Source organism: Chelativorans alearensis, from assembly GCF_010993735.1.
In the GTDB taxonomy this organism is placed as follows: domain Bacteria; phylum Pseudomonadota; class Alphaproteobacteria; order Rhizobiales; family Rhizobiaceae; genus Chelativorans; species Chelativorans alearense.
The window spans coordinates 1-230,049 of record NZ_WQNI01000013.1 but is presented as its reverse complement, the minus strand read 5'-3'; the positions used below and the strand labels follow the sequence as shown (position 1 = coordinate 230,049).

At 64.5% G+C, this 230,049-nt stretch carries 194 protein-coding genes, 2 tRNA genes, 1 other RNA gene and 2 pseudogenes (1 of these 199 only partly in view); 98 read left to right on the top strand and 101 right to left on the bottom strand.

Features of this window, described 5'->3' with window-relative positions; translation table 11 throughout:
- The 4 genes from GPJ75_RS19910 to GPJ75_RS19895 all read left to right on the top strand — a co-directional run.
- Nucleotides 1-657, top strand: the 3' portion of a protein-coding gene (locus tag GPJ75_RS19910; protein WP_163270559.1) for a carbohydrate ABC transporter permease. It extends 228 nt beyond the left edge of the window; the window shows 657 of its 885 coding nt (coding positions 229-885); its start codon lies off the left edge, out of view; it ends in the stop codon at nucleotides 655-657.
- Complete coding sequence (locus GPJ75_RS19905; protein ID WP_163270557.1) at nucleotides 654-1,511, top strand: carbohydrate ABC transporter permease; 858 nt, start codon at nucleotides 654-656, stop codon at nucleotides 1,509-1,511. Before GPJ75_RS19910 ends, GPJ75_RS19905 begins: the two co-directional genes overlap by 4 nt.
- Nucleotides 1,512-1,643: 132 nt before the next feature.
- Nucleotides 1,644-2,867 (top strand): ABC transporter substrate-binding protein, encoded by a 1,224-nt coding sequence (locus tag GPJ75_RS19900; RefSeq protein WP_163270555.1) that lies wholly within the window; start codon nucleotides 1,644-1,646, stop codon nucleotides 2,865-2,867.
- Between the two features lie 194 nt (nucleotides 2,868-3,061).
- Nucleotides 3,062-4,195, top strand: coding sequence for an ABC transporter ATP-binding protein (locus GPJ75_RS19895; RefSeq protein WP_163270553.1), 1,134 nt, complete (start codon nucleotides 3,062-3,064; stop codon nucleotides 4,193-4,195).
- 189 nt (nucleotides 4,196-4,384) lie between these two features.
- Here the strand turns inward: GPJ75_RS19895 and GPJ75_RS19890 are convergent, their stop codons facing one another.
- From GPJ75_RS19890 to GPJ75_RS19875, 4 genes are all read right to left on the bottom strand, one after another.
- Nucleotides 4,385-5,194, bottom strand: coding sequence for a hypothetical protein (locus tag GPJ75_RS19890; protein ID WP_163270551.1), 810 nt, complete (start codon nucleotides 5,192-5,194; stop codon nucleotides 4,385-4,387).
- Between the two features lie 306 nt (nucleotides 5,195-5,500).
- Complete coding sequence (locus GPJ75_RS19885) at nucleotides 5,501-6,589, bottom strand: D-TA family PLP-dependent enzyme (protein ID WP_163270548.1); 1,089 nt, start codon at nucleotides 6,587-6,589, stop codon at nucleotides 5,501-5,503.
- On the bottom strand, nucleotides 6,586-8,061 hold the full coding sequence (locus GPJ75_RS19880; RefSeq protein ID WP_163270546.1) for a M81 family metallopeptidase: 1,476 nt from the start codon (nucleotides 8,059-8,061) through the stop codon (nucleotides 6,586-6,588). Before GPJ75_RS19880 ends, GPJ75_RS19885 begins: the two co-directional genes overlap by 4 nt.
- Before the next feature lie 27 nt (nucleotides 8,062-8,088).
- A complete protein-coding gene (locus GPJ75_RS19875) occupies nucleotides 8,089-8,583 on the bottom strand; it encodes a hypothetical protein (RefSeq protein ID WP_163270544.1) in 495 nt (164 codons plus the stop codon).
- Between the two features lie 100 nt (nucleotides 8,584-8,683).
- Between GPJ75_RS19875 and GPJ75_RS19870 the strand changes: the two genes are divergently transcribed.
- From GPJ75_RS19870 to GPJ75_RS19850, 5 genes are read left to right on the top strand one after another with little or no spacing between them, the layout of a single operon-like run.
- Nucleotides 8,684-9,073, top strand: a complete 390-nt coding sequence (locus GPJ75_RS19870; protein ID WP_163270542.1) for a RidA family protein — start codon at nucleotides 8,684-8,686, stop codon at nucleotides 9,071-9,073.
- Between the two features lie 23 nt (nucleotides 9,074-9,096).
- A complete protein-coding gene (locus GPJ75_RS19865) occupies nucleotides 9,097-9,960 on the top strand; it encodes a MurR/RpiR family transcriptional regulator (protein ID WP_159588804.1) in 864 nt (287 codons plus the stop codon).
- A 19-nt stretch (nucleotides 9,961-9,979) separates the two neighbouring features.
- Nucleotides 9,980-10,756 (top strand): SDR family oxidoreductase, encoded by a 777-nt coding sequence (locus GPJ75_RS19860; protein ID WP_163270540.1) that lies wholly within the window; start codon nucleotides 9,980-9,982, stop codon nucleotides 10,754-10,756.
- 10 nt (nucleotides 10,757-10,766) lie between these two features.
- Entirely contained in the window at nucleotides 10,767-12,686 is a 1,920-nt protein-coding gene (locus GPJ75_RS19855; protein WP_163270538.1) for a beta-N-acetylhexosaminidase, read from the top strand.
- A gap of 12 nt (nucleotides 12,687-12,698) precedes the next feature.
- The gene (locus GPJ75_RS19850; protein ID WP_163270535.1) at nucleotides 12,699-14,147 is read left to right on the top strand and encodes a M81 family metallopeptidase; all 1,449 of its coding nucleotides are present in this window, start codon (nucleotides 12,699-12,701) and stop codon (nucleotides 14,145-14,147) included.
- A 164-nt stretch (nucleotides 14,148-14,311) separates the two neighbouring features.
- On the opposite strand, the gene pdxR is transcribed toward GPJ75_RS19850, so the two are convergent.
- Nucleotides 14,312-15,805, bottom strand: coding sequence for a MocR-like pyridoxine biosynthesis transcription factor PdxR (pdxR, locus tag GPJ75_RS19845; RefSeq protein WP_163270533.1), 1,494 nt, complete (start codon nucleotides 15,803-15,805; stop codon nucleotides 14,312-14,314).
- A gap of 151 nt (nucleotides 15,806-15,956) precedes the next feature.
- On the opposite strand from pdxR, the gene pgi reads away from it, so the two are divergent.
- A complete protein-coding gene (pgi, locus tag GPJ75_RS19840) occupies nucleotides 15,957-17,585 on the top strand; it encodes a glucose-6-phosphate isomerase (protein ID WP_163270531.1) in 1,629 nt (542 codons plus the stop codon).
- 33 nt (nucleotides 17,586-17,618) lie between these two features.
- Here pgi and GPJ75_RS19835 read toward each other — a convergent pair whose 3' ends face one another.
- Nucleotides 17,619-19,658: a long-chain-fatty-acid--CoA ligase gene (locus tag GPJ75_RS19835; RefSeq protein WP_163270529.1), complete on the bottom strand. Its 2,040-nt coding sequence runs from the start codon at nucleotides 19,656-19,658 to the stop codon at nucleotides 17,619-17,621.
- A 158-nt stretch (nucleotides 19,659-19,816) separates the two neighbouring features.
- On the bottom strand, nucleotides 19,817-20,368 hold the full coding sequence (locus tag GPJ75_RS19830; RefSeq protein ID WP_163270527.1) for a DUF924 family protein: 552 nt from the start codon (nucleotides 20,366-20,368) through the stop codon (nucleotides 19,817-19,819).
- A gap of 235 nt (nucleotides 20,369-20,603) precedes the next feature.
- Here GPJ75_RS19830 and GPJ75_RS19825 point away from each other — a divergent pair, with 235 nt between their 5' ends.
- The 5 genes from GPJ75_RS19825 to GPJ75_RS19805 all read left to right on the top strand — a co-directional run bounded on the left by GPJ75_RS19825 (nucleotide 20,604) and on the right by GPJ75_RS19805 (nucleotide 25,886).
- Complete coding sequence (locus GPJ75_RS19825) at nucleotides 20,604-22,199, top strand: ABC transporter substrate-binding protein (protein ID WP_163270525.1); 1,596 nt, start codon at nucleotides 20,604-20,606, stop codon at nucleotides 22,197-22,199.
- A 62-nt stretch (nucleotides 22,200-22,261) separates the two neighbouring features.
- Nucleotides 22,262-23,266 carry an ABC transporter permease subunit gene (locus GPJ75_RS19820; RefSeq protein ID WP_163270523.1) on the top strand — a complete coding sequence of 335 codons (1,005 nt, stop codon included), beginning with the start codon at nucleotides 22,262-22,264 and terminating at the stop codon, nucleotides 23,264-23,266.
- Between the two features lie 3 nt (nucleotides 23,267-23,269).
- Nucleotides 23,270-24,205, top strand: a complete 936-nt coding sequence (locus tag GPJ75_RS19815; protein WP_163270520.1) for an ABC transporter permease subunit — start codon at nucleotides 23,270-23,272, stop codon at nucleotides 24,203-24,205.
- 2 nt (nucleotides 24,206-24,207) lie between these two features.
- Entirely contained in the window at nucleotides 24,208-25,062 is an 855-nt protein-coding gene (locus GPJ75_RS19810; RefSeq protein ID WP_163270518.1) for an ABC transporter ATP-binding protein, read from the top strand.
- A complete protein-coding gene (locus GPJ75_RS19805) occupies nucleotides 25,059-25,886 on the top strand; it encodes a dipeptide ABC transporter ATP-binding protein (RefSeq protein ID WP_163270516.1) in 828 nt (275 codons plus the stop codon). Before GPJ75_RS19810 ends, GPJ75_RS19805 begins: the two co-directional genes overlap by 4 nt.
- A 40-nt stretch (nucleotides 25,887-25,926) precedes the next feature.
- Here GPJ75_RS19805 and GPJ75_RS19800 read toward each other — a convergent pair whose 3' ends face one another.
- The 5 genes from GPJ75_RS19800 to GPJ75_RS19780 form a co-directional block, all read right to left on the bottom strand.
- Complete coding sequence (locus GPJ75_RS19800; protein WP_163270514.1) at nucleotides 25,927-27,561, bottom strand: ABC transporter ATP-binding protein; 1,635 nt, start codon at nucleotides 27,559-27,561, stop codon at nucleotides 25,927-25,929.
- A gap of 1 nt (nucleotide 27,562) precedes the next feature.
- Nucleotides 27,563-28,702: an ABC transporter permease gene (locus tag GPJ75_RS19795; RefSeq protein WP_163270512.1), complete on the bottom strand. Its 1,140-nt coding sequence runs from the start codon at nucleotides 28,700-28,702 to the stop codon at nucleotides 27,563-27,565.
- Nucleotides 28,695-29,618 carry an oligopeptide ABC transporter permease OppB gene (gene oppB / locus GPJ75_RS19790; RefSeq protein ID WP_163270509.1) on the bottom strand — a complete coding sequence of 308 codons (924 nt, stop codon included), beginning with the start codon at nucleotides 29,616-29,618 and terminating at the stop codon, nucleotides 28,695-28,697. The genes GPJ75_RS19795 and oppB overlap by 8 nt, the downstream gene beginning before the upstream one ends.
- Before the next feature lie 76 nt (nucleotides 29,619-29,694).
- Nucleotides 29,695-31,299, bottom strand: a complete 1,605-nt coding sequence (locus tag GPJ75_RS19785; RefSeq protein WP_163270507.1) for a peptide ABC transporter substrate-binding protein — start codon at nucleotides 31,297-31,299, stop codon at nucleotides 29,695-29,697.
- 470 nt (nucleotides 31,300-31,769) lie between these two features.
- Nucleotides 31,770-31,845, bottom strand: a tRNA-Thr gene (locus tag GPJ75_RS19780).
- Nucleotides 31,846-32,055: 210 nt separating this feature from the next.
- On the opposite strand from GPJ75_RS19780, the gene GPJ75_RS19775 reads away from it, so the two are divergent.
- The 4 genes from GPJ75_RS19775 (at nucleotide 32,056) to GPJ75_RS19760 (ending at nucleotide 36,321) form a co-directional block, all read left to right on the top strand.
- Nucleotides 32,056-32,541: a (2Fe-2S)-binding protein gene (locus tag GPJ75_RS19775; RefSeq protein ID WP_163270505.1), complete on the top strand. Its 486-nt coding sequence runs from the start codon at nucleotides 32,056-32,058 to the stop codon at nucleotides 32,539-32,541.
- A 124-nt stretch (nucleotides 32,542-32,665) separates the two neighbouring features.
- On the top strand, nucleotides 32,666-35,014 hold the full coding sequence (locus GPJ75_RS19770) for a xanthine dehydrogenase family protein molybdopterin-binding subunit (RefSeq protein WP_163270503.1): 2,349 nt from the start codon (nucleotides 32,666-32,668) through the stop codon (nucleotides 35,012-35,014).
- A 135-nt stretch (nucleotides 35,015-35,149) separates the two neighbouring features.
- Nucleotides 35,150-35,950 (top strand): FAD binding domain-containing protein, encoded by an 801-nt coding sequence (locus GPJ75_RS19765; protein WP_163270501.1) that lies wholly within the window; start codon nucleotides 35,150-35,152, stop codon nucleotides 35,948-35,950.
- Nucleotides 35,947-36,321, top strand: coding sequence for an MmcQ/YjbR family DNA-binding protein (locus GPJ75_RS19760; protein WP_163270499.1), 375 nt, complete (start codon nucleotides 35,947-35,949; stop codon nucleotides 36,319-36,321). The genes GPJ75_RS19765 and GPJ75_RS19760 overlap by 4 nt, the downstream gene beginning before the upstream one ends.
- A gap of 9 nt (nucleotides 36,322-36,330) precedes the next feature.
- Here GPJ75_RS19760 and GPJ75_RS19755 read toward each other — a convergent pair whose 3' ends face one another.
- Complete coding sequence (locus tag GPJ75_RS19755; RefSeq protein ID WP_163270497.1) at nucleotides 36,331-38,607, bottom strand: NADP-dependent malic enzyme; 2,277 nt, start codon at nucleotides 38,605-38,607, stop codon at nucleotides 36,331-36,333.
- Nucleotides 38,608-38,759: 152 nt separating this feature from the next.
- Between GPJ75_RS19755 and mutS the strand changes: the two genes are divergently transcribed.
- From mutS to GPJ75_RS19725, 6 genes are all read left to right on the top strand, one after another.
- Nucleotides 38,760-41,453, top strand: coding sequence for a DNA mismatch repair protein MutS (gene mutS, locus GPJ75_RS19750; RefSeq protein WP_343036318.1), 2,694 nt, complete (start codon nucleotides 38,760-38,762; stop codon nucleotides 41,451-41,453).
- A 315-nt stretch (nucleotides 41,454-41,768) separates the two neighbouring features.
- Nucleotides 41,769-44,579, top strand: coding sequence for a [protein-PII] uridylyltransferase (locus GPJ75_RS19745; RefSeq protein ID WP_163270496.1), 2,811 nt, complete (start codon nucleotides 41,769-41,771; stop codon nucleotides 44,577-44,579).
- Between the two features lie 100 nt (nucleotides 44,580-44,679).
- On the top strand, nucleotides 44,680-46,242 hold the full coding sequence (murJ, locus tag GPJ75_RS19740; RefSeq protein WP_163270495.1) for a murein biosynthesis integral membrane protein MurJ: 1,563 nt from the start codon (nucleotides 44,680-44,682) through the stop codon (nucleotides 46,240-46,242).
- A gap of 82 nt (nucleotides 46,243-46,324) precedes the next feature.
- Nucleotides 46,325-47,392, top strand: coding sequence for a tryptophan--tRNA ligase (gene trpS, locus GPJ75_RS19735; RefSeq protein ID WP_163270888.1), 1,068 nt, complete (start codon nucleotides 46,325-46,327; stop codon nucleotides 47,390-47,392).
- A 195-nt stretch (nucleotides 47,393-47,587) separates the two neighbouring features.
- Complete coding sequence (locus GPJ75_RS19730) at nucleotides 47,588-48,079, top strand: universal stress protein (protein ID WP_163270493.1); 492 nt, start codon at nucleotides 47,588-47,590, stop codon at nucleotides 48,077-48,079.
- Between the two features lie 94 nt (nucleotides 48,080-48,173).
- Nucleotides 48,174-48,749 (top strand): NifU family protein, encoded by a 576-nt coding sequence (locus GPJ75_RS19725; RefSeq protein ID WP_163270491.1) that lies wholly within the window; start codon nucleotides 48,174-48,176, stop codon nucleotides 48,747-48,749.
- Between the two features lie 180 nt (nucleotides 48,750-48,929).
- Here GPJ75_RS19725 and GPJ75_RS19720 read toward each other — a convergent pair whose 3' ends face one another.
- Complete coding sequence (locus GPJ75_RS19720) at nucleotides 48,930-49,550, bottom strand: L,D-transpeptidase (protein ID WP_163270489.1); 621 nt, start codon at nucleotides 49,548-49,550, stop codon at nucleotides 48,930-48,932.
- A 234-nt stretch (nucleotides 49,551-49,784) separates the two neighbouring features.
- Here GPJ75_RS19720 and GPJ75_RS19715 point away from each other — a divergent pair, with 234 nt between their 5' ends.
- Entirely contained in the window at nucleotides 49,785-50,285 is a 501-nt protein-coding gene (locus tag GPJ75_RS19715) for an MmcB family DNA repair protein (protein ID WP_163270487.1), read from the top strand.
- Between the two features lie 130 nt (nucleotides 50,286-50,415).
- Here GPJ75_RS19715 and GPJ75_RS19710 read toward each other — a convergent pair whose 3' ends face one another.
- From GPJ75_RS19710 to GPJ75_RS19685, 6 genes are read right to left on the bottom strand one after another with little or no spacing between them, the layout of a single operon-like run.
- Entirely contained in the window at nucleotides 50,416-50,982 is a 567-nt protein-coding gene (locus GPJ75_RS19710) for an ActR/PrrA/RegA family redox response regulator transcription factor (protein WP_163270485.1), read from the bottom strand.
- Between the two features lie 59 nt (nucleotides 50,983-51,041).
- Nucleotides 51,042-52,355 (bottom strand): ActS/PrrB/RegB family redox-sensitive histidine kinase, encoded by a 1,314-nt coding sequence (locus GPJ75_RS19705; RefSeq protein WP_163270482.1) that lies wholly within the window; start codon nucleotides 52,353-52,355, stop codon nucleotides 51,042-51,044.
- Between the two features lie 60 nt (nucleotides 52,356-52,415).
- Nucleotides 52,416-54,875, bottom strand: a complete 2,460-nt coding sequence (hrpB, locus tag GPJ75_RS19700; RefSeq protein WP_163270480.1) for an ATP-dependent helicase HrpB — start codon at nucleotides 54,873-54,875, stop codon at nucleotides 52,416-52,418.
- A complete protein-coding gene (locus GPJ75_RS19695; RefSeq protein ID WP_163270478.1) occupies nucleotides 54,872-55,513 on the bottom strand; it encodes an ATP-binding cassette domain-containing protein in 642 nt (213 codons plus the stop codon). Before GPJ75_RS19695 ends, hrpB begins: the two co-directional genes overlap by 4 nt.
- A 10-nt stretch (nucleotides 55,514-55,523) precedes the next feature.
- Nucleotides 55,524-57,200, bottom strand: a complete 1,677-nt coding sequence (locus GPJ75_RS19690) for an ABC transporter permease (RefSeq protein WP_163270476.1) — start codon at nucleotides 57,198-57,200, stop codon at nucleotides 55,524-55,526.
- 19 nt (nucleotides 57,201-57,219) lie between these two features.
- Complete coding sequence (locus tag GPJ75_RS19685; RefSeq protein WP_163270474.1) at nucleotides 57,220-58,440, bottom strand: ABC transporter substrate-binding protein; 1,221 nt, start codon at nucleotides 58,438-58,440, stop codon at nucleotides 57,220-57,222.
- Between the two features lie 453 nt (nucleotides 58,441-58,893).
- On the opposite strand from GPJ75_RS19685, the gene GPJ75_RS19680 reads away from it, so the two are divergent.
- From GPJ75_RS19680 to GPJ75_RS19665, 4 genes are all read left to right on the top strand, one after another.
- A complete protein-coding gene (locus GPJ75_RS19680; protein ID WP_159588738.1) occupies nucleotides 58,894-59,205 on the top strand; it encodes a (2Fe-2S)-binding protein in 312 nt (103 codons plus the stop codon).
- On the top strand, nucleotides 59,171-59,656 hold the full coding sequence (gene bfr, locus GPJ75_RS19675) for a bacterioferritin (RefSeq protein ID WP_163270472.1): 486 nt from the start codon (nucleotides 59,171-59,173) through the stop codon (nucleotides 59,654-59,656). Before GPJ75_RS19680 ends, bfr begins: the two co-directional genes overlap by 35 nt.
- A 186-nt stretch (nucleotides 59,657-59,842) precedes the next feature.
- Nucleotides 59,843-60,658 (top strand): C40 family peptidase, encoded by an 816-nt coding sequence (locus tag GPJ75_RS19670; protein WP_163270470.1) that lies wholly within the window; start codon nucleotides 59,843-59,845, stop codon nucleotides 60,656-60,658.
- 119 nt (nucleotides 60,659-60,777) lie between these two features.
- Nucleotides 60,778-62,202 carry an alanine/glycine:cation symporter family protein gene (locus GPJ75_RS19665; protein WP_163270468.1) on the top strand — a complete coding sequence of 475 codons (1,425 nt, stop codon included), beginning with the start codon at nucleotides 60,778-60,780 and terminating at the stop codon, nucleotides 62,200-62,202.
- A gap of 68 nt (nucleotides 62,203-62,270) precedes the next feature.
- On the opposite strand, the gene GPJ75_RS19660 is transcribed toward GPJ75_RS19665, so the two are convergent.
- On the bottom strand, nucleotides 62,271-64,706 hold the full coding sequence (locus GPJ75_RS19660; protein ID WP_163270466.1) for a hybrid sensor histidine kinase/response regulator: 2,436 nt from the start codon (nucleotides 64,704-64,706) through the stop codon (nucleotides 62,271-62,273).
- Between the two features lie 220 nt (nucleotides 64,707-64,926).
- Between GPJ75_RS19660 and lepA the strand changes: the two genes are divergently transcribed.
- From lepA to GPJ75_RS19645, 3 genes are all read left to right on the top strand, one after another.
- A complete protein-coding gene (gene lepA / locus GPJ75_RS19655) occupies nucleotides 64,927-66,735 on the top strand; it encodes a translation elongation factor 4 (protein ID WP_163270464.1) in 1,809 nt (602 codons plus the stop codon).
- 504 nt (nucleotides 66,736-67,239) lie between these two features.
- On the top strand, nucleotides 67,240-67,908 hold the full coding sequence (locus tag GPJ75_RS19650) for a hypothetical protein (protein WP_163270462.1): 669 nt from the start codon (nucleotides 67,240-67,242) through the stop codon (nucleotides 67,906-67,908).
- A gap of 659 nt (nucleotides 67,909-68,567) precedes the next feature.
- Nucleotides 68,568-69,062 (top strand): hypothetical protein, encoded by a 495-nt coding sequence (locus tag GPJ75_RS19645; protein WP_163270460.1) that lies wholly within the window; start codon nucleotides 68,568-68,570, stop codon nucleotides 69,060-69,062.
- Here GPJ75_RS19645 and GPJ75_RS19640 read toward each other — a convergent pair.
- From GPJ75_RS19640 to recR, 3 genes are all read right to left on the bottom strand, one after another.
- Nucleotides 69,032-69,430 carry a Kazal-type serine protease inhibitor domain-containing protein gene (locus GPJ75_RS19640; protein ID WP_163270455.1) on the bottom strand — a complete coding sequence of 133 codons (399 nt, stop codon included), beginning with the start codon at nucleotides 69,428-69,430 and terminating at the stop codon, nucleotides 69,032-69,034. The two genes, GPJ75_RS19645 and GPJ75_RS19640, sit on opposite strands and share 31 nt — an antisense overlap.
- A gap of 90 nt (nucleotides 69,431-69,520) precedes the next feature.
- Nucleotides 69,521-70,759: a lytic murein transglycosylase gene (locus tag GPJ75_RS19635; protein ID WP_163270452.1), complete on the bottom strand. Its 1,239-nt coding sequence runs from the start codon at nucleotides 70,757-70,759 to the stop codon at nucleotides 69,521-69,523.
- A gap of 22 nt (nucleotides 70,760-70,781) precedes the next feature.
- Nucleotides 70,782-71,387: a recombination mediator RecR gene (recR, locus tag GPJ75_RS19630; protein WP_163270450.1), complete on the bottom strand. Its 606-nt coding sequence runs from the start codon at nucleotides 71,385-71,387 to the stop codon at nucleotides 70,782-70,784.
- A gap of 96 nt (nucleotides 71,388-71,483) precedes the next feature.
- Between recR and GPJ75_RS19625 the strand changes: the two genes are divergently transcribed.
- Nucleotides 71,484-71,987, top strand: coding sequence for a GNAT family N-acetyltransferase (locus tag GPJ75_RS19625; RefSeq protein ID WP_163270448.1), 504 nt, complete (start codon nucleotides 71,484-71,486; stop codon nucleotides 71,985-71,987).
- Nucleotides 71,988-71,991: 4 nt separating this feature from the next.
- Here the strand turns inward: GPJ75_RS19625 and GPJ75_RS19620 are convergent, their stop codons facing one another.
- From GPJ75_RS19620 to ffs, 3 genes are all read right to left on the bottom strand, one after another.
- Nucleotides 71,992-72,315, bottom strand: a complete 324-nt coding sequence (locus GPJ75_RS19620; protein ID WP_159588720.1) for a YbaB/EbfC family nucleoid-associated protein — start codon at nucleotides 72,313-72,315, stop codon at nucleotides 71,992-71,994.
- An 18-nt stretch (nucleotides 72,316-72,333) separates the two neighbouring features.
- The gene (locus GPJ75_RS19615) at nucleotides 72,334-74,151 is read right to left on the bottom strand and encodes a DNA polymerase III subunit gamma/tau (RefSeq protein WP_163270446.1); all 1,818 of its coding nucleotides are present in this window, start codon (nucleotides 74,149-74,151) and stop codon (nucleotides 72,334-72,336) included.
- A gap of 114 nt (nucleotides 74,152-74,265) precedes the next feature.
- Nucleotides 74,266-74,363: signal recognition particle sRNA small type (gene ffs, locus GPJ75_RS19610), an RNA gene on the bottom strand.
- Nucleotides 74,364-74,478: 115 nt separating this feature from the next.
- Between ffs and GPJ75_RS19605 the strand changes: the two genes are divergently transcribed.
- Nucleotides 74,479-74,916: an HIT family protein gene (locus tag GPJ75_RS19605; RefSeq protein ID WP_163270444.1), complete on the top strand. Its 438-nt coding sequence runs from the start codon at nucleotides 74,479-74,481 to the stop codon at nucleotides 74,914-74,916.
- Nucleotides 74,917-74,956: 40 nt separating this feature from the next.
- Complete coding sequence (nudC, locus tag GPJ75_RS19600; RefSeq protein ID WP_163270442.1) at nucleotides 74,957-75,889, top strand: NAD(+) diphosphatase; 933 nt, start codon at nucleotides 74,957-74,959, stop codon at nucleotides 75,887-75,889.
- A gap of 20 nt (nucleotides 75,890-75,909) precedes the next feature.
- Here nudC and GPJ75_RS19595 read toward each other — a convergent pair whose 3' ends face one another.
- A complete protein-coding gene (locus GPJ75_RS19595) occupies nucleotides 75,910-76,782 on the bottom strand; it encodes a prephenate dehydratase (protein WP_163270440.1) in 873 nt (290 codons plus the stop codon).
- Nucleotides 76,783-76,795: 13 nt separating this feature from the next.
- A complete protein-coding gene (locus GPJ75_RS19590) occupies nucleotides 76,796-77,527 on the bottom strand; it encodes a 3-deoxy-manno-octulosonate cytidylyltransferase (protein WP_163270439.1) in 732 nt (243 codons plus the stop codon).
- Between the two features lie 203 nt (nucleotides 77,528-77,730).
- Between GPJ75_RS19590 and GPJ75_RS19585 the strand changes: the two genes are divergently transcribed.
- The 11 genes from GPJ75_RS19585 (at nucleotide 77,731) to GPJ75_RS19535 (ending at nucleotide 89,904) form a co-directional block, all read left to right on the top strand.
- Nucleotides 77,731-78,531, top strand: a complete 801-nt coding sequence (locus GPJ75_RS19585) for a c-type cytochrome (RefSeq protein WP_163270438.1) — start codon at nucleotides 77,731-77,733, stop codon at nucleotides 78,529-78,531.
- A gap of 262 nt (nucleotides 78,532-78,793) precedes the next feature.
- The gene (locus tag GPJ75_RS19580) at nucleotides 78,794-80,689 is read left to right on the top strand and encodes an extracellular solute-binding protein (protein ID WP_163270437.1); all 1,896 of its coding nucleotides are present in this window, start codon (nucleotides 78,794-78,796) and stop codon (nucleotides 80,687-80,689) included.
- A 5-nt stretch (nucleotides 80,690-80,694) separates the two neighbouring features.
- Nucleotides 80,695-82,569: an extracellular solute-binding protein gene (locus GPJ75_RS19575; protein WP_163270436.1), complete on the top strand. Its 1,875-nt coding sequence runs from the start codon at nucleotides 80,695-80,697 to the stop codon at nucleotides 82,567-82,569.
- Nucleotides 82,570-82,620: 51 nt separating this feature from the next.
- Nucleotides 82,621-83,727, top strand: a complete 1,107-nt coding sequence (locus GPJ75_RS19570; RefSeq protein WP_163270435.1) for a microcin C ABC transporter permease YejB — start codon at nucleotides 82,621-82,623, stop codon at nucleotides 83,725-83,727.
- Nucleotides 83,728-84,879, top strand: a complete 1,152-nt coding sequence (locus GPJ75_RS19565) for an ABC transporter permease (protein ID WP_163270434.1) — start codon at nucleotides 83,728-83,730, stop codon at nucleotides 84,877-84,879.
- Between the two features lie 49 nt (nucleotides 84,880-84,928).
- Complete coding sequence (locus tag GPJ75_RS19560; RefSeq protein ID WP_159588383.1) at nucleotides 84,929-85,177, top strand: type II toxin-antitoxin system VapB family antitoxin; 249 nt, start codon at nucleotides 84,929-84,931, stop codon at nucleotides 85,175-85,177.
- On the top strand, nucleotides 85,159-85,566 hold the full coding sequence (locus tag GPJ75_RS19555; protein WP_205602587.1) for a type II toxin-antitoxin system VapC family toxin: 408 nt from the start codon (nucleotides 85,159-85,161) through the stop codon (nucleotides 85,564-85,566). The genes GPJ75_RS19560 and GPJ75_RS19555 overlap by 19 nt, the downstream gene beginning before the upstream one ends.
- Entirely contained in the window at nucleotides 85,563-87,191 is a 1,629-nt protein-coding gene (locus GPJ75_RS19550) for an ABC transporter ATP-binding protein (RefSeq protein WP_163270433.1), read from the top strand. The genes GPJ75_RS19555 and GPJ75_RS19550 overlap by 4 nt, the downstream gene beginning before the upstream one ends.
- A 52-nt stretch (nucleotides 87,192-87,243) precedes the next feature.
- A complete protein-coding gene (locus GPJ75_RS19545) occupies nucleotides 87,244-88,158 on the top strand; it encodes a 2-hydroxyacid dehydrogenase (protein WP_163270884.1) in 915 nt (304 codons plus the stop codon).
- A 113-nt stretch (nucleotides 88,159-88,271) separates the two neighbouring features.
- Nucleotides 88,272-89,198 (top strand): ROK family protein, encoded by a 927-nt coding sequence (locus GPJ75_RS19540; RefSeq protein ID WP_163270432.1) that lies wholly within the window; start codon nucleotides 88,272-88,274, stop codon nucleotides 89,196-89,198.
- Nucleotides 89,179-89,904, top strand: a complete 726-nt coding sequence (locus GPJ75_RS19535; protein ID WP_205602586.1) for a copper homeostasis protein CutC — start codon at nucleotides 89,179-89,181, stop codon at nucleotides 89,902-89,904. The genes GPJ75_RS19540 and GPJ75_RS19535 overlap by 20 nt, the downstream gene beginning before the upstream one ends.
- Before the next feature lie 34 nt (nucleotides 89,905-89,938).
- On the opposite strand, the gene GPJ75_RS19530 is transcribed toward GPJ75_RS19535, so the two are convergent.
- Entirely contained in the window at nucleotides 89,939-91,741 is a 1,803-nt protein-coding gene (locus GPJ75_RS19530; protein WP_163270431.1) for an IlvD/Edd family dehydratase, read from the bottom strand.
- Between the two features lie 128 nt (nucleotides 91,742-91,869).
- Here GPJ75_RS19530 and GPJ75_RS19525 point away from each other — a divergent pair, with 128 nt between their 5' ends.
- Nucleotides 91,870-92,343: an SRPBCC family protein gene (locus tag GPJ75_RS19525; RefSeq protein WP_163270430.1), complete on the top strand. Its 474-nt coding sequence runs from the start codon at nucleotides 91,870-91,872 to the stop codon at nucleotides 92,341-92,343.
- Between the two features lie 70 nt (nucleotides 92,344-92,413).
- Here the strand turns inward: GPJ75_RS19525 and GPJ75_RS19520 are convergent, their stop codons facing one another.
- The 3 genes from GPJ75_RS19520 to GPJ75_RS19510 form a co-directional block, all read right to left on the bottom strand.
- Nucleotides 92,414-93,577 (bottom strand): Mrp/NBP35 family ATP-binding protein, encoded by a 1,164-nt coding sequence (locus GPJ75_RS19520; RefSeq protein ID WP_163270429.1) that lies wholly within the window; start codon nucleotides 93,575-93,577, stop codon nucleotides 92,414-92,416.
- Between the two features lie 79 nt (nucleotides 93,578-93,656).
- A complete protein-coding gene (locus GPJ75_RS19515; RefSeq protein WP_246249139.1) occupies nucleotides 93,657-94,280 on the bottom strand; it encodes a LysE family translocator in 624 nt (207 codons plus the stop codon).
- Between the two features lie 92 nt (nucleotides 94,281-94,372).
- On the bottom strand, nucleotides 94,373-96,748 hold the full coding sequence (locus GPJ75_RS19510) for a S8 family peptidase (RefSeq protein WP_163270427.1): 2,376 nt from the start codon (nucleotides 96,746-96,748) through the stop codon (nucleotides 94,373-94,375).
- A 228-nt stretch (nucleotides 96,749-96,976) separates the two neighbouring features.
- Here GPJ75_RS19510 and GPJ75_RS19505 point away from each other — a divergent pair, with 228 nt between their 5' ends.
- The 8 genes from GPJ75_RS19505 to GPJ75_RS19470 all read left to right on the top strand — a co-directional run bounded on the left by GPJ75_RS19505 (nucleotide 96,977) and on the right by GPJ75_RS19470 (nucleotide 113,185).
- Nucleotides 96,977-102,442: an alpha-2-macroglobulin family protein gene (locus GPJ75_RS19505; RefSeq protein ID WP_163270418.1), complete on the top strand. Its 5,466-nt coding sequence runs from the start codon at nucleotides 96,977-96,979 to the stop codon at nucleotides 102,440-102,442.
- A 32-nt stretch (nucleotides 102,443-102,474) separates the two neighbouring features.
- The gene (pbpC, locus tag GPJ75_RS19500; protein WP_163270416.1) at nucleotides 102,475-104,547 is read left to right on the top strand and encodes a penicillin-binding protein 1C; all 2,073 of its coding nucleotides are present in this window, start codon (nucleotides 102,475-102,477) and stop codon (nucleotides 104,545-104,547) included.
- 171 nt (nucleotides 104,548-104,718) lie between these two features.
- Nucleotides 104,719-106,638: a PhoX family protein gene (locus tag GPJ75_RS19495; RefSeq protein ID WP_163270414.1), complete on the top strand. Its 1,920-nt coding sequence runs from the start codon at nucleotides 104,719-104,721 to the stop codon at nucleotides 106,636-106,638.
- A 156-nt stretch (nucleotides 106,639-106,794) separates the two neighbouring features.
- Nucleotides 106,795-106,989: a hypothetical protein gene (locus GPJ75_RS19490; RefSeq protein ID WP_163270412.1), complete on the top strand. Its 195-nt coding sequence runs from the start codon at nucleotides 106,795-106,797 to the stop codon at nucleotides 106,987-106,989.
- A gap of 268 nt (nucleotides 106,990-107,257) precedes the next feature.
- Nucleotides 107,258-109,411, top strand: a complete 2,154-nt coding sequence (locus GPJ75_RS19485) for a TonB-dependent siderophore receptor (protein ID WP_246249138.1) — start codon at nucleotides 107,258-107,260, stop codon at nucleotides 109,409-109,411.
- Nucleotides 109,405-110,316, top strand: a complete 912-nt coding sequence (locus tag GPJ75_RS19480) for an ABC transporter substrate-binding protein (RefSeq protein ID WP_163270409.1) — start codon at nucleotides 109,405-109,407, stop codon at nucleotides 110,314-110,316. Before GPJ75_RS19485 ends, GPJ75_RS19480 begins: the two co-directional genes overlap by 7 nt.
- Nucleotides 110,313-112,325, top strand: a complete 2,013-nt coding sequence (fhuB, locus tag GPJ75_RS19475; RefSeq protein WP_163270407.1) for a Fe(3+)-hydroxamate ABC transporter permease FhuB — start codon at nucleotides 110,313-110,315, stop codon at nucleotides 112,323-112,325. Before GPJ75_RS19480 ends, fhuB begins: the two co-directional genes overlap by 4 nt.
- A 29-nt stretch (nucleotides 112,326-112,354) precedes the next feature.
- Entirely contained in the window at nucleotides 112,355-113,185 is an 831-nt protein-coding gene (locus tag GPJ75_RS19470) for an ATP-binding cassette domain-containing protein (RefSeq protein WP_163270878.1), read from the top strand.
- A 33-nt stretch (nucleotides 113,186-113,218) separates the two neighbouring features.
- On the opposite strand, the gene GPJ75_RS19465 is transcribed toward GPJ75_RS19470, so the two are convergent.
- Complete coding sequence (locus GPJ75_RS19465) at nucleotides 113,219-114,685, bottom strand: aminotransferase class V-fold PLP-dependent enzyme (protein WP_163270405.1); 1,467 nt, start codon at nucleotides 114,683-114,685, stop codon at nucleotides 113,219-113,221.
- A gap of 109 nt (nucleotides 114,686-114,794) precedes the next feature.
- On the opposite strand from GPJ75_RS19465, the gene GPJ75_RS19460 reads away from it, so the two are divergent.
- On the top strand, nucleotides 114,795-115,259 hold the full coding sequence (locus GPJ75_RS19460) for an Lrp/AsnC family transcriptional regulator (protein WP_163270403.1): 465 nt from the start codon (nucleotides 114,795-114,797) through the stop codon (nucleotides 115,257-115,259).
- A 93-nt stretch (nucleotides 115,260-115,352) separates the two neighbouring features.
- Here GPJ75_RS19460 and GPJ75_RS19455 read toward each other — a convergent pair.
- Nucleotides 115,353-115,429 (bottom strand) — tRNA-Arg (locus GPJ75_RS19455).
- Nucleotides 115,430-115,635: 206 nt separating this feature from the next.
- Here GPJ75_RS19455 and GPJ75_RS19450 point away from each other — a divergent pair.
- The 9 genes from GPJ75_RS19450 to GPJ75_RS19410 all read left to right on the top strand — a co-directional run bounded on the left by GPJ75_RS19450 (nucleotide 115,636) and on the right by GPJ75_RS19410 (nucleotide 124,734).
- Nucleotides 115,636-115,971 carry a hypothetical protein gene (locus GPJ75_RS19450; RefSeq protein ID WP_163270401.1) on the top strand — a complete coding sequence of 112 codons (336 nt, stop codon included), beginning with the start codon at nucleotides 115,636-115,638 and terminating at the stop codon, nucleotides 115,969-115,971.
- A 388-nt stretch (nucleotides 115,972-116,359) separates the two neighbouring features.
- Nucleotides 116,360-118,531 (top strand): malate synthase G, encoded by a 2,172-nt coding sequence (locus tag GPJ75_RS19445; RefSeq protein ID WP_163270399.1) that lies wholly within the window; start codon nucleotides 116,360-116,362, stop codon nucleotides 118,529-118,531.
- A gap of 33 nt (nucleotides 118,532-118,564) precedes the next feature.
- A complete protein-coding gene (gene tsaB / locus GPJ75_RS19440) occupies nucleotides 118,565-119,242 on the top strand; it encodes a tRNA (adenosine(37)-N6)-threonylcarbamoyltransferase complex dimerization subunit type 1 TsaB (RefSeq protein WP_163270396.1) in 678 nt (225 codons plus the stop codon).
- Nucleotides 119,242-119,733, top strand: coding sequence for a ribosomal protein S18-alanine N-acetyltransferase (gene rimI / locus GPJ75_RS19435; RefSeq protein WP_163270395.1), 492 nt, complete (start codon nucleotides 119,242-119,244; stop codon nucleotides 119,731-119,733). The genes tsaB and rimI overlap by 1 nt, the downstream gene beginning before the upstream one ends.
- Nucleotides 119,734-119,754: 21 nt before the next feature.
- Nucleotides 119,755-120,543 (top strand): lyso-ornithine lipid O-acyltransferase, encoded by a 789-nt coding sequence (olsA, locus tag GPJ75_RS19430; protein WP_205602590.1) that lies wholly within the window; start codon nucleotides 119,755-119,757, stop codon nucleotides 120,541-120,543.
- A 131-nt stretch (nucleotides 120,544-120,674) separates the two neighbouring features.
- Complete coding sequence (miaB, locus tag GPJ75_RS19425) at nucleotides 120,675-122,123, top strand: tRNA (N6-isopentenyl adenosine(37)-C2)-methylthiotransferase MiaB (protein ID WP_163270876.1); 1,449 nt, start codon at nucleotides 120,675-120,677, stop codon at nucleotides 122,121-122,123.
- 44 nt (nucleotides 122,124-122,167) lie between these two features.
- Nucleotides 122,168-123,163: a PhoH family protein gene (locus GPJ75_RS19420; protein WP_163270874.1), complete on the top strand. Its 996-nt coding sequence runs from the start codon at nucleotides 122,168-122,170 to the stop codon at nucleotides 123,161-123,163.
- Complete coding sequence (gene ybeY / locus GPJ75_RS19415) at nucleotides 123,156-123,650, top strand: rRNA maturation RNase YbeY (RefSeq protein WP_163270391.1); 495 nt, start codon at nucleotides 123,156-123,158, stop codon at nucleotides 123,648-123,650. Before GPJ75_RS19420 ends, ybeY begins: the two co-directional genes overlap by 8 nt.
- A 28-nt stretch (nucleotides 123,651-123,678) precedes the next feature.
- Nucleotides 123,679-124,734 (top strand): hemolysin family protein, encoded by a 1,056-nt coding sequence (locus GPJ75_RS19410; protein ID WP_163270389.1) that lies wholly within the window; start codon nucleotides 123,679-123,681, stop codon nucleotides 124,732-124,734.
- A gap of 66 nt (nucleotides 124,735-124,800) precedes the next feature.
- On the opposite strand, the gene GPJ75_RS19405 is transcribed toward GPJ75_RS19410, so the two are convergent.
- Nucleotides 124,801-125,406, bottom strand: a complete 606-nt coding sequence (locus GPJ75_RS19405) for a CDP-alcohol phosphatidyltransferase family protein (protein WP_163270387.1) — start codon at nucleotides 125,404-125,406, stop codon at nucleotides 124,801-124,803.
- 137 nt (nucleotides 125,407-125,543) lie between these two features.
- Between GPJ75_RS19405 and apaG the strand changes: the two genes are divergently transcribed.
- The 5 genes from apaG to GPJ75_RS19380 all read left to right on the top strand — a co-directional run bounded on the left by apaG (nucleotide 125,544) and on the right by GPJ75_RS19380 (nucleotide 130,939).
- Nucleotides 125,544-125,936 (top strand): Co2+/Mg2+ efflux protein ApaG, encoded by a 393-nt coding sequence (gene apaG / locus GPJ75_RS19400; protein WP_163270385.1) that lies wholly within the window; start codon nucleotides 125,544-125,546, stop codon nucleotides 125,934-125,936.
- 263 nt (nucleotides 125,937-126,199) lie between these two features.
- A complete protein-coding gene (locus GPJ75_RS19395) occupies nucleotides 126,200-127,528 on the top strand; it encodes an NAD(P)H-dependent oxidoreductase (protein WP_163270383.1) in 1,329 nt (442 codons plus the stop codon).
- A gap of 2 nt (nucleotides 127,529-127,530) precedes the next feature.
- Complete coding sequence (locus GPJ75_RS19390) at nucleotides 127,531-128,565, top strand: thiamine pyrophosphate-dependent dehydrogenase E1 component subunit alpha (protein ID WP_163270381.1); 1,035 nt, start codon at nucleotides 127,531-127,533, stop codon at nucleotides 128,563-128,565.
- Nucleotides 128,565-129,563 carry an alpha-ketoacid dehydrogenase subunit beta gene (locus GPJ75_RS19385; protein ID WP_163270379.1) on the top strand — a complete coding sequence of 333 codons (999 nt, stop codon included), beginning with the start codon at nucleotides 128,565-128,567 and terminating at the stop codon, nucleotides 129,561-129,563. The genes GPJ75_RS19390 and GPJ75_RS19385 overlap by 1 nt, the downstream gene beginning before the upstream one ends.
- Before the next feature lie 2 nt (nucleotides 129,564-129,565).
- Complete coding sequence (locus GPJ75_RS19380) at nucleotides 129,566-130,939, top strand: pyruvate dehydrogenase complex dihydrolipoamide acetyltransferase (RefSeq protein WP_163270377.1); 1,374 nt, start codon at nucleotides 129,566-129,568, stop codon at nucleotides 130,937-130,939.
- A gap of 131 nt (nucleotides 130,940-131,070) precedes the next feature.
- Here the strand turns inward: GPJ75_RS19380 and GPJ75_RS19375 are convergent, their stop codons facing one another.
- The 6 genes from GPJ75_RS19375 to GPJ75_RS19350 all read right to left on the bottom strand — a co-directional run bounded on the left by GPJ75_RS19375 (nucleotide 131,071) and on the right by GPJ75_RS19350 (nucleotide 137,724).
- Nucleotides 131,071-131,979: a carbohydrate kinase family protein gene (locus tag GPJ75_RS19375; protein WP_205602584.1), complete on the bottom strand. Its 909-nt coding sequence runs from the start codon at nucleotides 131,977-131,979 to the stop codon at nucleotides 131,071-131,073.
- Nucleotides 131,976-133,046, bottom strand: coding sequence for an ABC transporter ATP-binding protein (locus tag GPJ75_RS19370; protein WP_159593628.1), 1,071 nt, complete (start codon nucleotides 133,044-133,046; stop codon nucleotides 131,976-131,978). The genes GPJ75_RS19375 and GPJ75_RS19370 overlap by 4 nt, the downstream gene beginning before the upstream one ends.
- Complete coding sequence (gene argH, locus GPJ75_RS19365) at nucleotides 133,046-134,554, bottom strand: argininosuccinate lyase (protein WP_163270375.1); 1,509 nt, start codon at nucleotides 134,552-134,554, stop codon at nucleotides 133,046-133,048. The genes GPJ75_RS19370 and argH overlap by 1 nt, the downstream gene beginning before the upstream one ends.
- A gap of 92 nt (nucleotides 134,555-134,646) precedes the next feature.
- Nucleotides 134,647-135,498: a carbohydrate ABC transporter permease gene (locus GPJ75_RS19360; RefSeq protein WP_159593632.1), complete on the bottom strand. Its 852-nt coding sequence runs from the start codon at nucleotides 135,496-135,498 to the stop codon at nucleotides 134,647-134,649.
- 5 nt (nucleotides 135,499-135,503) lie between these two features.
- Complete coding sequence (locus GPJ75_RS19355) at nucleotides 135,504-136,439, bottom strand: carbohydrate ABC transporter permease (RefSeq protein ID WP_159593624.1); 936 nt, start codon at nucleotides 136,437-136,439, stop codon at nucleotides 135,504-135,506.
- Nucleotides 136,440-136,458: 19 nt separating this feature from the next.
- Complete coding sequence (locus GPJ75_RS19350; RefSeq protein ID WP_425483173.1) at nucleotides 136,459-137,724, bottom strand: sugar ABC transporter substrate-binding protein; 1,266 nt, start codon at nucleotides 137,722-137,724, stop codon at nucleotides 136,459-136,461.
- Between the two features lie 181 nt (nucleotides 137,725-137,905).
- Here GPJ75_RS19350 and GPJ75_RS19345 point away from each other — a divergent pair, with 181 nt between their 5' ends.
- Together GPJ75_RS19345 and GPJ75_RS19340 are read left to right on the top strand one after the other, a co-directional pair.
- On the top strand, nucleotides 137,906-139,150 hold the full coding sequence (locus tag GPJ75_RS19345; protein ID WP_163270371.1) for an ROK family transcriptional regulator: 1,245 nt from the start codon (nucleotides 137,906-137,908) through the stop codon (nucleotides 139,148-139,150).
- Nucleotides 139,144-141,564: a PIG-L family deacetylase gene (locus GPJ75_RS19340; protein ID WP_163270369.1), complete on the top strand. Its 2,421-nt coding sequence runs from the start codon at nucleotides 139,144-139,146 to the stop codon at nucleotides 141,562-141,564. The genes GPJ75_RS19345 and GPJ75_RS19340 overlap by 7 nt, the downstream gene beginning before the upstream one ends.
- Here the strand turns inward: GPJ75_RS19340 and GPJ75_RS19335 are convergent, their stop codons facing one another.
- Nucleotides 141,565-141,813, bottom strand: coding sequence for a hypothetical protein (locus GPJ75_RS19335; RefSeq protein WP_163270367.1), 249 nt, complete (start codon nucleotides 141,811-141,813; stop codon nucleotides 141,565-141,567).
- 271 nt (nucleotides 141,814-142,084) lie between these two features.
- Between GPJ75_RS19335 and rhaM the strand changes: the two genes are divergently transcribed.
- From rhaM to GPJ75_RS19315, 4 genes are all read left to right on the top strand, one after another.
- Nucleotides 142,085-142,402: an L-rhamnose mutarotase gene (rhaM, locus tag GPJ75_RS19330; RefSeq protein ID WP_163270364.1), complete on the top strand. Its 318-nt coding sequence runs from the start codon at nucleotides 142,085-142,087 to the stop codon at nucleotides 142,400-142,402.
- A 44-nt stretch (nucleotides 142,403-142,446) separates the two neighbouring features.
- Entirely contained in the window at nucleotides 142,447-143,193 is a 747-nt protein-coding gene (locus tag GPJ75_RS19325; protein WP_163270362.1) for an SDR family NAD(P)-dependent oxidoreductase, read from the top strand.
- A gap of 352 nt (nucleotides 143,194-143,545) precedes the next feature.
- The gene (locus tag GPJ75_RS19320; RefSeq protein ID WP_246249137.1) at nucleotides 143,546-145,549 is read left to right on the top strand and encodes a DUF4139 domain-containing protein; all 2,004 of its coding nucleotides are present in this window, start codon (nucleotides 143,546-143,548) and stop codon (nucleotides 145,547-145,549) included.
- Nucleotides 145,550-146,591: 1,042 nt separating this feature from the next.
- Nucleotides 146,592-147,038, top strand: a complete 447-nt coding sequence (locus GPJ75_RS19315) for a GFA family protein (RefSeq protein ID WP_163270360.1) — start codon at nucleotides 146,592-146,594, stop codon at nucleotides 147,036-147,038.
- 34 nt (nucleotides 147,039-147,072) lie between these two features.
- On the opposite strand, the gene GPJ75_RS19310 is transcribed toward GPJ75_RS19315, so the two are convergent.
- Nucleotides 147,073-148,062 carry a LysR family transcriptional regulator gene (locus GPJ75_RS19310; RefSeq protein WP_163270358.1) on the bottom strand — a complete coding sequence of 330 codons (990 nt, stop codon included), beginning with the start codon at nucleotides 148,060-148,062 and terminating at the stop codon, nucleotides 147,073-147,075.
- 130 nt (nucleotides 148,063-148,192) lie between these two features.
- Here GPJ75_RS19310 and GPJ75_RS19305 point away from each other — a divergent pair, with 130 nt between their 5' ends.
- The 9 genes from GPJ75_RS19305 to GPJ75_RS19265 all read left to right on the top strand — a co-directional run bounded on the left by GPJ75_RS19305 (nucleotide 148,193) and on the right by GPJ75_RS19265 (nucleotide 157,588).
- Nucleotides 148,193-149,242: a class 1 fructose-bisphosphatase gene (locus GPJ75_RS19305; protein WP_163270356.1), complete on the top strand. Its 1,050-nt coding sequence runs from the start codon at nucleotides 148,193-148,195 to the stop codon at nucleotides 149,240-149,242.
- Between the two features lie 14 nt (nucleotides 149,243-149,256).
- Nucleotides 149,257-150,129 carry a phosphoribulokinase gene (locus GPJ75_RS19300; RefSeq protein ID WP_163270354.1) on the top strand — a complete coding sequence of 291 codons (873 nt, stop codon included), beginning with the start codon at nucleotides 149,257-149,259 and terminating at the stop codon, nucleotides 150,127-150,129.
- Between the two features lie 10 nt (nucleotides 150,130-150,139).
- Nucleotides 150,140-152,161, top strand: a complete 2,022-nt coding sequence (tkt, locus tag GPJ75_RS19295; protein ID WP_163270352.1) for a transketolase — start codon at nucleotides 150,140-150,142, stop codon at nucleotides 152,159-152,161.
- A complete protein-coding gene (gene pgk / locus GPJ75_RS19290) occupies nucleotides 152,161-152,667 on the top strand; it encodes a phosphoglycerate kinase (RefSeq protein ID WP_163270350.1) in 507 nt (168 codons plus the stop codon). The genes tkt and pgk overlap by 1 nt, the downstream gene beginning before the upstream one ends.
- Before the next feature lies 1 nt (nucleotide 152,668).
- Complete coding sequence (gene fba, locus GPJ75_RS19285) at nucleotides 152,669-153,748, top strand: class II fructose-bisphosphate aldolase (protein ID WP_163270346.1); 1,080 nt, start codon at nucleotides 152,669-152,671, stop codon at nucleotides 153,746-153,748.
- 41 nt (nucleotides 153,749-153,789) lie between these two features.
- Nucleotides 153,790-155,265: a form I ribulose bisphosphate carboxylase large subunit gene (locus tag GPJ75_RS19280; protein WP_163270868.1), complete on the top strand. Its 1,476-nt coding sequence runs from the start codon at nucleotides 153,790-153,792 to the stop codon at nucleotides 155,263-155,265.
- Nucleotides 155,266-155,277: 12 nt separating this feature from the next.
- Nucleotides 155,278-155,697: a ribulose bisphosphate carboxylase small subunit gene (locus tag GPJ75_RS19275; RefSeq protein ID WP_163270344.1), complete on the top strand. Its 420-nt coding sequence runs from the start codon at nucleotides 155,278-155,280 to the stop codon at nucleotides 155,695-155,697.
- A 71-nt stretch (nucleotides 155,698-155,768) separates the two neighbouring features.
- Nucleotides 155,769-156,710, top strand: a complete 942-nt coding sequence (gene cbbX / locus GPJ75_RS19270) for a CbbX protein (protein ID WP_163270342.1) — start codon at nucleotides 155,769-155,771, stop codon at nucleotides 156,708-156,710.
- A gap of 185 nt (nucleotides 156,711-156,895) precedes the next feature.
- Complete coding sequence (locus tag GPJ75_RS19265) at nucleotides 156,896-157,588, top strand: response regulator transcription factor (protein WP_163270340.1); 693 nt, start codon at nucleotides 156,896-156,898, stop codon at nucleotides 157,586-157,588.
- Here the strand turns inward: GPJ75_RS19265 and GPJ75_RS19260 are convergent.
- The 8 genes from GPJ75_RS19260 to GPJ75_RS19225 all read right to left on the bottom strand — a co-directional run bounded on the left by GPJ75_RS19260 (nucleotide 157,525) and on the right by GPJ75_RS19225 (nucleotide 165,525).
- Nucleotides 157,525-159,846 (bottom strand): PAS-domain containing protein, encoded by a 2,322-nt coding sequence (locus tag GPJ75_RS19260; protein ID WP_163270338.1) that lies wholly within the window; start codon nucleotides 159,844-159,846, stop codon nucleotides 157,525-157,527. The two genes, GPJ75_RS19265 and GPJ75_RS19260, sit on opposite strands and share 64 nt — an antisense overlap.
- Entirely contained in the window at nucleotides 159,843-161,012 is a 1,170-nt protein-coding gene (locus GPJ75_RS19255) for an FIST N-terminal domain-containing protein (RefSeq protein ID WP_163270336.1), read from the bottom strand. The genes GPJ75_RS19260 and GPJ75_RS19255 overlap by 4 nt, the downstream gene beginning before the upstream one ends.
- 205 nt (nucleotides 161,013-161,217) lie before the next feature.
- On the bottom strand, nucleotides 161,218-161,592 hold the full coding sequence (locus tag GPJ75_RS19250) for a c-type cytochrome (protein WP_163270334.1): 375 nt from the start codon (nucleotides 161,590-161,592) through the stop codon (nucleotides 161,218-161,220).
- Between the two features lie 32 nt (nucleotides 161,593-161,624).
- Nucleotides 161,625-161,972, bottom strand: a complete 348-nt coding sequence (locus tag GPJ75_RS19245) for a hypothetical protein (protein ID WP_163270332.1) — start codon at nucleotides 161,970-161,972, stop codon at nucleotides 161,625-161,627.
- Nucleotides 161,972-162,691 (bottom strand): hypothetical protein, encoded by a 720-nt coding sequence (locus GPJ75_RS19240; RefSeq protein ID WP_163270330.1) that lies wholly within the window; start codon nucleotides 162,689-162,691, stop codon nucleotides 161,972-161,974. Before GPJ75_RS19240 ends, GPJ75_RS19245 begins: the two co-directional genes overlap by 1 nt.
- 2 nt (nucleotides 162,692-162,693) lie before the next feature.
- Nucleotides 162,694-163,299 carry a hypothetical protein gene (locus tag GPJ75_RS19235; RefSeq protein ID WP_163270328.1) on the bottom strand — a complete coding sequence of 202 codons (606 nt, stop codon included), beginning with the start codon at nucleotides 163,297-163,299 and terminating at the stop codon, nucleotides 162,694-162,696.
- A 40-nt stretch (nucleotides 163,300-163,339) separates the two neighbouring features.
- Nucleotides 163,340-164,317 (bottom strand): PQQ-dependent catabolism-associated beta-propeller protein, encoded by a 978-nt coding sequence (locus GPJ75_RS19230; RefSeq protein ID WP_163270326.1) that lies wholly within the window; start codon nucleotides 164,315-164,317, stop codon nucleotides 163,340-163,342.
- Between the two features lie 20 nt (nucleotides 164,318-164,337).
- Nucleotides 164,338-165,525, bottom strand: a complete 1,188-nt coding sequence (locus tag GPJ75_RS19225) for an ABC transporter substrate-binding protein (RefSeq protein ID WP_205602582.1) — start codon at nucleotides 165,523-165,525, stop codon at nucleotides 164,338-164,340.
- A gap of 283 nt (nucleotides 165,526-165,808) precedes the next feature.
- On the opposite strand from GPJ75_RS19225, the gene GPJ75_RS19220 reads away from it, so the two are divergent.
- On the top strand, nucleotides 165,809-166,921 hold the full coding sequence (locus GPJ75_RS19220; protein WP_163270324.1) for an S-(hydroxymethyl)glutathione dehydrogenase/class III alcohol dehydrogenase: 1,113 nt from the start codon (nucleotides 165,809-165,811) through the stop codon (nucleotides 166,919-166,921).
- A 125-nt stretch (nucleotides 166,922-167,046) separates the two neighbouring features.
- Nucleotides 167,047-167,889, top strand: a complete 843-nt coding sequence (gene fghA, locus GPJ75_RS19215; RefSeq protein WP_163270322.1) for an S-formylglutathione hydrolase — start codon at nucleotides 167,047-167,049, stop codon at nucleotides 167,887-167,889.
- Nucleotides 167,890-167,921: 32 nt separating this feature from the next.
- Here the strand turns inward: fghA and GPJ75_RS19210 are convergent, their stop codons facing one another.
- The 11 genes from GPJ75_RS19210 to GPJ75_RS19160 form a co-directional block, all read right to left on the bottom strand.
- On the bottom strand, nucleotides 167,922-168,728 hold the full coding sequence (locus tag GPJ75_RS19210; protein ID WP_163270319.1) for an ABC transporter permease: 807 nt from the start codon (nucleotides 168,726-168,728) through the stop codon (nucleotides 167,922-167,924).
- Nucleotides 168,725-169,525 carry an ABC transporter ATP-binding protein gene (locus GPJ75_RS19205; protein ID WP_163270316.1) on the bottom strand — a complete coding sequence of 267 codons (801 nt, stop codon included), beginning with the start codon at nucleotides 169,523-169,525 and terminating at the stop codon, nucleotides 168,725-168,727. Before GPJ75_RS19205 ends, GPJ75_RS19210 begins: the two co-directional genes overlap by 4 nt.
- A 76-nt stretch (nucleotides 169,526-169,601) precedes the next feature.
- Nucleotides 169,602-170,444 carry a quinoprotein dehydrogenase-associated SoxYZ-like carrier gene (locus GPJ75_RS19200; protein ID WP_163270313.1) on the bottom strand — a complete coding sequence of 281 codons (843 nt, stop codon included), beginning with the start codon at nucleotides 170,442-170,444 and terminating at the stop codon, nucleotides 169,602-169,604.
- A complete protein-coding gene (locus GPJ75_RS19195) occupies nucleotides 170,441-171,454 on the bottom strand; it encodes a quinoprotein relay system zinc metallohydrolase 2 (protein ID WP_163270310.1) in 1,014 nt (337 codons plus the stop codon). The genes GPJ75_RS19200 and GPJ75_RS19195 overlap by 4 nt, the downstream gene beginning before the upstream one ends.
- Before the next feature lie 212 nt (nucleotides 171,455-171,666).
- Entirely contained in the window at nucleotides 171,667-173,013 is a 1,347-nt protein-coding gene (locus GPJ75_RS19190) for a quinoprotein dehydrogenase-associated putative ABC transporter substrate-binding protein (protein ID WP_163270307.1), read from the bottom strand.
- Complete coding sequence (locus GPJ75_RS19185; RefSeq protein ID WP_246249136.1) at nucleotides 173,013-173,492, bottom strand: c-type cytochrome; 480 nt, start codon at nucleotides 173,490-173,492, stop codon at nucleotides 173,013-173,015. Before GPJ75_RS19185 ends, GPJ75_RS19190 begins: the two co-directional genes overlap by 1 nt.
- Nucleotides 173,493-173,643: 151 nt before the next feature.
- Entirely contained in the window at nucleotides 173,644-175,446 is a 1,803-nt protein-coding gene (locus GPJ75_RS19180) for a methanol/ethanol family PQQ-dependent dehydrogenase (protein ID WP_163270304.1), read from the bottom strand.
- 323 nt (nucleotides 175,447-175,769) lie between these two features.
- A complete protein-coding gene (locus tag GPJ75_RS19175) occupies nucleotides 175,770-176,453 on the bottom strand; it encodes an ABC transporter ATP-binding protein (protein ID WP_246249135.1) in 684 nt (227 codons plus the stop codon).
- Between the two features lie 25 nt (nucleotides 176,454-176,478).
- Nucleotides 176,479-177,228, bottom strand: coding sequence for an ABC transporter permease (locus GPJ75_RS19170; protein WP_246249134.1), 750 nt, complete (start codon nucleotides 177,226-177,228; stop codon nucleotides 176,479-176,481).
- A 3-nt stretch (nucleotides 177,229-177,231) separates the two neighbouring features.
- Nucleotides 177,232-178,377, bottom strand: coding sequence for an ABC transporter substrate-binding protein (locus tag GPJ75_RS19165; RefSeq protein WP_246249133.1), 1,146 nt, complete (start codon nucleotides 178,375-178,377; stop codon nucleotides 177,232-177,234).
- A complete protein-coding gene (locus tag GPJ75_RS19160) occupies nucleotides 178,371-179,300 on the bottom strand; it encodes a choline sulfate utilization transcriptional regulator (protein ID WP_163270301.1) in 930 nt (309 codons plus the stop codon). Before GPJ75_RS19160 ends, GPJ75_RS19165 begins: the two co-directional genes overlap by 7 nt.
- Before the next feature lie 115 nt (nucleotides 179,301-179,415).
- On the opposite strand from GPJ75_RS19160, the gene GPJ75_RS19155 reads away from it, so the two are divergent.
- Nucleotides 179,416-180,357 carry a choline ABC transporter substrate-binding protein gene (locus tag GPJ75_RS19155; protein ID WP_163270298.1) on the top strand — a complete coding sequence of 314 codons (942 nt, stop codon included), beginning with the start codon at nucleotides 179,416-179,418 and terminating at the stop codon, nucleotides 180,355-180,357.
- 73 nt (nucleotides 180,358-180,430) lie between these two features.
- Complete coding sequence (gene betC, locus GPJ75_RS19150) at nucleotides 180,431-181,945, top strand: choline-sulfatase (RefSeq protein ID WP_163270295.1); 1,515 nt, start codon at nucleotides 180,431-180,433, stop codon at nucleotides 181,943-181,945.
- A gap of 31 nt (nucleotides 181,946-181,976) precedes the next feature.
- Here betC and GPJ75_RS19145 read toward each other — a convergent pair whose 3' ends face one another.
- The 7 genes from GPJ75_RS19145 to GPJ75_RS19115 form a co-directional block, all read right to left on the bottom strand.
- A complete protein-coding gene (locus GPJ75_RS19145; protein WP_163270292.1) occupies nucleotides 181,977-183,122 on the bottom strand; it encodes an iron-containing alcohol dehydrogenase in 1,146 nt (381 codons plus the stop codon).
- A complete protein-coding gene (locus GPJ75_RS19140; protein ID WP_163270289.1) occupies nucleotides 183,119-184,507 on the bottom strand; it encodes an aldehyde dehydrogenase family protein in 1,389 nt (462 codons plus the stop codon). Before GPJ75_RS19140 ends, GPJ75_RS19145 begins: the two co-directional genes overlap by 4 nt.
- Nucleotide 184,508: 1 nt before the next feature.
- Nucleotides 184,509-185,876 (bottom strand): glutamine synthetase family protein, encoded by a 1,368-nt coding sequence (locus GPJ75_RS19135; RefSeq protein ID WP_163270286.1) that lies wholly within the window; start codon nucleotides 185,874-185,876, stop codon nucleotides 184,509-184,511.
- Nucleotides 185,877-185,961: 85 nt separating this feature from the next.
- Nucleotides 185,962-187,011: a TRAP transporter substrate-binding protein gene (locus tag GPJ75_RS19130; RefSeq protein WP_159586853.1), complete on the bottom strand. Its 1,050-nt coding sequence runs from the start codon at nucleotides 187,009-187,011 to the stop codon at nucleotides 185,962-185,964.
- Between the two features lie 70 nt (nucleotides 187,012-187,081).
- Nucleotides 187,082-188,404: a TRAP transporter large permease gene (locus GPJ75_RS19125; RefSeq protein WP_163270283.1), complete on the bottom strand. Its 1,323-nt coding sequence runs from the start codon at nucleotides 188,402-188,404 to the stop codon at nucleotides 187,082-187,084.
- Nucleotides 188,401-188,910, bottom strand: a complete 510-nt coding sequence (locus GPJ75_RS19120) for a TRAP transporter small permease subunit (protein ID WP_163270280.1) — start codon at nucleotides 188,908-188,910, stop codon at nucleotides 188,401-188,403. Before GPJ75_RS19120 ends, GPJ75_RS19125 begins: the two co-directional genes overlap by 4 nt.
- A gap of 54 nt (nucleotides 188,911-188,964) precedes the next feature.
- On the bottom strand, nucleotides 188,965-189,711 hold the full coding sequence (locus tag GPJ75_RS19115; RefSeq protein ID WP_246249132.1) for an N-formylglutamate amidohydrolase: 747 nt from the start codon (nucleotides 189,709-189,711) through the stop codon (nucleotides 188,965-188,967).
- 203 nt (nucleotides 189,712-189,914) lie between these two features.
- Here GPJ75_RS19115 and GPJ75_RS19110 point away from each other — a divergent pair, with 203 nt between their 5' ends.
- Nucleotides 189,915-190,790: a MurR/RpiR family transcriptional regulator gene (locus GPJ75_RS19110; protein ID WP_159586849.1), complete on the top strand. Its 876-nt coding sequence runs from the start codon at nucleotides 189,915-189,917 to the stop codon at nucleotides 190,788-190,790.
- Nucleotides 190,791-190,831: 41 nt separating this feature from the next.
- Here the strand turns inward: GPJ75_RS19110 and pqqE are convergent, their stop codons facing one another.
- From pqqE to speB, 11 genes are all read right to left on the bottom strand, one after another.
- Nucleotides 190,832-191,977, bottom strand: coding sequence for a pyrroloquinoline quinone biosynthesis protein PqqE (pqqE, locus tag GPJ75_RS19105; protein ID WP_163270277.1), 1,146 nt, complete (start codon nucleotides 191,975-191,977; stop codon nucleotides 190,832-190,834).
- The gene (pqqD, locus tag GPJ75_RS19100; protein ID WP_163270275.1) at nucleotides 191,974-192,264 is read right to left on the bottom strand and encodes a pyrroloquinoline quinone biosynthesis peptide chaperone PqqD; all 291 of its coding nucleotides are present in this window, start codon (nucleotides 192,262-192,264) and stop codon (nucleotides 191,974-191,976) included. Before pqqD ends, pqqE begins: the two co-directional genes overlap by 4 nt.
- On the bottom strand, nucleotides 192,261-193,013 hold the full coding sequence (gene pqqC / locus GPJ75_RS19095; protein WP_246249131.1) for a pyrroloquinoline-quinone synthase PqqC: 753 nt from the start codon (nucleotides 193,011-193,013) through the stop codon (nucleotides 192,261-192,263). The genes pqqD and pqqC overlap by 4 nt, the downstream gene beginning before the upstream one ends.
- Nucleotides 193,010-193,906 (bottom strand): pyrroloquinoline quinone biosynthesis protein PqqB, encoded by an 897-nt coding sequence (gene pqqB, locus GPJ75_RS19090; protein ID WP_163270272.1) that lies wholly within the window; start codon nucleotides 193,904-193,906, stop codon nucleotides 193,010-193,012. The genes pqqC and pqqB overlap by 4 nt, the downstream gene beginning before the upstream one ends.
- A 38-nt stretch (nucleotides 193,907-193,944) precedes the next feature.
- Entirely contained in the window at nucleotides 193,945-194,037 is a 93-nt protein-coding gene (gene pqqA, locus GPJ75_RS19085) for a pyrroloquinoline quinone precursor peptide PqqA (protein WP_159586844.1), read from the bottom strand.
- A gap of 178 nt (nucleotides 194,038-194,215) precedes the next feature.
- Nucleotides 194,216-194,992 (bottom strand): carbon-nitrogen hydrolase family protein, encoded by a 777-nt coding sequence (locus GPJ75_RS19080; protein ID WP_163270852.1) that lies wholly within the window; start codon nucleotides 194,990-194,992, stop codon nucleotides 194,216-194,218.
- Nucleotides 194,989-195,792: an ABC transporter permease gene (locus GPJ75_RS19075; RefSeq protein WP_163270270.1), complete on the bottom strand. Its 804-nt coding sequence runs from the start codon at nucleotides 195,790-195,792 to the stop codon at nucleotides 194,989-194,991. Before GPJ75_RS19075 ends, GPJ75_RS19080 begins: the two co-directional genes overlap by 4 nt.
- Nucleotides 195,789-196,646: an ABC transporter permease gene (locus GPJ75_RS19070; protein ID WP_163270267.1), complete on the bottom strand. Its 858-nt coding sequence runs from the start codon at nucleotides 196,644-196,646 to the stop codon at nucleotides 195,789-195,791. Before GPJ75_RS19070 ends, GPJ75_RS19075 begins: the two co-directional genes overlap by 4 nt.
- Nucleotides 196,643-197,680 (bottom strand): ABC transporter ATP-binding protein, encoded by a 1,038-nt coding sequence (locus GPJ75_RS19065; RefSeq protein ID WP_163270264.1) that lies wholly within the window; start codon nucleotides 197,678-197,680, stop codon nucleotides 196,643-196,645. Before GPJ75_RS19065 ends, GPJ75_RS19070 begins: the two co-directional genes overlap by 4 nt.
- Nucleotides 197,681-197,800: 120 nt before the next feature.
- A complete protein-coding gene (locus GPJ75_RS19060; RefSeq protein WP_163270262.1) occupies nucleotides 197,801-198,889 on the bottom strand; it encodes an ABC transporter substrate-binding protein in 1,089 nt (362 codons plus the stop codon).
- Between the two features lie 70 nt (nucleotides 198,890-198,959).
- On the bottom strand, nucleotides 198,960-200,021 hold the full coding sequence (gene speB, locus GPJ75_RS19055; protein WP_163270259.1) for an agmatinase: 1,062 nt from the start codon (nucleotides 200,019-200,021) through the stop codon (nucleotides 198,960-198,962).
- A gap of 166 nt (nucleotides 200,022-200,187) precedes the next feature.
- On the opposite strand from speB, the gene gcvA reads away from it, so the two are divergent.
- A complete protein-coding gene (gene gcvA / locus GPJ75_RS19050) occupies nucleotides 200,188-201,201 on the top strand; it encodes a transcriptional regulator GcvA (RefSeq protein WP_163270257.1) in 1,014 nt (337 codons plus the stop codon).
- A 46-nt stretch (nucleotides 201,202-201,247) separates the two neighbouring features.
- On the opposite strand, the gene GPJ75_RS19045 is transcribed toward gcvA, so the two are convergent.
- From GPJ75_RS19045 to GPJ75_RS19025, 5 genes are read right to left on the bottom strand one after another with little or no spacing between them, the layout of a single operon-like run.
- Nucleotides 201,248-201,949, bottom strand: a complete 702-nt coding sequence (locus GPJ75_RS19045; RefSeq protein WP_163270255.1) for a fumarylacetoacetate hydrolase family protein — start codon at nucleotides 201,947-201,949, stop codon at nucleotides 201,248-201,250.
- Nucleotides 201,946-202,701 (bottom strand): ABC transporter permease, encoded by a 756-nt coding sequence (locus GPJ75_RS19040; protein ID WP_163270252.1) that lies wholly within the window; start codon nucleotides 202,699-202,701, stop codon nucleotides 201,946-201,948. Before GPJ75_RS19040 ends, GPJ75_RS19045 begins: the two co-directional genes overlap by 4 nt.
- A gap of 6 nt (nucleotides 202,702-202,707) precedes the next feature.
- A complete protein-coding gene (locus GPJ75_RS19035) occupies nucleotides 202,708-203,511 on the bottom strand; it encodes an ABC transporter ATP-binding protein (protein ID WP_163270250.1) in 804 nt (267 codons plus the stop codon).
- Between the two features lies 1 nt (nucleotide 203,512).
- Entirely contained in the window at nucleotides 203,513-204,340 is an 828-nt protein-coding gene (locus tag GPJ75_RS19030; protein ID WP_163270247.1) for an ABC transporter permease, read from the bottom strand.
- A gap of 13 nt (nucleotides 204,341-204,353) precedes the next feature.
- Complete coding sequence (locus GPJ75_RS19025; RefSeq protein WP_163270245.1) at nucleotides 204,354-205,343, bottom strand: ABC transporter substrate-binding protein; 990 nt, start codon at nucleotides 205,341-205,343, stop codon at nucleotides 204,354-204,356.
- 184 nt (nucleotides 205,344-205,527) lie between these two features.
- Between GPJ75_RS19025 and GPJ75_RS19020 the strand changes: the two genes are divergently transcribed.
- Together GPJ75_RS19020 and GPJ75_RS19015 are read left to right on the top strand one after the other, a co-directional pair.
- Nucleotides 205,528-206,220, top strand: coding sequence for a FadR/GntR family transcriptional regulator (locus tag GPJ75_RS19020; RefSeq protein WP_163270242.1), 693 nt, complete (start codon nucleotides 205,528-205,530; stop codon nucleotides 206,218-206,220).
- A gap of 184 nt (nucleotides 206,221-206,404) precedes the next feature.
- Entirely contained in the window at nucleotides 206,405-206,989 is a 585-nt protein-coding gene (locus tag GPJ75_RS19015) for an HPF/RaiA family ribosome-associated protein (RefSeq protein WP_163270239.1), read from the top strand.
- A gap of 215 nt (nucleotides 206,990-207,204) precedes the next feature.
- On the opposite strand, the gene GPJ75_RS19010 is transcribed toward GPJ75_RS19015, so the two are convergent.
- From GPJ75_RS19010 to GPJ75_RS18995, 4 genes and pseudogenes are all read right to left on the bottom strand, one after another.
- A complete protein-coding gene (locus GPJ75_RS19010) occupies nucleotides 207,205-208,335 on the bottom strand; it encodes an ABC transporter substrate-binding protein (protein ID WP_425483172.1) in 1,131 nt (376 codons plus the stop codon).
- 98 nt (nucleotides 208,336-208,433) lie between these two features.
- Nucleotides 208,434-209,183: pseudogene (locus tag GPJ75_RS19005) on the bottom strand (ABC transporter ATP-binding protein); the annotation flags it as partial.
- Nucleotides 209,177-210,253, bottom strand: a complete 1,077-nt coding sequence (locus GPJ75_RS19000) for a FecCD family ABC transporter permease (protein ID WP_163270233.1) — start codon at nucleotides 210,251-210,253, stop codon at nucleotides 209,177-209,179. The gene GPJ75_RS19000 and the pseudogene GPJ75_RS19005, both read right to left, overlap by 7 nt.
- A complete protein-coding gene (locus GPJ75_RS18995) occupies nucleotides 210,243-211,382 on the bottom strand; it encodes an ABC transporter substrate-binding protein (protein WP_163270230.1) in 1,140 nt (379 codons plus the stop codon). Before GPJ75_RS18995 ends, GPJ75_RS19000 begins: the two co-directional genes overlap by 11 nt.
- A gap of 110 nt (nucleotides 211,383-211,492) precedes the next feature.
- On the opposite strand from GPJ75_RS18995, the gene GPJ75_RS18990 reads away from it, so the two are divergent.
- Nucleotides 211,493-212,281 (top strand): class I SAM-dependent methyltransferase, encoded by a 789-nt coding sequence (locus tag GPJ75_RS18990; RefSeq protein ID WP_163270227.1) that lies wholly within the window; start codon nucleotides 211,493-211,495, stop codon nucleotides 212,279-212,281.
- A gap of 57 nt (nucleotides 212,282-212,338) precedes the next feature.
- On the opposite strand, the gene GPJ75_RS18985 is transcribed toward GPJ75_RS18990, so the two are convergent.
- The 4 genes from GPJ75_RS18985 to GPJ75_RS18970 all read right to left on the bottom strand — a co-directional run bounded on the left by GPJ75_RS18985 (nucleotide 212,339) and on the right by GPJ75_RS18970 (nucleotide 219,815).
- Nucleotides 212,339-213,676: an HlyD family type I secretion periplasmic adaptor subunit gene (locus GPJ75_RS18985; RefSeq protein ID WP_163270224.1), complete on the bottom strand. Its 1,338-nt coding sequence runs from the start codon at nucleotides 213,674-213,676 to the stop codon at nucleotides 212,339-212,341.
- Between the two features lie 13 nt (nucleotides 213,677-213,689).
- Nucleotides 213,690-215,951 carry a type I secretion system permease/ATPase gene (locus GPJ75_RS18980; RefSeq protein ID WP_163270850.1) on the bottom strand — a complete coding sequence of 754 codons (2,262 nt, stop codon included), beginning with the start codon at nucleotides 215,949-215,951 and terminating at the stop codon, nucleotides 213,690-213,692.
- Nucleotides 215,952-216,050: 99 nt separating this feature from the next.
- Nucleotides 216,051-218,015 carry a hypothetical protein gene (locus GPJ75_RS18975; RefSeq protein WP_163270221.1) on the bottom strand — a complete coding sequence of 655 codons (1,965 nt, stop codon included), beginning with the start codon at nucleotides 218,013-218,015 and terminating at the stop codon, nucleotides 216,051-216,053.
- Between the two features lie 123 nt (nucleotides 218,016-218,138).
- Nucleotides 218,139-219,815 (bottom strand): hypothetical protein, encoded by a 1,677-nt coding sequence (locus tag GPJ75_RS18970; protein WP_163270219.1) that lies wholly within the window; start codon nucleotides 219,813-219,815, stop codon nucleotides 218,139-218,141.
- A 485-nt stretch (nucleotides 219,816-220,300) separates the two neighbouring features.
- Between GPJ75_RS18970 and GPJ75_RS18965 the strand changes: the two genes are divergently transcribed.
- On the top strand, nucleotides 220,301-220,786 hold the full coding sequence (locus GPJ75_RS18965) for a hypothetical protein (RefSeq protein WP_163270217.1): 486 nt from the start codon (nucleotides 220,301-220,303) through the stop codon (nucleotides 220,784-220,786).
- A gap of 72 nt (nucleotides 220,787-220,858) precedes the next feature.
- Here GPJ75_RS18965 and GPJ75_RS18960 read toward each other — a convergent pair whose 3' ends face one another.
- The 6 genes from GPJ75_RS18960 to GPJ75_RS18935 all read right to left on the bottom strand — a co-directional run bounded on the left by GPJ75_RS18960 (nucleotide 220,859) and on the right by GPJ75_RS18935 (nucleotide 227,598).
- Nucleotides 220,859-221,632 (bottom strand): exodeoxyribonuclease III, encoded by a 774-nt coding sequence (locus GPJ75_RS18960; RefSeq protein WP_163270215.1) that lies wholly within the window; start codon nucleotides 221,630-221,632, stop codon nucleotides 220,859-220,861.
- 12 nt (nucleotides 221,633-221,644) lie between these two features.
- Complete coding sequence (locus GPJ75_RS18955; protein WP_163270212.1) at nucleotides 221,645-222,286, bottom strand: alpha/beta hydrolase family protein; 642 nt, start codon at nucleotides 222,284-222,286, stop codon at nucleotides 221,645-221,647.
- Nucleotides 222,287-223,378, bottom strand: coding sequence for a tetratricopeptide repeat protein (locus tag GPJ75_RS18950; RefSeq protein ID WP_163270210.1), 1,092 nt, complete (start codon nucleotides 223,376-223,378; stop codon nucleotides 222,287-222,289).
- Entirely contained in the window at nucleotides 223,375-224,259 is an 885-nt protein-coding gene (gene ku, locus GPJ75_RS18945; RefSeq protein WP_163270208.1) for a non-homologous end joining protein Ku, read from the bottom strand. The genes GPJ75_RS18950 and ku overlap by 4 nt, the downstream gene beginning before the upstream one ends.
- Before the next feature lie 17 nt (nucleotides 224,260-224,276).
- A complete protein-coding gene (gene ligD / locus GPJ75_RS18940) occupies nucleotides 224,277-226,721 on the bottom strand; it encodes a DNA ligase D (RefSeq protein WP_163270206.1) in 2,445 nt (814 codons plus the stop codon).
- Nucleotides 226,722-226,797: 76 nt separating this feature from the next.
- A complete protein-coding gene (locus tag GPJ75_RS18935; protein ID WP_246249130.1) occupies nucleotides 226,798-227,598 on the bottom strand; it encodes a pentapeptide repeat-containing protein in 801 nt (266 codons plus the stop codon).
- A 479-nt stretch (nucleotides 227,599-228,077) separates the two neighbouring features.
- Between GPJ75_RS18935 and GPJ75_RS18930 the strand changes: the two genes are divergently transcribed.
- Nucleotides 228,078-228,791: a GGDEF domain-containing protein gene (locus GPJ75_RS18930; RefSeq protein WP_163270204.1), complete on the top strand. Its 714-nt coding sequence runs from the start codon at nucleotides 228,078-228,080 to the stop codon at nucleotides 228,789-228,791.
- A gap of 68 nt (nucleotides 228,792-228,859) precedes the next feature.
- Nucleotides 228,860-229,196 (top strand): annotated as a pseudogene (locus GPJ75_RS18925) (type II toxin-antitoxin system VapC family toxin); the annotation flags it as partial.
- Between the two features lie 41 nt (nucleotides 229,197-229,237).
- On the opposite strand, the gene trpA reads toward GPJ75_RS18925, so the two are convergent.
- A partial coding sequence (trpA, locus tag GPJ75_RS18920; protein WP_163270193.1) for a tryptophan synthase subunit alpha occupies nucleotides 229,238-230,049 on the bottom strand: 812 nt, incomplete at its 5' end.

Sequence of the window (230,049 nt, the reverse complement as noted above, 5' to 3'; positions counted from 1 at the left end):
TCGGTCGGCCTGAAGATGGTCATCGGCACCTTCGGCGCCGTCATGCTCAACGCCGCCGTGCCCGGCCGCACCATGTTCCGCGTGCTCACCATGCCGCCCTGGATCGTGCCCATGGCCATCGGCATCTTCATGTGGGGCTGGATGTACAACGGCCAGTTCGGCATGATCTCCGGCCTCCTGCAGCGCTTCGGCGTGATCGACGGCCCGATGCCTTTCCTCGCCTTCGGCACCTCCGCCTTCTGGGCCACCATCGTCACCGACGTGTGGATCGGTGTGCCCATGGTGACGATCTATCTCCTCGCCGCCATCCAGTCGATCCCGAGAGACCTCTACGAGGCCGCCTGGGCCGACGGGGCAGGGCGCTTCTACCGCTTCCGCCGCATCACCCTGCCGCTCATCGTGCCGGCGCTCATCACCATGTCGATCATTTCGCTGATCTCGACCTTCAATTCCTTCGACATCATCTGGATCCTCACCCAGGGCGGGCCGTCCGGCAAGACGACGACCATGATCATCGACACATACCGCACGGCCATCGGCTCCTACAAATTCGGCGAAGGGGCGGCCCGGGCGGTGCTGATCTGCATCTTCCTGTCGGTCTTCTGCTTCGCCTATTTCCGCCTCATCAGCCGCTTTTCGGGAGCGACCATGCGATGAAATCGAACGCCATGATCGACCGTTACCGCTGGTACGAGATGGTCGGCATCTATGCCGGCATAGCGCTCTTCCTCACCTTCGTGCTCGCCCCCTTCGTCGAGGGCTTCCTCGTCTCCCTGAAGCCGCTCACCTATCTCTTCTCCTCCCCCTACAAGTTCTGGCCGCAGAACGCCTCCTTCGATGCCTATTTCACCATGTGGGAGCGCGTGCCGCTCCTCGGCCGCTACATCTTCAACTCCATCCTCATCTCCACCATCGGCACCCTCATCGGCGTCATCCTCATCACGCCGGCGGCCTACGCCTTCGCCCGCTTCGATTTCCGCGGCCGCGGCCCGCTGCTCGGCGCCTTCCTGGCGGTCAACATGTTCTCCGGCGCCGTGCTGCTCATCCCGCTCTACCGGCTGATGCGCAGCTTCGGCCTCCTGAACACGTATTTCGCGATGATCGTGCCCGGCGTTGCCTTCGTCATCCCCACCGGCATCTGGCTCCTGCGCACCTACATGCTGCGCATCCCGCAGGAGTTGGAGGAGGCGGCCCTCGCCGACGGTGCCAGCCGCTTCTACACCTTCCGTCGCGTCATCCTGCCGCTCGCCATGCCCGGCATTTCCGTGGTCGCCATATACTCGTTTCTCACCATCTACGCGCAGCAGTTCATCTACGCGCTCACCTTCAATTCGAAGACGGAGTACATGCCGCTGCCGGTCGGCCTCTACGCCTTCTTCGGCCGCCAGGACGTCATCTGGAACGAGTTGATGGCGGCGAGCTTCCTCGGCGTCCTGCCGGTGTTCGTCGTCTTCATCTACCTGCAGCGCTACCTGGTGGCGGGAATGACCGCCGGCGCCTTGAAAACATGAGAATCGGCCGCGCGGGAAGCGCCCGCGCGGCACACGGGCCGAAGGCGGGAGAGGAGATGAAAACCTGCCGAAAGCCCCCAGCACTTGGGTAAGAAAAGCCAGCACTTGGGTAAAACAAGAAAGGGAACAGACATGACCAGGAAAACACTGCTCGGCACGGCCACGCTCGCCCTTCTGGCGACGGGCTCAATGGCCCCCGTGGCGATGGCACAGGACGAGACCGCCATCACCATGATCCAGTGCGGCGATGCGCTCGCCGAGGGCTATGACGGCTTCATCAAGGAATGGGAGGAGAACAATCCCGGATACAAGGTCGATGTGGAGATCATCGGCTGGTCGCAGTGCCAGGACAAGATCACGACGCTCGCCGCCGCCGGCACGCCGGTGGGTCTTGCCTATGTCGGCTCGCGCACGCTCAAGCAGTTCGCCGAGAACGGCCTCATCGTGCCCATCCCGATGAGCGAGGAGGAGAAGGGTTCCTACTACCCCAACATCGTCTCCACCGTCACCTATGACGGCACCCAATGGGGCGTCCCGGTCGCCTTCTCCACCAAGTCGCTCTACTGGAACAAGGACCTGTTCGAGGAAGCCGGCCTCGACCCCGAGACCCCGCCGAAGACTTGGGCTGAGCTCTACGACATGGCCGCGACGATCACCGAGAAGACGGACGCCGCCGGCTACGGCCTGTCGGCCAAGACCTTCGACAACACCATGCACCAGTACCTGCATTGGGTTTACACCAACAACGGCAAGGTGATCGACGAGAACGGCGAGATCGTCCTCGACAGCCCGCAGAACCTGGAGGCCCTCACCTGGTACGGCAAGATGGTGGATGTCGCCCAGGAGGGCCCGACCGCCTACGAGCAGGACGATCTCACTGCGCTCTTCAACGATTCGAAGGTGGCCATGATCCAGCAGGGCCCGTGGGTGCGCGTGCGCCTCGATGAAGGCCTCAACTGGGATGTCGCGCCGCTGCCGCTCGGCCCGCAGGCCGAAGGCCCCGGCACCCTCCTCATCACTGACAGCCTCGCCGTCTTCGAAGGCACCGGCTACGAGGAGCAGGCCATCGACCTTGCCAAGTGGCTCACCAATCCGGAGCACCAGTTCTTCTACGAGAAGACCCACGGCCTAACGCCCCTGCGCCCGGTCGACGGCGTCGAGGAGATGGTCGCGGAAGATCCGACCTGGGGTCCCTTCCTCGACGGCATCTCCAACGGCGGTCCCGAGCCGCTCTTCACCGACTACAAGGCCTTCCAGAACGCCATGATCGACATGGTCCAGTCCGTCGTGACGGGCGACAAGGAGCCCGAGGTGGCCCTGAAGGATGCCGCCGAGGAAATCGACGCCTACAAATAGGCCGATCTCTCCTGAGACCAGTCCCGAGGGGTAGGGAAGCCGTTCGCGGCATCCCCGCCCCTCGGGCATCCCCGCCTCTTGGACTTCGGCGCGGGATGGGCGAGTATGAAAGCGAAAGTCGCGCAATCGAGACAACACCGGCCGCTGCCGCGCCCACGGGCCCGCGGCCTCCCGCCGGTGACAAGTGAGGCGCCTTGGGTCAGCTGAATTTTTCCAACATCCACAAGCGCTTCGGCGCTGCCGAGATCATCAAGGGCATCGACCTGGAGGTCGAAAAGGGCGAGTTTGTCGTCTTCGTCGGGCCGTCCGGCTGCGGCAAGTCCACGCTCCTGCGCATGCTGGCGGGCCTTGAAGAGGTCACCAAAGGCGACATCGTCATCGACGGCGTCAAGGTCAACGAGCTGCCGCCGGTCAAGCGCGGCATTGCCATGGTCTTCCAGTCCTACGCGCTCTACCCGCACATGACGGTGTTCGAGAACATCGCCTTCCCCCTGCGGGTGGAAAGGACGAAGGAGGAAGAGCTCAAGGAGAAGGTGCACGCCGCCGCCCGCATCCTGCAGCTCGATCAGCGGCTGGAGCAGAAGCCGGGACAGCTTTCCGGCGGCCAGCGCCAGCGCGTCGCCATCGGCCGCGCAATCGTGCGCGAGCCCAAGATCTTCCTGTTCGACGAGCCGCTGTCGAACCTCGATGCGGCGCTCCGCGCCGAGATGCGCATCGAGCTCACCAAGCTGCACAAGCGGCTGAAAGCGACGATGATCTACGTCACCCACGACCAGGTCGAAGCCATGACCATGGCCGACCGCATCGTGGTGCTCAACAGCGGCGAGATCGCGCAGAACGGGGCGCCTCTGGAACTCTACCACAAGCCGGAGAATCTCTTCGTCGCCGGTTTCATCGGCAACCCGAAGATGAATTTCCTGCCCGTCACCTGCAAAGGAGCGGGGCGAGACGGCGTGAAGGTCGAGTATGACGGCCGCACCATCACCGTGCCCGTCGCCCCGCGCCAGGGCATTGAAGGCAGCAAACTGACGCTGGGCATCCGCCCGGAGCACATCCACCTCGGCCAGGGCGACCTCGACATCCCCGTCGCCCCCACCGTCATCGAGCGCCTCGGTGCAAACACGGTCGTCTATGCCGTGCTGCCCGGCGGCGACACCGAAAACTACTGCGCCCTCATCCCCGGCTCCGCCCCGGTGCGCACCGACGAGACCATGGAGACCGGCGTTTTCGCCAAGGACTGCCACCTGTTCGACGAGGACGGCGCTGCATTCGAGCGCCGGGTGGAAATGAAGGAAGTCGACCCGGAACTGCTGGTGGCGACCGGGTGACCGGCCTGGCGCCGATGACAGCGCCAATCCGGGTTCGCTGCCCTGCGGGGACATCCGGAGCGTGCGATCGGTTTCACCGCAGCTGCTCCTTTCCATACCCAATGCCTCCATGGGCAACCGGCAAGGCCGATTACCCCATCTCCAAGCTCGTCGAAATGCTCCGCCGAAAGCCGGCGCGCGGCCCACGCGTCATGAGGTATCGGGGCTCTCCAGCGCGTAGAGGGCCAGCGAATGGGCGTGCGCCAGGATCTCGTCGACCTCGCGGATATTGCGGGGGCGGATTTCGGACGGCTCGAAGCGGGCGAGCCGGCCGCCGGGCGGGCGGCCGCCGCGCAGCGGTGCGGTGCGGCGCGTCAGCCCCAGATCGCGGCGCGCCTTCCAGCGGGCAAAGCGCATGGCCTGTCCCGGCAGATCGTCAAGGGCAGCGGCGAGTGCCGCCAGCCGCTGGCCAAGGCGCGCGGCGCTGACGGGATCGTCGCGGGAGGGCGGCTGCGGGAGGGGAGACGGCTCGATGAGGCCGGGAAACAGGATGCGCGGGACGGCGCGCGCGGGCCTATTGCCGCCGCGGCCCAGCGTCGGGGTATGCGGCAGCGGGTCGAAGAGCGGCAGGCTCACGCTTCGCGGACGGGCGGGCGCGGCGGACAGGTCCGCCCTCGCTCTGCGCGCTGCGGCGGACAGGTCGGCGGGCGAGGCCATCACGGCGATGCCGAGGCTGCGCAGGAGCGGCGCCGGGCTTGCGGGCCTCTGTTTGCGCGGGGGCGGCAGGCAGACGACCAGACCGCGCGCGGCGGCGATGACCAGCCGCCGCGCGGCGGCCTCAGCCGGGCGCAGCAGGCTGAGGATGGCGCGCCAGAGATGGCGGGGCAGGGTCTTTCGAGGCTCGCCCTCGGCCCGCGCCTCGGGATCAGGGCCCACGGCCGGCCCGGCCATGGCCACGAGCGATGCGACGATGCGCTTCAGCGCCTCGCGATCCCGCTCGATTGCCGCACTCCCGTCCATCGTTGCCTCCTTTCGTCAGGCGCGGGGATTATCGCACGGGTCGGGAGGGGCGTGAATGGTAATAGGAAAACATTCCTGACAGATGCTGACAGGGGTGCGACGGCTGGGAGACTGGTAAAAGCGGGAGTGCGGCGCGCCTATCTCCCCCTTTGCGGGCAGGGTCATCGCATATGGAGTGGGGGCCGCACGCCATATGCGATAGCCCTCCCCTTTGAGGGGAGGGATTGAGGGTGGGGGCCCGGCAAAGCCGAACGGAGACTCCATTCACATGCGACTGCCCTCGCCCACAAGGGGAGGCGCCGCCGCCTACCAGACCATCCCGCGCGCCGCGACCGCCTCCACACGCGTCACGCGCCCGCCCCGGTGGAAGACCATCTCGTCAAAGAGGTTGGAGACCACGCAGGTATGGTTCGGCACGATGCGGATCTTCTCGCCGATCTCCGGCCGCCGGCCGGCGCACCGCGAGAGGTCCACGACGCCATGCTCCTCCGAAAGCCCGGAGATGACGGCCTCCGGATAGTCCACGATATGGCCGAAATCGGAAAAGCCCAGGAGATCGGAGGTCAGCGCCTTCGACCCCGCGTCGATCACCGCCCGGTCCTGCGTCGGCCGCGAGACTACCGTTGCGAGGATGTGCATGGCGCATTGATCGAGCGTGCAGTGCCCCGCCCGCACCATCGCCCGGTCGTTGTAGACATAGGTGCCGGCCCGGTGCTCGGTGGCCGAAGGCACCATGTGCGCCTCGAACAGGCTCGGCGTTCCGCCGTTGCTGACGGCCGGGCAGGGGATGCCCTCCTTCGCCAGCAGATCGACCGCCCGCGACAGCCAAGCCTCCACCGCCGCCGCGCTTCCCGGTTTCGGATAGGTCATCAGCCCGCCGAAGCCAAGCCCCCCGCTGCCGGCGATCTTTTGTGCAAGAGAAAGCGCCTCCTCGGGCGTCTGCACCCCGCAGCGCCCGCCGCCGGTGTCGCATTCCACCATCACCGTCAGCGGCCTTTCCGCTGCAAAGGCCTGCGCCAGCCCCTCGACGGTGACGGCGCTGTCGGCGGTCACCTTCAACGCCTCGATGCGCCCGTTGAGCGCCGCAAGCCGCTCAAGCTTCTCCGCGCCCAGGATGTTGTAGGTGATCAGGATATCGCCGAAGCCGGCCTCGGCGAATATCTCCGCCTCGGTCACCTTCTGGCAGTTGATGCCCTTCGCCCCCGCCGCCCGCTGCGCTTGCGCCACGGCGAGGATCTTGTGCGTCTTGATGTGCGGCCGGAACGTGATCCCGTGCTCGTCCATATAGGCCTGCACGCGTGCGATGTTGCCGGTCACGACATCTTCGTCGATCACCGGCACCGGTGTCGAAAGCGCCGATACCGGATCGCCGCTTCCGGGCCTTGATGAGTTCATGCCGAAACCGTCTCCTGCCCGTGCGGGTCCTGGATCATCGGCCATATATCGCGCCGCGCCTTGCGATAGGCCGTCTTCGCCGGATTGTTAGGATAGGGCGTGCCGGCGGCGCAATAGATGATTTTCGAGGCGATCTTGGAAAACGAGCTGTAGAAATGGTTGGTCGACTTGATCACCAGGATCTTCTGAGCCCTGGGGTCGATCCCCATCACCTCGAACAGGCTCGGATCGAAGCTCTGCGCCCGCGTCGTGTTCAAGATCACGTCGACACCGTCGAGCCGGATATGCGCCGCATCGCCGAAGGGCGCGAAGCTCTCTCCGAAGCGCATCTCGGCATCGCGCACCAGCCGCACGATCTCCACATGCCCGTCGATGGGATTGCCCGTGCCGAGCGCCGATTTCGCCCCGAAGCGCAACGGGATTTCCGCCCCTTCGCCCGCCGCCATGCAGATCTGCACGGCGATCGGGTCCCATATGGTGCCGACCGCGGCATCCCTCACGCCACGCTCGAGCAGCTCCGCCAGGATAATGGTCGCGTCCCCCGCCGTGCCGCCGCCGGGATTGTCCCACATATCGGCGATGACGACAGGACCGCCGGCGGTGCCGAGCGCCTCCTCCACCGCCTGGCTTTCGTCCACCTGCGGCATCAGGAAGGAGCCGCGCTTGTCAAAGAGCTCCATGCCCAATTCCCGCGCCAGCCGCTCCCCCTTCTCCGCCCGGTCATCGGTGACGCAGATGATCTTCGTCCCCATCTCCGGCACGTCGCCGGCCATGAAGCCGTGGATGACCGACAGCGACAGCACGTCCGGGTCCGACGCCTCGATCGCCTTCAGCCTGTCGACGAAGGTGCGCATCGGCTCCCGCGAGGTCGGGAAGACGTCGATCATGCGGCAGTCGAAGACGGACATCGCCGGCTTCGCCCGCCCCTCCAGCGCGTCGACGGCGATCCGCCACAGGTCCTCCGCCCGCTCGACGAAGTCCGTATGCGGAAACTCCTTGAAGGCGACGAAGAAATCGGCAAGCCCAACGCGCTTCGCCGTCAGATGGCTGTGCGGGTCGAGCTCCGCGCACAAGAGCACGTCCGTCCCGATGATCTCGCGGATGCGCGCCAGAAGGTCCCCCTCCGGGTCGTCGTAGCCGCTCGCCACCATGGCGCCGTGCAGCCCGAGCACCACCCCGTCGACGGGCATCGCCGCTTTGAGCTGCCCCAGGATTTCATCCCGCAGCCCCTCATAGGTTTCGCGGTTGATCAGCCCGCCAGGGTCGGCCCAGGCGGCGGTTCCCTCGACCAGCTCCCATCCCTTCTCCACAGCCACCTTGCGCCCCACGGTGATCGGCGCCGTGCACAGCGTCGGCGTCGGCGGGTGTTCTCCCGGCGGGGCATAAAGCGAGGCCTCGAAGGCCCGGCGGTCGATGCAGATGGGCGAAAACGTGTTCGTCTCGGTTGCCAGCGCAGCGGTGAACAGACGCACTCGATCGGCCTTTCTTCTTGTCCGGTGCTAGTCCACCGCGCCCATCGGATTGGGCAGATAGCCGGTAAAGCCGGAGATCTTCCATCTCCCCTCGTGGAGACGGCAGTAATAAAGCGTCTGCCATTTCATGATGTCGCGCGTGCCGTCGCCGCGGAGGATGCTGCCGTCGAACTTCTTGCGGGCAAGGGCCGTCTCGCCGTTGATCTCGATATCCTCCAGCCTCGTCGCCGCGAAGATCGCGTCGCGCGGGTCCTCGCCATAGGTCTGGCGGGCGAAATCCTCCGCCTGCCGCAGCCACTCGTCGCGATAGGCGGCAAGGGTCGGGAAGCCCAAGTGCCAGGCGTCGGGATCGGCCTTCTTGCCGGCGTCGATGCCGATGAAGCCCTCTTCGACGAAATCGCCGGCGACCATGCCCCAATCGGCCGTCAGGAAGGCGTCGATGTCGCGCTGAACCAGCATGGTCCAAATGGCGTGGCGGGCGGTGTCGGATGAGGGAAAAGGATTGACGAAGGGGTCGCGCATCTAAATTCTTTTCATAATTGCCTCTTCTGCCTAGCCAAAATCGCCTCGATATGGTGAATTGTCAATTGAACGGGAAAATAATTTGCATGGAAGGTCCAGAATGACGATCAAGCGTTATGGAGCCGAGAAGGCCGGTGCCGGCGGCCAGTCGCTGCCTTTCGCCCGCGCGGTGGAGGCGGACGGTTGGCTTTACGTCTCGGGCCAGGTGGCGATGGAGAACGGCGAGATCATCGACGGCAACATCGTCACTCAGTCGCGCAAGACCATCGAGAACGTGATCGCCATCCTGAAGGAAGCGGACTACGGGCTGGAGCACGTGGTGCGCGTCGGCGTGTGGCTCGACGATCCGCGCGACTTCTGGACCTTCAACGGCGTCTACAAGGAGTATTTCGGCGAACATCCGCCGGCACGCGCCTGCGTGCAATCGCGTATGATGGTCGACTGCAAGGTGGAGATCGACTGCGTCGCCTACAAGCCGCGCGATCGATAGGTTGTAGCGGGGGGAGCGCGCCCATGGACCTTCTGATGATGCTGCAGGACAGGAAGGGGCAATTGTCCCAGGCCGAGCAGCGCATTGCCGATATCCTCTTCAGCGACTTCGATTTCGCGGTCAACGCCTCGATCATCGAGCTCGCCAAGCGGGTGGAGGTCTCCCCGCCGACGGTCACGCGCTTCTGCCGCCGGCTCGGCTGCCAAAGCTTCTCCGATTTCAAGGTGCGGCTGGCCAAGACGGCTTATGTCGGCGCGCGCTATCTCAGCCCCGAGGCGAGGACCGCCTCTTCCGCCGAGGTCGCCGAGGATATCGTCACCAAGGCGCAGTCCGCGCTCTTTTCCTTCCACCGCACCCTCGACATGGCGCGCCTGGACGAAGCGGCGGAGCGCCTCGCCAGCGCGCCGATGATCTATGCCTTCGGCTCCGGCGGCAATTCCTCGATGATCGCCAACGAGATCCAGAACCGTCTCTTCCGCCTGGGGCTGCGGGTCACCGCCAGCACGGACCACGGCATGCAGCTCATGCTGGCCGCCGCCGCTCAGCCCGACGACGTTCTGGTGGGCTCGTCCTTTTCGGGGCGCAACGCGGAGCTGGTGCGCGCCTTCCGGCTCGCCCAGGATGGCGGCGTCTTCACCATCGCCTTCGCCCAGAGCGAAAGCCCGATCGCCAAGGCGGCCGATCTCGCCATTCCCGTCGATCTGCCGGAGGGAACCAACATCTACCGGCCGACATCGACGCGCTTCGCCTATCTCGCCCTGGTCGACATCATCGCCAACGTCGTCGCCTACCGCATCCGCGACCAGGCGGCGGTGACGCTCAGGCGCATCAAGAAAGAACTGGTAACCCACAGGGACGAAGACGATCGCCAGCTGCTGGGCGATTGACGTTCGGAGACGGAGCATCATGACGCGATCTGCGGCGGTGGTGACCGGAGCGGCGGGCGACATCGGTCGCGCCATCGCCGCCCGGCTGGCGGAAGACCACGACGTGGTGGTCATGGCCGATCTCGACGGCGCAGCCGCCGAGAAGGCCGCCGCCGGGCTTGCAGGCACAGCCCGCTTCATCGCTGCGCAATGCGACGTCACCCACCGGGACGCGGTGAACAAGCTTGCCGCCGAGGCCGCGCGTCATGGAACGGTCAGGACCCTCGTCAACAACGCCGGTGCTGCACGCGACGCCTCGCTTCAGGAGACGACGGCCGAGAACTGGCAGAAGGACATCGCGCTCAACCTTGAAGCGGCCTTCCTCTGCTTCAAGGCCTTCGAGGAAGCCCTCAGGAAATCGCAAGGCGCCGTCGTCAACATCGCTTCCGTCAACGGCCTGCAGGTCTTCGGCCATCCCGCCTACTCCGCCGCCAAGGCCGGCTTGATCCACCTCACCAAGCTGATCGCCGTCGAATACGGCAAGTTCGGCATCCGCGCCAACGCCGTCGCCCCCGGCACGGTGCGGACGCAGGCGTGGGACGCCCGCGCGGCCGCCAACCCCAACGTCTTCGAGGAGGCCCGCCGCTGGTATCCCCTGCAGCGCATAGCCTCGCCCGAGGACGTCGCCAACGCCGTGAAGTTCCTGGCAAGCCCCCTTGCCGCCGCCATCACCGGCACCTGCCTCCCCGTCGATTGCGGCCTGACCGCCGGCCAGGCCGAGCTCGCCCGCACCTTCTCCCAATCCTCCATGTACTGAAGGTTTCCCCATGCTTACCGCGCCTTTCCGAGTGGAATGCTCATGGCTGCCGATCGAGAACTCCGCCGGCCGCCTGAAGTTCACGCTGTTCAACCTGTCGGGCGAGACGGTGCGGGACTTCAAGTTCGCCTACACCTCGCTTACCCGCACCGCGGCCGACCACCACTGCGAGAACGCCACGCTTCTGCGCCGCCACGCCAACTTCCACCAATACGCCCCGCCATCCGGCCTTGAACTTGCGCCCGGCGGAACCTGGACCTTCACCGTCGAAGGCTTGACGCGCCCTGCGGTTCACTGCTCCGATGGCGCGAAGTCCGCTTACCTCACCCTGAGCGACGGCCGCCATCTGCCCGTCTCCTTCGGCGACCTCATGCTGGAAGGACGGGAAAGCGCGCTACCGCCCGTGCTGCTGCCGCAGGGCGCGGTCTCGGAGCCCTTCGTCCTCCTCCCCTGGCCAGCCTCCTGCAATCTCGCCGCCAGCGACGCCGTTCCGGTCGCCCTTTACCCGCAAGCCGGCGCCGGCAGCGATGATCTCCGTGCCGTCGCCACCGCGCTCGCGCTGTTCCAGCGGCTCTTCCCCGCCGCCCATGTCCCCTTCAGCCTGGCGGAAGTACCCGGTGGCAGGCCTGTTGCCATCGAGGAGAGTGCCGTCCTCGGGCGGGAGGCCTATGCGCTTCGCTTCACGTTGGATCGCGTCGAGCTCACCTATGGCGGTCCCGCTGGCCGCTTCTACGGTCTTGTCAGCCTCGCCCAGCTTCTTAACGGCGCCCGCACCGATCCCGCCACCTTCAAGTTCCCCGCATCGGGCACCGTCACCGACGCGCCGCGCTATTCCTGGCGCGGATCGCACCTCGACGTCTCGCGTCAGTTCTTCCCAGTGGAAGACGTGCGCCGCTTCATCGACATCCTCGCCTGGAACAAGCTCAACATCTTCCACTGGCACCTGACGGACGACGAGGCCTGGCGCCTCGAGATCAAGGCCTATCCGCAGCTGACCGGGATCGGCAGCCGGCGCGGCCCGGACGGCCCGCTGATCCCCCAGCTCGGCGATGGCGCCGACACCCGCGAGGGCTTCTACCGGCAAGAGGACGTCCGCGCCCTCGTCGCGCACGCGGCAGCGCTCCATGTGGAGGTCGTCCCCGAGGTCGACATCCCCGGTCATTCCGAAGCCATGCTCGTCTCCCTGCCGGATCTGGTCGACGGCCAGGAAGCGCCCGAAAGCTACTTTTCCGTCCAGGGCTACCCCAACAACGCGCTCAACCCCGCAATCCCCTTCACATACGAGGTGCTGGGCAAGGTATTCGACGAGATGGTGCAACTGTTCCCCGCGCAGTATATCCACATCGGCGGCGACGAGGTGGCGGACGGCGCCTGGCTTCATTCGCCGTTGGCCCGCGCACTGATGGAGAAGGAGGGGATTGAAGGCACCTTCGGCCTGCAGTCCTTCTTCATGCGCAAGATCAAGGACATGCTCGCCGAGCGTGGCCGCCGGCTGGCCGGCTGGAATGAGGTCTCCCACGGCGGCGGCGTCGACCCGGAAGGCACGCTTCTGATGGCCTGGCAGAGCCCCAAGGTCGGCATCGAACTCGCCGAAGAGGGCTACGACGTCGTCATGACGCCCGGCCAGGCCTATTACCTCGACATGGTGCAGGCGGAGGCCTGGCAGGAACCTGGCGCAAGCTGGGCCGGCACCGTGCCGCCGAAACACACCTACGAATACGAGGCCGAGGGCGATTTCCCTGAAGCGCTGAAGGAAAGGATGAAGGGCATTCAGGCCTGCATCTGGACGGAGAATTTCATCTCCAGGGCCTATTTCAACCACCTGGTCTTCCCCCGCTTGGCCGCAGTCGCGGAAGCCGCCTGGACCCCGCGCGAAGCCAAGGACTGGCAGCGCTTCTGCGCCATCGCCCGCCTGTCGCCGCGGCTTTAGGGGAACGGCAGGATGCGCCTCGCCATCGGCGGAATTCACACCGAGTGCAGCACTTATTCCCCGGTGCTGATGAACCGCGAGGACTTCCGCATCCTGCGCGGTGAGGAGCTCCTTTCCTCCGACCACTTCGCCTTCCTGCACCAGGCCGACGGTGTGGAACTCCTGCCGCTCTTCCATGCCCGCGCCGTGCCCGGCGGCCCCGTATCGCGTGCGGCTTACGATCAGTTCAAGGCCGAGTTCCTGGATCGGCTGAAGAGGTCCCTCCCGCTCGACGGCCTGCATCTGGCCATGCACGGCGCCATGAATGTCGAAGGCATGGACGACGCCGAAGCCGACTGGATCTTATCCGCCCGCGCCGTCGTCGGTCCCCGCTGCATCGTCGCCGCCAGCTACGACCTGCACGGCAACGTCAGCCAGGCCATCATCGACCAGCTCGACATCTTCGCCGCCTACCGCACCGCACCCCACATCGACGTGCAGGAGACGATGGCCCGCGCCTTCGCCATGTTGGTAAAGGCTCTGAAGAGCGGCGAAAGGCCGGGCGTCGCCTGGGTGCCGGTCCCCGTCCTCCTGCCGGGCGAGCGCACCTCGACGGAGGATGAGCCCGCCCGCTCGCTCTACGCCGCCCTCCCTGAGGTCGATGCCGTTCCTGGCATCTGGGACACCAACCTGATGGTCGGCTATGTCTGGGCGGACGAGCCGCGCGCCACAGCAGCAGTGGTGGTCACCGCCACGAACCGGACTGCCGCCTTGAAAGAGGCAGAGAAGCTGGCGCTCGCCTATTGGCGCCAGCGCGAAAACTTCCACTTCGGCCCCGTCACCGGCGCGCTCGATGAAATGCTGGAGATCGCGGTTGCCGCCCGCACGTCGCCGGTCATCCTCGCCGATTCCGGCGACAATCCCACCGGTGGTGGCGTGGGCGACAGGGCCGACGTGCTGGCTGCGCTCATGGCGCGCGACTGGCAGGGAGCGCTTGTCGCCGGCATCGCGGACCGGCCGGCCGTCGAGCGGTGCTTCGAAGCCGGGCAGGGCGCCGTCCTTCCGTTGCGGATCGGCGGCTGCCTCGATCCCGCGAGCCCGCATGTCGCCGCCGATGTCGAGGTGCTCCGCCTCGATAATCCGGGCGACCCAGCCGAGCGTCAGGCGGTGGTGCGCGTCGGTGGCATAGACGTTGTGCTGGCGGCCCGCCGCCGCCCCTATCACCGGCTCGCCGACTTCAAACGGCTGGGCCTCGACCCACACGCCGTGCGCCTGCTCGTCGTCAAGTCCGGCTACCTCTCCCCGGAGCTTGCACCCCTCGCCAACCCCAACCTGATGGCCCTCACCGATGGTGCGGTCAACCAGGACATCCCGGCGCTCGCCAACCGTCGCCGGCGCTCGCCCTGCTACCCCTTCCAGAGCGATTTCACGCTCGCCCCGAAGGCGCGTCTATCGACGCGCTGGGGGATTCTAAGTCCTTGATGGAACCCCCACCCCTCGCCCCTCCCCTCAAGGGGGAGGGGAATTCTGAAACGTCGATGTCCCCCTCCCCCTTGAGGGGAGGGGTGAGGGGTGGGGGTCCGGCGAAGCCGAACAAAGACTCCATCCACATACGATAGCCCTGTCAGCGAAGGGAAGGGCGTTCCCTACGCCGCCTCGGAGCGCCGTGCCGCCGCCGCGGCCAATTCGCGAATGCCTGGTTCGATGTGGTGCAGCGCGATCGAGGAGATGCCGAGCCGCATGTAGGGCGAGGGCCGCTCAGGCCCGTCGAAGAAGCGCGCGCCCGGCTCGATGAGCACGCCCCGCGCCTTTGCCGCCCGGGCCAGCGCCGTCGTGTCGGTGCCGGGCGGCCCCTTGAGCCAGATGGATATTCCGCCGGGCACATCGGCCGCCTGCCAGTCGGGCATGTGCAGGCGCAGCGCCGTCAAAAGCTCCTTGCGCCGCTCCTCGAAGGCGGCGGAAAGCCGGCGCACCAGCGCGTCGTGGTGGCCAAGCGACAGGAACAGCGCCACCGCGCGCTGGTTGTTTGCCGGCGGGTGACGCAGCATGAAGCGGCGCAAGGCCCTCAGTTCCGCCACCAGCTCTGCCGGCGCGACGATGTAGCCTATCCGCAAGCCCGGCGCGAGCGTCTTCGACATGGAGCCGACATAGATGACGCGCCCGGTATGGTCGAGGCCCTTGAGCGCCTCCTGCGGCGTCTCCTCGGCAAGCTGGCTGTCGTAGTCGTCCTCGATGACGACCCAATCGTTCTCCTCCGCCTGGGCAAGGAGCGTCTCGCGCCGCGCACGGCTGAGCGGCACCATGGTGGGGCAGTGGTGGCTGGGCGTGACGAAGACGAAATCCGCCTCGGGCGGAATCGCGCCCACCTTCATCCCCTCGCCGTCCACCGGCACGGGCAGCGTCTCGGCGCCGGCAAGCCGGAAGATGGAGCGCGCGTCGGCAAAGCCGGGGTTCTCCATCGCCACCCGCGCGCCGCGCCGCATGAGCAGCGTGGAGAGCATGTAAAGCGCGTGTTGCGCGCCCAGCGTGATGATGATCTCGTCCGGATTGGCGAAGATGCCGCGGCGGGGGAGCAGCCGCGCCTGGATCTGCTCGATCAGGAGCGGGTCGTCCCTGTCGACCATATCGGCCGCCCAGTTGCGGATTTCGAGCACCGCCAGCGCCATGCGGTTGCACTCGCGCCACTCGGCGGTGGGAAAGAGCGTCGGGTCGAACTGGCCGTAGACGAAGGGGTAGGACGACTGCATCCAGTCGTCGTTCTTCGGCGCCTCGGGCATGTCGCTCGCCACCACCTGGCGGCGCGCCTTCCAGTCGATCCTCGCCACCCCGCGCGCCGTCTGGCGCGGCGGGCGCGGGGGTGCGGCCAGCACCTCCGGGTTGACGAAATGCCCGCGCCGCTCGCGGGCGATCAGAAAGCCCTGGTCGACGAGCTGCTGAAACGCCAGCACCACCGTGCCGCGTGCCACGCCCAGCTTCTCCGCCAGGATGCGGCAGGACGGCAGCGGCATCGAAGGCGCGATCTGCCGGTCGAGAATCGCCGAGACGATCGCCTGGCGGATCTGCGCCTGCAATGTCTGGCTCGAATCAGGGGATATCTTGAACAGCCCGGCCCAAAGGGCGGCGTCGTTTCTGGTCGGCATGGCTTCCTCTCCGGCGGCGGAGCCTACCCCCATGGGCAATGTGCCGCAACCCTGGACTAAGCGGTTACGCCACAGATGCGCCTTCTTCACCGCTTCACATTTTTCTGTCAGCAACCTAAGGTCCGCCCGCCGAGGAAGGAGAAGCACCGACATGAGCGCTTACGAGGACGCACTGGCCGCACTGCGGCAGCACCGGGAAGAAAACCGCGATTTCGACCTGCGCGCTGCCTTCGCCGCCGATCCCCAACGCTTCTCCCGCTATTCGACCACGCTCGGCGACATGCTTCTCGACTATTCGAAATGCGCCGTCGGCGACGAGACGTTGAAGCTTCTTGCCGATCTTGCCGAGGCCGCCGGCCTCGCCGGGCGCCGCGAGGCTATGTTCTCCGGCGAGCGCATCAACACGACCGAGGATCGCGCCGTCCTGCACACCGCCCTGCGCAACTCCGGTGCACCGGTCATGCTCGACGGCAAGGACGTCATGCCCGATGTCGAAGCCGTGCTGGCTGCGATGAGCGCGTTCGCCGAGGCGGTGCGCGCGGGCGACCTTGCGGGCGCCACCGGCAAGCGCTTCACCGATGTCGTCAATATCGGCATCGGTGGCTCCGATCTCGGCCCGGCCATGGCAACGCTGGCGCTGGCACCCTATCACGACGGCCCGCGCCTCCACTACGTCTCCAATATCGACGGCGCCCACATCGCCGATACGCTGAAGGAACTCGATCCCGAGACGACGCTTTTCATCGTCGCCTCGAAAACCTTCACCACCGTCGAGACCATGACCAACGCCGGAACGGCGCGCGCCTGGGTGGCGGAGAAGCTCGGCTCGGGCGCGGTCGGCGCCCATTTCGCCGCCGTTTCCACCGCCCTCGACAAGGTCGCCGCCTTCGGCATCGACGAAGCGCGCGTCTTCGGTTTCTGGGACTGGGTGGGCGGGCGCTATTCGCTCTGGTCGGCCATCGGCCTGCCCATCATGATCGCCATCGGCGCGGAGAACTTTCGCCGCTTCCTTGCCGGGGCGGAGGCCATGGACAGGCATTTTCGCGAAGCGCCGGCACGCGAAAACATGCCGGTGCTCCTCGGTCTCGTCGGCTTCTGGCACCGCGCCGTCTGCGCCTATCCAGCTCGCGCCGTCATCCCCTATGACCAGCGGCTTTCCCGTTTGCCCGCCTATCTGCAGCAGCTCGACATGGAATCGAACGGCAAGCGCGTCACGCTCGACGGTGAACCGGCTGCCACCCCCACCGGCCCGCTCGTCTGGGGCGAGCCGGGCACCAACGGCCAGCACGCCTTCTTCCAACTCCTGCATCAGGGCACGGACGTCATCCCCGTCGAGTTCATCCTGGCCGCCAACGGCCACGAGGCCGCATTGAGGCACCACCACGACCTGCTCGTTGCCAATTGCCTTGCCCAGTCGGAAGCCCTGATGAAGGGCCGCACGCTGGACGAGGCGGCTGCCCAGCTTCGCGCCAAGGGCATGGGGGAAGCGGAGGTGGCGGCGCTCGCCCCCCACCGCGTCTTCCCCGGCAACCGCCCCTCGCTCACAATCGTCTACGACACACTGGACCCCTTCTCCCTCGGCCGCCTGATCGCGCTCTACGAGCACCGGGTCTTCGTCGAGGCCGCGCTCTTCCGTATCAATGCCTTCGATCAGTGGGGCGTCGAACTCGGCAAGGAGCTGGCGACGGAGCTTCTTCCCGTGGTGGAAGGCAAGAAAGAGGCCTCGGCCCGCGACGCCTCGACGGCCGGGCTGGTGGGGCACATCGCGGCGCTGCGGTAGAGGTGTCGCCGAAGGTACCTGACGACCGGCGCCCTACCGCAATTCCCGCCGCAGGATCTTACCCACATTGGATTTCGGCAGCTCGCTGCGGAACTCCACATGCTTCGGCCGCTTGTAGCCGGTCAGCTCCTTGCGGCAGAAGTCGATGATGTCCTCTTCGGTGAGCGTACTGTCCTTCCTCACCACGAAGAGCTTCGGCACCTCGCCCGAGTGCTCGTCCGGCACGCCGATCGCGGCCACTTCCCGCACGCCGGGGTGCCGCGCCACCACATCCTCGATCTCGTTCGGATAGACGTTGAAGCCCGAGACGTTGATCATGTCCTTCTTGCGGTCGACGATCTTGATGTAGCCGCCTTCGTCCATCACGCCCATATCGCCGGACTTGAAGAAGCCATCCTTCGTCATGCTCTTCTTGGTCTCGTCCGGCCGGTTCCAGTAGCCGCCCATCACCTGCGGTCCGCGGATGCACACTTCCCCCACTTTGCCCGTTTTCACGTCCTTCCCGTCTTCGTCGCGGATGGCCACTTCGGTGGACGGCAGGGGCAGGCCGATCGTGCCGGTGAAGTCGTCGCCGTCGAAGCGGTTGGCCGTGGCCACCGGCGAGGTCTCCGAAAGCCCGTAACCCTCTGAGATCATGCATCCCGTCAGCGCTTTCCAGCGCTCCGCCACGGAGCGCTGCACGGCCATGCCGCCACCGAAAGTGAGGATCAGGTTCTTGAAGTCGAGTTTGTGGAAGTCATCGTTGTGGAGCAGCGCGTTGAAAAGCGTGTTGAGGCCGGGGAACACGGTGAAGTCGTACTTCGCCAACTCCTTTACGAATGCAGGAATGTCGCGCGGGTTGGTGATCAGGACGTTCTGCGCCCCCAGCTTCAGGCCCATCAGCGCGTTCACCGTCAGCGCATAGATATGGTAGAGCGGCAACGCGCAGATATAGACCGCATGCTCGGGCCGGGCCCGCTTCAGGTAAGCCGTTTCCAGCCAGATTTCGTTCTGCATTACGTTGGCGAGCACGTTGCGGTGGAGCAGCATCGCCCCCTTTGCAACACCCGTCGTGCCGCCCGTGTACTGCAGGAAGGCGATGTCATCGATGCCGACATCGGCGGGCTCGAAGCGCCGTTCCGCGCCGTCCTTCATGGCGGTTTTGAAGGGCACGTGGCCGGGCAGCTCCCACGCCGGTACAAGCTTCTTCACCCGGCGCACGACGAAGTTCACGATGTGGCCTTTCAGCCCCATCATGTCGCCCATGGTGGCAACCACCACGTGCTTGACCTCGGTCTTGCCGATCGCCGCCTGCAGCGTCTTGGCGAAGTTCTCCAGAATGACGATGGCTTCCGCGCCCGCATCCTTGAGCTGATGTTCCAGCTCGCGGGGCGTGTAGAGGGGGTTGACGTTGACGACCACAAATCCCGCCCTCAGCGCCGCCAGCATCACCACCGGATATTGCAGCACGTTGGGCATCATGATGGCCACGCGCGCGCCCTTCTTCAGCCCTTTCGATTGCAGGTAGGCGGCAAAGTCCCGCGACGCCTTCTCCAATTCGGCGAAGGTGAGCGTCTTGTCCATGCAGGTGAAGGCCGGCCGCTCGGCGAAGGAGCGACAGGAGGCTACGATCATATCGCCGAGGGAGTTGTGTTCGAAATCCCCGATCTCGCTCGGGATTTCCTTGGGGTAGCTCTTCAGCCACGGCTTCTGCGCAGCCTTGGCAGTGCGCGCGGCAGGCTTGCGGGCCGTCGTTCTGGCGCCGGCAGTCTTCGCGGGCGCGGCGCTTGTGCCCGAGCCTTTCGAGGCAGCCGCTTTCGACGCTGCGGAGCGAGTGGAGGCGGGCTTGGCCTTATCCGCGGTTTTTGCGTTTGCTGCCGTTGATGTGGCTGCTTTCGCGCTCTTCTTGCTGGTATCGGCGGTTTTTGCGGCGGTCTTGGGCGCCTGCTTTTTCTCCGCTGCGGAGCGGGTGGACGAGCGCTTGGGCGCTGCCTTCTGCTGCGCGTTGCCGCTCGCGGCGGCCGGCGTTTTTCTGGCGCGGGTTGTTGTTTTCTTCTCGCCGCCCGTCTTGCTCGTGGTTGTGGTCTTGGCCAAATTTCCCTCCCTTTGGAAATTCCCGTTTACCTTCACGTCAACGTTAATATCCGGTCGTCGCCCGTTCCGCTACTGGGTTTGCGCATTCCGGCGGCGCTCCTCCCCGATGCCGCCACCTTATTGTGGCGCGTCCCGCACCGGCAAGCCCGATGCTGCAGTTACTGCCCGAAGCCCTTGTGCCCCTCCAGAAAGGCTTCCTCGTCGTGTGTGCTGACGCGGCCCAGCGCGCGGTTGCGGTGTGGAAAGCGGCCGAAGCGCTCTATGATGTCCCGGTGCTCGACGGCGTAGCGCAGCGCCTCCTCGTCGCCCAGCGCCTTGAACAGCATCACCGCATGCTCCTGGTCCGCCAGGACCTCCGAGTGCTGGAACGGCATGTATAGGAACTGCCGCTGCTCATTGGACAGCCCTTCGTCCAGCCGCTTCTCGACCGCCTCGCGCGCAATCCGGATGGCAAGGTCGTCGGTCGAGAAAGCCTTGGCGGTGCCGCGGAACATGTTGCGCGGAAACTGATCGAACAGAATGATGGCGGCGAGCGCCGCCCGGGCATCCTCGGCCGCCTCCTTCGGCGCTACGGCGCTCAGCCGCTCGTGCAGCGCGCCGAAGCGCTGGCGGATGGTCTCGTCCAGCTTGCCGTTGCCTTTGAACCAGTCCTCCGTCGCGATCTCCTCGAACCAGAAGGAGAGAACGCTGTCGATCCAGTCACCGGCCATAAATACCTCCTCACTTCCGCTTGCCGCCACCTTGCCGAGGCTTCGCCACCCCCATTCTCTCAACGTGCCGGCGGCCGTGCGGCCAAGTCCATCATTCGAATGCCTTGTGAAACAAAATTCACGAAATGCGAAATTTTATTACTCCGAGAGGAGTTTCCTCCCCAAGAGAACTTTGCTTATATGCGGCTTCCAAGAGCCTGTGGGAAGGGCTCGATATAACAAGAGGGAGAATCCCATGAAAACGAAACTGACATTCGCGGCCGCGCTGCTGGCTGCCACGATGCTGAGCGGCGCGGCGGGCGCCAAGACGCTCGTCTATTGCTCGGAGGGCAGCCCCGAGGGCTTCGATCCGGCCCTTTACACCGCCGGCACCACCTTCGATGCCTCGTCGAAGACAGTCTACAATCGCCTGGTCCAGTTCGAACCCGGAACCACCAATACCGTGCCCGGCCTCGCCGAAAGCTGGGAGATCTCCGACGATGGACTGGAGATCACCTTCCACCTGCGCGAGGGCGTCAAGTTCCACACGACGGACTTCTTCACGCCGACCCGCGATTTCAACGCCGATGACGTGCTGTTCTCCTTCGAGCGTCAGCTCAAGGAGGACAACCCCTTCCACGCCTATGTCGAAGGCGCATCCTGGGAGTATTTCAACGGCATGTCGATGCCCGACCTCCTCAAGTCCATTGAGAAGGTCGACGATCTGACGGTCAAATTCGTGCTGAACCGGCCTGAAGCACCGATGATCGCCAACCTGGCGATGGATTTTGCTTCCATCCTGTCCAAGGAATACGCCGACCAGTTGGCCGAGAGCGGCAGTCTGTCCGATCTGAACCAGAAGCCGGTCGGCACCGGGCCGTTCCAGTTCGTCGCCTATCAGCCGGATGCTGTGATCCGCTATAAGGCGCATCCGGACTACTGGGCAGGCAAGCAGCCGATCGACGATCTGGTTTTCGCCATCACGACGGAGAATTCGGTTCGCCAGCAAAAGCTGATCGCCGGCGAATGCCACATCATGCCCTATCCGAATCCCGCCGACATCGAGAGCCTGAAATCCAATGAGGCGCTCAAAGTTGACGAGCAGGAAGGCCTGAATGTGGGCTATCTGGCCTACAACACCCAGCAGGAGCCGTTCGACAAGCCCGAGGTGCGCAAGGCGCTTAACATGGCGATCAACAAGGAAGCCATCCTCGACGCCGTGTTCCAGGGCGCCGGCCAGGCGGCCAAGAACCCCATCCCGCCGACCATGTGGTCCTACAATGAGGCGATCGAGGACGATCCGTACGATCCGGAAGCCGCCAAGCAGATGCTTGAGGAAGCCGGCGTGAGTGATCTTTCCATGAAAGTCTGGGCCATGCCCGTGCAGCGCCCGTACAACCCGAACGCCCGTCGCATGGCCGAGCTCATCCAGGAGGACTTCTCCCAGGTGGGCGTAGATGTCGAGATCGTCTCCTACGAGTGGGGCGAGTATCTCGAACGTTCCAAGGCAGTCGATCGCGACGGCGCCGTGCTTCTCGGCTGGACGGGCGATAACGGCGATCCGGACAATTTCCTCGCCGTTCTGCTCGGCTGCGATGCTGTTGGCGGTGCCAACCGCGCACAATGGTGCAACGACGAGTTCAACGATCTGATCCAGAGGGCCAAGACGCTGAGCTCGCAGGAGGAACGTGCCAAGCTCTACGAGGAGGCCCAGGTCGTCTTCAAGCGCGAGGCCCCGTGGGCCACAATCGCCCATTCGGTCGTCCACATGCCCATGCGCAAGGAAGTGACCGGCTACAAGATGGACCCGCTCGGCGGTCACGCCTTCGAAGGCGTCGACATCGCCGAATAGACAGATCTCACGATGATTGGGAACCGGCGGCAGCATGAGCTGCCGCCGGTGTTTACTGTTTCATGTTCCGCTTTCTGTTTTCACGGGTGGCGCTGCTGATCCCGACCTTCATCGGGGTCTCCATCATCGCCTTCTCCTTCATTCGCCTGCTGCCCGGCGATCCCATCACGCTGCTCGCCGGCGAGCGCGGCATGACCGAGGAGCGCTACCAGCAGCTCCAGTCCGCGATGGGCTTCGACAAGCCCTTGGTCGTGCAGTATTTCAACTACCTGCTCGACCTGCTGCAAGGTGATTTCGGCACCTCCATCGTCACCAAGCGGCCAGTGCTCCAGGAGTTCCTCACCCTCTTCCCGGCGACGCTGGAGCTGTCGTTCTGCGCCATCATGCTCGCCGTCCTCATCGGCGTGCCGGTGGGCGTGCTGGCGGCGGTAAGGCGCGGCTCGTGGCTCGATCAGTCCGTCATGGGTTCGGCTCTGGTCGGCTATTCCATGCCCATCTTCTGGTGGGGCCTGCTCCTCATCATCCTGTTCTCCGGCATTCTGCAATGGACACCGGTGTCCGGCCGCATCTCGCTGCTCTACTATTTCCCGCCGGTGACCGGCTTCATGCTTATCGACAGCCTGCTGTCGGGCCAGGAAGGCGCCTTCAAGTCCGCCGTCTCACATCTCGTCCTGCCGACGGTCGTGCTTGCCACCATCCCGCTCGCCGTGATCGCCCGGCAGACGCGCTCGGCGATGCTCGAGGTGCTGGGCGAGGACTATGTGCGCACGGCCCGCGCCAAGGGCCTGCCGCCGCGCCGCGTCATCGGCCTTCACGCGCTGCGCAACGCGCTCATCCCGGTCATCACCACCATCGGCCTGCAGGTCGGCGTGCTTTTGGCCGGCGCCATCCTCACCGAGACCATCTTCTCCTGGCCGGGCATAGGCAAGTGGATGGTCGATAGCGTGTTCAAGCGCGACTACGCGGTGGTGCAGGGCGGGCTGCTTTTGATCGCCGGCATCATCATGATCGTCAACCTGATCGTCGACATGCTCTACGGTCTGGTGAATCCCAGGATCAGGCACTGAGCCATGGCCAGCACGAACACAAAAGACCCAAACGCGGCCATCGGCCTTGAAGACGGCACCTTTATCGCTGCAGGCCGGCGCGCGCGACTCGCCGAGTTCTGGTATTATTTCCGCCAGAACCGGGGCGCCGTCATCGGCCTGGTTGTCTTCGTCATCATCGTCGCCATCGCCGTCCTGGCGCCCCTCATTGCCCCGCACGGCCCCAGCATTCAGAATCGCGGCGCCTTCCTCCTGCCGCCGGTTTGGGAGGACGGCGGGCGCTGGGAGTTCGTGCTCGGCACGGACGCGGTCGGACGCGACATCCTCTCGCGCCTCATCTACGGCGCGCGCTTCTCGCTTTTCATCGGTGTCGTCGTCGTCTCCCTCGCCGTCACCGTAGGCATCTTCGTCGGCCTGATGGCCGGCTATTTCCGCGGCGCGGTCGACACGGTGGTCATGCGCATGATGGATATCATCCTGGCCTTCCCGTCGCTGCTCCTTGCGCTGGTGCTCGTCGCCATCCTGGGGCCGGGGCTCGCCAATGCGATGATCGCCATCGCCCTGGTGCAGCAGCCGCATTACGTGCGGCTTACCCGCGCCGCGGTGATGGCGGAGAAGGGCAGGGACTATGTGACGGCGGCGCGCGTCGCCGGCGCCGGCAACATCCGGCTGATGTTCAAGACCATCCTGCCCAACTGCACCGCACCGCTCATCGTCCAGGCCGCGCTTTCCTTCTCCACCGCCATACTCGACGCAGCGGCACTCGGCTTCCTCGGCATGGGTGCGCAGCCGCCGACGCCGGAGTGGGGCACCATGCTGGCCGAGGCGCGCGAGTTCATCCTGCGCGCCTGGTGGGTGGTCACCTTCCCCGGCATCGCCATCCTCGTCACCGTGCTTGCCATCAACCTGATGGGCGACGGCCTGCGCGACGCGCTCGATCCGAAACTGAAGAGGTCGTGACGATGTCCCTGCTCGAGATCGAAAACCTCACTGTCGAGTTCGACACCGCAGGCGGCAAGCTGCGCGCCGTCGACGGCATCTCCTTGTCGGTGGAGGAAGGCGAGGTGCTGGCGGTCGTCGGCGAATCGGGCTCCGGAAAATCCGTCTCCATGCTCGCCGTCATGGGGCTGCTGCCCTGGACGGCCACAGTGACGGCGGACCGCATGGCCTTTCAGGGCCGCGATATCCTCAACCTTTCGCCCGCCGAGCGGCGGCGCATCGTCGGCAAGGATATCGCCATGATCTTCCAGGAGCCGATCGCCAGCCTCAATCCGTGCTTCACCGTCGGCTTCCAGATCGAGGAGACGCTGCGCCAGCACACCGATCTCGACCGGGCGGCCCGCCACCGCCGTGCTATCGAGCTTCTGAAATCCGTCGGCATCCCCGAACCGGAAGACCGCCTCGGCGCCTTTCCGCACCAGATGTCGGGCGGTCAGTGCCAGCGCGTCATGATCGCCATCGCGCTCGCCTGCGGCCCGAAGCTTCTGATCGCCGACGAGCCGACCACCGCACTCGACGTCACCATCCAGAAGCAGATCCTCGACCTGCTCATGGACCTGCAGGCCAAGACCGGCATGGGCATGATCCTGATCACCCATGATATGGGCGTCGTAGCCGAAACGGCGGATAGGGTCGTCGTCCAGTACATGGGACGCAAGATGGAGGAGGCGGACGTGCTCTCCCTCTTCGAGGCGCCGAAGAGCGCCTATACGCGAGCGCTTCTTTCCGCCCTGCCGGAGAATGCCGTCGGCGACCGTCTGCCCACCGTCTCCGACTTCGCCCTCGACGACACGCCCTACACGGGAGCGCGCACATGAGCGAGATCGTGCTGGAAACCCGCGACATCGTCCGCGACTACCACATCGGCGGCGGTCTCTTCCGCCAGGGCCGCACCGTGCACGCCGTGAAGGGCGTCAGCTTCAAGCTCGAGAAGGGCAAGACGCTGGCCATCGTCGGCGAGAGCGGCTGCGGAAAGTCGACGCTGGCGCGCATGATCACGATGATCGACGCGCCCACCGCCGGCGAACTTTTCATCGACGGCGAAAAGGTCGACATCTTAAGACAAGGGCTGACGCCGGAACTGCGCCGCAAGGTGCAGATCGTCTTCCAGAACCCCTACGGCTCGCTCAATCCGCGCCAGAAGATCGGCGACGTGTTGATGGAGCCGCTCATCATCAATTCCAACATTCCCGTGGGCGAGCGGCGCGAGCGCGCCATGCAGATGCTCAAGAAGGTCGGCCTCGCTCCCGAGCACTTCAACCGCTATCCGCACATGTTCTCCGGCGGTCAGCGCCAGCGCATCGCGATTGCCCGCGCGCTCATGCTCAACCCGCGGCTTCTCGTGCTCGACGAGCCGGTCTCCGCCCTCGACCTGTCGGTGCAGGCGCAGGTCTTGAACCTTTTGGCCGACCTGCAGGACGAGTTCGGCCTCACCTTCGTCTTCATCAGCCACGACCTCTCGGTCGTGCGCTACATCGCCGACGAGGTGATGGTGATGTATTTCGGGGAGGCGGTGGAGTACGGCACGCGCGACGAGGTCTTCTCCAACCCCCGGCACGACTACACCAAGACCCTCTTCGCCGCCACGCCGCGTGCCGATGTCGAGAGCATCCGCGCGCGGCTCGCCAGGAAGGCGGCTTGAGCGGGCTGGCGGGCGACGGCGTTTTGGGGCTGCTTTGGCTCTACGCCCGCGCCTCCGCTTGCCGGCTCAGCACCTGCCTCAGGTTGAAGGCCGCCTCCATGAGATCGCGCGTATAGTCGCTCCTGGGGCGCTCGAAGACCTCGTCCGTCAAGCCCTCCTCCACCACCCGGCCGGACTTCATGACGATGGTGTAGTCGGCCAATGCCTTCACCACGGCCAGGTCGTGGCTGATGAAGATGAAGGACAGGTTGTGGCTTCGCTGGATGCGCCGCAGGAGCGTGATGATCTGCTTCTGTACCGACCGGTCGAGCGCCGAGGTCGGTTCGTCCAGAACGATCACCGTCGGCTTCAGCACCACGGCACGGGCAATCGCGATGCGCTGGCGCTGGCCGCCGGAGAACTCGTGCGGGAAGCGGTTGCGCATGGCCGGGTCCAGCCCCACCTCCTTGAGTGCCTCCATCGCCTGCTCCACGCGCTGGCCGGCCGAAAGCCCCGGCTCGTGCACCAGAAGCCCTTCGGTGATGATCTCGCCCACCGTCATGCGTGGGCTTAAGCTGCCGTACGGGTCCTGGAACACCATCTGCAGGTTCCGCCGGTATGGCCGCATGGCCGCGCGGTCGAAGCCCTGGATGGGCACACCCTGATAGACGACGCGTCCTTCCGACGGCAGCAATTGCAGCAGCGCCCGGCCAAGCGTCGATTTTCCCGAGCCCGACTCGCCGACGATGCCCACCGTCTGGCCCGCCCTCAGGCTCAGCGTCACATCCTGCACCGCCTTCAGCGCGAAACCGGGTGAGAACAGCCCGCCCCTGGCGAAGAAGGTGACCGACACCTTGTCGGCGTCGAGCAGGATCGGCGCGCTTTTCGGCACCGGCGGCTTGTGCCCCTCGGGTTCGGCGGCCAGCAGCATTTTCGTGTAGTCTTTCGTGGGGCGGCTGAAAATCTGCTCCGTCGCCCCTTCCTCCACCACCTTGCCGTGCTGCATCACATACACCCGGTCGGCGAAGGCCTCGACGATGGTCAGATCGTGGGTGATGAAGAGGATCGCCATGCCGAGCTTGTGTTGCAGTTCAGCCAGGAGCCCCAGGATTTCGGCCTGGATCGTCACGTCCAGCGCCGTCGTCGGCTCGTCCGCGATCAAGAGATCCGGGCCGTTGGCAAGCGCCATGGCGATCATCACACGCTGGCGCTGCCCGCCGGACAACTCATGCGGATAGGACCTCAGCCGCCGCTCCGGCTCGGGGATGTGCACCAGCTTCAAAAGCTCCAGCGCCCGTCTCCGCGCCGCGGAAGCCGACAGCCCGCCATGCACACGCAGAGGCTCCGATATCTGCCGCTCGATGGTGTAGAGCGGGTCGAGCGAGGTCATAGGCTCTTGAAAGATCATGGTGATCTTGGCGCCGCGGACGCGATTGAGCTTCTCCCGCGGCAGGCCGACCAGTTCCTGCCCGCGATAGGTGACGGAGCCCTCGGCCCGGCCGTTGGAGGCCAGAAGCCCCATCGCCGCCATCATGATCTGGCTTTTTCCCGAGCCGGATTCGCCCACCACGGCCACCGTCTCCCCGGCTTTCACATGCATATCGACCCCACGCACCGCCTCGACCGCGCCGTCCGGCGTATCGAAGGTGACGCGTATGTCGCGTATGTCGAAGATCGTTTCCGCCATCTTTTCCATCTCAGCGATCCTTCGGGTCGAGCGCGTCGCGCAGTCCGTCGCCAAGGAAGTTGAGGGCGAAGAGAAGCAGGGTGAGCGCCAGCGAGGGATAGAGGAGCATGTAGGCGGCGCCGCGCATGTTGCGTGCGCCCTCGGCGATCAGCACGCCCAGGCTCGTCAGCGGCTCCTGCACGCCGAGCCCGAGGAATGAAAGGAAGCTTTCCAGAAGGATCACCTTGGGAACGAGCAGCGTCATATAGATGATGACCGGTCCCAACGTATTGGGGATGATGTGGCGGCGCAGGATGCCGCCGGAACTCACCCCCAGCGCTTCGGCCGCCTGCACGAACTCGCGCCTTCTGAGCGAGATAGTCTGCCCGCGCACGATGCGCGCCATGTCGAGCCACTCCACCGCGCCGACGGCGATGAACATCAGGACGATGTTGCGGCCGAAGAAGACCACCAGCAGGATGGCGAAGAAGGTGAAGGGCAGCGCATAAAGGATGTCGACCACCCGCATCATCATATTGTCGATGCGCCCGCCGAGGAACCCGGCCGTCGCTCCCCATGCAACGCCGATGAGGAGCGCCACGCCCGTCGCCAGCGCACCGATCATCAGCGAGATGCGGATGGAGATGAGCACGCGCGCGAAGAGGTCGCGCCCATTGGCGTCCGTGCCGAAGATGAAGCGTAGCCGGTGCACGTCGGCTTCCATCGTCACGTGCCGGCCGTCCGCGCTCTGCTCGACGATGCGGGCGTTGGAGAACAGGTCCGAGCGGTCGAGGTAGCGTGTCACGCGCGGGTCGATTTCACGGCTGGAGGATGCCTCCACGCGCAGCGTCCCGCCATCGATCGTCAGCGCATCGATATCGAGCCGCATGCGCGCCGCGACGCTTTCGGCCGCCGGCAGGATCTCGTCCTCGCGCGGATAGGCCTCCAGGCTCGCCGGCACCTTGACGAAGTTCGGATAGACGTTGGCGTAGTGATGCGGCGCCAGCATCGGCCCGAACAGGCCGGCGAAGATGAAGACGATGAGGATGCCGAGGCTTACCATCGCCGCCTTGTTGCGGCGCAGGCGCATGAAGGCGGTGGCCCACAGCGAGCGGCCTTTCACGCCTTCGCCGATAATGGCCGCGGGTGTGTTGGTGGCGATATCAGTCATAGCGCACCCTTGGGTCGAGCGCCGCATAGAGGAGGTCGACAATCAGATTGAAGACCACCACGAAGACGGCGATGATGATGACGGTGCCCATCACAAGCGTGTAGTCGCGGTTGAGCGCCCCTTGCACGAAGTAGCGGCCGATGCCCGGCAGGCCGAAGATCGTCTCCACCACGACCGAGCCGGTCAGAAGCGCGGCCGCCGCAGGTCCGAGATAGGAGACCGCGGGCAGGCAGGCCGCGCGCAGCGCGTGGACGCCGACAATCATACGCGTCGGCAGGCCGTAGGCACGCGCCGTCCGCACGTGGTCGGAGCGGAGTGCCTCGATCATCGAGCCGCGGATAAGGCGGGCGACGATCGCCACCTGCGGCAGCGCCAGCGTGATGACGGGCAGAACCATGTTCTGCGGGCTGCCGCCGCCCCAGCCGCCGGCCGGCAGCATGCTGAGCCACACGCCGAAGATCAGCGACAGGAGTGGCGCCACGACAAAATTGGGCACCGTGATGCCGAATGTCGCCACGGCCGTCACGCTGTAGTCTATCCACGAATTCTGCCTGAGCGCGGCGATTGTGCCGAGCACGGAGCCCGCCAGGAGAGCCACGACAAGCGCCAGGCCGCCGAGCTGGATCGACACCGGCAGCCCGTTCGCGAGCAGTTGCTGCACGCTGAAATCGCGGTAGATGAAGCTAGGCCCCAGGTCGCCGCGCGCCAGGTTGCCGAGATAATAGAGATACTGTTCCCACACCGGGCGATCGAGATGGAAGACCCGGTTCAGGTTCTCCAGCACCTTCGCTTCGAGTGCGCGTTCCTGGTCGAAGGGCCCGCCGGGGGCCACACGCATCAGGAAAAAGGACGCGGTTATGACGAGAAACAGCGTCGGGATCGCCCCGAGCAGGCGACGCAATACATAGCCGAACATTGGCTTGTCTAACTCTCGACTGTGCACGCAGCGGCTGCGCGCATACGTGGAAAGCGCGCAGCCGCCAAACGCGACGTTATTCGGAGAGGCTCATAAAGCGCGTGGGATGAACGTTCCGAATATTGTCCTCCCAGCCCTGCAGCTTGGGCGAGACCAGCGAGAGGGACGAGTAGAAGAGCAGCGGAACGAAGGGCATGTCACGCAGGAACACGGTCTCCGCCTGACGAAGGATCTCGGCCCGCTTCTCAAGATCGCCTTCCGCCGCCGCCTGGTCCATCAAGGCGTCGTATTCGGGGTTCTTGTACTTGGCGTAGTTGAAGCCCGTATTGTCGCTCTCCACCAGGAACAGGAAGTTCTGCGGGTCGGAATAATCGCCGATCCAGCCTGCGCGCGCCACCTCGTAGTCGCTGGTATCCCGCAGCGTCGCATAGTGCGCCGAGAGGTCACGCACGTTGAAGGTGACATTGACCCCCAGTGGCTTCCACATATCGGCGATGGCCGTCGAGGTGTTCTTGTGGTTCTCCGAGTTGTTGTAGGAGATTTCCAGCGTCAGCGGATTGTCGGGGCCGTAGCCGGCTTCCTCCATCAGCGCGATCGCCTGGTCCTCTCGGTCGAGCGGGGACATTTCCGCCCATTCGACCGTGGCGCCGCCGCCTTCGTAGTTGCCGATGCCGGGAGGCACCAGGGAATAGGCGGGAAGCATGGCGCCGGCCCAGATCTCCTCGGCCAGGAATTCGCGGTCGATGACCATCGCGAGCGCCTGCCGCACTTTGGGATCCTTCAGCGCTTCTTTTTCGGTGTTGAGCGCGAAGTAGTAGGTGCCGAGGTAGGGCGCGATGCGGACTTGGTCGCCCAGGCGCTCTTTCAGCGAGGTGATCTGCTCGGTGGGCAGGTCGGAGCAGCTATGCACCTCACCCGCCTCGAAGCGGCGCACACAGGTGGCGCGGTCCTCGATCGGCAGATATTCGATACGATCGATGGCGGCGCTGTCGGATTCGCGGAATTCCGGGTTCTTCTCCATCACGATCTTGTCGCCGGGCGTGAAGGAGACGAGGGTGTAGGCGCCGTTGGTCACCATGTTTTCCGGCGTCACGAAATCGCTTCCGTGTTCCTCGACGCTCGCCTTGTGCACCGGCAAACCGGTCTGATGGGTCAGGAGCTCGATGAAATAGGGGGTCGGCTGCTCTAGCGTGATCTCCAACGTCTTCTCGTCGATCGCCCTGGCGCCGAGTTCGGTGGGTTCCATCTCGCCCTTGTTGATCTTCTCGGCGTTCTTGATGGGAAAGAGGATGTTGGCGTATTTCGCACCTGTCTCCGGCGTCATGATGCGCTGGAAGGAAAAGACGAAATCCTCCGCCGTGACCGTGTCGCCGTTCGACCATGTCGCGTCGTCGCGCAGTTTAAAGGTGTAGGTCAGGCCGTCGTCGGAGACTTCCCAGCTCTCCGCGGCGCCGGGAATGACATCGGCCTTGCTGTCGTTGATTACGAGCCCCTCGTAGAGGTCACGGAAAAGGTGGGCCTCGGCCACGGTCGAGGTCTTGTGCTGGTCCAGCGTTTCCGGATCGCCGTCGTTTCCGCGGATATAGGTCGTTTCAGCCAGCGCCATGTTTGCCCCGGCGACCACACCCGCGGCCGCCAGCGCGCCGGCCAGAAGTGGCCGGACAACTGCAAGTTTCAGCATACTCAATACTCCCATCTTTTCGCGTTTCGCGATTGTTTGTTGATTTGGCTCGGTCGCGAGCGCAGCTTCGTCTGGAAGAGAAAATTTGCGTGACGCCTGTCAGTCGAAAAAGCGGATAGACGTTTTTCTTCCCCCCTTCCGGTTCGACACAGCATGGCTGGATATCGCCGAAGGCAACGCGTTTAACGAGCCTGGTTGGAGGCCTGATTAGGCATCGAAATGACGCGCACGTCAAACAGATTCCTGTCTAAACAATAAGCAGCAACAAGCGGACCACGGCGTGCCGGCACAAGCAATAAAATTGCCGCCCCGCTTGCCCGCGCCGTGCAAAGTTGCGCCTGGAAAGCAGCAAGCGCCGTGCAGCGGCCGACGGCGGAGACGATGGTTTCTAAAGGAGAAAAGAAGAGAGGCAGCCAAACCCAGCGCCTCGAAACAGGGGTGACCCGCCACCCGAAGCCGAAGGCGTAAGGTGGTGCCGCTTGTCAGACTCGAACTGACGACCTCCGCATTACGAATGCGATGCTCTACCAACTGAGCTAAAGCGGCTGAGGCCGGCTGGCGCCGGCATCCCATGCGTGACGCCTGATACCCGCATCGCCGGCGAAGATCAAGTGATCTTGCGCTGCTTTGCAAGATGGCTCCGTCCCCTCCGAAATGGTCATGGACTCTCCCGCAGCCTGCGCTAAGCTGTCGGTATGACCCACCGTCCGTGGTGGGCGGATGCATCACGGCAACGACCGACCTGAGGAGGGACCCATGGCGGAAATTTCGATGACGGTGAACGGCCGCAAGGTGACAGGCACGGTGGAGGACCGCACGTTGCTGGTCCATTTCCTGCGTGAGAACCAGGGCCTGACCGGCACCCATGTCGGCTGCGACACCTCGCAGTGCGGCGCCTGCGTCGTCCACCTCGACGGCAAGGCGGTCAAGTCCTGCACCATGCTGGCCGCCCAGGCCTCGGGCTCGCAGGTGCTCACCATCGAAGGCCTCGCCGAGGGCGGCGAACTGCACCCCGTGCAGGCCGCTTTCAAGGAGCACCACGGCCTGCAGTGCGGCTTCTGCACGCCCGGCATGATCATGGCCGCGGTCGACATGATCCGCCGCCATCCGCAGGGCCTCGACGAGAAGACCGTGCGCGCGGAGCTGGAGGGCAACATCTGCCGCTGCACCGGCTACCACAACATCGTCAAGGCGGTCCTGGCCGCCTCGGAGGCGATGAGCGGCAAGGCGAAGGCAGCGTGAGGAAGTGAATGGTGAGTGGTGAATAGAAGCGAACGGCGCCAAGCCGGAGACTGAAGCTCTCCAAGAGCGTTGTCTTTCACTACTCACTACCTCGCTATTCCCATTCCGACGGAGGAGGAACGTCATGGGTATCGAAGGCATCGGCGCCAGAGTGGCGCGCAAGGAAGACAAGCGGTTCCTAACCGGCCTCGGCCGCTATGTGGACGACATGGTGGTGCCCGGCATGAAACACGCCGTCTTCGTGCGCAGCCCGCACGCGCACGCGGCGATCAAGAGCATCGACACCAAGAAAGCCAAGGCCATGCCCGGCATCATCGGCGTGCTGACGGGCGCCGAGTTAAAGACCGACGGCATCGGCAACTTGATCTGCGGCTGGATGATCCATTCCAAGGACGGTACGCCGATGAAGATGGGCGCCTATTCGGGGCTCGCCACAGACCGCGTGCGCTATGTGGGCGAGGCGGTTGCCGTCGTCGTGGCTGAAACAAGGGGCCAGGCGCGCGACGCCGCCGAGGCGGTCGAGATCGACTATGAGGAGATGCCGGCCGTCACCGACGCGGTCAAGGCGCTGGAGAAGGGCGCGCCGCAGCTCCACCCCGAGGCCGAGAACAACCTCATCTACGACTGGGAGATCGGCGACGCCTCCGCCGTCGACCAGGCGCTCGATGGCGCCGCCCATGTGACGCGTATGAAGCTCGTCAACAACCGCCTCGTGCCCAACGCGATGGAGCCGCGCGCCGCCCTCGGCCACTACGATAAGGCGGAGGACCACTTCACCCTGTGGACCACCAGCCAGAACCCGCACGTGGCCCGCCTCGTCATGAGCGCTTTCTACAATGTCGCGCCGGAGAACAAGCTGCGCGTCATCGCGCCGGACGTCGGCGGCGGCTTCGGCTCCAAGATATACGTCTACCCGGAGGAGATCGTCTGCCTGTGGGCCTCCAAGAAGACCGGCGTGCCGGTCAAATGGGTCGCCGACCGTACAGAGAGCTTCCTCACCGACGCCCATGGCCGTGATCATCACACGGAGGTTTCGCTCGGCTTCGACGCCGACAACCGTATGGTCGCGTTGAAGGTCGACACCATCGCCAATTTTGGCGGCTACATGTCGCTCTTCTCCTCCTGCGTGCCCACCTATCTCTATGCCACCTTGCTTTCCGGGCAGTACGCCATCCCGGCGATCCACTGCAACGTGCGGGCGGTCTACACCAACACCGCACCGGTGGACGCCTATCGCGGCGCCGGCCGGCCGGAGGCCACCTATCTGCTCGAACGCACGGTGGAGACGGCGGCGCGCGAGCTGGGCGTCTCCCCAGCCGATCTGCGCCGCAAGAACTTCATCCGCGAGTTCCCCTACCAGACCCCCGTCATCATGAATTATGACGCGGGCGATTATGAAGCCTCGCTGGATGCCGCCATGCGCGAGGCCGACTATGCCGGCTTCCCCGCCCGCCGCGACGAGGCGAAGAAAAGGGGCAAATTACGCGGCATCGGCATGAGTTGCTACATCGAGGCCTGCGGCATCGCGCCCTCCCAGGCGGTTGGCAGCCTCGGCGCCGGCGTGGGTCTCTGGGAGTCGGCCGAAGTGCGGGTAAACGCCGCCGGCACGATCGAGGTGCTGACGGGCTCGCACAGCCACGGCCAGGGCCACGAGACCACCTTCGCCCAGGTGGTGGCCTCACGTTTCGGCGTGCCGCTCGAGCAGGTCTCCATCGTCCACGGCGACACGGACAAGGTGCAGATGGGCATGGGCACCTACGGCTCGCGCTCCGGCGCTGTCGGCGCCAGCGCCATCGTCAAGGCGCTCGACAAGGTCGAGGCCAAGGCGAAGAAGATCGCCGCCCACCTTCTGGAGGCTGACGAGAGCGACATCGTCATCGAAAACGGCGAGGCAAAGGTCGCCGGCACGGACCGGACCCTGCCATGGTTCCAGGTGGCGCTCGCCGCTTATACGGCGCACAACCTGCCGGAGGGCATGGAGCCCGGCCTGAAGGAGGGCGCCTTCTACGACCCGACCAACTTCACCTTCCCCGCCGGCTGCTACATCGCCGAAGTCGAGGTGGACCCGGAGACCGGGCACACCGACGTCGTGCAGTTCGTGGCGTCGGACGACTTCGGCAACATCATCAATCCGCTGATCGTCGAAGGGCAGGTGCATGGTGGGCTGGCGCAGGGCATCGGCCAGGCGCTTCTGGAGGGCTGCCATTACGATCCGACCTCGGGCCAGCTCGTCACCGCCTCCTACATGGACTACACCATGCCGCGCGCCGGCGACCTTCCGTCATTCCAGGTATCGACCACCAACACCCCGTGCCCTGGCAATCCGCTCGGCGTCAAGGGGTGCGGCGAGGCCGGTGCCATCGGCTCCCCGCCGGCGATCATCAACGCGATAACGGACGCGATCGGCAACAACGACCTGAGCATGCCGGCAACACCGCAGAAGGTGTGGGCGGCGATGCGGAGAAATCAGTGAATAGGGGATAGTGAATAGGGAGATAGTGAGTAGTGGAGGCTTGAGATCGGCGTCGAGCCCACAGAGAGGTCACTACTCACTACTCACTACTCACTACTCACTACCTCGCTCATCGACCTCGAAGAGGAGAACCCAATGCACCAGACCACCTACCACCGCGCATCCTCCGTTTCCGAGGCGGTGAAGCTGTTGAACGATGCCGACGACGGCAAGTATGTCGCCGGCGGGCAGACGCTCATCCCCACCATGAAGCAGCGCCTCGCCGCGCCGTCCGACCTGGTGGACCTGCGCCACATCGCCGACCTCAAGGGCATCGAGGTCTCAGGCGACAAGGTGAAGATCGGGGCCGCCGCCACCCATGCGGAGGTGGCCGAAAACGCTGCGCTCGCCAAAGCCTGCCCGGCGCTCTGCCATCTCGCCACCCATATCGGCGACCCGCATGTGCGCCACATGGGAACCATCGGCGGCTCCATCGCCAACAACGATCCCGCGGCCGACTACCCGGCGGCCCTTCTGGCGCTCGCCGCCACCGTACACACCAACAAGCGTGAGATCTCGGCCGACGATTTCTTCGTCGACCTGTTCGAGACCGCGCTCGAGGACGACGAGATCATCACCGCCGTCTCCTTCACCGTTCCGGAGAAGGCGGGCTACGGCAAATTCCCCAACCCGGCCTCGCGTTATGCGCTCACCGGCGTCTTCGTGGCCAGGCGGGCGGATGGCGTGCGTGCCGCCGTCACGGGTGCCGGCGAGAACGGCGTCTTCCGCGCCGAGGCGATCGAGAAGGCGCTCTCCTCCTCCTTCGACGCCTCCGCTCTCGATGGCGTCACCATCCCGGCCGACGGCCTGATGACCGACATCCACGCCTCCGCCGAATACCGCGCCAACCTCATCGCCGTGATGGCCAAGCGCGCCGTACAGGCGGCGAATGGGTGAGTGACGGCGCCTGGGGCAAGGCCTTCGAGCGGCTGCGCGAAGCCGCCGCAGGCCTGCCCGAGGTGGAAGAAAGCACATCGTACGGCACGCCTTCATTGAAGGTGCGCAAGAAGTTCCTGGCCAGGGTGAAAGATCCCGAGACCATCGTCCTGATGTGTCCGCTGGAGGAAAAGGAGATGCTCCTTTCCGCCGCGCCCGACATCTTTTATGAGACCGACCACTACAGGGGCTGGCCCGCCATCCTGGCGCGCATCCACCGCATCGCCCCTGATGAGCTTCGCCACCGGCTGGAGCGCGCTTGGCGCATGCAGGCGCCGAAGCGCCTCGCCGCCGCCCGCGATCGCGGACGGGAAAGCCCTTCCGACAGCTGATTCCGCCGCCTACTGCCCGGCGCTATACGCCGCGATCGCCGCCATATTCACGATGTCGGAATCCTTGGCGTTGAGCGACACGATCTGCACCGGCTTGTTGAGCCCCACCAGAAGCGGCCCGATCACCGTCGAGCCGCCCAGTTCCTGCAGCATCTTGGTGGAGATCGAGGCCGAGTGGAACGCCGGCATGACCAGCACGTTCGCCGGCCCCGACAGGCGGCAGAACGGATATTGCTGCATCAGTTGCGGGTTGAGCGCCACGTCCGCCGCCATCTCGCCGTCATACTCGAAGTCGACGCGCCGCTTGTCGAGAATGCGAACGGCTTCCTGCACCTTGGCCGAGCGCTCGCCCGGCGGGTGGCCGAAGGTGGAATAGGCGAGCATGGCCACGCGCGGCTCGTATCCCATGCGCCGCGCCATGCCGGCGGCTTCCTCGGCGATGTCGGCAAGTTCCTCCGAGGTCGGCATATCGTGGACGGCCGTATCGGCCACCAGCACCGTGCGCCCGCGGCACAGCGCGATCGATACGCCGATGACGCGGTGTCCGGGCCGGGCGTCGATGATGCGGCGTATATCGTCGAGCGCGGTGGAATAGTTGCGCGTCAGCCCCGTTACCACCGCATCCGCATCCCCAAGCGCCAGCATGCAGGCGGCGAAGTGGTTGCGGTCGTTGTTGATCAGCCTCTGGCAGTCGCGGAAGAGATAGCCCTTGCGCTGCATCCGCTCGTAGAGATGGTGGGCATAGATGCCGTTGCGCCGCGACAGCCGGGCGTTGATGAGCTCGATGCCGGGCCGGGAGAGGTCGACGCCGGCGTTGCGCGCCGTCTCCTGCATCTGCTCCTCGCGGCCTAGAAGGATTGCAGTGCCCAGCTTCTGGTTCACGTAGGAGACGGCCGCCCGCATCACCTGCTCCTCCTCGCCCTCGGCGAAGACAACGCGCTTGGGCTGGCGGCGCACCCGGTCGTGGATGCGCTGCAGTGTGGAGGCGATCGGGTCGCGTCGAGCGGAAAGCTCGTTGGCGTATTTCTCCATGTCGAGGATCGGCCGCCGCGCCACGCCCGTATCCATCGCCGCCTTGGCGACCGCCACCGGTACGGCCGAGATCAGCCTGGGATCGAACGGCACGGGGATGATGTAGTTGGGCCCGTATTTCGGCCGGTTGCCCTGATAGGCCGCCGCGACGTCGTCCGGCACGTCCTGCCGGGCAAGTGCAGCCAGGGCCTCCGCCGCCGCCACTTTCATCGCTTCGTTGATGGTGGTCGCCCTGACATCCAGCGCACCGCGGAAGATATAGGGAAAGCCGAGCACGTTGTTGACCTGGTTCGGATAGTCCGAGCGCCCCGTGGCCATGATGGCGTCAGTGCGGATCTCGGCCACCTCCTCCGGTGTGATCTCCGGGTCCGGATTGGCCATCGCGAAGATGATCGGGTTCCTGGCCATGGACTGCACCATGGCCGGCGTCAGCGCGCCCTTGGCCGAAAGGCCGAAAACCACATCCGCGCCCTCGAGCGCCTCTGCCAGCGTGCGCTTGTCGGTCTCCACCGCATGGGCCGACTTCCACTGGTTCATGCCCTCCTTGCGCCCCCTGTAGACGACACCTTTCGTGTCGCACAGGATGACGTTTTCCGGCGCAAATCCCATCGCCTTGGCCAGTTCGATGCAGGCGATGCCGGCCGAACCCGCCCCGTTGCAGACGAGCTTCGTCGTCTTCAGGTCGCGCCCCGTCAGATCGAGCGCGTTGATGAGCCCGGCCATGGCGATAATGGCCGTGCCGTGCTGGTCGTCATGGAAGACGGGGATGTCCATCAACTCGCGCAGCCGGCTTTCGATGATGAAGCACTCCGGCGCCTTGATGTCTTCAAGGTTGATGCCGCCGAAGGAAGGGCCAAGCAGCTTGACGCAGTTGACGAACTCGTCGGCGTCCTCGGTGTCCACCTCGAGATCGATGGAATCGACATCGGCAAAGCGCTTGAATAGCACCGCCTTGCCCTCCATCACCGGTTTCGAGGCCAGCGCCCCGAGATTGCCGAGCCCCAGGATCGCCGTGCCGTTGGAGATCACCGCTACAAGGTTGCCCCGCGTCGTGTAGTCGAAGGCGCGGCTCGGATCCTCGGCGATCGCCTTCACGGGCACGGCCACGCCCGGCGAATAGGCCAGCGAGAGGTCCCGCTGCGTGGCCATCGGCTTGGTCGGGTTGACCTCCAGTTTGCCCGGTCGGCCCGAGGCGTGGAAATCCAGCGCCTCCTGCGGGCTCACCGAGGGGCCCTGTCTCTCAGTCTTGTCCATCTCCGCCACGCTCCTCCGCTCCCTCCCATGTCGGCTTCTTGTGGAGTTTTGCCGAACACGCGTGCATAAGGCTACACTTGCGGTAGGTAAATGGCCAAGCAGAGCTAAACGCGCGTTTTTTGAAGGGGCGCTTCTTGAACGACGAAACGCCGATCCGTCAGCGTGAGGCCGCCGCAGTGGGTGCATCCGCAGCCGGCGCGACGCCGATGATGCAGCAGTATATCGAGATCAAGGCGGCCAACGCCGACTCGCTGCTCTTCTACCGCATGGGCGATTTTTACGAGCTGTTCTTCGAGGATGCGGAGGTGGCAAGCCGCGGCCTCGGCATCACGCTCACCAAGCGTGGCAAGCACCAGGGCGAAGACATCCCCATGTGCGGCGTGCCGGTGCATGCGGCCGACGATTACCTGCAGAAGCTCATCGCGCTCGGCCACCGCGTCGCCGTCTGCGAGCAGATGGAGGACCCGGCGGAGGCCAAGAAGCGTGGCTACAAGTCCGTGGTGCGCCGCGATGTCGTCCGCCTCGTCACCCCCGGCACCATTACCGAGGAAAAGCTCCTCGACCCTTCCGAAGCCAACTACCTGATGGCACTGGGCCGCGTGAAGGGCGGGGAGGAGCAGCTTGCGCTCGCCTGGATCGACATCTCCACCGGCACCTTCCGCGTTGTCTCCACCACGCCCGAGCGGCTTCTTGCCGACATCCTGCGCGTCGACCCGCGCGAGTTGATCGTCGCCGAGCCCGTCTACCACGACGAAGCCCTGCGCCCGGTCTTCGATACGCTCGGCCGCGTCGCCAACCCGCAGCCGCCGAGCTTCTTCGATTCGTCCAGTGCGTCCGCCCGCCTTTCCCGCTTCTACGGCGTTGCCACCCTCGACGGCTTCGGCCGCTTCTCGCGCGCCGAGCTTTCCGCCATCTCCGGCGCCGTCGCCTATGTGGAAAAGACGCAGAAGGCCGAACGCCCGCCGCTTGGCCGCCCCGAGCGCGACGAGGAGGGCGCCAGCCTCTTCATCGACCCCTCCACCCGCGCCAACCTGGAGCTTACCCGCACGCTTTCCGGCCAGCGTGACGGCAGCTTGCTCAAGGCCATCGACCGCACGGCGACCGGCGCCGGCGGAAGGCTGCTCGCCGAACGCCTGACATCTCCGCTCACTGACCCCGGGGCCATCGGCGAGCGCCTCGATTCCGTCTCCTTCTTCCTTGAGGAAGCGACCCTGCGCGAGGGCCTGCGCGAGCTCTTGAAGGGCGTGCCCGACATCAGCCGCGCGCTCTCCCGCCTCGCCCTCAACCGCGGCGGCCCGCGCGATCTCGGCGCGCTCGCCGGCGGGCTGGAAGCCGCCGTGTCGATTGCCGGCCTCCTGCGCGATAAGGAGCTGCCGTCCGAACTCGCCCGCGCCCTCGCGCAGTTGGCCGCGCTCCCCGCAGATCTCGCCGCCCACCTGGAAAAGGCGCTCGCCGAAGACTTGCCGCTCCTGAAGCGCGACGGCGGCTTCGTGCGCGCCGGCTACGACGCCGAGTTGGACGAGATGCGGGCGCTGCGCGACCAGTCGCGCCGCGTCATCGCCGCCATGGAGCGCGATCTGGTCGAGGAGACGGGCATCCGCTCCCTGAAGATCCGCCACAACAACGTGCTCGGCTACTACATCGAGGTGACGGCCAATAACAGCCAGGTCATGACCGGCACGGATGAAGCCAAGGCCCGCTTCATCCACCGCCAGACCATGGCCAGCGCCATGCGCTTCACCACCACCGAGCTCGCAGGGCTCGAAACCAAGATCGCCAACGCCGCCGACAGGGCGCTTTCCATCGAGCTCACCGTCTTCGACCGCCTGATATCGGAAGTCGTTGCCGCCTCCGAGCCGCTCCGTACCGCCGCGCAGGCGCTCGCCGTGCTCGACGTCTCCGCCGCCCTCGCCACCCTTGCCGAGAGCGAAGCCTACTGCCGTCCCGCCGTCGACGACAGCCTCGACTTCCACATCGAGGGCGGCCGCCATCCGGTGGTGGAACAGGCGCTGCGCCGCCAGCTCGGCGAGCCTTTCGTCGCCAACGATTGCGACCTGTCGCCGGCGGAGGGCGAAAAGGCCGGTGCCATCTGGCTACTGACCGGCCCGAACATGGGCGGCAAGTCCACCTTCCTGCGCCAGAACGCGCTGATCGCCGTCATGGCCCAGATGGGCTCCTTCGTGCCCGCGCGCCTTGCCCGCATCGGCGTCGTCGACCGTCTCTTCTCCCGCGTCGGCGCCTCCGACGACCTTGCCCGAGGCCGCTCCACCTTCATGGTCGAGATGGTCGAGACCGCCGCCATCCTCAATCAGGCCGGCGAACGCTCCCTGGTCATCCTCGACGAGATCGGCCGTGGCACGGCTACCTTCGACGGCCTCTCCATCGCCTGGGCGGCCGTCGAATACCTGCATGAGAAGAACCGCTGCCGCGCCCTCTTCGCCACCCACTTCCATGAGATGACGGCGCTTACCGAAAAGCTCCCCCGCCTTGCCAACGTCACCATGCGGGTGAAGGAGTTCGAGGGCGAGGTGATCTTCCTGCACGAGGTCGCGCGCGGTGCCGCCGACCGTTCCTACGGCGTCCAGGTCGCCCGCCTGGCGGGGTTGCCCGCCGCGGTGGTGGAGCGCGCGAAGGAGGTCCTGCACCGGCTGGAGGAGGGGGAGACCGGCGGCAAGGCGGATCGGCTGGCCGACGACTTGCCTCTCTTCACCGCCGCCGCCCGCCACGAGCCGGCAAAGCCGAAAGAGGCGGATCGTCTCAGGCAAGCGCTCGATGCCGTCAATCCGGACGAGATGACACCGAGGGAAGCGCTGGAGGCGCTCTACCGGTTGAAGGCACTGGATTGAGGCGATTGAGAGCCCCATTTCACCGTCCCTGCAAACACGCTATAGACGCGGGCGAAAGAGCGCCTTTTCTCTTCCCTTGGGGCTATCGCTTATGGATTCTGAGTCCCTGATCGGACCCCCACCCCTTACCCCTCCCCTCAAGGGGGAGGGGGGCGTCGACGTCTCAGAATCCCCCTCCCCCTTGAGGGGAGGGGTAAGGGGTGGGGGTCCCGGCGAAGCCGGCAAAAACGACTCATATGCAATAACGCTAACCTTTGCTGGGAAGAGAGGGTGCGCGGACACTGCGCACCACCTCAACGGCCACACAGGAACCGGATGGCGAAGATCCCCCTGAAACTCGACCAGATCATCGACACCGCCAACCTCAGGGCGGAGCTTGACACCCTTGCAGAGAAGGGCAAGCCCGGCTCCCCCGAGACGCGGACCTGCGTGATGAAGCTCCTCAAGGCCCGCCTCGCCGATGGCCAAAAGACCGCCGAGGCCATGCTTGCCGAGGATGGCGGCGGCACCGCCTGCGCCATCCGCCTCTCTCACCTGATGGACGAGATCGTCCACGCCGTTCACGACTTCGCCGCCGCCTACGTCTATCCTTCCGAGAACCGCTCCGCCGCCGAACGCATGGCCATCGTCGCCGTCGGCGGGTACGGCCGCGGCACACTTGCGCCCGGCTCCGACGTCGACCTCCTGATCCTGCTTCCCTACAAGCAGACGCCCTGGGGCGAGCAGGTGGCCGAATACATTCTCTACATGCTGTGGGACATGGGCCTGAAGGTCGGGCACGCCACCCGCAACATCGACGAGTGCATTCGCCACGCGCGTACCGACATCACCATCCGCACGGCCGTTCTGGAGGCCCGCTTCATCTGCGGCGACCAGACGCTCTATGACGATCTCGTCGCCCGCTTCGACAAGGAGATCGTCAAGGACACGGGCGCGGAATACATCCAGGCCAAGCTTGCCGAGCGCGATCAGCGCCACGCCAAGGCCGGCGAGAGCCGTTATCTCGTCGAGCCCAACGTCAAGGACGGCAAGGGCGGCCTGCGCGACCTCCATACCCTCTTCTGGATCGGCAAATACTATTATCGCGTGCGCGAGGCCGAGGAGCTGGTGGAAAAAGGCGTCTTCACCCGTCGCGAATATCTCCAGTTCCACAAGGCGGAGGATTTCCTCTGGGCCGTGCGCTGCCATATGCACTTCCTCACCGGCAAGGCGGAAGAGCGGCTGCACTTCGACATCCAGCCCGACATTGCCGAGAGGCTGGGCTATACGAGCCACCCCGGCCTCTCCCCCGTCGAACGCTTCATGAAGCACTACTTCCTCACCGCCAAGTCGGTGGGTGACCTGACGCGCATCTTCTGCGCCGCTCTGGAGGAAGAGCAGGCCAAGCACGTGCCCGGCTTCAACCGCATCTTCCTCACCTTCTCGCGCCGCAAGCGCAAGCTCGCCGGCACCAGCGACTTCATCGTCGACAACCATCGCATCAACATCGCCGACGAGGGCGTCTTCGAGCGCGACCCCGTCAACATGCTGCGTCTCTTCTGGTTCGCCGACCGTCATGGGCTGGAGTATCACCCGGACGCGCTGAAGCTGCTCACCCGTTCGCTCAACCTGATCGACCGCAACCTTCGCCGTGACAAAGAGGCGAACCGCCTCTTCATGGACCTGCTCACTTCCGACCGCGATCCCGAGCTCAACATGCGCCGCATGAACGAAGCCGGCGTGCTCGGCAAGCTCATCCCCGATTTCAACAAGATCGTGGCGATGATGCAGTTCTCCATGTACCACCATTATACGGTCGACGAGCACTTGATCCGCTGCCTCGGCGTTCTGGCCGAGATCGAGCGCGGCGAGGACGAGAAGGTCCACCCGCTCGCCCACTCGCTTTTGCCGGGGCTGAAGTCCTGGCGCGCGGTGCTGTACACGACGATGCTCTTCCACGACATCGCCAAGGGCCGGCCGGAGGACCATTCCGTCGCCGGCGCCCGCATCGCCCGCCGGCTGTGCCCGCATATGGGCTTCGAAAAGGCCGAGACGGAGATGATCGCCTGGCTCATCGAGCAGCATCTCGCCATGTCCATGACGGCGCAGATGCGCGATCTCAACGACCGCAAGACCATCCAGGATTTCGCCGATATCGTGCAATCGGTTGAAAGGCTGAAGCTCTTGCTCGTCGTCACCGTCTGCGACATCCGCGGCGTCGGTCCCGGCGTGTGGAACGGCTGGAAGGGCCAACTCCTGCGCACTCTCTACTACGAGACCGAGCTTCTTCTCACCGGCGGCTTCTCGGAAGCTTCCCGCGCTGCCAGGGCCGAGGCCGCGCGTGCCGCGCTTGCCGAGGCGCTGCACAAGGCCGGCTGGGAAGAAGCGGACGCCCGCCGCTACATCGCCCTTCACTACGAGAACTACCTCCTGGCGGTAGACCAGGAAGACCAGGTGCGCCACACCGAGTTCATCCGTGCCGCCGACCGGCAGGACAGGGCGCTTTCCACCATGGTCAAGCCACACAGCTTCGAGGCGGTCACCGAGATCACGGTGCTGGCGCCCGACCACCCGCGCCTTCTCTCCGTCATCGCCGGCGCGTGTGCCGCGGCCGGCGCCAACATCGTCGACGCGCAGGTCTTCACCACCACCGACGGCCGCGCGCTCGACACCATCCTCATCAGCCGCGAGTTCGACTATGACGACGACGAGCGCCGCCGCGCCCGGCGCGTCGGCCGTCTCATCGAGGACGTGCTGTCCGGCAAGGAATATCTGCCCAACGTTCTGGAAAAGCGCACCAAGCCGAAGCGGGGCGCGAAAACCTTCCGCATCGAGCCGCGCGCCGAAGTCCGCAACACGCTGTCGAACCGCTTCTCCGTCGTCGAGGTGGAGTGCCTTGACCGACCGGGCCTCCTCTCCGAGGTCACCGGCGCCCTCTCCGACCTGTCGCTCGACATCGCCTCCGCCCACATCACCACCTTCGGCGAAAAGGTCATCGACACTTTCTATGTCACCGACTTGACGGGCGCGAAGATCGAAAACCCCGACCGCCTCACCGCCATCCGCCAGGAGCTTCTGGAGGTGCTGGAAAAGGGGCCGGCAAAGCGCGGCAACCATCGGGCGCGGGCGAAGACGGTGGTTGCATGAGGTGGGCAGGCGAAGGGAAGTTTTAGGTGGAAGCAAACATGCTTGCAGATGTAGGCGCCCCCTCGCGCCGACCTTTCCATCCAACCGGAACCCCCAACCCATGAGCCTCATCGCCAAATTCGCCAGCGTCGGCAGCGCTACCATGGCAAGCCGCATTCTCGGCTTCGCCCGTGAGGCGCTGGTGGCCGCCGCGCTTGGCGCCGGCCCCGTCACCGATGCCTTCTACGCCGCCTTCCGCTTCCCCAATCTCTTCCGTCGTCTCTTTGCCGAAGGTGCCTTCAACACCGCCTTCATCCCGCTCTTCTCCAAGGAGTTGGAGGGCGGCGGCATGGAGGCGGCAAGGAAGTTCGGCGAGGACGTGCTGGCCGTCCTGCTGACAGCCCTTCTGGCGCTCTCGGCGCTCGCCATGATCTTCATGCCCTTCCTGGTCGCCACCATCGTGGCGCCGGGCTTCGCCGACACGCCGGAAAAGTTTGACCTCACGGTCGTCATGACGCGCGTCATGTTCCCCTATCTTCTCTTCATGTCGCTGGTGGCCATGCTGTCGGGCGTCATGAACGCCATGCGCAAGTTCTTCCTTGCAGCCCTTGCCCCGGTGCTCCTCAACGTCATCCTCATCGCGGTGCTGGCCACCGCGCTCTCAGTGGAGTTGCCGGCGCGCACCACCGGCCTGTGGCTCGCCTGGGGCGTCTTTGCCTCCGGCATCGCCCAGCTTCTCATCCTCGTCGTCGCCGTGCGCCGCGCCGGCTTCACCATACGCTTGCATGTGCCCCGCCTCACCCCCGCCGTGCGCCGCCTGCTGGTGCTGATGGCGCCGGCGCTCGTCACCGGCGGCATCATGCAGATCAACCTGCTCGTCGGTCAGATCATAGCTTCCGTCCAGGACAAGGCGATCGCGCTCCTCAACTTCGCCGACCGCATCAACCAGCTCCCCCTCGGCGTCATCGGCATCGCCGTCGGCGTGGTGCTCCTGCCGGAGCTTTCGCGCTCGCTGAAGGCCGGTGACCTTGCCGATGCGCAGCACCTGCAGAACCGCTCCCTGGAATTCGCTCTCGGCCTTACCGTGCCGGCCGCGGTGGGGCTCATGGTCATGCCCGCTCCCATCGTCGGCCTCCTCTACGAGCGCGGCGAGTTCACCGCCCTCGACACGCAGATGACCGCCGCCGCCCTTGCCGCCTTCGCCTCCGGCTTGCCGGCCTATGTGCTAACCAAGGTTTTCCAGCCCGGCTTCTTCGCCCGCGAGGATATGAAGACGCCGATGTGGTTCTCGCTCGTCACCGTCGTCGTCAACATCGCACTCAGCCTCGTGCTCTTCCCGCTCTACGGCCACGTCGCCATCGCGCTCGCCACCTCCCTCTCGTCCTGGGTCAACGTCGTCCTGCTCGCCGGCACCTTGTGGCGGCGCAACGATTTCCGCCCGTCGGCCGTCACCAGCCGCCGCATCGTCATGATCCTCGTCTCCAGCGCCCTCATGGGCGGCGTCGCCTATGGCCTTGACGCGGTGCTCCTCGCCCCGCAGCAAGGCGCCGCCCTGCCTCTGCGCGCCGCGGCGGTGCTGTTCGTCGTTGCCGCAGCAGTGATCACCTATCTCGCCCTCGCCGTCCTCACGGGTGCCGTCGACCGCACGGAGCTAAGGGCGGCGATGAGGCGCCGCGGGGCTTGATTGCGCCCGCCGCCTCGTCCATAAGCCCCACGCGCAAAAGCGCCATTCGGATCTTCAGGATTTCTCCATGAGTGAGTTTAAGGTGAGTGAGTTCAGGCAGCTCGTCTTTTCCGGAGTGCAGCCCACGGGCAACCTCCACCTCGGCAATTACCTTGGTGCCCTGCAGAAGTTCGTCGCCCTGCAGGATGTCTACGAGTGCATCTACTGCGTCGTCGACCTCCATTCCCTGACCGCCACCCTGGTTCACGACGACCTGGCCGATCAGACGCGCGCCATCGCCGCCGCCTACCTCGCCAGCGGCCTCGACCCGAAGAAGAACATCATCTTCAATCAGTCCCGTGTGCCTCAGCACGCCGAGCTTGCCTGGATCTTCAACTGCGTCGCCCGCATCGGCTGGATGAACCGGATGACCCAGTTCAAGGACAAGGCCGGCAAGGACCGCGAGAACGCCTCCCTCGGCCTGCTCGCCTATCCGAGCCTGATGGCCGCCGACATCCTGCTCTACCGTGCCACCCACGTGCCGGTGGGCGAGGACCAGAAGCAGCATCTGGAGCTGGCCCGCGACATCGCCCAGAAATTCAACAATGACTTCTCGAAGCGTATCGCGGCCCTCGGCTACGGTGTGGAGATGGACGTGGGCGAGGAGCGCGTCAACGGCTTCTTCCCGCTTACCGAGCCGCTCATCGAGGGCCCGGCCACCCGCGTCATGAGCTTGCGCGACGGCACCAAGAAGATGTCGAAGTCCGACCCATCGGACCTCTCGCGCATCAACCTGTCCGACGACGCCGATGCCATCGCCCGCAAGATCAAGAAGGCCAAGACGGACCCCAATCCCCTGCCGGGCGACCTTGAAGGCCTCGCCGGGCGCCCCGAGGCCGAAAACCTTGTGGGCATCTATGCCGCCCTTGCCGGCGTCCCGCGCGACACGGTGATTGCGGAGTTCGGCGGCCGCCAGTTCTCCGATTTCAAGCCGGCCCTCGCCGAACTGGCGGTCGAGAAGCTGGCGCCGATCAACGCCGAGATGCGCCGCATCTCGGCCGATCCGGCCTATGTCGACGCCGTCCTGCGCGACGGCGGCGAGCGCGCCGGCGCCCGCGCCGAGGCCACCATGAAAAAGGTGCACGAGATCATCGGGCTCCTGGCCGACTAGAGCAACTCCAGGAAAAGTGGAAACCGGTTTTCCGTCCGGAATTGCGACAAAACAAAAAGTTGGGCCAGTTCATCGATTTCATGAAGCGATGATCTGGTCCAGAGCTACAACTACACGCGGCTTGCCGCCCGCCCCCGCCGGTGGCAGATTGCGCCACGGGTGGGCAGGCTCCACCCGTTTGAAGAAGAGGCATGCATGGTCTCCAAACGTCTGAGCCGGGAAGCCGGCCACAAGCGTAAGTTCCTTGCCATCGTCGACGACACGCCCGAGTGCGAGCGCGCTGTGGCCTACGCCGCCCGCCGGGCACGTTCCACCAACGGCTCCGTCGTCCTTCTCTTCATCATCGAGCCGGGCGACTTCCAGCACTGGCTGGGCGTGGAGCAGATCATGCGCGAGGATGCCATGGCAGCCGCCAACGCCGCGCTCGACACCTATGCCGCGAAAATTCGCGAAACGATCGGCGTCGAGCCGGAACTGGCCATCCGCGAGGGCAAGCCCGCCGAGGAGATCCACAAACTCATCGAAGAAGATCAGGACATCGCCATCCTGGTGCTTGCCGCCAGCAATGCCAAGGAAGGGCCGGGGCCGCTCGTCTCCTCCATCTCCGGCAAGGGGGCGGCCTTTCCCATCCCCGTTACCGTCGTCCCCGACAGCCTGTCGGACGAGGAGATCGAAAGCCTGGCATGAGCCGTCGCCACACACCATATGCGGCTTGAACCGGGCCGGATTTCGGCCTATTTTAGAATTATTCCAAAGAACGGCCCACGGAGAGACCCCGCCGATGTTCATTCAGACGGAAGCGACCCCCAATCCCGCAACGCTCAAGTTCCTGCCGGGCCGGGTGGTCCTCGAAGAAGGCACGGCGGATTTCCGCGATGCCGAGGCGGCCCGCGCCGCCTCGCCGCTCGCTGGCCGTCTGTTCGAGGTGCCGGGCGTGACCGGCGTCTTCTTCGGCTACGATTTCGTCACCGTCAGCAAGGAGGGCGCGGACTGGCAGCATCTGAAGCCCGCCATCCTCGGCACCATCATGGAGCACTTCATGGCCGGCCAGCCGGTCATGGCCGCCAACGAGGCAGGCATGCCGGCGCCGGAGGGCAGCGAGTTCTACGACGCGGCCGACGAGGAGATCGTCGCCACCATCAAGGAGCTCCTGGAAACCCGTGTGCGCCCGGCTGTCGCCCAGGATGGCGGCGACATCACCTTCCGCGGCTATGAGAAGGGCACCGTGTTTCTGAACATGCGTGGTGCCTGTGCCGGCTGCCCGTCCTCGACGGCCACGCTGAAACACGGCATTCAGAACCTGCTGCACCACTTCATCCCCGAAGTGCAGCACGTCGAGCAGGTGGAGATCGGCTGATCGGGAGCAGTTCCAGGAAAAGTGGAAACCGGTTTTTCCGTCCGGAACTGCGGCAACCGAAGGGTTAATTCGGATCATCGATACCGTGAAACGATGATCCGATCTAAAAAGAAAACCGGGTCCGAAGACCCGGTTTCCCGGTAGCCACCGTGTGGCCCGTCTATTGCCGAGACGGTTCCGTCATCCCTTCACGATAACTTTTGCACCGATTTGTGTCCGGTTGTAAAGGTCGATGATGTCCTGGTTCAGAAGCCGGATGCAGCCCGAGGACATGGCTTTGCCGATGGAATGCCATTCCGGCGTGCCGTGCAGGCGATAGCCCGTGTCGCCGCCCTTGTTGAAGAGGTAGAGCGCGCGCGCGCCGAGCGGGTTGCTCAGGCCGGGCGGCATGCCGCCGCGCCACTTGGCCAATTCCGGTTGACGCTTGATCATCGGTGCCGGCGGCGTCCAGGTCGGCCATTCGCGCTTCATGGCGACGCGCGCCGTCCCCGACCACTCAAAACCCTCGCGCCCGACGCCGATGCCGTAGCGCATGGCCTTGCCGCCCTCCATCACCAGGTAGAGGAACTTCTCCCTGGTATCGACAATGATGGTGCCCGGCTTCTCGTCCGTCTCGTAGGAGATGATCTGGCGGTGATACTGCCGCGGTATCTTGGTGATCGGCACGCTCGGCAGCTGGTAGCCGGCGTCGGTAACCGCGCCATAGTTGGACGTGAACAGCTGCGCCGGTCCGCCTGCGCAACCCGCAAGCACCGCCGAAAGGCCAAGCACGGCGGCGGCAAAAAACGTCTTCAATTTCATGAGAAGAATCCAATCCCCCAATCGTCACAGGCGTCAAAACAAACACCCGTTTTTCGCCATCTTTCTTAAAGTGGGTGTCAACAGTTTGCCAAGATAGCATTTGATCCGCCCGCAATACCCTGGGCGCTTGCTTATGTTCTATTGCAATTTGGCAACACCTTTGCGCCCGATCGCCGGCATCGCCGGCCATGCCTGATCTTTTCCACGCCGCCGATAACTGGCATTCTCACTCCCATGCCCATTGTCTCGCCCGTCCCCACCAACCCGCTGGCCGATGGCCGCCAGTCCGAGCGCGCGCTGGTCATCCGCCGCGGTGTGCAGCGCCTGCTCACCGAGATGGGCTCGGTCGTTCTGCCGGAACTGCCGCTCGCCACCGGACGCCGGGCCGACCTCGTAGCGCTGACGGCCAGGGGCGACATCTGGGTCATCGAGATCAAGTCGTCGATCGAGGACTTTAGGGTCGACCGCAAATGGCCGGAGTATCGGTTGCACTCCGACCGCTTCTTCTTCGCCTCCCATCCGGAAGTGCCGACGGAGATCTTCCCCGAAGACTGCGGCTTCATCCTGTCCGACGGCTACGGCGCAGAGATCCTGCGCGAGGCGCCGGAACACCGGCTGGCACCGGCCACCCGCAAGGCCCTGATGCTCCGCTTCGCCCGTGCCGGTGCGGCGCGCCTGACGGCGGCCGAACTCGCCGGCGTGCCGATACCGATGTTGGACGGGGAGGGGGCTTGAGGAAAGGTGGGCACCAAGCGCCCTCATGGTGAGCTTGTCGAACCACGAGGGCGCTTGGTGCTTACGTCAAAGAAGCACGCGTGGTGAGCCCTGAGCTTGCCGAACCACGAGGGCGCTCCGCACGTTCCCCCTACCGCGGCGCCCTCTTCGCCAATATCCGCTGCAGCGTCCGCCGGTGCATGTTCAGCCGTCGCGCCGTCTCAGACACATTGCGGTCGCACATCTCGTAGACGCGCTGGATGTGCTCCCAGCGCACCCGGTCGGCTGACATCGGGTTTTCCGGCGGCTCGGCCTTCTCGTCGGGCTGGCGGGTGAGTGCCGCATAGATGTCGTCCGCGTCCGCCGGCTTGGAAAGGTAATCCACCGCCCCCAGCTTCACTGCCGTCACGGCGGTAGCGATATTGCCGTACCCGGTCAGGATGATGGCGCGCGCATCCTCGCGCTTCTCGCGGATGGCCGAGACGACGTCGAGCCCGTTGCCGTCTCCCAGCCGCATGTCGACCACGGCGAAGGCGGGCGCTGCGATCTTCACCTTGGCGAGTGCGTCGGCCACCGTTTCCGCCGTCTCAACCGCAAACCCACGGCCCTCCATCGCCCGCGCCAACCGCACCAGGAAGGGGTGGTCGTCGTCGACAATGAGCAAGGAGCGCTCTTCGCCCGGAATGGTGTCGGCCTGGTCTGTTGCTGCTTCGGTCATCGTTCACTCGCTCTTTTTGAGGCTAGATGTAGCCCTGCGAGTTGCTTTTTTCCAGCTTTTCAGCCCCACGAAAAGGAACCGTCGGCCGTCAGGAACCGCTCGCGCGGCCAGCGAACCTCCACCGTCGCCCCCTTGCCCTTGCCGCCGGCGTTCGCGAATTCGATCGTCGCACCCGAGCGCTCCAGAAGCGTCTTGGCGATAAACAGCCCCAGCCCCAACCCGCCGCTGGAGCTGCTCGCCTGCCGGCGCGACATGTACGGCTCGCCGATACGATCGATGATGTCGGCGGGAAATCCCGGCCCGTCGTCGGTAATGGAGATGCTCACCGTCTCGGCGTCCCAGGACCATTTGACGCTCACCACCTCGCGCGCGAAGTCGACCGCGTTCTCCATCAGGTTGCCGAGCCCATAAAGGACGCCGGGGTTGCGCCGGCCAACCGGCTCCGGCCCTTCCGTCTCGCCGGGCTCCAGCCGGATGTCGATACCGAAATCGCGGTGCGGTGCCGCCGTCTCCTCGATCAGCGAGGTCAGCGGCAGCCGCGCCATATGCGCCTCGCCTTCCGACGAAAGGCTGGTCAATCGTCTCAGGATCTCGCGGCAGCGCTCGCTCTGCGAGCGCAGGAGCGTCACATCCTCCTGGTAGCGCGGATCCTGGCCGAGTGCCTTTTCCATCTCGCGCGCCACCAGCGCGATGGTCGCCAGCGGCGTTCCCAGTTCATGCGCGGCCGCCGCCGCCAGCCCGTCAAGCGCCGAGATATGCTGCTCTCGCTGCAGCACCAGCTCCGTCGCCGCCAGCGCGTTGGCAAGCAGCCGCGCCTCCTCGGCCACGCGATAGGCATAGATGCCGGTGAAAGTGATGGATGAGGTAACGGCGATCCACATGCCCGCAACGTAGAGGAAGGGCATCGCAAGCTCGGTGCCAGGGTACCAGGGCAGCGGCATGTGGAAGAAGGCAAGCAGGCTCGCCAGCCCGATGACGAAAAGCCCGAGAAGGCTGGTCCACAGGAGCGGCAGCGAGGTGGCCGAGATCACCACCGGCACCGTCATCAGGAGCGAGAAGGGGTTGGTGAGCCCGCCCGTGAGGAACAGGAGCCCGACAAGCTGCAAGGCGTCGAAGGTGAGAATGGCAAGCGCCGACAACGGCGGCAGAAGGTGCGAGGCGGGGAAGCGGAAGGTGAGATAGAGGTTGAGCCAGGCCGAAGCCGCGATCAGCACGAAGCACGGCCCCACCGGCAGCGGGAACCCCAACCAGAAGGCCACCACCAGCACGGCAGCACTCTGACCGACGATGGCAAGCCATCTTAACCGAATAAGCGTGGCGAGCCGGAGGCTGCGGCCGTAGCGGGTATGAGGTGTTCTCAGTTCTTCCAGCATCGGCGTCTTTATGGGCGGTGCGGCGCGGTTGGCCAAGTTTTATTTGAGGTGCGGCGTCCCCTACCTCCCCCGCGGCTTCGCCCGCTTCGTAGCCGCTGCCGCCGCCGGGTCTTCCGGCCACACATGCTTCGGATACCGCCCGCGCATCTCCGCCCGCACATCCGCCCACGAACCACGCCAGAACCCGGGAAGGTCCCGGGTCTTCTGGATCGGCCGCTGCGCCGGCGACAGAAGCTCCAGCGTCAGCGGAACGCCGCCCGCCGTCGGATGCTCGGTCAGCCCGAAAAGCTCCTGCACGCGCACGGCTAGCACGGCTTCGGCATTCTCGTATCGGATGGGAAGCCGGCTCCCCGTCGGCGCGGTGAAGTGGCTCGGCGCCTCTGCCTCCACCCGCCGCTGCAAATCATAGGGCACCAGTGCCATCAGCCCCTCGCAGAGGGCCCGCCCGGAGATGGCGGAGAGCGCCGCCTCGCCCTTCAGAAAAGGCAAGAGCCATTCCTCCAGCCGCGCCACCAGCGCCTCATCCTCCACATCCGGCCAAGGCGTCCCCTTCGTGGCCCGCAGGAAGGCAAGCCGCGCCCTCAGCGCCTCCGCCTCCCTGTTCCAGGGTAGAATGCCAGGTCCATGCGCATGCACCGCATCGAGAATGGCTCGGTCCGCCGCCTCGCCCCTTGGCGCCGGCAATGCCCTCTCGCCAAGCACGATGGCGCCGAGCCGCCGTGTCTCGCGCTGTCGCACCACGCCCTTCTCGCGGTCGAACAGCGTCTCCACCTGCACTTCGACACGATGGCCGAGGCCGGCAACCGCCTCCTCCTCGCTCACCACCGCCGCCGCGGCGATGCGGGCGTTGCGCGTCTGGCCCTTGAGGTCGGCCACCACGAGGAACGGCTCGCGCGCCAGCCGCTCGGCGTGGTCGAGCTGGCCCCCGCGCCCGTTGGCCAGCACGAAACGCCCGTATTCGCCGCGCGCCTTGGCCACCCGGTCCGGCCAGGCATGAAGAAGCAGAGGCCCCGCCGCACTTCCCACGTCCTGCCGTCCGCCGCCCGCCGCCGCCTGCGCCAGCCGCTCGGCCAGCCCCCGTGCCGCCTGCGCCCGCTGGCCGCGCTCAGTGGGAAAGCGCGAAAGCCGCTCGTCGAGATCGACGCTGGCGCCGCCCAGCCCGCGCTCGGAGAGGATGACGGCCAGTCGCGCCGCCGCCAATGCCCGGCCTTGCCCCGCGGCCACCGTCACCATATGCGCCAGCCGCACCGGCAGGGCGAGCCGGCGCATTGCCGCCCCATCCTCCGTCAGCCTTCCCGCCTCATCGAGCGCCCCCAGTGTACGCAAAAGGGCGCGCGCCTCGTTGAGCGCGGCTTGCGGCGGCGGATCGAGAAAGGCGAGGCTTGCCGGGTCGGTAACGCCGAAGGCGGCGCAGTCGAGCAGCAGGCCGGAAAGGTCGGCCTCCAATATCTCCGGCGGCGTGAAGGCAGGCAGCGCCGCGGTCTGTTCCTTGCGCCACAACCGCAGCGCCAGGCCCGGCGCGGTGCGCCCCGCGCGGCCGGCCCGCTGGTCGGCCGAAGCGCGGGAGACGCGCACCGTCTCAAGCCGCGTCAGCCCCGTATCCGGCTCGTATCTCGGCAGGCGGGAAAGCCCGCTGTCCACCACCGCCGTCACGCCGTCGATGGTGACCGAGGTCTCGGCGATCGCCGTCGCCAGCACGACCTTGCGCCGCCCCTTTGGCGCCGGCCGAATGGCCGCGTCCTGCGCCTTGCCGTCGAGGCCGCCATGCAGCGGCGCAAGATCGACCGCCTCCGGCAAGTGGCCGGCAAGCGCTTCCTGCGTGCGCGCGATCTCGCGCTGGCCCGGCAGGAAGGCAAGCACGCCGCCGGCGCCGTCCGCCACAAGCTGCCGCACCGCGCCCGCCACGGCGTCTTCCATCGCCCTGTCCGGCGCCCGCTCCGCATAGCGTATTTCGACGGGAAAGCTGCGCCCCGCGCTCTCCAGGACCGGCGCTCCGCCCATAAGCTCGGCCACCCGCGCCCCGTCCAGGGTCGCCGACATGACGAGAAGCCGCAAATCCGGCCGCAGCGCCCCCTTCACGTCGAGCGCCAGCGCCAGCGCGAAATCCCCGTCCAGCGAGCGCTCGTGAAACTCGTCGAATATCACCGCCGAGACCCCTTCGAGCCCCGGATCGTCAATGATCATCCGCGCCATCACCCCCTCGGTGACGACCAGGATGCGTGTCCGCGCCGAGACCTTGCGCTCCATGCGCATCGCATAGCCCACCCTGCCGCCCGGCTCCTCGCCGAGGAGTGAGGCCATGCGCCGCGCCGCTGCCCGCGCCGCAAGCCGTCTTGGCTCCAGAAGCACGATGCGCCCGCCTTGGCTCCACGCCTCGTCGAGAAGCGTCAGCGGCACCAGTGTCGTCTTGCCCGCCCCCGGCGGCGCCACCAGCACAGCCTTGCCCTGTGCCTCGAGCGCCTCGCGCAACCCCGGCAGCACCTCCGTGACCGGCAGGTCGGGCAGGTTCCACGCACTCATTCGCCGATCCGCACGATCTCGCCGCCCGCCGCTTTCGCGTCCGCCTCGTCGTGGGTGACGAGCAGCACCGGCAGGCCGCTTTCGCGTGCCTTGGAAAACACCAGCATGCGCATCTGCTGCCGAAGCTCCATGTCGAGCTTGGAGAACGGTTCGTCGAGCAATAGCATGCGCGGCTCCGAAACAAGCACCCGCGCCAGCGCCACCCGCGCCTTCTGGCCGCCCGAAAGCGTCGCCGGGTCGCGGTCTCCCATGCCGGCCATCTCCACCCCGGCAAGTGCCGTCTCGGCGTGCCGCGTGCGCTCCGCCCGCCCTTTCACGCTCTCCGGCAGGGCGAACATCAGGTTACCGGCCACACTCATATGCGGGAAGAGCAGGGGATCCTGGAACAGGATTCCCACATGCCGCTCCTCCGCCGGCAGCGCGGTGATCTCCACCCCGTCCACCAGCGCGCGCCCCCACGCCGTAAACGCCGGCTCGAGAAAGCCGCCGAGATAGGCAAGCAGGCTCGATTTGCCGGCCCCCGAAGGCCCCATGACCGTCAGCACCTCCCCCGGCGCGACACGGCGGGTGAGCGAGACGAGCACGCGCCCCTCAAGCGCGATCGTCACGCCATCGAGGAAAAGCCCTTTTTTCGTCAACGCGCCTCTCTCAAACCTGCATGCCGCGGAAGCGCCGGAATATCAGCGCCGGCACGAGGGTGGCAACGCCAAAGCCGAGCATCGGCAAAAGCATCTGCCAGAATGCATAGACGCCGACGATACGCCGGTCCCCGCCCGAGGCCAGCGCCACCGCCTCCGACGTGATGGTGGTCAGCCTTCCCGCACCCACCAGCACCGTCGGCAGATAGAGCCCCACCGAGACCGCGAAGCCGATCGCCCCCATGGCAAGCACCGCCCGCGTCATCATTGGCAGGCGCACCAGCGCGAAGCGCCGCCACCGCCCCTTGCCGAAGCCCGCCGCCACCTGGTTATAGCGCCGGTCGAAGGCGTACCACGGGTCCTTGAGCGCCAGATAGGCGTAAGGCATCACGAAGACGAGATGCGCCAGCACCAGCGCCGGCAGCGTGGCCAAAAGGTCCGCGTAGACGAGGAAGAGCTGCAGCCCGAAGACGAAGGCCACCTGCGGCACCAGAAGCGGCAGGTAGAGCAGCATCAGGGCACGCCGCGGCCTGCGCCCCGTCTCCTCCTCCCGTATCAGGCACAAAATGGCCAGCAGCCCGGCGATGAGCGTGGCAAGCAAGCCCGCCAAAAGCGTGGTGTAGAGCGGTTCGGCAATGCGCGGCAGCGCCCGCATCCAGCTCTTCAGCGTGAAGGAAGCCGGCAGCGCGTCGGGAAACTGCCACAACCCGGCGAACGACCAAAGCGCCAGCGTGGCAAGCCCCGCGAACACGGCGCCCGCCGCAAGCCCCATCGCCAGAAGTGCCGCGCCCCGCAACAACGCATCGCGCCGCATCCTCACGCCCATCTCCACCCCGACGATGCACATGATGCGCCCGACCCGCTCCAGCCCCATCCACAGGCCCAGCGCTGCCGCCGTCACACCGAGCTGCAAGAGCGCCCCTGCGGAGGCGAGATAGCGCATGGAAAGGTCGGGATCGTTCATCCATTCCACCAGCCGCACGGCCAGCGGCGAGGGGCGCATTGGCCCCAGGATAAGCGCGACGTCGACGACCGACGTGGCAAAGGCGATGACAGCGAAGACGGGCAGCCGGATCTGCCGGTAGACCGCTGGCCACAGGCCCAAAAGGAAACCCGCCACCCGCCCGTAGCCCATGGAGGCGGCCAGCATCCGCGTCTCCTTGAGCTGCACCTGGGGCAATGCGGCAAGCGTAATCAGGAGCAGGAACGGAATCTCCTTGACGATAAGCCCCGCCATCATGGAAAGCCCCATCGGGTCATGCACGACGAGCAGGTCCGGCGGCCGCTCCCAGCCCGTCAGTTCCGGCGAGAGGAGGCGCACCACCATGCCGGACGGCGCGATCAGGAAAGCCAGCGCAAACGCCGCCGCCGCGTGCGGCAGCGACAGAAGCGGCGAAACGAGATGCTGCACCCGGCCGAAAAGCCGTGTCCCCGCCCAGCCGGCCACGAACAGCACGACGACGCCGAGCGAAAAAAGCGCCGTCACCAGCCCCGCAGTCAGGCTGATCGCCACCGAGGTCAGGATAGCCGGCTGCGAGAAAAGCGTGCGGAAATGATGAAGCGTAAGCTCCATCCCGCCCAGCACCGGCAGGAAGCCGAAGGCCGGCAGAACCGTGCCCGCAAGCCCGAAGGCGATAGGGCCGGTGAGAAGGAGAATGGTGATGAGCGGCCCGAAACGCGTCAGCATGGATGCTGCGCCTTTCCCCTCAATTCTCCGCCGTGTAGCGCCGCTTCCATTCCTCCTCGATGCGCTCCATCCAGCTTGGATGCGGCTCGGGGAGCGCCGGGCCAAGTTCGTCCGGCGCCAGCGTGGCGGCGCCCAGTTCGATCGCTTCGAACCGTGCCCGCGCCCCTTCGTCCAGCTTGTCCAGCGCCAGCACCGTCGGGTCGCCCCACACGGCCGGGTCCTGCTTCTTAGCCTGCGCCTCCGGCGACAGCAGGAAATCCGCCGTCACCAGCGCCCCCGCCTTGGCCGAGGCATTGTAGGGAATGGCGACGAAATGCGTATTGGCCAACGTTCCGCCGGGGAAGGTGAAGGAGCGCACGGTGTCCGGCAGCTCCCCGTCGGCAATCGCGCTCGAAGCCTCCGCCGGGTTGAAGGCGAAGACGATGTCGAGTTCGCCGTCGGCGAGAAGCTGCTTCATGGCCGGATAATTCTGCGGGAAGATGCGGCCGCTTCGCCAGGCCACCGGGTGCAGGGCGTCGAGATAGGCAAACAGCGGCGCCACCACCTCCTCGAACGTCTCCTCGATCACCGGTTTTTGGAGCACGGAAGGGTCCTCCACCTTCTCCAGAAGCACCTGCTTCAGGAACGACGAGCCGATGAAGTCCGGCGGTTGCGGATAGGAAAACCGCCCCGGATGCGCCTTTGCCCATTCAAGCAGCCCGTCCGCGTCCTGCGGCAACGCGCTCTCGTCCGTGCGCGCCGAATCGTAGAAGAAGACCAGCTTCGCCATCCCCCAGGGGCTCGCCATCCCTTCCACCGGAATGGTGAAGTCGGTCAGGATCGTCGGCTTGTTCTCGTGGTCCGCGTAGCGCCAGCTGGGCAGCGCCTCCGCCCAGCCGGGCGAGAACAAAAGCCCACGTTCCTGCATCGCGGCAAAGTTTTCGCCGTTGATCCACACAAGGTCGACGGACCCGCCCGCATCGCGGCCCGCCGCCTTCTCGGCCACCACGGTGGCCACGGCACTCGCCGTATCCTCCAGCTTCACATGCACGAGCCGCACGCCGTGGCGCTTCTCAAGCTCGCCCGCCGCCCATTCGATATAGGCGTTGATGTTCTCCGCCCCGCCCCAGGCGTTGAAGTAAACCGTCTGGCCGCGCGCCTCCTCGAGCACGCCCTGCCAATCCGAGGGACGAACATCCTCCGCGCGTGCCGAAATGGCCGCAAGGGCGAAAAGCGTGGCTGCAACGATCCGCGTCAGCAAGGCGGTTCCTTCCCGATAAGTGCAATTCCAGGAAAGGTGAAAACAGGTTTTCCATCCGGAATTGCGACAAAACAAAGTGTCGTGGCGATTGAGCACAGCCCGCAGCGGCAAATCAATGCCGCCGCGCTCGCGCCCCACTCACTTCACCGTGAGCCGTCTTCCGCGGCGCTGCGACATTTCCGCCACCCATAGCCCAAGCATGACACGCATTGTCAGGTTTATATTGACAGCGCCCCGGCGGTCGCGTTTTTATGCGCGCCATCCGAAGGATGCGTTCCTTTGATGTCCGGGCCTTGAACCCGCCCCATTGGAGAACGCCATGCTGGTCGAACGCCGACAAGGGCTGCTCCCGCCCTCCTATGGCGCCTGCCGCGGGCTTTTCCCCAAAAGGTTTCAAGGTCGGTCGAAGGGCGTGGGCTTCGGAGCTTGCTCCTAAGACCGGTCGCGGAAGCCATGCTCGTCTGTCACTGCAACCTCATCACCCAGAAGGAAATCGAGGCGACCATCGTCGCGATGCTCGATGAGGATCCGTGGCAGCTCATCGTTCCCGCCAAGGTCTATCACGCGATGGCGCAGCGCGGCCGCTGTTGCGGCTGCTTTCCAAATGTGGTGGAAACGATCATTCGGGTAACCGAGGATTATCACCGCAACGCCGATGGTGGCGATGCGGAGATTGTGACATATTTGGATCGTGTGCGCGCCTTGCGCGAGAAATTCGGGAGCAAGTTCAGTGAAAGGCGACAAAAAGGTTATCGAGCGGCTTAACGAGGCCCTGTTTCTCGAACTCGGCGCCGTCAACCAATACTGGGTTCATTACCGCCTTCTGGAAGATTGGGGCTACACCAAGCTCGCCCAGAAGGAACGCGCCGAATCCATCGAGGAAATGCACCACGCCGACAAGCTGGTTCAGCGCATCATCTTCCTCGAAGGCCACCCCAACCTGCAGACGATAGCCCCCTTGCGCATCGGCCAGAACGTCAAGGAAGTGCTGGAGGCAGACCTTGCCGGCGAATACGATGCCCGCAAGGCCTACAAGGAATCGCGCGAGATCTGCAACAAGCAGGGCGACTACATCTCCATGAAGCTCTTCGAGGAGCTTTTGGCCGACGAGGAAGGCCACATCGACTTCCTCGAAACCCAGCTCCAGCTTCTCGAAACGATCGGCGAGGCCAAATACGGCCAGCTCAACGCCGGCTCCGCGGAAGAGGCGGAGTAGGATCGAGGCTCAGCAACGTCGGCGGCCTTTCGCGCCCCCCTCTATCCTGCCGCACAGAGGGGGCGTGAAGGGGCGCTGGCATCTCCGATCCCAACACATCCCTCAGGCCTTGCCAGCCGGGCGGCGATGCGGAAAGCTGCGGCAGAACCTTGATTCCCGCAACACGGCCCGTCCATCAGCTAGCGCATGAGCGATATCACCAACAGCCTGCTCGATCGTCTCGGGCGTTTTCTGGCCGGGCGCCTCCAGCAGCAGTCGTCGGGCTACCAGCCCTACACCCCTTCCGATCCGGAAACCCTTCACCGCAGCCTGCAGCCCGGCGATATCCTTCTGGTCGAGGGCAACCAGCGCGTTTCCATAGCGATCAAGTACCTCACCCAGTCCACCTGGAGCCACGCAGCCCTCTACGTCGGTGACGCCCTGCCGCAGCCGGAGGATGGAAGCGAGCGCCCGCGCCTCATCGAGGTCAATCTGGGTGACGGCTGCGTTGCCGTGCCCCTGTCCAAATACTGCACCTACAACACCCGCATCTGCCGCCCCAGCGGGCTGACGCCTGACGACCGCGATGCCATCGTCGCGTTCATGGTGGAGCGGCTGGGCCTGAAATACGACATGCGCAACATCATCGATCTCCTGCGCTACTTCCTGCCCACACCGCCGGTGCCCGTGCGCTGGCGCCGCCGGCTGATTGCACTCGGCTCGGGCGACCCCACCCGCGCCATCTGCTCCTCGCTGATCGCCCAGGCCTTCCAGTCGGTCGCCTATCCTATCCTGCCCAGCGTCGTGCATATGCCGGGCCAGGCATCTGCCGAGTCCACCTATTCAAGACGGGAAATCCTGCAGATCCGCCACCACTCCCTCTTCACCCCGCGCGATTTCGACCTCTCCCCCTATTTCCAGATCGTCAAGCCGACACTCGCCTTCGGCTTCGACTACAAGTCGCTGCAATGGGTCGAGAAGGAAGCCGAGACCAGGCTTGAAGGCGGAAAGGAGCCCGGCTGATGGAGAACCATGCGGCGCTGGCGCTCACCTTCCATGCCTTCTTCGGTGCCGGTTCAACGCAGATGCGCCGCGGGAAATAGTAATATACTGAATTTATTGACGCATTACAGGAGGGAATAATGGATATTATCAGAGGCTTCTTCGGCCTGATTGAAGATTTGACGTGGGGCTGGGCGCTCGTCCCCATTCTAGTGGTATTCGGCGTGTTCATCACGTTGATGACCCGCTTCGTCCAGTTCGAGTATTTCGGACGGATGTTCCGGGTTCTGTCGTCGAAGAACCAGAGTGCCGATCCCAACGCGATCAGCGCCCGCGCTGCACTTCTTGTGTCGGTCGGCGGCCGTGTCGGCGGGGGCAATATTGCCGGCGTGGCGGTAGCCATAACGCTGGGCGGGCCCGGGGCCGTCTTCTGGATGTGGGCGATCGCCCTCGTGGGCATGGCCACCAGCCTTGTCGAATCCTCGCTGGCGCAGCTTTTCAAGCGCTCGGTGGGGGACGGGACCTATCGCGGCGGCCCCGCAAGCTACATACTGTTCGGGCTGGGCAAGGAGTACCGCTGGCTCGCCGTGATCTATGCGATCTGCCTGATCGCCGCTTTCGCGCTGGGCTTCAACGCGTTTCAGGGCAACACCTTCGCCGGTGCGGCCCAGGATAGCCTCGGGATCGACCGGATCTGGACCGCGATCCTGCTTACCGCGATTACCGGCTTTATCGTCTATGGCGGTATCCGGCGCATCGCCAAAGCGGCCGATGTGATCGTTCCGATCATGGCGCTTGGCTATATTGCCATGGCATTGGTCGTCATCGTGCTCAACATCACCTCGATCCCCGGCGTCTTGTGGACGATCGTCACCAACGCCTTCGGGTTCGAAGAGGTCGTCGGCGGCGGCATGGGAGCGGCGATCGCCCAGGGCCTGCGGCGTGGCCTCTTCTCCAACGAGGCGGGGCTGGGCTCGGCACCCAACGTGGCGGCGACCGCGCATGTGCGCCACCCGATCAGCCAGGGCATCACCCAGTCCTTCTCGGTCTTTATCGACACGATCCTCATCTGCTCGTGCACCGCGTTCATCATCCTCCTCAGCGATGTCTATGTACCGGGCGTTACCGATATCGACGGAGTGGTGCTCACACAGCAGTCGCTCGTCTCGCATATGGGGGATTGGTCGCAGTACTTCCTCACCCTCGCGCTCCTGCTCTTCGCCTTCAGCTCGATCATGTACAACTACTATCTGGGCGAGAACGCCATGGCCGTGATGACCGCGAACCCTTTGTCGCTGCACGTGCTGCGCATCGCGGTCATGGGTATCGTCTTCCTCGGCGCCACGGCGCCGGGCGCAACGGCCGTCTTCTTCTTCTCCGATCCGTTGATGGGCATTCTGGCGCTGGTGAACCTTGTCGCGATCATGATGCTCTTCCCCGTCGCCATGCGCATCCTGCGCGATTTCCGCGAGCAGTTGAAAGCCGGTGTCGAGCGGCCGGTGCTGGCTCCCGAAAGGTTCGCGGATCTGGATATCGACCCCACAGCCTGGCAGCACGGCAAATGATATCGATGTGATAGCACAGGCAGGGGCGGCCTCCGGGCGGCCCCTGCCTCGTCAGGTGAGGGGCGCGCTTATCCCGCTCCCAAAGCCACCTCCGCCGCCGGCAGCCATTCGTCCACCTTGGCCTCCAGCCGCGCCGGCGAGACCGGCTTCGTCATATAGTCGTCCATACCGGCCTTCAGGCAGCGCTCCCGGTCGCCTTCCAGCGCATGTGCCGTCAGGCCGACGATGGGCGTGCGCCGAAGCCCCTCTTCCGCCTCCGCCCGGCGGATCGCTTCCGTCGCTTCGAGCCCGTTCATCTCCGGCATGGAAACGTCCATGATGATCAGCGCCGGATGGCGGCTGCGCCACAGCGCCAGCGCCTCGCGCCCGTTCTCCGCAACCATATAGCGCCGCCCGGTGCCGTCGAGGATCTGTCGCAGGACGAGCTGGTTCACCTCGTTGTCCTCGGCCACCAGGATGTCGATCTCCCCATCCGGCACGGCTTCGGTCCGCGCCGCCGGCACGGCGCCCTTTACCTCCGGCGCCGGCTGTTCCGCCCGCACCGTGCGCCGCGCCTTGGCACTCACTTCGGATATGGTCTCGCGCAACAGTGCCGAACGCGCCGGCTTCGTCAGGATCGCCTGCGCCCCGGCGGCCTTCAGTTCGCGCAGCGCCAGCATGTCGTCCACTGAGGTCAGGAGGATGACGCCGGTGCGCGCGCCCGTCTCCCGCAGCCGCCGCAGCATCTCCGCGCCATTCATCCCCGGCATCTGGTAATCGAGGATGACGAGGTCGACCGCCGCTCCCAGCCGCTCCGCCTCGGTCAGGAAGGCAAGCGCCATCTCGCCGCTCTCCACCGCGCAGGAATCGAAGCCCCAGTTGCGCGTCTGCTCGGTCAGGATGCGCCGGTTGATCGCGTTGTCGTCGACGATGAGGATGCGCCCGCCCTCGGCCGCCGTCTCCGGTTCCGCCTCTTCGCGCGGCCCCTCGCACGCGGGAAGCGGGACGCGGAAATGAAATCTGGACCCGTCCCCGGGCCGGCTTTCCACGCCGATCGCCCCGCCCATCAGCTCCACCAGCCTTGCGGCGATGGCAAGGCCCAGTCCCGTCCCCTCATGGCGCCGGGTCGAGGAGGTGTCGGCCTGGCTGAACTTCTCGAACACGCTGGCGACCTTGTCCTCGGGAATGCCGATCCCAGTATCGCTCACCGAAAAGAGCGCCTCCGGCCCCTCGCGCGACACTTCGACAAGCACATGCCCCCGCTCGGTGAACTTCACCGCGTTGCCGGCAAGGTTGGTCAGCACCTGCCGGATGCGCCCGACATCCCCCACCACCCAGCGCGATAGTTCGGGGTCGATGCGCACGATCAGCTCCAGGTTCTTCTCCGAGGCACGCGCCGCCACCAGCGTGGCCACGTCCTCCACCGCCTCGGCCAGATCGAAAGGGGCAGCGTCGATCTTGGCGTGGCCCGCCTCGATCTTGGAATAGTCCAGGATGTCGTTGATGATGGTCAGGAGCTGGTCTCCGGACTTCATGATCACGTCGTTATAGGTGCGCTGCCGCGCGTCGAGTTCGGTCGCCGCCATCAGTTCCGCCATGCCGAGCACGCCGTTCATCGGCGTCCTGATCTCATGGCTCATATTGGCCAGGAACTCCGATTTCGCCTTGTCCGCCGCCTTCGCGCCCTCGATTGCCGTCTTCAGCCGCGCCAGCGCATGGCGGATGGAGCGGTCCATCGGCAGGAAGATGAAAACGAGGATCGCCGCCGCAAATGCCGCCAGCGCCACGGCAATCGCGTTGATGGTCACCTTCACCTGGCCGGCCAGCCGGCGGTTGAATTCGCGCAGCGCCTCGGACATCTCTCCCAGCGCCGGCTGCACCAGGTAGCCGATCGTCCCGTCGAGCAGTTTGCCCGCGGACGCGCGCTCCTCCGCCCCGCCCGCCGCCGCCGCGTTAAGCTCGTCATGGAACTGCCGCAGCAGTGCCACGGGCTCCATCTTCCCATAGGGCGTCGGTGCCATGAGGTCGGCCTTGAGACTGCCGTCGAGCCGCTCCCACAGCACCGTCATCCGGCCGATCGCACGGTCGAGCCGGTCGGCGCTCACCTCCAGGGCCTTCTCGGCCCAGGCGACGTCGTTACCGCGCTCTGCGGCCATGGCAATGGCCGTGCGCGAGGCTCGTTCCGCCGTCTCGGATGCCTCGGCCACCAGCACCGCCATCGAGGTGGCGTTGGAAAACCGTGCATTGACGTAGTGCGACGCCACGATGAACGCCACCGCCGGCACGGTCAGCACTCCCATCACGATGAAATAGCGCAGGCGCAGGCCGCGCACCGCCTTGTCGATCGTTTGCGAGGGATCGCCGTCCTCGGCCGCCGCCGGCTGATGCCGCCTCAAGCGCCGGATCTCCGCCGCCAGCAGGCACAATACCGCCAGCGCACCCGCCGCCATCGCCATATAGACGAGGCTTTCGGCCGAAATCAGCTGCGCGCCGCTGTCGGCCCCAAGGCCGAAAAGATCGAGCATCGATATCCCCCAATGCGCGACCCGGCGCCATCCCCATGGCGCAAGCCGCCGAGCGGGAAAATGTGCGCATAACGTGAAGTTTCGGTTAAGCGCCTATGCTGGGTTGAGAAGGGTTGCGCCCTTCGCGCGGCATGGCGGCGGCCGGGCCGCCGCCCCCGCCGCCCCGCGGGTGAAAATCATAGGCTTCCCTTCGCCGCCGCATATCTCTATACGCGCGGCCATGACAGACACGCCCCTTTCCCGTATTCGCAACTTCTCCATCGTCGCCCACATCGACCATGGCAAGTCGACGCTCGCCGACCGGCTCATCCAGATGACGGGCTCGCTCGAAGAGCGTGAGATGAAGGAGCAGGTGCTCGACGCCATGGACATCGAGCGCGAGCGCGGCATCACCATCAAGGCCAACACCGTCCGCCTCGAATACGACGCCAGGGATGGCCAGCACTACGTCCTGAACCTCATCGACACCCCAGGCCATGTCGACTTCGCCTACGAGGTCTCGCGCTCGCTGGCCGCCTGCGAAGGCTCCCTCCTCGTCGTCGACGCCTCTCAAGGCGTGGAAGCCCAGACCCTTGCCAATGTCTACCAGGCGCTCGACAACGACCACGAGATCGTCCCCGTTTTGAACAAGGTGGACCTTCCCGCCGCCGAGCCCGAGCGCATCCGCCAGCAGATCGAGGACGTCATCGGCCTCGACGCCTCGAACGCCGTGATGATCTCCGCCAAGACCGGCCTCGGCGTCGACGAGGTGCTGGAGGCCATCGTCACCCGCCTGCCCCCGCCGCGCGAAGGCGATGCCGAAGCCCCGCTCAAGGCGCTCCTGGTCGATTCATGGTACGATGCCTATCTCGGCGTCATCGTCCTCGTCCGCATTATCGACGGCGTCCTGAAAAAGGGCCAGACCGTGCGCATGATGGGCACCGGCGCCAAATACCCGATCGACCGTGTCGGCGTCATCACCCCCAAGATGGTCATGGTCGATGCGCTGGGCCCCGGCGAGATCGGCTTCATCACCGCCTCTATCAAGGAGGTGGCCGACACCCGCGTCGGCGACACCATCACCGACGACCGCCGCCCCACGCAAAAGGCCCTGCCGGGCTTCAAGCCCGCCCAGCCCGTCGTCTTCTGCGGCCTCTTCCCGGTAGACGCCGCCGATTTCGAAGACCTGCGCGCCGCCGTCGGCAAGCTGCGCCTCAACGACGCCAGCTTCTCCTACGAGATGGAAACCTCCGCCGCCCTCGGCTTCGGCTTCCGCTGCGGCTTCCTCGGCCTCCTCCACCTCGAGATCATCCAGGAGCGGCTCACCCGCGAGTTCGATCTCGACCTGATCGCCACCGCGCCCAGCGTCGTCTACCGGATAAACCTCACCGACGGCTCGCAGATCGAGCTGCACAACCCGGCCGACATGCCGGACGTCATGAAGATCGCCTCGATCGAGGAGCCGTGGATCCGCGCCACGATCATGACCCCCGACGAGTATCTGGGCTCCATCCTGAAGCTCTGCCAGGACCGCCGCGGCATCCAGGCCGACCTGTCCTACGCCGGCAGCCGCGCCATGCTGGTCTACGACCTGCCGCTCAACGAAGTCGTGTTCGATTTCTACGACCGCCTGAAGTCTATCAGCCGCGGCTACGCCTCCTTCGATTACACACTCACCGACTACCGCGAGGGCGACCTCGTCAAGATGTCGATCCTCGTCAACGAGGAGCCCGTCGACGCCCTGTCCATGCTGGTCCACCGCTCCCAGGCCGATCGCCGCGGCCGCGCCATGTGCGAGAAGCTGAAGGAGCTGATCCCGCACCACCTGTTCAAGATCCCCATCCAGGCGGCGATAGGCGGCAAGGTCATCGCCCGCGAAACCATCTCTGCCCTCAGAAAAGACGTGACCGCCAAATGCTACGGCGGCGACGTCACCCGCAAGCGCAAGCTCCTCGACAAGCAGAAAGAGGGCAAGAAGAAGATGCGCCAGTTCGGCAAGGTCGACATCCCCCAGGAGGCGTTCATCCAGGCGCTGAAGATGGGGGATTGAGGCAGACGCCAAGCACCCACCCTCATATTGCGCATGTCGAAGAAACCTGCCTGTTCCTCATCAGCCTCGATCGCGCCTCTTTGGGTAACAACATTTTTCCACTATTTGCGCCAGTTCGGCAAGGTCGACATCCCCCAGGAGGCGTTCATCCAGGCGCTGAAGATGGGGGATTGAGGCAGACGCCAAGCACCCTCGTGGTTCGACAGGCTCACCATGAGGGCTACTGAAGCATAGCGCTCGCCGCCACAGCAGAGCAGGGTGCAAACTCTTTGGCGAACTACTCAAGCGTTAGAAAAGCCCGGGCATCCCAGTAGCCCTCATGGTGAGCCTGTCGAACCACGAGGGCGCTCGGCACCCACCCTCATATTGCGCATGTCGAAGAAACCTGCCTGTTCCTCATCAGCCTCGATCGCGCCTCTTTGGGTAACAACATTTTTCCACTATGCTGCTACTCGGGTTTACGGGAATGAACGCTGGCTCTCAGCAGCATGGGGCGGGTAATCGGTGGCGAGCATACCTGGCTATTGTCCATATTGCGGCTTTATCTTCGATGGCAGCGGCGGAATTCATATCGAGAACAGCCTCAATGTCACAGTGACAGGCAGTCGTATGACTTGTCCCAACTGTGGGCAAATGGCTTTCCTTGTCGACGGTACGTTTAGCGAGCGCGGTCGAGGTCTTGAGCTTGTTTCCGGACCTCCGTTAACACGGATGATACTTGATCAGCTCCAAGAGATCGCTCGGAAAGCTCAGGCTCAGGAAATAACACCCGAAGAAGTTATCCAGCAGGCCGAAACTATAGACCCGCAATTGGGGAAAATTCTCAAGAATGTTCCTCTCGCATCAGTAATTTCAATTTTCATTGCGCTAGTTGCTCTTTATCTCTCTTACGAAGGCAACCGGTCGTCTAGTGAGTTTCAAACTAAGGCTCTCGAAATTCTTGAAAGGCAGGCATATGCGGTTGAGGAGGTCGCACGCTCGGTTCGTTCATCGCAAGAACAAGAAGTGCACAAGACTAAGCGTAACAGGTTAGCTAAGCCAAAATCAGTGAAGGCTCCGCCATCTGTAAAGAACTCAACGCGACGTCGCGACGTGAATAAAGCCCGTCGTGAAGCGCTCAAAGAACGCCGACGTATGTTCCCGCGCCGTATTCAACATAAACCTTCCTTCTAGTTCCGGTCGGACTGCGGAAGGAGTCTTGCCTGTCCCTTGATCATCTCCGAGCGTAGCCCGAGGACGATGCCTGAGCGCAGGCGAAGCCCGCTAGCAGGCGAAACCTATACTCCTCTAGGCGTGGATAAAATCCACCCCTCCTTCCCCCCAACCCATTGATCCCCCTACATTTCCAAATTTTTTCACCCCCATTTTATCCCCGCTCCCCCGCCTTCCCCTATCATGCTCCCCGTCCCTCCCGCGGGAACGTGGATCGCGACGGCGGTCTCGCGGGGAGGGGCCGGCGCCTCCGGCGGGCCGCTAACGTGGCGGCCGGCCCGGGGAGGCTCCGCCCAAGGGTTCCCCTGCCGCCACTACGGGCGGCGCGTGCCGGACGGTGCACTTTAAAAGGGAGCCGGGGAGACGGGGGCGCGGAGCGCCCTGTCGTGGAAGGCTCAAAGCCTTCCGGATCCGGCTTCGTGGAAGCGGAACGGGCGGAGACTTAAGAACGCCGGACGGGCGGCCCGAGGGTCGCGAAAATAATTTGACTGGCGACACGAAGGCCGCCCGTCTCCCCAAACTGCCCACCCACCCGCCGGCCCACCGGCGGGAAGGAAAAGCGCGTGCCCGCAATCTCCCGAAACACGAAGGACCCGAAACACGAAGGAAAGGAAGCCGCGATGGACGGACCCGAAAACCCCGACGAAAGGAACCCGGTCGAAGGCGCGTATAACTGGTATCCCCTTTTCAAGGTGCCGCCGATGGAGCGCTCCGCCTGGCGCACCGACGAGCAATGGGCGATCTTCGAGCGCGACCGCGCCGAGCATTACGACAAGCTCGGCATCTATCTGCGGCTGTTCCAGGCGCTCTGCGCGACGCTCGGCTCCCACCACACCTGCCGCATCGGCAAGTGCCGCCGCAACCGCGATTGCCTCGGCCGCCGCCCGGAGGACGACTGGAGCTTCCCGCTGAAACCCCTGATCCCGCCCTGCGTGCCGCTCGACCCGGAGATCATCGAGCCACTGCGAGACGAGATCAGGCACGAGCTTGAGCGCATGGCGGGACAGCGCCCACCGAGAAAGGCCAGCCCGCACCCCCCGCGAAAAGGCAGGCGGCCCCGGCGGGGTGCCCCGCCTGGCTCACCTCAGCACTCGCCAGGCCCGAGGATGCGGTAATCGGCGGCCTCCGCCTCGCAGGCGTTGCCGAACGTGCGCAGCCGGTTGCCGCGCCGGGCGCAGACGGGTGCGTATTCCCTGGTGCAGAATTGCGGCCGGTCGGGCCGGGGCGGCCGGATCGACTGGGCCCGGCATTCGCCCCGGTGCAGCGGGCTGTAGCCGTCGGCCCGCGCGAAGCAGGCGTTGGGGAAGGTGCGCAGGCGCTCGCCGCGGCGGGCGCAGACGGGTGCGTATTCCTGGGTGCAGATTTGCGGGCGCGGCGGGCGCGGGCGCTCGGTCCCCTCTTCGACGACGACGGTGCAGGCGGACAGGATGACGCCGGCAAAGGCGATGACGCCAAGGCCTGCGAGCGGTTTGAAGCGATTCACGGGAGACCCTCCTTTGGATTCTGCCTGAAAACCCGAATACTGCCTGAAAAAATACAGTACGCGATGCCCCCGCCCGGTAACCGGGGCAGCTTATCCGAGTTGCCGCGCCAGGTCTCTATCGGGAAAGCAGGTGGCGGCCTGGCCCGCCTTCGCCTGCCACCGGCCGATGGAGCGCCGCGTCTTGAAGCCGGCAAGCCCGTCGGCGCCGCCGACATCGTGGCCTTGGCGTTCCAGCGCCCGCTGCATGGCGGCGATATCGGCACGGCTCAAGCCGTCGACACGGCTCCACCCGGTGGCAAAGGCCATGTCCCCATACATGATGCGGTCGCCCGCATGGCCGACGAAGAGCGCGTAGAGGTCGCTCTCGTTATAATCCTTCAGCCGGTAAAAGTTCGGCGTCACGATGAAGGCCGGCCCCAGCCGGCCCGCCGGCATCATCAGATAGCCCTCGCCCTCAATCTCGTGCGCTGGAAAGGCCTTGCCGCCCACGCGGGCGATCCCCGCCGCCGCCCAGTCGGCGATGCGCCGGCCCCGGTCCGGCCCCTCCTCGGCGCAGGAGATGCCCTGCGGCACCGTCACCTCGAAGCCCCAGTCGCGCCCGCGCACCCAGCCGTGGCTAGCAAGGTAATTGGCGATGGAGGCAAGCGTGTCGGGCACCGAGTTCCAGATGTCGGCCCGCCCGTCACCGTCGAAATCGACCGCGTATTTCAGGTAGGAGGACGGCAGGAACTGCGGTTGCCCCATGGCGCCGGCCCAGGACGAGCGCATCGTCTGCGGCCCCACGCCCCGCTTTTCCACCATTTCCAGCGCCGCCAGCACCTCCTCGCGGAACATCTCCTTGCGCGTCGCGAGGAAAGCCTTGGTTCCCAGCACCTCGAAAGCGTTGTGCGGGATCTTGGCAGCGCCAAAGCCCGATTCGCGCCCCCAGATCGCCAGCACGATGCCGCGCGGCACCCCAAAGCGCTTCTCGATCGCCGCAAGCGTCGCCGCATGCTGGCTGACCAACCGCCTGCCGCCCGAAACCACGCCGCCGATATGGTCGAAATAGGCCGACGGCGCCCGGAACTCGGCCTGGTGCTGCGCGGTGGCCCGCGGCGCGCTCTCGCCCGGCATCACCAGGTCCGGCAGTTCCAGATTGGGCCGCACGCCGGCGAAGGCGGCGTTGAAGGTGGCGGGCGAGATGCCGCGCACGCGGGCCTCCGGCCACAGGTCGGCCTGAAGCCATTGGGCGAAGAGGTTGGAGACGTTCTGTGCCGTGGCAGGGGAGGGGGCGATGAAGGATGAAAATACGACGAGGACGACAGTCAGGATTGGCGTCAGTCTACTCATTCCCTCCTCCCGCGCTTCCGCGTCAAAACACCGTACGCGATTTCAGCGCCGCGGCAAGCGTGCCCTCGTCGAGGTAGTCGAGCTCCCCGCCCACCGGCACGCCGTGCGCCAGACGTGTCACCTTCACCCCCATATCGGCCATCTGGTCGGTGATGTAATGGGCGGTCGTCTGCCCCTCGACGGTGGCGTTGACGGCGAGGATGATCTCGGCAATGCCGCCCTCGGCAACGCGATTCACCAGCCCTGCGATGTTGAGGTCGTCCGGCCCGACGCCGTCGAGCGGCGACAGCGTGCCACCCAGCACGTGGTAGCGCACGTTCATCGCCGCCGCGCGCTCCAGCGCCCAGAGGTCGGCAACGTCCTCCACCACGATCAGCGTCGCCGCATCGCGCCGCGGGTCGGTGCAGATGGAGCAGGGGTCGGCGGTATCGACGTTGCCGCAGACCGAGCACACCCGCACCTTCTCCAGCGCCTCGTTCATCGCCGCCGAAAGCGGCTCGAAGAGCTGTTCCTTCTTTTTGATCAGGTGCAGTGCCGCCCGCCTGGCCGAGCGCGGCCCCAGCCCCGGCACCTTGGCCAGGAGCTGTATCAGGCGTTCGATCTCGGGGCCGGCGATTCGCTTGGACATGAGGACGGTTTAACCGGGAACGAAAGAATTGGGTAGCGCCTGCACCGCCGTTGGCTATGCTGCCGGGCGGCTCCAAACGCCGAGGAGACGCCCGCCATGGCCGATATCGCCATCCGTGTCGCCACGCCCGGCGACCTCGACATTTTGTCGGACCTCATCGCCGCTTCCTACGCCACACTCGCCGACGGCTCCTACGAGCCGGAGAAGCTTGCAAAGGCCCTCCCGATCATGTCGCAGGCGAACCCGAAGCTGCTTGCAAGCGGCACCTATTTCGTCGTCGTGGCGGATGGCGAGCCGGCCGGCTGCGGCGGCTGGACGATGGAGAAGCCCGGCACCGGCGAGATCGAGGAGGGCGTGGCGCATATCCGCCATTTCGCCACGCATCCCGCACATCTGCGCAAGGGCATTGCGCGTATGCTCGTCGAGCGTTGCCTTGCCGAAGCGGCCGCTGCCGGCATGCGCCTCATCAAGAGCCAGTCCACCCTGCCGGCGGAAAGGTTCTACGCATCGGTCGGCTTCCGGCCCATCCGCCGCATCGAGGTCGAGTTCGCCCCCGGCATCGCCCTCCCGGCAGTCGAGATGGAGCGGGAAATCCCCTGACATCTCAAAAGGGCAGCTTCATTCCCGGCGGGATCGGCAGGCCGGCCGTCATCTCCTCGGTCTTCTTCTTCATCTCCGTTTCGACCTTCGCCTTGGCGTCGTTGTGGGCGGCCAGGATCAGATCCTCGAGGATCTCCACGTCGTCCTCCTTGAAGAGCGAGGGGTCGATATGGAGCTTCTTCATCTCGAAGCGGCCCGAGAGCACCACCTTGACGGCGCCGCCGCCGGATTGGCCCTCGGCCTCCATGGTGGCGATCTCTTCCTGCATGGCCTGGAATTTGGCCTGCATCTCCTTGGCCTTGCTCATCATGCCCATCAGGTCGCGCATGTTCGTCTCCAATCGCGCTTAGATATCATCGTCTTCGGCGTCCGGCTCGGGCGGCACGGCATCGCCGGTCGCCTCTTCCGCCACCGCGTCGGGAATGCGCACATCCAGGATGCGCGCACCGGGAAAGCTTTGCAGGATGGCGGCCACGGCCGGGTCGGCGCGCGCGTCGGCGAGCGCGGTTTCGCGGCGGCCGTTCTCCTCCTCGGCCAGCGTCTTGCCGCCCGCCTCGCGCGACAGCGAGACGATCCAGCGTCGGCCGGTCCATTTCTGCAGGCGGTTCGTCAGATCGTTCAGAAGCGTCTTCGGCGCGTCCTCCGTCAGGTTGACGGCAAGCCTTTCCGGCTCGATGCGCACGAGACGGACGCAGCGCTTGAACTGCACCTTGAAGGCCATGTCGCGGTTGGCCTCCGCCAACTCCGCGATGTCGGCCAGCGACGTCAGCGGAACCGTCTCCGGTTCGGGGTCGGGGGCTGCCGCGGGTGCGGGCGCCTCCTCTTCCCGCGGCGCCTCGCGCACCAGCCGCATGGTCTGCCCGCCGCCGCTTGCCGGCATGCGTGCGGAGGCGACCGCCTGCGCGCCGCCGTTGCCTGCGGGCGCAGCGGCCGGGGCAGCGGCTGCCTGGCCCGACGGCGCATGTGTGCCCGCCGTCCCGGCAGGCACATCCTCCAGCGCCTTCAATGCCTCGTCGAGGGTGGGCAGATCGGCGGCGTGCGCGATGCGGATCAGCACCATCTCGCCGGCCGCCACCGGCGTGTTGGACGACTGCACTTCCTGGATGCCCTTGAGCAGCATCTGCCAGGCGCGCGAGAGAACGCGCACGGAGAGCGCCTTGGAAAACGCCAGCCCGCGCTCGCGCTCGGCCTCCGACAGCGCGGCATCGCCCGCAGCCTCCGGCACGAAGCGCAGCCGCGTGACCAGATGGTTGAATTGGGCAAGGTCGGTCAGCACCGTGGCCGGGTCCGCGCCGGTGTCGTACTGGGCGCGGAATTCGGCCAGCGCCGCGGCGACATCGCCCTTCATCAGATGCTCGAACAGGTCGATGACGCGGGCGCGGTCGGCAAGGCCCAGCATGTCGCGCACGGTCTCGGCCGTCACCTTGCCGGAGGAATGCGCGATCGCCTGGTCGAAGATCGACTGCGCGTCGCGCATGGAGCCTTCGGCGGCACGGGCGATCATCGCCAGCGCCTCGTCCTCCGCCTCGACACCCTCAAGCCCGCCGATGCGGGAAAGGTCGGTCTTGATCACCGCCGCATCGATGCGCCTCAAGTCGAAGCGCTGACAGCGCGACAGGATGGTGATCGGGACCTTGCGGATTTCTGTGGTGGCGAAGATGAACTTCACATGCGGCGGCGGCTCTTCCAGCGTCTTCAACAGGCCGTTGAAGGCCTGGTTGGAGAGCATGTGAACCTCGTCGATGATGTAGACCTTGTAGCGCGCCGAGACCGGTGCGTAGCGCACCTGTTCGATGATGTCGCGGATATCGTCGATGCCCGTATGCGAGGCGGCGTCCATCTCGATCACGTCGACATGGCGGCCTTCCAGGATGGCCTCGCAGTGCTCGCCAAGCGTCTCGAGATTGATCGAGGGCTGGTCGACCGTGTCGGTCTTGTAGTTCAGCGCGCGCGCCAGGATGCGCGCCGTCGTCGTCTTGCCCACTCCGCGCACGCCTGTCAGCATCCATGCCTGGGCGATGCGCCCGGCGGAGAAGGCGTTGGTGAGCGTGCGCACCATCGGCTCCTGGCCGATGAGGGCGGAAAAGTCGCGCGGGCGATATTTGCGCGCCAGGACCCGGTAGGCGCCGGCCTTGGCCTTGTCCGTCTGCCCGGCGTCGTTCATAGGCTTGTCGCGCTCCCGTGGTCGGCGTTGCGGAAGGGGGGAATCTCCACCGCTCGATTGCGGCGAGTTTCCCCTTCGAGGCGTTGCCGCGTCAATGGTGCAGCGTGGAAAAAGGTGGGAGGCTGGCACGGTGACCCGTGCCGAAGCTCGTTAGGGCTGCTTCCTTCCGGACCTGACCCGGTTGGCGAGTGGCGCGTCCACCACCAACCTCCCGCGCCCCATATCGTCAATCGCGCCGGCAAATGCAAGGGCATTCGGGATCGAAGGAAGGGCTTGCAGCGGCGCCAGACGCACTCTAGCCTTCGTTCCAGGACAAGGGAGAGAGCATTGCTTCCGGGCAAAAAGCGAGGATTCGCGCTCGACGCGCGGCTGGAGGAGGAGAGTCTGCCCGTCGTGTGGCTGGGTCTGTGCGACCTGCGTATCCGCGACGACAGGCGGTGGCCGTGGCTCCTGCTGATCCCGCAGCGGCCGGGCATCGAGGAGATCCACGATCTCACCCCGCTCGACCAGGCGATGCTGAGCTTCGAGACCAACCTGGTGTCGAAGACGCTGAAGGAATTGACGGGCTGCACCAAGATCAACTGTGCGGCGCTCGGCAACATCGTGCGCCAACTGCACGTGCACGTGATCGCGCGCAGCGAGGGCGACCCCGGCTGGCCGGGCCCGGTGTGGGGGCACGGGGTGCGCGAGCCTTACCGCCGGGAGGACCTGCACCAATTCGCCGAGAAGATACGCGGCCGGCTCGGCGGCGACACCGGACAATGATGAGGCCCAATATGATGAGGCCCGACATGATGAGGAACGCATGAATTTCGCTCCGCCGGAGGCGCAGGCCGAAACGCAAATAGCCTTCACCGGCAACCTCATCGACCCGCAGTCCGAACATCGTACCGACGACGCCGCCGGGAAAGCCCTTAAGGATCCCGTCGCCCGGCTGATGCTGGTGCGGGAGGGGCGCCTGTGCCTGAAGGTGGAGGACGGCGCCTTCGCCCCCTATTTCTCGATGGCTGAAGCGGACGCCCTGGAAGCGCGCTTTGGCGATGCCGTGCTGCTTGGCCGCACGGCCCACGGTCCGGTGCTGGCGGCGCCCTACGACCGCGAGAAGGAGGCGTTGCCCGACAATCTCAAGGCCATCGACTTCCGCTCGGTCTACATCCAGGGCCTTCTTGGCGGCGAAGACCTCGGCGCGCTGGCGCAGGGTGCTGCCCTTCTTTCCTGGCATGAGAGCCACCGCTTCTGCGGGCGCTGCGGCGGAGAGACCGTGATGCGCGCCGGCGGCTACCGGCGCTTCTGCGCGGCATGCGGGCGCGAGCACTTCCCGCGTACCGACCCCGTCGCCATCATGCTGGCGGTCAAGGGGGACGAATGCCTGCTCGGCCGCAGCCCGCATTTTGCGCCCGGCATGTATTCCTGCCTCGCCGGCTTCATCGAGCCCGGCGAGACCATTGAGAACGCGGTGCGGCGCGAGACGTTCGAGGAGGCGGGCATCCGCGTTGGCCGCGTGACCTACCAGGCGAGCCAGCCCTGGCCGTTTCCCTATTCACTGATGATCGGCTGCATCGCCGAGGCCGTCAGCGAGAAGGTGGACCCGGACCTGAGCGAGTTGGAGGGCTGCCGCTGGTTCAGCCGCGAGGAAGTACACCGCATGCTTGCCGGCACCCACGAAGCGGGGCTGATGACACCCCCGAAAGGCGCCATTGCGCGGCATCTGATCGGCGGTTGGGTGGGGCGGGGGTAAGGGCCCACGGCATCCCGCCGCTAATCCTCGTCCTCGCTCTGCGTGGCGCGGAAGGGGTGGGCTGCGTAGACGCCGAGGATGCGCACCTCGCGCGAGAAGAAGCTGAGTTCTTCAAGTGCCAGCGCCACCCCGCGGTCTTCGGGGTGGCCCTCGATGTCGGCATAGAACAGCGTGGAGAAGAACTTGCCGCCGAGCTGGTAGCTTTCCAGCTTGGTCATGTTGACGCCGTTGGTGGCGAAGCCGCCCATGGCCTTGTAGAGCGCGGCCGGCACGTTGCGCACGCGGAAGATGAAGGTCGTGATCATCGGCTGGTCCGGTGTCGCGCGCTTCGCCCATTGCCGCTCCTTCGACAAGACCACGAAGCGGGTGACGTTGTTGTCCGTGTCGTCGACATCCTCGGCGAGGATGTCGAGGCCGTAGAGCTCGGCCGCCAGGCGCGGGGCAAGGGCTGCGTTGGCGCGCACCTTCTCTTCCGCCACGAAGCGCGCGGCACCTGCCGTGTCGCCTGCCACCATTGGCTTCCAGCGATGCTTGCGGATGATCTTGCGGCATTGGCCAAGCGCATGGATATGGCTGTAGACGGCCTTGATCTCCGATTGCTCCACTCCCGGCAGCACCATGAGCTGGAAGCGGATGGGCAGGAAATACTCGCCGACGATGAAGAGCTTGGATTGAGGCAACAGGTGGTGGATGTCGGCCACGCGGCCGGCGATGGTGTTTTCGATGGGGATCATGGCGAGATCGGCCTTGCCGGTCTCCACCGCGTTGAACGCGTCCTCGAAGGTGGCACAGGGCAGCGGCTCCATGTCGGGGAACATGTTGCGGCATGCCGTATCGGAGTTGGCCCCCGGCTCCCCTTGGAAAGCGATCCTGTTGGTCGTGCTCGGCCTCATCTCATATCCGCCCTTATGTCAAAATCGCCCTGGCGCGCTCCAGGTCCGCCTGCGTGTCGACGCCGAGCGGCACCGAGCGCACGATCTCGGCATCGATGCGCATGCCCGCCTCCAGCGCACGCAACTGTTCCAGGCTCTCACGCATCTCCAGCGTCGAGGGCCCGAGCGCGACGAAACGTTCGAGCGCTGCGCGGCGGTAGGCATAGATGCCGACGTGATGGTAAAGCGGCCCCTCGCCCCACGGGGCGGTGGCACGCGTGAAATAAAGGGCGCGCAGCCGCGATGACGCGGCATCGAGCGGCGTGCCGACGATCTTCACCACGCTCGGGGCGGTCTTTTCTTCTTCGTCCACAATTTCCACACCCAGCGTGCCGATGTCGACGGCGCCGTTTTCCAGCGGGCGCAGGACGGCGTGGATGTCGGCGGGGGGGATCGTCGGCAGGTCGCCTTGGAGATTGACGACGATCTCCGCCTCATGGCCGGGATCGACGATGCCGAGTGCCTCGAAGATGCGGTCGGATCCTGACTGGTGATCGCCGTGGGTCAGCACCGCCTCGATGCCTTCAGCCTTTAGGGCTGCAACGATTTCCGGTGTGTCCGTCGCCACCACCACACGTCCGACGCCGCTTTCCAGCGCCCTTGCCGCTACCTGGGCAATCATCGGCTTTCCGGCGATATCGGCCAGTGGCTTTCCGGGCAGCCGCGTCGATGCCATGCGGGCGGGGATAAGAACGATCACTGTCATGGAAGGATGGGCCGGTCTCGCGGGCTTGAAGGAAAGTGGCAAAACGTCTCACTCGCGACAGCCTTATATGTGTTGCAACGCTGAAGCAAAAGACCTAGTTTCCGCGCGATTTTACCGGCAACGGCCGAACGCGGGGGACACGGGAGCGGTGCAGACGACGCCGCCTCGCCGCGGGCGTCCGGATAAAGGGAGCCCCTGGGCGAATGGACTCGTTCGAACTCAACAAGATCATCGGTGCGCTTCTCGGCGTCGTTTTCGTCGTTTTCTCCGTCAACCTGCTTTCCGACGCCATCTTTCACTCTCCCGCACCGGAGACGCCGGGCTACGCCATCGTCGTGCCCGAGGGTGAGGGTGAGGGCGAGGGTGGCGAGGGCGGCGGCGGCGAGGCGCCCGAATCGGTGCTGCCGCTTCTCGCGGATGCCGATCCTTCCGCCGGTGAGGGCGTGTTCAAGCGTTGCCAGGCCTGCCACACGGCAGAGGAGGGTGGGCCCAACAAGGTCGGGCCGAACCTTTGGGGCATCGTTGACCGTCCGGTCGCCAGCCACGACGGCTTCAGCTATTCCGCGGGTATGCAGGAATATGCGCAGGGAGGCGAGACCGTCTGGAACTATGAGAATCTGGACCACTTCCTGACCAATCCAAAGGGCGAGGTGTCGGGCACGGCGATGGCCTTTGCCGGGCTGAAGAGCGTCGACGACCGTGCCAACGTCATCGCCTATCTGCGCACGCTCTCCAACGAGCCGGCACCCCTTCCCGAAGCCCCGGCCGAAGGCGAAGGAGAGGCCGGCGACGACGGGCAGGCGACCGACGAAGGGCAGGCCGCACCCGCCGAGACCGGCGCACAGGAGGCCCCCGCCCAGGGTGGCGCGCAGGCGGCTCCCATGGAAGATGGCGCCGAAGAGGCTCCCGCGGAGCAGCAGGAGACCGGAACGGAAGAAGGCGCCAATGGCGGCGAGGCCGCCGCGCCTGCCGAAGAGGAGCAGCCGGCGGCAGCCGATCAGTGAGTAGCGCCGCGGTTCCCGATCATGAAAAAGCCGGCTTCGTGCCGGCTTTTTGATTTCTAGTGGTCTGACCCAAACAGATGGTACCCATCTGTTTGGAAAAGTCAGCCCACAAGCTATTAATCTGGTGGGGCGATTTGTCCTGACAGATGGGTACCATCTGTCAGGATCGCACCACTAGGCCCATTCGGCCCGGTCCCATTTGCCTTCGGCGCCGGATGAATTAGTTTCCAGAAAAAGGGCAGCCAAGCGGAGGCGAGCGAGGATGCAGGCGTTGCACGGATCGACGAGGGGCGGCAGGAAGGTGGCAGGTCTGCTGGCCGGCGTGACGGCCGCGCTTCTGATCGCAAGCGTTTCGGCCGGCGCGCAGGAATGGCGCACATCCTCGTCGCTCATCGATCCGGAGGTCGAAACCAAACCTTTCGAACGCTACGACTACGTGAACCCGGACGCACCGAAGGGCGGGACGCTGAATTCCGCCGTCTTCGGCACCTTCGACAGCTTCAACCCGTTCATCGTGCGCGGCACGCCGGCCGCGGGGCTCACCTTTTTCGGTGGCATCCTCTGGGAAACGTTGATGCAGCAATCCCCGGACGAACCCTCTACCAGCCATCCGCTGATCGCCGAAGCCTTCAAATATCCCGAAGACTATTCCTCCGCCACCTATCGCCTGGACCCGGATGCGCACTGGCATGACGGCGAACCCATCACCGCCGAGGATGTCGTCTGGTCGCTCGACGTCTTGAAGGAGATCAGCCCCCAGCACAACCGCTACTTCGCCAACGTCACCGAGGCGGTGGCGCTTTCGGATCACGAGGTGGAGTTCCGCTTCGACCAGGCCGGCAACCGCGAGCTGCCGCACATCATGGGCGACCTGCCGGTGCTGCCGAAGCATTGGTGGGAGGGCACCGACGCCAGGGGCAGACAGCGCAATATCAGAGAGCCGACGCTGGAGCCGCCGCTCGGCAGCGGCCCCTACCGCATCAAGAGCTTCGACCCAGGCTCCGAGATCGTCTGGGAGCGGGTGGAGGACTATTGGGGCGCCGACCTGCCGGTCAGTATCGGCCGCAACAATTTCGACCTGCAACGCTACACCTACTTCCAGGACGACAACGCCGAGTTCCTGGCCTTCCAGAAGGGCGGTACCGAGGACATCCGCCGCGAGGTCAGCACGCGGCGCTGGGTGCAGAACTACGATTTTCCGGCGGTCGAAGCCGGAGATGTCGTCAAACGTGAGTTCGAAAGCGCCAGCATCGAGGCCATGCAGGCCTTCGTCTTCAATATGCGCGAACCTCGCTTCCAAGACCGGCGGGTGCGTGAGGCGCTGACGCTCGCCTACAATTTCGAGGAGCAGAACCGCACGCATTTCTTCGGCCTCAACAAGCGCTTCAGCAGCTACTTCGAAAAGTCGGAGCTGGCGGCGACGGGCCTGCCCGAGGGCCGTGAGCTGGAAATCCTGGAGGAGTTCCGCGAAGCCCTCCCGCCCGATCTCTTCACCGAGGAGTTCAAGCTGCCGGTCTACACCCCGCGGACGGAACGCGAGTATCTGCGCGAGGCCGTCCGCCTCTTCGGCGAAGCGGGATGGGAGATCCGCGACGGCCGGATGGTGAACAAGGAGACGGGCCGGCAGTTCACGATCGAGTTCCTCGGCGGCTCGCCCACCGCCGAAATCATCACCAGTGGCATCATCCCCAATCTGCGGAAGATCGGCATCGCCGCCACCTTGCGCATCGTCGACACCTCGCAATATATCCAGCGCCTCCAGAACTTCGATTTCGACGCGACGACCGGCCGCTTCGCCCAGACCAACTCGCCCGGCAACGAACAGCGCGACTATTGGAGCTCCGAGGCAGCCGACATTCCCGGCTCGCGCAATATGGGCGGCATCAAGGACCCGGTGGTCGACGCGCTGGTCGACAAGATCATATACGCCGAGGATCGTGAGGAGCTGGTGGCGCTCACGCGGGCGCTCGACCGGGTGCTTCTGTGGAACTACTACATGGTGCCGCAATATTATCAGCCGACCATGCGCTTCGCCTACTGGAACAAGTTCGGCATTCCCGAGGAGCAGCCGGACTATATCGGCGTGGACATCGATTCCTGGTGGATCGATCCGGAGCGGGAGAGAGCGCTGGCCGCCAAGTACAGGAGCCAGAACTGACGCATATGCATTTCCCCAGGTCTTCGCGTCGCCAATTCCTGACGTTCACGGGCGCGGCGATCGCTGCACCGCTCCTTGGCCGCCCGGCTTTCGCGCTGACAGCGACGGAGGTGCCGCTCCACGGGCTGTCGGCCTTCGGCGATCTCAAATATCCGGCCGACTTCACCCATTTCGACTATGCGAGCCCGCAGGCGCCCACGGGGGGCACGTTCAATTTCCAGCCCGGCTACTGGTACTACAATCAGAACGTTCTCACCTTCAACACGCTGAACAGCTTCGTTAGAACGGGCGATGCGCCGCCGCGCATGGAGATGTGCTTCGACGCGCTGATGGTGAGTGCCTGGGACGAGCCGGACGCTCTCTACGGCCTCCTTGCCGAAAGCATCACGCTTTCGGCCGACCGCAACAGCTTCACCTTCAAGCTCCGGCCCGAGGCGCGCTTCCATGACGGCTCGCCGCTCACGGCGGAGGATGTGGCGTTCAGCTACAATCTGTTGAAGGAGAAGGGGCATCCGCAGCTAGCCCTGCCGCTTGCCGAGATGGTGTCGGCGCAAGCGGCGGGAGAGCACGAGTTCCGCCTCGTCTTCTCCGGAGAGCAGTCCGAACGGACGATCCTCGACGTCGTGGGGTATCCCATCTTCTCCAAGGCCTCCCTCGAAGGCAAGGCTTTCGACAGCTCGGAGCTCGAGCCGCTCATGGGGTCCGGCCCCTACAAGGTGGGCCGCTTCTCCGCCGACCGCTACATCGAATACGACCGCGTCGAGGACTATTGGGCGCGGGAACTGCCGGTGAGCCGCGGCCTCCACCGTTTCGACCGCATCCGCATCGATTTCTTCCGCGACCGCAACGCGGCCTTCGAAGCCTTCAAGAAGGGCGAGGTGTTCTGGCGCGAGGAGTTCACCTCGCGCCTCTGGGCGACCGCCTACGATTTTCCGGCCCGGCGCAGCGGAAAAGTGGTCAAGCGGGAGTTTCCGGAAGAGCGCGTCGCCGACATGCAGGGTTGGGCTCTCAACCAGCGGCGCGCGCGCTTTCGCGACCCGCGCGTGCGCGAGGCCATCGAGCTGTGTTTCGATTTCGAGTGGACGAACCGGAACTTCTTTTACGGCCTCTACAAGCGCAGCGTATCGCCCTTCGAGAACACGGATTTCAAGGCCACAGGCGCACCCTCGCCCGAAGAGCTCGCTCTGCTCGAACAGTTTCGCGGTCAGATTCCCGAAGCCGCGCTCGGCGAAGCTGTGATCCCGCCCGTTTCGGACGGCTCGGGCCGGGACCGCAAGCTCTTGTCCGAGGCGCGTCGCCTTCTCACGGAGGCGGGCTGGCGCGCGCGGGGGCAGTTCCTGCAAAACGAGGACGGTGAGCGGCTCACGGTCGAATACATGGTCAGGGACCAGGTGTTCGTGCAGGTGACGACGCCTTTCATAGAAAATCTGCGCGCCATCGGGATCGATGCCTCGGTTCGTCTGCTCGATGCCGCCCAGTATCAGGCGCGAATGGCGAGCTTCGACTTCGACATGGTGGGCTTTCGTGTGTCGCTCGGGGCGACCCCCACGAGGGACGGGCTGGAGCTTGTCTTCCACTCCAAAGCGGCGAAGGTCGATGGCTCCCGAAACCTTCCGGGAACGGCCGACCCCGCTATCGACCACCTGGTGGAGCTTGCGGGTCGCGCGGCAAGCCGCGATGAGCTGATCGTTACCGTGCGGGCACTCGACCGGGTTCTTCGTGCCAGGCGCGACTGGATTCCCAACTGGTATTCGCCACATCACAGAACCGCCTATTGGGACATGTTCGACTTCAAGGAGCCGAAGCCCGATTACTTCTTCCCGGTGGAGGCGCTGTGGTGGTACGACGAGGAAAAGGCAAAGGCGATTGGCAAGGCATAGCAGCGGCGTGACAAGCATCCCGAAAAACACTTCACGCGAGGCAACCGCCTGATGGGCGCCTACATTCTTCGCCGTCTGCTGCTTATGATCCCGACGCTGTTCGGCATCATGGCCATCTCCTTCATCGTCGTGCAGTTCGCGCCGGGCGGGCCGATCGAGCAGATCATCGCCCAGGTGACGGGCCAGGGCGGCGGCGCCGACGCGCGGCTGGGCGCGGGCGGCGGCTCCGATCTCGGCGGGCAGAGCTTCGAGGCTTCCGGCGGGGAGGCGACCTCGCGCTATCGCGGCGCGCAGGGGCTGGACCCGGAGTTCATCGCCCAGTTGGAGCGGCAGTTCGGCTTCGACAAGCCGGCGCATGAGCGCTTCTTCCTCATGCTGTGGAACTATACCCGCTTCGATTTCGGCGAGAGCTATTTCCGCGACATATCGGTGGTCGACCTCATCATCGAGAAGATGCCCGTCTCCATCTCGCTCGGCATCTGGATCACCCTCATTTCCTACGGCATCTCCATCCCGCTCGGCATCCGCAAGGCGGTGAAGGACGGCTCCACCTTCGATATGTGGACCAGCGGCGTGGTGATCATCGCCTACGCCATCCCCAGCTTCCTTTTCGCCATCATGCTGATGGTGCTGTTCGCCGGCGGCTCTTTTTTCGACTGGTTCCCGCTGCGCGGGCTAACATCGGACAACTGGGCCGAGCTTTCCTGGCCGGCGCGCATCCTCGACTATTTCTGGCACCTCGCCCTGCCGCTGACCGCGCTCGTGCTGTCGGCTTTCGCCACCACCACGCTTTTGACCAAGAACTCCTTCCTCGACGAGATCCGCAAGCAGTATGTGATCACCGCGCGGGCAAAGGGGCTCGGCGAGCGGCAGGTGCTCTACGGTCACGTCTTCCGCAACGCCATGCTCATCATCGTCGCCGGCTTTCCCGGCGCCTTCATTTCCTCCTTCTTCACAGGTGCGCTCCTGATCGAGAGCATCTTTTCGCTCGACGGGCTGGGGCTGCTCGGCTTCCGCTCGGTCATCGACCGGGACTATCCGGTGGTTTTCGCCACGCTCTACATCTTCTCGCTCATGGGCCTCGTCATCAGCCTTATATCCGACATCACCTACACGCTCATCGATCCGCGCATCGATTTCGAGCGGAGGGACGTGTAGATGCCGGCGGTACACGCGAAAACAGAAGCCGGGCGCGTGGGCCTGCCCGCCCGCCGGCCGTGGCTCTCGCCCATCAACCAGCGGCGCTGGCAGAACTTCAAGGCCAACAGGCGCGGCTACTGGTCGCTGTGGATCTTCCTCGTGCTCTTCGTTCTGTCGCTGCTCGCGGAGTTCATCGCCAACGACAAGCCGATCCTCGTCTCCTACAAGGGCGAGATCCTTTATCCGGTGCTGGTCGACTATCCGGAGGAGATGTTCGGCGGCTTCCTTGCCGTAACCGACTACCGCGACCCCTTCATCCAGGAGGAGATCAAGGCCAATGGCTGGATGCTGTGGCCGCCGGTGCGCTATTCCTACCGCACGGTGAACAGCGAAATCCCTGAAGCCGCACCGGCGAAGCCGTCCTGGCTCTATACCGAGGAGGAGCGTTGCCAACGCTACGAGCTGGGCGTCGACGATCCCCGCTGCACCGTCGGCAACTGGAACTGGCTGGGAACCGACGACCAGGCGCGCGACGTCCTTGCGCGCGTCATCTACGGCTTCCGTATCTCCGTCCTCTTCGGCCTCGTGCTGACGGCCGCTTCCGCCGTGATCGGCGTATCCGCCGGCGCCGTGCAGGGTTATTTCGGCGGCTGGACCGACCTTCTCTTCCAGCGCTTCATCGAGATATGGTCGTCCATCCCCGTTCTCTACCTCATCCTCATCATCGCCGCCGTGCTGCCACCGGGCTTCTGGATCCTGCTCGGCATCATGCTCCTGTTCTCCTGGGTGGCTTTCGTCGGCGTGGTGCGGGCGGAATTCCTGCGCGCGCGCAATTTCGAATATGTGAGCGCCGCCCGCGCGCTGGGCGTGCCCAACCGCACCATTATGTTCCGCCACCTGCTCCCCAATGCAATGGTGGCGACACTCACCTTCCTGCCGTTCATCCTCAACGGCTCGATCACCACGCTCACCTCGCTGGATTTCCTGGGCTTCGGCCTGCCGCCCGGCTCGCCGTCGCTCGGCGAGCTCCTGCGCCAGGGCCAGCGCAACCTCGATTCGCCCTGGCTCGGCATCACCGGCTTCCTGAGCCTCTCCATCATGCTGTCGCTCTTGATCTTCATAGGCGAAGCCGTGCGGGATGCGTTCGATCCGCGGAAGACGTTCAAATGAAGCACCGGCCATGGTATAAAGTGGGGCATTTTCTACCTTGGAGGCTCCAATGGGTATGAACATCAAGAGCGAAAAGGTCCAGCATCTGGCGCGACAGCTTGCTAAGGAAACGGGTCAGAGCATGACCGCAGCGGTCGAGAGGGCGCTTGAAGCCGAATTGGCTCGGCTGCATCGGGAGCGGGATGTCGCGGAACGAAAGCGGCGGATTAGGGAAATACTCGATTCTCTTCCCCCGCCGCCGCCCGGCGTAACCAGCGACCATTCCGATCTTTATGACGAATGGGGCCTGCCCAAGTGATCGTCGACGCCTCGGCAATCCTGGCCATCCTGCTCAAGGAGCCTGAAGAGGGTCGCTTTGCCGACCTTTTGGCGGAAGCGAAGGAGAGGGCCTCGCTCTCGCCCGTCAACTATCTCGAAGTCGCTCTTCGCGTCGACCGGGGCGATATGCCCGAGGCTTCGCAGAAGCTGGACGAAATATTGCATCGAATGAACGTCGAGATCGCCGACCTGACCCCCGAGCAAACCCTCCTCGCCCGCGAGGCCTATCGCAAATACGGCAAAGGCAATCACAAGGCGAAGCTCAATCTCGGCGACTGCTTCGCCTATGCGCTCGCGAAAGCGCGGGGCGAGTCGCTGCTGTTCAAGGGCAATGATTTCTCGCATACGGACGTGGAGCCCGCCCTTTGACCTCCCCCCTCCTCTCCATCCGCGATCTGTCCGTCGCCTTCGCCCAGGGCGAGGAGGAGACGCTTGCCGTCGACCGGGTGTCCTTCGACATCGGCCGTGGGGAGACGGTGGCGCTGGTTGGCGAGTCCGGGTCGGGCAAGTCCGTCACCGCCCTTTCGGTGTTGAAGCTCCTCCCCTATCCGGCCGCTAGCCATCCCTCGGGCGAAATTCTTTACGGCGGGCGCGACCTTCTGGCGGGCGACGAGGCGGAACTGCGCCGGGTGCGCGGCAACGAGATCACCATGATCTTCCAGGAGCCGATGACCTCGCTCAACCCGCTGCACACGATCGAGAAGCAGATCGGCGAAATCCTCAAGCTGCACCGCGGCATGGGCGACAGGCAGGCGAAGGAGCGCACGCTTGAGCTGCTCCACCAGGTCGGGATCCAGGAGCCGGAAAAGCGGCTCGATGCCTTCCCGCACCAGCTTTCCGGTGGCCAGCGCCAGCGCGTGATGATCGCGATGGCGCTCGCCAACGAACCGGACCTCCTGATCGCCGACGAGCCGACGACGGCGCTCGACGTCACCGTCCAGGCGCAGATACTGGAGCTCCTGGCGAAGCTTCGGCGCGATAACGACATGTCGATGCTGTTCATCACCCACGACCTCGGCATCGTGCGCAAGGTGGCGGACCGCGTGTGCGTGATGACCGGCGGCAAGATCGTCGAGAGCGGGCCGACGGAGGAGATTTTCTCCAATCCGCAGCACGCCTATACGCGCCATCTTCTGGCTGCAGAGCCAAAGGGCGAACCTCCCCAGGCGAACCTCGCTGCGGAGAAGGTGATCCAGGGCGACGGCATCAAGGTCTGGTTCCCGATCAAGAAAGGCCTCCTCAGGCGCACGGTCGACCATGTGAAGGGCGTCGACGGCGTCGACGTGACTGTGCGGGCAGGGCAGACGCTGGGCGTGGTGGGGGAGTCCGGGTCGGGCAAGACGACGCTGGGACTGGCGCTCTCGCGCATGATCTCCTCGGATGGGGAAATCCGCTTCTCCGGCGACCGCATCGACAAAAGGTCGTTTCGCGAGATGCGGCCCCTCCGGCACCAGATGCAGATCGTCTTTCAGGACCCTTACGGCAGCTTGAGCCCGCGCATGTCGGTCGCCGAGATCATCCAGGAGGGGCTGCGCATTCACGAGCCGCAGCTTTCCGCTGAAGAGCGGGACCGGATGGTGGTGGAGGTGCTCCAGGAGGTAGGGCTCGATCCGGAAGCGCGGTTCCGCTACCCGCACGAATTCTCCGGCGGCCAGCGGCAAAGGATCGCCATCGCCCGGGCCATGGTCTTGAAGCCCCGCTTCGTCATGCTGGACGAGCCGACGTCGGCGCTCGACATGAGCGTGCAGGCGCAGGTGGTGGACCTGCTGCGCGACCTGCAGAAGCGGCACGAATTGGCCTACCTCTTCATCAGCCACGACCTCAAGGTGGTGCGGGCGCTCGCCAACGAGGTGATTGTGATGCGCGCCGGCAAGGTGGTGGAGTCGGGTACCGCGGACCAGATATTCCACGCGCCGAAGACGGATTATACGAAGGCGCTGATCGCCGCGGCCTTCGAGATCGCCGCCGTTCCCGGCGGCGTGGTGAGCGAATAGCCGGGAGGACGTCGTGAGCATAAAGAAGGCCGGCGGCCGCGTTCTCCTTTCCATGACGGGCATGCACCCGCAGCGCTGGTACGAGCTTCTGTCGCGGGAGCGCGATGTCGTGCTGGAGCCGGAGGGGCTCGAGGATCCGGGAATAGACTATGCGGTCGTTTGGAAGCAGCCGCCCGGCCTCTTGAAGCGGCTGCCGAACCTGAAAGTCATCTTCTCCATCGGCGCCGGTGTGGACCATATCCTTGCCGATCCGGAATTGCCGGACGTGCCGATCGTGCGCGTGGTGGCGGATAACCTGACGCAGCACATGGTCGAATATGTCGCCTGGCGCGTGCTCGACCACCACCGGCAGGACATGCTTTATCGCGCGCAGCAGCGGGACAGGATCTGGCACGAGCCGCCGCAGCCGCCGGCAGAGGCCGTGTCAGTGGGGATCATGGGGCTGGGCGCGCTCGGGCAGGCGGCGGCGAAGGCGCTTCACGCCCTCGGCTTCTCCATCAACGGCTGGAGCCGGCGGGAACACCGGATGGAGGGGGTGAGGAGCTTTTCCGGCGAGGCAGGGCTGACGCCGTTCCTGAACGCCACGGATATTCTCGTGGTGCTGTTGCCGCTGACACCGGCGACCGAGGGTATCATCGACTATTCGGTGCTCGAACGGCTGAGGAGCGACGGGCCGCTCGGGGGGCCGTGTCTCATAAATGCCGGTCGTGGCCGGCTGCAGCGCGAGGCGGATATTTTGCGCGCGCTCGACGACGGGACGCTGAAGGAGGCGAGCCTCGACGTGTTCGAGCGCGAGCCGCTGGCGCGGAAGAGCCCGCTCTGGGCGCACCCTCGCGTCTTCGTGACGCCGCACGCGGCGGCCACCTCCGACCCGGCGCATCTGGTGCAGCCGATGCTCGCCCAGATGACCGCCTTCGAGTGGGGAGAGAAGCTTAAGAACCTGGTGGATCGCAAAGCGGGGTACTGAGCGGCGGCGGTCCGGTATTATGTTTCGGCAGCGCCCCGCAGCCGCTATTGAAACACCGCCGGCGCGGCGCGATTCGCCGGAGATCGTCGAAAAGCAATACGGAAAGATCTGAAATGCTCATCGCCTTCGATATCGGCGGGACGACAATCAAGGGGGCGGTCGTGCATTCCCTCGATCACATCGAGCCGGTGCGTCGGATGCCTACGCCGACACGGGATTTCGAGGCCTTCGTCGCCAGCTTGAAGAGCGTGATTGCGGCGGCCGGGGGAAGGCCCGATTGCATCGCCATCTCCATCGCCGGCGTCATCGACCCGGACACCCACGCCGCCATCTGCGCCAACATCCCCTGCATCCACGGGCGCCGGCTTGAAGCCGATCTGCAGCGGGAACTGGGCCTGCCCGTGATCGTCGCCAACGATGCCGACTGCTTCACGATGGCCGAGGCGGCGGTCGGCGCCGGGCGGGGGCACAACATCGTCTTCGGCGCCATTCTCGGCACCGGCGTGGGCGGCGGGCTGGTGGCCCGCGGGCAACTCGTCAACACCGAAGGCGGGTTTGCCGGCGAGTGGGGGCATGGGCCGGTGGCCGCCGCCTTTGCCGGCAATCCGCCGGTTGCCATTCCAGCCTTCAAGTGCGGCTGCGGGCAGGAAGGCTGCATCGACACGGTGGGCGGCGCGCGCGGCATGGAGCGTCTGCACAGGCTGCTGCATGACCAGGAGCTGGCCTCGGAGGATATCGTCGCCGCATGGGAAAAGGGCGACGCGCAGGCGGCGCGGACGGTCGACGTCTTCGTCGATCTCCTGAGCGGGCCGCTCGCCATGGTGGTCAACGTCACCGGCGCCACCATCGTGCCGGTCGGCGGCGGGCTTGCCAATGCGCAGGCGCTGCTTTCCGAGATCGACATGGCGGTGCGCAAGCGCATCCTGCGCCGCTTCGACCGCCCGCTGGTGGTTCGCGGCGCCTGCCGTGTCGAGCCGGGCCTGATGGGCGCGGCGCTCCTGGGGTTCAAGAAGGTGGAGCGTGAGCGGCATCCTGCTTGAAGTCTGTGTCGATGATCCTTCGGGCATGGCGGCGGCCATTGCCGGCGGGGCGGATCGCATCGAACTGTGCAGCGCGCTGGACCTCGGCGGCCTGACGCCGCCCGCTGGTTCCATGGCGGGCGTCGCCTCGCCCGTTCCCGTCTACGCGATGATCCGGCCGCGGGCGGGGGATTTCGTCTATACTGAGGAAGAGCTCGATGTCATGGCGCGGGACATCGAAGCGGCACGGCAGGCGGGGCTTGCCGGGGTCGTCCTCGGTGCCGGCAAGCGGGACGGAAGCCTCGATTACCGCGCATTGAAAAGGCTGGCTGAAATCTCAGGCGGGCTGGGCACCACGCTGCACCGGGTCTTCGATCTGGTTCCAGACCGGGCGGAGGCCGTCGAGATGGCGGTCGAACTCGGTTTCGAGCGCATCTTGACGTCCGGCGGGGCGCCGACCGCGGCGGAAGGCGTGGAGGCACTAGAAGAGACGATCGCCGCCGCGGCAGGCCGCATATCGATCATGCCGGGCGCGGGGATCAACGTCGAGACGATCGGCAGGCTGTTGCCGAGACTGCCGGTCGGTGAGGTCCATGCCTCGTGTTCGACGGTCGAACCGGTTTCCGATGCCCGACTCGTCTCGCTCGGCTTTTCATCGGCAAAGCGCCGTCGCACGGACGCAGCGCTCGTGCGGGCGCTGAAGGAGCGGGTCTCCGCGGCTGGGTAACACCGCAGGGAAAGGGCGTGGCTCGCTCGCCGTCTTAGTGATTATCGCGCGGGATGCCCTTTTCCTGCGCGATGCGGCGATAAGCCGTCGCCGGCTTGAGCACCATGCCTTCGGCCAATTGGTCCACCATGGCCCGCTGGATCTCCTGCCAGGGCGTCTGGTGGTCCGGGAAGGCGTAGCCGCCGGCCGCCGCCAGCGCGGTGCGCCGGGTGGCCAGCTCCTCATCGCTCAACAGCATGTCGGCGCTGCCCTTGTTGAGATCGATGCGAATCCGGTCGCCCGTCTTCAAGAGCGCCAGGCCGCCGCCGACCGCCGCCTCCGGAGAGGCGTTGAGGATCGAGGGGGAGGCCGAGGTTCCCGACTGGCGGCCGTCGCCGATGCAGGGGAGCGCGTGGACGCCCTTCTTGATGAGGTAGTCCGGCGGGCGCATGTTGACCACCTCCGCCGCGCCCGGATAGCCGACGGGCCCGGTGCCGCGCATGACGAGGATAGAATGCTCGTCGATGGCGAGCGCGGGATCGTCGATGCGGTCGTGATAGTCCTCCGGGCCGTCGAAGACGACTGCCTTGCCCTCGAAGGCGAGGGGATCGTCCGGGTTCGCCAGGTAGCGCGCGCGGAACTCCTCCGAGATCACGCTGGTTTTCATGATGGCGCTGTCGAAGAGATTGCCCTTCAGGTTGATGAAGCCGGCGTTGGGCTTGAGAGGGTCCGACACCGGACGAATGACCTTGCCGTCGAGATTTTCCGCATCGCGGCAGTTCTCTCCAAAGGTGCGGCCGTTCACCGTCTTGGCGTCCGGGTGCGGCAGCAGACCCGCCTCTATCAGCTCCGCCACCACGGCCGGCACGCCGCCGGCGCGGTGAAAATCCTCGCCCAGATACTCGCCCGCCGGCTGCATGTTGACGAGAAGCGGAACGTGATGGCCAACCTTCTGCCAGTCGTCGTTGTCGAGCGGCACGCCCAGATGCCGGGCGACGGCGTTCAGGTGGATCGGCGCATTGGTGGAGCCGCCGAGAGCCGAGTTGACGGCGATGGCATTCTCGAAGGCCTCGCGCGTCATGATGTCGGAAGGCTTCAGGTCCTCGTGCACCATCTCGACGATGCGCCGCCCGGTCTCATAGGCCATCTGGCCGCGTTCACGATAGGGCGCGGGGATCGCCGCGGAGCCGGGAAGCTGCATGCCGAGCGCCTCGGCCAGCGAGTTCATGGTGGAGGCCGTGCCCATCGTGTTGCAGAAGCCTACCGACGGCGCGGAAGACGCCGCCAGATCCATGAACTCGTCGTAGTCGATCTCGCCTGCGGCGAGCCGTTCGCGCGCCTCCCAGACGATGGTGCCGGAGCCGGTGCGTTTGCCGCGGTGCCAGCCGTTGAGCATCGGGCCGACGGAGAACGCGATCGCCGGGATGTTCACCGTGGCCGCGGCCATGAGCAGCGCCGGCGTGGTCTTGTCGCAGCCGATGGTCAGCACCACGCCGTCGAGCGGATAGCCGTAAAGCGCCTCCACCAGCGACAGGTAGGCAAGGTTGCGGTCGAGCGAGGCTGTCGGCCGCTTGCCCGTCTCCTGGATCGGGTGGCAGGGAAACTCGAAAGGAATGCCGCCGGCGGCCTCGATGCCGGCCCGCACGCGCTTGGCAAGCTCGACATGATGCCGGTTGCAGGGCGAAAGGTCGGAGCCGGTCTGGGCAATGCCGATCATCGGCTTGCCCGATTGCAGCTCTCCGCGCGTCAGGCCGTAATTCAGATAGCGCTCGATGTAGAGCGCGGTCATGCCTGGATTGTCCGGATTGTCGAACCATTGTTGCGAACGAAGCCGGGTCTTGCGGCTGCCTTGGGTCATGATCGAAAGCCTCTACGGGTTGCCGGGCTCACGGATATTGCATCCCGGGTCGGGCGGCAAGAGCGCCGGATGGACAAGAGCCGCCGGCTGCGCTAGCCAAGGATGACACCCAACCGGAGGGACCAGCCATGGCCATGATCATCGAGGGCGAGGAGCGGATCGAAGCGCCGGTGGAGACCGTGTGGCGGGCGTTGAACGATCCCGACGTTCTGAAGGACTGCATTCCCGGATGCGAGGAACTGGAGAAGAGTTCGGACACCGAATTCGCCGCTACCGTCTCGCTCAAGATCGGCCCGATCAAGGCGCGCTTCAACGGCGCGGTGGAACTCACAAACCTCAACCCGCCCCATTCCTATACCATCTCCGGCGAGGGGAAGGGCGGCGTTGCCGGTTTTGCCAAGGGCGGCGCCGACGTCTCGCTCAAGGAGGACGGCCTGGACGCCACCATCCTCACCTATCAGGCCAAGGCCGATGTCGGCGGCAAGATGGCCCAACTCGGCAGCCGGCTGATCCAGTCCACCTCGAAGAAGCTGGCTGGCCAGTTCTTCTCCAACTTCAACGCGCGCGTCAGCGGCTCGGAGGAGGAAGCGCAGAGCGCGTGAAGGACGCTTGGCGCCGTTCATACTAGTGGATCGGTAGCCCAGCCGGGCACGTTGTGGGCCAGGCCTTCCCCTACTCGAACACGATAGCCGGCGCCTCGCCGGCCGCCTCGCGCTCCCGCTTCATCTCTTCCAGCACCTTTTCCGCCACGGCGCGGTAGATCTTCGCCTGCGCCCCGTCGGGGTTCGAGACGACCACCGGCGTGCCGGCGTCCGACGTCTCGCGCACATCCATGGTCAGCGGAACCTCGCCCAGGAACGGCACGCCCAGCCGCTCGGCTTCGTTCTTCGCGCCGCCATGGCCGAAGATGTCGTAGCGCTTGCCGGTGTCGGGGGCGATGAAGTAGCTCATGTTCTCGACGATGCCGAGCACCGGCACGTCGACCCGGCGGAACATGTTGAGCCCCTTGCGGGCGTCGATGAGAGCAAGGTCCTGCGGTGTCGAGACGATGACGGCGCCGGCCAGCGGCACCTGCTGGGCCATGGTGAGCTGGGCATCGCCCGTGCCGGGCGGCATGTCGACCACCAGGATGTCGAGCGCCCCCCAGGCGACGTCGCGCAGCATCTGGCGCAGCGCCGACATGACCATCGGCCCGCGCCAGATCATCGGCGTCTCCTCTTCGACGAGGAAGCCTATGGACATGACCTCGAGCCCGTAGGCCTGCATCGGCTTGAGTGTCTTGCCGTCCACCATCTCCGGCTTGCCCCTGAGCCCCAGAAGGCGGGGCATGGAGGGGCCGTAGATGTCGGCATCCAGAATGCCCACCTTCAGCCCCAGGGCACTCAGACCCAGCGCCAGGTTGACGGCGGTGGTGGACTTGCCGACGCCGCCCTTGCCGCTTGCCACGGCGATAATGGCTTCGATCCCCGGCACACCGGCCTTCGCCGGCTGCTGCCCTTGCGGAGGCGCGGGGCCTCTTTGCGGCTGCGGGCGGGGCGGCTGTGGCCGAGGCGTCGGCTGCGGTGTCGCGCCCATGCCCCCGCCCTGTTTTTCCGCCGTCAGTGCCACCATGGCGCCTGCAACGCCGGGGATGGATTTCACCGCGTTCTCGGCCGCCTGGCGCATGGGCTCCAGCTCCCGAGCACGCTCGGCGGGAACCGTGATGGAGAAGAAGACCTTGCCGTCGGCAATGAAGATCTCCGACACCAGGCCGCGCGAGACGATATCGCCCTCAAGGTCCGGCCCCTTGATGGCGCTGAGCTTGTCGATGACGGCTTGACGGGTGACGGCGCTCATTGCGGCTCACTTCTTTTCGCGTATGCCTGCCAGATAGTGATGTTTCGCGGAAATACCAAGCGCGCCGTCAGCCGAAGGGTCAAACGGTCACAGGATTGCGGCTGTCGGCGAGGATGCGGCCGCCGATTGCCACGAAGCACACGCCCGCGATGCGCTCCACCCAATGCCGCGCATCGGAAAACCGGCTGAGGACGAGCCGCGACGACATGAAGAGGCTGACGAGCGAATACCAGGCAAGCGCGCTCAGGACGACGAGGACGACCATGGCGACAAGCGCCCACGCCGGCGTCTGAGCGGTGATCGAGGTCGCGAAAACGCTGGCAAAAAGCACGATCGCCTTGGGGTTCGTCAAGGTGACGAGGAACCCGAAGATGAGCGGGCTGCGCCCGGCACGGCCCTGCGCCTGGTCCACCGCCAGCTCCTGCGGCTTTGCAAGAACCAGCCGGATGCCGAGATAGATGAGGTAGCAGCCGCCGAGAACGCGGATCGCCCAGGCGAGCCACTGAAACTCCATCAGGATCGCCGATAGCCCCAAAAGGCTCAGCGTGGCGTAGAGGCCGAGGCAGACGGAAACGCCCACCGTCGTCTTCAATCCCGCGAGCGTGCCGCCGGTCATCGACGAGCGGACCACGGCCACGAAATCCGGCCCCGGCAGCACCAGCGCGGGGATGAAGATGGCAAAAACGCTTATGAGGACAAGCACTGCAACTCCTTCCGGTGCATGCAGACCGCGCATGCAATCAAAAAAAGCACGGTGGCGGACGACATGCAACAACGCGCGCCGGTGCAGGCGATCTAGAATTTCTTCTTCAATCCCAGCGAGACAGAGAGCACCGGATCGGGGTCGCTGCCGGCCATGAAGTCGGTATTGAGGCCGAACAGCACGTCGAAGTCGCGCTCGGTGCGGTTGCGGTAGACAAAGCCCAGGCGCAGCGGCAGATCCGATTTCGCAAGGTCGACACCGATCTCTTCATACTGGATGGTGCCGTCCAAATCGCGGCCGACCGGCAGACTGAAATCAGCTTTGCCGGCCACGGTCTTGGGCCGCACGCCCGCATAAAGGTCGAGCGTGTCGTGCCCGGTTGCGACGCCGCGTCGGCGCGCCGAAAGGCCGCCGCTGGCATAGGCGAAGGCGCCGTAGTCGACCAGCGCCGAGGGGTCGTCCCCCACAAAGCCGCTGCCGAACTCGGCATAGGCGCCGACCGACCAGGCGGACGATAGTGCCTTGCTGACGCTGAAGCCGACCGCCACGTTGCCGGTGTCTTCCGCCGGCAGGAAAGGTCCGCTTGCCGTATAGCCGAAAAAGCGGTTGGCGCTATGGCCGAAGGAGAAGGAAAGCTCCGTGGCGAAGTTCTCGCGCGCCGTCAGGCGCGACAGGGAGAAGGCCGTGTTGCCGGCGCTTTCCGTCTGCTCCATATGGCCGGCAAGCTGCAGAAACCGGCCGTCGCCGAGCGGAAAGAGGCGTGAAAACGCGGTGTCGCCGCCGAGATTGGCGTGCGTCTGTGAGAAGAACAGCTTCGGCACCGCCGCGCTCTCCAGCGCCGGAACGGAGATGGAGCCGGTGGTCTCCAGGAAGGCGAAGCTTGCCGCCACCTGATCGATATTGCGGGCGAGCTGGCCCGCATCCGCTTGTCCGGAGGATAGGCCGCCATCGGCACCGTTGGCGCCGAGTGCCTTGCCGGAGAGGTAAAAATCCGTCCCCAGGGCATCGACGACCATGATGTCGCGCTTGCCCATTGCCTTGGCGACGGCGTTGCCGACAACGGGCCCGCCCGTGGCGATGCCGCCGTCGAGGCTGGTGCGCCTACCGGAAAAGACATTATTGCCGGTGGCGATGGACACGCCGCCCACCGCCTCAAGCGCCGCCTTCATGTCGGGAACGCCGTGGCCGTAAAGGTCGGAGTAGGAGCGGGTGACGCCGCCCGCGAAGGGGGTGCTGCCGGAAATCGAATTCTGAAATCCGGCCCAGTTCCTCTGTGCCGTCACCAAAAGGCGGGTCGTCACTTCCTCGGGTGAAAGATTGGGGAAAGCCTGGCTGATGAGGGCGATCTGGCCGGAGACCTGCGGTGCGGCGAGGGAGGTTCCCGTCGCTACGGTGTAGGCCGCGTCGGGATCGCCGTCAGGATCGCTGGCGGCACTCGGCCACGGCACGTAGGCCGTGCCGTCGCTGGTCAGGCAGAACTCGGCAGCGGAGCCGCAGGGCGCCGATAGAAGGTCGGCGTCGAGGATGCTGCCGTCGCTTTCATCGATTGTGAAACGGGCGTTGCTGACGGTAAGCCATGCCCCCTCGAGCTCCGGCACGAACCGGGGAAGGGCGGCGAGGGTGGAGGCGTCGCCGAGCGTCTCGTCGTTGGAGTTGGCGAAGACGATGACGCCTGTTTCCTGGAAATCGCTGTAGGCGTCGAACAGGCTCTGGTAGTCCGCCTCCAGGTCCGAACTGCCATCGGCGGCATATTCGGCAAAGCTGTCCGCACCGGAAGCCTCGAAGGCGGCCAGCGTCTCGTCGGCGGCGGTCTCCGACTCAAAGCCCCAGGAGTTGTTCTGCACCACGGCACCGCGTGCCGCAGCGTCACGGGTGGCCCCGGTCAAGTGCTCCAGAAAGGTGCCGTTGTTATTCGCAACTTCCCATGACGTCAGATGCAGGTCGGCCTCCGGGGCCACGCCCATCATCTCGTCACCGTCCGCGTTCCCCGCCGCGACGCCGGCGACGGCCGTGCCGTGATCCATCACCGCAAAGGACGGTATGTTGCCGCGGTAGATGTGGATCGTCTTGCCGGCCAATTCCTGATGCGTCGTGCGGAATCCGTCGTCCACCACGGCGATCAGGGTACCCTTGCCGCGCAACCTGGTGCCGTCGGCAAGCTTGGCCGTGTGCGCATGGTGGATGTTCTGCAGGGCGTAGTTGGATGTGCCCGTGCAACCGGGATTGGTGCTGCCACTGCAGGAGGGATCGATCCCGTTGAACTCGGCTCCCGCTGCATAGGCCTCCGCAGCCACCTCGTCCATTTCCGGATAGCTGGAGGAGGCGGGCGTCTGCTCCTCCTCCGGTGGTGCGGACTCGGGTGGCGTGGAACCGCCGCCATTGCCACCGTCGCCACTACCTCCGCCCCCGCAGCTCGCAACCAGCAGGCACGCCGCGCCGGCGAGCAGCCGCAGTGCCGAATCCTTCATCACCCTCTGGATTGCCTTTCCCCTTGAAGAGCGGTCCCCCGGACGGCCGCACATTGAATTCAAGCCACATCCGACTGCTTCGATGCTTATGCAAGGAGGATTACGGGTGCGTTGATGGTTTGCCAAGGCTTTTACGGAATGAATGCACAGACGCCCTCCTGTTGACAGACCTTCACGAAACTGGACGAATATCACGGGGACGATAGCGGCTGCGCCTGGAGGGATGCGATGTGCACGTTACGCGGGCTCTTTTTGATCGTTTTTGCTCTTTTCGCGCTGACGGTCCCCACCGCCGCGCAGGATGCCAGGCGCATCGTCACCACCGAGAACAGCGACTATTTCGGTTTCGATCTGCGCACCGAGCAGAACGTCTCGCTGGACCAGTGCGAGAGCGCCTGTCTCGGCGACCCGCAATGCCGGGCCTTCACCTACAATACGCGCGCCCGCTGGTGCTTCCTGAAGTCGGATTTCAACGTCTTGAACACCTTTGAAGGCGCGGTCGCCGGCAAGGTGGTGACCGCCGGTGCCGAACCCGATATCGGCGCCCCGCCCGAGCTGCGCTTCGTGCCGGGCCATGTCCTGCAGGAAGCCGAGCAATATAAAAACGCGCTGCTACGCAGCGCTGGTCAGGGCGATGCCGGTTTTGTCGCGCTCACCACCGCCGCGGCTGAGGCTTACGTCCGCGGCGACGCGAACCGCGCGATGCGCGACTATACCGCCGCCATCGCCGTCGAGCCTGAAAACGCTACCCTGTGGACCGGGCTTGCCCAGGCAGCGACGAACGCCACGCCCTCAGGCCAGCAGACCGTCTACCAGCTGCAGCGCGCCGCCACCGGTGCCGCCGTGACCGCCTATCGGCTGTCGCGTACGAGGCTGGAGCGCGCCGACGCACTGGCCGCGCTGGCCGCCGCGCTGGAACTGCGCAGTCTCTTCCGGCCGGCCATCAGCGCCTACGAGGCGAGCCTTGCGCTTCACTCCTCGGCAAGCGTGCAGGCACGCTATGCCGATCTAAAGCGCCGCAAGGGCTTCCGCGTTGTCGATCACTCGGTCGATGCCGACAGCGCCACGCCGCGCGTCTGTGTCCAGTTCTCCGAGGAACTGGTCAAGAGCGGCGTCGACTACGCGCAGTACGTGGCCGTCGACAATGCGCCCGCCGCGGCCATCAACCAGAGCGACAAGGAGCTCTGCGTCACCGGCTTGAAGCACGGCGAGCAATACCGCATCGTCATCCGTCAGGGCCTGCCGGCGGTCATCGGCGAGGTGATCGCCGAGCCGGTGCCGCTGGAAATCTACATTCGCGACCGCGCCCCCGCCCTGCGCTTCACCGGCGACAATTTCGTGCTGCCGTCGAGTGCCCGGCGCGGCATCCCCATGGTCTCGGTCAACGCGTCGAGTGCCGAGCTTTCGCTCTACCGGGTGGGCGATCGTGCCTTGGCACGGCTCATGACGGAATCGACGTTCCTCGAGCAACTCAACGACTACGAGATCGACGAGGTCGCCAGCGACATGGGCGAGCCCATCTGGCAAGGCAGGGTCGACATCGCCTCCGATTTGAACAAGGACGTCGTCACCAGCATCCCCATCGACGAGGCGGTTCCGGAGCGCAAGCCCGGCATCTATATGCTGACCGCCATTCCCGAGGGCGACACCAGCGAGAGCTGGGACAGCCGCGCCACCCAATGGTTCCTGATATCGGATATCGGCCTGTCCACCTTCGCCGGCGAGAACGGGCTTTCCGTCTTCGCCCGCTCGCTGGCCACAGCCAGGCCGATGGCCGGCCTCAAGCTGACGCTCATCGCGCGCAACAACGAGGTGCTCGGGGAGGCGGCGACGGACGGTGACGGCCACGCCCGCTTCGCACCGGGCACCGTGCGCGGCGACGCCGGCCTTGCGCCGGCCGCCCTCATCGCCGAGGGCGGCGAAGAGGATTTCGTCTTCCTCGACATGACGCGCGGCGGCTTCGATCTGTCGGACCGCGGCGTTGCCGGCCGGCCGGCGCCCGGCCCGCTCGACGTCTTCGCCTGGACCGAGCGCGGCATCTATCGCGCCGGCGAGACAGTGCATACGGCAGCGCTGGCCCGCGACCCATCCGCCGAGGCGGTGGACGACCTGCCCCTGACGTTCATCTTCCAGCGCCCTGACGGCGTGGAGGACCGCCGCATCGTCTCTCAAGGGGCCAAGCTTGGCGGCCACGCCGTCGATCTGGTGCTGCCTGAAAACGCCATGCGCGGTACATGGTCCCTGCGCGTTCACGCCGACCCCAAGGAGGCGCCGATCGCCGAAAAGATGTTCCTGGTGGAAGACTTCGTCCCGGACCGCACCGAATTCGACCTTTCAAGCGCCGCGGACACCGTTGCCATAGGCTCGTCCACCGAGATCACCCTTGAAGGCCGCTATCTCTACGGCGCGCCGGCCGCCGGTTTGGCGCTCGAAGGCCAGTTGACGGTGAGCCCGACGCGCGAATGGGCGCGCTTCCCCGGCTATGTCTTCGGTCTTGAGGACGAGGAGGGCGTGGAGGCCACGCGCGTGCCGCTTGCCGGGCTCCCGGACACCGATGCCGACGGCAAGGCAGTCTTCGACGTTTCCGTCGACAGCGCGCCTTCCACCACGCAGCGTCTGACGGCCAACGTCAGCATGCGGATGCGCGAGGCCGGCGGCCGCGCCGTCGAGCGCTCGCTCGATATCGGCATCGAGCCGGAAACCGCCGTCATCGGCCTGAGGCCCGAATTCTCCGGCGGCCGCGTGCCGGAAGGCGGCACGGCAAGTTTCCGTGTCATCGCCGCCGATCCCTCGGGTGGGCGCATCGCCATGCCGGGGCTGAAGTGGTCGCTGCTGCGCGTCGAGCGGCACTACCAGTGGTACCGCAACGGCAGCTCCTGGAGCTACGAGCCGATCGACACCACGAGCCTCGTGCAGGAGGGCACCGTCGACGCCGCGCCCGGTACCGAGCCGCAGATCAGCGTTTCCGCCGACTGGGGCCGCTATCGGCTCGAGGTCGAAAGCGCGGAACCTGGCGGCCCCATCTCCAGCGTCGAGTTCGACGCCGGCTGGTACGTCGAGGCAAGCTCGACGGAAACGCCCGACGGCCTGGAAATCGCCCTCGACCGCGAGACCTACGCGCCCGGCGACACGGCGCGGCTGAAGATTTCGCCACGCTTTGCCGGCGAGGCGCTGGTCACGCTCGGCGCGGAAAGCCTGCAGCGCACCTTCACCGTCAGCGTTCCCGAGGAAGGCACGACCGTCGACATCCCCGTGACCGAAGATCTGGGCGCCGGCACCTATGTGACGGCGACCCTGTTCCGGCCGGGCGAGACTACGGAAAACCGCCTGCCCATGCGCGCCATCGGCGTCCGCTGGCTGAAGGTCGATCCGGACGCCCGCTCGCTCGCCGTCGATCTCGACGTTCCCGACAAGGCGCAGCCCAACGGCAGGCTTGCCATCCCCGTTTCCCTCGGCGGGCTTGCCGCCGGCGAGGAAGCCTATGTCACCGTCGCCGCGGTCGACGTCGGCATCCTCAATCTCACCCGCTACGAGGCGCCCGACCCGGCCGGCTGGTATTTCGGCCAGCGCATGCTGGGGCTCGAGATGCGCGACATTTTCGGCCGGCTGATCGACGGATCGCTGGGTGCAACCGGCCGGCTGCGCACCGGCGGCGACGCCGGCGGCATGACGTCGACCGGCAGTCCGCCGACGGAGGAACTGATCGCCTTCTTCTCCGGCATCGTGCGGCTCGACGATGAGGGAAAGGCCGAAATCGGCTTCGACATTCCCCAGTTCAACGGCACCGTGCGCGTCATGGCCGTCGCCTGGTCGAAGAGTGCGGTCGGCGGTGCATCGAAGGATGTCGTCATCCGCGATCCTGTCGTCGTGACGACAAGCCAGCCGCGCTTCCTCGCGCCCGGCGACGAGGCGCGGATGCTGGTCGAAATAGCCAACACCGACGGTCCTGGGGGCGACTACACGCTGTCGATCTCGGCCGACGGCGCGGTTGCCGTCGACACGGGTTCGGCTCCGGCAAGCCTCGATCTGGCCGCCGGCGGCAGGACGAGCCTGTCGCTGCCACTCTCTGCGCGGGAGGCGGGCACCGGCAGTATCGCCGTTTCGCTCGCCCACGAGTCCGGCCTGACGGTGGAAAAATCCGTCAGCCTGCCGGTGAGGCCCGGGGTGGTGCCGGTGGCCACCCGGCGCACGGTGACGCTCGCCGCCGATGGCGGCAGCCTGAAGATCGATGGCGGGCTGCTCGCGGACAGCTTCACGGACGGCGCATCCGTCACCGTCAACGTCTCGCAGGCCGAAGCTTTCGACATTCCCGCGCTTTTGATGTCGCTCGACCGCTATCCCTATGGCTGCGCCGAGCAGATCACCAGCCGGGCGCTGCCGCTGCTTTATGTCGGCGAATTGTCGAAGGCCGCCGGCCTCGATGACGATCCGGCCGTCGCCGGACGCATCGAAAAGGCCATCGCCCGGGTGCTCTCCTATCAGTCTTCCGCGGGCAGCTTCGGCCTGTGGAGCCCCGGCTCCGGCGACCTGTGGCTCGATTCCTACGTCACCGATTTCCTGACGCGGGCGAGCGAGCAGGGCTTTGCCGTGCCGGAGCAGGCCATGAATCAGGCCCTGCAGAACCTGCAGAACGCGCTCGCCTACGACACGGACGTCAAGTCCAACGGCGACAAGATCGCCTATGCGCTCTACGTGCTGGCGCGCAACCGCCAGGCCTCGGCAGGCGATCTGCGCTACTATGCCGATACCCGCATCGATGAGTTCGCAAGCCCCCTGGCGCGCGCCCAGATCGCCGCGGCACTGGCGCTCTATGGCGATGCGCAGCGGGCCGAGACCGCGTTCGGTTCTGCGTTCCGCCTGGCGCAATCGGCGACGGACGCCGACATGGCCCGCTCCGATTACGGCTCGCGCCTGCGTGACGGGGCGGCGATGCTGGCACTCGCCGCCGAAAGCCGCCCCGAGCCGACGCTGGTGCCGCAGATGGTCAGCCTCGTCTCCGGAATGCGTGAGAGCACCCGCTACATGAGCACGCAAGACGAGGCGTGGATGCTCTTGGCCGCCCGGGCCTTGGGAGAGGCGAGCGAGGACATCGCGCTGACGGTCGACGGCGCGCCGCACGAGGGCGCCTTCGCGCGCCGGCTTTCCGGCGAGGAGGTGGCCGAGACCCCCTTCACCATCGCCAATGCGGGTGCCGAGCCGGTCGACGCGGTGCTGACCACAGTAGCCGCGCCCCGGCAGCCCCTGCCGGCCGGCGGCGAAGGCTTCACCATCGAGCGCACCTACTACAGCCTCGACGGTACGGCGGTGAACGTTTCGCAGGTGAGCCAGAACGAGCGCTACGTCGTCGTTCTGGAGGTTACCGAGGCCAATGCCTGGCCCTCGCGCGTGCTGGTCTCCGACCTGTTGCCGGCCGGCTTCGAGATCGACAATCCGCGCCTCGTCGACAGCGCGCAGCTCGACAATTTCGGATGGCTGGGCGAGACCGACGCTGTGCACACCGAGTTCCGCGACGACCGCTTCATCGCCGCCTTCGACCGCACCGGCGACGACGACCGCGACTTCAGGCTTGCCTATGTCGTGCGTGCGGTGACGCCGGGCACCTACACCCATCCGGCGGCCAGCGTCGAGGACATGTACCGGCCGCGGCTTTCCGCGCGCACGGCAACCGGTCTCATGGAGATCGCGGACAACTGACCGTGGACCGGAAACGCAAATGGTTTGTCTGGATGAGGCGCACTGCCCTGGGCGCCGCCGCCTTGCTCGTCACGCTCGCCATCGGCGTTTTCGCGCTCGACCGTCTGGACAAGGCCTATCCGCCGCCGCTTGCCGATGCCGCTCCACTCTCGCCTGAGGTTGTCGACCGCGACGGTGCGCTTCTGCGCGTCTATGCGGCGGCGGATGGCCGCTGGCGCCTTCAAGCAGACGTCGACACGCTCGACCCGCAGTTCCTCGAAATGCTGGTCGCCTATGAGGACCGGCGCTTCTGGTCGCATTCCGGCGTCGATCCCCTGGCGCTTGCCCGCGCCGCCTTTCAGCTTGCCGCAAACGGCCGCATCGTTTCGGGCGGTTCGACCCTTTCCATGCAGCTCGCCCGCCTGGTCGAGCCGCGGGGAGAGCGCAGCTTCGCCGCCAAGTTCCGCCAGATCGCCCGCGCCCTGCAGATCGAGCGCCGCCTCTCCAAGGGCGAGATCCTCGAGCGCTATCTGACCCTGGCGCCCTATGGCGGCAATCTGGAAGGCGTGCGCGCGGCGAGCCTCGCCTGGTTCGGCAAGGAGCCGCACAAGCTCAGCCTGTCCGAGGCCGCTCTGCTCGTCGCCCTGCCGCAGTCGCCCGAGGCGCGGCGTCCCGACCGTCACCCGCAAGCCGCGAAAGCCGCGCGCGACCGGGTGCTCGCCCGCATGGCCAAGGGAGGCGTGATCGCCGAAGGCGAGGTGACGCGCGCCGCGCATGCCGCAATCGCCGCCGAACGCCGGCCGATGCCCGCCTATGCCGCGCATCTGGCCGATGCCGCCAGGCGCGCCGACCCCGAAAAGCGCCGGCATCGGCTCCTCCTCGACCGCGGCGTTCAAGCCAGGCTGGAAGCGGTGGCCCGCGAGGCGGCCCGGCGCCAAGGCGCCCGCGTCTCGGTCGCCATGATCCTGGCCGACGCCCGCACCGGGGCGGTGCTGGCCCGTGTCGGCTCGGCCGGCTATTTCAACGCCGCCCGCGCCGGCTGGATCGATATGAGCGTCGTCCAGCGCTCGCCCGGCTCGACCCTTAAGCCCCTCATCTACGGCCTCGCCTTCGAGGAAGGGCTGGTCATGCAGGAAACGATGATCGAGGATCGTCCGGGCAATTTTTCCGGCTATCGGCCGAAGAACTTCGACATGGAATACCAGGGCGACGTCACGGTGCGCGAGGCGCTGCAGATGTCGCTCAACGTGCCGGCAATCCGCCTGCTCGACGCCGTCGGCCCGGCCCGCCTGATGGCGCGGATGCGGCGCGCCGGTGTCCACCCCGTCTTGCCGCCCGGCGAGGCGCCGGGGCTGGCCATCGGCCTCGGCGGCGCCGGGCTGACGCTGGAAGGGCTGGTGCAGCTTTATGCCGGGCTCGCCAACCGCGGCAAGGTGCGGCCGCTGCGCTATGCCGCCGGCTCCGAGGCCCCGCCCGACCCGGCGACGGTGCTGACCCGGCAGGCCACATGGCAGATCGCCGATATGCTCGCCGGTGTCGTCCCGCCCGGAGGCGCGCCGCGCCTCGGCATCGCCTATAAGACCGGCACCTCCTACGGCTACCGCGATGCCTGGGCCGTCGGCTACGATGGCCGCCACGTGCTCGGTGTGTGGGTGGGCCGCCCCGACGGCGGCTCGGTGCCCGGCCTGACCGGGTATCTTGCCGCTGCGCCCATCCTGTTCGAGGCCTTCTCCCGCTCCGGTGTCGGGCTGACGCCGCTGCCGCGCGCGCCGGCGGGCGCCGTGCGTCTTGCCGCCCAGGACCTGCCTTTCTCGCTACGCCGCTTTGCGTCCTCCGGCCGGGCGGCGGTTGCGGGCGCGCCGACCGAGCCGGCACCGGAGATCGCCTTTCCGCCCGAGGGAGCGCGCGTCGATCTCGGCCTTTCGCAAGGCGCCCGCGCAATGCCGCTGGCGCTCAAGATCAACGGCGGGCGGGCGCCATTCCGATGGCTCGCCAACGGCGAGCCGTTGCCCGAAACCCACCGCCGCCGCACCGCCTCCTGGACGCCCGACGGGCGCGGCTCCTCCACCCTCACGGTGATCGATGCCGCCGGCCGCAGCGCCAGCGTGCGTGTGGTCCTGGAGTAAGGGTTGGCGTCCTGTTCAACGCGCCGCCATGATCGCCGGACTCCACCCCAACGCGCATTTCTCCACGGCACCGATAGCCCCTGTCACCAAACCTTCAAACCACCCGGCTAGCAAGGGAAGGAAGTTTGGTGTGTGCCAAACGCAGCCCAGCGACATAGCCAGGAGAAGACGATGAAAGACCTCGACCCGACCACGGTATCCGCCGACGAATGGGACGAAATGAACTTCCCGCGACCCGAGGAGCAGGAGTTCGACCGTGTCGTCGAGCGCGCGATCTCGCGTCGCGGCTTTCTGGGCGGCATGCTCGCGTTCGGGTCCGGCGCGGCGGTGATGGGAACCGGCTTGCTGGACTCCACGTCCGCACTGGCCCAACAGGCCAGCCGTTTTGCCTTCAAACCGATTCCGACAGCCACCGACAGCACCGTGCACGTGCCGGAGGGCTATTCCTGGAACATCCTCACACGCTGGGGCGATCCCCTCTTCGCCGAGGCCGAGGGCGATTTTACCGATGAGACCGGCGGCAGCGCCGCCATGTCGGACAAGGTGTTTGGCGAGAACACCGACGGGATGGAACTGTTCGTGATCGGCGACCGCCAAGTGATCGCCGTCAATCAGGAATACGTCAACAACAAGATCAACCTGCCGCAGGCCAAGGACGGCACGCCGGCCAGCGCCGAAGACGTCCGCAAGCTTCAGAACCTTCAGGGCGTGACCGTGATGGAGGTCAGCGAGACTGAAAACGGCTGGGAAGTGGTCAAGGACAGCTCGTTCAACCGCCGCATCACCCATAATACGCCGATGCACATTACCGGTCCCGCCGCCGGGCATGATCTGATGAAGACCGAGGCCGATCCGACCGGCACGGAAAGCCTGGGCACCTTCAACAACTGCGGCGCGGGCAAGACGCCGTGGGGCACCTACCTGACGTGCGAAGAGAACTTCAACGGCTACTTCGGCGCCACCGGTGAGATGCCGACCGACGAAAAGATCGCCGCGGGCTACGCGCGCTACGGCGTTGCCGCCGAAGGCCGCTATGCCTATGAGAAGTTCGATGCGCGCTTCGACGTCAGCCAGAACCCGAACGAGCCGCACCGCGCGGGCTGGATCGTCGAGATCGACCCGTCCGATGCTTCCTCGACACCGGTGAAGCGCACTGCGCTCGGCCGGTTCAAGCACGAGAACGCCGCCTGCGTGTTGGCGCCCGACGGCCGCGTGGTGGTCTATATGGGCGATGACGAGCGGGGTGAGTTCCTCTACAAGTGGGTGTCGCGCGACGTCTACGTGCCGGGCGGCGACACCTCGACGCTGCTTGACGAAGGGACGCTCCACGTCGCGAAGTTCAACGAGGACCAGACCGGCACCTGGCTCGCGCTCACGCCCGAGGCGACCGGCATGTCGGGGGCCGAGATCGCAATCTTCACGCGGACCGCGGCATCGAAGGTGGGCGCGACGACGATGGATCGCCCCGAATGGGTGGCCGTCAACCCGACGGCGATCGAAGCTTATTGCTGCCTCACCAACAACAGCCGTCGCGGGGCAATGAACGACGACGGCTCGATCCGCACCAATGCAGGCGGAGACGCAATGACGGTCAATGCGGTGAACCCGCGCGAGACCAACGGCTATGGCCAGATCGTTCGCTGGCGCCCGGCAAGCGAGAACCACGCTTCCTCGATCTTCGAATGGGACCTCTACGTCATGGCGGGCAACCCCTCCGTCCACACGGAAGGGCCTTATGCCGGCAGTGCCAATGTCAACACCGGCAACATGTTCAACTCGCCGGACGGCATGGTCATGGACTCGACCGGCATGCTCTGGATCCAGACGGACGGTGACGACAGCAACGAGGGCGATTTCGTCGGCCAGGGCAACAATCAGATGCTCGTGGGCGACCCGGTGACCGGCGAGATCCAACGCTTCCTCACCGGCCCCAATGGCAGCGAGGTGACCGGGCTTTGCTGGTCGGCCGACCGCCGCACGATGTTCGTCGGAATCCAGCACCCCGCCGCACCCTTCCCGGACGGCGAAGGCAAACTGCCGCGCTCGTCGATTATCGCCATCAAGCGCGACGACAACGCCCTTCTGGGCTGACGCTACTCCTCGGTTTGGGCGTGCCTTCTCCGGCACGCCCAACACTCGCTGCTACCAGCAGGTCCTGTGCCGCCCACTGCATCGCGTCGGTGTCGACTTGGTGCTATAGTTTCCATGTGGGCAGGGCGTGTAACAAGTATCTGCGTCGGTGCAGCAATGAACCTCGTCTATTGGGCCGCAGCGATATCCATCTTGACGACAGCGCTGCTGGGCATTGCCACCCTGTTCGCCCTCGATGGCGAGACGCTGATCCCGGCAGCGGTCTTCGTTGTCGGGCAAGTCGTTGCCTCGCTGCTCTGCCTGCCTCACCTCTTGAACGTCGCGCGCCATCACGACAAAAGCTCTCCCTGACCCGGCAATCGGTGCGCTGGAGGGAGCCGGTTGCTCAATTGCGCCACCACCTTTGTAAAAAGTTGATAATTGACATCATGTTTGCTAACGGCAAGCTGGATGCCAGCCACGCCGTTCAGTGGTGCGATCCTGACAGATGGTCCCCATCAGGACAGATCGCCCCGCCGGACCAATAGCAAGGGGGCTGACTTTCCAAACGGATGGGCACCATCTGTTTGGGTCAGACCGCTAGGGCGAAGCCACGCTGTTTCAGTCGAGGGGTTTCGTCGTGGATTTTCGCCTTATCCGTCATTTGCTGCATGTCGTGCTTCTCAGTGGCACTGCGCTCTCCAGTCTTCCATCGCAGGCGCTTGCGCAGCAGGCGACCCAGCTCGAGCGGCTAGAAGTCGAGGCTGGAACGGAAGGCGTCTTCGACCAGGAAGGCTATGTGGCCAAGAAGGGACGCCTCGGCAGCAAGACCGACACGCCGCTGATCGAGACACCGCAATCCGTTTCCGTCGTCACCGCGGATGAAATCGAAGCCCGGGGAGCGGAAACGCTTGGCACCGCCCTTCGCTACACGCCGAGTGTCAATGGCGAAATGTGGGGCGGCGACCTGCGCGGCTACGGCATCCAGATGCGCGGCTTCGAGGTTTCCAGCGACGCGTTCTACGTGGACGGGCTGAAGCTCAGGGGCACGAATTTCGCCGCTTTCATTCCGCTGGACATCTACGGCGCCGAAGGGCTTGAAGTGCTGCGCGGCCCGAGTTCGGTGCTCTACGGCCAGGCGGCCCCCGGCGGCATCGTCAACTATGTCAGCAAGCGCCCGACCGGCGAGACATTCCGCGAGGTCGAAGTCGGCGCCGGCAGCTTCGATCGCTATCAGGGCCAGTTCGATATGGGCGGAAAGCTGGACGAGGCGGGCGTGTGGACCTATCGGATGACCGGGCTCTACCGCGACGGCGATACGTTCATCGATCATGTCGAGGACGACCGCATATTCCTGGCGCCGTCGCTGAAGTGGCAGCCGGATGCCGACACCAGCCTGACATTGTTCGCCAAATATCAGAAGGACAACCAGGGCTGGGGCATCCAGTTTCTGCCGGCTAAGGGGACGGTGCTGCCCAATCCCAACGGAACGCTGCCGGCCAGCCACTTTGTCGGCGAGCCTGGCTTCGACCGCTACGACACGTCCATGGCCATGTTGGGCTACGAATTCGAGCACCGGTTCAACGACACGTGGGCCGTTCGCCAGAACGCCCGCTACGCCTATCTCCACAACGAGGCGGAAGGCGTCTTCGGCGGCGGCGCCAACCCCAATCCGGATCTCGCGCCCGGTCTCGACCCCGACGGCCGCACCTATTACCGCTACGCCGACGGCGGGCTGTCGAGGATAGGCACCTTCGGCATCGACAACCAGGTCGAGGCGGCCTTCGACACCGGCCAACTCTCCCATACGCTGCTCCTGGGCCTCGACTATCAGTATACGGACTTCAGCGACCGCGGCACCACCGGCACCGCGCCGCCGATCGACATCTTCGATCCGGTCTTCGGCCAGCCGCTGCCGCCCTTGAGCGTCTATACCGATGTCGACACGACCCAGAGCCAGGTGGGTGTCTACGCGCAGGACCAGGTCAGGTTCGGCAACTGGGTGCTGTCGCTCGGCGGGCGCCACGACTGGGCGAGGACCGACACGCTGGAGAACCTCGACGGCAGCACCACCAGCCAGTCCGACAGCGCCTTCAGTGGGCGCGCCGGCCTCGTCTACCTCTCCGACATCGGCCTTGCGCCCTATGTCAGCTATTCGACGTCCTTCCTGCCGGAGCTTGCAACCAATCCCGCCGGCGGCGCCTTCGAACCGGAAACCGGCGAGCAATACGAGGTTGGCGTGAAATACCAGCCGGACGGTTGGAACTCCTTCGTCACCGTCTCGGCGTTCGACCTGCGCAAGCAGAACGTGGTCCGCTCATTCGGGAACGTTTCCACGCAGACCGGCGAAATCCGCTCGCGCGGCATCGAGGTGGAGGGCGTGGCGAGCCTCGACATGGGCCTCGACCTCAAGGCAGCCTATGCCTATCTCGATACGCAGATCACCGACGATGCGGAAGGCAACGGCGGCAACGTGCCCTACGGCGTGCCGCATCACCGCGCCTCGCTGTGGGCGGACTACACGTTCCGCAGCGGCCGGCTGGAAGGGCTCGGCTTCGGCGCCGGCGTCCGCTACATCGGCTCTTCCTACGGCGACGACGCCAATAGCTTCAAGGTGCCTGCCGCGACGTTGGTCGACGCGGCGGTCCACTACGACTGGAAGGACTTCCAGTTCAAGCTGAACGTCAGCAACCTGTTCGACAAGAAGTATGTCGCGACCTGCTACGCGGAGAGCAACGGCTGCTTCTATGGCGAGAGCCGCAAGATCTCGGGCTCGGTCAAATACCGGTGGTAGATAAAAATAGATCAGGAAGACGCGCCGGCCCGTACGGCGCGCCTCGCGTCACGCGGCGGGAATGCCTCGGCGGCCTGGCTGCGGCCTGGCTGGGCGCCGGCCCGCTGCCGGCGCTGGCGGAAGGCCCGGCGCGGATCGCCTGCCTCGAATGGACCTCGGCCGAGATGGTGATCTCCTTCGGCATCGAGCCGGTAGCCGTTGCGGACACCAAGGGCTATCGCGACTGGGTGGTCGGGCCTGCGCTGCCGACTCAGACGATCGATCTCGGCGCGCGCGGCGAGCCCAATCTCGAGTTGCTTGCCGAATTGAAGCCGGACTTCATCGTCGGCGCCTATGGCTACGGGCTCGACGAGAGCGCCTTCGCCCGCTTCGCGCCGACCTTTAACGTGCCCTTCTACGATGGCACGGGCACACCCTACCGGCAGGCAGAAGATGTGACGCGGGAGCTCGGCCTGAGGCTCGGCCGCAAGGCCGACGCCGAGCGCCTGATCGCGCAAACCGCCGCCACGATCGCAAAGGTGAAACGCGGGCTCTCCGGCCTGGCGGATGAGCCGCTCGCGGTCGTGAGCATGTTCGACGACCGGCATGTGCGGGTTTACGGCAAGGGCAGCCTCCTGCAGGACGTGCTTGACAGGCTAGGGCTCGTCAACGCCTGGACCGGCGAGACGAACGATTGGGGCTTCTCTTCGTTCGGCATAGAGGAGCTGGTGGCGATCGGGGAGGCGCGGCTCGTCTCGCTCGACCCCATCCCGCCGCATATCCGCATCAGGATCGACCAGAGCTCGCTCTGGGCCAATCTTCCCTGCGTGCGGGCAGGCAAGGTGACAACGATACCGCCGGTCTGGCCTTTTGGCGGGCTGGCTGCCGCCGCGCGCTTCGCAACGCTTCTGGCGGAAATCTCATGACGGCGAGGCCGCTTCCCGCCGCCTTTCCGGCGCCGCCTTCGGCCGGCCTGGCCGCACTCGTTGCGCTGGTCGGCGTGCCGGCAGCCCTTGCTGCCTGCCTCACCGTGATCGGCCTTCTCCAGTTGCTGCCTGCGGGGCTTTGGTGGGATGCGCTGCACGCGCCGGATGTCAACGATCCGCGGCAACTGCTCTACCGGCACGCCTTCCTGCCCCGGCTCCTCGTCACCGTGCAGGCGGGGGCGGCCCTCGGCCTTGCCGGAACCTTGCTCCAGCAGGCCTTGCGCAACCCGCTCGCCGAGCCGACGACCATCGGCACCAATGCCGGCGCCAGCCTCGCCCTGACGATTGCGACGCTCTACGCACCCTGGCTCCTGGAGACGGGGCGCGAGTGGGTGGCATTTTCGGGCGGCGCCGCTACGACGCTTATCGTTTTCGCGCTTGCGAGGGACCGCAGCTTCTCGCCGGTCGCCATCATCATCACCGGCCTCATCGTCAGCCTCACCTGTGGCTCGGCCAGCGCGCTGCTGATGGCGATCAACCGCGAATATTCCGAAGAACTCTTCATCTGGCAGACCGGCTCGCTGGTGCAAAACGGGGATGCGATCGCCCTGGCGCTCGCCCCCTGGATCGCCGTCGCGGCCATCATCGCCTTCCTGCTCGTCCGCCCCTTGCGGCTTCTCGACCTGAGCGACGAAGGCGCGGCGGGGCTCGGCGCCAGGCCGGCCATCACACGGCTTGCCGCCCTGGCCGTCGCCGTCGCCCTCAGCACCCTCGTGGTCGCCGCCGTCGGGGTGATCGGCTTCGTCGCGCTCGCGGCACCGGCCCTTGCCCGGCTTGTCGGCGCGCGCACATTGGGCCAGCGCATGGTCTGGGCGCCCCTTGTGGGCGCCGCGCTCCTGTGGCTCACCGACCGCCTGGTGCAGATCGCGCCCTTCGCCGGCGAGATCCCGGCCGGAACCGCGACCGCGTTTCTCGGCGCGCCCCTGCTCCTCCTGCTCCTGCCGAGGATGCAGGCAACGCCGAACCGGTTGCGGGCAATGCCCCTTCTCACGCCGCACCGCGCGGGCTGGGCGTCTCTCCTCATCATGGTGCTCATCCTTGCCGTTGCAGCGCTTGCAGCCGTCGCTTTCGGGCAAGGTCTTGACGGCTGGCACTGGGCCTCGCCGTCCGAGCTTGCCGAATGGCTGCCCTTGCGCGCGCCGCGCGTCATCGTCTCGCTTGCCGCCGGGGCCATGCTGGCCGTCGCCGGAACCGCGATGCAGCGCATGACCGGCAATCCGATGGCCGCACCGGAGGTGCTGGGTGTGACCGGCGGTGCATCCCTAAGCGTCCTTTTGCTCTTCCTCTTCAGCGCGAGGCTCGACCGCGCCGCGATGTTCGCGGCCGCCTCCGCCGGCGCTCTCGCCACCCTCGCGGCAATCGTATTGCTCGGCCGGCGGCACGCCTTCGCGCCCGACCGTCTGCTGCTTGCCGGCATCGCGATTGCCACGGTGGCCTCGGCATTCTCGGCGATCCTTCTTGCCAGCGGCGATCCGCGCCTCGATTTCCTTCTTGTCTGGCTGTCGGGGTCGACCTACCGCGCAACGGCGGGCGATGCGGCCATGGCCGCCATCGCCATGGCTTTCACCCTGGTACTCGTGCCGCCGACCGCGCGCTGGCTGGATATCCTGCCGCTGGGCGAAGCCGCACCGCGGGCGCTCGGCCTCGGGCTCGGCCGCGTCCGCTCCATCCTTCTCATTCTCATCGCTGTCCCCACGGCCGTCTCGACGCTCGTCGTCGGGCCGCTGAGCTTTGTCGGGCTGATGGCGCCGCACATGGCGCGGGCGCTTGGCTTCCAGCGTGCCCTGCCGCAGCTCCTTGCGGCGGCGTGCCTGGGTGCGCTCTTTCTGCTTTTGGCCGACTGGGCCGGCAGGACGCTGATCTTTCCCTGGCAAGTTCCGGCCGGCCTGCTCGCCGCCCTTGCCGGCGGTCCCTTCTTCATGATCCTGATGTGGAAAGGCAGGCGATGACCCGGCTCGGCATCCGCGACCCTGGCAAGATGCCCATCGGCACGGCGAAGACCGCGCCTCCTCAATCGGTGCCACGCTTGGATAGCGAGGCGCTGTTCGCCCTCGACGAGGTCGCGTACAGGGTTCCCGGGCGCACCCTGCTGCAACCGCTTACCCTCGACATCGCGCCCGGCCAGGTCGTCGGGCTCATCGGGCAGAACGGCTCCGGCAAATCCACGCTGATCGAGATCCTGGCTCGTCAGCAGCCGCCGTCGGCGGGTACGCTCCGCTTCCGGGGGAGGGCGCTTTCGGCATGGGGGGATCGGCCATTCGCGCGCAAGGTCGCCTACCTCCCGCAGCAGACGCCTCCAGCGTCCGGAATGCTGGTGAAGGAGCTGGTCGCGCTCGGTCGTTATCCCTGGCACGGCGCGCTCGGCCGTTTCGGCATCGCCGACCGGGAGACAGTGAGCGAGGCAATGGCTCTGGCGGGCGTAACCGCCTTTGCCGACCGTCTGGTCGACACGTTGTCCGGCGGCGAGCTTCAGCGGGTCTGGCTGGCCATGTTGGTGGCGCAGGACGCCGAATGCCTGTTGCTCGACGAGCCGACATCCGCCCTTGACGTCCACCATCAGATCGAAGTGCTGTCCCTTGTGCAGCGGCTCAGCCGGACAAAGGGCATCAGCGTGGTGATCGTGCTGCATGACGTGAATATGGCCGCGCGGTTCTGCGACGAGATCATGGCTCTCCACACCGGCAGATTGATCGCGCGCGGAACGCCCGACAAGATCATGTCGCCCGGCCGGCTGCACGAAGTCTACGGAGTGGGGATGGACGTGATGCAGCACCCGGCCACCGGCCGCCCGGTGGCGGTAGCGCGGTAAGGAGACGGACCAGGCCGGCTCATCGACACGTGATCAGGCAGCCTCCGCGATCGGCTTGAACCGCGCGGTCCGGGGGTCTGCACGATAAAGGTCCGCCATGGGGTAGGGGGCGCGGGCAAGTTCGTCCACGGCGGCGATGATCAGGTCCGCCTTCTCGTCATCGAGAAGCGGGCTGAAGTTGAGCCGTGTCCAGCCGGGCTTTTCCAGTTCCTCCCCGTTCAGGATCGCGGCGCGCAATTCGGCCGAGCGCTCCGGCCCGATCCCCAGGAGCCTGTGCGCATAGGGGCCGGCGCAGGCGCAGCCGCCGCGCGCCTGGATGCCGTAGCAATCGCTCAGCATGCGGGTGAACAGCTGCTGATGGATGTGCCCGCCTGTTCTGGGATCGCGCACGCGGAAGGAGAAGATCGGCAGACGTCGTCCACGGTCGATACCCAGAAGCTCCAGGTTCGGATTGTCCCGCCAGACGGCCAGAGCGCGGGCGTTCAATTCGTCATGCCTGCGGTCCATGAAGTCCTGTCCGATCGCCTCCTTGACGAGAAAGGCGAGCGCGGCGCGAATGTCGCCGATCACGTTGGGCGTTCCGGCCTCTTCCCGCGTGGCGAAGTCCGCGGAATAGTCGTGCGCGGTGGGTGAGACGAAGCGAACCGTGCCGCCGCCCGGGGCCACCGGATGGTGGCGCGTCACAGTATCGCGCCGCAGGATCATCACGCCCGAGCCGCCGGGACCGCCGGGGAATTTGTGCGTGGAGAGCACGACCGCGTCTTTGGCGCAATCGGTACCGCTGCGCATGTCGATCTTCAGATAGGGCGCGCCGCCCGCATAGTCCCAGACAGACCGCACGCCATGGCGGCGCAAGAGCGCCGTCACGGCATCGGTATCGGTCAGGATCCCCGTCACATTGGAGGCCGCCGAAAAGGCGCCGATCCGCAGGTCCCGGTCCGCGGTCGCAGCCAGTCTCTCCTCAAGATGCGCCAGGTCTGGACCGCCCGTCCGCGCTTCCTCGATCTCGATGACCTCTGCGCCGCTTTCGCGCCAAGGCAGGATATTGGAATGGTGTTCGTAAGGCCCGATGAACACGACCGGACGTGCGCCGCGCTGCACCGCTTCGGGAAGCCCGAAGAGATGCACGAGCCGGTTCAGCCCGGCGGTTGCCCCCGCGCCGGTGAAGACGACGGCATGGTCTTCGGTTGCGCCGGTCAACCTGGCGATGGTCTGCCGCGCCTCGCGCCGCATCCGCGTCATCGCCTCGCCGCAGAACGAGGCTTCGGTATGGCTGTTGGCATAATAGGGCAGGACTTCCTCCATGACGAAGGTTTCAACCTGCCGCAAGGCCCGGCCGGAGGCGACATAGTCGGCATAGACCAGCGGGTTGACGCCGAATGGCCCGGCCACATCCTTGCCTTCGCCGATCACGCCGCCGCGCAGCGCGGCGACCGGGTCGGGCAAGGCAAGGCTGCGGGCAAATCGGGCGAGCGGCGATTGCGGTGAAACGGCTGTCATGCGGGTCTTTCCTGCGTTCCCCTATTGGAAAGATCGTATGCCGCACACTAAGGCGAAAACAACATCATATTCTGGTTGTAATCCTCTCGGTTATCGATCAAATGACCCGATGGAAAAGGCAAAGCTAGATCATATAGATCGCTCGATCCTGAGGGCGCTTCAATCGGATTCCTCGCTCTCGCAGCGGGAACTGGCCGAAAAGGTCGGGCTGTCGCAAAATGCGTGCTGGCGCCGGCTGAAAGCCATTCAGGAGAAGGGGCTGATAAAGGGCCACACCATCCGTCTCGACCCCGCCAAAGTGGGGCTGGGGCTGACCGTGTTCGTCATGGTGCGCACCCGGCACCATTCCCGCGAGTGGTTGGAGACGTTCCGCCGCACCGTCACCACCATTCCCAACATAATCGACTTTTACCGGATCGCGGGCGACTACGATTACATGCTCAAGGTGATGGCCGAGGACATGAACGCCTTCGACCGTATCTATCAAACGATCATCGAAAAGGTCGAGCTCGACACCGTGACCTCCTACATCACGATGGAAGCCATCGCCGATCAGCGCAACCTGCCGCTGTGATCAGTTCCGTCTCGTCTGCGAACGGCTGCGGGAAGAAGCGATCTCACGGGAGAGGGTTGGCCGCTCAGACCCTTGTGAACCAAGGGATGGAGGTGGCGCACCCGACAGGATTCGAACCTGTGACCTCTGCCTTCGGAGGGCAGCGCTCTATCCAGCTGAGCTACGGGTGCAGGGCTTGAGCGAGCCGAAAGCCCGAAAGCATGCCGCGCCTACATAGCCGAACACGCCCCGCTCATCAACGGCGAAAGCGGCGTCCCGGCACGCGGAAACGCGACGCCTTGCCTCACCCAGACGTGAAAACTCGTGTGGAACCGAGAATCCGTGCGCTTCGTTAGGCCGGTGAGCAAGGCGAATGAAACCATGAAAGGAGAGACAAATGCGTAAGATTCTCCTGGCCACCTCGGCTTTGGCCCTGCTCGGCGCAGGTGCCAGCTATGCCCAGGTTTTCGAACCTTCGAATATGGATGACGAGCCGGTGCCTGATGTCGTGGAGACCCAGGACGTCGACACCGACTTCACGACAGGCGCCGTTGAGTCCGAGCCGCTGGTGCCGTTTTTCCCCAATCAGGTGGACGCAGCGGACGGCTTCAAGCCCAGCGATGCCAATGATTCTCCCACGCCGGACATCGTTCAGGACGACGACTTGGGCGGTGAAGGCATCACGACAGGTGCCATGACCTGGCTTGGGAGCGACAGGGACACGCAATATTAACGTCCACCGCGGGGCCGCGGTGGACGTTACTGCGGTGGAGGAGCGGACCGCTAACCTCCACCGCAGGAACTCAAAAGTGGCACAACCACGCTGAAGCCCTTCCTCCCGGGGCTGACCGCGGAAAGGCCGCCCGGGCTCGTCCTGGTGCGGCCTTTCATCTTTGCGCTTTCCGAGCAACTCGCCGTGCGCTACAGCGGCGCCGAAAAAGCTGCCGCGCATAGAGCGCCGTGCGTCTGCTACACAAGGGCGCTCCATGTATTTGAATCTACGCATCGGCCCGAAAACCGGTTCCGGTTTTCGAGCCGATGCTGTAGTCGGATGGCCAATTGACCCCTCGCCTCCGCCGTGGTCAAAACGCGGGCAGGCAAGCACTGCGGAGATGTTGCGAATGAGCGATCGCGTCGAGATCAACGGGCTGAAGATCGCCCGCGCGCTGTATGATTTCACGGTGGAGGAAGCCCTTCCCGGCACCGGTGTCGACGCGGAAACCTTCTGGTATGCGCTGTCCGACATCGTGCATGCGCTTTCGCCGAAGAACCGGGCGCTGCTTGCCGCGCGGGATGCCATGCAGGCGAGGATCGACGCCTGGTACCGCGAAAACGGCGCGCCGGCCGATGCGGCCGCCTACGAGGCTTTTCTGCGCGAGATCGGCTACCTGCTGCCGGAGGGGCCGGATTTCCAGGTGACGACCTCGGATGTCGATCCGGAGATCGCTCAAGTTCCCGGCCCGCAGCTCGTCGTGCCGGTGATGAACGCCCGTTACGCGCTGAACGCGGCCAATGCCCGTTGGGGCTCGCTCTATGACGCGCTTTACGGCACCGACGCCATTCCCGAGATGGATGGTGCGGAGCGCACCAAGGGCTACAATCCCAAGCGCGGCGAGAAGGTCATCGCCTGGGCGAAGACGTTCCTTGACCAAGCGGCACCGCTCGACGGAGCGAAGTGGGCCGAGGTGACCGGGATCGAGGCGGGCAAGGAACTGCGGCTTTCGACCGGCAAGGGTACCGCCGCCTTGAAACGGCCGGAGCAGTACGCCGGCCATGCTGAAGGCGAGGGCGGCTGGCGGCACGTCTTGCTTATCAACAACGGCCTCGGCATCGAGATCCTTCTCAACCGCGACTACGGCCCCGGAAAGACCGACCCGGCAGGCATTGCCAGCGTCAACCTCGAAGCGGCGCTGACGACGATCATGGACTGCGAGGACTCCGTCGCCGCCGTCGATGCCGAGGACAAGGTACTCGCCTACCGCAACTGGCTCGGGCTGATGAAGGGTGACCTGACCGAGACCTTCGAGAAGGGCGGCGAGACGATCACGCGCAAGCTCTACCGCGACTTCACCTACACCGCGCCGGACGGTTCGCCTTTGCCGGTCAAATGCCGCTCCCTGATGCTGGTGCGCAATGTCGGCCACCTGATGACCAACCCGGCGATCCTCGACCGCGAGGGCAACGAGGTGCCCGAAGGCGTCATGGACGCCATGTTCACCGCCATGATCGCCCTTCACGACATCGGCCCCGGCGGCCGCCACAAGAACAGCCGCGCCGGCTCCATGTATGTGGTGAAGCCGAAGATGCACGGGCCGGAGGAGGTTGCCTTCGCGGTCGATCTCTTCGCCCGCGTCGAGGACGCGCTCGGCATGCGCGCCAACACCATGAAAATGGGCATCATGGACGAGGAGCGGCGCACCACCGTTAACCTGAAGGAGTGCATCCGCGCCGCCTCGACACGCGTCGTCTTCATCAACACCGGCTTCCTCGACCGTACCGGCGACGAGATCCACACCTCCATGGAAGCCGGTCCCATGATCCGCAAGGGCGACATGAAGGAAGCGCCCTGGATCAAGGCCTACGAGGACTGGAACGTCGACATCGGCCTTCAATGCGGCCTTTCCGGCCGCGCCCAGATCGGCAAGGGCATGTGGGCCATGCCCGACCTGATGGCCGCCATGCTGGAGCAGAAGATCGGCCATCCCAAGGCCGGCGCCAATACCGCCTGGGTGCCGTCCCCCACCGCCGCCGTCCTGCACGCCACGCACTATCACAAGGTCGACGTGAAGGCGGTGCAGGAAAGCCTCAAGACCCGCCCGCGCGCGAAACTCTCCGACATCCTTTCGGTGCCCGTGGCGGTCAGGCCCAACTGGACGCCCGAGGAAATCCAGCGCGAGCTGGACAACAACGCGCAAGGGATCCTCGGCTACGTGGTGCGCTGGGTGGACCAGGGCGTCGGCTGCTCCAAGGTGCCGGACATCAACGACATCGGCCTGATGGAAGACCGCGCCACGCTCCGCATCTCCTCCCAGCACATCGCCAACTGGCTGCACCACGGCGTGGCGACGCGCGATCAGGTGATGGAGACCATGAAGCGCATGGCAAAGGTGGTCGACCGCCAAAACGCGGGCGACCCGGATTACGAGCCCATGGCGCCGGACTTCGACACCTCCATCGCCTTCAAGGCCGCCTGCGACCTCGTCTTCAAGGGGCGCGAGCAGCCGAACGGCTACACCGAACCCGTCCTGCACGCGCGCCGGCTGGAGAAGAAGGCGCGGGACCGGGCGCAATAAAGGTCGCCGCACGGTGCCCTCGGCATTCCTCCCATGAACATCCTCGCCATCGACACCGCCGCCAGCCTCTGCGCGGCCTGCGTCTACGATTCCACCGCCCATATGGAGAAGGGCCGCGCCGTGCTCGACCTGGGCAAGGGCCACGCCGAGCATGTGATGATGATCGTCGGTGGGGCGCTGGAGCATGCCGGCATTCCCTATGAGGCCCTCGACGCCGTTGCGGTCTCCGTCGGCCCCGGCTCGTTCACCGGCGTCCGCGTGGGCGTGGCCGCCGCGCGGGGGCTCGCGCTGGCGTTGAAGGTCCCGGCCATAGGCGTCACCACGCTCGAAGCGCTGGCAGCCGAAGCGCGCGAATTATTCCCCCAGCGCCCGGTGCTCGCCGTCATCGGCAACAGGCCGGAAAGCCTCGCCACAGCCCGCTTCGATGCCTCCGGCGCCTGTATCGAGGGGCCGGCCCTCGCCACGATCGAGGCAATCGTGAAAATCGCCCGCGCCGAGCGCCCCGTTCTCGCCGGCGATGCGGCAAGCCTGATCGCCGAGGCCGCGGGCGGCCCCTTCGATATGGGGCCGCAAAGGGCAACGGCGGATATCCTCTTTTACGCCCGCATCGCCGCCGGCCGCCCACCCGGCGACAAGCCGAAGCCGCTCTATCTGCGCGCTCCGGACGCCAAGCCGCAGGGCGCCTTCGCCCTTCCCCTGAAAGATCGCTGATGGCGCTCTCTTTCACCCCCTTCCGGCGGAGAGACTTCACCGTGCGCCCGCTCGAGAGCGCCGACAGCGATGCGGTTGCCGCCCTGCATGCGGAAGATTTCGCACGCCCCTGGACGGACGACGAATTCGCCGCGCTGATCGCCCAGGACGCCGTCTTCGGCTTCGTCGCGGTGGAGGTGGGCGCCGTTGGGGCGAAGCCGTGCGGCTTCGTCCTGGCCAGGCTGGCGGCCGGCGAGGCGGAAATCCTCACCATCGCCGTCTCCCGCCCGTTTCGTCGCCGCGGCCTCGGCCGCATGCTGATGGACGCCGTTCTGCGCGCCCTTCACGCCGAACGGGCCGAGGCGCTCTTCCTGGAAGTGGACGAGAACAACCAGCCCGCCGTCGCCCTCTACCGCCGCCTCGGCTTCCGCGAAGTCGGCCGCCGCCCGCGCTACTACGAAAACGCGGCAGGCCGCACCAACGCCCTCGTCATGCGGCGGGATTTGCGGTAGGGGCGCATGCGCAACAGGCCCATCTTCCCGACAATCCGCCTTGCCGGCGCGCTGTTGCTCGTGGCGGCCGGCACCGTGCCCCTGGCGCTTGCTCAGGCGCTGGCGTTGCGCAAAGGCTGGTGGAGCGATCGGGTCGTGCCACGGCTTTGGCACCAGCTGGTTCTCAAGGTGCTGGGCATTCGCGTTCAAACCAGGGGCGCCGTGGCGGCGGAGCGGCCGCTGCTGATCGCGGCGAACCACATCTCGTGGACCGACATCATGGTGCTCGGCTCGCTCGGCGGCGTGCATTTCATCGCCAAGTCCGATGTGCGGGACTGGCCGGTGATGGGTTCGCTTGCGCGGCTGCAGCGCACCGTCTTCGTCGAGCGTGAGCGCAGGCGTGCCTCGTCCGGGCAGATGCGCGAGATCGCCGGGCGCCTGGCCGACGGCGACCCGATGGTGCTCTTCGCCGAGGGCACGACCGGGGGCGGCAGCCGCGTGCTGCCCTTCAAGTCCACGCTCTTCGGCGCTGCCCAGCTTGCGCTCGGCGCGCTGCCCGCAGGGCGCGTCCTGGTGCAGCCGGTCGCCGTCGCCTATATGCGCAAGAGCGGCTTGCCGCTCGACCGGCGCGAGCGCGGAGCCGTCGCCTGGATCGGCGACACCGCGCTTCTCCCGCATCTCAAGACCATGCTCGGCGCGGGCGTGATCGATGTGGAGGTGCACTTCGGAGAACCGATCCCGTTTTGCGCGGAATCGAACCGCAAGGCGGTGGCGCGCGCCGCCGAAAACGAGGTGCGGCGGATGCTCGTGGCAGCGCTGCGGCGGCGCTAGTTTGTCCTGACAGATGGGTGCCATCCGACGGGATCGCATCACTGGGCGTAAAGTGAGACGTGGCGACGTTCAAAAACCGTCTGTTTTTTGACCTCCAAAGACGCTAGGTAACCGGCATGGAACAGATTACGATGCCGGACATGATGAGCCGTGAAGAAGCGTCCGACACGGGCGCAACGCGCACAACGCACAAAAAGGTCTTCGTGAAGACCTACGGCTGCCAGATGAATGTCTACGATTCCCAGCGCATGGCCGATGCGCTGGCGGCTGACGGCTACCGTCCGACGGAAGCGATCGAGGATGCCGACCTCGTGCTCCTGAACACCTGCCATATCCGCGAGAAGGCGGCGGAAAAGGTCTATTCCGAGCTTGGCCGCATCCGCCTCCTCAAGGAAGAGCGCGCACGGCAGGGCCGCGAGACGGTTGTAGGCGTCGCCGGCTGCGTGGCCCAGGCTGAAGGGCGCGAGATCCTGCGCCGGGCGCCGGCGGTGGACCTCGTCATCGGCCCGCAGACCTATCACCGCCTGCCGTCCGTCGTCAGCCGGGCGAGGGGCGGCGAGAAGATCGTCGAGACCGAATACGCCATCGAGGACAAGTTCGAGCACCTGCCGGCGCCCGAGCGCAAGGCTGTCCGGAGCCGCGGTGTCACCGCCTTCCTCACCGTGCAGGAGGGTTGCGACAAGTTCTGCACCTTCTGCGTGGTTCCCTATACGCGGGGCTCGGAAGTCTCGCGACCGGTCGGCCAGATCGTCGCCGAGGCCGAGCGGCTGGCGGAGGCCGGCGTGCGCGAGGTCACTCTGCTCGGCCAGAACGTCAACGCCTGGCACGGCGAGGGCGCCGACGGGCGCGAGTGGGGCCTGGGCGAGCTTCTCTTCCGCCTGGCGGAGGTGCCGGGCATCGAGCGGCTGCGCTACACCACCAGCCACCCGCGCGACATGGACGAAGCGCTGATCGCCGCCCACCGCGACCTGCCACAACTGATGCCCTATCTCCATCTGCCGGTGCAGGCGGGCTCCGACCGTATCCTCAAGGCCATGAACCGCCGCCACACGGCCGACGAGTACCTGCGCCTCATCGACAGGATCCGCGCCGCCCGCCCGGACATCGCCATGTCGGGCGATTTCATCGTCGGCTTTCCCGGCGAGACGGATACGGATTTCGAGGAAACGATGCGCATCGTGCGCGAGGTCGGCTATGCGCAGGCCTTCTCCTTCAAATATTCGCCGCGGCCGGGAACGCCCGGTGCGGACATGGAAGACCAGGTGCCCGAGGCCGTGAAGGACGCGCGCCTCAAGCGGCTTCAAGCCCTCATCACCGAGCAGCAGCGCTCGTTCGCGCAAAGCCTTGTCGGCACCACCATCGATCTTCTCTTGGAGAAGCCCGGCCGCGAGGCGGGCCAGCTTGTCGGCCGCTCGCCGTGGCTGCAGCCGGTGATCGTCGATGACGGGGCCGGCGAAATCGGCGACATTGTGAAAGTGCGAATAACGCGGGCGGGCTCCAACAGCCTGTTCGCCGATCCGGTGCAGCCCATCGATTTTGGCGCGGCCCGAACGGCCGCCACGAAGGAGGAACACGTTTGACGGCTGGCACGCAGTTGAAGAATACGCCCTCCGGGGCGTCCGACATGGCGCACATCGTGCTGACCTTCGACAACAACAAGCTTGCTGGCGTCCTCTACGGCCCGTTCGATGAGAACCTGGCGCGCATCGAGCAGAAGCTGGGCGTCGACATCCACTCCAAGGGCAACCAGCTTGCCATCAAGGGCGAGCCGATTGCCGCCGAGCAGGCACGCCGGGCGCTCGATTATCTGTACGAGCTCGTGCAGGGCGGCACGGAGCTTTCGGCCTCCGAGGTGGATGGCGCGGTGCGCCTTGCGCAGGCGGCTGACGACCAGCTGAGCCTTCCCACCATGGAGGGCAGGGGAAAGCTCGCCGCCGCGCAAATCTCCACGCGCAAGCGCACGGTCTATGCCCGCTCGCCCAACCAGGACGCCTATATGCGCGCGCTGGAGCGCTCGGAAATGGTCTTCGGCATCGGTCCCGCCGGCACGGGCAAGACGTTCCTGGCGGTCGCCTATGCCGCCATGCTTCTGGAGCGCGGCATGGTCGACCGCATCGTGCTCTCGCGCCCGGCGGTGGAGGCGGGCGAGCGGCTCGGCTTCCTCCCCGGCGACATGCGCGAGAAGGTCGACCCCTATCTGCGCCCGCTCTACGACGCGCTCTACGACATGATGCCGGCCGACAAGGTGGAGCGCGCGCTCGCCGCCGACGTGATCGAGATCGCGCCGCTGGCCTTCATGCGCGGGCGCACGCTCAACAACGCCGTGGTGATCCTCGACGAGGCGCAGAACACCACGCCCATGCAGATGAAGATGTTCCTGACGCGATTGGGCGAAAACGGCCGCATGATCGTGACCGGCGATCCGAGCCAGATCGACCTGCCGCCGAATACAAAATCGGGCCTCGTGGAGGCGCTGCAGGTGCTCAAGGATGTACAGGGCATCGTCACCGTCCGCTTCAACGAGAAGGACGTGGTGCGCCATCCGCTGGTGGCGGCCATCGTCGAAGCCTACGACCGCGAGATGCCCGGCGGCTCAACGTCGCCCAGGAAAGATGCCTGACCGACAGCCCTCGCCCGCTCCCGACATCGCCATCGATATCGCGGTGGAAGCCGACGGCTGGCCGGCGGAGGAGGCGTTGCAGCGGCTGGCCGGGGAAGCGGTGGCGGCGGCCGCCGCCGCGACGGGTGCCAGCGGCGGCCAGACGCTCGGCATCCTTTTCACGGACGACGAGAGTATCCGCGCCCTCAACGCCCGCTTTCGCGGCAGGGACAAGCCGACCAACGTCCTGTCCTTTCCCGCCACACCCGGCATGGCGCCGCATGGTGGGCCGCCGCACATGGGGGATATCGCGCTCGCCCGCGAGACGATCGTCAGCGAGGCCGAAGCGGAAGGGAAGGCCTTCGACCATCATTTGATCCATCTTGTCGTTCACGGTTTCCTTCACCTTGCGGGCTACGATCACGAGACGGCAGAGGAGGCGGACGAAATGGAAGGCCTGGAGAGGCGCATCCTGAAGGGCCTTGCCATTGGCGATCCCTATGCATAACTGTGTAGGTGAAAACGACTGAAAGACGATGACTGACACATCCATGATCGCCGCCGGCGGCACCTCGGACGCCGAAGGCGGTTCTCCCGCGGAGGGAGAAGAGGGGTCGAGTAGACCGCCTCAACGCGTCCAGACCCGACCAACGTTTCTTCGACGGCTTGCCGCTTTCCTGGGCTTGCGCAACGGCTCGTCGCTGCACGACGATCTCGCCGAGGTGCTCCACGAGCACACCGCCGACACGGCCCCCTTCTCTGCGGGGGAGCGGGCGATGCTGCAGAACATCCTGCGCCTGCGCGAGTTGCGCGTGGAGGATGTGATGGTGCCGCGCGCCGATATCGAGGCGGTAGACCTCTCCACGACGCTGGGCGGGCTTTTGAACATTTTCGAGCGCGGGGCCCATTCGCGCATGCCGGTCTACGCCGAATCGCTGGATGACCCGCGCGGCATGGTGCATATCCGCGACGTGGTGGCCCATCTCATCCGCACCTCCCGGCAGAAGAAGGGGCGCGGTAGCCGCAAGGATCCGGCAGCCATGCCGCTCGACCTCGCCAACGTCGATCTCGGTCGCACCATCGGCGAGCTCAGCATCATGCGGCCGCTGCTTTTCGTGCCGCCGTCCATGCTCGCCTCCGACCTCATGGCGCGCATGCAGGCCGGCCGCACGCAGATGGCCCTCGTCATCGACGAATATGGCGGCACGGACGGCCTCGTCTCGCTGGAGGATATCGTCGAGATGGTCATCGGCGACATCGAGGACGAGCACGACGAAGACGAGCCGATGATCGAGCAGACGGGCGACGGCATCTTCGTCGTCGACGCGCGGGCCGAGATCGAGGACGTGGCAAAGGCCATCGGCGACGGTTTCGGCGCCGGCGAGCACGCCGAGGACGTGGACACGATCGGCGGCATGATCTTCAACACGCTCGGCCGCGTGCCGGCGCGCGGCGAGGTGGTGCAGGCGATCCCCGGCTTCGAGTTCCACGTGCTCGACGCCGATCCGCGCCGCGTCAAGCGGGTCCGCATCGTCCAGGGCCGCACCGCCGACCGCCGCCGCCGCATCCTCAAGCCGATAGCCGAGAAGTAGAGCAATTCCAGGAAAGGTGGAAACCGGTTTTCCGTCCGGATTGCGACAAAACAAAGTTAGCCCGCTTCACCGAAACACCTTCCCCGCCAGCACTACACGCGCCGCCGCCGTATAGAGCGTGATCGCCGCGAAAACGTAGGCGATAAGGGGAAACCACCGGGGAAACAGGCAGGCGAGCGCAAAGGCGATCAGTGTCTCGCCGGCTTCCGCCAGCCCTGTTGTGAAGAAGAAGGACTTCTCGCCCCGCTCCAGCGTTTTCATGCGGCGCTTTTCCGCCAGCACTGCATAGGCGAGGAAGCTCGCGCCGTTGACGTAGAAGGCAAAGAGCAGGAACGCACCGGCCACGCCGTTGGCGCCGGGATCGTAGAGGACGAAGCCGAGGGGGATGATGCCGTAATAGGCGAAGTCGAAGACGATATCGATATAGCCCCCGAAATCCGTGCTGCCCCTTATGCGCGCCAGCGCGCCGTCGAGCCCGTCGCCCAGCCGGCTGAGGATAATGAGCGCAAGCCCCGTCCAGAAATGGCCGGTGGCGATGGCCGCCCCGGCGCTGAGCCCGGCCATCAGGCTCAAGGCCGTCGCGGCGTTGGGCGAGACGCCCACCGCTGCCAGCCTTGCCGCCAGCGCGGCAAGAACCGGCTCCAGCCTCCGTTTTCCCCAACCGTCGATCACCGTTCTCTCCTGCCCGGTCTTTACCCAAATTGACCTATAGCCTTGCCGGACACATATCACCTGTCACAATGTCGTCAGACCCTTGCGAGGCGGCGTGCGGCAAGGTGGGACCCGGGGTGGCCCCCAAGGTATGACCCATGTATCGAGCGATAACCCACGATATTGAGGTGTGCGTCGAGCCCTTCTTCCTGCCCGAGCGCTCGGACCCGGAGGAAAGCCGCTATGTCTGGGCATATCAGATCACCATCGCCAATTTTTCCCGCGAGACGGTCAAATTGATGTCCCGCTACTGGCAGATCACCGACGGGCTCGGGCGCATGCAGGAAGTGCGCGGCGAAGGCGTGGTGGGTGATCAGCCCGAGCTCGAGCCGGGCGACAGCTATCAGTATACCTCCGGCTGCCCGCTGACGACGTCCTCCGGCATCATGGCCGGGCGCTATACGATGCGGAACCCGCACGGGGCGACCTTCGAGGTGGAGATTCCCGCCTTTTCCCTCGACCTGCCGGGAGAGCGTGTTTCGCTCAACTGAGGGAGCCTGGTGACTTCAGGCCGGGTCATCCCAACCGCCGTCATCCCGGAAGCCGGCGCGAAGCGCAGGCTGTCCGGGACCCATTCCGTGACTCGTCCACGTTCCGGAGTGGGTCCCGGACAAGCCTTCGGCTTTCCGGGATGACGGCGGCTGGGATGACCCGGCCTAATCTCACCTCGCTCAAAATGGACAATCGTATTGACATTGAAACATATGTTCCATAGTCAGGAGGAAACCAAGCGGTTTTCGGGAGGACTGACAGAATGGCCACGAACGTTGCCTTGACCGGGCTTGCGCGCGATCTCGCGGAGCGGGAGAAGGCCGGCCGGCCGATCCGCATCGGCCTCGTCGGCTCCGGCGAGATGGGCACCGACATCGTCACCCGCGTCGCCCATATGGCGGGGGTCGAGATCGGCGCCATCGCCGAACTGGACCTGCCGGCCGCAAGCAAGGCCGTCGACATCGCCTATCGCGAGAAAGGCCACGCGCGCGAGGTCGCCAGCGCTTCCGCGATGAGTGCGGCCATGGAAGCCGGCAAGGTCGCGGTGACGGAGGACGCGGGTCTCCTCATCGGCAACGATCTCATCGATGTGGTGATCGACGCCACCGGCGTGCCCGCCGTCGGCGCCGAGATCGGCCTTCACGCCATGGAGCACGGCAAGCACCTCGTCATGATGAACGTCGAGGCCGACGTCACCATCGGCGCCTACCTGAAGAGCGAGGCCGACCGTCTGGGCGTCACCTATTCGCTCGGCGCCGGCGACGAGCCGTCCTCCTGCATGGAGCTGATCGAGTTCGTCTCCGCCATGGGCCACCCGATCGTCGCCGCCGGCAAGGGCAAGAACAACCCGCTCAATATCGATGCCACCCCCGATGCCTACCGGGAAGAGGCCGAGCGCCGCAACATGAACCCGCGCATGCTGGTCGAGTTCGTCGACGGTTCCAAGACCATGGTGGAGATGGCGGCCATCGCCAACGCCACCGGCCTCGTGCCCGACAAGCCCGGCATGCACGGCCCCGCCGCCACGCTGGGCGAACTCTCCTCGACGCTGATTCCCGAGAAGGACGGCGGCGTGCTCTCCCGTGTCGGCGTCGTCGATTATTCCATCGGCAAGGGCGTCGCCCCCGGCGTCTTCGTCGTCGCCGACATGTCGCATCCGCGCATCTCCGAGCGCATGGAAGACCTGAAGATGGGCAAGGGTCCCTATTTCACCTTCCACCGCCCCTACCACCTCACCTCGCTCGAAGTGCCGCTCACCTGCGCCCGTGTCGTCCTTTACGGCAAACCGGACATGGTGCCGCTGTCGCGTCCCGTGGCGGAAGTCTGCGCCGTGGCCAAGAAGGACCTGAAGCCCGGCGAGGTGCTCGATGCCATCGGCGAATACTGCTACCGCGCCTGGATCATGACGGCAGGGGAGGCCCGCGCCGCCAATGCCGTCCCCTGCGGCCTGCTTCAGGGCGGCTCCGTCACGGCGCCCATCGCCAAGGGCGAGCTCATCACCCACGCCAACGCCGCTCTGGCGCCCGGCTCGAAGATCGCCGAGCTGCGTGCAAGGCAGGACAAGCTCGTCTTCGGGAACGCGGGAGACTGACCATGGCGAGGACGCGCGCGCGCGCCGGAACGGCCAAGGCCGGCGCCAACCTGCCCTTCCTTTACCGCCACCACGACAAGGACGCCCTGAAAGAGGCGCTCTACAAGATGCATCTCATCCGCCTCTTCGAGGAGGGGGCGGAGGAATGCTATATGCGCGGCCTCATCCACGGCACCATGCACCTGTCCATCGGCCAGGAGGCGAGTGCCGTCGGCATCTGCCTGCCGCTCACCGACGACGACCAGATCACCTCCACCCATCGCGGCCACGGCCATTGCATCGCCAAGGGAGCCGAGGTCTCGAGGATGTTCGCCGAGTTCTTCGGCAAGACCACCGGCTATTGCCGCGGCCGCGGCGGCTCCATGCACATCGCCGACGTGTCGAAGGGCAATCTCGGCGCAAACGGCATCGTCGGCGGCGGCATCCCCATCGCCGTCGGTGCTGCCCTCTCGGCCAAGCGGCTGAAGAACGGCAAGATCGTCGTCTGCTTCTTCGGCGACGGCGCCAACAACGAGGGCGCCTTCCACGAGGCACTCAACATGGCCGCGATCTGGAAGCTGCCGGTCGTCTTCGTCTGCGAGAACAACCAGTACGGCATGTCCACCTCCACCGAGCGCTCCACCGCCGTAAAGGACATCGCCGAGCGCGCCAGCGCCTACGCGATGCCGGGCGTGATCGTCGACGGCAACGTGCTGTCTGAGGTGGCCGAGGCCTCCCACGAGGCCGCCCGGCGCGCACGCGCCGGCGAGGGGCCGACGCTGATCGAATCCAAGACCTACCGCTATCGCGGCCATTCCAAGAGCGACCGCAACCGCTACCGCACAAAAGACGAGATCGAGGATTGGATGGCGAACCGCGATCCCATCGCCCTCTACGAGGCCGAATTGAAGGCATTGGGCATCGTCAGTCAGGACGAGATCGACGCGGTGCGCGCGGCAGCAGCGAAGGAGATCGCCGAAGGCATCGAATTCGCCAAGGAAAGCCCGGCGCCAGTGACAGCCGACCTCGAACGCTATGTCTATACGGAGCCCGCCTGATGGATGCCCAGCCGCGTGAACTGAGCTACGCGCAGGCGATCCAGGAGGCCATGGTGCTCGCCATGGAGGCGGACGAGCGCGTCTTCCTGATGGGCGAGGACATCGGCATCTACGGCGGCGCCTTCCAGGTCACGGGCGATCTCGTCCACCGCTTCGGCGAGGAGCGGGTGATGGATACGCCGATCTCCGAACTCGGCGGCGCCGGCGTTGCCGTCGGTGCCGCCGTCACCGGCATGCGGCCGATCTTCGAATTCCAGTTCTCCGATTTCGCCACGCTCGCCATGGAGCAGATCGTCAACCAGGCCGCCAAGATGCGCTTCATGCTGGGCGGCGCGGTCTCCGTGCCCGTGGTCATGCGCTTTCCCGCGGGCTCCGGCACGGGGGCGGCGGCCCAGCACAGCCAGAGCCTGGAAGCCTGGCTCGGCCACGTGCCAGGCTTGAAGGTCGTCCAGCCCGCCACCCCGCACGATGCCAAGGGCATGCTGCTCGCCGCCATCGACGATCCCGATCCGGTGATGATCTTCGAGCACAAGCTCCTCTACAAGATGAAGGGCCCCGTGCCGGAGGGCCACTACACCGTGCCCATCGGCAAGGCCGAGATCCGCCGCGAGGGGCGCGACCTCACCATCGTCGCGACCTCCATCATGGTGCACAAGGCGCTGGAGGCGGCGCAGACGCTGGAAGGCGAGGGGATCGACGTCGAGGTTATCGACCTGCGCACCGTCCGGCCGATGGACCGCGAGACCGTCGTCGACAGCGTCAGAAAGACGAGCCGGCTCCTCTGTGTCTACGAGGGCGTCAAGACGCTGGGCGTCGGCGCCGAGGTCAGCGCCATGATCGCCGAGAGCGAAGCCTTCGACTTCCTCGACGCGCCCATCGTCCGCCTCGGCGGCGCGGAAACGCCGATCCCCTACAACCCCGAGCTGGAAAAGGCGACCGTGCCCCAGGTGCCCGACGTCCTGCGGGCGGCCCGCGATCTCGTAAAGGGAGCGCGCTGATAATGCCCGTGGAAGTCATTCTGCCAAAGGTCGACATGGACATGGCGACAGGGCGGATTTCGCGCTGGCACGTAGAGGAAGGGGCGGCTGTCGAAAAGGGCGACCTCCTGTTCGAGATCGAGACCGACAAGGCGGCCATGGAGATCGACGCCCCGGCAAGCGGTGTCATACGCGATATTTCCGGCAAGGAAGGCGTGGAGATTCCCGTCGGTGAGGCGGTGGCGTGGATCTATGAGGAAGGCGAGCCCCCGGAGGCGGCTTTCCCCTCGGCTTCGCCGGAACCCCCACTCCTCACCCCTCCCCTCAAGGGGGAGGGGGATTCTGGAACGTCGGCGCCCCCCTCCCCCTTGAGGGGAGGGGTGAGGGGTGGGGGTCCAAGCAAGGACTCACAATCCATATTCAATCATCCTGCCACAGTGGGGGGGATTCCGCCCTCATCAGCCGTCCGCGCCTCCCCGCTCGCCCGCCGCATCGCCCGGGAGGCCGGCATCGACCTTGCCGCCGTCGCCGGCTCCGGCCCGCGCGGCCGCGTGGTGAAGGCCGATGTCGAGGCGGCGCTTTCGGGCGGCGCGGCCAAGGCACCCGCCGCCAAGGCGCCCGAGGCGCCGGCCCCCGCGCCCAAACCCATGTCCGACGATCAGGTGCTGAAGCTCTTCGAGGAAGGCTCCTACGAGCTCGTGCCCCATGACGGCATGCGCAAGACCATCGCCCGCCGCCTGGTCGAGGCGAAGAGCACGATCCCGCATTTCTACCTCACGCTCGACTGCGAGATCGACGCGCTTTTGGCCCTCAGGAAGCAGCTCAACGAGGCCGCGCCGCTGGTGAAGACGGAGGATGGCGAGAAGCCGGCTTACAAGCTGTCGGTCAACGACTTCATCATCAAGGCGATGGCGATGGCGCTTGTAGCCGTGCCCGAGGCCAACGCCTCGTGGACGGAGAGCGCGATGGTGAAACACCGCCATGCCGATGTCGGCGTGGCGGTGGCCATCCCCGGCGGGCTGATCACGCCGATCGTGCGGCGGGCGGAGGAAAAGACCCTGTCGGCGATCTCCAACGAGATGAAGGACCTGGCCGCCCGGGCCAGGAGCCGCAAGCTGAAGCCGGAGGAATATCAGGGCGGCACGACGGCGGTGTCCAATCTGGGCATGTACGGCATCAAGCACTTTTCCGCCGTCATCAACCCGCCGCACGCGACCATCCTGGCGGTCGGCGCGGGCGAGGAGCGGGCGGTGGTCAAGAACGGCGAGATCAAGGCCGCCACGATCATGTCGGCGACGCTGTCGACGGACCACCGGGCGGTGGACGGGGCACTCGGCGCCGAACTGCTCTCCGCCTTCAAGCGGCTGGTGGAGAAGCCGTTTGGCATGCTGGTGTGACGCCAATCCCTTCCCACAGCAAGGCATATGGATCTTGAGATCGGCCCCCACCCTTCGCCCCCTTCGACAAGCTTAGAATGGGGGGCCGGCGAAGCCGAACAACGACTCCATCCATATGCGACCGCGCTGGCTCAACTGGCCTTGGCGGAGGGCGACACCGCGGCTGCACCGCCGGCCGCCTGCACCGAGCGCGTGCCCGCCGCGATTGCCGCCGCAAGGCAGGTCTCGGCGGTCTTGCCGTCGAGCCAGGCGTCCAGCAAGCCGGCGTTGAACGCGTCTCCGGCGCCGGTCGTGTCGACGACGCGAACGCTCCGCGCAGGAAGCATGCGCACTTCGCCGCCCATGCTCACCATCCCGCCCTCGGCCCCGAGCTTCAGCGCCACGGCCGGAAACCGCGCCGACAGCGCCTGAAGCGCCTCGCCTGGCGCTTCTCTTCCCGTCAGCGCCCGCGCCTCCTCCAGATTGGGCAGGAACACGTCGACGCCGGCGCAGCGGTCGAGGAAGGATGCGTCGCGGATGAGCGTCTCGTCCCAGCTCGGATCGAGCGAGACGGTGAGGCCGTGCTCCTTCGCACGGTGCACCACGTCGGGCATCTCGGCAAGTGTCGCATATTCGGCGATGTGCAGGTGCCGCGCCTGCGGCCAGGAGAGTGCCGCGGCGAGCGTCGCCGGCTCGGCCGCGCCGGCGCGGCGGGAAAGGAAGGCCCGGTCCCGCCCTTCGACCATCACCACGGTCACTTGCGGCCCGGCGGAAGGATGCCGGTCGAGGAACTGCAGGTCGACGCCCGGCAGCGCCAGTTGCGGCTCGATCGCCTGCGAGAGCGCATCGGTGCCGAGCCGCGCCACCAGCGCCGTGGACCGCCCGAGGGCAGCACCGTGGGCGGCGGTGATGAAGGCGCCGCCGCCGGCGGCAAGCGTCATCTCCTCGGCGAACAATTCGCGGCCGAGCCGCGGCATGCCGTCAAGGCCGGTAAAGACGAAATCGCAATAGATGCGGCCGAGGCTCAGAATCGCCCCACAGTCTGTCTTCTGCAGCATCATAGCCGGCCCAGTGCCCGCTCCGTCTTGGCGTCGAAGAGGTAGAGCGAGCCGGGCGCCGCCGCTGCCGTCACCGTGCTGTCGACCGCCGGGATCACCCGGCCCGGCGCGGTCGCGATGGCCTCGGTGCCGGCGATGTCGAGATGCACGAGCGTTTCCGAGCCCAGCGGCTCGGCGGCCGTGACGAGGCCCGAGACGGTAAGGCCCCCGCCGTCCGCCTCGCCGATCACCAGATCGTGCGGGCGCACGCCCACCAGCACGTCTCCGCCCGACACCTCGCTGGCATCGACGCCGGAAAGTGTCGCCCCCGGCAGCGCCAGCACCCCCTCGTCGATCCGGCCGGGCACCAGGTTCATCGCCGGGCTGCCGATGAAGCGCGCCGTGAAGACGTCCACCGGGTTCTCGTAAAGCTCCACCGGCGTGCCCACCTGCAGGATGCGCCCGTCGCGCATCACAACGATGCGGTCGGCCATGGTCATGGCCTCCACCTGGTCGTGCGTGACATAGACGACGGTGGTGCCCAGCCGCTGGTGCAGCCGCTTGATCTCGATGCGCATGGCCGAGCGCAGCTGCGCATCGAGGTTGGAAAGCGGCTCGTCGAACAGGAACGCGACGGGATCGCGCACCATCGCCCGCCCGATGGCCACACGCTGCCGTTGGCCGCCCGAAAGCGCGGCCGGCCGCCGGTCGAGCAGCTCTTCCAGCCCCAGGATGCGCGCCGTCTCCAGGATGCGCTCCTGCTTCTCGGCCTTCGAGAGCTTGGAGGTGTAGAGGCCGAAGCCGATGTTCTGGCCCACCGTCATATGCGGATAGATGGCGTAGTTCTGGAACACCATCGCCACATTGCGCTGCTTGGGCTCGCGCTGGTTCACCGTCTCGCCGGCAATCTTGAGCACGCCGCCGGAGATGTCCTCCAGCCCGGCGATCATCCTCAGCGTCGTCGACTTGCCGCAGCCCGACGGGCCGACGAAGACCACGAACTCGCCATCGCCAATGGCAAGATCGATGCTCTGCACGGCCAGCACCTGGCCGTATTTCTTGGTAAGACCGTCAAGCTCGATCCGCGCCATCAGCTCCGCTCCGTCAATGCGGTGAATTTTTCCTGCAACCGCCGTGCCGCCTCCGCCTGCCGCTCGGCATCCTCCCGCGCCCGCGCGGCAAAGCCCCGCGCCCTTTCCCCATAGCCGGCCAATGCATTGCCCAGCGGCTCGGGCGCCGGCCCGCCGAAGCGCGTTCGCACGGCGACGAAATGCTCGGGCGAGACCAGCTCGGCGAACGTCTTCTCATCGATCGTCGTCGCCCGCCCCGTCGCCCGCGCGAAGGCTTCGGCAAAGGCCGCATACCCGTCCGCCGCCAGATCCCCATCGATGGCCACCACGGCGCGCGCCGTCGCCGCGGCAATCTCGTGCCCCTCGCGGAAGGACAGCCCCTCACGGCGCACCAGGCTGTCGGCAAGCTCGGTAACGGTGATGCAGGAGCGGCGGATATTGGCCGCCACGCGCGCCGGGTCGATCCTGATCTGGGAGACGAGCGCGGCAAGAAGGTCGAGCACGCGGTATGCGCTCTCGAAGGCCTGGTATCCCATCTCCTGCGTCTCGCCCTCCGAATCGTTCATGTCGGTAAACGGCGTGTTGTGCATCACGTCCAGCATGGCGCGCGCCCGGCCGAAGGTCTGGCTCGCCAGGTGCCGCAGATGCTCCACCGGCACCGGATTGCGCTTCTGCGGCATGATGGAGGAGATCTGCACCAAGGCATTGGGCACATAGACCTGCCCCACCTCGAAGCTCGTCCAGAACTGCAGGTCCTGGATGGGCCGGCCGAGATGCAGGAACATCAGCTCCATCGCCCCATAGGTCGCGGTGACATAGTCCACCCCCGCGATGCAGCCATAGGAATTCTCAAGCGGCGCGGAAAAGCCTAAAAGCTCAGCCACAAGCCCCCGGTCGATGGGAAAGCCCGAGGTGGTGATGGCCGCCGCCCCCATGGGCGAGAGGTCGACGATCTCCCGCGCCTCCCGCACGCGCTCGATATCCCGGATCAGCACCTCGATGACGGCCGAAAGATAGTGCCCGAAGGTCGTCGGCTGCGCCGGCTGCCCATGCGTATAGGCGACGATCAGCGTCTCCTTCTCGCGCTCCGCCGCCGCAATCAGCGTCTCCAGGAGCGCCTGCGCCTTCTCGAGCAGCACATCGACCCGCCCTTTCAGCGCCAGCTTGAAGAGCGTGTGGTCGATATCGTTGCGCGAGCGCGCCGTGTGCAGCCGGCCGGCAAGATCCGGCCCCAGCCGGCGTTTAAGCTCCTTCTCGATCAGGAAGAAGAAATCCTCCACCTCGCCGGTATAGGTCAGCGCCGAGACGTCCACCTCGCGGTCGATCGTAACGAGTGCCGTGGCGATCGCTGCCGCCTGCAGATCGCTCAGGATCCCCGTCTCCGCCAGCATCACGAGATGCGCCCGGTCGATGGCGCGGAAGCCCTCGACATGATGCGCCTTGGCGCCGTCGAAGAGGGGTTTGAGCACCGTCTCCTTGTAGACGGGGTCGGGGAAGGTGCTTTTGTCGGTCTTGCGTGGATCGTTCATGGGTTACCCCCCTCTGCCCTGCCGGGCATCTCCCCCTTGAGGGGGAGTAAACGGCGCCGATAGGCAAACCTGCTTCGACCCAAATCCATCGCCTACCCCTTCAGCCCCGCCAGCATCACCCCGCGCACGATAAACCGCTGCAGCACCAGGAACACGATGAGCGTTGGAACGGTGGCGAGTGCGGCCCCCGTCATGATCATCTCCCACTGGATAGATTGCTCGACCGCAAAGCTCGAAAGCCCCACCGGCAGCGTATAGAGCTCGCGGCTGGTGGTGACGATGAGCGGCCAGAAGAAGGCCGTCCAGTTGCCCAGGAAGGTGAAGATGGCAAGCGCAGAGATAGCCGGCGTCACCATCGGCATGGCGATCTTCCACCAGATGGTGAACTCGTTGAGCCCGTCCACCCGTGCCGCCTCCAGGAAATCGTCGGGCACGGTCTCGAAGAACTGCTTCATGAGGAAGGTGCCGAAGGCCGTCATCATGCCGGGAAACATGATGCCCCAATAGGTGTCGAGCCATCCGAGCTGGCTCGACATCAGATACCACGGGATCACCAGCATCTCGGTCGGGATCATCAGCGTCGACAGGATGGCAAGGAAGATGAAATAGCGCCCGCGGAACTGGAACTTCGCCAGCGTGTAGCCCACCAGGCTGTCGAAGAAGACGTTGGAGAGCGTCACTGCCGTCGCCACCAGCGTCGAGTTCACGAACCAGCGCAGGAAGCGGCCGTCGGACAGCACCTTGATATAGTTGTCGAGCGTCGGCTGCGCCGGGATGAGCCTGAGGTCGTAGACCTGCCCCGCCGATTTCAGCGAGGTCGAGAACATGAAGGCAAGCGGCGTGATCATCACGAGCCCGCCGATCAGGAGCAGCGTCCAGGTAACGATGCGGCCGGGCCGGATGTCGCGCCCGTTGGCGGCAAGCTCGGTCGTGGGGGCGGCCATCGTCGTCATGCGCGGTTCCTCAGCACCCAGAGCTGCATCAGCGAGACGATGAGCAGGATGGTGAAGAGCACCACCGTCTGCGCCGCCGCATACCCCATGTCGTAGGACGAGAACGCCGTCTGGTAGATCATCAGCACCAGCGGCTTGGTAGAGTTCAACGGCCCGCCGGGGTCGTTGGTCGTCATGTTGTAGACCTGGTCGAAGATGCGCAGGAAGCCGATCGAGGAGAAGACGACGAGGAAGACTGTCGTGGGTTTAAGCAGCGGCAGCGTGATCTTGCGCAGGATCGCCCATTCCCCCAGGCCGTCGATGCGCGCGGCTTCGTAATAGGTCGTGGGGATGGCGCGCAGGCCGGCCATGAAGATGATGATCTGGAAGCCGAGCCCCGCCCAGATGGCCGTCGCCATGATCGCCGGCAGCGCTTGGTCTACCGAGCGCAGGAAAGGCTGCGCTGGCAGGCCTACCGTCCCCAGGAAGCCGTTGATCACGCCGATGGGCACCGGCTGATAGAACCACCGCCACACCCAGGCCATCGCCGCCGCCGTCGTCAGGAACGGCAGGAAATAGAGCGCCCGGATGAAGCCGTGCATGAAGCGCACGCGGTCAAGGTAATAGGCCACCACGAAGGCGATCACCAGGCTCACCGGCGTGCCGATGATGAGATAGGTGAAGGTGTTGCGGAAGACCCGCCAGAACAGCGGGTCGGAAAACAGCGCCTCGTAATTGCCGAGGCCGATGAAGCTCGCCGGCCTCAACAGGTCCCAGTCCGTTAGCGAGAGCCAGAAGGCCTGGAAGGTGGGGTAGAACCGGATGCCGGCATAAAAGACGATCGGCACGGCGAGGAACGCCCACGCCCAGACCACGCGCTTGGTGCGGATCGTCAGGCGATCCCATAGCCCGGCGCCGCGCGCCGGGCCCGATTGTGTGGCGACCGATGTCATGGCCCCGGCCCCTGCTGTCCTACTTATTGTAGAACTTGTCGAGGATAGCCTGCTCCTCCTCCGCGGCCAGCGCCAGCGCCTCGGCCGGGTCCTGGCCCTCCAGGAAGATGCGGTTCTCCATGTCGATCATCACTTGCCGCTGCGCCGCCTCGTCGACGAAGCGCGTCGTGTGGGCATATTCCAGCCCCTTGAGGAACGGCCCGTAGGTGGGGTCGGAAAGGTTCTTCTCCGTCAGCGCCACGTCCTTGCGTGCCGGCAATTCGCCCACGGTCTCCAGCCAGACCTCCATCGCCTCCGGCGAGGAAATGTAGGCAAGAAACTTCTGCGCGGCCTCCAGCTCCTCGCCCTCCGACAGCGCGCCGATGGCGTTGGCGAAGTAGCTCGAATAGTTGGAGCGCGTGCCGTCGGCATTGGCCGGCAGCTCGGCCACGCCCCACTCGAAGGGATTTTCGGCAAAGGAACCGAGGCGGAAGGTGCCGTCGATGGTCATGGCCGCAAGGCCGGCCCGGAAGGCGGCTTGAGCTTCGTCCATGAAGCCGGGCTGGGCGACACCGTGCTCCGTATGCAGTCCGGCGTGGAATTTCAGCGCCGCAAGGCCCACCTCGTCGGTATAGGCGATCTTCGTGCCGTCGTCGGAATAGGGCTGGCCGCCATTCTGGCGGATGAGGACCTCGCGCCACCAGTGATGGTCCTGCCCCTCCATCCCAATCGTGATGCCTTCGGAAGTGATGTTGCCGCCGCCGTCGCGCTTGGTCGTCGCCTTCGCAGCCTCGATCAGCTCGTCCAGCGTCTGCGGCGGCTTGTTCGGGTCGAGGCCGGCCTCCTCGAACAGCGCCTTGTTGTAGAACAGCGCCAGCGAGCGAACGGCCGTCGGCAGGCCGTAATAGTCGCCGTCGCGCTTCATCGCCGAGACGATGGGGAAGAAGTCGCTCTCGATCTCCTCATGCGGAAAGATTTCCGGATCGAGCGGCTGGATCAGCCCGCCGGCGACGAAATTGTCGAGCCAGCCATAGAAGAGCTGCACCACGTCCGGGCCCTGTCCCGCCACCTTCGCCGCCACGACGCGCGTCTGGTAGTCGGCATAGGGGAAGGTGACATGCTTGACGGTGATATCGGGGTTGGCTTCCTGGAAATTGGCGATCAGCTGATCCATCGCCTTCACCCGGCTGTCGAAGACATATTGCCAGTATTCGATCTCGACCGCCTGGGCCGAGCCCACGGCCAGAAAGCTGATGCCGGCGACGAGCCCGGCGAGCCTTGTCCTGCTGCGCATTGCATCCTCCATGTGCTCGCCGTCGGCCTCCCTTCGGCCGCGGCGGATTATTTCCCCTCGAAACGGCACGTGCGTCCGTTCCAGGCCTCAACGTCATCGCAGCGAGCCGCGCTTGTCAATAAAATAATCTACTTGAGTTATTCTATCGGGGAAAATAGCCTGCCGGTCGAGTTGAAGCCTCGGAGACAGTTGCATGGACAATCGGCGGAAGGGCATCCACCGCCGGCGCGGTGCGATCGGCAGCAATCCCGAGCGCAACCGGGCGCATAACCGGCGTGTGGTGCTGGAGGTGATCCGCACCAACGGCCATCTCGGCCGTGCCGAGATCGCCCGCCACGCGCACCTCACGCCGCAGGCCGTGGCCAATATCGTCCAGGAACTCACCGAGGAAGGCTTGCTGATCGAGCTCGGCCGCCTGCGCAGCGGGCGCGGCCAGCCGCCCATCCAGTTCGCGGTCAACCCGGACGGTCCGCTGACCGCCGGCGTCGAGGTCGCCGCGGATCATATCGTCGCCGTGCTGCTCGACCTGTCGGGCGGCCTCAAGGCCCAGTCCATCAGCCCGCTGGAGCACACAGACCCCGGGCATGTTCCGGGCCGGATTGCGCGGGAGATCGAGAGCCTGCGCGGCACGCTGGGAAGGGCGACCCAGCGCCTGCTGGGCATCGGCGTGGTGATGCCCGGCCCCTTCGAGATCGAGGGCATGAGTTCCGTCGGTCCGGCGACGTTGCCGGGCTGGACCGGCGTCGATCCCCTGCCGCTGATCGCTCAGGCGACCGGCGAAAAGGTGTCCTTCGACAACGACGCCACCGCCGCCGCCGTCGGCGAGCGGCTCTACGGCGCCGGGCGCCAGATCACCAATTTCTGTTTCCTCTATTTCGGCGTCGGCCTGGGCCTTGGCGTCATCCAGGACGGCCGCCCCCTGCGCGGCGCCTTCGGCAATGCCGGCGAGATCGGCCACATCGGCATCGCCCCGCGCAACCGGCAGGGCACATACGGCCCCGACGGCGCGCTGGAGCGCTTCGCCTCCGTCTTCGCCTTGCGCGAGCGCCTGGCCGCGGCCGGCCACGAGGCGGCGACCATCGACGCGCTGCAAGCCCTCTACGACGCGCGCAACCCCGTCGTGATGGGCTGGATCGCCGAGGCCGCGGACTATCTCGCGCCCACCGTGGCGATGCTGGAAAACATCTTCGACCCCGAGACCATCATCTTCGGTGGCGGCCTTCCCGATGCCGTGCTCGACGCGGTGATCGCGGCGCTCGAACCGCTGCCGGTCTCCGTCGCCACGCGCAGCGCGCGCGCCCTGCCGCGCGTCATCCGCGGCCAGACCGGTCAGCTGACGGCCGCCCTCGGCGCCGCCGCCCTGCCGCTGCTCGACACCGTTTCGCCACATCTGAGCGTCGCTCAACACCCGCAACACGAGGACACGACCCCATGCTGACCCCCCGCGCGCGCCTGCAACGCCGGAAAGAGCGTCCCGCCCTGGTCGAGCTGCACAGGGCCTTGAGCCGGCTCACCTCCACGCTCACCGTCATGAACACCGGCGCCCACCCGGACGACGAGAGGAGCGGCATGCTCGCCGCCCTCCGCTTCGCCTTCGGCATGCGCGTCATCGTCGCCTGCTCGACGCGCGGCGAGGGCGGGCAGAACGGCCTCGGGCCGGAGCGCACGGGGGCGCTGGGCGTCCTGCGCACCCGCGAGATGGAGGAGGCCGCGCGCACGCTGGACGCCGACATCGTCTGGCTCGGCCACGGCCCGGACGACCCGGTGCACGATTTCGGCTTCTCCAAGAACGGCAAGGATACCCTTTCGCGCTGGGGCCGCGAGCGCATCGTCGAGCGGCTGGTGCGCGCCTACCGCACCGAGCGGCCCGACATCGTCATCCCCACCTTCCTCGACGTACCCGGCCAGCACGGCCACCACCGCGCCATGACCGAAGCCGCGGAAGAAGCCGTCGAGCGCGCCGCAGATCCGGAAGCCTATCCGGAACACTCGGCCGAAGGTCTCACCCCCTGGAAAGTCGGCAAATATTATCTCCCCGCCTGGTCCGGCGGCGGCGGCACCTATGACGACGAGGTCCCGCCCCCCGCGGCAACGGTCACCGTCAGCGCCCCCGGCGTCGACGCCGCCACGGGTGCCGCCTATGACGAGATCGGCGAATGGTCACGCGCCTGCCATGCCTCCCAGGGCATGGGCGAGTGGCGTCCCGAGCCGCAGCGCGCATGGTCCCTGCACCTGAAGCGTGGCGGCAAGGGCGCCGAGACCGACATCCGCGACCATCTGCCGGCAACGCTGGCCGACCTTGCCGCCGGCCTCGACCGGGAAACCGGGGCCGAGCTTCGCGCGGCACAGGTTCGCATCGGCGAGGCGCTCGACGCATTTCCGCGCCAGACCGGGATCGTCCCGGCCCTTGCCGCCGCCGCGCGGCACATCGAGACCGCCCAAAGCCGCCTCTCGGAGGAGGAGAAAGAACGCATCGGCCATCGCCTGACGCGCAAGCTCGCCGAGATCGATGCAGCCCTCGCCGCCGCCGCCGGCATCGTCCCCACGCTCTGGGCCGAGCCCGCGGCCCTCACTCCCGGCGGCAGCGCCACGCTCCACGTGCACCTAGCGCCTGCCGAGGCGACCGGCGCGGTCGAGATCACGCCCATCCTGCCGGACAGCATCTCAAGCGGCGCTCCGGCGCGTAAGGGGCCGGTCACCTCCTTCCCGCTGAAGGTTTCGCCAGACGCTCCGGTCGCCAACGCCTATCCACCCGCCTTCTCCAGCCTTTTGGGAAGCGGCTCTGTCCGTGTGGCGCTGGCAGCCGAAATCGGCGGCCGCCGCATAAAGATCTTCGCCGACCCGGAGCAGCCGCTCGACATCGTGCCCGCCCACTCGTTGGCCCTGTCGCCCGACGCGCTGATCGTCTCCACCCATGCCGTGCCACAACGCGCCGCCATCCGCGCCCGCCTCGAAGGCGCCGAGGCCCGGTTCGATCTGGAAAGCCGCCCCGGCATCGCCGCGAGGCCGGCGGCGGAAGGCTTCGCGCTCGACATCGCACCGGACCTCGCCCCCGGCCGCCACACCCTCCGGGCGAGCGTCGGCGGCGTCCAGGCCTATCGCCAGACCCCCATCGCCTACCCCCACATCGGCCGCACCCGCTTCATCGCCCCGCAGAACCTCGACGTCCTGGCGCTCGACCTGCGGCTGCCGGAGGGCGCCCGGGTCGGCTATATCGGCGGCGGCGCCGACCGTGCCGGCCTCTGGCTGAAGCGCATGGGGCTCAACGTGATCGATCTGGACGAGGCGGCAATGCGCGGCGACCTTGACCGCTTCACCACCATCGTCATCGGCATCTTCGCCTTCGGCCTGCGCCCCGACCTTGCCGCCGCCACGCGGCGGCTCCACGCGTGGGTGGAGGCGGGTGGCCATCTCGTCACCCTCTATCATCGCCCCACCGACGGCTGGTCTCCCGATGAGACACCGCCGCGCCGCCTCGTCATCGGCAGGCCGTCGCTGCGCTGGCGCGTCACCGACCCGGCTTCGCCCGTCGCGTTCCTCACCCCGGATCACGGCCTGCTGAAAGGCCCCAACGCCATCGATGCGGAAGATTTCGCCGGCTGGGACAAGGAGCGCGGCCTCTATTTCGCCGCCGAATGGGACGGCGCCTACACGCCTCTTCTGGCCATGCACGACGCCGGCGAGGCACCGCTGAAGGGTTCTCTCCTCTCAGCCCGCGTCGGCGACGGCCGGCACACCCACACCAGCCTCACCCTGCACCACCAATTCGACAAGCTCGTCCCCGGCGCCTTCCGCCTCATGGCCAACCTCGTGCAGCCGGCCATCATGCTCAAACAAAGAGAGTGCCGCTGATCAGAGGGCAAGCACCAGCGTCGAGGCGATCGCCATCACCACGGACAGCCCCACCAGAACCATGAAGGTGCGCGGCCGGTCCAGAAACACCGCATAACCCGATATCCATGCCGCCGCGGCCGCCCCGAGCGCAAAGAAGAAGGCGTCGCTCTGGCCGAACGCCATCGCCGCGGCCATCAGCCCGCCGATGATGAGCGCGCCGAAAGCGATGATGATGGCGACGGCATATGCATCGTAGTTTTGGTTCATTTCCGGTCCTTCTCTGGCGGTATGACGTTCTTTTGCCCCACCCCGGCGTTCCGCCATCGCCGGCACCATAGCCCCTTCGCAAGGAATGCACTATGTCCCCAAGGCCACACTGCACGGCGCCGATGCGCCATCCTCCCGAAGACGCTTGCGCACGCCAGCGCGTTTGCCAAGCCGGCGAACCGATGGCATGAGAGATCCTGGTGGTCTGCAAAAGGCCCGTCTGCAACAGGCCACTCTGCAACAGGCCACCCTGCAACAGGGGAGGAAGCGGATGCCCGAGAAGTTCGCCTTTCGCATGAACCTCGATCCCGGCCAGGCGGCCGAATACAAGCGCCGCCACGACGAGATCTGGCCGGAGCTGGCCGCGCTCCTGCGCGAGGCCGGCGTCTCGGACTATTCCATCTGGCTCGACGAGGAGACCCACCACCTCTTCGCCATCCTGACGCGCGCCGACGGCCACAAGATGGACGCGCTGCCCGCCAACGAAGTCGTGCGCCGCTGGTGGGACCACATGGCCGACATCATGGAAACCCTCGCTGACAACGAGCCGGTGCAAGTGCCGCTCAGGAAAATGTTCCACCTGGAATAGGAAGCCGGCAGGTTCCGAATCAGCATCCAGCGAACGGAAATCACATGAACAGAATAGACCTTGAAGGCCAGGTGGCCGTGGTGACGGGCGGCGCCCAGGGGATCGGCTTCGCCATAGCCAGCCGGCTGATCGAGTCCGGCGCCAGGGTAAGCCTCTGGGACCTGAACGCTGATCTGCTCGACGAGGCGGCGAAGGCGCTCGGCCCTTCCGCTTCCAGAAAGACCGTCGACATCACCGACCTTCCGGCCCTTGAACGCGTCCATGCGGAGGTGGAGAAGGAGGTCGGCCCCGTCTCCATCCTGGTCAATTCCGCAGGCATCGCCGGCGGCAACGCGCCGCTGGAGGACTACGACCCGGACGAATGGCGCCGCGTGGTCGAGATCAACCTGAACGGCACCTTCTACGTCAACAAGGTGGTGATCCCCTCCATGAAGGCACGCAACTACGGCCGCATCGTCAACATCTCCTCCGTCGCCGGCAAGGAGGGCAACCCCAATCTCTCCGCCTATTCGGCCGCCAAGGCCGGCGTCATCGGCCTCACAAAGTCGCTCGGCAAGGAACTGGCGAAACACGACATCGCCGTCAACGCCATCACCCCCGCCACCGCCAACACCCGCATCCTCGATACGCTCACCAAGGAGTTCATCGAATACATGCTGGTGCGCATCCCGCGCGGCCGCTTTCTGGAGGTGGACGAGGCCGCCGCCATGGTCGCCTGGCTGGTCTCCCGGGAAAACAGCTTCACCACCGCCTCCGTCTTCGACCTGTCCGGCGGCCGCACCACCTACTGACACTTTCAGACGCCTGTCCTGAGCTTTGTCGAAGGGCCGGACGTCTCCCCCACGACGGCGGGGCTATTGCATGTGGATGGAGTCTTGGTTCGGCTTCGCCGGACCCCCACCCCTCACCCCTCCCCTCAAGGGGGAGGGGGACGAAGCCGGGTTCGACCTGCCTCCCTCCCCCTTGAGGGGAGGGATTGAGGGTGGGGGTCCGGCGAAGCCGAACCAAGACTCCATCCAATAACCTTGCTCCCCATCCACCCCCGATATGATCTGTGGGAACCGGCAGGCGCCATGCGCGGGGAGGGTGCCTCCCCGCGGCAGGACGGGTAGGATAAGCCGGCCATCAGCCAAGGAGGAGACGATGAGAACGCTGGAAAGCCGATTGACGCCGGCATGGCCGCTCATGCCGGGCGCCGCCGCCATTTTCCTGGCGCTGGCCGCGCCCGTTATGGCCGAGGGGGCATCCGGCAGCCGGATCGAGGCCATCACGCTGTCCTCCGGCGGCCTGGCCGAGGTCCACCGCAGCGCCCCCGTCGACGGATCGGGCACCTTGCGCATCGACGTCCCCCTCGAGCAGGTCGACGACATCCTGAAAAGCCTCCTCGTCCGCGATCCGGCCGGCGCCATCGGCGCGGTGACGCTGGATGGCCTGTCGCCCGTCGAGGAGACGTTCCGGCGCCTGCCCTTCACGCCGGAGGAGATGGGGTCGCTCCCCGACCTGGCGGCGTCCCTGCAGGGCGTTGGCGTCCGCGCATCCTCCGGCGGCCGCACGGTCGAGGGCGTCGTTCTCGGCGTCGGCACCCGGCAGGCCGGGGAGGGCGAGACATCCCGCACCGAGCGCATCCTCTCCGTGATGACGGATTCCGGCGGGATCGAGGTGCTGAACCTCGGCGCCGACGCAGTGCTCGACATCCTCGACGAGGCGATGCGCGAGAAGGTGCGGGAGGCGGCAAGCGTCAGCGGCCGCGGCCGCACCGACGATATCCGCTCGATAGCGATCGAGCTGTCGGGCGAGGGCAGCCGGGCCGTAGGCCTTTCCTATGTCGTGCCCGCGCCCGTCTGGAAGACGGCATACCGCCTGGTGACCGGCGGCGAAGGTACCGCCCGCCTGCAGGCCTGGGCGGTGATCGAGAACGCCACCGGCGAGGACTGGCAGAACGTCGCGCTCACCCTCTCCTCCGGCGCCCCGGTCACCCTCGCCCAGCGCCTGCACCAGCGCTACTGGCACGAGCGGCCGGAGGTCCCGGTGACAGTGGGGAGCGCGACACCGCCGCGCCCGGACGCCGCCAAGGCCATGTCCATGGCTGAGGAAGATGGGGCGGCGGGCTTCGACATGCGGCAACAGATGATGGCCGCGCCCGAAGCCGTCATGTCGGCCGAGATGCCGGCATCCGCCCCGATAGGCCGCGCGGTGGCTGAGGAGGGCGAGACGACGGCAACCTACCGTCTGCCCTCTCCTGTCGATCTCGCCGCCGGCCAGACCCTTTCCGTGCCCTTCGTCGACGAAGAGGTGCCGGCCGAGCGGGTTTCGGTCTTCCAGCCGGAGCGCAACGACACCCATCCCGTCGCCGCCCTGTTTCTGGAAAACGCCACCGCGGCAAGCCTGCCGCCCGGCCTCCTCACCGTCTATGACGACCGGGACGGGTATATCGGCGATGCCCAGCTCACCGGCCTGCCCGCCGGCGAAAGCCGCATGGCGAGCTTCGCCGCCGACCGCAAGGTGGAGGTCACTACCCAGTCGCAGCCGCGGGAAACCGTCAGCCGCATCGCCATCGTCGACGGGACGGTGCGCGCCACCCGCCTTTCCCGCCTCGTCACCACCTACTCCGTCAAGGGCGCCGCCGACGCGCCGCGCACCTTGATCATCGAGCACCCCCGCCGCAATGGCTGGCGTTTCTCCTCCGGCGCCCTCGACAGCGCCACCCCGAGCCATCACCGGCTGCGGGTGGAAATCGCCGCCGGAGGCACGGCCGAGGTCGTCGCCACCGCCGAGAGAAGCGACACGGAAGTCTTCGCTCTCTTGAATGCCGAGGCCGATGCGCTGTTCGGCTGGTCGGGCGCGGCCGCCGACCCGGACACGGCATCGAAGCTCGCCGAACTCGCCGAACTGCGGCAACAGGCCGCTGAGGCCGCGCGCGCGGTGGACGACATGGAACGCGACCTCGAACGCGCCGCCGACAGCCAGGCCCGCATCCGCGACAACCTCGCCGCCGTCCCCGCCGACAGCACGCTCGGCCAGCGCTACGTCTCCATGCTCGAAGAGGAGGAGAACCGGATCGCCGGCCTCACCGACCGCCGGCGCGAAGCGGAAGCCAGGGCGAAGGGGCTCGAAGAGCAAGTGGCGGATTTCATCCGCAACCTGTAGGCGACACCGGCCAGCCAGCGCCGCCCCCACCCCGCGCGGGCGTCATCCCGGAAGTCGGAGCGAAGCGGAGACTGTCCGGGACCCATTCCGGAAGGTCGACGAGTTACGGAATGGGTCCCGGACAAGCCTTCGGCTTTCCGGGATGACGCGCGCGGGTAGGGATTACGTGTTGGAAAGGCGGCGGGCGCCCTTCGCCTCAGCCGGCGATGCCTCGCCCGCGCGGGGATAAAATGTGGCGACAAATTTTTTTCTTTCCCGCCAACCCATTGGTTTCACTCACTGCAGAAAAAATTCTCCAACTTTTTCGCAGGAATCTTCGCCCCCCTCCCCAGCCCGCCCGTACAATCCTTGCCATCGCTCTCGCGGGAACCGGATGCGCACCGGGTGTTCGGGAGGGCGGCGGAGACCTTTCCCTTCGGGCTCGGTACCCGGAGGCCTGAGGGCCCGCGACAGGCCGGCGGTGCCGGGAGCGCTGGGCGACAGCCTGCGTTGCCGGCATTGCGGAGAAGCCGCCAGGGCTTTTGTTCGGCCCGGCTCACCCCCAATTGGGTGCAGCCGGGAAGGAGAAGGGCCCGGGTGACCGGCCGACCGTCGGGACAGACTCCGGCGGGGCGCGTTGGACGCGCCTAATTTGAGGTGCCCCCAAAGCGCCTCGTGCGGTGCCGAAGACGCGCCCCGCTTCCCACCCTGAGCTTGTCGAAGGGTCAATGGCCAGACGCGAAAGCGGGCGTGGCAACGATGAAACACGCCCCAGAGGCCGGAGGGACGCGGCGATGAAGGCGGCGTTCTCCAGCCTGCATGCCTAACGAGGCACCTAAGTACTATTGCTGAAGAATATCAGGGAGAATAGCATCGATCAGAACCAATAAGAGAATCAAAGGTTTGAATTCACGGCATCGCCGTGAAGAGGGTCGTGTATTGGCGCAGTTCAACTTGCTCGGATTTCAATTTGCTGCCGGGCGGAAAAGGGATTGCCAATACGAGGAGAGGCCGCCCTTTGGGTTTCGAAAATCGTTCTCACTGTCGAGTGTAGGGAGGAAACATGGCTATTCTCGCGAAAGGTGGTTGCCGGTGTGATGTCAATCCGGTGCGTTATGAATACAACGCTACGCCCGCCGAAGTTCACTACTGTCTTTGCACCGACTGCACAGATACTTGCGGAGGTGCGCTCGCCTTGATCGCGGTGGTGGAACGCAGCGCGTTCAAGATCACGGCAGGCGAGGACAAGATCCGCAATTTCGATACGAAACCGACCTGCCATCGCCGTTTCTGCAAGGATTGCGGCTGCCACATGTTCCTTTATGTGGACGCCTTCCCGGACCATCTCCTGATCCACATCCCGACGCTGGATCGCGATGCGGAGGTTGGAGCGCAGCCGGACCGCTGGGTCTTCGTCAACTCCAAGCATCCCATGCTGACGATCCCCGAGGACGGGCTGCCGCGGCATCCCGGCTGGGCGAACAGCGGAGACCCCGTTCAGGCAGCATGACGTCTGACCCGGGAAGCGGCGGTGCCGCTTCCCTTCAGGGCGCGCGCGTCGCCGGCTGCAAGGCCGGTGCGGTTGTGCCGTCTTTCCCATAGGCGGTATCGGGGTAGAGCGTGCTCAAGAGGGGCAGGTACATCGCACCCTTATCGAGAAGAAAATCCTCGAAGACGGTCATGGCAGGAGACTTGGTCCGGTCCGAGCGGCTGATCGAGAACCACTGCCGCCTGATCGGCATGCCGACGACATCCAGGATGACAAGCCGTCCGGTCTCCAGCTCGGAAGCGACCGTGTGCGCGGAAATGAAAGCGATGCCGAGACCCGCCATCACGGCCTGCTTGATGGTTTCGTTCGAGCCCATCTCGGTGCCGAGATTGTCGAGCCGGCCCGGTATCTCGCCCAGGAAGATCTCCAACGAAACGCGCGTCCCCGACCCGCGTTCGCGGATGAGGAAATGCTCCTGTGCGATGCGTTTCTTGGAGATGTCGCGGACGCCGGCCAGCGGATGGTCCGGCCGGGCGACGATGACGAGAGGGTGGTCGCCGAAGACCATGGCGCGGACCGGCACATCCTTCGGCGGGCGGCCCATAAGCGCGATATCGACCGCATGGTTCTTCAGGTTGGCGATGGTCTCCTGCCGGTTGCCCGTCGCCAACGTCATGTCGATATCGGGAAACTCCCTCATGAAGCCGGCCATCAACTGCGGCGCGAAGTACTTCGCCGTCGACACGACGCCAAGCCTGAGCGTGCCTTTTCGGATGCCCTTTATCGCGTCGACCTCGTCCTGGAGAAGGCGCAGCCGTTCGCCGATCGCCTGGGCAGCTTCGATAAAGGCCAGGCCTGCGTCAGTCGGACGCATGCCGTCGGCCGTCCGGTCGAAGAGCATGGTTCCGGCCTCTTCCTCCACCTGCTTGAGCTGCAGTGTCACAGCCGGCGCAGTCAGACCTAATTCCTTGGCAGCACTGGATATTTTCCCCGACGCATAGATCGCCTGAAGCGCGCGGAGCTGTCTTAAAGTGACGTTGAGCATGACCGGGACGTTAAAATTTCTTACTGATCATGTAAACACAATAAAATTTACTAATGCACCCAAGCGGTCACTATACCCCTGCCGCCTGGGCTTCCGGGAGGGAGGGCCGGCTTGCCGGCGGGAGGAAACGATGACTGCTCCGACGCTTGATGCATTTCTGGTTTCCCACAAAGGTGAAGGAGACGGCCTGCATGCAGCGGTTTGCGAAACCGTCCGGCAACTGGTGCTCGCGGCAAGAAAGATCCACTCCACGATCAATCACGGAACCCTCGGCGTTTCCTTCGCGGGACTGAACGGCCGCAGCAACGCCGACGGCGACTATCAGCGCAATCTCGACGTTCATGCGAACGAGGTATTCCTGGAGGCCATGCGCCATGCGCCGGTGGCCCTTTACGGATCGGAAGAGAGTCACAGCCCGATCCTCCTTGACGGCGAAGCCGCGCTCGCCCTGGCTATCGATCCGCTGGACGGCTCGTCCAACATCGACACCAATGTTTCGATCGGCACCATTTTCTCGATCCTTCCTGTGATCGGCGATGCCGCCCGGACACCGGAGGCCACGTTTCTTCAACCGGGTAGCACGCAGATCGCGGCGGGCTTCTTCATTTACGGGCCGCAACTCGCCTTCGTCTTCACCCGTGGCAGTGGCACCCACATCTTCGTGTACTCGACACGGCTCGGAACCTTCGTTCAGGCCCACGAGAGCCGGAGCATCCCCCGAAAGACACAGGAGTTCGCCATCAATGCCTCGAATTACCGGCATTGGGACGAAGCGGTTCGCCTCTACATCGACGATTGCCTGAAAGGATCGGAAGGGCCGCGCGGCAAGGAATTCAACATGCGCTGGATCGCCTCGCTGGTGGCCGAGAGCTATCGCATCCTGATCCGCGGCGGCGTGTTCCTCTACCCTGGCGATGCGCGCAAGGGCTATGCCCGCGGCCGGTTGCGCCTGGTCTACGAGGCCAACCCCATCGCCATGCTGGTCGAGCAGGCAGGGGGCGCTGCAACGGACACCGTCGACCGCATCCTCGATCTCACCCCCACCGACCTGCATCAACGCGTGCCGCTGGTCTTCGGCGCGGCAAAGGAGGTGGAGCAAATCGGCCGCTACCACACCGAGCCGAGCATGATCGGCGAGCGCGCCCCCCTCTTCGGTCATCGCAGCCTGTTTCGCGTTTAGGATGGAGATACTTCATGTCCGCCAGACACCCGATCATTTCCATCACCGGCTCTTCAGGTGCGGGCACGACGTCCGTCAAACGCATCTTCGAGCAGATCTTCCGCCGGGAAAAGGTCCGGGCGGCCTTCATCGAGGGCGACGCCTTTCATCGCTACGACCGCGCCGCGATGAAGATCAAGGTCGCCGAGGAGAAGGACAAGGGAAATCCGAACTTCACACATTTCCACGCCGAGGCAAACGAACTCGAAATCCTGGAATCCGTCTTCGAGGAATATGGCCGCAAGGGCACTGGGCGGACGCGGCACTATGTGCATGACGAGGAGGAAGCCGAACGGTACGGCACCCCTCCCGGCACCTTCACCGAATGGGAGCATTTTCCCGAAAGCGACCTCCTCTTTTACGAGGGGCTGCACGGTTGCGCCGTCACCGAAGAGGTGAACCTTGCGCAACACGCGGACCTGAAAATCGGCGTGGTCCCCGTCATCAACCTCGAATGGATCCAGAAGATCCATCGTGACCGTTCCACCCGGGGCTATACGACCGAAGCCATCATGGACGTCATCCTGCGTCGGATGCCGGACTACGTTCGCTACATCGTCCCGCAATTCTCGCAGACCAACATCAATTTCCAGCGCGTGCCGATCGTCGATACGTCGAACCCGTTCATCGCCCGGTGGATACCGACGCCGGACGAGTCGATGCTCGTCATCCGCTTCGCCAACCCGCGCGGCATCGATTTTCCCTATCTCCTATCGATGATCCACGACTCCTTCATGTCGCGGGCGAATTCCATCGTCGTGCCGGGCAACAAGCTCGATCTCGCCATGCAACTCATTCTCACGCCGCTGATCCTTCAGCTGATCGAGCGCAAGCGCCGCATGTCATGAGGAGGCTGCCATGAATATTCAAGAACCGGTAAGAGCCGCGAAGCGTGAGGATGCCGCGTCTGAACGGCAAATGGCGAATGCCATCCGTGCGCTTGCCATGGACGCCGTCCAGAAGGCCAAGTCGGGCCATCCGGGCATGCCGATGGGCATGGCCGACGCGGCGACCGTTCTGTTCAACCGCTTCATCAAGCTTGATCCGTCGATGCCGAACTGGCCGGACCGCGACCGTTTCGTGCTGTCGGCCGGGCACGGCTCGATGCTGCAATACGCGCTGCACCATCTCCTCGGCTATTCCGACATGCCCATGGACGAACTGAAGCGGTTCCGGCAATTGGGCAGCCGGACGGCGGGGCACCCCGAATACGGCCATGCGTCCGGCATCGAAACGACGACCGGGCCCTTGGGGCAGGGCATAGCGACGGCGGTGGGCATGGCGCTGGCCGAACGCATGATGGCCGCCCGTTTCGGCGCCGAACTGGTCGATCATTTCACCTATGTCATCGCCGGCGACGGCTGCCTGCAGGAAGGCATCAGCCATGAGGCGATAGACCTTGCCGGCCATCTGAAGCTGTCGCGCCTGATCGTGCTGTGGGACGACAACGCGATCTCGATCGACGGGCCGACCTCGCTGTCGACCTCGATGGACCAGATCGAACGTTTCGAGGCGGCAGGCTGGGAGACATGCAGTATCGACGGCCATGATCTCGAAATGGTCGCCGCCGCCATCCTGCGGGCTCAGCAGTCGAGCAGGCCGTCCCTCATCGCCTGCAGGACCAGGATCGGCAAGGGTGCGCCCAATCTCGAAGGCTCGGAAAAAACGCACGGCGCTCCGCTGGGCGAGGACGAGATCGCCGCGACGCGTACCAATATCGGCTGGGTATTCCCACCCTTCGCCGTCCCCGAGACGGTGAGGACCTCATGGGAGGATGTGGCGGCGCGGGGCGCGCGCGCCCGGCGCGCGTGGCAGGCGCGGCTTGAGGCTTCGCCCTGCCGCGCCGCCTTTGAAAAGGCGATGGCCGGCGCGCTGCCGGAAACGGTCTTCGAGGCATTGGCGGATTTCCGGAAAACGCATGTCGAGCAGGCAACGAAAGTCGCTACCCGCAAGGCATCCGAGATGGCGCTCGAAGTCGTCAACGCGGCGACGGACATGACCGTCGGCGGCTCGGCCGATCTTACCCACTCCAACCTGACGATCACCAAGACATTGAGACCGGTGTCGGCGGGTGACTATGGCGGCCGCTACATCCACTACGGCATACGCGAGCACGGGATGGCGGCGGCGATGAACGGCATCGCGCTGCATGGCGGGGCGGTCCCTTACGGCGGCACATTCCTGGTCTTCTCCGACTACGCGCGCGGCGCCATGCGGCTTGCCGCACTCATGGGACGGCGTGTCGTCTATGTGATGACGCATGATTCCATCGGCCTTGGCGAGGACGGGCCGACGCATCAGCCGGTCGAGCATCTCGCCATGCTGCGGGCGACACCCAACATCAACGTCTTCCGCCCGGCCGATATCATCGAGACGGCGGAATGCTGGGAGCTCGCGTTGAAGGCGACCGGGCGGCCGAGCGTGCTTGCGCTTTCGCGCCAGGCATTGCCGATGGTGCGCAAGGCGCACGGCGCGGAGAACCGCTCGGCGCGCGGCGCATATGTGCTGCACGAGACGAGCGGACCGCGCGACGTCACGTTGATCGCCACCGGTTCGGAGGTGGAGATCGCCAGGGACGCCGCCGACATGCTCCTCGAACGCCACGATGTTCGTGCGGCAGTCGTCTCCATGCCGTGCTGGGAACTTTTTGAGGAACAGGACGGCGCTTACCGGAACGCCGTTCTGGGATCGGGCCCACGCATCGCCGTCGAGGCGGCGGCGCGCATGGGTTGGGACCGCTGGATTGGCGAGAACGGCCGCTTCGTCGGCATGAACGGCTTCGGGGCCAGCGCACCCGCCGCCGATCTCTACCGACATTTCGGCATCACGCCGGATGCCGTCGCCGACGCCGCGCTCGCGCTGCTTGGAGAGGGCGCGTGATGAGGCATGCTCTGCCCGCTCCCGCCGAGATCGCAGGCCGGACGGTCCTTGTTCGCGCTGCCCTCGAGCGCTCGACCGAGGATGGGCTGGCCGGACTGCTCAGCGGTCTGGCGGACTGCAATGCCCGTGTCGTGGTGATGTCCGCCATCGGCGCGCCGGGCGGCGAATTCAATCCGACGCTGAGTCTCGAACGTTTCGTCTCGCCGCTTGCACGGGCAACGGGCAAGGCGGTTCACTTCGTCCCCGATTGTGTTGGAGCGGTCGCCGAGATCGGCGTCGGCCTGGCACCCTTCGGCGATCTGGTGCTGCTTGAAAACCTGGCGTTCCACAAGGGTGAAACGAGCGGCGACCGGACCTTCGCCATGCGCCTGTCCGTGCTCGGCGACATCTATGTCAATGCCACCGGAGGCACTCTCGAGGATGCATCGGCTTCGGTCTCCGTGCTGCCGTCGCTCATGCCCGGCCTCGGCGTTCCCGTTTCCCGTCAGCCAGAAAAGGAGGTCTGATATGGCCCGCATCACCTTGCGACAGTTGCTCGACCACGCCGCCGAACATGGCTACGGCGTGCCGGCGTTCAACATCAACAACATGGAACAGGGCCTTGCGATCATGGAGGCGGCGAAGGCGTGCGAGGCTCCCGTCATCCTGCAGGCTTCGCGGGGCGCGCGTTCTTATGCCAACGATATCATGCTGGCAAGGATGATCGATGCTCTGGTCGAGATGTATCCAGGCCTTCCCGTCTGCCTGCACCTGGACCATGGCAACAACGAAGCCACCTGCGTGACGGCGATCCGCCACGGCTTCACTTCGGTGATGATGGACGGCTCTCTGGAAGCCGACGCCAAGACGCCCGCAAGCTACGAATACAATGTCGACATCACCGAGCGCGTAACGCGGATCGCCCATTGGGCCGGCGTTTCGGTGGAAGGCGAGCTCGGCGTTCTCGGTTCGCTCGAAAGCGGCGAAGCGGAAGCCGAGGACGGCCATGGCGCAACCGGCAAGCTTTCCCAGGATCAGCTGCTCACCGACCCCGATCAGGCAGTCGACTTCGTCACGAGGACCGGGGTCGATGCCCTGGCGATCGCCTGCGGCACGTCGCACGGCGCCTACAAGTTCACGCGCCAGCCGGACGGCGACATCCTGGCGATGCGCGTGATCGAGGAAATCCACGCCAAGCTGCCGAACACGCATCTCGTCATGCATGGATCGTCATCGGTCCCGCAGGACCTGCAGGACGTCATCAACGCTTTCGGCGGAGCGATGCCGCAGACCTGGGGTGTACCCGTCGAGGAGATCGAACGCGGCATCCGCCATGGCGTGCGCAAGGTCAATATCGACACGGACTGCCGCATGGCGATGACCGGACAGTTCCGGCGCATCGCCGCCGAGAGCCCCGAGGAATTCGATCCGCGCAAATTCCTCAAACCGGCCATGGAGGCGCTCACCGCCCTTTGCCGCGACCGTTTCGAGCGTTTCGGGACGGCGGGTCACGCCGCGAAGATCAAGGCCGTCGCTCTTGACGACATGGCCAGGCGGTACGCGTCCGGCGCGCTCGATCCTCAGCCTCGGACAGCCAGGGCCGCGTGAAAGCGGCTCCAACAATAGGACGAAAGGAGTTCGTCATGACAATGAATTCGGAAACAGTGACGGGGAAGTCGGAAACCGTCACCGGTAAGGACCGCTACAAGGCCGGCGTGATGGAATACCGCAAGATGGGCTACTGGGAGCCCGATTACGAGCCCAAGGACACCGACATCATCGCGCTCTTCCGCATAACCCCTCAGGACGGCGTCGATCCGGTCGAGGCGGCGGCGGCGGTTGCCGGGGAGAGCTCGACGGCCACCTGGACGGTGGTGTGGACCGACCGGTTGACGGCCTGCGAGAAATACCGAGCCAAGGCCTACCGCGTCGATCCGGTTCCCAACGCGGAAGGCCAGTATTTCGCCTACATCGCCTACGATCTCGACCTGTTCGAGCCGGGTTCCATCGCCAATCTGACGGCGTCGATCATCGGCAACGTCTTCGGCTTCAAGCCGCTCAAGGGGCTGCGGCTCGAGGACATGCGCTTCCCCGTCGCCTATGTGAAGACATTCCAGGGGCCGGCGACGGGCATCGTGGTCGAGCGCGAGCGGCTCGACAAGTTCGGCCGGCCGCTGCTCGGCGCCACGGTGAAACCCAAGCTCGGGCTCTCCGGGCGTAACTATGGGCGCGTCGTCTATGAGGCGCTGAAGGGCGGTCTCGACTTCACCAAGGACGATGAGAACATCAATTCCCAGCCCTTCATGCACTGGCGAGACCGCTTCCTCTACTGCATGGAGGCCGTCAACAAGGCGCAGGCCGAGACCGGCGAGGTGAAGGGCACCTATCTCAACGTCACCGCCGCCACCATGGAGGACATGTACGAGCGGGCCGAATTCGCCAAGGAGCTGGGCTCCTGCATTGTGATGATCGATCTGGTCATCGGCTACACGGCGATCCAGTCGATGGCGAAATGGGCGCGCAGGAACGACATGATCCTGCATCTGCACCGCGCCGGCCACTCGACCTACACGCGGCAGAAGAACCACGGCGTCTCGTTCCGCGTCATCGCCAAATGGATGCGCCTTGCCGGCGTCGATCATATCCATGCCGGCACGGTCGTCGGCAAGCTGGAAGGCGACCCCGCGACGACGAAGGGCTACTACGATATCTGCCGCGAGGAGTTCAATCCGATGCGGCTCGAAAACGGCATCTTCTTCGATCAGGACTGGGCATCCCTCAACAGGCTGATGCCGGTTGCCTCCGGCGGCATCCACGCCGGGCAGATGCATCAGCTTCTCGACCTTCTCGGCGAGGATGTCGTCCTGCAGTTCGGCGGCGGAACGATCGGCCATCCGATGGGCATCGCCGCCGGCGCCACCGCAAACCGCGTGGCGCTCGAGGCCATGGTGCTTGCCCGCAACGAGGGCCGGGACATTGTCCACGAAGGGCCGGACATCCTTCAGGCGGCGGCGAAGCACTGTCAGCCGCTGCAGCAGGCGCTCGAGACCTGGAAGGACGTCACGTTCAACTACGCATCGACCGACGCGCCGGAGTTCGTTCCGACCGCGACGGCCGCCGAGTGAGGAGATTTCCCAATGCGTATCACCCAAGGAGCCTTTTCCTTCCTGCCCGACCTGACGGACGACCAAATCAGGGCGCAGGTCCAGTACTGCATCGACAATGGTTGGGCCGTCAGCCTGGAGTTCACGGACGACCCGCATCCGCGCAACACCTACTGGGACATGTGGGGCCACCCGATGTTCGACAACCCGGATGCGGCAGCACTGATGATGGAACTGAACGACTGCCGCAAGGTCTATGGCGACCGCTATATCCGTGTCGTCGCCTTCGACGCGAGCCACGGTTGGGAGTCGGTGAAGCTGTCGTTCCTGGTCAATCGGCCTGCCGAGGAGCCGGGCTACCGGCTGGAGCGCCAGGAAGCGAATGGCCGCTCGATCCGCTACACGACGAAGCCCTATGCGGCGGACAGGCCGGCAGGCAACCGCTACGCCTGACCGCCTCGTGCCGGCGCCGCTCCCAGGCCCACCCGGAACGCGACACCAGATGAAAGGGGGCAGTTGTTGTGATGGAACCAGCCCTACAGCAAGACCTGGACGGCCAAGGCGACATCCCGGCGCATGTCGATCTTCACGCGGAATTCGAAGAGTCGGGCGTCAAGGACGTACTCACCGAACTCGACCGCGAGCTGATCGGCCTGGCGCCGGTCAAGAAGCGCATTCGCGAGACGGCGGCTCTTCTTCTGGTGGAGCGTGCCCGCAAGCGTATGGGCCTCGCCCATGAAACGCCGACCCTGCACATGAGCTTCACCGGCAATCCCGGCACGGGCAAAACGACCGTGGCCTTCAGGATGGCCGACCTTCTGAACCGTCTCGGCTATATCCGCAAAGGCCATCTCGTCTCGGTGACGCGCGACGATCTGGTGGGGCAGTATATCGGCCACACCGCCCCGAAAACGAAGGAGATCCTCAAGAAGGCGATGGGCGGCGTCCTCTTCATCGACGAGGCCTACTATCTCTACCGCCAGGAGAACGAGCGCGACTACGGCCAGGAAGCGATCGAAATCCTGCTGCAGGTGATGGAGAACCAGCGTGATGACCTGGTCGTCATCCTCGCCGGCTATGCCGATCGCATGGACCGCTTCTTCGCAAGCAATCCCGGTTTTCGCTCGCGCATCGCCCACCACATCGATTTTCCCGACTATACGGATGAGGAGCTTCTGCGGATCGCCGGGAAGATGCTGGAGGAGCAGAACTATGGTCTGGACGCCGAAGCAGAAGCCGCAATGGCCGACTATGTAAGCGCCCGCCGGACGCAGCCGCACTTCGCCAACGCCCGCTCCATCCGCAACGCGCTCGACCGCGCCCGGCTGCGCCAGGCCAATCGGCTGTTTGAAAACGCGCGCGGCCCGCTCGATGCCGGAACCCTGTCGACGATCTCCGCCGAAGATATCCGCGCCAGCCGCGTCTTCGCCAGCGCGGTCCGAAACGAAGAGGAGCAGGCGCCGTGACACCGTGATTTTTCAAAAGCGGCATGAGGTCCGCTTGTGCCACTCACGGCACAGGTAACAAAACTGTTCATCAATTTGTACGCCGACGCCGAGACACTTGTTGCTCGGGCCGGCTGCGCCATTTATCCTGCATTCACGGAGGTGTTGCGTCAAAGACACCGCAATTGGGAGGAGGAGGGTGACGGATGTTCATCCTGATAGTCGACGACCATCCGCTGGTCTGCTCGGCGCTTGAAGTCACGTTGAAAAACGGGCTTCAATCTTGTGAAGTCCTGCAGGCGCATTCAGCGGCGGAAGCCATGGAAAAGATTCAAGAAAACCCGGACATCGACCTGGTTCTTCTTGATCTGAAACTACCCGATGTGGACGGCTTCCAGGGGCTTGCGCAACTGCGTGGGGAAGCGCCTCGGCTACCGATCCTGGTGCTTTCCGGTCTGGACGATGCGCGTCTCGCCGAACTGGTGGAAAGCTACGGCGCATTCGGTTTCCTCAACAAGAAAGCGGACGCCGAGCAGATCGTGGATACTGTACGCAGGGTTCTTCGAGGTGAGAAGGCGTTCCCGGCGGCAACCGTATCTTGCGCGCGCAATGGTGCCGAAGACGCCGACCATGTTGCCCGCGCACTTCATCGCCTCACGCCGCAACAGAGAACGGTCTTGCGCATGCTTGGCGAAGGGTTGCTCAACAAGCAGATCGCCTATGAGCTCTCGATCAGCGAATCCACGGTGAAAGGGCACGTCTCGGCCATTCTGCGCAAGTTCGAGGTGCCATCGCGCATGCAGGCCGTTCTTCTGGCTCAGGGCGGCGTCTTCGATCAGGCGCCAGGCATGGGGCCTGCCGCAGGCATCCGGCCGGTGCCGGCCACGGTGGAAAGATGAAACAGGTAGGCGCGTAGCTGCGCTGGTTTCACCGGCTTGGAAAAATATTCGATGTGTTTGGCACGCGCGCGTTCCGTGATGGCGCGCGAGTGGTCGGCCGTCACGAGGATGCCAGGCAGATCGTGCCCGAAATGCTCGCGCAGAAGAATGATCGCGTCGATGCCGTCGATATCGCCATCCAGATGAAGGTCGGCGACGACGGCCAGGGGCGTCAGCGCCTTGTGCTGCACGAGGTCAAGCAGCCCCAGATACGAGGGGGCGGTGACGCTCTCGATCTGCCAGTGGCTGAAAAGCGTCGTCATGGCGTGGGCGACACTTTCGTCGTTTTCCAGCACGAAGAGATGGCCCTCCGTTCTCGGCCTACCGTCGTCCCGTGGACCGTCGATGCCCGCGCCATCCTGTTCCTGTCGCGCCTGCGGTTGGGGACCCGTCGTCTTGAGTGGCACGACGACCGAGAAACAGGAACCAAGCCCGACTTTCGAATGCAGCTTGACTTCATGTCCGAGCAGGTCGGCTGCCCGCCTGACGATCGCCAGGCCGAGGCCGAGTCCGCTCATCTGGGAAGAGGGGGCCACTGCACGTCTGAACTCCTCGAAGATTACCTCACGATCCTTATGCGGAATACCGGAACCGGTATCGTGGATTTCGATGGAAAGCGCCCGACCCTTGTGCCTGGCGCCAAGCAGGATTGAGCCCGTCTCGGTGTATTTGATTGCGTTTGACAGAAAATTCTGGATGATGCGCCGCAAAAGTTGCGCGTCCGACCAAACGACTGCCGAAGAGCGGACCATCCGCAGCCGCAGCCCCTTCTGGTTGGCAAGTGCATCGAACTCCGCCTTGAGGGTTTCCAGCAACGCGCCCACGTCGATGGCGGCGAGCTTGGGCTGGTAGCCTCCCGCGTCCATCTTCGAAATGTCGAGGATGGTGCCGAGGAGAGCCTCGGTGGACTGGAAGGCATTGCCGAGTTTGTCGAGTAGGTCGTGCCCTTCCTGACCGACGAAATGGGATGTCTCCAAAGCGGAAAGGTAAAGCCGTGCGGCGTTGAGCGGCTGCAGGAGATCATGACTGGCGGCGGCCAGAAAGCGTGTCTTGCTAAGGTTGGCCGCCTCGGCGGCTTTCCGGGTGCGTTCGAGGTCCGCCATCGTCTTTTCGTGTCTGAGAACCTCGTCCTGCAATATCTCGTTGAGGCGTGTTAGTTCCCTGGTCCGTTCCTGAACGCGCTTCTCAAGCTCTTCGTTGCTCCGCTCCAGGAGCTTTGCAGCGTTGATCTGGGGTGAAACGTCCGTCATCGTCACGACGAAGCCGTCGTCCGGCATGCTGCGAAAGTTTGCAGCGATGACTCGACCGCCCGAATGCGAAACCTCGACGCGCAGGGGGTGGCGCCTCTTGACATCGCGGATCCATTCCCGGACCGCCTCCCGCCGCTCGCGTTCCACGGTAGCTCCATGGCGCCAGACAAGCCGCAGCAGCTTGCGCACGTTGGTGCCGGCGTGCATGTCCATGTAAGGAACGTTGAGAAGCATGGATGCCTGGGAGTTCCACGCGACCAGGTTGAGTTCGGCATCGAAGACAATGACGCCCTGGGCGATGCTGGCAACCGTGGTTGCCAGGATGTCCGACTGTTGCGCCAGATTGCTGAGGCGGCGGGTATCCTCCAGCCGCCTGAACTGGGTGATGTCGCTGACGACCGTAACCTTGCCGCCTTCATCCGTCGCCCGTTCGCTGATCTGGATCCAGCGGCCGTCGCTGAGCAATTGCTGGAACTGACAGCGGGGTGTGCGGTGATAGGCGATGCGCGCCGCGATCCAGGACTGCGGATCGGTGACGGCCTCGGCAATGACACCGGTTTCCGCGGCGCGTTGAATGACGTCGTTGAAGTGCGTTCCCGGCTTCAGGAGATCTTCGAGTTCCGGGAAGATCTTGCGGTACTTGCGGTTGCAAAGGACGATCCGGTCGTCCTTGTCGTAGAGGATGAAGCCCTCGCCGATGGAATCGATCGCATGCTGCAGCTGACGGCGGGCGATCTTGGCCTCGCTCATGGCACGGGCAAGGCGCTGGATGCGTTTTTCGACGCTGCTTTCGATCCGGGTGACCGATTGAAAGAGCTTGTAGGAATTGCCCGTCAGGTCGTGGCTGCGGTCCACCTGCCGAATAAGGGCGTCACGAATCGTTCTCAGCTTGTCGTTCTCGCGCCTCAGGCGCTCCATCTCGGATTCCAGATCCCGGCGGGAGGGCTTTGCAGGCGCCGGCGCGCTCATGGCGCGCTCCCGATGGCAAGCCCGGTCAGTGTCTGGCTCAGATGCAGCGACCGGTATTGTTCACCGTAGGTGTTGAAGCCGATCATGTTGTAGCGGTTGAAGATCGGCAGCAGGTCCTTCTTGATGCCCAGCCTTTCGGCTTCGAGCCGGCGCAGGATGCAGTCGAAGCACAGGGCGATTTCCAGCCCGCCGATCCGCTCGGTGATCTGCTCCATGTTCTGCACCAGATTGTCCCGCATGTCCTCGGGATGCGCGCGGGTGAGGACGATGCCCTCGTCGATGGCGCAGAAGAAATGCAGCGCGCCCTCGGCGTCGACCTTCTGAATGGCGCGCACATGATATTCCCCGCGGATCCGTACGAGCAGCGGGTTGGCTGCAAAGACCTCCGGCGTCAGCTCCTCCGGAGCAACGCCGATGAAACGGGCATATTCCTCCGCCGCCGGCTCGGCGTTGATCGTCCAGACGACGCGCTTTTCAGGATCGGCGCTGGTGATGACCAGCTTCTGGTCGGTCGGCCGGAAATGCTCGAACTTGAAAACCTCCACAAGCCTGCTGGATGCACCGATGACGACCAGGGCGGTGTCTTCGAGCACATGCCCGTTATGGAAGATCTGGGTGGTGTCGAAATGCAGGTTGTCGCCCGCCGAAGCGCCGAACACCGGCACTTCATCGAGAGCTGCATACGCGCTCGCGGCAATCTCCTCTTCACGCCGCGACAGGCCGTCAACCAAAAGCATGGCGAAGAGATTGGCGCGGTCCGGCTCCAACTCGCGCAAGAGGTGATAGTAAGCCGTTTCTATCGCCTCGCAGCCGCGCTCCATCGAATAGTTGCGCAGGTCGGGCAGGAGGCAGGTTTCGAAGCTGAAGGATGCCCGGTCGAAAGCAACGGCAATCGCGCCGCCCGCCTCGTAGCAGTCCTGGGTCAGGCTTCCCGCCGTCGTGCAGCCCACCAGCGTTGCCTCCGGGAAGGCTTGTGAAAGCGGCCCGACAACCTCTTCGTAGGGCAGGCTCGATGAGATGAAGGTGGCGATCAGCGTGGGGTCGCAGCCGGCGATGCCCGAGGTCAGATCGTCTATGATCTGCGCTGGGTTCCGCGATCCGGACCAAGCGCGGGTAATAATGGGCCGTGGGCTCGATAGAGGGTGTTTTACCTCAGCCTGTTCCATCGGTCGGCCGACCTCACTTCAGCATTCCATTATGCCATTCGACACAAACGACGTCCTGTAGCGACAGACCGCCCCGCCAAGCGACGGCATAGCGCATTCCGATCATGCTCGACTTCGCTGCTTCGACCCCCGCAAATGGCTTGAGCGAGTATACGCGCTTTCCGAGCGAAAATTGCGATGTTTTTTTACCGGACGGCTACCAGGCTCACTCCGACGATGCCCGAATATATTCGATAACATCCTCGATCTCCTCGTCCTTTCTTAGCCCGGGAAAGGCCATCTTTGTTCCCTTGACGAGCTTTCTCGGGCTTCTGAGCCATTCACCCATGGTTTCGTCATCCCAGACAAGTTCCGACTGTGCCATGGCACTGGAATAGGCATAGTCCTCAACGTGTCCTGCAGGCTGTCCCATTATGCCATGAAGGTTCGGTCCGACCTTGTTGTCGCCGGGCTCGAGCGAATGGCACGCCTGACATTTGCGGAATACCTGCTTCCCCCGTTCCGCGTCCGCCGAAGCATTCCCGGTCAGGGCCAGGCTGCCCAATCCCACGACAACAAGCGTGACGAAATCTTTTTTCATTCAATCTTCCTCCAGGATTCAACTTCGGGTCTTTAGAGAAAACATCTCACTTCAGCTTCGGTCTGGGCGCGGCGAAGTTTGTCGATGGCGTCCTTGGCGAAAGGAGTCTCGCGGAAGATCGCCATTCTTTCGCCGCCGCCCTGAACCTGGCGCATCCGCAGGATCGTCTCGGCGGTCGTGTAGTCGTCGAAGCTCAACAAGGAGGCGATGACATCGATGCTGCAGGAGCACTGCCTCAGGGCCGTCGCTGTCTGACCGTTCGCCGCCATGCAGCCAAGCACGTAGTCAGCGACCGCTTCGGTCGGATAGTCGTTCGCTCGGCCTTCGAGGGGAAGGAGAAGGCCTACTGCCGATATTAGAGCGAGAAACACGCGTCTCATTACTGGGCATCCTTGAAGCGATAGGTTTCTCGAAGCAGAACCGTCTGGCCGCTCTCGCCGGGTACTTCCGTCTGGATCTCGTAGATGCCGCCAGGAACCTCCTCGGAGACGACGATGCGGTAGATCTTCCCGGCCAGGGAAGGCATGCGCTGCCGGTTTGCCTCATTCATGAACGGCTGCAGCGTGATTAGTTTGGCCGGAACGGACCGGCCGCCAAGCGTAACCGTTGTCACGTCGGTCTCTCCTTGGCCTGGCGCTCGAAGCACCCGGCGGATGGCATTTCGGAAGTAGCCGCCGCTGCCACCCGTACTCCCGCTCATCTGCCTGACGTCATGCTGCAGAAAGATCAGCAGGATTGGGTTGACCCGCGATGCGGATATGGAAGGGATCGTCTGCTTGCGTGTTTGCGCGAACATCGTTCCCTCGACATTGAAAACCGCACCGCCTTCCTCCTTTCCCGCATCGCGCCTGGAAAAATTCAGGACGACCCTGTCGGCGAAGGGTGTTTCGACGGCATCGCCATCAAGACGGTAGTCGAAGACCAGCGTCGTGTCGTCGTGCAGCGCGGCAAGCTGGTTGAAACCGTAAATGGCCGAGGCCGCTGAGCCCGGCACAAGACCCTCCTTCGCCTGGCCGTCGGCGGTCGCAGTGGAGAGGACGGGCCACGCCATGGTGGCGGCCAGTGCGAGAGATATCAGGAAATGGCGCCGGAAGAGCATGATCAGTCACTCTCTCCAAGCCGGTTGGTGATGGTGCTGCCGAGAGCGAAAGCCCGCTGCTCCAGAAGTACCGGCTGCTCACAGAGATAGTTCAAAGCCTGTTCGCGTTCGTTGAAAATGCGAATATCCCATTGCAGCGCTTCGGACAGGTCTTCCCGTTCGCCGGCCTCCGTCTCCTTCAGGGCGCCGCGGTTCTTTCTGATCCTTTCAGCCATTTGCCGCTGCCGCTCGGTGAAGCGTTTGATGCCGGCGACGATCGAAGCGCGATCCGCGTTGATGATTTCCAATGTGCGGCCGAACAGCGCCGTCAGCCTGTCGTCTCGTCTGCTTCGATCCTGAGCTGTGGCGAACGCGTCTATCAGCTCCTCGGTTTCCTCCACCGGCAGGCGCCTTGCCGCGATCTGCGAGGCCAGCTGGTTGATTTCGGTGTCGCCCTGCCAGTCGCTAGGATCGGGCTCCGGCCCGCCCCACACCTGCGCCTGCGAGATACGCGGAACCAGGCGCTGGATGCACGGCCAGTCCGGATTTTCCTGGGCCGCGGCGGGCATGGAAAGCGGAATGAGCGCCGCCAGCGTCATGACCGGGAACATGCATGTTGGTGTCCGCATGGGCTCCTACTTCGCTTTGATGACGGTGGTGCCGTCGCGCTCAGGGCTTGATGGCGACTCCCCACGGAAAGCTGCCGACGGGAATCGACTTCACGGCTTTTTCGTTTACGACATCGATCACCGTCACATCGTTGCTCACCCCGTTCGTGGAATAAAGCTGCGTTTCGTCCGGCGTCAGCGAGAGCTGCCAGACCCTTTGGCCGACGAGGATATAGTCGATCACTTCATAGGTATTGCCGTCGACGATGGCGACGCGGTTGGCCGGACCCAGCGCGACAAACGCCTTGCTCCGGTCTTTAAGGATACGCACACCCACCGGCTGGATGGCCTCCGGCTGCAGCCCGGCCACCTCGAATTCGATCTTGTGCCTGACCTCGCGTGTGGCCGCGTCGATGACGCTGACGGTGCCGCCAATCTCGGCACTGACCCAGACCTCCTCGCCGTCGGCGGTGAATTCGGCGATGCGCGGCCGCTGGTCGACCAGCACGTTGCCGGTGATTTCGAACGTCTCGACGTCGATGAAGTGCGCCATGTTGGTGGTTTCGGAAGTGTTGACGACGGTTTTCCCATCGGGGCTGACGCCCATACCTTCCGGCTCCACGCCGACCGGGATTTCAGCGATCGCGTCACGGGTTTCCAGGTCGACCACGGTGACAAGGTTGTCGTCTTCGTTGGCGACATAAAGGTGCTTGCCGTCCGGCGAAATAACCAGCAATTCGGGATCGGGACCGGACGGCAGCGTACCGACGATCTTTAGGCTTTCCGTATCAAGGATCTCGATGTGATCGTCGTCGCTCGCGCAGATGTAAAGGTAGCGGTTGTCGCTGCTGAGCGCTATCCCGCGCGGTCGGTTTCCCACTTCGATCGTGTCCGTCACCTTGAGGCTGTCACCGTCGATGACGGAGATGGAGCTCCCCTTCTCGTTGGAGACATAGACGGTCATCGCACCGGCCGGGGCGGCTGTGAGGCTGCCTGCGAGAAGCAGCAGGGCGCCAAAGGGGGAGGGCGAATTCAGCATCGGTTCTTTCCCTTTCCAGACTACTGCAGTGCACATCGGGTTTCGGGCATGTCGTATCCGAGGCTGTCGAGCGGGGTGCGCTCGTGGAGAAAACCTGGCTGCGGTGACGCCGAAACGAGGATGCGTTTGTTGACCAGAAGTACCGGCTGGCGCATCTGCTGGCTCCACGGTCGGAACGAGAGCCCGACCCCCTTGAAGCCGCCAAGCGCGAAATCCTCGCCGCGCAGGTAGGAGCGCAAAGCGCCGACATCGGTCGAACCGACCCGGGTCACCGCTTCGCCGATCGCCCGGATACCCAGCCAGGCCCCATAGTCGCGCTCCTCCATCCAGCGTCCTGCAATCTCGGTGAAGCGACGCTGGAACTGCGTCGACCCCCATTGCTCCTGAACGCGGTGCCAGGATGTCGCGACAAGCCCGTGCGTTCCCGCTACCGGACGGGGGGAGAAGGTATTGAACGGGAGATATTCACCGAAGATTCCGCTTTCGTCGGCGACGATCAGGATATCGTATTCGCCACCCTCCTGGGTTGCGAGCGGCATTTGCTGCTGGATCTGGATATGGCCACTGTCGGTCCGCCGCGCCACGGGTGAATAGGCATAGGTGTCTTCGGAAACGATCTCGGCACCGAATTTCTTTGCCGACCGCCGAATTGCATCGGCGTACGCAACGTCGCCATCCTGGGTGCCGGAAAGCAGGAACAGGCGCGACCAACGCTTCCATACCAGGAACTGAACAAGTGCGTCCGTGCGCATGGAGCGGCTGGGTGCCGTATGAAAAATCTGGGGATGGCAGGTGTCGGTGCGTAGATCGTCGTCGCCGACACGTCCGTTGAAGATCAGCGTGTCCGCGGCATCGGCGTGCTCGGCGACCTTCAGGAGGTCCTCCCGTGGCAGGTCCGAAACGAAGAGGCGACGCCCTGCCTGCACCTGCTCCTGGAACGTGGCGGTAACGTCTCCATCCGCCGGCACGATGGCTTCGATGAGTTCGTACTCATGGCCGAGGAATTTTCCCGTCGTCTTGTTGTCCTCGACTGCCAGGCGAGCACCCCACACACCCGGGTCTTCAACGACCGGATCCACGAAGGAGAGTGGTAGTTTTGGTTCCTCGGTGCGCGACAGAAAGACGATGGGAATGTCTATTGCCTGCTCCTGCGCGGCCGCGGTACCGGCCAGCACGCAGCACGCAACGGCAATCATGGCTTTGAACACGCTTCCTCCCTGCGGTCCTTATCGCTTTATGTCGCCCCACACCGATGCGCCGGGCACCTCCCCATTCGACTCATTACAAATCTTCATCCGGCCCGATATAGGTCAAAAGTTCTGCCCGCTTGGGAGTCGGACAGGAGAGGTCGAGATTTCAGCTTTGCTGTAAGGAAAGCTGAAAAGAGGTACTTTCGGACTATGGAGCAAAATGCGGGCGATCCCGTAAAATGATTTTACGCATCAATTGGCTGCCCGATAAGGCACACGATCAGTTGGAGGAATGTCCGATATGAAATCACGCGCAGCGGTTGCTTGGGCAGCGAAGAAACCTCTTTCCATTGAGACAGTCGAGATCGGAGGGCCGAAGGCTGGCGAAGTTCTGGTTGAGATCATGGCGACCGGCATCTGCCATACCGATGCCTACACGCTGTCCGGGCTTGATTCTGAAGGTAAATTCCCGGCAATCCTCGGCCACGAGGGTGCAGGAATCGTGCGCGAGATCGGCGCCGGTGTCACGTCGGTGAAGGTCGGCGATCACGTCATCCCGCTTTACACGCCGGAATGCCGCCAGTGCAAAACCTGCCTATCGCGGCGCTCCAATCTGTGCACCTCTATCCGCTCGACGCAAGGGCAGGGTCTGATGCCCGACGGCACCAGCCGCTTTTCCTGCGACAGCGGTGAGGTCTTTCACTACATGGGTTGCTCGACCTTCTCCAACTTCACCGTCCTCCCCGAGATCGCCGTCGCAAAGGTGCGCGAGGACGCCCCTTTCGACAAGATCTGCTATATCGGCTGCGGCGTGACGACGGGCATCGGTGCCGTAGTCTATACCGCCAAAGTCTGGCCGGGGGCGAACGTCGTCGTCTTCGGCCTCGGCGGTATCGGCCTCAACGTCATTCAGGGCGCCCGTATGGTCGGTGCCGACAAGATCATCGGCGTCGACCTCAATCCCGACAAGGTCGAGATGGCGCGCAAGTTCGGCATGACGGACTTCGTCAATCCCGATGAGGTCGGCCGGGACAAGGTGGTGGAGGCCATTGTGGATCTCACCGACGGTGGTGCGGATTTCTCCTTCGAATGTATCGGCAACGTGAACACCATGCGTCAGGCACTGGAGTGCTGCCATCGCGGGTGGGGCGAGTCCGTCGTCATCGGCGTGGCACCCGCCGGTGCGGAGATCTCCACGCGCCCGTTCCAACTGGTGACCGGCCGCGTATGGAGAGGGACCGCCTTCGGCGGTGCCCGAGGCCGCACCGACGTGCCGAAGATTGTCGACTGGTACATGGATGGAAAGATCAATATCGATGATTTGATCACCCACACGATGCCGCTCGAAGAAATCAACACCGCCTTTGATCTTATGCACGAGGGCAAGTCCATCCGGAGCGTTGTGATCTACTGACGTTGAGTGCCGTTCCCGGAACATCGTTCCGCACGTCCGGGCGCCGCGGGTATGCGGGCGTCAAAGGGGCGGCTTTGCGAAATTTCTTGTGGCCGGAGCGCTTCGAGCGGAACCTGGAGTAGTCGATGAGCCAGTTCGAGGAAATATCGAGCGCCTTATGCTTTGGCGGAAGGCAACTGACGCTTTCCCATGACAGCAGGGCGACGGGCACGAAAATGCGATTGAGCGTCTTCGTGCCGCCGGCGGCCAAGGATGGGCGTGTTCCCGTCGTTTACTATCTGTCCGGCCTGACCTGCACGGAGGAGAACTTCACCGTGAAGGCCGGCGTCCAACGCATGGCATCCGAATTGGGTCTGATCGTCGTGGCGCCCGATACCAGTCCGCGCGGAGAGGAAGTGCCGAATTCGCCCGATTACGATCTGGGGCAGGGCGCGGGGTTCTACGTCGACGCGGTGCAAGCCCCTTGGTCGACGCACTTCAGGATGTATTCTTACATAACCCAGGAGCTACCCGAGCTCATCGAGGAGCGGTTCCCTGTTCGCCCGGGCTCGGCGGGTATATTCGGTCATTCCATGGGTGGGCATGGGGCGTTGACTATCGCCATGCGCCATCCGGATATTTTCACGTCGGTTTCCGCCTTCTCGCCGATCGTCGCCCCATCTTCCGTGCCGTGGGGGCGCAAGGCTTTCACCGCATACCTGGGAGCCGACGAGGCCGCATGGAAACAGCATGATGCCTGCCACCTTGTCCGCGAGCGGGGATTTCCCGGACAGATCCTCGTCGATCAGGGCACTGCGGACCCATTCCTTGAGGAGCAGTTGCAGACGCAGCGCTTCATCGAAGCGCTGAAGGAGAACCGCCAATCGGCCAAGGTGCGTATGCAGCCCGGCTACGACCATTCCTATTTCTTCATAGCCACGTTCATCGACGACCATCTGCGCCATCACGCACGCATGCTCAATTCATAGGCCCGTGCGTCGTCCACTTTTCCTGGAGTTGCTCAGGCGGCGGCGCGCCCGGCCGTTGGCCCGCCGCGCGCGGGCGTATAGCCGATAAGGGCGGCGGCGCCGAAGACGACAAGTGTCGCCGTGACGATGCCGAGCGCCGGCAGGTTGGGCTGCCCGTAGATCGTGAAGCGGATCAGTTCGACGACATAGGTGAAGGGGTTGTACTGGCACAGGTGATAGAGCGTTACGCTGCCTTCGCGGATGCGCCACAGCGGATAGAGCGCGGTGGACAGGAAGAACATCGGGAAGATCAGAAAGTTCATCACCCCGGCGAAATTCTCAAGCTGTTTCACGCGCGAGGAAAGGAACATGCCGAGCGCACTCAGTGCCATTCCCGTCAGGACCAGCACCGGCAGCAGCGGCAGAAGGCCCGACCACGGCAGGGGTGTCCCGAAGAGCGCGGCAAGCAGGATGAAGGCATAGACCTGTATGATGGATACCACGGTGCCTGAAAACATCCGCGCGATCAGCAGAAAGCCGCGCGGAAGCGGTGTCGAGAGCAGAACCCGCATCGATCCCATTTCGCGGTCGTAGACCATGGAAAGGGAGTTCTGCATGCCGCTGAAGAGTTGGATCATGCCGATAAGCCCGGGAACGACATAGACGTCGTAGGTAATGTAGGTCTCGTAGGGCGGTATGATTGAAAGGCCGAGCGACGCGCGGAAACCGGCGGCAAAGACCAGAAGCCAGATCAACGGGCGGACGAGGGCGGCGAAAAACCGCCCCCTTTGCTGAACGAAACGGAACAGCTCGCGTGCAAGGATCGCCAGCAGGGCGCGGGAGGCGTGGCTCACGGTCATGGCGACTGCTCCTTTGGCTTGGTCGTCAGCCTTGTAAACGCTTTGTCGAGCGTCGCCGCGCCGGCACTCCGCACCACGTCATCGACCTTGCCGCGGGCGACAATGGCACCCTCGTCGAGGACGATGAGGTCGTCCTCGGGCGCCACCTCGTCGACCAGATGGGTGGCGAGGAAAACGCATATGCCTTCTCTCTCGGCAAGATGGTGGAGATGCTCGATCAGCCAGCGTCGCGTGGCAATATCGAGCCCGGTGCTTGGTTCGTCGAGCAAGAGCAGAGCTGGCCGGTCGATGAGCGCACGGGCGACTTCCACGCGGCGGCGTTCACCGCCGCTCAAATTGCGGACTTTCGTCCTTGCGTGTCCGCTAAGGCCGATCCGGTCGAGCAATATCGCGATTCTTTCCCACGCCGCAGTGCGCGAAAGTCCGCGGAGGGCGGCGAAATAGCGGAGGTTCTGATCGACAGTGAGGTCAAGGTCGAGGGTCTGTGCCTGGAACACGATACCGAGCTGCGAAAGAGCCTTCGAGCGGTTGTTTCGCAGCTTGTACCCCGCGATTTCGATTTCGCCCCGGCGGCTGTCGAAGAGACCCGTGATAAGGGAGAAAAGGGTCGTTTTCCCTGCCCCGTTCGGTCCGAGAAGCGCGGTGACCCGCCCAGGAGCAAGGGAAAAGGAAACCTCGCTGAGCGCCTGACGGTTGCCATAGGCGTAGGAAAGGCCCTCAACCACCAAGGGCTGCTGCGCACGATCGTCGGCTGTGGGCTCGGGTGCCGTGTCTTCACGTCCGCTCTTAGCGTCCATGCGCGATCCGATGTGTTGCCGCCAGCTTGCCACTCTCCTTCAATAGCGCGATCGACGGCATCCGCCTACCTTGGCACTAGGAAGCTGGATCGAGTTCGATCGGCCAGCTCTGCTCGAAGGTTTGCTCATCTGAATCAATCACCTTGGCATGCAGTTCCGCCTCCGCATCCGGTCGGACGAAAAAGCGGACCGTTGGATTTTCGCTCATCGAGATGTCCCCTTCGAAGCGCAGGATGGGCTTCTCCCCCAAGGTCAGTTCTATGCTGCGCACATATCGGGCGGGAATCCAAAGCTGTGTCACCTGATCGACCTGCATGCCGCTGTAGTTGGGGTGGCTGATCATGAATTGGCCCTGAGCCGGTTCGTCCTTGCGCCAGGCGCCTATCTGCTTCAGGCGCATCTTGCCGAGGCGGGCCATGGCCAGGTCATGATCCTTGCTGGCCGGTGCGGAGCATCCGCCCGATGCCTTGACAAATTTCTGTGCCATGTAGAGTTCGCCGTCACTGGTCTCAGCGATGGCGCGGACGTTCGTGTAGGCGTTGATGCGGACCCGGGTCGAAAGGTTCGCTATCCCGTTTCCGGGAAAGAGATGGAAGGTCCCGACGACTGGCGCAGGGTTCTCGTCGATCACCAACGTCACCGCGCGGATATAGCGCTCCTCTGTCTGTTCGATTTCAGCTGTTACCGAGATCGGCACCGTCGCGGCGTCCAGCGCACGGTTGGGCGCGTCAAGTGTGATGACGCCTTCGCCATCGTGGATCACGCGGTCGTTACCATACAAGGAGGCGCGGATGTCCTGCCAGGAGTCGTCATCGGCGAGGGCGATCGGCGCCCTGGATATGATCAGAACCGTGGCAAGAACTGCGATTGCGATCGGATGAAGACAAAAGGTCTCTGCTTTCCGCTGTTGGGGCATCATTCCCACTCCAGTTCCGTATAGGCGGCAACGACATTGCGGCCGTGGTTGGTGTCGAACAGAAGCCAGTCCAGTTGATTGTCGTTTTCCATTCGGGCAAGCGTTGCTGATATGTCGAGACCTTCCTCGATCGCTGCGCGGACGCCGTCACGCAGCCGCGTCAGATACGCCCGCTCCTGCTGCAGCGCCGCAACCCCGTCGCTTACCGGTCCGTGGCCGGGAACGACCACGCGGACACCCGGTGGCCGCAAAATTTCGAGCGCGGCAAGCCAGCCGGTGAGGCTACCGTCGAGCGTTGGAAGGCGGCCCGCGAACAGGAGATCCGCCGCCCACAGAAGCCCCGCGCGTTCATCGAATATGGTCAGATCGTTGTCGGTGTGGGCCGGCGGCCAGGCTTTCAGGAGCAAGGGTCGGTTGCCGAGATCGATCCGCATGGTGTCCGAAACGGTTTCCTGAGGTGCGAGGTAGGCCGTGTCGGAGAAATCAGGCGAGATCTCAGCCAGTTGCTCCAGGTAAAAGGGGCCACGCTCGGCAAGCGCCCGAGGCAAGTTGCGATGCCCGAGGCTACGCACCGGCAGGTCCGAGAAGGCGGCGTGCCCGAAACAGTGATCGGGGTGGACGTGCGTGGCAATCAGATGGCTGACTGGTCTGCTTGTCACCGACGCAACGGCTTCACGCAACGCCAAACCTTGCTGACGGGTCGTTCCGGTGTCGATGACGGCGACGCTCTCATCCCCAACGATGAAGCCGATATTGGCGATTGCACCGCGGTTGGCCGCCGACATTTCCTCCTGGACGCCGTAACGGACAAACACACCATCCGCGACCTCGATAAAAGGCAACGTTGCCTCTGCGGCTATGGATCCGGTGGCTTTTACAAATGTGGTCGCGGCAAGCACCCCTGCACCGGCACAGAGGAATGCGCGCCGCGGGATCCGCCAGGGGGAGGAAGCCGGCGGGTGAAAGGAAAGCGCCTCCTTCAGATCACCTCGGCCTTTTGCGCGCATTTCCATTCTTTGATCTGCCAGTTCGTTCTGCGTATGCCCCATTGGGTCACGGTGAGGGGCGCTGCCCGAGAGCAGTGCTGGAGGTCTGCATATTGCTGTGGCCACAGCTCGAATGTCTGACACTCCACCGGGCGCGCAACCAGGCAGGCGACTATGAAAACCTCATACACCTTTCCTGGACCTCCTCTTGGGCCAAGCGAAAGCTGTAAAGCCCATGATCATGGCCGCCACGGCGTGACGGTTTCCTGTTCCAGACCGGCGTCGATCCACGCTTGCGCCCCTCCCGGAAACCACACAACGTTCTTGAAACCGCTCGAGACAGCGCGTTTTGCGGCATTCCACGACATCCAGCAGTTCGGCTCGCAAAAGAAGACCAGCGTTTTTTCCCCCGCTGGACCGGCAAGCCGTGAAAGCTCCGTTTCGAACGCGGCCTTGTCGCCTTCGCTCAAACGGCCGTAACCCATATTGGCAAGCCAGACGGCGTCCTTGATGGTATCGCGCTTCGGCTCGCGCCAAATTGCACCCTCTGGCCGCTCTTCCGGCTCTCTCGCCGCAGGCATCACGTCGATCAGGACAACATCATCCCTTTTGACCAAGGCCTGCAATTCAGCCAAATCGACCGTTCGCGCATTCTTCAACCCTTTTGGCACGGCGGCGCGGTAGTCGCTCGTTCTATAGCCCTCGGGTTCGGGAACGTCCGCCGCGGCTTCCACCTTTGCAGGCTGGATCAGTTCGCCCCTGCCATTGAGAAGCGGGATGCCATAGTCGAGCAGGATCGTTTCGATATCGGCTCCGCGTTTTTCCAGGATTCCGTTGAGCTCGTGCTTCCAGTCCGGTTCTCCATGACGGATGCCCATGGATATCCGGTAGTCGGTGCGTTCGATGCCGCGGCCCGCAATAAGAGGCCGGACGACCAGCGAAGGGTCGATCTGTCCGGCCCAGTAGCCGCCAAGCGGCCCCCACGTCAGCGCCACATCGATCGCACCCTCGGCTACATCTTCGACCATGGCGCGCGCTGGCTTCTCCAGGCGTGTATCGACGATCATCTTGTAGGTTTTGGCCCGATCGAGGAGGCCCTGGCGTGCCGCCATCGTCGCAACGGGTGTCTGGGGCTGGATGCCGATTTTCAATGTCCGGAAGATGGGGTCGCCGAGCCGAGCCGTTTTCAAGGCCAGGTCTGGGCGATGAATCATCACATAGCTGGACCGGTAGTACGGATTGGTGTTCTGCATCAACTCGTTGGTCGTTGCGACACCAATGATGAGATCGCATCGATTGGCGGCCAATGTCCTGCGCACGAAACCGATCGTCTGCGGGAACCAGGTGTAATCGACGGGGAGGCCCAACTCCTCTCCAACAAGCTCGGCGATCTTGTTTTCGAACCCTTCGCCCTTGTCGTTGGAATAAGGAAGGTTGTTGGGGTCGGCGCATACCCTCAGTCTTGTGCGGTCGACGATCTCGCCGGTGATGGCTTGTCCTTGCGCCGCGATCGGCAGCGCCGCCGCTGCTGCGAAAACCAGCGCACCAAGACCATTTCTCCACCACCAGCGAAACGGCGCCGACATTACTGGCTTTCCTTCCATTCCTGGAAGACCACATCTTCCTCGGGGGGCAGGCGCTCTGGCCGGCCGCGGCCGACCGCATCGTCGGAACGCGCCTTGAGATAGGCATAGATGTGGTCGATATAGAGCATGACGTCGCCGTTCTCGGCAAAACTCGGCATGACCGAATCCTGGTTGGCCGCCCCCTTTGCCTGGCGGCCGTTCGTCACCACCTCGAGAAAGTCGGTGTAGCTCATCGTCTTCAGGGAGTCTTTCAGTGACGGCGCGAAGGAGCTGCCAAGGGCATCCGGTCCGTGGCACACATGGCAGGTGTTATGATAGCGGCGATAGCCGTTGTAGGTTCCGTAATCGACCTTTCCATCCTCGATGATGTAGGGCTTTTTCTCCCAGTCCGATTCCTGGGCATTTGCCGTGAGAGTTGAAAGGGACAGCGCCAGGGCAGCTCCGCCCAGACCGGCTACGGCCATCGTCCACAAACGCATACGGTGTTCTCCTCGCGGGTTGGCTTTTTAACTGAAGGATCGCGGCGGGCCGGCTGGCAGTTGAAGCAGAAAGCCTGCGGCAAGTTACATGCGGCCCGGTGATGTCACCGGGCCGCTGGTGTTCGCAACGTCGGACCAACGTGGTCGATCCTCAGCTGCTTGGGAGGGCGAACACCGTGAGTTGGCCACCAAGGTTGGTATAGTTGGCCAGTGACTCATAGGCGCCGACAGCGCCGAGGCCGGCCGTGCTTTCCGTCAGACCGGCCGCCAAGCCGATGCCTGCCCAACCGCCGATGCCCGACAGGACGGCAACGTACTGCCTGCCGTCATGCTCAAAGGTGTTGACATTGCCGATGATGCCGGACGGGGTCTTGAACTTGAACAGTTCGTCGCCGGTTTCCGGATCGACCGCCTTCAGATAGCCCTCCAGCGTGCCGTAGAAGACGACGTCGCCCGCCGTGGCCAATGCACCGGACCAGACCGAGAACGGCTCCGGCTTGGACCAGACGATTTCGCCTTTCGTGGCGTCCCAGGCGATGAAGTTGCCCAGCCCGCCATGGCTGTCGGGCGCCGGATACATGGAGAGCGTGGCACCCACATAGGGCTGGCCGGCCGTGTAGGAAACCTGGAAGGGCTCGTAGTCCATGCAGACGTGGTTCGTCGGGATATAGAACAGTCCGGTTTTCGGCGAATAGGTGGAAGGCTGCTGATCCTTCGTGCCGAGCGCGGCCGGACAAATCCCCTGCGTGTTGACGTCTTCACCCTGCTGATCGGTGGAGTAGTCGGCCACGACCTGCGGACGCCCGGTTTCCATATCGACTTCTGTCGCCCAGTTCACGACCGGATCGTACTTCTTTGCGACGAGCAGTTCGCCCGTTTCGCGATCAAGCGTATAGGCGAAGCCGTTGCGGTCGGGGTGGACGAGCGTCTTGCGCATTTCGCCGTCGATCTCTTGATCGACGAGCATCATCTCGTTGACGCCGTCAAAGTCCCATTCGTCATGCGGGGTCATCTGATAGACCCATTTGGCGGTGCCGGTGTCGAGATCGCGGGCGAAGATGGTCATCGACCAGCGATTGTCTCCAGGCCGCTGCACCGGATTCCAGGTGCCCGGGTTGCCGGAACCGTAATAGATCAGGTTCAACTCCGGATCATAGGTGGTCCAGCCCCAAGTGGTGCCGCCGCCCAGCTTCCACTGGTCGCCTTCCCAGGTGGCCGTACCGGAGTCCGCGCCTACCGGCTCACCGAGATGGGTCGTGTTTTCGGGGTCGAGCAGTGTGTCGGCATCCGGACCTTGCGAGTAAGCACGCCAAGCCAGCGAACCGTCGGCAATATTATAAGCGGTCATGTGCCCGCGTACGCCGAATTCGCCGCCGGAATTTCCGATCAGTACCTTGTCGCCTGCCACCAATGGTGCGGCCGTTCCGGTTTCACCTATGGAAGGGTCACCGTTCTTGACGGACCATTTCACCTCACCCGTCTTGGCGTCGAGCGCGACCACCGTCGTGTCGGCCTGATGCAGAAAGATCGTTCCGTCCGCATAGGCAACACCACGGTTGACCGTGTCGCAGCACATGACCGGAATGACGTTGGGATCCTGCTTCGGCTCGTATTTCCAGATCATCCGGCCGTTTTCGTTGAGGTCGAGCGCGAAGACCGTGTTCGGGAAGGGCGCGTGGATGTACATCACGCCGTCGATGACCAGCGGTCCGCCTTCATGGCCGCGCAGGACGCCGGTGGAGAAGGTCCACGCAACCTGCAGATCGCCGACATTGTCCTTGTTGATCTGGTCCAGTTCACTGTAGCGGGTACCCGCATAATTCCCGAGCGGCATGACCCAGTTCTTCGGGTTTTTCTGCATCTCGACCAATTCGTCGTTTGCAAACCCGTGTGACGGGGCGAGGCCGATGACTGCAACCAACGAGCTGGCCGCCAAGAGTTTGAATCCGTGCATTTCCATCCCCTGCTAAGTGGTTATTGGTCTGCAGTTCGCACCGGCGTCCGCTCCTGTTGCGAAACAACGCAAAGCAGGGATTCGAGCCTTGGTGCAGGTTACCTCGAGAGTTTGAATTGGCCCTTGTTTAATGTCGATAGAACCATAGTACTGACTTCAGAGAACGGTGTGATTGGCGCGCAGGAAAAACTTTCATTTCCCAAATATTGCGCTGCACAAATTATTGCGCATCTGCGTAAAGATCTGCTGAAATTGGCTACCGCCGGTTCTTGTGCCGGTCCCGGTACTTGTATCCACTTTTAACGTTGCCTACGAGGAGCCGCCTAAGCGCGAACCGTTTGCGCATGATTTCGGGTCAACTCGTCGAGGAATTGTTGCAGGCGGTCGCCTGAGCGTTTCGAGCGCTCCATTGGAACGGCGACATCGCCGACGATCCCGGCCGGCCGGCCGTTCATGAGGAGCAGACGGTCTGCGAGCTGTACGGCCTCGCGGACGTTGTGCGTGACCATCAGGACCGTGACGGCGTGCCTCCGCCACAACTCGATAAGCAGTTCGCGCAGGCGCTCGGCCGTATGCTCGTCCAGCGACACGAAGGGTTCATCCAGGAGAAGAACATCCGGCATGACGGCAAACGCCCGTGCGAGCGCCACGCGCCGCTCGAGCCCGAGCGAAAGCTCGCTGGGGTACCGATCGAGCATCGCCTGCAGACCGAGCGTTGCAAACAGCGGTTGGATATCCGGTGTTGCGCCAGGCGGCAGGGCCAGGCGAACATTCTGCTCCACCGTACGCCAGGGCAACAGGCGCGGTTCCTGAAACACCGCAACTGTGCGGACGTTGCCCGCCGGCATGGTCACCGTGCCGGAAAAGTCACGATCGAGTCCGAGCAGAATGCGCAGCGTTGTCGTCTTTCCGCATCCCGACGGCCCGATGAGGCAGGTGAAGGTTCCCGCCTCTAGCGTGAAAGCGAGGTCGCGTAGGATTTCGCTTTCCTCGCCATCAGCGGACACGAACGCCTTGCGGGCTATGCAAACGTCAAGCGGGCTTCGGCCGCCAACGGGTGAGATGGTGTTCAAGGGGCTGGACCACACTGAACTCGATGGCGAGCATGACGATCACGAAGGCCAGGGTATAGCCGAGGATCGCCGCCACATCGAAGAGTTGGAAATAGAGGTGAATCTGGAAACCGACCCCGTTGGACCGTCCCAGCAGTTCGACGACGAGCACGATCTTCCAGATGAGAGCCAATCCCGAGCGACCGGCGGCCGCGATAAAGGGCTGCAGTTGCGGCAGCACCACGTGTCGGATTGTGCGCATGCGGGAAAAGCGGAAGACGCGCGCCATCTCCGAGAGCTTCGGATCGAGCGACCTGGCACCTTCACGCATTGTGATAACAACGTTGGGAATCTTATTGAGTGCCACGGCGGTGACCGCAGCGACTTCCGTCAACCCCATCCAGATGTAGCACAAGACGATGATCACCAGGGCCGGTAGATTGACGAAAATGATGATCCACGGATCGAGAATCCGGTCGACCGCTCGGTTCTGCCCCATGACGATGCCGATTGCCGAACCTACAATCAATGAAATCAGAAAGGCCGCGGCAACCCGGCTCAAGGTAACTGCCAGATTGTAAAACAGCTCGCCCGACGAAGCCTCGCGCGCCACGAACAGGCCGACCTCTGCAGGGCCCGGGACATCGGGAGAATTGACCGCCGCGGCGATAATCGCCCACAGCAGGAAGAAACCCAGGACAGACAGAAGTTTCAGCGGTGCGCGCTTCACCTGTCAGGAGCCATCGACCAGGATGGACCAGAATGTGCCCGGCGCCATCCTTTTCGCTTTGCCGACCAGTTTTTCTCCGCCGATCTCCGCCAGGACCTCATAGACTTTCGCCGTGTCGTCTCGTTCTTCACTCAGGGGCCGGGAAGGAATCCCTTCGCGGAAGCGGTCACGGAGCGCCTGTAGCGTCTCGTCGTCCTCGGCGCCGGTCTTCTCGCGCAGGGTCTCCCATTCCTCGTTCGAGGTCTTTAGCAGGGTCTTGGCTTCGCGCGAGGCGTCGAAGAAGGCTTTGACGGTGTCCGTGTTCTGCGCGGCCCATCCTTCATCGAAGACATAGCCGACGGCGGAGATCGGACCATCCGCGCCAAGCTCCATGGCTGCTTCGTTGCCTCCGATCACCTGCCGAAAGCCCTTCGCTTCAAGGCGGGCGCTGTAGTGCCAGTAGTTCAGCACGGCATCCACCTCACCCTGCATCGCCTTTTTTGCGAGAAGGGGAGGCGCACCGAACACCTGTTCGCTCTCCGCTTCCAGGTCTATGCCGTAGTTGCGTTCGGCAAGGCCGCGGAGCAGCAGCCAGCCTTTGTCCAGAGGGCCGCCGGCAATGGCGATCTTCTTGCCTTTCAGATCCGCCAAACTGCGAATGTCGGAGTCCGGCGGAACCATCAGCGTGCCGACGGAGGATGAGAAGGGAACGAAGGTGTAAGTTTTGCCGTTCGCCCGCTGACGCGACACCCAAAGCCAGTCGGAGACGATCATATCGACCTCCCCCGCCTGCAGCGCGACCGTTGTGGCCTGGTTGCTGGCAAGGTTCACCTGTTCGATCTGGATTCCCTGTTTCTCATCGAGGCCGTGCCGCTTGATGACATCAAGCTCCCAGTTGACGGTGCCGAATTCGAGAACGCCAATGCGGATTGTGCTTTCGGCATGCGCCGAAAGGCTCCACACGCCGGCTAGCATAAGCACGGCGGCCATGATCATCGACCGTGAACGCATTTTCTCCTCCAACGTCCCGCCCCGACAACAGCCTAGCGAGCGGTACCTCTTCCCTCCATGAATCGTACAGAAGGTCCCCAGCTTTGAAAATAGTGCCAAAGAGCTATGCCAGAGAACACCTTGATAAGGCAGAAGATTTCCGCGCCCCGTGCTCAGCACGTCATTCGCTCGGCGGCCTGGTAGACCGGTTTTTCCATACGTTGTGCGAGCAGCCATTCCGTCAGCGCCAGTGTCGCCCCGCTCGCTGAATGATTGGAGACCAGCCAGTAGCCGCAGTCCTCCCGCGCTATCTCGGGGCCGACGGCGACGAGGGTGCCGCTTGCCAGATGGGCATCGATCAGACCGAGCCAGCCGAGCGCGATCCCCTGTTCGGCCAGTGCGGCCTGAATGACGAAGCCATATGTGTTGAGGCCAAGATCTCCTTGTGCCACCTCACGCGACAAACCGTGCGCGGCGAGCCAGGAGGTCCAGGTGAGCCAGCGCGGTTTGCCGACTGTGTCGAGGTGGAGGAGGGGAGCCTTGACGAGTGCCGCTGCATCCGCAAACGGACCGAAGCGGGCAAGGAAGGCCGGGCTGCAAACCGGCACAACGCGCTCCGGGATGAGGAGATGGGCATCCCCCCGGAAGTCACCTTTTTTGCCGAACAAAACGGCAGCGTCGGCGAAGCCCTCCACGCCCTCCTCGAGCCCTTGAGAGGCGACGACATGCACCTCTACTTGTGAGTGCAGGCGGCGGAAATCGGCAACGCGCGGCATCAGCCAGAAGGCGGCGAAGCCGTAGTCGGTGAAGATGCGGATAACCGGCGTTCGCGCCTTTTGCCGGATCTCGTGCGCCGCCTCGTCTATCCGCTCGAGCCCGGAGTGAACGGCCCGGTATAGGGTTTCCCCGGCTTCCGAAAGCGTGCTGCCGCGGTGCTGGCGGTGAAACAGCGACGCTCCGAGCTGCTCCTCAATGCGCCTTATCTGATAGCTGACAGCCGGTTGCGACAGGCCCAGCTCGTCAGCCGCCCGTGTCAGGCTGCCGAGCCGTCCGACCGCCTCGAAAATACGCAACCAGCCAACGTCCAGATTCCGATAAGGCATAAATGATCTCTATAGCTGCGATCCAAAATCAGCAGCTTCAAAGATAGGCACATATGGGGATTTAATGGAAGCCGGCCTGGCACACGCCCAAAGCACAAACAAAGGGGAACTCCACATGAGAAACCGTTGCTTCAGCCTCGCAGCCGCCGCCATCCTTCTTCTGAGCACTCCGGCTCTGGCAGACGATCCGGAAAGCTGCGGAAGCATTCGCCTTTCCGACCCTGGTTGGACGGATATCAACGCCACCAACGCCATCGCATCCGTCCTCCTCGAAAGCCTTGGCTATACGCCGGATGTGAAAACGTTGTCGGTGCTGGTCGGCTACCAGTCGCTGAAGAACAAGGACATCGACGTTTTCCTCGGCAACTGGATGCCGGCGCAGCAGAATTTCGTCGATGAACTCAATGCCGAGAACGCTGCCGAGGTGCTGACCCAAAACCTCAGCGGTGCCAAATTCACTCTGGCGGTGCCGAGCTACGTGGCCGAAAAGGGCATCACCGATTTCAAGGATCTTGCCGCCAACGCCGAGGCGTTCGGCAAGGAAATCTACGGCATCGAGCCCGGCGCGCCGGCCAACGAGAACATTCAGAAGATCATCGATTCCGACGACTTCGGGCTTGGCGACTGGAGTGTCGTGGAATCGAGCGAAGCCGGAATGTTGGCTCAAGTGGCACGCGCGGAACGGGCGCAGGAGGCGATCGTCTTTCTCGCCTGGGCCCCGCATCCGATGAACACGAAATTCGACATCACTTATCTCGCAGGCGGCGACGAATATTTCGGCCCGGACTATGGCGGCGCCGAAGTCTTCACGCTGGCGCGCACCGGCTGGTCCGATGAATGCCCGAACGCCGCACAGTTCTTCCGCAACCTGCAATTCACCATCGACATGGAAAACGAGATAATGGGCAAGATCCTCGATGATGGGCAGGAGCCACAGGCTGCGGCAGCGGACTGGCTGAAGGAGAAGCCCGAGGTTCTCGACCCCTGGCTCGATGGCGTCACCACGCTCGACGGTGAGCCCGGCCTACCGGCGGTCAAGGCCGCGCTCGGTCTCTGACGGCGCTTGAGCGGCCCCGATGCAGTCGGGACCGCATGTCTCAGCACACGTTTCCTGCGAGAGTCCAACACACATGCAGCGCCCGAATATCCTCGTCCTGATGGTCGACCAGCTGAACGGGACGCTCTTCCCGGACGGCCCGGCGGCCTTCCTGCACACGCCCAATCTTTCCGCCCTTGCCGCCCGGTCTGTCCGTTTCGTGAACACGTATACGGCAAGCCCCCTTTGTGCGCCGGGGCGCGCCTCGTTCATGTCCGGTCAGCTTCCCTCGCGCACGCGGGTCTATGACAACGCCGCCGAGTTCACCTCCGACATCCCGACCTACGCACATCATCTGCGCCGTGCGGGCTATCACACCTGTCTCTCGGGCAAGATGCACTTCGTCGGGCCGGATCAACTCCATGGCTACGAGGAACGGCTGACGACGGACATATACCCGGCGGATTTCGGCTGGACGCCGGACTATACGCGCCCCGGCGAACGCATCGACTGGTGGTATCACAATCTGGGCTCCGTTACCGGCGCCGGCGTCGCCGAGATCACCAATCAGCTCGAATACGACGATGAGGTTGCCCATCATGCCACGCGAAAGCTTTACGACCTGGCACGCGGGCACGACGAGCGCCCGTGGTGTCTGACCGTCAGCTTCACCCACCCGCACGACCCTTATGTCGCGCGGCGGCGCTTCTGGGATCTTTACGCCGACTGCCCTGCTCTCGATCCTGCCGTCCCACCCATCCCGTTCGAGGAACAGGATCCGCATTCGCAGCGGCTGATGCTGGCAAGCGACTACAGGGCCTATAACATCACCCGGGAGGACGTACGCCGCTCCCGGCGTGCCTATTTCGCCAATATTTCCTATCTCGACGAGAAGATCGGCGAAATCCTCGATGTCCTGGCGCGCACCCGCCAGGAAGACAATACCATCATCGTCTTCCTGTCCGACCATGGCGATATGCTGGGCGAGCGCGGCTTGTGGTTCAAGATGAGCTTTCTGGAAGGCTCGGCCCGCGTACCGCTGATGATAGCGGCGCCGGGGCTTGCGGCCGGCCGCGTGGATGCGCCGGTCTCCACCCTCGATGCGGTGCCCACGCTCGTTGAGCTTGCCGGGGTGGATCTCGACGGAGTGCTGCCCTGGACGGACGGCGAAAGCCTCGTGGGGGTGGCATCGGGCATGCGCCGTCGCGGCCCGGTGCCGATGGAATATGCGGGAGAAGGCTCGTATGCGCCTCTGGTGGGCCTGCGTGAGGGTCGTTACAAGCTCGCGCTCTGCGAGCTCGATCCCCCGCAACTCTTCGACCTTGACGAAGACCCACACGAGCGCGCCAACCTTGCAGCCGACCCTGCCCATGCCGCCGTGCTGGCCGCGATGAGGAAAGCGGCAAGCGAGCGTTGGGACCTTGGCCGTTTCGATGCCGAGGTGCGGGCAAGCCAGGCGCGCCGTCGCGTGGTCTACGAAGCACTACGTCACGGTGCCTATTACCCTTGGGACTACGAGCCCCTGCAGCGCGCCTCGGAACGCTACATGCGCAACCACATGGACCTGAACGTGCTGGAAGAAGCCAAGCGCTTTCCGCGCGGCGAATAAGGGGTATTGGCCGACACGATTCCGGGAAACCTTAAATAGTTTCCTCGTAGAGGGCGCGGGTGTTCTTCCTGTCCATCAGCACGGGATTGCCGCCGGCGGTGGGATCGACCAGCGCCATCTCCACCATCTCGTCGATGCGGTCGCGCTCCACGCCCAGTGCGGAGAGCTTGTCCGGTACGCCGAGCTCGGAGCGCAGGCTGAGCACGAAATCGTAGAAGCCGTCGAAGCCGCCGGAAATGCCCATATAGGCGGCCGCCTTGGCGATACGCGCCTCGATGGCCGGGCGGTTGAAACGAAGCACCGGCGGCATGACGACGGCGTTGGTCATGCCGTGGTGGGTGTTGTAGAGAGCGCCGACAGGGTGTGAGAGCGCGTGGATGGCGCCAAGGCCTTTCTGGAAGGCCACCGCGCCCATGGCGGCGGCAGACATCATATGGCCGCGGGCATCGAGATCGCCCGGATCGGCCGCGACCTTGGGCAGGTTCTCCTTGACGAGCCGCATGCCTTCGAGCGCGATGCCCTGGCTCATGGGGTGATAGAAGGACGAGGAATAGGCCTCCAGGCTGTGGGCGAAGGCGTCCATGCCGGTGCCGACCGTGATCGCCTTCGGCATGCCGACGGTCAACTCCGGATCGCAGATGGTGACCGCGGGCAGCATCTTGGGATGGAAGATGATCTTCTTCACGTGGGTTTCGGAATTGGTCAAAACGCCGGCCCGGCCGACCTCCGAGCCGGTGCCGGCGGTGGTCGGCACGGCGACGATAGGTGCAATCTTCGTGGCATCCGCCCGCGTCCACCAGTCGCCGATATCCTCAAAATCCCAGACAAGCCGCGTCTGGCCGGCCATGAAGGCGATGAGCTTGCCGAGATCGAGGCCGGAGCCGCCGCCGAAGGCAACGACGCCGTCATGCCCCCCGGCCCTGAAGGCAGCGATGCCGGCTGCGAGGTTCTTGTCGTTCGGGTTCGGGTCCACCTCGGAGAAGACCGCGCGGCCAAGGCCCGCTTCTTCCAGAATGTCGAGCGCCTTCCCGGTGATCGGCAAGGGCGCCAGCCCCCGGTCGGTGACGAGGAGCGGGCGTTCCATGCCGGCAGCCTTGCAGGCGTCCGCCAACTCCGTGATGCGGCCCGCGCCGAAGCGGATGGATGTCGGATAGGACCAGTTGACGGACACGCTCATGCTTGACGCTTCCTCAGGTGGTAGGATTTGGGGCGGGTGAGGTTGTGGTAGCCGATCTCCGACAATGCTCCGCCGCGGCCGGTGTTCTTGCAGCCGGTCCAGCAGAGCGCCGGGTCCAGATAGTCGGCACGATTCATGAAGACGGTGCCCGTTTCGATCTCCGCGCCGAGGCGCTCGGCCCGCTCGGGATCGGCCGTCCACAATGAGGCGGTCAGCCCATAGGGGCTATCGTTCATCAGTGCCAACGCCTCCGCGTCGTCCTTCACCGGCATGATGCCGACGACGGGACCGAAGCTCTCGTCGCGCATGACGCGCATCTGATGGTTCACGTCGACGAGGATCTGCGGCATGAGGTAGGTGCCGCCGTCGTCCTGCGGGAAAAGCGTTGGGTCGATAAGGGCCCGTGCGCCCTGCGCCATCGCGTCCCGCGTCTGGCCACGCACCTCATCGGCAAAGCGCCGGTTGGCCATCGGGCCGATGGTGGTCTCCTGGTCAAGCGGGTTGCCAAGCTTCAGCTTCTCCACCCAGGCGACCGATTTCTCCACAAAGGTATCGAAGAGCGGAGCGGCCACGTAGAGCCGCTCGATGCCACAGCAGCACTGGCCGGCATTGTACATGGCGCCGTCCATCAGCACGTCGACCGCCCAGTCGACGTCTGCGTCCTCCATTACATAGGCCGGGTCCTTGCCGCCGAGTTCAAGCCCGAGCCCGGTGAAGGTGCCGGCCGCCGCGCGCTCGATGGCCTGCCCGCCGCCAACGGAGCCGGTGAAATTGACGAAGCCGAAATGACCGGCGGCGATCAGCGCCTCGGTACCAGCGTGGTCGAGGAAAAGGTTGATGAAGACATCCTCAGGCACACCCGCCTCGTGGAAGGCCCGCACGATGCGCTCACCGACGAGCAGGGTCTGCGTCGCGTGTTTGATCGCCACCGCATTGCCGGCGATCAGCGCCGGGACGACCGTGTTGATGGCAGTCATATAGGGATAGTTCCACGGCGCGATGACAAGAACCACGCCGTGCGGCTCGCGCCTGATGGTGCGGCTGAAAAGATCCGAATTCTCGATCTCGATGGGTGCGAGCGCACGCGTGGCAATGGAGGCCATGTAATTGGCGCGCTCGTTGACACCGCCGAACTCGCCACCATAGCGCACCGGCCGGCCCATTTGCCAGGCAAGCTCCGGCACCACCTCATCGGCCATCTCGTTGAGGCGTGCTACACCCGCCTTGACGAGCGAGATCCGCTCCTCGAGCGGCCGGCGCGCCCACGCCTTCTGCGCCTGACGAGCCTTGGCGAGGAGGCCGGCCGCTTCGTCGGTGGGGATCACCGGGCGCTCGGCATAGACGGACCCGTCTATGGGCGAGATGCATTTCAGTGTCTGTGTCATGTCATGCTCTTTCAAAACCGCGCCTGACTTCCCAATCGGTCACGCGGCGGTCGAATTCGGTCTGTTCCCAGCGGGCTGCGTGGACATAGTGGTCGATCACCTCGTCACCGAACGCCTCGCGCAGCATCTTGGAGCCGTCCAGGGCCGTCGTCGCGTCGCGCAACGTCGACGGTATCTCGCGGATATTGTGCCCATGGTAGGCGTCGCCGACGAATGCCGGCTCCAGCGCGAGTTTGTTCTCGATGCCGTCCATCCCGGCGGCGATCAGCGCGGCAAAGGCCAGGTGCGGGTTCAGGTCGGCGCCGCCAACGCGGCATTCCGCCCGTACCGCCTTCGTATCGGCGCCGCACACGCGGTAGCCGGCTGTGCGGTTGTCCATGGACCAGATCGCCTTCGTCGGCGCGAAGGTTCCAGGGGCGAAACGCTTGTAGGAGTTGATGTACGGCGCCAGGAAATAGGTGATCTCGCCCGCATGGGCAAGGAGGCCGGCGAGATAGTGCCGCATCGTCTCCGACATGCCATGTTCGGCATCGGGATCGTAGAAGAGCGGCTTGCCCTCCAGCGACCAGAGCGACTGGTGGATATGGGACGAGTTGCCGGCGGCTTTATCGTCCCATTTCGCCATGAAGCTGACGGCACGGCCGTTCTTCCAGGCGATCTCCTTGCAGCCGTTCTTCACGATGGCATGCCGGTCGGCCATGGTCAGCGCGTCCGTGTAGCGGACGTTGATCTCTTCCTGGCCGGCGTCGGCCTCGCCCTTGGAATTCTCCACCGGAACGTCGGCGCCGTTGAGCCCGTTGCGGATCGCCCGCATGACCGCCTCTTCCTTGGTGGTCTGGAAGATGTGGTAGTCCTCGTTGTAGGTGCTGATGCGCTCCAGGCCGCGATAGCCTTTCGCGTGCACCTCCTCAAAGCTGTCGCGGAACAGGAAGAACTCCAGCTCCGAGGCCATCATGGCCTTCATACCCAGGGCTTCCAGCCGCGCGGCCTGTTTCTTCAGGACGGCGCGCGGGGAATGCGCGACCTCCGCATGGGTATGGTGGTCGAGCACGTCGCAGATCACCAGCGCCGTGCCTTCCAGCCAGGGAATGCGGCGCAGCGTCGAAAGGTCGGGCTTCATGGTGTAGTCGCCATAGCCCGCGGCCCAACTCGTCGCGCGGTAGCCTTCGACCGTGAACATCTCCAGGTCCGTGGCGAGCAGATAGTTGCAGCTATGCGTCTCTTCGAACGCGCTTTCGAGGAAGAAGTCGATATGGAAGCGCTTGCCCATGAGGCGGCCCTGCATATCGACAAGCGCAACAAGCACCGTATCGATCTCGCCCGAGGCCGCCGCGGCTTCCAGATCTTCCAGTGTCAGTTTTCCCGCCATCCAACTCATCCTGTGATGTCGTTATGCGGCCCAGTCTCGAACCCGGGACGAGTATCCCGGGCTCGAGCTATCGGCCATTGTTGCGTCAGCCGTAGCGGTAGGGCGGGCCGGCCTTGCGCATGACCTCGCGATACTCGCGCAGGATCTTCACCACCCGCTCGCGACGTCCGCCCTCGGCTGCGATCTCGTCCCAGAACTTTTCCGCTTCCTCCTCGACCGTCGCCCACTCGGCGTCGGGGATGGTGGTGAGTTCCATTTTGGGACCGTTGACCCGCAGATCCGCCTCGCCGGCCCAGTACCAGTGGAGCCGGTAATAGTGCGAGGAATCCATCGTCAGGCGGAAGAGCTCCTTCAGATGGTCCGGCACCTCGTTCCAGCGCTCCGAATTGGCGAAGAAGGAGCCGATCCAGGCGCCGCAGATGTTGTTGGTCAGGAAGTAGGGGGTCACATCTGCCCAGCCGACCGTATAGTCTTCGGTGATGCCGGACCAGGCGATGCCGTCGAGTTCGCCGGTCTGTACGGCCACCTCGACATCCTCCCAAGGCAGTGTCACCGGTACCACCCCGAAGCGTGACAGGAAGCGCCCCGCCGTCGGGAAGGTGAAGACGCGCTTGCCTTTCAGATCTTCCAGGCTGTTGATCGGATCCTTGGTATTGAAGTGGCAGGGATCCCACGAGCCGGCCGAAAGCCAGGTGACGTTCTCCACCTCGCCGTAGGCCTCTTCCCATATCTCGGCCAGCCCGTACTTGTAGAACAGCGCCTGCACGTCCAGCGAATAGCGGGTGGCGAAGGGGAAGTAACCGCCGAAGACCGAAACATCCACGGGTGCGGCCATGGAGTCGTCGTCCGACTGCACGGCATCGATGGTGCCGTTCTGCATGGCCCGAAAAAGCTCGCCCGTCGGCACGAGCTGGTCGGCATAGTAAAGCTCGATTTCCATCTCGCCGTTCGCCGCCTTGTTGAAGGCGTCGATGGCGGGCTTGATAACATGTTCGGCGAGCGCCGGGCCGGCATAGGTTTGCAGGCGCCAGCGGATGGGCGACTGGGCCTTCACGTATGGTGCAGCCAGCGTGGCCGAGCCGGCGGCGGCGGTCGTCAGGCCCGCCTTCTTCAGGAATTGCCTTCGGTTTTGCATGTTTCGTTCTCCTCTGGTTGCCTTTCGGTTTCGTGCCGCTTTTCTTGCCTCCTCCATTCCGTCACCTCCGTCAGCGGATGTAGTAATGCTGGGGCAGCCACAGCGCGATCTGCGGGAACGCCATGACCATGATGAGTGCGAGGATCATCACCGCCACGAAGGGGATGATCGATCTGTAGATGTCCCCCAGGCTCACCTCAGGGGGAGCCATCGCGCGCATGAGGAAGAGGTTGTAGCCGAAGGGCGGCGTCATGTACGCGATCTGGCAGGTGATGGTGTAGAGCACACCGTACCAGATGAGATCGAAGCCCAGCATCTTGACCAGCGGGATGTAGAGCGGCGCGACAATGACCAGCATGGCCGTGTCGTCCAGGAACATGCCCATGATGAGGTAGGAGAGCTGCATCAGGATCAGCACTTCCCAAGGCGACAGGCCGAGCTGCTCCAGGAAGAAGTTCTCGATGGCCCTGACCGCGCCGAGCCCATCGAAGATGGCACCGAAGCAGAGTGCCGCGACGATAATCCACATGAACATGCAGGAGATGGCGAGCGTCTTCCTCACCGTGGTGTGGAAGACGGCGCGGGTGAGCCTGCCGCGGATGGCGGCGGCGAGCGTGGCCGAGACGGCGCCTATGGCCGAGCTTTCCACCAGGCTCGTATACCCCATCACGAAAAGGCCCGTCATGGCCATGAAGATGAAGAAGGGCAGGATGCCGGCCGACAATAAGTTGAGCTTAACGCTCCACGGGATGCGGCGTTCCTCGGCGGGAAGCACGGGACCGAGGTTGGGCTGTAGCCAGCAGCGGATGGCGATATAGAGGATGAACAGCCCTGCCATCATGAGACCGGGGAAGACGCCGGCAAGCCACAATTGTCCCACCGGCTGGCGCGCGATCATGGCATAGAGCACCAAAACCACGCTGGGCGGCACCAGAATGCCGAGGGATGAGCCGGCCTGGATGACGCCCGTCACCATCACCTTGTCGTAGCCGCGGCGCAGGAGTTCCGGCAGCGCGATCGTCGCGCCGATGGCCATGCCGGCGACGGAAAGTCCGTTCATGGCCGAGATGACGACCATGAGGGCTATGGTGCCAATGGCAAGGCCGCCGCGCACCGGACCGAACCAGACGTGGAACATCTTGTAGAGGTCGTCGGCGATGCCCGACTCCGACAGCATGTAGCCCATGTAGATGAAGAGCGGGAGCGTCAGAAGCGCATACCACTTCATCAGCTTCATGGCTGAGGAGAAGGCGATCTCCGAGCCGCCGGTTCCCCACAATAGAAGCGCGAAAGCGACAGCGATGAAGCCGATGGCGCCGAAGACGCGCTGGCCGGTCAAGAGCAGGCCCATCATGCCCGAGAACATGAGAATGGCGGTCATCTCGTAGCTCACGGCAGTTCCTCCCCGCGCGCCAGCGCCAGGTCGCGGAAGAACTGGGCGAAAGCCTGAAGAAGCATCAGCGCGATGCCGATGCACATGATGATCTTGACCGGCGCCATGTAGGGCGACCATGACGAGTAGCTCGTCTCGCCGTAGCGGATCGCATAGGCGGTCGAGGAGAAGCCGCCATAGAGCATGACGCCAAGATAGAAGATGAGGAACAGGATGGTGGCGGTGTCGATCATCGCGCGCGTGCGCGGCCTCCAGCGTGAATAGAGGAGGTCCATGCGCACATGGGCGTCGTTCTGCAGCGACCAACCGCCACCCAGCATGTAATAGGCGGCCATGACGAACTGCGCCATTTCCAGGGTCCACAGCGGCGGGATGGCGACCGCTTTCATGACCGACGAGTAGAGCAGGATGCCGATCATCGCTACGATCAGATACATGGCGAAGAGGCCGACGACGTGGTTCACGCGGTCGATAAACCCGACATAGCGGCGCACGATATCAGGCATGGCAGCCCACCCACAGGTTCCCGGTGAAGCCGTCCGCTCGGTTCTTCGTCCCACTCATTTCGCCACCATTTCGCCGGCCGGCGCGGCAAGCGCCTTTTGCAGGTGCCGCGCCAGGAGGCGGGCGACCTTCTCCTGTCCCGCCGCGTCGGCGATCAGGTCGTTGCGGATTTCGATCATCACATTGTCGAGGTCGCGCGGCAGAGCCTGGTCGGCCAGCGTGTGAGTCACACCATCCTCTGGCCCGTAGGGCTCGTTGCGCCGCACGACCCAGCCGCTTTCGCCTGCAAGCGAGATCAGGAGCGCGTCGGCCAAACGGCGGTCGCGGTCGTGCAATATGCCGAGGCCGACATCGCGCGGGACACCGAAATAGACGGGCGTGAAGGAATGGATCGTCACGAGCGCCGGTGCGGTCGTCCCCGCGAGGCGTACATCCAGGCAGGCGGCAAGGGCAGCGCGAAACGGCTCGTAGTAGAGTTCGGCGCGACGGGCGCGTTCGGCCGCGGTCAGACCGGCATTGCCGGGAATTGTGTAGGTCTCGCTCTGCGCCGGCATGGCGTCCGCCGAGTGCGGCGGGCGGTTGCAGTCGTAGACGAGGCGTGAGACGCGCTGGGCGACAAGGGGTGCATCGAGAAGCGTGGACAGCCGAAGCGCCACGGCGCGGGCACCGGGATCCCAGGCGATGTGGCTTTCCAGCGCTTCCACACCCAAGCCGAGATCGGCGAATTCCGCCGGAACGACGTTGGAGGCATGCTCGCAGGCCAGCACCACCGGCCCCGCACCCTCGGCGTTGATCGTCTCCACGACCCCCGCTTCCCCGGCGCCTTCTCGTCCCACTTGCCTGCCCACCAATGCGGCCCCTCTTGCCGAAACAGAAAATATCTTTTCATATCTATCTGCGCGGTCAAGATTAATTCTGAAATTTTTGTTACAGGCTCTTCGTAAATGTCTAAATTTTGCGCAATTGCCAATTTGGTCGGCAGCAGAAGGCGGAGGGATCGCAGGGAATGGACGGACCGAACGGGAAAACGGTGGTCGAGCGCTTGCGCGGCGCGTTTGACACGTTGACGCGCGCCGAGAGGCAGCTCGCCAACGCGCTCGTCGACAACTACCCGATGCTCGGGCTGGAGAGCATCACCACGGTGGCCGAGTCGGCGGGCGTATCGACGCCCACCGTCGTGCGCATGGCCAAGAAGCTTGGCTTCGGTGGCTTTCCCGAGATGCAGGCGACCCTTCGGGCGGAGTTGCAGGCGACCATATCCAGCCCTATCGCCAAACATGACCAATGGGCTGAGAACGCGCTGGAAGGGCACCTCCTGAGCCGCTTCGCAGACGCTGTGACGGAGAATATCCGCCAGACGCTGAACCAGATCGACAAACGCACCTTCGACGCGGTGGCGGAGCTTTTATCCGACCAGTCGCGCAACGTGCATGTGGTGGGCGGGCGCATCACCCGCTCCATGGCGGACCACTTCTTCACCCACATGCAGGTCATCCGCCCCGGCGTCACCCAGATCGCCTCCAACTCAAACAGCTGGCCCCACTACGTGCTCAACATGCGGCCGGGCGACATCCTCGTGGCCTTCGACATCCGCCGCTACGAGCACGATATCCTGCGCCTTGCCGAGATGGCGCGGGCGCGCGACGTGACTATTGTCCTCTTCACCGACCAATGGGGCTCGCCCGCCGCCCGCCACGCCGCCCACCGCTTCCACGCGCGCATCGAAGTGCCCTCGGCATGGGACTCCACCGCCGTCATCCTGTTCATCGCAGAGGCGCTGATAGCGGCAATCGAGACCCATACCTGGGAGACGACGCGCGCGCGCATGAACGAGCTGGAAGAACTCTTCGACAGGACGCGGCTGTTCCGGAAGTTCGTGTAGCCCTGTCCCGGCCGGCAACACCGGGTATATCCGTACCAGACCTAGGCGTTGTGGGTGCGCGCAGGCTGTTTCAGCGCGGGCATCCGCCTGTAGGTCAGATCGGCGTCCCGCGTGCTGGATGCCGCCTCCGCGGCGGCCAGAAGGTCCGCGTGGAGCGGCGATTTCGAGCAGGCGGGGTCGGTGGCGGCGGCATCGCCGGCGAGCGCCATCGCCTGGCATCGGCATCCGCCGAAATCGACCGCTTTGCGCGCGCAAGACCGGCAGGGTTCCTGCATCCATTCATCACCGCGGAAGGCGTTGAAGGCTTCGCTGTGCGTCCAGATCTCCTTCAGCGGACGCTGGCGCACATTGTCGAATGTCAGCCACGGGATGGTCGGCGCCGCGTGGCAGGGGAGGACCTGCCCATCCGGGGCGATGTTCAGGCTCGTGCTCGCCCACCCGCCCATGCAGGCCTTCGGATAGGTGGCGTAATAATCGGCGGGAACATAGTCGATGACGAGCACACCCGTCAGCCGCTGTCGCGCCGCGTGAACCATCTCTCCGGCTTTTTGGACCTGCTCACGCGTCGGCATCAGCGCTGCCTTGTTCTTTTCCGCCCAGCCGTGAAACTGAACCGTCGCCACTTCGAGCCGGCGGGCGCCGAGATTGACCGCGAGATCGATCATCAGATCGAGCGTCGACAGGTTGTGCCGGTGCATGACCGCATTGATGGTCAGCGGAAGGCCGAGCTTCACGGTCCATCCGGCAACGGCGATCTTCCTGTCGAAGCCGCCCTTGTAGCCGCCATAGAGATCGGCGGTTTCATGATCGACACCCTGCAGCGAAAGCTGCACGTGGTCGAGCCCGTTTGCGGCAAGCTTTTCCAGCCGCGCCTCGGTGAGGCCGACGCCGGAGGTGATCAGGTTGGAATAGAGCTCGGCGCCCGTCGAGGCGGCAACAAGTTCTTCGAGATCATGCCGCGCCGCCGGCTCGCCACCCGAAAGATGCAGATGCAGCACGCCCAGATCGGCGGCTTGCTGGAAGACGTCCACCCATTCCTGTGTCGAAAGCTCTCCGGAGCGGCGCACCAGATCGACTGGATTCGAGCAGTAAGGGCAGGCGAGAGGACAGCGATGCGTCAGTTCGGCAAGCATTGCCATCGGCACCTGGATGCGCGGGCCTGCGCGCGGTGCGGAAACCTGTGTCATGGCACATCGATCTCCAACATCCGGCGCTCCACCAGCGATGACAGGAATGTCCTGACATCCGCCGAAATCCTCTCTCTTGGCGCATCATACTTGGCTGCCAGAGTATCGATCACTTCGCCGAAGCTGCGTACGCCATCGACCTCGGCGAGGATCGCGGCCGCCACGGCGTCAAGCTCCAGTGTGCGTTCCGGCGCAAGCAGCAACCATGTGTCGCGCGCTTTGTCGAAGCGGGTGCGCACGCCCTTCAAAAGACGTGGCCGGGCTGTTTCCGGGATCTCCGTGGTCATTCGTGCAACCCCTCTCCGGGGCGCCAGGCGCCGGGAGGGATGTGTCCCGGCTCCACATAGGCCGAATAGAGCGCGTCCAGCATGGCCCAGAGCACGTCGGTCTTGAATGTCAGCGCCGCCGCTGCCGCCTCCTGCTTTTCGGCGGTGGTGGCATGGTCGAGCACATAGGTGAGCCCGAAGGCGACATCTTTCGGGGCCTCGTCGAGCCTGTTGCGGAAATAGCTGATGCTCTCCTCGTTGGCGAAGTCGTAATGTTCGAGCAGTCCGGCAATGCGCTCGGTGTGTATCCTGGGCGCGAAAAGTTCCGTCAGCGAGGAGGCGATCGCCTCGAGCAGGCTACGCTCGCGAACGAAGCGGACATAGGCCTCGACAGCAAACCGTGTTGCCGGAAGCACGCCGACAGCAGAGGCAACATAGTCGCGGTCGAGCCCGACGGCGGCGGCGAGCTTCAGCCAGCGCTCGATCCCGCCAGGGCGCTCCGCACTGCCATCGTGGTCCTCGATGCGCGAGCGCCAGATGCGCCGCAGCGCCGGATCCTCGCAGCGCGACAACAGCGCCGCGTCCTTCATCGGGATGCGGCTTTGATACATGTAGCGGTTGATCACCCAGGCCCGCACCTGGTCGGGCGTGCACTGCCCGGAATGAAGCCGGTGATGGAAGGGGTGCCGGTCGTGATAGCGCTCCTCGCCGATGCGGCGCAGACGCGCCTCGAAATCCTCGCGGGACAGTCTGACCGGCTGCTGTGTCACCAGCTCAACTCCATCTGATCGTAACCGATTTCCCAGCCGGCCTCTTCAGCCGCCCTTCGCTCGGCCGAAGCCGGGTCGAGCACGGGATTGGTGTTGTTGATATGGATGAAGATCTTCCGCTCCACCCCGAGCTCGGCAAAGGCCTCGATCGAACCTTGCGCCCCGCTCATCGCCATATGTCCCATCCGGGTGCCCGTCTTCGCGCCGACGCCTGCGCGTTGCATTTCATCCTCGCGCCAGACAGTGCCGTCGAAGAAGACCAGCGGCGCGCCGGCGAGCCGCTCGGCCACCTGCCGGGTCATCTTGGCGCAGCCGGGAATGTAATAGGCCTTCTCATCGCCGCCGTCGATTTCCACACCGACCGTCTGCTCGCCTTCGATATCCGTCTTCACCTCGCCGGTTTCGGCATAGAGCGGTACTTTCCCGGGCACGGCAAAAAGCCGTGCCTTCACATCGGGAAGAAGCTCGAATTCCTCTTCCAGCCCGACGCATGTCTGCTCGACGCAACCCGCATCGAGCGCACGGAAAATCGGGTTGGCTGCGAGAATGTCGGCAATTTCGCGTGTGACAAAGAGCTTGAACGGCTGCTTCTCCCGCAGGGTCAGCAAGCCTGCGATATGATCGAGGTCACCGTTCGTGATGAGGACGCTGGCGATCGGCGACGCACGCAGGCCCGTTGGATGCAGTGCCTGCGTCAGATTGATCTGCTCGCGAATATCCGGAGAGGCGTTCAACACAGCCCACCGTTTGCCGTCCGCCGATACCGCGAGGGAAGACTGGGTCCGCGGCAGAAAACCTTCAACGTTTTCACGGACGGCCCTGCAATTGCGGCAGCAGCAATTCCACTGCGGAAAGCCGCCGCCCGCTGCCGCGCCAAGCACGACAGCGCGCATTGGTAACGTTCTCTCTTTGATTGCCGTATGTCTGCTGCTTAGAACTGCGGATCGCCGTCATCGGCGGGGGCATAGCGGCAGATTTCCATGCCGCATTCATATTCCCGGATCGTCGGTGTCGACCACGTCATGAACGTCTCCTCCTGAATGTTCCTCGCCTGCGAGTTTCATGAAACTCGCATGAAACTCGACCGATATTAGAGGCGGAGAACAAGTCAGGGTCAAGGACGGGGAGCCAGTACTTTGGTCCTGCCGGATCTGTACCGGGTCAGGCTGGCATAGAAATGCCCGCTGGGGGAGGGTCGAAGCCTAAAGCCGCAGGTCACGCAGGTAAGGATTGGCTGCCGCCGAGGCGGCGAAATCCTGCGGCCGGATATCGGCGAAGAGGAGTGTCTCCGACGTCTCGTCAGCCTCCGCGAGCAGGTTGCCATCGGGTGCTGCAACGGCGGAAAGGCCGGCATAGGAGAACAGGTCATCGGCGCCGCAATTGTTGACATAGGCGACGAAGACCTGGTTCTCGAACGCACGGACGGGGATCATCTTTCGGGCGATCAGTTCGGCGTGGTCGCTGGCAGGTAGCGCCGTCGGCACCGCGACGAGATCTGCGCCGGCTTGTGCCAGCCGGCGGACGTTCTCGGGAAACTCGACATCGTAGCAGATCAGGATGCCGATCCTGAGGCCACCATGCTCCACGATACAGGCCGAGGGCAGCTCGGCGGCGAACATGTCACGCTCGTAATCGCCGTAGAGGTGCGACTTTCGGTAAATCACCGGCTCCTTCCGTCCATCGGCGAAGACCGCGCTGTTATAGATTGAGCCTTCCGCCGCCTCGGCGAAGCCTGCGAGGATGGCGATCCTCGCATCGAGCGAGATCAGGGTCAGCTTTGCGACGATTTCGCCGCCCGGCGGCTCAGCCAGGTTGCGCATGTCGTCGCCGGAGCCGTAACCCGGCAGTGCGAGCTCCGGCGCAACCAGCAGTTCCGCGCCATCTGCCGAGGCTTCGCGGGCGGCTTTCTCGATACGGGCGAGATTTGCCGCCTGATCGGCCGCGACCGCCTTCATCTGGAACGCGGCGATGCGCATCAGCTCTCGTCCGAAGCCATCGCCCCGAGCAACCGTGGCAGGTCGCCGAAGCGGGCGATCAGCGCGAAGACGACGGCCGCGATCGCCACGAAGAACACCGAGACCGAGGCCATGGTCGGCGTATAGCCGTAGCGCAGCGCATTGAAGATCTTGATCGGCAGTGTCTCCATGGTGAAGCCGACGGTCATGTAAGCCACGATATACTCATTGAGCGACAGGACGAAGGCGAAGGCATAGCCGGAAACGAGATAGGGCAGGATCAGCGGCAGGACCACCGTGCGCAGCACGAGGCGGTCGTCAGCGCCCATGGTCGCGGCGGCCTCGACCAACGAACGGTCGATCGAGGAGAAGCCGAGCGAAAGCGTGACCAGCGGCAGCGTTACGAAGAAGATCGCGTGGCTGATCACCGCCGTCCACGGCTGGCCATAGAAGCCGATCGTCGCCCAAAAGGTGAGCAGTCCGAGCGCTGTGATGACCGGCGGCAGGATGAACGGGGCGACGCCGAGCAGGCGAAAAACGTTGGCCCAGGGCGCGATACGCCGCCACAGGAACCAGGAGAGCGGCAGTGCGATCAGAACCGCGAGCGCCGCCGAGAGCGCGGCAAGAAGGACCGAGGCGATGAGCGCGGAGCGCCAGCCTGGATCGGTAAATATCTGCCCGTACCAAGCCATGGAAAAGCCCTCGGGCGGGAATGTCAGCGACTGCTTCTCGTTGAACGAGACGCCTGCAACGACGATCAGCGGCCCCGCCAGAAAAAGCGCGACGACGGCAAAGCCGAGCCTGCGTAGGAATGTATCGGTCATGCGGTAGCCTCCCGACGCCCGCCGACAAGCAACGTCAGCCCCACCAGCGCCAGCGAGATCAGAACCAGGAACACCGCCATCGCCGCGGCGAACGGCATGTTGGACTGGTAGATCGCCTGGTCGGTGATAAGTACCGACAGCGTCCAATGCCGCGGCCGACCGAGGATCTGCGGCAGCAGATAGGAGCCGAGCGCGAAGACGAACACCATGATCAGCGTGGCGACGATCGTGTTCCTGAGCGCCGGCACGATGATATTGATAAAGCCGCGCAGCGGGGAGGCGCCCAGCGTGCGCGCAGCCTCGAGAAGTGTCGGGTCGAGCCGGACGAGCGCCGGGTAGAGGACCAGGATCGTATAGGGCAGCGCCTGGTAGACCATGCCGGTCAGTACCGCTCCGAAGCCGGGCAGCAGGGCCTGCGGCTCCGACATCAACCCGGCGGCCACGAGGAGATTGGTGATGCCGGCCGTGCGCGAAAAGAGCGTCGACCAGGCAAAGCCGATGATGACTTCCGAAAGTGAGAGAACCGACAGCAGACAGACGAGCCACACAATCTGCACACGCCGCGAGGTCTTGGTCAAAAGGTAGGTGAAGGGGAAGGCTATCGCGACACAAATGACGGCGACCATGATGGCGAGCATCAGCGAGAAGCCGAGTACCCCGCCGAAGAAGGCGCTCAGGAAGCGCCCGTAGTTGTCGATGACGAAATCGGGCGTATAGAAGCCGCCCTGCTGCCGCCTGAAGAAGCTGACGGCGATCATGGTCGAGAACGGGACTACGAAGAAGATGATCAGCATGATGGCGGGAAAGGCCAGGGGCGTGTAGTCGGCGATCGTGCGGGGCGGTTCACGTCTCATTGCTTGAGCACCACGCAGCTCTCCGCCGGCAGTGTTACCCCGACCTCGGTACCCGCCTCGATGTCGCCGCGCTCGCGGGGCGTTGTCACGGCGACGATCGTCGTGCCGCCGACCTCGACGAAGGTTTCGATGGTGCCGCCGAGGTCTCGGACGAAGGTGACCTTGCCGCGGAAGGCGCCGTTTGCGCTTCCCGCCAGATGCACATCCTCGGGACGGATGGAGACAAGGCCACTGGCCATCCCTTTGGGCAGCGAGAGGCCGGCGATGGGCTGCCCCAGGGTAATGGCACGGCCGGCTCTGTCCGCTTTCACCTCAAGCAGGTTGGTCGAGCCGATGAAGTCGGCGACGAAAGCATCGGCCGGCTTGCGGTAGATTTCGATCGGAGACGCCGCCTGCCTGATGCGCCCTTCGCCCATCACCACCACGAGGTCGGCCATGGTCATGGCCTCGCGCTGGTCGTGAGTCACCACGATGGTGGTGATGCCGAGCTTCTGCTGGAGTTGGCGCAGCTCCACCTGCATCGCCTCGCGCAGCTTGGCGTCGAGGGCCGAGAGCGGCTCGTCGAGCAGGAAGAGGCGTGGTGAAAGCGCCAGCGCCCGGGCGATTGCCACGCGCTGGCGCTGCCCGCCGGAAAGCTTCGATACCGGGCGGGCGGCATAGCCGGGGAGATGGACGAGGGCGAGAAGCTCCTCGACGCGCTTTCTCTGCCCATTCTTGTCAACGCCGCGGATCCGCAGCGGGTAGGCTATGTTTTCTCCCACCGTCAGATGCGGGAAGAGCGCCAGCGACTGGAACACCATGCCGAGATTGCGCTTGTGCGTGGGAACCGGCGTCATGTCCTCGTCGTCGAGGAGGATGGCGCCGGCCGAGGGTTCCTCCAGCCCCGCGATCATGCGCAGGAGCGTGGTCTTGCCGCAGCCCGAAGGCCCGAGTATGCAGACGAAGGTGCCGTGCGGCACGGTGAGATCGACATCGTCGACCGCGGTGAAATTGCCGAAGCGCTTCGACAAGTCCTTCAGATGCAATCCCGACATGAGCAAATCCACCATGAGGGCCGTACCGCCGTCGGTTCCAAGAAAAGCGGTGTGGCGGCCAGGAAGTATGATTCCGGACGGAAGCACATGCGCCCGGCTCGTAGGCGGCCCCCAATCACGTCACCCGACGATCATCTCCGTCCACTTCTGGTTCAGCCAGTCGGATTTGCTGGTGTAGAGGTCGTAGCGTGGGACGATCGGGTCGATCTCCGACGATACGGCCGCGAATTCCTTGTCGGTGAGGTCGAGCTTGTCGCGCTTCAGCGTGGGGGCTGTGCCGACCTTGCGCGACATGAGGCTCTGGATCTCCGGCCGGCTCATGTAGTCGATGAAGATATGCGCCTCCTCGACCTTGTCGGACGCCCGCGACAGCACCCAATTGCCGGAATCCTGAATGCCGCCTTCCTTGGGGAAGGTCGAGCGCACCGGGAAGCCGTCGGCGGCGGCAAGCCCCGTGACGTCGTGGTAGTACTGGCCCATCGGAATCTCACCCGACTTCAACGCCTGCTCGAACTGCGCCTCGTCGCGGTACCATAGCCGCACGTTCGGCTTGACCTCGGCAAGCTTCTCGAAGGCCTTCAACTGGCCCTCTTCCGTGTCGAGTGCGTCGGTGCCCCCCATGAAAGTCTTGGCCGTCACCTCCAGCAGGAAGGAGTTGGAGACGAGTGCCAACAGGCCGAGCTTGTCTTCATTCGCAGGATCCCAAAGTGCTGCCCAGGAGTCCGGCGCCTCGGGATAGACATCAGTGTTGGAGACCAGCGTGATGTACCAAGCAACCGCCCCGATGCCGGCGACGAGACCGTCGGGATATTTTGCGATGAAGGGTTCGAGCAGGTCGTCGTAGTTCCCGATCCTGGCGGGGTCGAGCGGTGTCCATAATTCAGTTTCCTGGCCTTTCAGCGTCGTTGTCTGGGACATCATCGAAAGATCGGCCGGCGCCTGCCCGGCGCGGGCTGCCTGCTCGAGCTGCACCAGCCACGCCTCGCCCGTCGGCTCTGCGACCGACTCTACCGCAATGCCCGTCGCCTTGGTGAACTCCGGGAAGATATTCTCGTCGAAGGAGTCCTTGAAATAACCGCCGTAGACGCCGACCTTCAGCGACCTGTCCTGTGCGCGCAGAATGGAGGGCATTGCAAGCATGCCCACGCCCGCCATGCCCGCGGCCAATACCTTGCGTCGGCTGACGCCTGTCTTGTGAAGTTCCTTCATCATCGTTCTCCTGTAGAAGGCCGTGTTTTTCCGGCCGGTTCCCTTGTTTTTATTATAGCACTTATCAGTCTCAGCCTGGCTTGCCGGCTATGGCCGGGCTGAACACCATCAGGCTGAGAATCTCGAACAGGACCTGCGCGCCGGCATGGGCGGTATTGGCGGTCGTATCGTACTGCGGCGCGACCTCGACGACGTCGCCGCCGACCAGGTTCACGCCCTTCAGGCCACGCAGCAGTTCCAGCACCTCGCGCGTGGTAAGCCCGCCTACTTCCGGTGTGCCGGTACCCGGCGCGAAGGCCGGGTCGAGGCTGTCGATATCGAAGGAGAGGTAGGTTGGGCCATCACCGACGATCTCTTTCGCTTTCTCGATGATCGCAGGGATTCCCATTGAGGAAATCTCCTCGGCATGGATCACCGTCATGCCCGACTCGTAGGAGAATTCCCACAGGTATTCGGCAGCACCCCGGATGCCGATCTGGATCGTACGGGTCGGATCGAGCACGCCGTCGAGCACGGCGTTGCGGAACGGTCCGCCATGATGGAATTTGGTCTGGTCGAAAGCACCGCCGGTGTCGCAGTGCGCGTCGATATGGATCATGCCGACCGGCCGCTTGCCGCCGACCGCCTTCAGGATCGGATGAGTGATCGAATGATCGCCGCCGACTGAGAGCGGCACGACGCCCGCGTCGATCATCTTGCCCACGTAGCGCTCGATGTCGTCGTGGCACTGCTCCAGCCGATAACGGCTCGCGAAGGGGACGTCGCCGATATCCGCCACGCGCAGGTCGAAAACGGGAGCGCAGTCGAGCACATGGTTGTAGGGGCCGATGCGCTCGATCGTGCGCATCGCGCGCGGTCCGAAACGCGAGCCTGGCCGGTTGGTCACGCCGAGATCCATGGGGACGCCGAGGAGAGCAACCTGTAGATCGCCGAAATCGGGATTGGCGGCGTCGACCTGACGGTGGGGGGCTGTCAGGAAAGTGGGGATGCCGGCATAGGGCGCGAGGCGGGTACCGGTCTCAGAGAATATCTTGTCGGCAACCCGGCGGAAGCGCGGATCGAACAATTCTCCGCCATGGCTTTCGCTGTATTTCTTCCTGAGCGCTTCGAGCTTCTCGTGATGCCAAGCCATCCAGCCCGCTCCCTTGCCTGCCTTGACCGGCGGTTAACACCCGAAGCAGGGCGTGCCCGTTCGGCCAGCAATCGTTCAAGATTGCTGAATGCTGATGCAGCGGAGTTGAAAATGCAATTGAGATTGTTATAGGGTTTCATATGAGAAAATCTAACAGGGCCAACCGGTGCCTAAGCGTCTGCCTCCGCTCAATCCCCTGCGTGCCTTCGAGGCGGCGGCGCGGCACGGCTCGCTGACGAAGGCGGCGGGGGAACTGCATGTGACCCACGGCGCGGTGAGCCATCAGATCCGCGCACTGGAAGCTTCGCTCGATGTCAAGTTGTTCGAGCGGGCGGGGCAGCGCCTGAAGATGACGGCACATGGCGCGGAACTGCTGCCGGCAGTTTCTTTCGCCTTCGAGGAGATAGCAGCGGCGACGGCGCGTATGACGCGGCCGACAACCTCCGGCACGCTGTCGCTCACCTGCGTCCCCGCGCTGCTGTCGTTCTGGCTCCTCCCGCGCATCGGCAGCTTCATTGCCCGCTACCCGGATATTCGACTGACGCTCGATGCTTCGAACGATCCCGCCAATATCTTTTCGCCCGACGTCGATGTCGCCATCGTCTATGGCGATGGAAGCTGGACCGATTGCTGGCTGAAACTGTGGACTCCGCTCGACCTCTTCCCCGTCGTCAGCCCGACGCTCATCAACAACCGCCCGATCCGCACCATCCGCGACATGGGCAACCATGTCATGCTGCATGGTGATGACGGGCGGGAATGGCATACCTGGCTCGCCGCCGCCGATGCATTGGACCTCAAGCCCAGTCAGCAGCTTTTCCTGTCTGACGCCCGCCTCGCGATCGAGGCGGCAGTACACGGTCACGGAGTCGCACTCGGTGATACGATGACGGCGGCCAATTTGTTGGCGAAAGGGCAACTCGTCGCCCCCTTCAACTTGGCGGTGCCGGCTGTCGATGCCTTCTATGTCGCCTGTCGGAAGGATCTCAGGGCAGCACCGATCGTCAACGTGTTCATCGATTGGCTGTTCGCCGCCCTTCAGGAAGACAACGCCCGCGCCGAGCCGCAGGCTTCCGCTCGGCGCGCCATCCGCCCCGTGGCGGGCAAACCCGCCGGATCGATGCGTATTCCACAATCGGCGCCACAGCGTCCTGCAAAGCTCAAATCCGTAAGGAAATAGGCAACGCGCCCTGCCGGTCCTCAATCCGCGATCGCAGATGCAGCCCTCAGACGACCCGCACCTCAAGATCGCCGATGCCCTCGATATGACCCCTGAGAACGTCGCCGCGCTCGACCGCGCCGACACCCGCTGGCGTTCCGGAAAAGATGATATCGCCCGGAGCGAGAGTGAACAGGCCGGACAGATAGTTGATCATCTCCGGCACCTTCCAGATCATTTGGTTAAGGTCGCCCGTCTGCTTGCGCTCGCCGTTGAGGTCGAGCCAGATGGCTCCCTCATTGGGATGGCCGGTCGTGGCAGCCGGTACCAGCGCCGTACACGGAGCCGAGGCTTCGAAGGCCTTTCCGACCTCCCAAGGGCGCCCCATGTCCTTCGCCACTCCCTGCAGATCGCGCCGCGTCATGTCGAGAGCGACGCCATAACCGTAGACGCAGTCCAACGCCCTTTCGACCGGAATATCCCTGCCGCCGCTCTTCAGTGCCACCATCATCTCGATCTCGTAGTGCACGTCGTTCGACGCCGGGGGATAAGGAAAGGTTCCGCTCGTATCGAGATTGTCGGGGTTCTTCTGAAAGAAGAAGGGCGGCTCCTTGTCGGGGTCGTGACCCATCTCCACTGCGTGCGCGGCATAATTGCGGCCGACGCAATAGACCCGGTGCACCGGAAAGAGTTTCTCGGAGCCCGCCACGGGAACGGCGGGAAAAGCCGTGGGCTCGATGACGAAGTTTGCCGCACCCTGAATGTTCATTGTCTTGCTCCTGCGTAATACTCGACTTTGCCTTCGATCCGCTCGATAAGCTCTGCGATCAGCATCGCGAAGGCGAAAAGGATGATGGTAAGGGCCCAGAACTCCGCCATGCGGAAGTTGCGCGAGAAGGTCTCGAAGAGGGCGCCATAGCCGACGATGGCGACGAGCAGTTGCCCGATGACGACGCCTTTGACGCCGCGGATGAGGCCGAGCCGGATACCGGCAAGGATCTCCGGCAGAGCGGCCCAAAGGATGATCTTAGCGTAAAGCGCGGGCTTCGTGGCCCCATAGGAACGCGCCATCTCGATGAGTGAGGGCGAGACGTGGCGCACGCCGGCACGGGTGTCCAGAACGATGATCCAGACGGCGAAGAGAAACACCGCCGCGATGATCGTCCTCTCCCCGAACCCGAACAGGATCATCAGCACCGGAACGAGCGCCGAGAGCGGCGCGCTGGAGAAGATGTTGACCCACATGCCCAGAAGATCATCAGCGATCTTGACCCGCCCCATGAGGACGCCAAGCGGCACGCCGCACGTGATCGCCAGCGCCATGCCGGTGGCGAAGGCGCGTAGCGTCGTCACCGTGGCATCTTGCCATGAGGAGGTCTGCACGAGCTGGACTGCGGCGGCAAGTACATCGCTGAAGGGCGGAAGCAGAAAGACGAGGTCCAGCCGGCCAACGATCTCCCACGCAAGGCACCAGACGAGGAGCGATGCCATCATCGGTATGCGGTAGCCGAACAGTGTCACGAGTGATCACTCCACATATTGCTTCAGCCCTTGCCATATCTCCTCGACCGTATCGAGGTAGCGCTGGTCGCGGTGGATGCTGTCCGGATCGCCGGAGCGGTCTATGTCCGGCTCGATCACCTGCGAGACCCGGCCGGGCCGGGGCGACAGGAGCACGATGCGGTCGGAGATGTAGACGGCCTCCTCGATGGAGTGGGTGACGAAGATGAAGGTCTTGTTCTGCGCACTGCGCAGCCGGATCAGGTCCTCCTGGAATTTCCGCCGGTTCTGTTCATCGACAGCCGAAAAAGGCTCGTCGAGAAGCAGGACCTCAGCATCCACGGACAACGCCCGGGCAAGCCCCACACGCTGGCGCATGCCGCCGGAAAGTTCGTGCGGATATTTGTCCTCGAAACCCGAAAGCCCGACCTGGGCGATGTAGCGGCGCGCGGTCTCTTCGCGCTCGGTCTTGCCCGTTCCACGCAGTTCGAGACCGAAGGCCACGTTGCGCAACACCGTCGCCCAGGGCATCAGGGCAAAATCCTGGAACACGAAGGCGCGCTCCGGTCCCGGCCCGCTGACGTGCTTTCCATCGACCGTCACGGAGCCGGCGCTGGCGCCTATCAGGCCTGCAATGATCTTCAGGAGCGTGGTCTTGCCGCAGCCGCTGGGCCCCAGGAGGCTCGTTAACTTACCGCGCGGGAAGTCGAGGTCGATGTCGCGCAGCGCCTCGACGTTTCCGTAGGACTTGCAGATTCCCTTCACCTCGACGATCGCCTCCAGCGAGGTGTGAACCGTGGATTGTTTCTCTCGCAATGCGGTGACGGCCATCTCAGGCTCCCCTCTTCTCGGGTCGGAAGACGCGCACTTCGATCCACTGCAGGAAGACGAGCGTGAGAGTTGAGAGGGCGATGATGGAGGCTATGGTTGCGTACATCTCGGCATAATCCGCACGTGAACGGTGGAATGTGATGAGGTCGCCGATCCCGGTCGGCGTAATCAGTAGCTCGGCCAGGACGACGCCGACGAAGCCGGCGGCGACCCCAAGGCGAAGACCGGCGAAGATGACCGGGCTTGCATCGGGAAGGATGATCCTGGTGATGGTCTGCCAGCGCGTGCCGAGGAAGGAACGGCACATCACGAGAAGCGACTCATTGACGTTTCGAACTGCCTTGTAGGTGTTGAGCACGATCACCGGCAGAGCCAAGATCATCACCGCGATGGTCTTCGCGGTCATGCCGATGCCGTAGACGAAGGTGACGAGCGGAATGAACGCGGCGACAGGGGCGGCCTGAAGCACGATGAAGACGGGGATCAAGAGCCATTCCCCCGCGCGCGACAAGCCGCAGACAATCCCGATGCCGACGCCGAGAAAGGTCGACAGCAGGACGCCCAGCACCAGTGGCTGCAGCGTCGAGAGATAGGCTGCCGGCATGCTTCCGTCCGCGATCAGTCTAAAAAACGCAGCGATCGTGTCGGAAAACGTAGGGAAGGCGAAGCTTACGGGAATATGTCCGGCGATCTCCCAGATCCCCGCGAAGAGAGCGATTGACACGAGGCGGAGGATAATCGGCCGATCCCTCAGCCCTCTCGCCTCTTCGCTGGTGGCAGTGAGAGTGAGGTCGGTCACCTCGCTCTCCGTTCTGACGTTTGTCGCCATCGGCTGGGGCAACCTAGTTCGTGCCGAGTTTGGCAAGAACACGATCGAGCGGCCGGAGGTCCCAGAAATCTTCAACCTTCAGTGATGCCGGATCGCCCTCGATCTGGTCGGCGAGCGTGAAGAACTCGAAATCGTCGGCTGCCGCCTCGGCGCCGCCGCCATTGATCGCCAGTGCGCCGGCCTCTGCCGTTTCCTTGTAGTATTCCTCGACTTCCACATCCGCCTCCGCGCCCAGGTCCGGCAACAGCCCGTAGGTGTTGCGAAACTCCACCGCGACGGCTGGGTTCTCCGTGATTTCACGCCCGGTTTTGATCAGTTCCTCAACCAGGATGTCGACATCGGCAGTGTTGCTCTCCAGATAATCCACGGTCGCGAACACGGCCTCGTCCGTGGCACTCAGATCCTCCACTGGCAGGACGATAAACTTGCCGGGCGCCTCTGCTTCGAGCGCGCGCCGGTTGGCCGCGTCGACGATCGAGGCCTTCACCGTGCCCTGAAGAAGCGCGCCGCGCCGCACTTCCGAACCGGGGACGTAGCTGATATCGCCGTAGGTGATGCCATGGTTCTTGGCCATCAGGAGCATGACGGCTTCAGTGCCCGAGCCGCGGGCGTGAACGGCGATCTCCTGCCCATCGAGATCCTCCCAGCTCTTGTAGAACTCGCTGTTGACGACAGGAAAGAACCGCAACGTCGAGATTTGCCCGAAGATGCGGATCGGCACGCCGACCTTCTGGATCAGCGTGTAGGGGGCGCCGATACCCACATCGGCCTGACCACCGACGATCGCCTGCGCCGCAAGGTCTTCATCGTTGAGGATAATCAGCTCGACATTCACTCCGCGCTCTTTGGTGCGCTCGATAGCGGCGAGCGTCTGGATCGACTCGATGCCGGGCAGGTCGCCGAAGGCAATCCGCATGTCGCCGGCCTCCGCGGCGCCAAGCGGCAAGGCGCTCCCTATTGCCGTAGCCAGGACGGCAGCAAACATTGCGCGTCTCGTGGTCATTGTCGTCTCCTCCCTTGGTCTTGTAACCAATATCTATAATGGTTAAAGAGCAGAGCTTGATTGGTCAAGCGCAATTGAGGTGGCCAAGCGAAATAGCGTCCTTGCAGAAATGCCGATCGATTGACGCCCGGCTGCAATCGCTTTAACAGCAAGAACCATGATCAACGGCAAATTGGTTAAACCAATGGAGAATCTGGGGAACGGCGGTCACGCCGCATTGGTACAGCTTCAGGCCTATCTCGCGCAGATGGACCTGTCCGGCGAGACGCGGCTGCCGCCTGAGCGGGAGCTTTGCGAGAGCCTGGGCGTGTCACGCGGCGACCTGCGCAAGGCTCTGGCGATACTCGAGAGAGACGGCCGCATCTGGCGCCACGTCGGCAAGGGAACCTTCGTCGGCAGCGGGCCGATCGAGGAGACGATCGGCATTTCCGAGATCGCCAGCCGTACCAGCCCTGCCGACGTGATGCGAGCGCGGCTGATCATCGAGCCGGAGATCGCACGCGAGGCGGCCTTGCATGCCACCCTCGATGACATCGCCGCGATGCGCCAGTCGATGGCGCAGACGCGGGTCGCAGAGACGTGGCGGCAATACGAGAACATCGACAACCTCTTGCACCGGCAGATTGCGCAAGCGAGCCGGAACAACGTCTTACTCGGTATTTTCGACGTGCTGAACGCCGTGCGCCGCACCGTGGTGTGGGGTCGCCTGCGCTCCGACGGCAACCGCCCGCCGACCGACCACCACAGCTTCACCGACCATGAGCGGATCGTCGATGCCATTGCCGAGCGCGACCTTGCTGGCGCCGCCGCGGCCATGCGCCTGCACCTGCAGCAGGTCGGCAGGCGCCTTATCCCACTTCATGAGGCAGCCGAATAGCGGAAGCGCCTCCTTCGTGGAGGCGATGATGGCGTCGGAAAAGCTCACCGTCACTATTCCGCCGTCGTTTACGGCCATTCTCCCTCGGACCTTCCGTTCTAACGCGCCCGCCGCGGCATCTTTCGTTCGTGGGAACAAGTCGCGCCGGCGCGCGTTGGAGGCGGCGAGCACGCACGAGGACTGAATGGACATCCCCCTGCAGATCGCCTTCCACAGAGCTGAGAAATCCGACTGGGCGGAGGCGGAGATACGCTCCCGCGTCGACAAGCTGCAGTCCTTCTACGACCGCATCATCGGCTGCCGTGTGACGGTGGACCAGCGGGCGCGTAACGTCGAGCGTACGCTACCGCCGGTAGTGCGCATCGAAATAAGCCTTCCTGGCACGGCTCCGCTCGTTGTTTCCTACGAGCCCGACCGCCTCCAGCAGAAATTCCAGACCCCAGAACTCGGCAATGCGATCAATGACGCCTTCGAGATCGCCGAGCGCCGGCTCGCCCGGTTGAAGGAGGCACGTGAAGATCGCGAGAAGGCACCACCGCATGACGCCCAAAACCAGTTCCTGGGCCAGGTGGTGCAGCTTTACCCTAGCGAGGACCACGGCTTCCTGCTGACGAAGGAGGGTAGCAGCCTCTACTTCCATCGCAACGCCATGCTGCAGGGCGACTTTGACAAGCTCCGCGTGGGCGACGAGGTCCATTATGTGGAGGAAGTGGGCGACACCGGACCGCTGGCCACCAAAGTGCGCGTGGTCTCGGCGAGACGGAAGTGAGCGCTTTCCCTACTGGGTCAAGGGCGCCGGTCTTTCCCATCATATGATCAGCTAAGCCCGGGAACCGGCCAGGTCGCTGACGTCGCACCCAGAAATGACGTAGACAAAATTTCGATCCGACCGTGAGGAAGTCGAAGGCGAGGCGCTGGGCTGGAAGCTCGCGAGACGAAGTTCGTGTGTCCGGGTCTCGCCGGCCGTAATGGCATCAGACGATCCTATTCAACCTCCGCCAGTGATCCCCAATAGCCGGGCTGGTAGTCGATTGGCAGGAACTCGTCGTGTAGCTGCCGGAAGGTCTCGTCCGGGTCGAGGTCGGAAAACAGCTCAGGGTGGAACCACTTGGCCAGTTGCTGGACGGCCACGAACTGGTAGGGGCTGTTGTAGAACTGGTGCCACATGGCGTGGAACGCCATCGTCTTCTGGGCTTCGATGCCCGTGTAGGCGGGGCGGGTAGGATAGAACGCGAGCTTGCGCCTGACGTCTTTCGGATCCGCGCCCGGGCCCACCGGCACCCAGTTGCCGTCATGGACATAAGCCTCCCAGTCGGCGGTGGTGACGAGGACATGGGCGGGGTCGGCGGCGATGACCTGCTCGCCATTGAGCTGGCCGAAGGTGCCCGGGACCAGGTCCTTTGCGATATTACTGCCGCCCGAAAGCTCGACGAAGCGGCCGAAATTCTCGTTGCCGAAGGTATGGCAGCAGTCCTCATAGTAGCCGCCGGCCCGGTCGATGAAGACAGCGGGGCGCTCAGGCTTCTCTGCGGTGATCACGTCGGTGACGCGCCTGATCTGCTCTTCGCGGAAGGCGATCAACGCCTCCGCGCGCTCTTCCTGCCCGAAGAGTTTGCCGAAGAGCCTGATTGTCGGCTCGGTGTTCTCCATCGGCTTGTAACGGAAATCGACATAAACGACGGGAATGCCGAGCGCATCCAGCTTCTCGATATACTGTGCGTCGGCGGTCGCCTGCATGGTCTCGACGTTCAGGAACACGACGTCGGGCCTCTGCGCGATCGCGGTCTCGATGTCGATCAGGCTTTCCTCGTAGCCGGCAAAAGTAGGAATTTCGGCCAGCTTCGGAAACTTCGCCAGATAGGCCTCGTATGTTTTAGGGTCGGCCTGGATGAGGTCGTTGCGCCAGCCAGCGACGCGCCTGGCGGGGTCGTCCCGGTCGAGGGCCGCCACGATATAGAGCTGCCGCCCCTCGCCGAGGATGACGCGCTCGACGGGTGCATCCACCTCGACCTTTCGGCCCGCCACGTCGGTCACGGTCACGATCTCGGCCAGGGCGCCGGAGACGTTCAGCGCGAGCCCTGCGGCCGCACCCAGCGCCACTGTGACTGCCTTCACGATGCCTGGGCGGCCATTTCTACACATTTCCGGTTCTCCCGATTCGGATTGCGAATACTGGTTTCGGCGGTGGGCGGGGCGAATGTCCGGCGCTCGGCCGCCACCCCGTCGACGATGACGTGTCCGATCCCGCGCGAGCAGGGCTCGATGCGTGCATCGACGTGATAGACATCGCGCAGCAGCGCCGGCGTGACGATGTCGGAGGAGGGGCCGCAGGCAACGAGCCGGCCGTTTGCAACCACCATCGTCTGGTCGCAGAAGCGCAGCGCATGGTTCAGGTCGTGCAGCGCGATCAGCACGATCATGCCGCGCGCGCGGGCAAGGCCCTGCATGAGGCCAAGCACCTCCACCTGGCGGGAGAGGTCGAGCGCGGACGTCGGCTCGTCCATCAGCAGGATCTCCGGCTCGCGCACCAGCGTCTGGGCGAGGCTCGCAAGCTGCCGCTGGCCGCCGGAAAGCTCACCGATGTTGCGGAAGGCGATGTCGGAGATGCCGAGCGCTTCCATCGTCTCGTCGATGCAGGCGAGATCCTCGTCGTCGACGGACCAGCCCGCCCCCTGCTTGCGGGCGAGCAGCACGGATTCATAGACGGTGAGCACCGCGTTGGCGGAGGTGTCCTGGGGCATATAGCAGATGCCGTTCGGCCCCCGAAGCGCGCCCTCGACATGCACCTTACCCGGCCCCCGTAAAAGGCCGGCTACACGCTTGAAGAGTGTTGACTTGCCGGCGGCGTTCGGGCCGATCACGGCCACCATGTCGCCGCCCCTGAATGCCGGCGTCGTCACGTCTTCGAGCAGCAGCCTCCTGCCATAGCGCGCGCCGAGCGTTTCGAGCCGGATCGTCACCATGAGCGCCTCGCACTGGACAGGATGAGGGAGATGAAGAACGGGATTCCGATCAGCGACGTGACTATGCCGATCGGGAAGATTGTGCCGGGAATGAGCAGCTTGCTGACCACGGAACTGGCCGACAGGATCAGTGCACCCGACAGCGCGGAAGCCGGCAGGAAGAAGCGCTGGTCCTCGCCGATGATCATGCGCGCGATGTGTGGGCCGACGAGCCCGACGAAACCGATCGTGCCGACGAAGGCGACGGGAATGGCGGCAAGCAGGCTGACCATTATAAGCGTCTCTAGCCTAAGACGCGCGACCTTGATTCCGAAGCTCGCCGCCTTGTCCTCGCCCAGCCGCAGCGCCGTCAGCGCCCAGGCGCGCCGCGCGAAGACGGGCAGGACTGCTAGAAGCACCAGTGTTGTGAGGCCGAGTTTGGGCCAAGTGGCCTTGGTCAGGCTGCCCATGGTCCAGAAGACGACGGCCGCAAGCGCTTCTGCAGAGGAGAGGAACTGGACGAGTGAAAGGAGCGCGTTGAAGGTGAAGACCAGCGCGATGCCAAGCAGCACGATGGTCTCGACCGTCACGCCGCGCTTGACACTGAGCAAGTGGATGAGGAGGGCGGCGAGCATCGCCATCACGAAGGCGTTGATCGGCACCACATATTCGATGGCCGCGGGGATGAGCGCCACGCCGAAGGCGAGTGCCAAGGCCGCGCCGAAGCTGGCGGCGGCGGAAATGCCGAGCGTGAAGGGACTTGCGAGCGGGTTGTTGAGGATCGTCTGCATCTGCGCACCCGCGACGCTCAAGGCCGCGCCGACGACGACGGCCATCAGCGCCACGGGCATGCGGATCTCCCACAAAACCACGCGCACCTGCTGCGAGACGGTATCGGGTGCGAACAGCCCCTGCACCACCTCGCCGAGGCCGTAGCGGGCGGGTCCCAGGGCAAGGTCGACGCAGAGACTGGAGAGAAGGGCCGCGCCGAGGCCCGCAAGAATCAGCTGCCGCCGCCAGACGAGGGCACGGTAATGTCCGCGCCCGCCGCCGGTGTCGAGCGCGGTGGCGGCTGCCCGATCATTCGCCATCGGCGAGCGAAACCCAGTGGCCGGGCTTGTAGGCGACGGGCAGGAACCTCTCGTGCAGCTCCTCGAAGGTCGCCTCGGGGTCGAGATCGGCGAAGAGCTCTGGATGCAGCCACTTCGCCATCTGCTGGATGGCCACAAACTGATAGGGGCTGTTGTAGAACTGGTGCCAGATTGCGTGCACTTGGTCGTTCTTCACCGCCTTGACGCCAGTGAAGGCCGGACGTTCGGTAAGCCCCTTGAGCTTGCGTAGCGCCTCGGCCTCGTCCTGGCCGGGGCCGACGCCGACCCAGGCGCCACCCGGCACGTAGGCCTCCCACCAGCCGCCGGTGGTGATGAACTGATCGGGATCGGAGGCGATGATCTGCTCGGGGTTCACCGTGCCGAAGGTGCCGGGAATAATGTCCTTGGCGATGTTCTCGCCACCCGCCATCTCGACGAACTTGCCGAAATTATCGTCGCCGAAGCTCATGCAGCAGTCTTCCGAATAGCCGCCTGCGCGCTCGATGAAGACAGTCGGGCGTCCTGGGTTTGCCTTCCCGATCACATCGGTGACGCGTGCGATCTCGGAAGCGCGCCAGGTGATGAAGTCTTCCGCCCGCTCCTCCTTTCCGAAGAGCTTGCCGAACAGGCGCATGCTGGGCTCGGTGTTGGCAAAGGGGTGCTCGCGGAAGTCCACATAGACGAGCGGAATGCCTGCGGCGGCAAGCTTCTCGATATATTTTGCGTCCTCGGTCGCCTGCTTCGACTCGATGTTCATGACGACAGCGTCTGGCTTCAACGAGACTGCCTGTTCCACATCGAAGGTGCCGTCCTTGAAGCCGCCGAAGGTGGGCAAGTCCGCCATCCGCGGGAATTTTTCGAGATAAAGGGCGTAGTTGTCAGGATCGGCGCTCTTGAAGTCGTCACGCCAGCCTACGATCCGCTTGAATGGTTCCTCCGTGTCGAGCGCCGCCACGAGGTAGATCTGCCGGCCTTCGCCCAGGATCACCCGTTCGACAGGCACGTTGACCTCGACCTCACGCCCGGTGACGTCGGTCACCGTCACCGTTTCGGCGCTCGCATCGAGCATGGTCGACAAGACGACGAAAACGGCAGCCGCTGTACCTGCTGCGACGTTGCGGAAATCCATGGCGCTCTCGCTTGAAAGTTGATTGTGCGGTGGACTTATAAAATACGACTTCTTTTCTCAAGAAATATCTTTTAGAGCGATTCCAAAGTGGTGAGGCAGCGGGAGACGGAATGACGGGGCAGAGCAACTATTCGTTGCGCGAGGAGATACGCGACTACTGGTCAGTGCGCGCCGAGACATTCGATCTCTCGGTAGGGCACGAGATCTTCTCGGAAGAGGAGCGTGCGGCCTGGCACAGGCTGTTCCTAAAGCATCTGGGACCGGGGGAGGGGCGGCGGGCGCTCGACCTTGCCTGCGGCACGGGTGTCATCTCACACCTCATGCACGAACTGGGCTTCTCCGTTGTCGGGCTTGACTGGTCGGAGCCTATGCTCGCCAGGGCGCGCGCGAAGGCGGTGGAAAGGGGAAGCGGCATTCGCTTTCTGCTGGGAGATGCGGAACGGACGCTCGAAGAAAAGGAGAGCTACGATGTCATCGTCACCCGCCATCTTGTCTGGACCCTGGTCGACCCGCAGGCGGCCTTCGCCGAATGGTTCTCGCTCTTGAAGCCTGGCGGGCGCCTGCTGATCGTTGACGGCGATTTCGTCACGGAGACCTGGGCGGGCCGTCTCCGCAAGGCAATTGAAAAGCTCCACATCGGAAAGCCCGCGGGCGACAGTGATATAAGATTGCAGGCCACGCACCGCAGCATCCTTTCCCGCGTCTACTTCTCCCAAGGTGTCAGAGCGGAAGACATAAGTAGGCTTCTCGACGAGGTGGGTTTCGAGGCGCCGGTGATCGACCCGCGGCTCGACGCGATCCATCGCGCGCAGGCGCGGCGGATGGGCTTCCTCAAGGCGCTGGAGCGCGCGATGCAGTGCCGCTATGCCGTCTGTGCGCGAAAGCCATCCGTTTCATGACCCGGCGGTGTGGCCGATCAGTCAGTTCGGCGGCAGCGCGCCGATAAACGCTTGACCTCAGCGCTCCGAGAAGGCACGCGACATGCTGTCGGCGATCGGCCTGGTTATATAGCTGAAGAATGTACGCTCGGCTGTTTGGATAAGGATTTCGGCCGGCATTCCTGGTGTCGGAGAGAAACCTCTGACCCTTGCCAGCTCGCTCGGAGGCAGGCGGACGCGCGCGAGGTAGACTTCCTGATCCTGCGCTGCCTTCTCTCCTGGCAGCGCGTCGGCGGAAACGTAAAAGACTTCGCCATTCAGAACGGGAGTTGTGCGCTGGTTGAGCGCAGTCAGTCGCACAGTCGCCTTCTGCCCGCGTCTCACGCTGTCGATCTCGGTTCGCGGTATCTGTGCTTCGATGATGAGCGGTGCTCCCGCTGGCAGGATTTCCAGTATGCCTTTACCACTCTCGATCACGCCACCTGGGGTGTGATAGTTCAACCGCACCACGGTTCCGGCAACTGGCGCGTTGATCGTCGCCCGCTGCAGAATGTTTTCCGCTGCCCGAGACTGTTCTCGAATGGAGTCGAGTTCCCCCTGGATGCCCTCCAGCTCATCGAGCGCGGCTTCGCGATAGGTACTCTCGGTCTGGATGATTTCCTGCTCCTGTTTGCTGATCTGTGAGTGGGTTTCGGAGACTTCCGCCGTCAGGCGGCCGATCTGGCCGTTCGCTTCCGCGATCGCCCGCTGGATAGCCTTTATCTCTGTCTTGCGGATCAGCCCCTGCTTCAAGAGGATCTCCTTCCCTTCCGCCTCTTCCCGCAGAAGCTTCAACTGGAGGACCATCGCATCGCGTTGCTTTTCGTAACCTTCAGCGCGATACCGCAACGCCTCGATATTTCGCTCGAGCAAAGCTATCTCGCTGTTGCGCTTGGATTTCCAGGCTTCAAAGTTGAGCCGCTGCCCTTCCAGCATTGGAGCGATATCGACATCGCCCTGATTGTCCGCAACGAGGGATGGAAACACCAGCTCATCGGATCCGGCGAACTGGGAGGTAAGGCGCGCGGCGATGGCCTCAAGCCTGATGCGCCGCAGGAACAGCTCCCGTTCCCTAGCCAGCGCAGCCGTTTCGTCGAGGCGTACCAGCGGCTGATCTAGCTCGACCTGATCGCCTTCGTTGACCAGGATTTCCTTGATGATCCCTCCCTCGAAATGCTGGATGACCTTGTTTTGTCCAGTGGCGACGAAACTGCCCTGCGTGATGACTGCCGCCGCAAGCGGAGCTGTAATCGCCCAGCCCCCGAACCCCCCGAATGTCAGGGCAAGGAGTGCGAGGCCTACGGTCGTCTGCTTCCGGATCGACCGGGGAACGTCGGAGTACCATTCGATGTCATGAACTTTCGCAATGTCGGACATTTTACGATCGCCTTCAGCTTATCTGGTGCCCGAAGGAACCGTTCTCTATGCTCACCCCGCGCGTCGAAAGCGCCTGCAGGACGTCTTTGCGCACGCCGAACAGAGCAACGGTGCCGTTCACCAGAAGCAGGATCTTGTCGACATTGTTGAGCAGTGCTGGCCGCTGCGTGATCGTGATCACTGTGATCCTATTTTCCTTGGCGTGCTCGAGCGCGCGCACCAGCGCTGCTTCCCCGGCGCTGTCCAGGTTGGAGTTGGGCTCATCGAGCACGACCATGCGCGGGTTACCGAAGAAGGCCCGAGCAAGGGCGATGCGCTGCTTTTGGCCACCGGAAAGCGGCGCTCCGTCCGCGGCTACGACCGTTTCATAGCCGTGCGGCAACGTCGCGATCATCTCGTGGACATCCGCAAGCTTCGCCGCCTGGTAGATCTGCGCGTCCGTGGCATCGTCGCGCATGCGCGCGATGTTGGCCTTGATCGTGCCGGGAAAGAGCTGAACATCCTGCGGCAGGTAGCCGATATTCTCACCGAACTGCCGCTGATCCCAGTTGCGCAAATCCATAAGATCGAGCCTGACGCTGCCCGACGTCGGAAGGATGGACCCGACAAGCATCTTACCGAGCGTCGTCTTGCCGGCGCCGGAATTTCCGATGACGGCAAGAGAGTCTCCCGGCGCCAGTGAGAAGGAAATCCCGTTGAGAACGACCCTCTTGGTTCCCTGCGGCACATAGAGCAGCCTTTCCACGTCCAGGCGTCCTTCCGGCCGCGGCAGATTCAGACGCTCGAAATTGAGCGGCGATGACTTCAGCAGTGTCGATATGCGTTCGAACGCCGAGCGAGACTGGCTGTACTGGTTCCATCCCTCGATGGCGCCTTCGATTGGTGCTAGCGCGCGGCCCGCGATGATGGAGGCTGCGATCACCATGCCGCCGGTGATCTCGCCTTCGATCGCCAGATAGGCGCCCCACCCGAGCATGGCGACTTGCGTGAGGAGCCGCGAGCCTTTCGACAGGGCGGCAAAGACGATGTTGCGATCCTGCGCGATGACCTGTGATTTCAAGGAACCGGCCGTATCCTTGCCCCAGATCTGCACGGCCTCCGGTATCATCGCCAGCGCATTGATAATCTGCGAATTGCGCGACATGGATTCCAGGTGGAGGTTGGCTTTGACCTGCGCGGTGTTCGCCTCCCCGAACGGCCCCGCGGTGGCGCGCTGGTTGATGAGTGTGAAGACAAGCAGCAGAAGGGCCGTCACCACGACGATCGAACCGAGATGCGGATGGATCAGGAACACCGCGAGCACAAACAGCGGGGCGATTGGCGCATCGAGGAAGGAAAGCAGCGTGCGTGAGACAAGGAACGAGCGGACCTGCTGCAGATCGCCGAGCGTCTGATACTCACGGCCGTTTCCATGTAGCGAAGCCCGTGCTGCCGCACTGAGGATAGGCGAACCCAATTGTGCAGCGAATTCGACAGCTGTCCGCATGAGAATGAAGCGCCGTATCGCGTCGAACACCGCCTGCAGAACCACCGCCCCGACGATGACGATTGTCAGCATCACGAGCGTGTCGAGCGATCGGCTCGTCAGGATGCGATCCGAAATCTGGAAAAGATAGATCGGGATCGCCAAAACCAGGGCATTGCTCGCCACTGTGAAAATCATGACGATCAGGAGATTCTGTCGAACCGCAGTCAAACCGGCCTTGAGGCTGGCAGCAAAGTCGACAGGCCCAAGCCTCTTGTGAAAAACGCCATCACCACCGCCCGGTCCCTTACCGCTCGGTCCTTTGCCGCTGCCGGGGTTGGCTGCCCGGTCGGCCGGGCGTTCGCGCGCCTTGATCGGGGCACGGTCTCCGTCGATGGTGACAATGCCTTCGGGGCGGTCACCATCTTTCATGGCCGGCTTCGATAGTTCCTGTATATGCGGTGTCTCTGCTGGTGCTGAGCCGTTCTCCCGCGGGCGGGGTTCTCCGGCCTCTTTTCGCCTGTCGGCCATCTCCTGCCGTAGGGATTCTTGCCGAACCTCTTGAGGTCGATGCTTATCACCGTTTCGGGCATCTTCGGGCTGATACGGCTCAGCGGAATCCTGCCGCGGCTTCACTGCGGAAATTGGTCGTGCGGCTTCGCGTTCTGCCAGGTCGCTGGCTCTTTTCAACGCCGCCTCCTCGAAGATTTCCTGCACCAAACGGTCAATCTCTGATGTCCCTCGCTCGATCTCCGCCTCCTGCGGGTGTGGTCGACGGGAAAGACTTTCACCTGCCCTAATTTGCCGCATGGCAGCCTCTGGTTGATGAACGGCCCACCCTGGCATTTTGCCGGGCAAGCCTGATGGTATGTCGCGTTCGTCGCCCACTGATACCGCCCGGGAAACCCGTTATCCGATCATGGTGCTCAGGCCGTCCGACTGCAGATAGTCTGCATCGTACTGGCCAAAGTTGCCCGGCGGCTGCTCGCTGGTGTCCATCATGTCGTCGTCGAGAAACGCGACGGCTTCGTTGACCAGCACGTTCGGGTCCTGACCGCCGAAATCCGGTTCAGTGGATATGATATCCGCCTGTACGAGGACCTCGTTCGAGTAGTGGCCGCCGCCGACATAGGTTTTCCCGACCGAATCCAGATCCTGGATGGCAGCGTTGTTCAAAAGCGCATTTCCGCCGGTCGAGACAGACCATGCAGCATCCGGATAGGCATCCTTCGCATGCATCGCCAAGGCGAGTTGGTCGTTGTCGCCCAGAATATTCGTCTGCTTGACGTACTGGAGGTTAAGGAGGTCGCCCTTGACGTAAAGCACACGCAGGGGGCCGTATCCGGCAAAGGCGGAATCCGACAGCAATTCATTGTTCAGGTAGTCGTTGCCTGCGGCAAGATCGTTCGCCACCTCAAGATAGTGAGCCGGCAGTGTTTCGAACCGATCTGCTGCGCCTACGTTGTAGATGCTGGCTTGATTCCAGAGCAGATTTCCCGAGGTTGAAATGGAGCCGTCACCCGTGGTCCAGAAACCGTCAACAGCCCCGACGAGGTCGTTGTCGCTAAGAACGTTCAGCTGTTGAATGATGTTCGCATCGAAGACGTTTCCACCGATGATGATAAGATCGTAGCCGAAGCCGAGCTCCTCGATCGAGATATCGTTGAATGCCTTGTTGTCACCGGAATAGACGCGAGTGGTAACGCCCGAAGAGGAGAGAATGCCGACGTCGTTGTCCATCATGAAGATGAACTGCTCAAGCCAGTTCATCATCATGAGATCGCCGTCGATTTCCTTGATCACCCAATGTTTGGGGAAGCTCATCGCTCCATTGGGCGTGTCATCGTCAAAGGAATCGAAGCGCTCGAACTTCGCGATATTGAAAGCCTGTGTCGGGGCAGTGTCGTGTAGCCATCCGCCTACCGCAGAGGAGATATAGTCGTTGTCGCACCAGGCGTTGATCTGGAAGATCGCGTTGATCTCGATGTGCTTGCCGACGACTGCCGTTACCGGCGACGACGTCCAATAGTTCTGCAGAACGGCATTGTTGAGCAGAGTGTTGCCACCGGTCTCTACGTCGACCGACTGCTCGATGACGAGGCCGTTTTCCGTAAGCTGGACATTCCCGGAAGGGGCCTCTTCAGGCTCTTCGCCAAACGTGTGGTAGTCCTCGAGTTTGGAAGCTTCGTCGACTTCTTCGCCGTTTTCGAACGTCCCTTCAATGGTGGGGGACTTCTTCACAGATACGCCGCCCTCGGAATCCTCGGGAAGCTCGTCCAAAAGCTCCGAAGCAGCCGTCACGAAGCCCGCGACTTCCGCGGAAGAGCCGGGCATCTCAAGTTCGAGGATGGGCATCAGGTTCGCCGCCGCACCGGTCAACGCCGCGATCTGAAAGTTACTGGCAGGGATCGGGTTGAAGAACAGACCATGCCCACCGACGCCGAAGTAGTCGTCGTCCGACAGGCTAATGTCCTGCTTGATGTAGTTGGCGAAGGATCCCAGCGTCTCCACCTCCGGCAGGATGATCTTATGGGAAGCGTGGCTTATGATGGGTAGGGAGAAGGAGATCGGAGTGGCTATCTCGTATGCTCCCGACAGCTCGACATCGGGGGGAACAAAATTGATATAGCTCCACGGGTGCACGACAACCCATTCGGGCGCGGAAGCGCGATAGGCGAGATCGGGCTCAAAACCGACGAACCGGAAGGGAGCGGCGAACGGTATCGCCGCCGCGTTCAAGTCGGCAAGCTCGGGATCGTCAGCCTTCTTGGCACGAAACTCGTCATATGCGTCCCGAAGCCGCGCTTCTTCGACTGTAATCTCGAACAGGCCGATAAAGTGTGCAATGGCTTCCGTAATCCTGTCCATGTGCATGACACACCGCTCCTGACGAGGTCGGCTGGCCGTGTGGCCGGTCGTACCCGGTTAAGGTGGACTGCGCGGAGAACCGCGCAGTCCTGGTTGTTCAGTTTCGCTCGGAGGCGAACCGGGGCGCCTTTAGGCAGTGGCGTCGTCGAAGTCCTCGCCAGCAACGCTGCTGGTGAGGTCGCCGCCCACCACGGTCATGTCGATCGCGTTCTGCTGCAGGTTTGCACCCATCACGATCTCCTGGTTGAAGGCGCTGGTGTTGACGATGGAGTCTGCCGTCGCGGTGCTATGACCGTTGACGTAGCCATCATCGCCATTGTTGGAGCCCCACGTTCCACCAGCACCGCCATTGCCGCCGTTGCCGTTGGTCGCAAAACCGCCATTGCCACCGGCGCCGCCACCGTCGGCAAACGCCCAGCCGCCGAAGCCGTCACCGCCGTCGCCGTTGGCCCAGGCGCCGCTCAGAGCGTGACCGCCATCTCCGCCGCCGGCAAAAGCGTTGCCACCTTCACCTTCGCCGCCGATGGCCCAGCCGCTCGTGGCGTCGCCGCCGGCACCGTTGCCGCCATTGCCGCCATCACCGCCAACGCCCAAGCCAGCTCCGGCACCAACGCCGCCGCCAAAACCGGCGCCGAGGGCATCGCCGCCAGCGCCGCCGTCGCCGGCATCATCAGCGTTGCCGCCGTTACCGCCGTTACCGCCTTCGCTGGTGCCGCCGTTGCCGCCCTGGCTATTGCCGCTGTTGCCGGCGTTGCCGGCATCGCCGCCGAAGTTGAGGATCGGAATGCCAGCGAAGAACGCGTCCACGGCGTCTCCGCCCTCGGCATCGCCGCCGTCACCGGTTTCCTCAGCGTCGCCGCCATTGGCTTCGTCGCCGTTGCCGCCGCTGCCGCCGTTTCCGCCTTCGCTGTCGCCGCCCTCTTCACCGTCACCGGCGAACGCTGCACCGACACCGAGGCCCAGGCCTAGGCCGAGGCCGACACCGACGCCTGTCGCGCCGTTGCCGCCATTACCGCCTTCGCCCTTGCCGCCGTCGGCCTTGCCGGTATCGGCCTTGCCGCCTTCACCCTTGCCGCCATCGGCATCGCCGCCATCGCCTTCTCCGCCGGCCGCTATGCTGACGGCTAGACCGCCATCGCCTTTGCCGCCGTCGCCTTTGCCGCCGATGGCAAAGCCGCCATGGCCACCGTCACCACCGTTTGCGTCGGCGTTGGAACCGCCAGAACCGCCACCGCCACCGGCATCGATCCCGTCGTCCGCCTTGGCGAAGCCGCCGTGAGAATCGATCTCTTGCCAGAACTGGTCGTCGTTCTTGACCTCGGCGCTGTGCAGCATGTCGTCATCAGAGATGTTGGCGGCTTGGTTGATGACGTTGCCGACGTCGTTCCCGGCACCGTTGAGGGATTCTTCGAGGACATCCTCGAAGTTGGTGTTGAACATGCCCTCAATGGTGTTGAAGCCCTTCATGTCGATATCGGCGAAGTCGTCGTCCGAGGGCTTGTAACCGTGCAGATCGATGCCAACGTCTACATCCACGTCCACATCGGTCTCGTTCTTGTTGATATTGACACTCTTGTTTAGGTTGGCATTGGCGTTTGCGTTGCCGTTGCCGTTACCGTTGAGGTTGCCGTTGCCATTCAGGTTGCCATTCCCATTGAGGTTCAGGGACGTGCTTTCCTGTGATTGCTCCTGCCCTTGTCCCTGACCCTGTCCTTGTCCCTGACCTTGGCCTTGTCCCTGACCTTGGTTCTGTTCCTGTTCCTGGTCAGGATCAAACCAACCGAAAAGGTTGTTCCAGATACCCATGATCGTGTCCTCTCTTTCGAGGCCGCGACAGCTTAACCGCTATTCATCTCCTTAGGGCTTTCGCTGCGCGGGCGTTGAATTTCACTAACTTCGTTTGGCGGCCGGACGCGCATCGACGCGGACGAATGCCATTTTCCTTTGCTCAGTTTCGGTGATGCAGTTCCTCCCGTTCTTGTCGCCGGGAGATGGCGGACTCTTCCGCTCCCGGCCTACGAGAGGCAGTGTGTGGCCGGTAATGAACCGACAGAAGACACCAGTTCGGCCTAGGCTGGTCGGTGGGGAGCCCGCAAGTGAAGTAGATGCCGGCCATCGGGTAGGCCCATCTAATCAAAATCGGTGGGGCCCCTCGTCTGGAAGGTGTTGCCCATAAGGCCTTGGGTCTGGCCGGAGGTTAGATCGTTCGGACTATTTCCGGCTGTCAATTGCCACGTCTACATTCTACCCTGTCGCGATTGAAAACGGGGAAGACCGAAGGCCGGCCATCGATGCCCAAGCTCCAGGATATCCTGCTTCTTGTAGGGCAACTGAACTACACGTGGACCAACACGGAAAGCCTGCTGATCTACCTGATCGCGGGGCTTGCCGGCGTGGACAAGGAAACGGCGATCATAATTTTCCTGACGCTGAACACACCACGCGCCAGGATCGATCTTGTCGAGCGTCTTGCGAAGATGCGGAAGACGCCAGCGGCGTGTAGGTCGGAAATCCTTGAAGTCACTCGGCAATTATCGAAGGAAGCAAGCCTTCGCAACAAGTTCAACCACTGCATCTATTCTTTCGACCCCGAAAGCGGGCGGGGAATCACGCAGCTGATGCGCATTTTCGAAGGCAAGGATGACATCAAATACGGTAAGGTCGAGAGCCTCGATGACCTGGAGGTCGAGAAGATAAAGAAGAGTGTCTCTTCGCTTGCCGAGATAAACAAGACAATCTGGGCCATTGCCCGCAAGTACGATTTTCCAACGTCGTGAGTGCTATGCCATCGCTCGCCACTCGCTCGCCGTGACGGATGCGGATCCCAAAGTTGGGCAAGCGAAATATGATCATCCTTCCAGATCGATCCAGACAGGGGCATGATCGCTGGCATCCAGATGGCCTCGGATTTCCCTGTCGACATCAGCATCAGCCAGGCGGCGCTCCAACGCCGGGCTGAGCAGGAGATGGTCGAGGCGCAGGCCGGCATTTCTCTGCCATCGGCTCCGTCGGTAGTCCCAGAAAGTATAGACGGTCTCGTCCGGGTGAATCTTGCGGATCGCGTCAATCCATCCCTGCGCAAGCAGTCTGCGGTATGCTTCCTGGCTCTGCGGTTGGACGAGGGCGTTGTTGTCGTAGGAACGGGTGGGATAGATGTCGTGCGGCTCCGGGACAACGTTGTAGTCACCGGCAAGAACGGCCGGAACGCTTGCTGAAAGAAGTTCGGCCGCGTGGACGATCAGCCGTTCAAGCCAGGCAAGCTTGTAGTCGAACTTCGGTCCCGGCTGCGGGTTTCCGTTGGGCGCGTAGAGCGAGGCAATCAGGACACCGTTTACCGCGGCCTCGATATAGCGAGCTTGGCCGTCATCGAAGGCGCCAGGCAGGTCCGCTCGCGTCAGCACCGGCTCGGCATCGCGGGCAAGGATCGCAACGCCGTTCCAGGAGGATTGCCCGCGCCAGACGGCGCCGTAACCGGCTCTCTCAAGGGCTGCACGCGGAAACTGCGCGTCGGCCGCCTTCAGTTCCTGCAGGCAGACCACGTCCGGCTCCGCCTCGCGGAGCCACTCGAGCAGATTATTCAAACGCCGGTTGATGCCGTTAATGTTGAAGGTCGCGATCTTCATGCGTTGCAGCCGTTAACGCGCGACCTTTTCGGCCCATGAGCTCACCGCCGCCGCCATCGTCTTCAGATGATCGGCAGCAGAGTAGCCCGATATCGACTTCCGGGGTTTCAGATCGTGATCTCCATCCTCGAGCCAGAGGATCTCGATACGATCGGATAGCGCGTAGCCGGCGACTTCCTCGCGGGTGCCGAATTGATCGCGCGTGCCCTGGCAGATCAATGCCGGTGTTTTCAGGCCAGCCAGATGCCTCGTCCTGAGTTGTGTCGGCTTTTGAGGAGGATGGAAAGGATAGCCGAGGCAGAGGAGGCCCGCGATCCTGTTCTCGGCAAAAAGATCGTCTGCCACCATGCTGGCGACGCGGCCACCCATCGACTTGCCGCCAATGATCAGTGGAGCATTCGCGCCGACTTTGGCGACTGCGGCTCGATACTCGTCCTTCAGCGTTTCTGCTCGAGGCGGGGGCTTTCGCCCGGCTGAAGTCCGGCGGCCCGCCATGTAGCCGAATTCGAAGCGGGCGACGCGAAATCCTGCGTCGCCCAGCGCCTTTGCGGCAGCCGTCATGGACGCGGAGTCCATCGGCGCACCGGCGCCATGGGCAAGCAGGATCGTCGTGCGGGCATCCTGAGGACCATCGAAGAGGAACTGTCCGCTCATTCAGCCCGCATTCCTTGTGGCGAAATGAAGATCGACGAAGTGGACGCCTTTGGTCGCATTGCGCGCCCACTCGGAGTTCTTGTCGAGTTCGAGATAGCGGGTCCACCACCTGCGTGCATCGGCAAGATTATCGGCCTCAAACTCCAGGGCTGCCAGATTGTAGATGGCATCCGCATAACCGCCGTCGAGGACGATCGCCTTTTGCAGATATTTGCGCGCCGAACCCGGATGCCCCGTTTCTTTCAAGAGACTTGCAAGATTGAACCAGGCCTCAACGAACTCGGGATCGAGCTTCAGAGCAAGGAGATAGGCCTGGCGCGCTTCATTCGACCGGCCGACTGCGCGCAGGCTGTTTGCACGATTGAAAGCGGCAACCGCGTCACCCGGGTCAAGGGACAGGCACCGCTCGTAAAGCGCAGCGGCCTGGTTATACCGTTCCCCCGCCTCCGCCTCTTCCGCCCGCTCGAAAAGTTCTTCCAGCTCTATATCGCCTACCCGGTCTATCGGCAGCAGCAGCTGACCGTCAAGCTCACTCAGTCGTTCGCCCATGCGGGCGTAGATCGCATCCCGCCCTTCCGCCTCGAGCGACAGCGAGGTGAGCGTCGTCACGGGATTTGACGATCGATGTACGGATTTGACGATGGCACTCCAGCCGGCTCCGCCTGCGATCAGGCTTGCATATTTCTTCGCCAGGATCAGATCGCGGAATGAGTAAGGTTCGCGGTCATGTTCGAATGCATCGAAGAGAGACAAGAGTGCGAATTGGCGCTCGGCAAGCTTCGACTGCTCGAGCAGTTCCAGTCGGCTGATGGATGAGGCCGCGGGCGCCTGCAAAAGCCCCAGGAGCCGGAGGAAGCCATTTTCGCTGACGGGGTAACGGCCGGCACCACATTGAGCATCGAAGCGAGCCTCGATTTCCACCTCGCCGTCGCGCGAAAGAAGCTTCCGGCCGAAGACGACGTGCGAGGTCTTGCGGGTCACGCCGCTTCTGAGATGCCCTTGCTGCCTTTCCACCTCCCGTGCTGCCAGTCGCCTGGGAAAGGCCGCCAGCGCGCCGACGATACCGAACGTTTTTCCCGCTACCGAGGTCACGCCTTCTTCCGACTGGTGCGCTTGGAAGCCGGCCTTTCAGCACCTGCCGCTACCTTGGCCGCTGGCTTTGCCGCCGGCTCGGACTTGGTCTTGCTCTTGGCCGGAGGCTTCGGCTGCGAAAGGCTGGCCTTGAGCGCATCCATGAGATTGATGACATTGCCACGCTCGGGTGCGGCGGCGACAATGGGTTTGTGTCCCTTGAGCTTCTCCTTGATCATGCTCATCAAGGCGATTTCATAGCGATCCTCGTAGTCGGCGGGATCGAACTCCGTCGTCTTCTGCTCGATCAGCTTCTCGGCAAGCTCCAGCATTTCCGGATCCGGGTTGCCCACCGGAATGTTGCCGAAATACTCCGCCGTCCCGCGCACCTCGTTCGGGTTTCTCAGCGTGCAGACGAACATACCTGTTTCGCGCGGAGAAATCGTGATCACGCGCTCGCGGCTGGAAAGCACCAGCCGAGCGATCGCCAGCTTCCCGGATTTTCGTAGCGCCTCGCGAAGCACGACGAACGTCTCTTCGGCCATCGCACCGTCGGGAGCGAGATAATAGGGCGTGTCCTGATAGATGATGTCCACTGAATCCTCGTCGACGAAGGCCTCGATGTTCATCGTATGGTTGGACTCGATACGCACACTTTCCAGATCCGAATCTTCAATGATGATGTACTGCTTGTCCTCATACTCGTAACCCTTCACGAGGTCGGACCGCTCGACCAGCCCCAGTTCCGGATCGACCGGCTTCATGTTGATCCGATTGTGCGTGTCCTTGTGGAGCTGATTGAAGCTGATGCGGTCCCTCGAACTCGTAGCCGGGTAGAGCCGGACGGGGCAGCTCACCAGGCTCAGCTTCAGGTAACCCTTCCAACTGGCTCTTGGCGCCATGACAATCTCCTACGCAACTACTTCCTTGCCGCCTGCAGGGCAGGTAGGTCCCGAGCAAAATCCGAGATTTCAGCCCAAGGATCGCCGGAAGTCGTTAACAAGCCCGGAAGAGAAGAATAGTTCAAATCTTCCGGAGCGTCGATGGATTCCACGTCGGCCCAACTCAGCGGCGTCGATGCCGGCAGGTTGGTTCTGGCGCGCAGGGAATAGGGAGCGGCAGCCGTGGCGCCGCGCGCGTTGCGGTGGAAATCGATGAAGATCCGGCGTTTCCTGTTCTCCTTCCCCATGGTTGTCGTGAAGGTCCCGGGCGCGGTTGCTGCGATCTTGGAGGCGATATCGCTCGTTCGTTGGTGGACCTGTTTCCAAGCGAGCTTCGGCTTGATCGGCACGACCACGTGGATGCCCTTGCCGCCCGACGTCTTGACGAATGGGAAGAGCCCGAGACTTTCGAGCTCGGCGCGGATGTGAACCGCCGCCTCAACGACCTCTCGCCAACCGATCCCTTCGCCGGGGTCGAGGTCGAAGACGATCCGATCCGGCTTCTCGAGCTTCCTGCGCATCGCACCCCATATGTGGAATTCGACAACGCCGAACTGAGCGAGAGCCAAATAGGCCTTTGCATCTTCCACAGCGAGGTAGGTCTTCGTCTCCCCTTCGGAATTGACAGCGGGGAAAGTTGCAACGGATGCAGGCATGCCAGCGAATGCGTGGCGTTGGAAGAAGCAGTCCTGCGGCTTGCCCGTCGGGCAGCGCATCAGCGACACCGGGCGGCCGATGACGTGCGGCAGCATGAAGTCGCCGACTAGCGCATAATAAACGGCGATGTCGAGCTTGGTCGGCCCAGATTTTCCGAACAGGCGCCGTGTCGGATTGGTCACCCACACGGAGGCGAGATCGGCATCGGAAATCAGCCGCTTCCGCTCGACCGGGGACGTATTGCCGGATAGTTCCGCTTCGCGCAGACCCTTGAACACGGCATGGCGAAGCATGTTGTCGGTGGTGCGGTTGGCGTAGTGGATATGGGCGGAGAGAACCGGGCGGACCCAGATGACATCCTTGGGCGCGCCTTCAAGCTTCACCGCGCCTGGTCTGAGCGGCTCCAACCGCTCGCGAAGCCGGCCGAGTGTCTCAGCATCAAAGCCCGTGCCGACTTTGCCGCGATAAGAAAGTTCGCCATCCTCCCACTCGCCAAGCGCCAGCGCGGCTATTCCCTCTGCAGCCTCGGAAACCGTGTAACCGGCGATGACGAAGTCGCCCACCTGCAAGGCCTTGGTCTTCGTCCATGTCTTCGAGCGGCCCTGATGATAAGGAGCCGAGGCCCGTTTTGAGACAATGCCCTCCAGCCCCATCTCGCATGCCTGATCGTAGAACGCCTTCCCTCCGCCGATGATATGGTCACTGAGCTGAATGGCGGAGCGCCCCGTCACGTGAGCGGAAAGCAGGCCTGCCAACAGCTCCTTGCGGTGTTGGATGGAGACATTGGTGAGGTCCCAGCCGTCAAGATACACGAGGTCGAAAGCGTAGAAGAGTAGTTTATGGCCGAGCCCCTCGGCGAGCGCATCCTGCAGCAGCGCAAAGCGGCTGACGCCGTTCTCATCGAGAACCACAACCTCGCCGTCGATGATAGCTTGGCGGCAAGGAAGCGGCGTGAATACGGCGGCGAGATCACGGTAGCGCTTGGTCCAGTCCAGCCCGCCACGGGTCGTCAGCCGCACTTTGCCGTCCGATATATGCACCATCGTACGGTAGCCGTCGAACTTGATCTCGTGCAGCCAGTCGTCTCCCGCCGGAGGATTGCTGGAGGGGCTGGCAAGCTGAGATTCGATGCGGTCGGGGAGAGGCGCCTTCACCGCTCCAGCGAGCGTGCCGGGTTTCAGCGGGCCCGAATGCTTCCGCTTCTCGATCAGCTCCTCGATCAGCCGGCCGCTTTTGACACTTTCGGGCCGCGCGGCGAGGATATCGACGGTACTGTCCGCTGCGAGATCCTTTTCCTTGAAGAGAAGCCAATTCCGCTTTTGCTCGCCGGGCTTGGGCTTCAGGCGCGCCAGCATCCAGCCGCCATTCAGCTTTTCACCGGCCAGGCGGAATTTGAACGCACCGGAAGCCAGGCTCTCCTCGACGTCGTCCATGGGTGCCCAGACGCCACTGTCCCAGACGATCATTGGGCCGCCGCCATACTCGCCTTCCGGGATGACGCCCTCGAAGTCTATATATTCGAGAGGATGATCCTCGGTCTCGACCGCCAGCCGCTTTTCCGCCGGATCAAGCGAAGGCCCCTTTGGAACGGCCCAGCATTTGAGTGTATCGCCGATCTGGAGCCGCAGATCATAATGGTCGGCCGTCGCCCAATGCTTATGAACGACGAAACGATTGTCCCCGCCGCCGCCGACACTTCCGACCGGCTCGGACGTTTTCGAGAAGTCGCGTTTGCTCTGGTATTCTCGCAGCTCGGTCTTGGCCATGACATGACTATGACCGAAGGATCATGCTTCGCAAGTTCGTTGTGGACACTTCTCGACCGGCCATTCACGCCGCGGCTTATTCCAGGATTGCACGATTGAGGTTGAGGGCCTGGTCAAGACCGATAGCCTTGTCCCGGCCGGTCGCACCAGCTAGTCGTGTCGAGGTGAGATCGGCGCCGGTGAAGACCGCTCCCTCGATCGTGGCGTCGTCGAAACTGGCGCCGCCGAGCAGCGCAGAGGTAAAATCCACCCCCGAGAGGTTCGCTCCGCGCAGGCTTGAAAATTCCAGATCGGCGCGGGAAAGGTCGGCGCCAGTAAGATCGGCGCCGTCGAGAGAAGCTGACTTGAGAACGGCGCGGCCAAGCCCCATGGATTGGTTGCGCATGTCGGCGCCAAGCCGCGCATTCACGAGCGTCGCGTTCCTGAGGCTGGCGCGTGTCAGATCGCCGATGATGCGGGCGCCGGTGAGGTCAGCGCCGTCGAAGCGGGCGCCGATGGCCTGGGCGGCGAACAGGCTGGCGCCGGTAAGGTCGGCGCCGGAGAGATCGACGTCGAGCAGCCACGCCTGATCGAGCGTTGCCTCCGCAAGGCGGGCGTTGACAAGGCTCGCATTGTTGAGCACGGCGACGCGCATATTGGCCCCGGTGAAGTTGAGGCCGGACAGGTCGAGGCCGGCAAGGCGGCGTCCCGAGAGGTCTGCGGGCTTATCGGCTGTCGCTGCCGCGAGGATTTCCTCCACGTCGGCGCGCGTCATCTCGGCCTGGGTCATCTGCGGAGAGGTGAGGTCCACACCGCCGAGCATGCCTTGTGTCGGGGCCGGCCCGGCACTGGCGCAGATGGCCATACAAACATACGCCGCCATAGTGGCGCGCCGCATTTCGACATCCTCCTGCCAGCAAGCCGTTGACCGGCATTTGTGAACAACCTGTGCCTGCCGAAAGTGATTGCAACAGCAATGTGCCAAGGGGTCAAGGCCGGTAAGCGTGGCCGCCGATGCACGGCCGTTGCAGACGCTGGAGCGGATCTGTGAAAACCTTCACGTATCCACTCATTGCTTTACCGATAGGATGCGGACGGTCGGATTGCGGGAGAAATCGACCGAGATGGAAGATGACACCACCTCTTGAGCCAGCGTCGTCGGATCCGTCGCGTAATGAAACTGATGGTCTCGCACGCACAACAGGCATATGCCGGCGAGATCACTGCACACGCTCGGAAGCGGGCTGGCTCGCAACTTGCCTCACTGGCCTTGATCTTGAGAAAGTTTCTTAAACAAAATTCATCTATGGTTGTCGCCCAAGCGGGGCATCTCTAGCGATGGTAAGTGAGTGGGCGCGCAGGTTTTGGCGGTTACCGATGGTGTGGCAATGCAGCCTTGTCGTCGCTGCCGCGATTCTGGGAGCAGAAGCGCTAACGCTCTTATTCTATTCGATTTTCTTCAGCGATCGTCTCTATCTCGATCTGCTTCTCACCGCCATTATCGTGCTAATCGTGGCCTATCCGCTTGCATATATATTCCTTACCCAATCCGTTCGCCTGCTGCACCTGACCGAGGCGATCGAACGCGCCTCCCGTATCGACGACCTAAGTCAGTTACTCAATCGCAAGAGCTTTCTCGCGGAAACAGATGCTCTGCTCACCAGATGTTCCACCGGTAGTGCGGGGACATTCCTTTACTTGGATATCGATCACTTCAAGCTGATCAACGACGAGATGGGGCATGCTGTCGGAGACGAGGTTATTCGTAGAATGGGCCTCGCATTGCAGCCTTGGGCCGGGAAAGGGAATGTTGTCGGGCGTCTTGGTGGCGAGGAGTTCGCGATATTCATGCCCGGCGGCGATCCGGGAGATGCGCAGGTCTTATACCGACACATTGCCCTGAAAGCCAAAGACATTGGCCAGGAGCTTGGCCTTGGCTCCCAGCACGTTTGTCTAAGCGCGGGCGTGGCTTCGCATCAATCCGGACAGTCCCTCTCGGCCCTCATGAAGCTCGCCGACGAAAACCTTTACAAGGCCAAATCCGGTGGCCGGAACAGATTGGAGTCTGGATATCCAGGGATTGCGGCATAGCGTCGTCCAGCCAATTGAGAAGATGAGGACAAACCATCAGGCCTTTCGCGGTGGATCCTCGCGATTTGGTGTCCCAGCTTGAGGCGGCGAGTTTAAGCGGGCCACTGCTGATCAATGATGTGGTCTATGCCGAACTTGCGGTTAGGTACGAGCGCATCGAGGACACTCGGAGTGTTTATGGACGAAGCCGGGCTGGAAATGACGCCGATGCCCCGGGCAGCTCTTTTTCTGGCCGGGAGGGTCTTTACGCAATACCGCAAGAGGGGCAGGGCGCGCACAGGCGTGCTGCCCGACTTCTTCGTCGGCGCCCACGCAGCTGTCGGGCAGCTCCCACTGTTGACTCGTGATGTTGGGCGCTATCGGACCTATTTTCCGACATTGAAACTGATCGCGCCTAATCCCTGATGGCCACGTCAAATTAGGCAACACGGGGCGGGGGAGGGGCCTCAAAGTCGCGCCTCTTTGACGCCCTGTGCCAGTCCTCTGACGAGTGTCGAGACGGCTTCGGCGGGGTCTGCGGTTGTTTTGCCGTCTTGGCCGAGGACATTGGCGATGGCGTTGACGATGGCGGTGCCGACGACGACGCCGTCGGCGGCGGCGCCGATGGCGCGGGCCTGGCTGGCGGTCTTGACGCCGAAGCCGACGCAGACGGGCAGGTCGGTGTGGCCCTTGATGCGGGCGACGGCGGCGCTCACCTTCGCCGTGTCGGTCAGCGCCGAGCCGGTGATGCCGGTCATCGACACGTAGTAGACGAAGCCGGAGGTGTTCTCGAGCACCTTGGGCAGGCGCCTGTCGTCTGTGGTGGGGGTGGCGAGGCGGATGAAGTTGATGCCGGCGGCCAGCGCCGGCAGGCACAGCTCCGCGTCCATCTCCGGCGGCAGGTCGACGACGATGAGGCCGTCGATGCCGGCTTCCACCGCATCCTTGAGGAAGCGGTCGACGCCGTAGATGTAGATGGGGTTGTAGTAGCCCATCATGACGATCGGCGTGGCATCGTCCTCCTGGCGGAAGCTCTTGGCCATCGCAAGCGTCCTGGCCAGCGTTTGTCCGCCCTTCAGGGCCCGCAGGCCCGCCGCCTGGATGGCCGGGCCGTCGGCCATGGGGTCGGAGAACGGCATGCCGAGCTCGATGATGTCGGCGCCGGCCTTGGGCAGCGCCTTCATGATGGCGAGCGCGGTCGCGTAGTCCGGGTCGCCGCCCATGAAATAGGTCACCAGCGCCGGCCGGTTCTCCTGCCTGAGCTTGGCGAAAAGCGTGT

Excerpts from the sequence above, each read along its gene's own strand:
- GPJ75_RS19905 (WP_163270557.1), top strand. The coding sequence starts at position 654 with ATGAAATCGAACGCCATGATCGACCGTTACCGCTGGTACGAGATGGTC.
- GPJ75_RS19900 (WP_163270555.1), top strand. The coding sequence starts at position 1,644 with ATGACCAGGAAAACACTGCTCGGCACGGCCACGCTCGCCCTTCTGGCG.
- GPJ75_RS19890 (WP_163270551.1), bottom strand. The coding sequence starts at position 5,194 with ATGGACGGGAGTGCGGCAATCGAGCGGGATCGCGAGGCGCTGAAGCGC.
- GPJ75_RS19885 (WP_163270548.1), bottom strand. The coding sequence starts at position 6,589 with ATGAACTCATCAAGGCCCGGAAGCGGCGATCCGGTATCGGCGCTTTCG.
- GPJ75_RS19875 (WP_163270544.1), bottom strand. The coding sequence starts at position 8,583 with ATGCGCGACCCCTTCGTCAATCCTTTTCCCTCATCCGACACCGCCCGC.
- GPJ75_RS19870 (WP_163270542.1), top strand. The coding sequence starts at position 8,684 with ATGACGATCAAGCGTTATGGAGCCGAGAAGGCCGGTGCCGGCGGCCAG.
- GPJ75_RS19865 (WP_159588804.1), top strand. The coding sequence starts at position 9,097 with ATGGACCTTCTGATGATGCTGCAGGACAGGAAGGGGCAATTGTCCCAG.
- GPJ75_RS19860 (WP_163270540.1), top strand. The coding sequence starts at position 9,980 with ATGACGCGATCTGCGGCGGTGGTGACCGGAGCGGCGGGCGACATCGGT.
- GPJ75_RS19855 (WP_163270538.1), top strand. The coding sequence starts at position 10,767 with ATGCTTACCGCGCCTTTCCGAGTGGAATGCTCATGGCTGCCGATCGAG.
- GPJ75_RS19850 (WP_163270535.1), top strand. The coding sequence starts at position 12,699 with ATGCGCCTCGCCATCGGCGGAATTCACACCGAGTGCAGCACTTATTCC.
- pdxR (WP_163270533.1), bottom strand. The coding sequence starts at position 15,805 with ATGCCGACCAGAAACGACGCCGCCCTTTGGGCCGGGCTGTTCAAGATA.
- pgi (WP_163270531.1), top strand. The coding sequence starts at position 15,957 with ATGAGCGCTTACGAGGACGCACTGGCCGCACTGCGGCAGCACCGGGAA.
- GPJ75_RS19830 (WP_163270527.1), bottom strand. The coding sequence starts at position 20,368 with ATGGCCGGTGACTGGATCGACAGCGTTCTCTCCTTCTGGTTCGAGGAG.
- GPJ75_RS19825 (WP_163270525.1), top strand. The coding sequence starts at position 20,604 with ATGAAAACGAAACTGACATTCGCGGCCGCGCTGCTGGCTGCCACGATG.
- GPJ75_RS19820 (WP_163270523.1), top strand. The coding sequence starts at position 22,262 with ATGTTCCGCTTTCTGTTTTCACGGGTGGCGCTGCTGATCCCGACCTTC.
- GPJ75_RS19815 (WP_163270520.1), top strand. The coding sequence starts at position 23,270 with ATGGCCAGCACGAACACAAAAGACCCAAACGCGGCCATCGGCCTTGAA.
- GPJ75_RS19810 (WP_163270518.1), top strand. The coding sequence starts at position 24,208 with ATGTCCCTGCTCGAGATCGAAAACCTCACTGTCGAGTTCGACACCGCA.
- GPJ75_RS19805 (WP_163270516.1), top strand. The coding sequence starts at position 25,059 with ATGAGCGAGATCGTGCTGGAAACCCGCGACATCGTCCGCGACTACCAC.
- GPJ75_RS19800 (WP_163270514.1), bottom strand. The coding sequence starts at position 27,561 with ATGGAAAAGATGGCGGAAACGATCTTCGACATACGCGACATACGCGTC.
- GPJ75_RS19795 (WP_163270512.1), bottom strand. The coding sequence starts at position 28,702 with ATGACTGATATCGCCACCAACACACCCGCGGCCATTATCGGCGAAGGC.
- oppB (WP_163270509.1), bottom strand. The coding sequence starts at position 29,618 with ATGTTCGGCTATGTATTGCGTCGCCTGCTCGGGGCGATCCCGACGCTG.
- GPJ75_RS19785 (WP_163270507.1), bottom strand. The coding sequence starts at position 31,299 with ATGCTGAAACTTGCAGTTGTCCGGCCACTTCTGGCCGGCGCGCTGGCG.
- GPJ75_RS19775 (WP_163270505.1), top strand. The coding sequence starts at position 32,056 with ATGGCGGAAATTTCGATGACGGTGAACGGCCGCAAGGTGACAGGCACG.
- GPJ75_RS19770 (WP_163270503.1), top strand. The coding sequence starts at position 32,666 with ATGGGTATCGAAGGCATCGGCGCCAGAGTGGCGCGCAAGGAAGACAAG.
- GPJ75_RS19765 (WP_163270501.1), top strand. The coding sequence starts at position 35,150 with ATGCACCAGACCACCTACCACCGCGCATCCTCCGTTTCCGAGGCGGTG.
- GPJ75_RS19755 (WP_163270497.1), bottom strand. The coding sequence starts at position 38,607 with ATGGACAAGACTGAGAGACAGGGCCCCTCGGTGAGCCCGCAGGAGGCG.
- GPJ75_RS19745 (WP_163270496.1), top strand. The coding sequence starts at position 41,769 with ATGGCGAAGATCCCCCTGAAACTCGACCAGATCATCGACACCGCCAAC.
- murJ (WP_163270495.1), top strand. The coding sequence starts at position 44,680 with ATGAGCCTCATCGCCAAATTCGCCAGCGTCGGCAGCGCTACCATGGCA.
- GPJ75_RS19730 (WP_163270493.1), top strand. The coding sequence starts at position 47,588 with ATGGTCTCCAAACGTCTGAGCCGGGAAGCCGGCCACAAGCGTAAGTTC.
- GPJ75_RS19725 (WP_163270491.1), top strand. The coding sequence starts at position 48,174 with ATGTTCATTCAGACGGAAGCGACCCCCAATCCCGCAACGCTCAAGTTC.
- GPJ75_RS19720 (WP_163270489.1), bottom strand. The coding sequence starts at position 49,550 with ATGAAATTGAAGACGTTTTTTGCCGCCGCCGTGCTTGGCCTTTCGGCG.
- GPJ75_RS19715 (WP_163270487.1), top strand. The coding sequence starts at position 49,785 with ATGCCCATTGTCTCGCCCGTCCCCACCAACCCGCTGGCCGATGGCCGC.
- GPJ75_RS19710 (WP_163270485.1), bottom strand. The coding sequence starts at position 50,982 with ATGACCGAAGCAGCAACAGACCAGGCCGACACCATTCCGGGCGAAGAG.
- GPJ75_RS19705 (WP_163270482.1), bottom strand. The coding sequence starts at position 52,355 with ATGCTGGAAGAACTGAGAACACCTCATACCCGCTACGGCCGCAGCCTC.
- hrpB (WP_163270480.1), bottom strand. The coding sequence starts at position 54,875 with ATGAGTGCGTGGAACCTGCCCGACCTGCCGGTCACGGAGGTGCTGCCG.
- GPJ75_RS19690 (WP_163270476.1), bottom strand. The coding sequence starts at position 57,200 with ATGCTGACGCGTTTCGGGCCGCTCATCACCATTCTCCTTCTCACCGGC.
- GPJ75_RS19680 (WP_159588738.1), top strand. The coding sequence starts at position 58,894 with ATGCTCGTCTGTCACTGCAACCTCATCACCCAGAAGGAAATCGAGGCG.
- GPJ75_RS19670 (WP_163270470.1), top strand. The coding sequence starts at position 59,843 with ATGAGCGATATCACCAACAGCCTGCTCGATCGTCTCGGGCGTTTTCTG.
- GPJ75_RS19665 (WP_163270468.1), top strand. The coding sequence starts at position 60,778 with ATGGATATTATCAGAGGCTTCTTCGGCCTGATTGAAGATTTGACGTGG.
- GPJ75_RS19660 (WP_163270466.1), bottom strand. The coding sequence starts at position 64,706 with ATGCTCGATCTTTTCGGCCTTGGGGCCGACAGCGGCGCGCAGCTGATT.
- lepA (WP_163270464.1), top strand. The coding sequence starts at position 64,927 with ATGACAGACACGCCCCTTTCCCGTATTCGCAACTTCTCCATCGTCGCC.
- GPJ75_RS19645 (WP_163270460.1), top strand. The coding sequence starts at position 68,568 with ATGGACGGACCCGAAAACCCCGACGAAAGGAACCCGGTCGAAGGCGCG.
- GPJ75_RS19635 (WP_163270452.1), bottom strand. The coding sequence starts at position 70,759 with ATGAGTAGACTGACGCCAATCCTGACTGTCGTCCTCGTCGTATTTTCA.
- recR (WP_163270450.1), bottom strand. The coding sequence starts at position 71,387 with ATGTCCAAGCGAATCGCCGGCCCCGAGATCGAACGCCTGATACAGCTC.
- GPJ75_RS19625 (WP_163270448.1), top strand. The coding sequence starts at position 71,484 with ATGGCCGATATCGCCATCCGTGTCGCCACGCCCGGCGACCTCGACATT.
- GPJ75_RS19620 (WP_159588720.1), bottom strand. The coding sequence starts at position 72,315 with ATGCGCGACCTGATGGGCATGATGAGCAAGGCCAAGGAGATGCAGGCC.
- GPJ75_RS19615 (WP_163270446.1), bottom strand. The coding sequence starts at position 74,151 with ATGAACGACGCCGGGCAGACGGACAAGGCCAAGGCCGGCGCCTACCGG.
- nudC (WP_163270442.1), top strand. The coding sequence starts at position 74,957 with ATGAATTTCGCTCCGCCGGAGGCGCAGGCCGAAACGCAAATAGCCTTC.
- GPJ75_RS19595 (WP_163270440.1), bottom strand. The coding sequence starts at position 76,782 with ATGAGGCCGAGCACGACCAACAGGATCGCTTTCCAAGGGGAGCCGGGG.
- GPJ75_RS19590 (WP_163270439.1), bottom strand. The coding sequence starts at position 77,527 with ATGACAGTGATCGTTCTTATCCCCGCCCGCATGGCATCGACGCGGCTG.
- GPJ75_RS19585 (WP_163270438.1), top strand. The coding sequence starts at position 77,731 with ATGGACTCGTTCGAACTCAACAAGATCATCGGTGCGCTTCTCGGCGTC.
- GPJ75_RS19580 (WP_163270437.1), top strand. The coding sequence starts at position 78,794 with ATGCAGGCGTTGCACGGATCGACGAGGGGCGGCAGGAAGGTGGCAGGT.
- GPJ75_RS19575 (WP_163270436.1), top strand. The coding sequence starts at position 80,695 with ATGCATTTCCCCAGGTCTTCGCGTCGCCAATTCCTGACGTTCACGGGC.
- GPJ75_RS19570 (WP_163270435.1), top strand. The coding sequence starts at position 82,621 with ATGGGCGCCTACATTCTTCGCCGTCTGCTGCTTATGATCCCGACGCTG.
- GPJ75_RS19565 (WP_163270434.1), top strand. The coding sequence starts at position 83,728 with ATGCCGGCGGTACACGCGAAAACAGAAGCCGGGCGCGTGGGCCTGCCC.
- GPJ75_RS19560 (WP_159588383.1), top strand. The coding sequence starts at position 84,929 with ATGGGTATGAACATCAAGAGCGAAAAGGTCCAGCATCTGGCGCGACAG.
- GPJ75_RS19555 (WP_205602587.1), top strand. The coding sequence starts at position 85,159 with ATGGGGCCTGCCCAAGTGATCGTCGACGCCTCGGCAATCCTGGCCATC.
- GPJ75_RS19545 (WP_163270884.1), top strand. The coding sequence starts at position 87,244 with ATGACGGGCATGCACCCGCAGCGCTGGTACGAGCTTCTGTCGCGGGAG.
- GPJ75_RS19540 (WP_163270432.1), top strand. The coding sequence starts at position 88,272 with ATGCTCATCGCCTTCGATATCGGCGGGACGACAATCAAGGGGGCGGTC.
- GPJ75_RS19530 (WP_163270431.1), bottom strand. The coding sequence starts at position 91,741 with ATGACCCAAGGCAGCCGCAAGACCCGGCTTCGTTCGCAACAATGGTTC.
- GPJ75_RS19525 (WP_163270430.1), top strand. The coding sequence starts at position 91,870 with ATGGCCATGATCATCGAGGGCGAGGAGCGGATCGAAGCGCCGGTGGAG.
- GPJ75_RS19520 (WP_163270429.1), bottom strand. The coding sequence starts at position 93,577 with ATGAGCGCCGTCACCCGTCAAGCCGTCATCGACAAGCTCAGCGCCATC.
- GPJ75_RS19510 (WP_163270427.1), bottom strand. The coding sequence starts at position 96,748 with ATGAAGGATTCGGCACTGCGGCTGCTCGCCGGCGCGGCGTGCCTGCTG.
- GPJ75_RS19505 (WP_163270418.1), top strand. The coding sequence starts at position 96,977 with ATGTGCACGTTACGCGGGCTCTTTTTGATCGTTTTTGCTCTTTTCGCG.
- pbpC (WP_163270416.1), top strand. The coding sequence starts at position 102,475 with ATGAGGCGCACTGCCCTGGGCGCCGCCGCCTTGCTCGTCACGCTCGCC.
- GPJ75_RS19495 (WP_163270414.1), top strand. The coding sequence starts at position 104,719 with ATGAAAGACCTCGACCCGACCACGGTATCCGCCGACGAATGGGACGAA.
- GPJ75_RS19490 (WP_163270412.1), top strand. The coding sequence starts at position 106,795 with ATGAACCTCGTCTATTGGGCCGCAGCGATATCCATCTTGACGACAGCG.
- fhuB (WP_163270407.1), top strand. The coding sequence starts at position 110,313 with ATGACGGCGAGGCCGCTTCCCGCCGCCTTTCCGGCGCCGCCTTCGGCC.
- GPJ75_RS19470 (WP_163270878.1), top strand. The coding sequence starts at position 112,355 with ATGCCCATCGGCACGGCGAAGACCGCGCCTCCTCAATCGGTGCCACGC.
- GPJ75_RS19465 (WP_163270405.1), bottom strand. The coding sequence starts at position 114,685 with ATGACAGCCGTTTCACCGCAATCGCCGCTCGCCCGATTTGCCCGCAGC.
- GPJ75_RS19460 (WP_163270403.1), top strand. The coding sequence starts at position 114,795 with ATGGAAAAGGCAAAGCTAGATCATATAGATCGCTCGATCCTGAGGGCG.
- GPJ75_RS19450 (WP_163270401.1), top strand. The coding sequence starts at position 115,636 with ATGCGTAAGATTCTCCTGGCCACCTCGGCTTTGGCCCTGCTCGGCGCA.
- GPJ75_RS19445 (WP_163270399.1), top strand. The coding sequence starts at position 116,360 with ATGAGCGATCGCGTCGAGATCAACGGGCTGAAGATCGCCCGCGCGCTG.
- tsaB (WP_163270396.1), top strand. The coding sequence starts at position 118,565 with ATGAACATCCTCGCCATCGACACCGCCGCCAGCCTCTGCGCGGCCTGC.
- rimI (WP_163270395.1), top strand. The coding sequence starts at position 119,242 with ATGGCGCTCTCTTTCACCCCCTTCCGGCGGAGAGACTTCACCGTGCGC.
- miaB (WP_163270876.1), top strand. The coding sequence starts at position 120,675 with ATGCCGGACATGATGAGCCGTGAAGAAGCGTCCGACACGGGCGCAACG.
- GPJ75_RS19420 (WP_163270874.1), top strand. The coding sequence starts at position 122,168 with ATGGCGCACATCGTGCTGACCTTCGACAACAACAAGCTTGCTGGCGTC.
- ybeY (WP_163270391.1), top strand. The coding sequence starts at position 123,156 with ATGCCTGACCGACAGCCCTCGCCCGCTCCCGACATCGCCATCGATATC.
- GPJ75_RS19410 (WP_163270389.1), top strand. The coding sequence starts at position 123,679 with ATGACTGACACATCCATGATCGCCGCCGGCGGCACCTCGGACGCCGAA.
- apaG (WP_163270385.1), top strand. The coding sequence starts at position 125,544 with ATGTATCGAGCGATAACCCACGATATTGAGGTGTGCGTCGAGCCCTTC.
- GPJ75_RS19395 (WP_163270383.1), top strand. The coding sequence starts at position 126,200 with ATGGCCACGAACGTTGCCTTGACCGGGCTTGCGCGCGATCTCGCGGAG.
- GPJ75_RS19390 (WP_163270381.1), top strand. The coding sequence starts at position 127,531 with ATGGCGAGGACGCGCGCGCGCGCCGGAACGGCCAAGGCCGGCGCCAAC.
- GPJ75_RS19385 (WP_163270379.1), top strand. The coding sequence starts at position 128,565 with ATGGATGCCCAGCCGCGTGAACTGAGCTACGCGCAGGCGATCCAGGAG.
- GPJ75_RS19380 (WP_163270377.1), top strand. The coding sequence starts at position 129,566 with ATGCCCGTGGAAGTCATTCTGCCAAAGGTCGACATGGACATGGCGACA.
- GPJ75_RS19375 (WP_205602584.1), bottom strand. The coding sequence starts at position 131,979 with ATGATGCTGCAGAAGACAGACTGTGGGGCGATTCTGAGCCTCGGCCGC.
- GPJ75_RS19370 (WP_159593628.1), bottom strand. The coding sequence starts at position 133,046 with ATGGCGCGGATCGAGCTTGACGGTCTTACCAAGAAATACGGCCAGGTG.
- argH (WP_163270375.1), bottom strand. The coding sequence starts at position 134,554 with ATGAACGATCCACGCAAGACCGACAAAAGCACCTTCCCCGACCCCGTC.
- GPJ75_RS19360 (WP_159593632.1), bottom strand. The coding sequence starts at position 135,498 with ATGGCCGCCCCCACGACCGAGCTTGCCGCCAACGGGCGCGACATCCGG.
- GPJ75_RS19355 (WP_159593624.1), bottom strand. The coding sequence starts at position 136,439 with ATGACATCGGTCGCCACACAATCGGGCCCGGCGCGCGGCGCCGGGCTA.
- GPJ75_RS19350 (WP_425483173.1), bottom strand. The coding sequence starts at position 137,724 with ATGGAGGATGCAATGCGCAGCAGGACAAGGCTCGCCGGGCTCGTCGCC.
- GPJ75_RS19345 (WP_163270371.1), top strand. The coding sequence starts at position 137,906 with ATGGACAATCGGCGGAAGGGCATCCACCGCCGGCGCGGTGCGATCGGC.
- GPJ75_RS19340 (WP_163270369.1), top strand. The coding sequence starts at position 139,144 with ATGCTGACCCCCCGCGCGCGCCTGCAACGCCGGAAAGAGCGTCCCGCC.
- GPJ75_RS19335 (WP_163270367.1), bottom strand. The coding sequence starts at position 141,813 with ATGAACCAAAACTACGATGCATATGCCGTCGCCATCATCATCGCTTTC.
- rhaM (WP_163270364.1), top strand. The coding sequence starts at position 142,085 with ATGCCCGAGAAGTTCGCCTTTCGCATGAACCTCGATCCCGGCCAGGCG.
- GPJ75_RS19325 (WP_163270362.1), top strand. The coding sequence starts at position 142,447 with ATGAACAGAATAGACCTTGAAGGCCAGGTGGCCGTGGTGACGGGCGGC.
- GPJ75_RS19320 (WP_246249137.1), top strand. The coding sequence starts at position 143,546 with ATGAGAACGCTGGAAAGCCGATTGACGCCGGCATGGCCGCTCATGCCG.
- GPJ75_RS19315 (WP_163270360.1), top strand. The coding sequence starts at position 146,592 with ATGGCTATTCTCGCGAAAGGTGGTTGCCGGTGTGATGTCAATCCGGTG.
- GPJ75_RS19310 (WP_163270358.1), bottom strand. The coding sequence starts at position 148,062 with ATGCTCAACGTCACTTTAAGACAGCTCCGCGCGCTTCAGGCGATCTAT.
- GPJ75_RS19305 (WP_163270356.1), top strand. The coding sequence starts at position 148,193 with ATGACTGCTCCGACGCTTGATGCATTTCTGGTTTCCCACAAAGGTGAA.
- GPJ75_RS19300 (WP_163270354.1), top strand. The coding sequence starts at position 149,257 with ATGTCCGCCAGACACCCGATCATTTCCATCACCGGCTCTTCAGGTGCG.
- tkt (WP_163270352.1), top strand. The coding sequence starts at position 150,140 with ATGAATATTCAAGAACCGGTAAGAGCCGCGAAGCGTGAGGATGCCGCG.
- pgk (WP_163270350.1), top strand. The coding sequence starts at position 152,161 with ATGAGGCATGCTCTGCCCGCTCCCGCCGAGATCGCAGGCCGGACGGTC.
- fba (WP_163270346.1), top strand. The coding sequence starts at position 152,669 with ATGGCCCGCATCACCTTGCGACAGTTGCTCGACCACGCCGCCGAACAT.
- GPJ75_RS19280 (WP_163270868.1), top strand. The coding sequence starts at position 153,790 with ATGAATTCGGAAACAGTGACGGGGAAGTCGGAAACCGTCACCGGTAAG.
- GPJ75_RS19275 (WP_163270344.1), top strand. The coding sequence starts at position 155,278 with ATGCGTATCACCCAAGGAGCCTTTTCCTTCCTGCCCGACCTGACGGAC.
- cbbX (WP_163270342.1), top strand. The coding sequence starts at position 155,769 with ATGGAACCAGCCCTACAGCAAGACCTGGACGGCCAAGGCGACATCCCG.
- GPJ75_RS19265 (WP_163270340.1), top strand. The coding sequence starts at position 156,896 with ATGTTCATCCTGATAGTCGACGACCATCCGCTGGTCTGCTCGGCGCTT.
- GPJ75_RS19260 (WP_163270338.1), bottom strand. The coding sequence starts at position 159,846 with ATGAGCGCGCCGGCGCCTGCAAAGCCCTCCCGCCGGGATCTGGAATCC.
- GPJ75_RS19255 (WP_163270336.1), bottom strand. The coding sequence starts at position 161,012 with ATGGAACAGGCTGAGGTAAAACACCCTCTATCGAGCCCACGGCCCATT.
- GPJ75_RS19250 (WP_163270334.1), bottom strand. The coding sequence starts at position 161,592 with ATGAAAAAAGATTTCGTCACGCTTGTTGTCGTGGGATTGGGCAGCCTG.
- GPJ75_RS19245 (WP_163270332.1), bottom strand. The coding sequence starts at position 161,972 with ATGAGACGCGTGTTTCTCGCTCTAATATCGGCAGTAGGCCTTCTCCTT.
- GPJ75_RS19240 (WP_163270330.1), bottom strand. The coding sequence starts at position 162,691 with ATGCTCTTCCGGCGCCATTTCCTGATATCTCTCGCACTGGCCGCCACC.
- GPJ75_RS19235 (WP_163270328.1), bottom strand. The coding sequence starts at position 163,299 with ATGCGGACACCAACATGCATGTTCCCGGTCATGACGCTGGCGGCGCTC.
- GPJ75_RS19230 (WP_163270326.1), bottom strand. The coding sequence starts at position 164,317 with ATGCTGAATTCGCCCTCCCCCTTTGGCGCCCTGCTGCTTCTCGCAGGC.
- GPJ75_RS19220 (WP_163270324.1), top strand. The coding sequence starts at position 165,809 with ATGAAATCACGCGCAGCGGTTGCTTGGGCAGCGAAGAAACCTCTTTCC.
- fghA (WP_163270322.1), top strand. The coding sequence starts at position 167,047 with ATGAGCCAGTTCGAGGAAATATCGAGCGCCTTATGCTTTGGCGGAAGG.
- GPJ75_RS19210 (WP_163270319.1), bottom strand. The coding sequence starts at position 168,728 with ATGACCGTGAGCCACGCCTCCCGCGCCCTGCTGGCGATCCTTGCACGC.
- GPJ75_RS19205 (WP_163270316.1), bottom strand. The coding sequence starts at position 169,525 with ATGGACGCTAAGAGCGGACGTGAAGACACGGCACCCGAGCCCACAGCC.
- GPJ75_RS19200 (WP_163270313.1), bottom strand. The coding sequence starts at position 170,444 with ATGATGCCCCAACAGCGGAAAGCAGAGACCTTTTGTCTTCATCCGATC.
- GPJ75_RS19195 (WP_163270310.1), bottom strand. The coding sequence starts at position 171,454 with ATGGAAATGCGCGCAAAAGGCCGAGGTGATCTGAAGGAGGCGCTTTCC.
- GPJ75_RS19190 (WP_163270307.1), bottom strand. The coding sequence starts at position 173,013 with ATGTCGGCGCCGTTTCGCTGGTGGTGGAGAAATGGTCTTGGTGCGCTG.
- GPJ75_RS19185 (WP_246249136.1), bottom strand. The coding sequence starts at position 173,492 with ATGCGTTTGTGGACGATGGCCGTAGCCGGTCTGGGCGGAGCTGCCCTG.
- GPJ75_RS19180 (WP_163270304.1), bottom strand. The coding sequence starts at position 175,446 with ATGCACGGATTCAAACTCTTGGCGGCCAGCTCGTTGGTTGCAGTCATC.
- GPJ75_RS19160 (WP_163270301.1), bottom strand. The coding sequence starts at position 179,300 with ATGCCTTATCGGAATCTGGACGTTGGCTGGTTGCGTATTTTCGAGGCG.
- GPJ75_RS19155 (WP_163270298.1), top strand. The coding sequence starts at position 179,416 with ATGAGAAACCGTTGCTTCAGCCTCGCAGCCGCCGCCATCCTTCTTCTG.
- betC (WP_163270295.1), top strand. The coding sequence starts at position 180,431 with ATGCAGCGCCCGAATATCCTCGTCCTGATGGTCGACCAGCTGAACGGG.
- GPJ75_RS19145 (WP_163270292.1), bottom strand. The coding sequence starts at position 183,122 with ATGAGCGTGTCCGTCAACTGGTCCTATCCGACATCCATCCGCTTCGGC.
- GPJ75_RS19140 (WP_163270289.1), bottom strand. The coding sequence starts at position 184,507 with ATGACACAGACACTGAAATGCATCTCGCCCATAGACGGGTCCGTCTAT.
- GPJ75_RS19135 (WP_163270286.1), bottom strand. The coding sequence starts at position 185,876 with ATGGCGGGAAAACTGACACTGGAAGATCTGGAAGCCGCGGCGGCCTCG.
- GPJ75_RS19130 (WP_159586853.1), bottom strand. The coding sequence starts at position 187,011 with ATGCAAAACCGAAGGCAATTCCTGAAGAAGGCGGGCCTGACGACCGCC.
- GPJ75_RS19120 (WP_163270280.1), bottom strand. The coding sequence starts at position 188,910 with ATGCCTGATATCGTGCGCCGCTATGTCGGGTTTATCGACCGCGTGAAC.
- GPJ75_RS19110 (WP_159586849.1), top strand. The coding sequence starts at position 189,915 with ATGGACGGACCGAACGGGAAAACGGTGGTCGAGCGCTTGCGCGGCGCG.
- pqqE (WP_163270277.1), bottom strand. The coding sequence starts at position 191,977 with ATGACACAGGTTTCCGCACCGCGCGCAGGCCCGCGCATCCAGGTGCCG.
- pqqD (WP_163270275.1), bottom strand. The coding sequence starts at position 192,264 with ATGACCACGGAGATCCCGGAAACAGCCCGGCCACGTCTTTTGAAGGGC.
- pqqB (WP_163270272.1), bottom strand. The coding sequence starts at position 193,906 with ATGCGCGCTGTCGTGCTTGGCGCGGCAGCGGGCGGCGGCTTTCCGCAG.
- pqqA (WP_159586844.1), bottom strand. The coding sequence starts at position 194,037 with ATGACGTGGTCGACACCGACGATCCGGGAATATGAATGCGGCATGGAA.
- GPJ75_RS19075 (WP_163270270.1), bottom strand. The coding sequence starts at position 195,792 with ATGACCGATACATTCCTACGCAGGCTCGGCTTTGCCGTCGTCGCGCTT.
- GPJ75_RS19070 (WP_163270267.1), bottom strand. The coding sequence starts at position 196,646 with ATGAGACGTGAACCGCCCCGCACGATCGCCGACTACACGCCCCTGGCC.
- GPJ75_RS19065 (WP_163270264.1), bottom strand. The coding sequence starts at position 197,680 with ATGTCGGGATTGCATCTGAAGGACTTGTCGAAGCGCTTCGGCAATTTC.
- GPJ75_RS19060 (WP_163270262.1), bottom strand. The coding sequence starts at position 198,889 with ATGAAGGAACTTCACAAGACAGGCGTCAGCCGACGCAAGGTATTGGCC.
- speB (WP_163270259.1), bottom strand. The coding sequence starts at position 200,021 with ATGGCTTGGCATCACGAGAAGCTCGAAGCGCTCAGGAAGAAATACAGC.
- GPJ75_RS19045 (WP_163270255.1), bottom strand. The coding sequence starts at position 201,949 with ATGAACATTCAGGGTGCGGCAAACTTCGTCATCGAGCCCACGGCTTTT.
- GPJ75_RS19035 (WP_163270250.1), bottom strand. The coding sequence starts at position 203,511 with ATGGCCGTCACCGCATTGCGAGAGAAACAATCCACGGTTCACACCTCG.
- GPJ75_RS19030 (WP_163270247.1), bottom strand. The coding sequence starts at position 204,340 with ATGGCGACAAACGTCAGAACGGAGAGCGAGGTGACCGACCTCACTCTC.
- GPJ75_RS19025 (WP_163270245.1), bottom strand. The coding sequence starts at position 205,343 with ATGACCACGAGACGCGCAATGTTTGCTGCCGTCCTGGCTACGGCAATA.
- GPJ75_RS19020 (WP_163270242.1), top strand. The coding sequence starts at position 205,528 with ATGGAGAATCTGGGGAACGGCGGTCACGCCGCATTGGTACAGCTTCAG.
- GPJ75_RS19015 (WP_163270239.1), top strand. The coding sequence starts at position 206,405 with ATGGACATCCCCCTGCAGATCGCCTTCCACAGAGCTGAGAAATCCGAC.
- GPJ75_RS19000 (WP_163270233.1), bottom strand. The coding sequence starts at position 210,253 with ATGGCGAATGATCGGGCAGCCGCCACCGCGCTCGACACCGGCGGCGGG.
- GPJ75_RS18995 (WP_163270230.1), bottom strand. The coding sequence starts at position 211,382 with ATGGATTTCCGCAACGTCGCAGCAGGTACAGCGGCTGCCGTTTTCGTC.
- GPJ75_RS18990 (WP_163270227.1), top strand. The coding sequence starts at position 211,493 with ATGACGGGGCAGAGCAACTATTCGTTGCGCGAGGAGATACGCGACTAC.
- GPJ75_RS18985 (WP_163270224.1), bottom strand. The coding sequence starts at position 213,676 with ATGTCCGACATTGCGAAAGTTCATGACATCGAATGGTACTCCGACGTT.
- GPJ75_RS18980 (WP_163270850.1), bottom strand. The coding sequence starts at position 215,951 with ATGCGGCAAATTAGGGCAGGTGAAAGTCTTTCCCGTCGACCACACCCG.
- GPJ75_RS18975 (WP_163270221.1), bottom strand. The coding sequence starts at position 218,015 with ATGCACATGGACAGGATTACGGAAGCCATTGCACACTTTATCGGCCTG.
- GPJ75_RS18970 (WP_163270219.1), bottom strand. The coding sequence starts at position 219,815 with ATGGGTATCTGGAACAACCTTTTCGGTTGGTTTGATCCTGACCAGGAA.
- GPJ75_RS18965 (WP_163270217.1), top strand. The coding sequence starts at position 220,301 with ATGCCCAAGCTCCAGGATATCCTGCTTCTTGTAGGGCAACTGAACTAC.
- GPJ75_RS18960 (WP_163270215.1), bottom strand. The coding sequence starts at position 221,632 with ATGAAGATCGCGACCTTCAACATTAACGGCATCAACCGGCGTTTGAAT.
- GPJ75_RS18955 (WP_163270212.1), bottom strand. The coding sequence starts at position 222,286 with ATGAGCGGACAGTTCCTCTTCGATGGTCCTCAGGATGCCCGCACGACG.
- ku (WP_163270208.1), bottom strand. The coding sequence starts at position 224,259 with ATGGCGCCAAGAGCCAGTTGGAAGGGTTACCTGAAGCTGAGCCTGGTG.
- ligD (WP_163270206.1), bottom strand. The coding sequence starts at position 226,721 with ATGGCCAAGACCGAGCTGCGAGAATACCAGAGCAAACGCGACTTCTCG.
- GPJ75_RS18935 (WP_246249130.1), bottom strand. The coding sequence starts at position 227,598 with ATGCGGCGCGCCACTATGGCGGCGTATGTTTGTATGGCCATCTGCGCC.
- GPJ75_RS18930 (WP_163270204.1), top strand. The coding sequence starts at position 228,078 with ATGGTGTGGCAATGCAGCCTTGTCGTCGCTGCCGCGATTCTGGGAGCA.